At 62.2% G+C, this 218,917-nt stretch carries 196 protein-coding genes, 2 tRNA genes and 1 pseudogene (1 of these 199 cut by a window edge); 97 read left to right on the top strand and 102 right to left on the bottom strand.

The genetic code is table 11. The features are described 5' to 3' along the window. Nucleotides 1-138 precede the first annotated feature (138 nt). Complete coding sequence (locus tag ABIE20_RS13360; RefSeq protein ID WP_115084800.1) at nucleotides 139-1,515, bottom strand: glutamine synthetase family protein; 1,377 nt, start codon at nucleotides 1,513-1,515, stop codon at nucleotides 139-141. 605 nt (nucleotides 1,516-2,120) lie between these two features. On the opposite strand from ABIE20_RS13360, the gene ABIE20_RS13355 reads away from it, so the two are divergent. The 7 genes from ABIE20_RS13355 (at nucleotide 2,121) to ABIE20_RS13325 (ending at nucleotide 10,415) form a co-directional block, all read left to right on the top strand. Continuing rightward, nucleotides 2,121-3,479: a glutamine synthetase family protein gene (locus ABIE20_RS13355; protein WP_429505490.1), complete on the top strand. Its 1,359-nt coding sequence runs from the start codon at nucleotides 2,121-2,123 to the stop codon at nucleotides 3,477-3,479. Nucleotides 3,480-3,526: 47 nt separating this feature from the next. After that, complete coding sequence (locus ABIE20_RS13350; RefSeq protein WP_429505489.1) at nucleotides 3,527-4,885, top strand: aspartate aminotransferase family protein; 1,359 nt, start codon at nucleotides 3,527-3,529, stop codon at nucleotides 4,883-4,885. Nucleotides 4,886-5,053: 168 nt separating this feature from the next. Continuing rightward, nucleotides 5,054-6,151 (top strand): polyamine ABC transporter substrate-binding protein, encoded by a 1,098-nt coding sequence (locus ABIE20_RS13345; RefSeq protein ID WP_429505488.1) that lies wholly within the window; start codon nucleotides 5,054-5,056, stop codon nucleotides 6,149-6,151. 163 nt (nucleotides 6,152-6,314) lie between these two features. Beyond that, a complete protein-coding gene (locus tag ABIE20_RS13340; protein ID WP_429505487.1) occupies nucleotides 6,315-7,409 on the top strand; it encodes a polyamine ABC transporter substrate-binding protein in 1,095 nt (364 codons plus the stop codon). A 59-nt stretch (nucleotides 7,410-7,468) separates the two neighbouring features. Next, complete coding sequence (potA, locus tag ABIE20_RS13335; protein ID WP_429505486.1) at nucleotides 7,469-8,611, top strand: polyamine ABC transporter ATP-binding protein; 1,143 nt, start codon at nucleotides 7,469-7,471, stop codon at nucleotides 8,609-8,611. Then, entirely contained in the window at nucleotides 8,608-9,528 is a 921-nt protein-coding gene (locus tag ABIE20_RS13330; RefSeq protein ID WP_038998155.1) for an ABC transporter permease subunit, read from the top strand. Before potA ends, ABIE20_RS13330 begins: the two co-directional genes overlap by 4 nt. Continuing rightward, nucleotides 9,525-10,415 carry an ABC transporter permease subunit gene (locus ABIE20_RS13325; RefSeq protein ID WP_010221198.1) on the top strand — a complete coding sequence of 297 codons (891 nt, stop codon included), beginning with the start codon at nucleotides 9,525-9,527 and terminating at the stop codon, nucleotides 10,413-10,415. The genes ABIE20_RS13330 and ABIE20_RS13325 overlap by 4 nt, the downstream gene beginning before the upstream one ends. A gap of 70 nt (nucleotides 10,416-10,485) precedes the next feature. On the opposite strand, the gene ABIE20_RS13320 is transcribed toward ABIE20_RS13325, so the two are convergent. After that, nucleotides 10,486-11,646: an AAA family ATPase gene (locus ABIE20_RS13320; RefSeq protein ID WP_429505485.1), complete on the bottom strand. Its 1,161-nt coding sequence runs from the start codon at nucleotides 11,644-11,646 to the stop codon at nucleotides 10,486-10,488. 143 nt (nucleotides 11,647-11,789) lie between these two features. Here ABIE20_RS13320 and ABIE20_RS13315 point away from each other — a divergent pair, with 143 nt between their 5' ends. The 3 genes from ABIE20_RS13315 to ABIE20_RS13305 are packed head-to-tail and all read left to right on the top strand — an operon-like array spanning nucleotide 11,790 to nucleotide 16,992. Continuing rightward, a complete protein-coding gene (locus tag ABIE20_RS13315) occupies nucleotides 11,790-12,881 on the top strand; it encodes an efflux RND transporter periplasmic adaptor subunit (protein WP_429505484.1) in 1,092 nt (363 codons plus the stop codon). After that, complete coding sequence (locus tag ABIE20_RS13310) at nucleotides 12,878-13,948, top strand: efflux RND transporter periplasmic adaptor subunit (RefSeq protein WP_429505483.1); 1,071 nt, start codon at nucleotides 12,878-12,880, stop codon at nucleotides 13,946-13,948. The genes ABIE20_RS13315 and ABIE20_RS13310 overlap by 4 nt, the downstream gene beginning before the upstream one ends. Then, nucleotides 13,945-16,992, top strand: coding sequence for an efflux RND transporter permease subunit (locus ABIE20_RS13305; protein ID WP_429505482.1), 3,048 nt, complete (start codon nucleotides 13,945-13,947; stop codon nucleotides 16,990-16,992). Before ABIE20_RS13310 ends, ABIE20_RS13305 begins: the two co-directional genes overlap by 4 nt. Before the next feature lie 121 nt (nucleotides 16,993-17,113). On the opposite strand, the gene ABIE20_RS13300 is transcribed toward ABIE20_RS13305, so the two are convergent. The 10 genes from ABIE20_RS13300 to ABIE20_RS13255 form a co-directional block, all read right to left on the bottom strand. After that, on the bottom strand, nucleotides 17,114-17,758 hold the full coding sequence (locus tag ABIE20_RS13300) for a methionine ABC transporter permease (RefSeq protein WP_036994912.1): 645 nt from the start codon (nucleotides 17,756-17,758) through the stop codon (nucleotides 17,114-17,116). Continuing rightward, nucleotides 17,748-18,878 carry a methionine ABC transporter ATP-binding protein gene (locus tag ABIE20_RS13295; protein ID WP_429505481.1) on the bottom strand — a complete coding sequence of 377 codons (1,131 nt, stop codon included), beginning with the start codon at nucleotides 18,876-18,878 and terminating at the stop codon, nucleotides 17,748-17,750. The genes ABIE20_RS13300 and ABIE20_RS13295 overlap by 11 nt, the downstream gene beginning before the upstream one ends. 1 nt (nucleotide 18,879) lies before the next feature. Further along, complete coding sequence (locus ABIE20_RS13290; RefSeq protein WP_429505480.1) at nucleotides 18,880-19,683, bottom strand: MetQ/NlpA family ABC transporter substrate-binding protein; 804 nt, start codon at nucleotides 19,681-19,683, stop codon at nucleotides 18,880-18,882. Beyond that, on the bottom strand, nucleotides 19,676-21,067 hold the full coding sequence (locus tag ABIE20_RS13285) for an LLM class flavin-dependent oxidoreductase (RefSeq protein ID WP_429505479.1): 1,392 nt from the start codon (nucleotides 21,065-21,067) through the stop codon (nucleotides 19,676-19,678). The genes ABIE20_RS13290 and ABIE20_RS13285 overlap by 8 nt, the downstream gene beginning before the upstream one ends. Next, a complete protein-coding gene (locus tag ABIE20_RS13280) occupies nucleotides 21,067-22,272 on the bottom strand; it encodes an SfnB family sulfur acquisition oxidoreductase (protein WP_429505478.1) in 1,206 nt (401 codons plus the stop codon). The genes ABIE20_RS13285 and ABIE20_RS13280 overlap by 1 nt, the downstream gene beginning before the upstream one ends. A gap of 22 nt (nucleotides 22,273-22,294) precedes the next feature. After that, complete coding sequence (locus tag ABIE20_RS13275) at nucleotides 22,295-23,536, bottom strand: SfnB family sulfur acquisition oxidoreductase (protein WP_429505477.1); 1,242 nt, start codon at nucleotides 23,534-23,536, stop codon at nucleotides 22,295-22,297. Between the two features lie 277 nt (nucleotides 23,537-23,813). Then, nucleotides 23,814-24,575: an L-cystine ABC transporter ATP-binding protein TcyN gene (gene tcyN, locus ABIE20_RS13270; RefSeq protein WP_429505476.1), complete on the bottom strand. Its 762-nt coding sequence runs from the start codon at nucleotides 24,573-24,575 to the stop codon at nucleotides 23,814-23,816. 3 nt (nucleotides 24,576-24,578) lie between these two features. Then, entirely contained in the window at nucleotides 24,579-25,244 is a 666-nt protein-coding gene (gene tcyL, locus ABIE20_RS13265) for a cystine ABC transporter permease (protein ID WP_123565219.1), read from the bottom strand. Then, on the bottom strand, nucleotides 25,244-26,044 hold the full coding sequence (gene tcyJ / locus ABIE20_RS13260; RefSeq protein WP_429505475.1) for a cystine ABC transporter substrate-binding protein: 801 nt from the start codon (nucleotides 26,042-26,044) through the stop codon (nucleotides 25,244-25,246). The genes tcyL and tcyJ overlap by 1 nt, the downstream gene beginning before the upstream one ends. 106 nt (nucleotides 26,045-26,150) lie before the next feature. Further along, a complete protein-coding gene (locus tag ABIE20_RS13255; protein ID WP_429505474.1) occupies nucleotides 26,151-27,149 on the bottom strand; it encodes a D-cysteine desulfhydrase in 999 nt (332 codons plus the stop codon). 192 nt (nucleotides 27,150-27,341) lie between these two features. Between ABIE20_RS13255 and epsC the strand changes: the two genes are divergently transcribed. Beyond that, a complete protein-coding gene (epsC, locus tag ABIE20_RS13250) occupies nucleotides 27,342-28,274 on the top strand; it encodes a serine O-acetyltransferase EpsC (RefSeq protein ID WP_429505473.1) in 933 nt (310 codons plus the stop codon). Nucleotides 28,275-28,480: 206 nt separating this feature from the next. Beyond that, nucleotides 28,481-30,481: a choline transporter BetT gene (betT, locus tag ABIE20_RS13245; protein ID WP_045201147.1), complete on the top strand. Its 2,001-nt coding sequence runs from the start codon at nucleotides 28,481-28,483 to the stop codon at nucleotides 30,479-30,481. Nucleotides 30,482-30,548: 67 nt separating this feature from the next. Here betT and tauD read toward each other — a convergent pair whose 3' ends face one another. The 5 genes from tauD to tauA (ABIE20_RS13220) form a co-directional block, all read right to left on the bottom strand. Beyond that, nucleotides 30,549-31,382 (bottom strand): taurine dioxygenase, encoded by an 834-nt coding sequence (tauD, locus tag ABIE20_RS13240; RefSeq protein ID WP_429505472.1) that lies wholly within the window; start codon nucleotides 31,380-31,382, stop codon nucleotides 30,549-30,551. A 19-nt stretch (nucleotides 31,383-31,401) separates the two neighbouring features. Beyond that, nucleotides 31,402-32,241 (bottom strand): taurine ABC transporter permease TauC, encoded by an 840-nt coding sequence (gene tauC / locus ABIE20_RS13235; protein ID WP_429505471.1) that lies wholly within the window; start codon nucleotides 32,239-32,241, stop codon nucleotides 31,402-31,404. After that, on the bottom strand, nucleotides 32,238-33,032 hold the full coding sequence (tauB, locus tag ABIE20_RS13230; RefSeq protein WP_429505470.1) for a taurine ABC transporter ATP-binding subunit: 795 nt from the start codon (nucleotides 33,030-33,032) through the stop codon (nucleotides 32,238-32,240). Before tauB ends, tauC begins: the two co-directional genes overlap by 4 nt. 15 nt (nucleotides 33,033-33,047) lie before the next feature. Beyond that, complete coding sequence (gene tauA, locus ABIE20_RS13225) at nucleotides 33,048-34,025, bottom strand: taurine ABC transporter substrate-binding protein (protein ID WP_429505469.1); 978 nt, start codon at nucleotides 34,023-34,025, stop codon at nucleotides 33,048-33,050. 169 nt (nucleotides 34,026-34,194) lie between these two features. Beyond that, nucleotides 34,195-35,166, bottom strand: coding sequence for a taurine ABC transporter substrate-binding protein (gene tauA, locus ABIE20_RS13220; RefSeq protein WP_429505468.1), 972 nt, complete (start codon nucleotides 35,164-35,166; stop codon nucleotides 34,195-34,197). Nucleotides 35,167-35,513: 347 nt separating this feature from the next. Here tauA (ABIE20_RS13220) and ABIE20_RS13215 point away from each other — a divergent pair, with 347 nt between their 5' ends. The 8 genes from ABIE20_RS13215 to ABIE20_RS13180 all read left to right on the top strand — a co-directional run bounded on the left by ABIE20_RS13215 (nucleotide 35,514) and on the right by ABIE20_RS13180 (nucleotide 42,587). Beyond that, a complete protein-coding gene (locus tag ABIE20_RS13215; RefSeq protein WP_429505467.1) occupies nucleotides 35,514-36,860 on the top strand; it encodes an OprD family porin in 1,347 nt (448 codons plus the stop codon). A gap of 158 nt (nucleotides 36,861-37,018) precedes the next feature. Continuing rightward, complete coding sequence (locus ABIE20_RS13210; protein WP_429505466.1) at nucleotides 37,019-37,657, top strand: peroxiredoxin; 639 nt, start codon at nucleotides 37,019-37,021, stop codon at nucleotides 37,655-37,657. Nucleotides 37,658-37,879: 222 nt separating this feature from the next. After that, nucleotides 37,880-38,473 (top strand): NADPH-dependent FMN reductase, encoded by a 594-nt coding sequence (gene ssuE, locus ABIE20_RS13205; RefSeq protein WP_038998182.1) that lies wholly within the window; start codon nucleotides 37,880-37,882, stop codon nucleotides 38,471-38,473. Nucleotides 38,474-38,565: 92 nt separating this feature from the next. Next, nucleotides 38,566-39,531, top strand: a complete 966-nt coding sequence (locus ABIE20_RS13200) for a sulfonate ABC transporter substrate-binding protein (RefSeq protein WP_429505465.1) — start codon at nucleotides 38,566-38,568, stop codon at nucleotides 39,529-39,531. 58 nt (nucleotides 39,532-39,589) lie between these two features. Then, complete coding sequence (gene ssuD, locus ABIE20_RS13195) at nucleotides 39,590-40,738, top strand: FMNH2-dependent alkanesulfonate monooxygenase (RefSeq protein WP_115084834.1); 1,149 nt, start codon at nucleotides 39,590-39,592, stop codon at nucleotides 40,736-40,738. Nucleotides 40,739-40,748: 10 nt separating this feature from the next. Next, on the top strand, nucleotides 40,749-41,543 hold the full coding sequence (gene ssuC, locus ABIE20_RS13190; protein WP_429505464.1) for an aliphatic sulfonate ABC transporter permease SsuC: 795 nt from the start codon (nucleotides 40,749-40,751) through the stop codon (nucleotides 41,541-41,543). Beyond that, nucleotides 41,540-42,352 carry an aliphatic sulfonates ABC transporter ATP-binding protein gene (gene ssuB / locus ABIE20_RS13185; protein ID WP_429505463.1) on the top strand — a complete coding sequence of 271 codons (813 nt, stop codon included), beginning with the start codon at nucleotides 41,540-41,542 and terminating at the stop codon, nucleotides 42,350-42,352. The genes ssuC and ssuB overlap by 4 nt, the downstream gene beginning before the upstream one ends. A gap of 19 nt (nucleotides 42,353-42,371) precedes the next feature. Continuing rightward, nucleotides 42,372-42,587 (top strand): TOBE domain-containing protein, encoded by a 216-nt coding sequence (locus ABIE20_RS13180; protein ID WP_010221227.1) that lies wholly within the window; start codon nucleotides 42,372-42,374, stop codon nucleotides 42,585-42,587. An 86-nt stretch (nucleotides 42,588-42,673) separates the two neighbouring features. Here ABIE20_RS13180 and ABIE20_RS13175 read toward each other — a convergent pair whose 3' ends face one another. From ABIE20_RS13175 to ABIE20_RS13160, 4 genes are all read right to left on the bottom strand, one after another. Beyond that, nucleotides 42,674-43,300 carry a TetR/AcrR family transcriptional regulator gene (locus tag ABIE20_RS13175; protein ID WP_045201159.1) on the bottom strand — a complete coding sequence of 209 codons (627 nt, stop codon included), beginning with the start codon at nucleotides 43,298-43,300 and terminating at the stop codon, nucleotides 42,674-42,676. Between the two features lies 1 nt (nucleotide 43,301). Continuing rightward, entirely contained in the window at nucleotides 43,302-44,888 is a 1,587-nt protein-coding gene (gshA, locus tag ABIE20_RS13170) for a glutamate--cysteine ligase (protein ID WP_429505462.1), read from the bottom strand. 153 nt (nucleotides 44,889-45,041) lie between these two features. Beyond that, complete coding sequence (locus tag ABIE20_RS13165; protein WP_429505461.1) at nucleotides 45,042-45,425, bottom strand: PaaI family thioesterase; 384 nt, start codon at nucleotides 45,423-45,425, stop codon at nucleotides 45,042-45,044. Then, nucleotides 45,425-47,743 (bottom strand): Tex family protein, encoded by a 2,319-nt coding sequence (locus ABIE20_RS13160; RefSeq protein WP_258716024.1) that lies wholly within the window; start codon nucleotides 47,741-47,743, stop codon nucleotides 45,425-45,427. The genes ABIE20_RS13165 and ABIE20_RS13160 overlap by 1 nt, the downstream gene beginning before the upstream one ends. A gap of 241 nt (nucleotides 47,744-47,984) precedes the next feature. Between ABIE20_RS13160 and ompR the strand changes: the two genes are divergently transcribed. Then, a complete protein-coding gene (gene ompR, locus ABIE20_RS13155) occupies nucleotides 47,985-48,725 on the top strand; it encodes a two-component system response regulator OmpR (protein ID WP_045201163.1) in 741 nt (246 codons plus the stop codon). A 128-nt stretch (nucleotides 48,726-48,853) separates the two neighbouring features. After that, nucleotides 48,854-50,167 carry an ATP-binding protein gene (locus tag ABIE20_RS13150; RefSeq protein WP_429505460.1) on the top strand — a complete coding sequence of 438 codons (1,314 nt, stop codon included), beginning with the start codon at nucleotides 48,854-48,856 and terminating at the stop codon, nucleotides 50,165-50,167. Here ABIE20_RS13150 and rimK read toward each other — a convergent pair. Beyond that, nucleotides 50,164-51,069 (bottom strand): 30S ribosomal protein S6--L-glutamate ligase, encoded by a 906-nt coding sequence (gene rimK, locus ABIE20_RS13145; protein ID WP_010221234.1) that lies wholly within the window; start codon nucleotides 51,067-51,069, stop codon nucleotides 50,164-50,166. The two genes, ABIE20_RS13150 and rimK, sit on opposite strands and share 4 nt — an antisense overlap. Then, complete coding sequence (locus ABIE20_RS13140; RefSeq protein ID WP_371128664.1) at nucleotides 51,066-51,482, bottom strand: ATP-dependent zinc protease family protein; 417 nt, start codon at nucleotides 51,480-51,482, stop codon at nucleotides 51,066-51,068. Before ABIE20_RS13140 ends, rimK begins: the two co-directional genes overlap by 4 nt. A 209-nt stretch (nucleotides 51,483-51,691) precedes the next feature. On the opposite strand from ABIE20_RS13140, the gene ABIE20_RS13135 reads away from it, so the two are divergent. Further along, nucleotides 51,692-52,093 carry an RNA-binding S4 domain-containing protein gene (locus ABIE20_RS13135; RefSeq protein WP_010221236.1) on the top strand — a complete coding sequence of 134 codons (402 nt, stop codon included), beginning with the start codon at nucleotides 51,692-51,694 and terminating at the stop codon, nucleotides 52,091-52,093. On the opposite strand, the gene ABIE20_RS13130 is transcribed toward ABIE20_RS13135, so the two are convergent. After that, nucleotides 52,090-52,893, bottom strand: coding sequence for a phosphatase PAP2 family protein (locus ABIE20_RS13130; protein ID WP_429505459.1), 804 nt, complete (start codon nucleotides 52,891-52,893; stop codon nucleotides 52,090-52,092). The two genes, ABIE20_RS13135 and ABIE20_RS13130, sit on opposite strands and share 4 nt — an antisense overlap. 105 nt (nucleotides 52,894-52,998) lie before the next feature. On the opposite strand from ABIE20_RS13130, the gene hslO reads away from it, so the two are divergent. Continuing rightward, on the top strand, nucleotides 52,999-53,901 hold the full coding sequence (gene hslO, locus ABIE20_RS13125; RefSeq protein WP_429505458.1) for an Hsp33 family molecular chaperone HslO: 903 nt from the start codon (nucleotides 52,999-53,001) through the stop codon (nucleotides 53,899-53,901). A 179-nt stretch (nucleotides 53,902-54,080) separates the two neighbouring features. Next, nucleotides 54,081-55,622: a phosphoenolpyruvate carboxykinase gene (locus ABIE20_RS13120; RefSeq protein WP_429505457.1), complete on the top strand. Its 1,542-nt coding sequence runs from the start codon at nucleotides 54,081-54,083 to the stop codon at nucleotides 55,620-55,622. 63 nt (nucleotides 55,623-55,685) lie between these two features. Here ABIE20_RS13120 and ABIE20_RS13115 read toward each other — a convergent pair whose 3' ends face one another. Both ABIE20_RS13115 and ABIE20_RS13110 read right to left on the bottom strand, forming a co-directional pair. Further along, nucleotides 55,686-55,949 carry a type II toxin-antitoxin system RelE/ParE family toxin gene (locus ABIE20_RS13115; protein ID WP_429505456.1) on the bottom strand — a complete coding sequence of 88 codons (264 nt, stop codon included), beginning with the start codon at nucleotides 55,947-55,949 and terminating at the stop codon, nucleotides 55,686-55,688. A gap of 8 nt (nucleotides 55,950-55,957) precedes the next feature. Continuing rightward, nucleotides 55,958-56,401 (bottom strand): hypothetical protein, encoded by a 444-nt coding sequence (locus ABIE20_RS13110; RefSeq protein ID WP_429505455.1) that lies wholly within the window; start codon nucleotides 56,399-56,401, stop codon nucleotides 55,958-55,960. A 124-nt stretch (nucleotides 56,402-56,525) separates the two neighbouring features. On the opposite strand from ABIE20_RS13110, the gene ABIE20_RS13105 reads away from it, so the two are divergent. Continuing rightward, nucleotides 56,526-56,954 (top strand): acyl-CoA thioesterase, encoded by a 429-nt coding sequence (locus tag ABIE20_RS13105; protein WP_429505454.1) that lies wholly within the window; start codon nucleotides 56,526-56,528, stop codon nucleotides 56,952-56,954. A gap of 6 nt (nucleotides 56,955-56,960) precedes the next feature. On the opposite strand, the gene ABIE20_RS13100 is transcribed toward ABIE20_RS13105, so the two are convergent. The 6 genes from ABIE20_RS13100 to ABIE20_RS13075 all read right to left on the bottom strand — a co-directional run bounded on the left by ABIE20_RS13100 (nucleotide 56,961) and on the right by ABIE20_RS13075 (nucleotide 63,685). Further along, the gene (locus tag ABIE20_RS13100; protein ID WP_429505453.1) at nucleotides 56,961-57,617 is read right to left on the bottom strand and encodes a response regulator; all 657 of its coding nucleotides are present in this window, start codon (nucleotides 57,615-57,617) and stop codon (nucleotides 56,961-56,963) included. Between the two features lie 121 nt (nucleotides 57,618-57,738). Continuing rightward, complete coding sequence (locus ABIE20_RS13095; RefSeq protein WP_429505452.1) at nucleotides 57,739-58,551, bottom strand: CheR family methyltransferase; 813 nt, start codon at nucleotides 58,549-58,551, stop codon at nucleotides 57,739-57,741. A gap of 287 nt (nucleotides 58,552-58,838) precedes the next feature. Next, nucleotides 58,839-59,318: a glycine zipper domain-containing protein gene (locus ABIE20_RS13090; RefSeq protein ID WP_429505451.1), complete on the bottom strand. Its 480-nt coding sequence runs from the start codon at nucleotides 59,316-59,318 to the stop codon at nucleotides 58,839-58,841. Between the two features lie 211 nt (nucleotides 59,319-59,529). Then, nucleotides 59,530-61,866 (bottom strand): FdhF/YdeP family oxidoreductase, encoded by a 2,337-nt coding sequence (locus ABIE20_RS13085; RefSeq protein ID WP_429505450.1) that lies wholly within the window; start codon nucleotides 61,864-61,866, stop codon nucleotides 59,530-59,532. After that, nucleotides 61,863-62,702 (bottom strand): formate dehydrogenase accessory sulfurtransferase FdhD, encoded by an 840-nt coding sequence (fdhD, locus tag ABIE20_RS13080; RefSeq protein WP_045201171.1) that lies wholly within the window; start codon nucleotides 62,700-62,702, stop codon nucleotides 61,863-61,865. Before fdhD ends, ABIE20_RS13085 begins: the two co-directional genes overlap by 4 nt. A 95-nt stretch (nucleotides 62,703-62,797) precedes the next feature. Continuing rightward, nucleotides 62,798-63,685, bottom strand: a complete 888-nt coding sequence (locus ABIE20_RS13075; protein ID WP_429505449.1) for a LysR family transcriptional regulator — start codon at nucleotides 63,683-63,685, stop codon at nucleotides 62,798-62,800. Between the two features lie 84 nt (nucleotides 63,686-63,769). On the opposite strand from ABIE20_RS13075, the gene lysM reads away from it, so the two are divergent. Next, entirely contained in the window at nucleotides 63,770-64,210 is a 441-nt protein-coding gene (gene lysM / locus ABIE20_RS13070) for a peptidoglycan-binding protein LysM (protein ID WP_258608515.1), read from the top strand. Here lysM and yrfG read toward each other — a convergent pair whose 3' ends face one another. Continuing rightward, nucleotides 64,211-64,873: a GMP/IMP nucleotidase gene (yrfG, locus tag ABIE20_RS13065; RefSeq protein ID WP_429505448.1), complete on the bottom strand. Its 663-nt coding sequence runs from the start codon at nucleotides 64,871-64,873 to the stop codon at nucleotides 64,211-64,213. Between the two features lie 79 nt (nucleotides 64,874-64,952). Between yrfG and nudE the strand changes: the two genes are divergently transcribed. Together nudE and cysQ are read left to right on the top strand one after the other, a co-directional pair. Then, a complete protein-coding gene (gene nudE, locus ABIE20_RS13060) occupies nucleotides 64,953-65,519 on the top strand; it encodes an ADP compounds hydrolase NudE (RefSeq protein WP_429505447.1) in 567 nt (188 codons plus the stop codon). Beyond that, the gene (gene cysQ, locus ABIE20_RS13055) at nucleotides 65,516-66,343 is read left to right on the top strand and encodes a 3'(2'),5'-bisphosphate nucleotidase CysQ (RefSeq protein ID WP_429505446.1); all 828 of its coding nucleotides are present in this window, start codon (nucleotides 65,516-65,518) and stop codon (nucleotides 66,341-66,343) included. Before nudE ends, cysQ begins: the two co-directional genes overlap by 4 nt. Here cysQ and ABIE20_RS13050 read toward each other — a convergent pair. The 7 genes from ABIE20_RS13050 to rfbB are packed head-to-tail and all read right to left on the bottom strand — an operon-like array spanning nucleotide 66,332 to nucleotide 73,408. Beyond that, nucleotides 66,332-66,787 (bottom strand): YiiD C-terminal domain-containing protein, encoded by a 456-nt coding sequence (locus ABIE20_RS13050; protein ID WP_429505445.1) that lies wholly within the window; start codon nucleotides 66,785-66,787, stop codon nucleotides 66,332-66,334. The genes cysQ and ABIE20_RS13050 overlap by 12 nt on opposite strands. Further along, the gene (locus ABIE20_RS13045) at nucleotides 66,784-68,193 is read right to left on the bottom strand and encodes a sigma-54-dependent transcriptional regulator (RefSeq protein WP_429505444.1); all 1,410 of its coding nucleotides are present in this window, start codon (nucleotides 68,191-68,193) and stop codon (nucleotides 66,784-66,786) included. Before ABIE20_RS13045 ends, ABIE20_RS13050 begins: the two co-directional genes overlap by 4 nt. Beyond that, entirely contained in the window at nucleotides 68,190-70,004 is a 1,815-nt protein-coding gene (locus ABIE20_RS13040) for a sensor histidine kinase (RefSeq protein ID WP_429505443.1), read from the bottom strand. Before ABIE20_RS13040 ends, ABIE20_RS13045 begins: the two co-directional genes overlap by 4 nt. A gap of 35 nt (nucleotides 70,005-70,039) precedes the next feature. Further along, nucleotides 70,040-70,915 carry a dTDP-4-dehydrorhamnose reductase gene (gene rfbD, locus ABIE20_RS13035; RefSeq protein WP_429505442.1) on the bottom strand — a complete coding sequence of 292 codons (876 nt, stop codon included), beginning with the start codon at nucleotides 70,913-70,915 and terminating at the stop codon, nucleotides 70,040-70,042. Then, nucleotides 70,912-71,457: a dTDP-4-dehydrorhamnose 3,5-epimerase gene (gene rfbC, locus ABIE20_RS13030; RefSeq protein WP_429505441.1), complete on the bottom strand. Its 546-nt coding sequence runs from the start codon at nucleotides 71,455-71,457 to the stop codon at nucleotides 70,912-70,914. Before rfbC ends, rfbD begins: the two co-directional genes overlap by 4 nt. Further along, nucleotides 71,457-72,329, bottom strand: coding sequence for a glucose-1-phosphate thymidylyltransferase RfbA (rfbA, locus tag ABIE20_RS13025; protein ID WP_093378435.1), 873 nt, complete (start codon nucleotides 72,327-72,329; stop codon nucleotides 71,457-71,459). The genes rfbC and rfbA overlap by 1 nt, the downstream gene beginning before the upstream one ends. Continuing rightward, the gene (gene rfbB, locus ABIE20_RS13020; RefSeq protein WP_429505440.1) at nucleotides 72,326-73,408 is read right to left on the bottom strand and encodes a dTDP-glucose 4,6-dehydratase; all 1,083 of its coding nucleotides are present in this window, start codon (nucleotides 73,406-73,408) and stop codon (nucleotides 72,326-72,328) included. The genes rfbA and rfbB overlap by 4 nt, the downstream gene beginning before the upstream one ends. Before the next feature lie 213 nt (nucleotides 73,409-73,621). On the opposite strand from rfbB, the gene ABIE20_RS13015 reads away from it, so the two are divergent. The 4 genes from ABIE20_RS13015 to ABIE20_RS13000 all read left to right on the top strand — a co-directional run bounded on the left by ABIE20_RS13015 (nucleotide 73,622) and on the right by ABIE20_RS13000 (nucleotide 79,089). Further along, entirely contained in the window at nucleotides 73,622-76,528 is a 2,907-nt protein-coding gene (locus tag ABIE20_RS13015; protein WP_429505439.1) for an aminotransferase, read from the top strand. Between the two features lie 170 nt (nucleotides 76,529-76,698). Next, a complete protein-coding gene (aguB, locus tag ABIE20_RS13010; protein ID WP_429505438.1) occupies nucleotides 76,699-77,577 on the top strand; it encodes an N-carbamoylputrescine amidase in 879 nt (292 codons plus the stop codon). A gap of 20 nt (nucleotides 77,578-77,597) precedes the next feature. Then, the gene (gene aguA / locus ABIE20_RS13005; protein ID WP_429505437.1) at nucleotides 77,598-78,704 is read left to right on the top strand and encodes an agmatine deiminase; all 1,107 of its coding nucleotides are present in this window, start codon (nucleotides 77,598-77,600) and stop codon (nucleotides 78,702-78,704) included. Between the two features lie 184 nt (nucleotides 78,705-78,888). After that, a complete protein-coding gene (locus ABIE20_RS13000) occupies nucleotides 78,889-79,089 on the top strand; it encodes a hypothetical protein (protein ID WP_429505436.1) in 201 nt (66 codons plus the stop codon). Nucleotides 79,090-79,159: 70 nt separating this feature from the next. Here the strand turns inward: ABIE20_RS13000 and ABIE20_RS12995 are convergent, their stop codons facing one another. Next, nucleotides 79,160-81,262, bottom strand: a complete 2,103-nt coding sequence (locus ABIE20_RS12995) for a TonB-dependent receptor (protein WP_429505435.1) — start codon at nucleotides 81,260-81,262, stop codon at nucleotides 79,160-79,162. A gap of 246 nt (nucleotides 81,263-81,508) precedes the next feature. Between ABIE20_RS12995 and ABIE20_RS12990 the strand changes: the two genes are divergently transcribed. Together ABIE20_RS12990 and ABIE20_RS12985 are read left to right on the top strand one after the other, a co-directional pair. Next, entirely contained in the window at nucleotides 81,509-82,198 is a 690-nt protein-coding gene (locus ABIE20_RS12990) for a DsbA family protein (protein ID WP_429505434.1), read from the top strand. Between the two features lie 227 nt (nucleotides 82,199-82,425). Beyond that, nucleotides 82,426-83,727, top strand: coding sequence for an OprD family porin (locus tag ABIE20_RS12985; RefSeq protein WP_429505433.1), 1,302 nt, complete (start codon nucleotides 82,426-82,428; stop codon nucleotides 83,725-83,727). A gap of 30 nt (nucleotides 83,728-83,757) precedes the next feature. On the opposite strand, the gene ABIE20_RS12980 is transcribed toward ABIE20_RS12985, so the two are convergent. Then, the gene (locus ABIE20_RS12980; protein WP_429505432.1) at nucleotides 83,758-85,422 is read right to left on the bottom strand and encodes an FMN-binding glutamate synthase family protein; all 1,665 of its coding nucleotides are present in this window, start codon (nucleotides 85,420-85,422) and stop codon (nucleotides 83,758-83,760) included. Between the two features lie 114 nt (nucleotides 85,423-85,536). Further along, nucleotides 85,537-86,439 (bottom strand): LysR family transcriptional regulator, encoded by a 903-nt coding sequence (locus ABIE20_RS12975; RefSeq protein ID WP_429505431.1) that lies wholly within the window; start codon nucleotides 86,437-86,439, stop codon nucleotides 85,537-85,539. A 97-nt stretch (nucleotides 86,440-86,536) separates the two neighbouring features. Between ABIE20_RS12975 and ABIE20_RS12970 the strand changes: the two genes are divergently transcribed. From ABIE20_RS12970 to ABIE20_RS12960, 3 genes are all read left to right on the top strand, one after another. Continuing rightward, a complete protein-coding gene (locus tag ABIE20_RS12970) occupies nucleotides 86,537-87,739 on the top strand; it encodes an MFS transporter (protein ID WP_429505430.1) in 1,203 nt (400 codons plus the stop codon). A gap of 8 nt (nucleotides 87,740-87,747) precedes the next feature. Further along, complete coding sequence (locus tag ABIE20_RS12965) at nucleotides 87,748-88,572, top strand: hypothetical protein (RefSeq protein WP_429505429.1); 825 nt, start codon at nucleotides 87,748-87,750, stop codon at nucleotides 88,570-88,572. Nucleotides 88,573-88,697: 125 nt separating this feature from the next. After that, nucleotides 88,698-89,912, top strand: a complete 1,215-nt coding sequence (locus tag ABIE20_RS12960) for an MFS transporter (protein WP_429505428.1) — start codon at nucleotides 88,698-88,700, stop codon at nucleotides 89,910-89,912. On the opposite strand, the gene ABIE20_RS12955 is transcribed toward ABIE20_RS12960, so the two are convergent. The 13 genes from ABIE20_RS12955 to tssA form a co-directional block, all read right to left on the bottom strand. Next, a complete protein-coding gene (locus ABIE20_RS12955; RefSeq protein ID WP_429505427.1) occupies nucleotides 89,883-91,037 on the bottom strand; it encodes a lysozyme inhibitor LprI family protein in 1,155 nt (384 codons plus the stop codon). The two genes, ABIE20_RS12960 and ABIE20_RS12955, sit on opposite strands and share 30 nt — an antisense overlap. 98 nt (nucleotides 91,038-91,135) lie before the next feature. Further along, on the bottom strand, nucleotides 91,136-91,471 hold the full coding sequence (locus ABIE20_RS12950; RefSeq protein ID WP_429505426.1) for a hypothetical protein: 336 nt from the start codon (nucleotides 91,469-91,471) through the stop codon (nucleotides 91,136-91,138). Nucleotides 91,472-91,473: 2 nt separating this feature from the next. After that, entirely contained in the window at nucleotides 91,474-95,769 is a 4,296-nt protein-coding gene (locus ABIE20_RS12945; protein ID WP_429505425.1) for an RHS repeat-associated core domain-containing protein, read from the bottom strand. Nucleotides 95,770-95,781: 12 nt separating this feature from the next. After that, nucleotides 95,782-96,216, bottom strand: coding sequence for a DcrB-related protein (locus ABIE20_RS12940; protein ID WP_429505424.1), 435 nt, complete (start codon nucleotides 96,214-96,216; stop codon nucleotides 95,782-95,784). A 15-nt stretch (nucleotides 96,217-96,231) separates the two neighbouring features. Then, complete coding sequence (locus ABIE20_RS12935; protein WP_429505423.1) at nucleotides 96,232-98,175, bottom strand: type VI secretion system tip protein VgrG; 1,944 nt, start codon at nucleotides 98,173-98,175, stop codon at nucleotides 96,232-96,234. A gap of 23 nt (nucleotides 98,176-98,198) precedes the next feature. After that, on the bottom strand, nucleotides 98,199-100,877 hold the full coding sequence (gene tssH / locus ABIE20_RS12930; protein WP_429505422.1) for a type VI secretion system ATPase TssH: 2,679 nt from the start codon (nucleotides 100,875-100,877) through the stop codon (nucleotides 98,199-98,201). After that, nucleotides 100,870-101,922 carry a type VI secretion system baseplate subunit TssG gene (gene tssG / locus ABIE20_RS12925; RefSeq protein WP_429505421.1) on the bottom strand — a complete coding sequence of 351 codons (1,053 nt, stop codon included), beginning with the start codon at nucleotides 101,920-101,922 and terminating at the stop codon, nucleotides 100,870-100,872. The genes tssH and tssG overlap by 8 nt, the downstream gene beginning before the upstream one ends. Further along, nucleotides 101,886-103,745: a type VI secretion system baseplate subunit TssF gene (gene tssF / locus ABIE20_RS12920; protein WP_429505420.1), complete on the bottom strand. Its 1,860-nt coding sequence runs from the start codon at nucleotides 103,743-103,745 to the stop codon at nucleotides 101,886-101,888. The genes tssG and tssF overlap by 37 nt, the downstream gene beginning before the upstream one ends. Beyond that, complete coding sequence (gene tssE / locus ABIE20_RS12915) at nucleotides 103,742-104,257, bottom strand: type VI secretion system baseplate subunit TssE (protein WP_429505419.1); 516 nt, start codon at nucleotides 104,255-104,257, stop codon at nucleotides 103,742-103,744. The genes tssF and tssE overlap by 4 nt, the downstream gene beginning before the upstream one ends. Nucleotides 104,258-104,363: 106 nt before the next feature. Continuing rightward, complete coding sequence (locus tag ABIE20_RS12910) at nucleotides 104,364-104,852, bottom strand: Hcp family type VI secretion system effector (protein WP_115084879.1); 489 nt, start codon at nucleotides 104,850-104,852, stop codon at nucleotides 104,364-104,366. Nucleotides 104,853-104,933: 81 nt separating this feature from the next. Continuing rightward, a complete protein-coding gene (gene tssC, locus ABIE20_RS12905) occupies nucleotides 104,934-106,427 on the bottom strand; it encodes a type VI secretion system contractile sheath large subunit (protein WP_010221276.1) in 1,494 nt (497 codons plus the stop codon). A 15-nt stretch (nucleotides 106,428-106,442) separates the two neighbouring features. Beyond that, on the bottom strand, nucleotides 106,443-106,958 hold the full coding sequence (tssB, locus tag ABIE20_RS12900) for a type VI secretion system contractile sheath small subunit (RefSeq protein WP_429505418.1): 516 nt from the start codon (nucleotides 106,956-106,958) through the stop codon (nucleotides 106,443-106,445). A 95-nt stretch (nucleotides 106,959-107,053) separates the two neighbouring features. Further along, the gene (gene tssA, locus ABIE20_RS12895; protein ID WP_429505417.1) at nucleotides 107,054-108,085 is read right to left on the bottom strand and encodes a type VI secretion system protein TssA; all 1,032 of its coding nucleotides are present in this window, start codon (nucleotides 108,083-108,085) and stop codon (nucleotides 107,054-107,056) included. Between the two features lie 392 nt (nucleotides 108,086-108,477). Here tssA and tagH point away from each other — a divergent pair, with 392 nt between their 5' ends. The 16 genes from tagH to rfaD all read left to right on the top strand — a co-directional run bounded on the left by tagH (nucleotide 108,478) and on the right by rfaD (nucleotide 128,514). Further along, complete coding sequence (gene tagH / locus ABIE20_RS12890; RefSeq protein WP_429505416.1) at nucleotides 108,478-109,824, top strand: type VI secretion system-associated FHA domain protein TagH; 1,347 nt, start codon at nucleotides 108,478-108,480, stop codon at nucleotides 109,822-109,824. 36 nt (nucleotides 109,825-109,860) lie between these two features. Further along, nucleotides 109,861-110,358, top strand: a complete 498-nt coding sequence (tssJ, locus tag ABIE20_RS12885) for a type VI secretion system lipoprotein TssJ (RefSeq protein ID WP_429505415.1) — start codon at nucleotides 109,861-109,863, stop codon at nucleotides 110,356-110,358. Between the two features lie 15 nt (nucleotides 110,359-110,373). Next, nucleotides 110,374-111,708, top strand: a complete 1,335-nt coding sequence (gene tssK / locus ABIE20_RS12880; RefSeq protein WP_429505414.1) for a type VI secretion system baseplate subunit TssK — start codon at nucleotides 110,374-110,376, stop codon at nucleotides 111,706-111,708. Nucleotides 111,709-111,714: 6 nt separating this feature from the next. Then, nucleotides 111,715-113,025 carry a DotU family type VI secretion system protein gene (locus ABIE20_RS12875; protein WP_429505413.1) on the top strand — a complete coding sequence of 437 codons (1,311 nt, stop codon included), beginning with the start codon at nucleotides 111,715-111,717 and terminating at the stop codon, nucleotides 113,023-113,025. Beyond that, the gene (tssM, locus tag ABIE20_RS12870) at nucleotides 113,022-116,525 is read left to right on the top strand and encodes a type VI secretion system membrane subunit TssM (protein ID WP_429505412.1); all 3,504 of its coding nucleotides are present in this window, start codon (nucleotides 113,022-113,024) and stop codon (nucleotides 116,523-116,525) included. The genes ABIE20_RS12875 and tssM overlap by 4 nt, the downstream gene beginning before the upstream one ends. Then, complete coding sequence (gene tagF, locus ABIE20_RS12865; RefSeq protein ID WP_429505411.1) at nucleotides 116,525-117,175, top strand: type VI secretion system-associated protein TagF; 651 nt, start codon at nucleotides 116,525-116,527, stop codon at nucleotides 117,173-117,175. The genes tssM and tagF overlap by 1 nt, the downstream gene beginning before the upstream one ends. Then, complete coding sequence (locus tag ABIE20_RS12860; RefSeq protein ID WP_429505410.1) at nucleotides 117,176-117,895, top strand: PP2C family protein-serine/threonine phosphatase; 720 nt, start codon at nucleotides 117,176-117,178, stop codon at nucleotides 117,893-117,895. 11 nt (nucleotides 117,896-117,906) lie between these two features. After that, a complete protein-coding gene (locus tag ABIE20_RS12855; RefSeq protein ID WP_429505409.1) occupies nucleotides 117,907-120,858 on the top strand; it encodes a serine/threonine-protein kinase in 2,952 nt (983 codons plus the stop codon). Further along, the gene (locus ABIE20_RS12850; protein ID WP_429505494.1) at nucleotides 120,858-121,574 is read left to right on the top strand and encodes an ABC transporter ATP-binding protein; all 717 of its coding nucleotides are present in this window, start codon (nucleotides 120,858-120,860) and stop codon (nucleotides 121,572-121,574) included. The genes ABIE20_RS12855 and ABIE20_RS12850 overlap by 1 nt, the downstream gene beginning before the upstream one ends. After that, nucleotides 121,574-122,776: an FtsX-like permease family protein gene (locus ABIE20_RS12845; protein WP_429505408.1), complete on the top strand. Its 1,203-nt coding sequence runs from the start codon at nucleotides 121,574-121,576 to the stop codon at nucleotides 122,774-122,776. The genes ABIE20_RS12850 and ABIE20_RS12845 overlap by 1 nt, the downstream gene beginning before the upstream one ends. After that, nucleotides 122,769-124,508 carry a formylglycine-generating enzyme family protein gene (locus tag ABIE20_RS12840; RefSeq protein ID WP_429505407.1) on the top strand — a complete coding sequence of 580 codons (1,740 nt, stop codon included), beginning with the start codon at nucleotides 122,769-122,771 and terminating at the stop codon, nucleotides 124,506-124,508. Before ABIE20_RS12845 ends, ABIE20_RS12840 begins: the two co-directional genes overlap by 8 nt. An 81-nt stretch (nucleotides 124,509-124,589) precedes the next feature. After that, entirely contained in the window at nucleotides 124,590-125,543 is a 954-nt protein-coding gene (gene tagQ / locus ABIE20_RS12835) for a type VI secretion system-associated lipoprotein TagQ (protein ID WP_429505406.1), read from the top strand. A gap of 76 nt (nucleotides 125,544-125,619) precedes the next feature. Beyond that, nucleotides 125,620-126,525: an NAD synthetase gene (locus tag ABIE20_RS12830; protein ID WP_429505405.1), complete on the top strand. Its 906-nt coding sequence runs from the start codon at nucleotides 125,620-125,622 to the stop codon at nucleotides 126,523-126,525. Then, a complete protein-coding gene (locus tag ABIE20_RS12825) occupies nucleotides 126,522-126,977 on the top strand; it encodes a hypothetical protein (protein WP_093378552.1) in 456 nt (151 codons plus the stop codon). The genes ABIE20_RS12830 and ABIE20_RS12825 overlap by 4 nt, the downstream gene beginning before the upstream one ends. A 14-nt stretch (nucleotides 126,978-126,991) precedes the next feature. Then, complete coding sequence (locus ABIE20_RS12820) at nucleotides 126,992-127,450, top strand: hypothetical protein (protein WP_429505404.1); 459 nt, start codon at nucleotides 126,992-126,994, stop codon at nucleotides 127,448-127,450. A 71-nt stretch (nucleotides 127,451-127,521) separates the two neighbouring features. Further along, nucleotides 127,522-128,514, top strand: coding sequence for an ADP-glyceromanno-heptose 6-epimerase (rfaD, locus tag ABIE20_RS12815; RefSeq protein ID WP_429505403.1), 993 nt, complete (start codon nucleotides 127,522-127,524; stop codon nucleotides 128,512-128,514). On the opposite strand, the gene ABIE20_RS12810 is transcribed toward rfaD, so the two are convergent. The 9 genes from ABIE20_RS12810 to ABIE20_RS12770 all read right to left on the bottom strand — a co-directional run bounded on the left by ABIE20_RS12810 (nucleotide 128,515) and on the right by ABIE20_RS12770 (nucleotide 135,375). Next, the gene (locus ABIE20_RS12810) at nucleotides 128,515-129,894 is read right to left on the bottom strand and encodes an NAD(P)-binding domain-containing protein (protein WP_429505402.1); all 1,380 of its coding nucleotides are present in this window, start codon (nucleotides 129,892-129,894) and stop codon (nucleotides 128,515-128,517) included. Between the two features lie 441 nt (nucleotides 129,895-130,335). Continuing rightward, nucleotides 130,336-131,562 carry a trans-sulfuration enzyme family protein gene (locus tag ABIE20_RS12805; RefSeq protein ID WP_429505401.1) on the bottom strand — a complete coding sequence of 409 codons (1,227 nt, stop codon included), beginning with the start codon at nucleotides 131,560-131,562 and terminating at the stop codon, nucleotides 130,336-130,338. Nucleotides 131,563-131,690: 128 nt separating this feature from the next. Then, a complete protein-coding gene (locus ABIE20_RS12800; RefSeq protein WP_429505400.1) occupies nucleotides 131,691-132,908 on the bottom strand; it encodes a YcaO-like family protein in 1,218 nt (405 codons plus the stop codon). 581 nt (nucleotides 132,909-133,489) lie between these two features. After that, nucleotides 133,490-133,565: transfer RNA gene (locus ABIE20_RS12795), tRNA-Thr, on the bottom strand. Between the two features lie 97 nt (nucleotides 133,566-133,662). Then, on the bottom strand, nucleotides 133,663-133,929 hold the full coding sequence (locus tag ABIE20_RS12790) for a hypothetical protein (RefSeq protein WP_429505399.1): 267 nt from the start codon (nucleotides 133,927-133,929) through the stop codon (nucleotides 133,663-133,665). Nucleotides 133,930-133,953: 24 nt separating this feature from the next. Continuing rightward, nucleotides 133,954-134,160: a hypothetical protein gene (locus ABIE20_RS12785; RefSeq protein ID WP_429505398.1), complete on the bottom strand. Its 207-nt coding sequence runs from the start codon at nucleotides 134,158-134,160 to the stop codon at nucleotides 133,954-133,956. Nucleotides 134,161-134,184: 24 nt separating this feature from the next. Continuing rightward, entirely contained in the window at nucleotides 134,185-134,562 is a 378-nt protein-coding gene (locus ABIE20_RS12780) for a hypothetical protein (RefSeq protein ID WP_429505397.1), read from the bottom strand. 18 nt (nucleotides 134,563-134,580) lie between these two features. Next, nucleotides 134,581-134,787 (bottom strand): helix-turn-helix domain-containing protein, encoded by a 207-nt coding sequence (locus tag ABIE20_RS12775; RefSeq protein WP_010221299.1) that lies wholly within the window; start codon nucleotides 134,785-134,787, stop codon nucleotides 134,581-134,583. Between the two features lie 9 nt (nucleotides 134,788-134,796). Beyond that, a complete protein-coding gene (locus tag ABIE20_RS12770) occupies nucleotides 134,797-135,375 on the bottom strand; it encodes a hypothetical protein (protein WP_429505396.1) in 579 nt (192 codons plus the stop codon). Nucleotides 135,376-135,871: 496 nt separating this feature from the next. Between ABIE20_RS12770 and ABIE20_RS12765 the strand changes: the two genes are divergently transcribed. Together ABIE20_RS12765 and mdtI are read left to right on the top strand one after the other, a co-directional pair. Next, nucleotides 135,872-136,231: an SMR family transporter gene (locus ABIE20_RS12765; RefSeq protein ID WP_429505395.1), complete on the top strand. Its 360-nt coding sequence runs from the start codon at nucleotides 135,872-135,874 to the stop codon at nucleotides 136,229-136,231. After that, nucleotides 136,225-136,554, top strand: coding sequence for a multidrug/spermidine efflux SMR transporter subunit MdtI (mdtI, locus tag ABIE20_RS12760; RefSeq protein WP_038998274.1), 330 nt, complete (start codon nucleotides 136,225-136,227; stop codon nucleotides 136,552-136,554). The genes ABIE20_RS12765 and mdtI overlap by 7 nt, the downstream gene beginning before the upstream one ends. Before the next feature lie 230 nt (nucleotides 136,555-136,784). Here mdtI and ABIE20_RS12755 read toward each other — a convergent pair whose 3' ends face one another. The 5 genes from ABIE20_RS12755 to ABIE20_RS12735 are packed head-to-tail and all read right to left on the bottom strand — an operon-like array spanning nucleotide 136,785 to nucleotide 141,038. Next, on the bottom strand, nucleotides 136,785-138,005 hold the full coding sequence (locus ABIE20_RS12755) for a methyltransferase (RefSeq protein ID WP_429505394.1): 1,221 nt from the start codon (nucleotides 138,003-138,005) through the stop codon (nucleotides 136,785-136,787). Between the two features lie 45 nt (nucleotides 138,006-138,050). Next, nucleotides 138,051-138,740: an ABC transporter permease gene (locus ABIE20_RS12750; protein ID WP_093378590.1), complete on the bottom strand. Its 690-nt coding sequence runs from the start codon at nucleotides 138,738-138,740 to the stop codon at nucleotides 138,051-138,053. Next, complete coding sequence (locus ABIE20_RS12745; protein WP_045202307.1) at nucleotides 138,737-139,432, bottom strand: ABC transporter permease; 696 nt, start codon at nucleotides 139,430-139,432, stop codon at nucleotides 138,737-138,739. The genes ABIE20_RS12750 and ABIE20_RS12745 overlap by 4 nt, the downstream gene beginning before the upstream one ends. Nucleotides 139,433-139,489: 57 nt before the next feature. Further along, nucleotides 139,490-140,251, bottom strand: a complete 762-nt coding sequence (locus ABIE20_RS12740) for an ABC transporter substrate-binding protein (RefSeq protein WP_429505393.1) — start codon at nucleotides 140,249-140,251, stop codon at nucleotides 139,490-139,492. 13 nt (nucleotides 140,252-140,264) lie between these two features. Further along, complete coding sequence (locus ABIE20_RS12735; protein ID WP_038998282.1) at nucleotides 140,265-141,038, bottom strand: ABC transporter ATP-binding protein; 774 nt, start codon at nucleotides 141,036-141,038, stop codon at nucleotides 140,265-140,267. Between the two features lie 608 nt (nucleotides 141,039-141,646). Here ABIE20_RS12735 and gabP point away from each other — a divergent pair. Continuing rightward, nucleotides 141,647-143,041 carry a GABA permease gene (gene gabP, locus ABIE20_RS12730; RefSeq protein ID WP_258595238.1) on the top strand — a complete coding sequence of 465 codons (1,395 nt, stop codon included), beginning with the start codon at nucleotides 141,647-141,649 and terminating at the stop codon, nucleotides 143,039-143,041. A gap of 96 nt (nucleotides 143,042-143,137) precedes the next feature. Here the strand turns inward: gabP and ABIE20_RS12725 are convergent, their stop codons facing one another. The 5 genes from ABIE20_RS12725 to ABIE20_RS12705 all read right to left on the bottom strand — a co-directional run bounded on the left by ABIE20_RS12725 (nucleotide 143,138) and on the right by ABIE20_RS12705 (nucleotide 145,965). Further along, a complete protein-coding gene (locus ABIE20_RS12725) occupies nucleotides 143,138-143,422 on the bottom strand; it encodes a type II toxin-antitoxin system RelE/ParE family toxin (protein WP_429505392.1) in 285 nt (94 codons plus the stop codon). Then, nucleotides 143,397-143,654 carry a CopG family ribbon-helix-helix protein gene (locus tag ABIE20_RS12720; protein ID WP_429505391.1) on the bottom strand — a complete coding sequence of 86 codons (258 nt, stop codon included), beginning with the start codon at nucleotides 143,652-143,654 and terminating at the stop codon, nucleotides 143,397-143,399. The genes ABIE20_RS12725 and ABIE20_RS12720 overlap by 26 nt, the downstream gene beginning before the upstream one ends. Before the next feature lie 150 nt (nucleotides 143,655-143,804). Next, nucleotides 143,805-144,242 (bottom strand): hypothetical protein, encoded by a 438-nt coding sequence (locus tag ABIE20_RS12715; RefSeq protein WP_429505390.1) that lies wholly within the window; start codon nucleotides 144,240-144,242, stop codon nucleotides 143,805-143,807. Between the two features lie 91 nt (nucleotides 144,243-144,333). Beyond that, the gene (gene ppk2, locus ABIE20_RS12710) at nucleotides 144,334-145,377 is read right to left on the bottom strand and encodes a polyphosphate kinase 2 (RefSeq protein WP_429505389.1); all 1,044 of its coding nucleotides are present in this window, start codon (nucleotides 145,375-145,377) and stop codon (nucleotides 144,334-144,336) included. A gap of 99 nt (nucleotides 145,378-145,476) precedes the next feature. Next, nucleotides 145,477-145,965: an HPP family protein gene (locus tag ABIE20_RS12705; RefSeq protein WP_093378607.1), complete on the bottom strand. Its 489-nt coding sequence runs from the start codon at nucleotides 145,963-145,965 to the stop codon at nucleotides 145,477-145,479. Nucleotides 145,966-146,073: 108 nt separating this feature from the next. Here ABIE20_RS12705 and ABIE20_RS12700 point away from each other — a divergent pair, with 108 nt between their 5' ends. Then, nucleotides 146,074-146,607 (top strand): TetR/AcrR family transcriptional regulator, encoded by a 534-nt coding sequence (locus ABIE20_RS12700; RefSeq protein ID WP_429505388.1) that lies wholly within the window; start codon nucleotides 146,074-146,076, stop codon nucleotides 146,605-146,607. Here the strand turns inward: ABIE20_RS12700 and ABIE20_RS12695 are convergent. The 5 genes from ABIE20_RS12695 to ABIE20_RS12675 all read right to left on the bottom strand — a co-directional run bounded on the left by ABIE20_RS12695 (nucleotide 146,604) and on the right by ABIE20_RS12675 (nucleotide 150,873). After that, nucleotides 146,604-147,008, bottom strand: coding sequence for a hypothetical protein (locus ABIE20_RS12695; protein WP_429505387.1), 405 nt, complete (start codon nucleotides 147,006-147,008; stop codon nucleotides 146,604-146,606). The two genes, ABIE20_RS12700 and ABIE20_RS12695, sit on opposite strands and share 4 nt — an antisense overlap. A gap of 118 nt (nucleotides 147,009-147,126) precedes the next feature. Next, nucleotides 147,127-147,202: transfer RNA gene (locus tag ABIE20_RS12690), tRNA-Phe, on the bottom strand. Between the two features lie 91 nt (nucleotides 147,203-147,293). Further along, nucleotides 147,294-147,566 carry an oxidative damage protection protein gene (locus ABIE20_RS12685; RefSeq protein ID WP_115084908.1) on the bottom strand — a complete coding sequence of 91 codons (273 nt, stop codon included), beginning with the start codon at nucleotides 147,564-147,566 and terminating at the stop codon, nucleotides 147,294-147,296. Continuing rightward, nucleotides 147,563-148,630, bottom strand: coding sequence for an A/G-specific adenine glycosylase (gene mutY, locus ABIE20_RS12680; protein ID WP_429505386.1), 1,068 nt, complete (start codon nucleotides 148,628-148,630; stop codon nucleotides 147,563-147,565). Before mutY ends, ABIE20_RS12685 begins: the two co-directional genes overlap by 4 nt. Then, a complete protein-coding gene (locus ABIE20_RS12675) occupies nucleotides 148,627-150,873 on the bottom strand; it encodes an AsmA family protein (protein WP_429505385.1) in 2,247 nt (748 codons plus the stop codon). Before ABIE20_RS12675 ends, mutY begins: the two co-directional genes overlap by 4 nt. A 339-nt stretch (nucleotides 150,874-151,212) precedes the next feature. Between ABIE20_RS12675 and ABIE20_RS12670 the strand changes: the two genes are divergently transcribed. From ABIE20_RS12670 to hisF, 6 genes are all read left to right on the top strand, one after another. Further along, nucleotides 151,213-152,874 (top strand): OFA family MFS transporter, encoded by a 1,662-nt coding sequence (locus ABIE20_RS12670; RefSeq protein WP_429505384.1) that lies wholly within the window; start codon nucleotides 151,213-151,215, stop codon nucleotides 152,872-152,874. A 202-nt stretch (nucleotides 152,875-153,076) separates the two neighbouring features. Further along, complete coding sequence (gene hisB / locus ABIE20_RS12665; RefSeq protein ID WP_028942262.1) at nucleotides 153,077-153,670, top strand: imidazoleglycerol-phosphate dehydratase HisB; 594 nt, start codon at nucleotides 153,077-153,079, stop codon at nucleotides 153,668-153,670. Beyond that, nucleotides 153,670-154,308, top strand: a complete 639-nt coding sequence (gene hisH / locus ABIE20_RS12660) for an imidazole glycerol phosphate synthase subunit HisH (RefSeq protein WP_429505383.1) — start codon at nucleotides 153,670-153,672, stop codon at nucleotides 154,306-154,308. Before hisB ends, hisH begins: the two co-directional genes overlap by 1 nt. Continuing rightward, nucleotides 154,308-154,571 (top strand): DUF2164 domain-containing protein, encoded by a 264-nt coding sequence (locus tag ABIE20_RS12655; RefSeq protein ID WP_036995008.1) that lies wholly within the window; start codon nucleotides 154,308-154,310, stop codon nucleotides 154,569-154,571. Before hisH ends, ABIE20_RS12655 begins: the two co-directional genes overlap by 1 nt. 85 nt (nucleotides 154,572-154,656) lie before the next feature. Beyond that, nucleotides 154,657-155,406, top strand: coding sequence for a 1-(5-phosphoribosyl)-5-[(5-phosphoribosylamino)methylideneamino]imidazole-4-carboxamide isomerase (hisA, locus tag ABIE20_RS12650; RefSeq protein ID WP_010221323.1), 750 nt, complete (start codon nucleotides 154,657-154,659; stop codon nucleotides 155,404-155,406). Nucleotides 155,407-155,489: 83 nt separating this feature from the next. Then, nucleotides 155,490-156,260 (top strand): imidazole glycerol phosphate synthase subunit HisF, encoded by a 771-nt coding sequence (gene hisF / locus ABIE20_RS12645; RefSeq protein ID WP_429505382.1) that lies wholly within the window; start codon nucleotides 155,490-155,492, stop codon nucleotides 156,258-156,260. A 110-nt stretch (nucleotides 156,261-156,370) separates the two neighbouring features. On the opposite strand, the gene choV is transcribed toward hisF, so the two are convergent. The 3 genes from choV to ABIE20_RS12630 all read right to left on the bottom strand — a co-directional run bounded on the left by choV (nucleotide 156,371) and on the right by ABIE20_RS12630 (nucleotide 159,408). Then, entirely contained in the window at nucleotides 156,371-157,549 is a 1,179-nt protein-coding gene (gene choV / locus ABIE20_RS12640; RefSeq protein WP_429505381.1) for a choline ABC transporter ATP-binding protein, read from the bottom strand. Next, nucleotides 157,546-158,394, bottom strand: coding sequence for a choline ABC transporter permease subunit (gene choW / locus ABIE20_RS12635; RefSeq protein WP_176794313.1), 849 nt, complete (start codon nucleotides 158,392-158,394; stop codon nucleotides 157,546-157,548). The genes choV and choW overlap by 4 nt, the downstream gene beginning before the upstream one ends. Nucleotides 158,395-158,460: 66 nt before the next feature. After that, entirely contained in the window at nucleotides 158,461-159,408 is a 948-nt protein-coding gene (locus tag ABIE20_RS12630) for a choline ABC transporter substrate-binding protein (RefSeq protein ID WP_429505380.1), read from the bottom strand. A gap of 449 nt (nucleotides 159,409-159,857) precedes the next feature. Here ABIE20_RS12630 and ABIE20_RS12625 point away from each other — a divergent pair, with 449 nt between their 5' ends. Then, nucleotides 159,858-161,234, top strand: coding sequence for an L-serine ammonia-lyase (locus ABIE20_RS12625; RefSeq protein WP_429505379.1), 1,377 nt, complete (start codon nucleotides 159,858-159,860; stop codon nucleotides 161,232-161,234). A gap of 408 nt (nucleotides 161,235-161,642) precedes the next feature. Then, nucleotides 161,643-162,746, top strand: a complete 1,104-nt coding sequence (locus ABIE20_RS12620; RefSeq protein ID WP_093378649.1) for a GlxA family transcriptional regulator — start codon at nucleotides 161,643-161,645, stop codon at nucleotides 162,744-162,746. A 70-nt stretch (nucleotides 162,747-162,816) separates the two neighbouring features. On the opposite strand, the gene ABIE20_RS12615 is transcribed toward ABIE20_RS12620, so the two are convergent. From ABIE20_RS12615 to choX, 5 genes are all read right to left on the bottom strand, one after another. After that, the gene (locus tag ABIE20_RS12615; protein WP_429505378.1) at nucleotides 162,817-163,071 is read right to left on the bottom strand and encodes a hypothetical protein; all 255 of its coding nucleotides are present in this window, start codon (nucleotides 163,069-163,071) and stop codon (nucleotides 162,817-162,819) included. A 226-nt stretch (nucleotides 163,072-163,297) separates the two neighbouring features. Next, entirely contained in the window at nucleotides 163,298-163,774 is a 477-nt protein-coding gene (locus ABIE20_RS12610) for a thioesterase family protein (protein WP_429505377.1), read from the bottom strand. A 13-nt stretch (nucleotides 163,775-163,787) separates the two neighbouring features. Continuing rightward, entirely contained in the window at nucleotides 163,788-164,753 is a 966-nt protein-coding gene (locus ABIE20_RS12605; protein WP_429505376.1) for an L-carnitine dehydrogenase, read from the bottom strand. Nucleotides 164,754-164,768: 15 nt separating this feature from the next. After that, the gene (locus ABIE20_RS12600; protein WP_429505375.1) at nucleotides 164,769-165,653 is read right to left on the bottom strand and encodes a 3-keto-5-aminohexanoate cleavage protein; all 885 of its coding nucleotides are present in this window, start codon (nucleotides 165,651-165,653) and stop codon (nucleotides 164,769-164,771) included. 61 nt (nucleotides 165,654-165,714) lie between these two features. Then, on the bottom strand, nucleotides 165,715-166,659 hold the full coding sequence (gene choX / locus ABIE20_RS12595; RefSeq protein WP_429505374.1) for a choline ABC transporter substrate-binding protein: 945 nt from the start codon (nucleotides 166,657-166,659) through the stop codon (nucleotides 165,715-165,717). Nucleotides 166,660-166,828: 169 nt separating this feature from the next. On the opposite strand from choX, the gene ABIE20_RS12590 reads away from it, so the two are divergent. Continuing rightward, complete coding sequence (locus ABIE20_RS12590; protein WP_429505373.1) at nucleotides 166,829-167,788, top strand: GlxA family transcriptional regulator; 960 nt, start codon at nucleotides 166,829-166,831, stop codon at nucleotides 167,786-167,788. Here ABIE20_RS12590 and ABIE20_RS12585 read toward each other — a convergent pair. The 4 genes from ABIE20_RS12585 to ABIE20_RS12570 form a co-directional block, all read right to left on the bottom strand. Further along, nucleotides 167,775-168,194, bottom strand: coding sequence for a DUF3010 family protein (locus tag ABIE20_RS12585; RefSeq protein WP_429505372.1), 420 nt, complete (start codon nucleotides 168,192-168,194; stop codon nucleotides 167,775-167,777). The genes ABIE20_RS12590 and ABIE20_RS12585 overlap by 14 nt on opposite strands. Before the next feature lie 7 nt (nucleotides 168,195-168,201). Continuing rightward, on the bottom strand, nucleotides 168,202-168,609 hold the full coding sequence (locus ABIE20_RS12580) for a lysozyme inhibitor LprI family protein (RefSeq protein ID WP_429505371.1): 408 nt from the start codon (nucleotides 168,607-168,609) through the stop codon (nucleotides 168,202-168,204). Nucleotides 168,610-168,763: 154 nt separating this feature from the next. Then, complete coding sequence (locus tag ABIE20_RS12575) at nucleotides 168,764-169,237, bottom strand: hypothetical protein (RefSeq protein WP_429505370.1); 474 nt, start codon at nucleotides 169,235-169,237, stop codon at nucleotides 168,764-168,766. Nucleotides 169,238-169,523: 286 nt separating this feature from the next. Further along, nucleotides 169,524-170,291: a hypothetical protein gene (locus tag ABIE20_RS12570; RefSeq protein WP_429505369.1), complete on the bottom strand. Its 768-nt coding sequence runs from the start codon at nucleotides 170,289-170,291 to the stop codon at nucleotides 169,524-169,526. 257 nt (nucleotides 170,292-170,548) lie between these two features. Here ABIE20_RS12570 and ABIE20_RS12565 point away from each other — a divergent pair, with 257 nt between their 5' ends. The 6 genes from ABIE20_RS12565 to ABIE20_RS12540 all read left to right on the top strand — a co-directional run bounded on the left by ABIE20_RS12565 (nucleotide 170,549) and on the right by ABIE20_RS12540 (nucleotide 178,409). Further along, the gene (locus ABIE20_RS12565) at nucleotides 170,549-171,526 is read left to right on the top strand and encodes a dipeptidase (protein ID WP_429505368.1); all 978 of its coding nucleotides are present in this window, start codon (nucleotides 170,549-170,551) and stop codon (nucleotides 171,524-171,526) included. Between the two features lie 214 nt (nucleotides 171,527-171,740). After that, complete coding sequence (locus tag ABIE20_RS12560) at nucleotides 171,741-172,271, top strand: DUF5943 domain-containing protein (protein WP_429505367.1); 531 nt, start codon at nucleotides 171,741-171,743, stop codon at nucleotides 172,269-172,271. A gap of 15 nt (nucleotides 172,272-172,286) precedes the next feature. After that, on the top strand, nucleotides 172,287-174,347 hold the full coding sequence (gene dgcA / locus ABIE20_RS12555; RefSeq protein ID WP_429505366.1) for a dimethylglycine demethylation protein DgcA: 2,061 nt from the start codon (nucleotides 172,287-172,289) through the stop codon (nucleotides 174,345-174,347). Nucleotides 174,348-174,450: 103 nt separating this feature from the next. Beyond that, the gene (dgcB, locus tag ABIE20_RS12550; protein WP_429505365.1) at nucleotides 174,451-176,400 is read left to right on the top strand and encodes a dimethylglycine demethylation protein DgcB; all 1,950 of its coding nucleotides are present in this window, start codon (nucleotides 174,451-174,453) and stop codon (nucleotides 176,398-176,400) included. Continuing rightward, nucleotides 176,400-177,623, top strand: coding sequence for an electron transfer flavoprotein subunit alpha/FixB family protein (locus tag ABIE20_RS12545; RefSeq protein ID WP_429505364.1), 1,224 nt, complete (start codon nucleotides 176,400-176,402; stop codon nucleotides 177,621-177,623). Before dgcB ends, ABIE20_RS12545 begins: the two co-directional genes overlap by 1 nt. 15 nt (nucleotides 177,624-177,638) lie before the next feature. Next, nucleotides 177,639-178,409: an electron transfer flavoprotein subunit beta gene (locus ABIE20_RS12540; protein ID WP_429505363.1), complete on the top strand. Its 771-nt coding sequence runs from the start codon at nucleotides 177,639-177,641 to the stop codon at nucleotides 178,407-178,409. A 644-nt stretch (nucleotides 178,410-179,053) separates the two neighbouring features. Here ABIE20_RS12540 and gbcA read toward each other — a convergent pair. Continuing rightward, a complete protein-coding gene (gbcA, locus tag ABIE20_RS12535; RefSeq protein ID WP_115084934.1) occupies nucleotides 179,054-180,346 on the bottom strand; it encodes a glycine-betaine demethylase subunit GbcA in 1,293 nt (430 codons plus the stop codon). 286 nt (nucleotides 180,347-180,632) lie between these two features. Here gbcA and gbcB point away from each other — a divergent pair, with 286 nt between their 5' ends. After that, complete coding sequence (gene gbcB, locus ABIE20_RS12530; protein ID WP_123565306.1) at nucleotides 180,633-181,733, top strand: glycine-betaine demethylase subunit GbcB; 1,101 nt, start codon at nucleotides 180,633-180,635, stop codon at nucleotides 181,731-181,733. Here gbcB and ABIE20_RS12525 read toward each other — a convergent pair. Next, a complete protein-coding gene (locus ABIE20_RS12525) occupies nucleotides 181,654-182,574 on the bottom strand; it encodes a nitrilase-related carbon-nitrogen hydrolase (protein ID WP_429505362.1) in 921 nt (306 codons plus the stop codon). The two genes, gbcB and ABIE20_RS12525, sit on opposite strands and share 80 nt — an antisense overlap. A 166-nt stretch (nucleotides 182,575-182,740) precedes the next feature. On the opposite strand from ABIE20_RS12525, the gene ABIE20_RS12520 reads away from it, so the two are divergent. Then, nucleotides 182,741-184,567 carry a flavin monoamine oxidase family protein gene (locus tag ABIE20_RS12520; protein ID WP_429505361.1) on the top strand — a complete coding sequence of 609 codons (1,827 nt, stop codon included), beginning with the start codon at nucleotides 182,741-182,743 and terminating at the stop codon, nucleotides 184,565-184,567. Here the strand turns inward: ABIE20_RS12520 and ABIE20_RS12515 are convergent. Then, nucleotides 184,557-186,182 (bottom strand): methyl-accepting chemotaxis protein, encoded by a 1,626-nt coding sequence (locus ABIE20_RS12515; RefSeq protein WP_429505360.1) that lies wholly within the window; start codon nucleotides 186,180-186,182, stop codon nucleotides 184,557-184,559. The genes ABIE20_RS12520 and ABIE20_RS12515 overlap by 11 nt on opposite strands. A 274-nt stretch (nucleotides 186,183-186,456) precedes the next feature. Here ABIE20_RS12515 and ABIE20_RS12510 point away from each other — a divergent pair, with 274 nt between their 5' ends. The 4 genes and pseudogenes from ABIE20_RS12510 (at nucleotide 186,457) to ABIE20_RS12495 (ending at nucleotide 189,079) form a co-directional block, all read left to right on the top strand. Next, nucleotides 186,457-186,687: a hypothetical protein gene (locus tag ABIE20_RS12510; protein ID WP_429505359.1), complete on the top strand. Its 231-nt coding sequence runs from the start codon at nucleotides 186,457-186,459 to the stop codon at nucleotides 186,685-186,687. Beyond that, on the top strand, nucleotides 186,684-186,986 hold the full coding sequence (locus ABIE20_RS12505) for a cell division protein ZapA (RefSeq protein WP_038998322.1): 303 nt from the start codon (nucleotides 186,684-186,686) through the stop codon (nucleotides 186,984-186,986). Before ABIE20_RS12510 ends, ABIE20_RS12505 begins: the two co-directional genes overlap by 4 nt. 155 nt (nucleotides 186,987-187,141) lie before the next feature. Beyond that, a pseudogene (locus ABIE20_RS12500) lies at nucleotides 187,142-188,218 on the top strand (cache domain-containing protein); the annotation flags it as partial. 123 nt (nucleotides 188,219-188,341) lie between these two features. Continuing rightward, nucleotides 188,342-189,079, top strand: a complete 738-nt coding sequence (locus ABIE20_RS12495; RefSeq protein ID WP_429505493.1) for a methyl-accepting chemotaxis protein — start codon at nucleotides 188,342-188,344, stop codon at nucleotides 189,077-189,079. A gap of 78 nt (nucleotides 189,080-189,157) precedes the next feature. Here ABIE20_RS12495 and ABIE20_RS12490 read toward each other — a convergent pair whose 3' ends face one another. Further along, the gene (locus tag ABIE20_RS12490; protein ID WP_429505358.1) at nucleotides 189,158-190,198 is read right to left on the bottom strand and encodes a low specificity L-threonine aldolase; all 1,041 of its coding nucleotides are present in this window, start codon (nucleotides 190,196-190,198) and stop codon (nucleotides 189,158-189,160) included. Nucleotides 190,199-190,429: 231 nt separating this feature from the next. Between ABIE20_RS12490 and glyA the strand changes: the two genes are divergently transcribed. From glyA to ABIE20_RS12430, 12 genes are all read left to right on the top strand, one after another. Further along, the gene (gene glyA, locus ABIE20_RS12485) at nucleotides 190,430-191,683 is read left to right on the top strand and encodes a serine hydroxymethyltransferase (protein WP_429505357.1); all 1,254 of its coding nucleotides are present in this window, start codon (nucleotides 190,430-190,432) and stop codon (nucleotides 191,681-191,683) included. Nucleotides 191,684-191,703: 20 nt separating this feature from the next. Then, a complete protein-coding gene (locus tag ABIE20_RS12480; protein WP_038998326.1) occupies nucleotides 191,704-192,954 on the top strand; it encodes a sarcosine oxidase subunit beta family protein in 1,251 nt (416 codons plus the stop codon). A 14-nt stretch (nucleotides 192,955-192,968) separates the two neighbouring features. Continuing rightward, complete coding sequence (locus ABIE20_RS12475) at nucleotides 192,969-193,298, top strand: sarcosine oxidase subunit delta (protein WP_038998327.1); 330 nt, start codon at nucleotides 192,969-192,971, stop codon at nucleotides 193,296-193,298. Further along, nucleotides 193,295-196,312: a sarcosine oxidase subunit alpha gene (locus tag ABIE20_RS12470; protein ID WP_429505356.1), complete on the top strand. Its 3,018-nt coding sequence runs from the start codon at nucleotides 193,295-193,297 to the stop codon at nucleotides 196,310-196,312. The genes ABIE20_RS12475 and ABIE20_RS12470 overlap by 4 nt, the downstream gene beginning before the upstream one ends. A gap of 156 nt (nucleotides 196,313-196,468) precedes the next feature. Then, nucleotides 196,469-197,101, top strand: a complete 633-nt coding sequence (locus ABIE20_RS12465; protein ID WP_429505355.1) for a sarcosine oxidase subunit gamma — start codon at nucleotides 196,469-196,471, stop codon at nucleotides 197,099-197,101. Between the two features lie 11 nt (nucleotides 197,102-197,112). Next, the gene (purU, locus tag ABIE20_RS12460; protein ID WP_429505354.1) at nucleotides 197,113-197,970 is read left to right on the top strand and encodes a formyltetrahydrofolate deformylase; all 858 of its coding nucleotides are present in this window, start codon (nucleotides 197,113-197,115) and stop codon (nucleotides 197,968-197,970) included. A gap of 92 nt (nucleotides 197,971-198,062) precedes the next feature. Further along, a complete protein-coding gene (fdhA, locus tag ABIE20_RS12455) occupies nucleotides 198,063-199,262 on the top strand; it encodes a formaldehyde dehydrogenase, glutathione-independent (RefSeq protein ID WP_045199135.1) in 1,200 nt (399 codons plus the stop codon). 189 nt (nucleotides 199,263-199,451) lie between these two features. After that, on the top strand, nucleotides 199,452-200,018 hold the full coding sequence (locus ABIE20_RS12450) for a DUF2780 domain-containing protein (protein ID WP_429505353.1): 567 nt from the start codon (nucleotides 199,452-199,454) through the stop codon (nucleotides 200,016-200,018). Nucleotides 200,019-200,089: 71 nt separating this feature from the next. Then, the gene (locus ABIE20_RS12445) at nucleotides 200,090-200,518 is read left to right on the top strand and encodes a DUF350 domain-containing protein (protein ID WP_429505352.1); all 429 of its coding nucleotides are present in this window, start codon (nucleotides 200,090-200,092) and stop codon (nucleotides 200,516-200,518) included. 16 nt (nucleotides 200,519-200,534) lie between these two features. After that, nucleotides 200,535-201,302 (top strand): DUF1190 domain-containing protein, encoded by a 768-nt coding sequence (locus ABIE20_RS12440; RefSeq protein ID WP_429505351.1) that lies wholly within the window; start codon nucleotides 200,535-200,537, stop codon nucleotides 201,300-201,302. Between the two features lie 13 nt (nucleotides 201,303-201,315). Continuing rightward, nucleotides 201,316-201,912, top strand: coding sequence for a DUF1190 domain-containing protein (locus ABIE20_RS12435; protein WP_429505350.1), 597 nt, complete (start codon nucleotides 201,316-201,318; stop codon nucleotides 201,910-201,912). 9 nt (nucleotides 201,913-201,921) lie between these two features. Then, nucleotides 201,922-203,079, top strand: a complete 1,158-nt coding sequence (locus ABIE20_RS12430) for a glutathionylspermidine synthase family protein (RefSeq protein WP_429505349.1) — start codon at nucleotides 201,922-201,924, stop codon at nucleotides 203,077-203,079. Here the strand turns inward: ABIE20_RS12430 and ABIE20_RS12425 are convergent, their stop codons facing one another. After that, the gene (locus ABIE20_RS12425; protein WP_429505348.1) at nucleotides 203,080-203,967 is read right to left on the bottom strand and encodes an acyltransferase; all 888 of its coding nucleotides are present in this window, start codon (nucleotides 203,965-203,967) and stop codon (nucleotides 203,080-203,082) included. It abuts the gene before it with no gap. A gap of 180 nt (nucleotides 203,968-204,147) precedes the next feature. Here ABIE20_RS12425 and ABIE20_RS12420 point away from each other — a divergent pair, with 180 nt between their 5' ends. The 5 genes from ABIE20_RS12420 to ABIE20_RS12400 all read left to right on the top strand — a co-directional run bounded on the left by ABIE20_RS12420 (nucleotide 204,148) and on the right by ABIE20_RS12400 (nucleotide 208,554). Next, on the top strand, nucleotides 204,148-204,651 hold the full coding sequence (locus ABIE20_RS12420) for an ATP-dependent zinc protease family protein (RefSeq protein ID WP_123565318.1): 504 nt from the start codon (nucleotides 204,148-204,150) through the stop codon (nucleotides 204,649-204,651). 111 nt (nucleotides 204,652-204,762) lie between these two features. Beyond that, entirely contained in the window at nucleotides 204,763-205,446 is a 684-nt protein-coding gene (creB, locus tag ABIE20_RS12415) for a two-component system response regulator CreB (RefSeq protein ID WP_429505347.1), read from the top strand. Then, nucleotides 205,446-206,879, top strand: coding sequence for a two-component system sensor histidine kinase CreC (creC, locus tag ABIE20_RS12410; RefSeq protein ID WP_429505346.1), 1,434 nt, complete (start codon nucleotides 205,446-205,448; stop codon nucleotides 206,877-206,879). The genes creB and creC overlap by 1 nt, the downstream gene beginning before the upstream one ends. A 95-nt stretch (nucleotides 206,880-206,974) precedes the next feature. After that, nucleotides 206,975-208,309, top strand: coding sequence for a cell envelope integrity protein CreD (gene creD, locus ABIE20_RS12405; protein WP_429505345.1), 1,335 nt, complete (start codon nucleotides 206,975-206,977; stop codon nucleotides 208,307-208,309). Beyond that, nucleotides 208,306-208,554, top strand: a complete 249-nt coding sequence (locus ABIE20_RS12400; protein ID WP_401293380.1) for a hypothetical protein — start codon at nucleotides 208,306-208,308, stop codon at nucleotides 208,552-208,554. Before creD ends, ABIE20_RS12400 begins: the two co-directional genes overlap by 4 nt. On the opposite strand, the gene ABIE20_RS12395 is transcribed toward ABIE20_RS12400, so the two are convergent. The 5 genes from ABIE20_RS12395 to aceE all read right to left on the bottom strand — a co-directional run bounded on the left by ABIE20_RS12395 (nucleotide 208,547) and on the right by aceE (nucleotide 217,224). Further along, nucleotides 208,547-209,179 (bottom strand): glutathione S-transferase, encoded by a 633-nt coding sequence (locus ABIE20_RS12395; RefSeq protein WP_401293382.1) that lies wholly within the window; start codon nucleotides 209,177-209,179, stop codon nucleotides 208,547-208,549. The genes ABIE20_RS12400 and ABIE20_RS12395 overlap by 8 nt on opposite strands. A gap of 9 nt (nucleotides 209,180-209,188) precedes the next feature. After that, nucleotides 209,189-209,857 (bottom strand): peptide-methionine (S)-S-oxide reductase MsrA, encoded by a 669-nt coding sequence (msrA, locus tag ABIE20_RS12390; RefSeq protein ID WP_429505344.1) that lies wholly within the window; start codon nucleotides 209,855-209,857, stop codon nucleotides 209,189-209,191. Between the two features lie 87 nt (nucleotides 209,858-209,944). Further along, nucleotides 209,945-212,638 carry a putative bifunctional diguanylate cyclase/phosphodiesterase gene (locus tag ABIE20_RS12385; RefSeq protein WP_429505343.1) on the bottom strand — a complete coding sequence of 898 codons (2,694 nt, stop codon included), beginning with the start codon at nucleotides 212,636-212,638 and terminating at the stop codon, nucleotides 209,945-209,947. Between the two features lie 295 nt (nucleotides 212,639-212,933). Continuing rightward, nucleotides 212,934-214,565, bottom strand: a complete 1,632-nt coding sequence (gene aceF / locus ABIE20_RS12380; protein ID WP_429505342.1) for a dihydrolipoyllysine-residue acetyltransferase — start codon at nucleotides 214,563-214,565, stop codon at nucleotides 212,934-212,936. Nucleotides 214,566-214,578: 13 nt separating this feature from the next. Continuing rightward, entirely contained in the window at nucleotides 214,579-217,224 is a 2,646-nt protein-coding gene (gene aceE / locus ABIE20_RS12375; RefSeq protein ID WP_045199161.1) for a pyruvate dehydrogenase (acetyl-transferring), homodimeric type, read from the bottom strand. 383 nt (nucleotides 217,225-217,607) lie between these two features. Between aceE and glnE the strand changes: the two genes are divergently transcribed. Continuing rightward, on the top strand, nucleotides 217,608-218,917 hold the beginning of the coding sequence (glnE, locus tag ABIE20_RS12370; protein WP_429505341.1) for a bifunctional [glutamate--ammonia ligase]-adenylyl-L-tyrosine phosphorylase/[glutamate--ammonia-ligase] adenylyltransferase. The gene runs 1,627 nt beyond the window's last position; 1,310 of the gene's 2,937 nt are visible here — the first part of the coding sequence; its start codon is at nucleotides 217,608-217,610; its stop codon lies off the right edge, out of view.

Genomic DNA, 218,917 nt, shown 5'->3' with positions numbered 1-218,917 from the left:
CTCTTTTTGATCTTTTTCTGGTCTTCGTCCCCCCCGCCCCCGGCCCCGGCGCGCCGCCCCGCGTTGCTCTGCCGCTGTGGGGGGCGGGCCCCCCCCCCCCCCCCCCCCCCATTCCCCCCGCGATAAGGCCCTCAAGCATCACACGGTATGCAGATACCAGTTGTACTCAAGGTCGGAGATGGAGTGTTCGAACTCCTCCAGCTCGCTCTCTTTACAGGCCACGAAGATATCGATGTATTTCGGATCGATGTACTTGGCCAGGATCTCGCTGTCGTCCAGCTCGCGCAGGGCATCACGCAGGTTGTTCGGCAAGCTCTGCTCGTTCTGCTCGTAGGAGTTGCCTTCAACCGGTTCGCCCGGGTCGACCTTGTTGGTCAGGCCATGGTGAACACCGGCCAGTACGGCGGCCATCAGCAGGTACGGGTTGGCGTCGGCACCGGCTACGCGGTGTTCGATGCGCACGGCGTCCGGGGTGCCGGTTGGCACGCGCAGGGCCACGGTACGGTTGTCCAGGCCCCAGCTTGGCGAATTCGGTACGTAGAACTGGGCACCAAAACGGCGGTACGAGTTGACGTTCGGGCACAGGAACGCCATCGACGCCGGTAGGGTCTCGAGCACACCGCCGATCGCGTGACGCAGTGCGGCGTTCTGCTCGGGATCCTCGCTGGTGAAGATGTTCTTGCCATCTTTGTCCAGCACCGAGATATGGACATGCAGACCATTACCCGCCTGGCCCGGGTAGGGCTTGGCCATGAAGGTGGTATCCATCTCATGGTCGTAGGCGATGTTCTTGATCAGGCGCTTGAGCAGTACCGCGTAGTCGCAGGCCTTCATCGGGTCGGCAACATGGTGCAGGTTGACTTCGAACTGCGCCGGGGCGCTTTCCTTGACGATGGCGTCGGCAGGAATGCCTTGTTCCTTGGCGCCTTCGAGGATGTCCTGGAGGCAGTCGACGTACTCGTCGAGGTCGTCGATCAGGTAGACCTGGGTCGAGATCGGACGTTTGCCGGAGATCGGCGAGCGCGGCGGCTGCGGACGGCCGTTCACGTTCTCCTGGTCGATCAGGTAGAACTCAAGCTCGAACGCGGCGCAAATGGTCAGGCCCAGCTCGTCGAACTTGCTCACCACCTGGCGCAGGACTTCCCGCGGGTCGGCGAAAAACGGTTCGCCTTCGAGCTCGTGCATGGTCATCAGCAGTTGCGCGGTCGGGCGCTTTTGCCAAGGCTCGTTGGACAGGGTGTCCGGGATTGGATAGCAGATGCGGTCGGCATCGCCGATGTCCAGGCCAAGGCCGGTGCTTTCGACGGTCGAGCCGTTGATATCCAGGGCGAAGAGGGAGGCCGGCAGGTTGATGCCTTTCTCGTAAACCTTGTGGAGGCTGGTGCGCTCGATGCGCTTGCCGCGCACCACACCATTCATATCTGCAATCAGAAGGTCAACGTAGAGAACCTCAGGATGTTCCTTAAGGAACGCGTTCGCTTCGTTAAGCTGAACGGCACGCGGGGGTACCGACATGATGCAACACCTTTGTTGTTAAAAATATCAATCAATGGGGGCTTGCAGGTTCAGTCAATCGGAAAGCCATGCTGAAGTCAAGCCAGCCCCATGATGCCCTAAAATGGCCCTCAAGCGGCATTTTTGCTGCAATTGGGGGCGCCGACAAGGGCTGCTTTCGTACGGTAACGGCGATCTTGAGCGGACCGTGTTCTATTTTTTACGGGGGTGTTGTGTAAAAAAATGAACAAGGCTAAGCTCGGTGGCAACCCATAACACCAATAATACCGGGGGTTACATGTCACGCCTGCCGACAACCGGCATCATCGCCCGCCGTTCACAGAACGGTTTGCACGCGTTCCTCGCGGGTGGCTTGCGCCACGCGCCAGCACCTTGCGCCCCGGCTGAAATAATTGACGGCCCAGGCGCCCTGCCTGCTGCCGACGCTACTTCGAATGACCTCTGCCATCACTATAGCGGGCTCGTCAGCCTTGCGGGAACTGCCCGTTGCGGTCTCCCTGCGCCTGACTTTTGCTTTAGCCCCGTAGGGCATCCAGAATGTCTGGGACGGCCCACTCCGGGTCTCGTCCTGACGTCTGTCCAGACATTTACCTCCTGAGGTATTTATGAGTAGCAACCTCGACCAGCTCACCGATTGGTTGAAAGAACACAAGATCACCGAAGTCGAGTGTCTGATCAGCGACCTCACCGGTATCACCCGTGGCAAGATCTCGCCGACCAACAAGTTCATCGCCGAAAAAGGCATGCGCCTGCCCGAGAGCGTGTTGCTGCAGACCGTGACCGGCGACTATGTCGATGACGACATCTATTACGAACTGCTCGACCCGGCCGACATCGACATGATCTGCCGCCCCGACGAGAACGCGGTGTTTCTCGTGCCTTGGGCCATCGAGCCGACTGCCCAGGTGATCCACGACACCTATGACAAGCAGGGCAACCCGGTCGAGCTGTCGCCGCGCAACGTGCTCAAGAAGGTCTTGAAACTCTACGCCGACCGGGGCTGGCAGCCGATCGTGGCGCCCGAGATGGAGTTCTACCTGACCAAGCGCTGCGAAGACCCGGACTTCCCGCTGCAGCCGCCGATTGGCCGCTCCGGGCGCCCGGAAACCGGCCGCCAGTCGTTCTCGATCGAAGCGGCCAACGAATTCGACCCGCTGTTCGAGGACGTCTACGACTGGTGCGAGCTGCAGAACCTGGACCTCGACACGCTGATCCACGAAGACGGCACGGCGCAGATGGAAATCAACTTCCGTCACGGCAACGCGCTGTCGCTGGCCGACCAGATCCTGGTGTTCAAACGCACCATGCGCGAGGCCGCGCTCAAGCACAACGTTGCCGCCACCTTCATGGCCAAGCCGATGACCGGCGAGCCGGGCAGCGCCATGCACCTGCACCAGAGCATCATCGACGTGCACACCGGCAAGAACATCTTCTCGGATGAAGACGGGCGCATGAGCGAACTGTTCCTCAACCACGTCGGCGGCCTGCAGAAGTTCATCCCGGTGGTGCTGCCGCTGTTCGCACCCAACGTCAACTCGTTCCGCCGCTTCCTGCCCGATACCTCGGCACCGGTGAACGTCGAGTGGGGCGAAGAGAACCGTACCGTTGGCCTGCGTGTACCGGATGCCGGCCCGCAGAACCGCCGGGTCGAGAACCGTCTGCCAGGCGCCGACGCCAACCCGTACCTGGCGATCGCCGCCAGCCTGCTGTGTGGCTTCATCGGCATGGTCGAAGGCATCAAGCCGAGCGCGCCGGTACAGGGCCGTGGTTACGAGCGGCGCAACCTGCGCTTGCCGCTGACCATCGAGGACGCCCTCGAGCGCATGGAAAACTGCAAGGCGCTGGAACCGTACCTGGGCAAGAAATTCATTACCGGCTACGTCGCCACCAAACGCGCCGAGCATGAAAACTTCAAACGCGTAATCAGCTCCTGGGAACGTGAGTTCCTGCTGTTTGCGGTCTGATCAACCCGGAGCCGCAGGACCGCGGCCGTCAACAAACGGAGAAGCACATGAGCGTCAACAACCCGCAAACCCGTGAGTGGCAAACCCTTAGCAGTGAGCATCACCTGGCACCTTTCAGTGACTATCAACAGCTGAAAGAGAAGGGGCCGCGGATTATCACCAAAGCCGAGGGTGTGCACCTGTGGGACAGCGAGGGCAACAAGATCCTCGATGGCATGGCGGGCCTGTGGTGCGTGGCGGTCGGTTACGGCCGTGAAGAGCTGGTTGAAGTGGCCGCCAAGCAGATGCGCGAGCTGCCGTACTACAACCTGTTCTTCCAGACTGCCCACCCACCGGCACTGGAGCTGGCCAAGGCGGTTACCGCTGTGGCGCCCAAGGGCATGACCCATGTGTTCTTCACCGGTTCCGGTTCTGAAGGCAACGACACCAACCTGCGCATGGTCCGCCACTACTGGGCGCTCAAGGGCAAGCCGCAGAAGCAGGTAATCATCGGCCGCATCAACGGCTATCACGGTTCCACCGTGGCCGGTGCTGCCCTGGGCGGCATGAGCGGCATGCATGCCCAGGGCGGCACGCTGCCGGGCATCGAGCACATCCCGCAGCCGTACTGGTTCGGTGAAGGCGGCGACATGACCCCGGACGAGTTCGGGGTCTGGGCTGCCGAGCAGCTGGAAAAGAAAATCCTCGAAGTCGGCGAAGACAAGGTCGCCGCCTTTATTGCCGAGCCGATCCAGGGCGCAGGCGGAGTGATCATTCCGCCAGAAACCTACTGGCCGAAGATCAAGGAAATCCTCGCCAAGTACGACATCCTGTTTATTGCAGACGAAGTGATCTGTGGCTTCGGTCGCACTGGCGAGTGGTTCGGCTCCGATTACTACGACCTCAAGCCCGACCTGATGACCATCGCCAAGGGCCTCACCTCCGGTTACATCCCTATGGGCGGTGTGATCGTGCGTGACGAAGTGGCCAAGGTGCTCAGCGAAGGCGGCGATTTCAATCACGGCTTTACTTACTCCGGCCACCCGGTGGCGGCGGCGGTAGGCCTGGAAAGCCTGCGGATCCTGCGCGACGAGAAGATCATCGAGCGCGTTCAGGCAGAAACGGCACCGTATTTGCAGAAACGTCTGCGTGAGCTCAACGATCACCCGCTGGTGGGCGAAGTGCGTGGCCTGGGCATGCTCGGTGCCATCGAGCTGGTCAAGGACAAGGCCACCCGCGCCCGTTACGAAGGCCAGGGTGCCGGCATGATCTGCCGTCAGTTCTGCTTCGACAACGGCCTGATCATGCGCGCCGTGGGTGACACCATGATCATCGCGCCGCCGCTGGTAATCAGCCACGCCGAGATCGACGAGCTGGTGGAAAAGGCGCGCAAATGCCTGGACCTGACGCTCGAAGCGCTGAAATAGCCAGGTGCTAGGCTAGCGTAATGGCATCAATGGGTTTCAAGGTGCCTCTTTTGTTGAAAGAGCGCCTTGTAACTTGCCAGACTAGCGGCTGTTTCAGTCGCTCGGGGCTTGCGCCGAATAAGCCGGCCGCTGAACAGATGGCTAAATAAAAATTCTGGAGCATTACGCATGAAGAAATTGGGCAAGACGTTGTTGGCCGTGTCCCTGATGGGCGCCATGGCCAGTGCTGTTCAGGCGGATGACAAAGTACTGCACGTCTATAACTGGTCCGATTACATCGCACCAGACACCGTCGCCAAGTTCGAAAAACAGTCCGGTATCAAGGTCGTCTACGACGTGTTCGACAGCAACGAAACCCTTGAGGCCAAGTTGCTGGCAGGCAAGTCCGGCTACGACGTGGTCGTACCGTCGAACAACTTCCTGGCCAAACAGATCAAGGCCGGCGTCTACCAGGAGCTGGACCGCTCCAAGCTGCCAAACTGGAAGAACCTCGACGAAGACCTGCTCAAGGCCGTTGGCGATGCCAGCGACCTGGGCAACAAGCATGCGTTCCCGTACATGTGGGGCTCCATCGGCATCGGCTACAACCCGGAGAAGGTCAAGGCGGCGCTTGGCATCGACAAGATCGATTCCTGGGACGTGGTGTTCAAGCCGGAAAACATCGCCAAGCTCAAGAGCTGCGGCGTGAGCTTCCTCGATGCGCCGACCGAAATGATCCCGGCCGCGCTGCACTACCTGGGCAAGCCAACCAACAGCACCAGCAAGGAAGACCTCAAAGCCGCTGAAGACCTGTTCCTCAGCGTGCGTCCGTCGATCGGTTACTTCCACTCCTCCAAGTACATCTCGGACCTGGCCAACGGCAACATCTGCGTCGCCGTGGGTTACTCGGGTGACCTGGAGCAGTCCAAGGCCCGTGCCCACGAAGCCGGTGACAAGGTCAAGCTGGACTACGTCATTCCGAAAGAAGGCGCCGGTACTTTCTACGACATGGTTGCCATCCCTAAAGATGCCGTCAACGTCGAAGCCGCCTACAAGTTCATGGACTTCCTGATGCAGCCGGAAGTCATGGCCGAGATCACCAACGCCGTACGTTTCCCGAACGGCAACAAGGCGGCTACCGCGCTGGTAGACAAGGACATCTCGGGCGATCCGAGTATTTACCCACCAGCTGATGTGAAGAAGCAGCTGTATGCAATTGCTGACCCGGGTGCCAAGGCCCAGCGCGAAATCACTCGCAGCTGGACCAAGATCAAATCGGGCAAGTAAAGCTGGTTACCTCCCTGGACGCGGTGTAAATCCCGTCCAGGGAGCATGAAAGCACAAATTTTTTTTGCGGCACGAGTGCATCGAAGGTAAGTTGCGCGCCGGTTTGCTTATCCGGCAGGTATTTCTGTCGTTTGCCACTGGCACATTTGTGAGGACCTCCCACTTGTCTATTTCTGTATTTCGCAAGGCCTTGTTGGCTGGAGCGGGTCTGACGCTGGCGATCAGCGTCCAAGCGGCGCCCACGGTGCACATTTATAACTGGTCCGACTACATCGGTCAGACCACCCTCGCAGACTTCGAAAAAGCTACTGGCATCAAGCCGGTGCAGGATGTCTTCGATTCCAACGAAACCCTGGAAGGCAAGCTGCTGGCCGGTCGCACCGGCTATGACGTGGTGGTGCCGTCCAACCATTTCCTCGGCAAGCAGATCAAGGCGGGTGCGTTCCAGAAGCTCGACAAGGCGCTGCTGCCCAATTACGCGAACCTCGACCCGGCGCTGATGAAGCGTCTGGAAAAGAACGACCCGGGCAACCAGTACGCCGTCCCCTACCTGTGGGGCACCAATGGCATCGGCTATAACGTCGAGAAGGTCAAGGCGGCGCTGGGCACCGACAAGATCGATTCCTGGGCTGTGCTGCTCGAACCGGAGAACATCAAGAAGCTCTCCAAGTGCGGGGTCGCCTTCCTCGACTCGGCCGACGAGATGCTCCCGGCAGTGCTCAACTACATGGGGCGCGATCCCAACAGCACCAACCCCAAGGACTACGCCGACGCCGAGAAGAAGCTGTTGGCCGTGCGTCCTTACGTGACCTACTTCCATTCCTCCAAATACATCTCGGACCTGGCCAACGGCGACATCTGCGTGGCTGCCGGTTTTTCCGGCGATGTATTCCAGGCCAAGTCCCGCGCCGAAGAAGCCGGCAAGGGCGTCAAGGTGGCCTATGCGATTCCCAAGGAAGGCGGCAACCTCTGGTTCGACATGCTGGCGATCCCCAAGGACTCCAAGAATGTCAAAGAGGCCCATGCCTTCATCAACTATTTGCTGCAGCCTGAGGTCATTGCCCAGGTCAGTGATTACGTCGGTTACGCCAACCCGAACCCCAAGGCTGGCGATCTGATGGACCAGAGCGTGCGAACCGACGCAGCGGTTTACCCACCGCAAGAAGTGCTGGACAAGTTGTACGTCAACTCCGAGCTACCTCCCAAGGTGCAACGGTTGATGACCCGTAGCTGGACCAAGGTCAAGTCGGGCAAGTAAAAATCCAGGGTCCGTCACGGCAGGGGCGGACGCAAAAAATCTTGTTGGGAGTTTCACAAATGGCAGTTGCCTCCGGTGCCTATAAGAAAGCCCTCGAGGGCGACCAGCAACCTAAACAGGTGCTGGTCAAAATCGACCGGGTCACGAAAAAGTTCGACGAAACGGTCGCCGTGGACGATGTGTCCCTGGAAATCAAGAAGGGCGAGATTTTCGCCCTGCTCGGTGGCTCGGGTTCCGGCAAATCCACTTTGCTGCGCATGCTCGCCGGCTTCGAACGGCCAACCGAGGGGCGTATCTTCCTCGATGGTGTAGACATTACCGATATGCCGCCCTACGAGCGGCCGATCAACATGATGTTCCAGTCGTACGCATTGTTCCCGCACATGACCGTGGCCCAGAACATCGCCTTCGGCCTGCAGCAGGACCGCATGCCCAAGTCGGAGATCGACGCCCGCGTGGCCGAGATGCTCAAGCTGGTACACATGACCCAGTACGCCAAGCGCAAGCCGCACCAGCTCTCCGGTGGCCAGCGTCAGCGTGTGGCCCTGGCCCGTTCGCTGGCCAAGCGGCCGAAACTGCTGTTGCTCGATGAGCCGATGGGCGCGCTGGACAAGAAGCTGCGCTCGCAGATGCAACTGGAGCTGGTGGAAATCATCGAGCGGGTCGGCGTGACCTGCGTGATGGTGACCCACGACCAGGAAGAGGCCATGACCATGGCCCAGCGCATCGCCATCATGCACCTGGGCTGGATCGCCCAGATCGGCAGCCCGATCGACATCTATGAAACCCCGACCAGCCGCCTGGTCTGCGAATTCATCGGTAACGTCAACCTGTTCGAAGGCGAAGTGGTCGACGACGCCGAAGGCCACGCGGTGATCGCCAGCCCCGAGCTTGAGCGCAAGATCTACGTCGGCCACGGTGTCACCACTTCGGTGGAAGACAAGCGCATCACCTACGCCCTGCGTCCGGAAAAACTGCTGGTGACCACCGAGCAGCCAACCTGCGAGCACAACTGGTCGCGAGGCAAGGTTCACGACATCGCCTACCTGGGCGGCCACTCGGTGTTCTACGTCGAGCTGCCTGGCGGCAAGATCGTCCAGTCGTTCGTCGCCAACGCCGAGCGCCAGGGCACCCGGCCGACCTGGGACGACCAGGTCTACGTCTGGTGGGAGGATGACAGCGGCGTGGTACTGCGCTCATGAATGCCCGCAAGCTCAAGCGAGCCTTCAACCGAATAAAACCCGAGGGGCGCCATGTGGTGATCGGCGTGCCGTTCATCTGGCTGTTCCTGTTCTTCATGCTGCCGTTCTTCATCGTCCTGAAGATCAGCTTCGCTGAAGCCGACGTGGCGATCCCGCCGTACACCGAGATCTACAGCTACGTCGAAGACAAGGTGCAACTGGTGCTCAACCTGGCCAACTATGGCCTGTTGACCGAAGACGAACTGTACATCTCGGCGTACCTGGGTTCGTTGAAGATGGCCTTCGTCAGCACGCTGCTGTGCCTGCTGATCGGCTATCCGATGGCCTATGCCATTGCCAACGCGCGCAAGGAAACCCAGACGGTACTGTTGCTGCTGATCATGATGCCGACCTGGACCGCGATCCTGATTCGCGTCTATGCCTGGATGGGCATCCTCAGCAACAACGGCCTGCTCAACGCCTTCCTGATGTGGCTGGGGTTGATCGATCAGCCGTTGCAGATCCTCAACACCAACCTTGCGGTGTACATCGGTGTGGTCTATTCGTACCTGCCGTTCATGATCCTGCCGCTCTACGCCAACCTGGTGAAGCACGACCAGAGCCTGCTTGAGGCGGCCTCTGACCTCGGTTCGAGCACCTTCAACAGCTTCTGGAAGATCACCGTGCCGTTGTCGAAGAACGGCATCATCGCCGGCTGCATGCTGGTGTTCATTCCGGTGGTGGGTGAGTTCGTCATTCCTGAACTGCTCGGCGGCCCGGAAACCCTGATGATCGGTAAAGTGCTCTGGCAAGAGTTCTTCAACAACCGTGACTGGCCGGTGGCCTCTGCCCTGGCGGTAGTGATGCTGGCGATCCTGATCGTACCGATCCTGCTCTTCAACCGTAGTCAGGCCAAAGAGATGGAGGGCAGGGCATGAAACGTTTCAGTTTCTCCAAATTGATGTTGGTCCTGGGCCTGCTGTTCATCTATCTGCCCATGCTGATCCTGGTGATCTACTCGTTCAACGCCTCCAAGCTGGTGACGGTGTGGGGCGGCTGGTCGGTGAAGTGGTACGTCGGCCTGCTCGACAACACCCAGTTGATGGGCTCGGTGATGCGCTCGCTGGAGATCGCCTGCTATACCGCGATCGCCGCCGTGGCGCTGGGTACCCTGGCAGCCTTCGTGCTGACCCGGGTTACCCGCTTCAAGGGCCGTACCCTGTTCGGTGGCCTGGTCACCGCGCCACTGGTAATGCCCGAAGTGATCACCGGTCTGTCGCTGTTGCTGCTGTTCGTGGCCATGGCGCAGATGATCGGCTGGCCGCAGGAACGTGGCATCGTCACCATCTGGATCGCCCACACCACCTTCTGCGCAGCCTATGTGGCGGTAGTGGTGTCGGCGCGCCTGCGTGAGCTCGACCTGTCGATCGAAGAAGCGGCCATGGACCTTGGTGCACGGCCGTGGAAGGTGTTCTTCCTGATCACCATCCCGATGATCGCACCGTCGCTGGCTGCGGGCGGGATGATGTCCTTCGCCCTGTCGCTGGACGACCTGGTACTGGCCAGCTTTGTGTCCGGCCCGGGCTCGACCACCTTGCCGATGGAAGTCTTCTCTGCCGTGCGTCTGGGCGTGAAGCCGGAAATCAACGCCGTGGCCAGCCTGATCCTGCTCAGTGTGTCGCTGGTGACCTTCATGGTCTGGTACTTCAGCCGCCAGGCCGAAGAGCGTCGTCGTCGGGCGATCCAGCAGGCGATCGAAGAAAGCGCTGCCGACTCGTGGAAGCAACCGGACGTGCGCCGCGCGCCGGCGCCGGTTTCGGCGTGATCTGAAACCCTTCGCGGGGCAAGCCCGCTCCTACAAATGGGTAGGAGCGGGCTTGCCCCGCGATTGGTTTTTACTCCGGCCAGTGCCAGGCCGGCTCATCCAGCATCCCCTGACCGGCAACACGGGTCTGTCCCAGCACCTTCTCCAGCACGATCGAATTGCAGCTCACATCCTGTTCCAGCGCCGCCACCAGGCGCCGTGCATGTGACACTACCCATACCTGACACTGCTCCGATGCGCGGATGATCAAGCGCGCCAACGCCGGCAACAAGTCCGGGTGCAAGCTGGTTTCCGGCTCGTTCAGCACCATCATGGTTGGCGGCCTTGGGGTCAGCAGTGCAGCGACCAGCAGCAAGTAGCGCAAGGTGCCGTCCGACAGTTCGGCGGCGGTCAGCGGTCGCAACAAGCCTTCTTGATAGAACAACACCCCGAACGCCCCACCCGGCACGGCATCGATTTCCAGGCGTGCGCCGGGGAAGGCATCGGCGATGGTTGCCTGCAAGGCGTGCGGGTCGCCGATCTCGATGATGGTCTGCAGCGCAGCAGCCAGGTCGCGGCCGTCGTGGTGCAGCACCGGCGTGCGCGTCCCCAGTTGCTGGCGACGGGCCGGGGCGTCACGGTCGGTGCGAAAGTGATCGTAGAAGCGCCAGCCGCGAATGCGCTCGCGCAGCAGCAACACTTCCGGCGATGAGCGCAGGTTGCCGACCTGGTCGAACAGGCTGTCGAAACTCGGCGTGTGCTGCGCCTGCAGCTCCCATTGGCGGCCTTCACGGGCCTTGACCATCGGCCCCTGGCGTTCCACCAGCAGGCTGGCCGGACGGTACAGCGCTCCGGCCCAGATGCTTTCGCGCTTGATCTGCGGGTCGAGGGCGAAGCGTGAGTCGCTCGGCTCTGGCAGGCCCAGGCCGATGGCGTAACCGAACTCTTCGTCGGCAAAACCCAGGCGCAAGCGCCGGGCGTGCTGGCGCGGGCCGCCCTGGATGGCGACTTCACCGTTGCTCATGCGCCGGCTGATCTGCTCGGGGCCGGCCCAGAACGTCGACTCCAGCCCGCCTTCGACCGCCAGGGCATTGACCACGCCACCCTGGGCCGTCTCGGCGAGTAGGCGCAGGGCCTTGTACAGGTTGGACTTGCCGCTGCCGTTGGGCCCGGTAATGACGTTAAGGCGTGCCAGCGGCATCACCAGGTGATTGATCGAGCGGTAGTTGGCGACAGCCAGGGTGGTCAGCATGGCAGCGTCCATTCAGGCAAAGATGCAGTATCGCCGATTCCACAGGGTGAACGAATTGTGTATGCCGACAAGCGATCAAGGGAACCCTGATCTACGCTAACACTCGCATTCCTAAATAGATCTGGCACATGCAAGGAGCCTGCATGACGGTGTTGCGTCCTTTATCGCTCGTCTGCCTGGGGGTGTTGCTGGTGCTGACGGGATGCGGGGAGAAAAAAGCCGCTGAAGCCGAACTGCCCAGGGTCGGTGTTCAACGTGTTCAACCCAGTGATTTCGCGGCATCCGTGACCCTGACCGGTGATGTTCAGGCGCGGGTGCAGACTGACCTTTCGTTTCGCGTGGGCGGCAAGATCATTGCCCGCAGCGTCGATGTCGGTGATCACATCAAGGCTAACCAGGTACTGGCCAGGCTTGACCCCAAGGACCTGCAGACCAACGTCGACTCGGCCAAGGCCGAGGTCTTTGCCGAACAGGCCCGCGTGACCCAGACCGCCGCGGCTTTTGTCCGCCAGCAAAAGCTGTTGCCCAAGGGCTACACCAGCCAGAGCGAGTACGACTCTGCCGAAGCCGCCTTGCGCAGCAGCCAGAGCGCCCTCAAGGCTGCCCAGGCGCAACTGGCCAATGCCCGTGAACAACTGAGCTACACCGCGCTGGTCGCCGAGGCGGACGGGGTAATTACCGAGCGCCAGGCCGAAGTCGGCCAAGTGGTTCAGGCCACGGTGCCGATCTTCAGCCTGGCCCGCGATGGCGACCGCGATGCGGTGTTCAACGTCTATGAATCCTTGCTGGTAGCGCCGCCGAGTGAGCGTGCCATTACCGTGCGCCTGGTGGATGACCCGAAGATCCAGACCGAGGGCCACGTGCGCGAAATCACCCCGACGGTGTCGGCGCAAAGCGGCACGGTGCAGGTCAAGGTAGCCCTGAAGAACGTGCCGGCGGGCATGGAACTGGGCTCGCCGGTCACCGCCACCGCCAATGCCCAGGGCAGGCCGAGTATCGAACTGCCCTGGTCGGCACTGACCAAGGACCTGCACGACCCGGCCGTGTGGCTGGTGGGTGAGGGCGACAAGGTCAGCCTGCAAAAGGTCAAGGTCATCCGTTACCTCACCGGCAAGGTGGTGGTCGGTGAAGGCCTCAAGGGTGGCGAGACCGTCGTCGTCGCCGGAGGTCAGTTGCTCAACCCGGGCATGCAGGTACAAGTGGCACCGACCGCCGACAGCGGGGTGGCGCAATGAACAGGCTGACACTGATCTTGTGCAGTGCCCTGCTGCTGGCCGGCTGCGGCAAAGAAGCAGAAGCCCCGGAGCCGGTACGCCCGGTGTTGTCGGTGCTGGTTGAACCGCAGATCCAGGCCAACCTCGGTCGCTTTGCCGGGAGCATTCAGGCGCGTTTTGAAAGTACTCTGGGCTTTCGCGTAGGCGGGCGTATCGCCCGGCGCTGGGTGGATGTCGGCAGTTCGGTGCAGCCGGGCGACGTGCTCGCCAGCCTTGATCCCACCGACCAGCGCAACCAGTTGCGCGCTGCCGAAGGTGACCTGGCCAAGGTCCAGGCGCAATGGATCAACGCCCAGGCCAATGCCCGCCGTCAGCAGCAACTGTTCGACCGTGGCGTGGGCGCCCAGGCGCAACTGGACATCGCCCAGACCGACCTGAAAACCACTGGCGCTTCCCTGGAGCAGGCGCGCGCGGCAGTCGACCAGGCCCGCGACCAGCTCGGCTACAGCGAGCTGAAGGCCGATCACGCTGCCGTGGTCACCAACTGGCAGGCCGAAGCCGGGCAGACCGTCAGCGCCGGGCAGGCCGTGGTGACCCTGGCCCGCCCGGATATCAAAGAAGCGGTCATCGACCTGCCCACCAGCCTGGCCGAGCAGATGTCCGGCGAGCTGAAGTTCCTGGTCGCTTCACAACTGGACTCAAGCATCAGCACCACCGCCACCCTGCGTGAACTCGAACCCCAGGCCGACGCCACCACCCGTACCCGGCGTGCGCGCCTGACCCTGGCCGAAACACCGCTGGCATTCCACCTGGGTACGGCGATCAGCGTCACCCTGAGCTCGGCGGTGTCGCCGCGCAGCGAGCTGCCGGCATCGGCGCTGCTCGAGAGCGAGGGCAAGACCCGGGTGTGGGTCGTCGATCCGCAGCAAAAAACGGTGTCTACCCGTGAAGTGAAGTTGCTTGAACGCAGCGCCAGCACCGTGGTGCTGAGCGCCGGCGTACAGGCCGGCGAGCGGGTGGTGACGGCGGGTGTGAACAGTCTCAAACCGGGCCAGAAGGTCATAGTCGACGAGGAAGACCCGCAATGAAAGGAAGCTTCAACCTGTCGGAGTGGGCGCTGAAGCACCAATCCTTTGTCTGGTACCTGATGTTCGTCGGCTTGCTGATGGGCGTGTTTTCCTACATGAACCTGGGCCGTGAAGAAGACCCTTCGTTCACCATCAAGACCATGGTCATTCAGACCCGCTGGCCTGGAGCGACCCAGGATGAAACCCTGTACCAGGTCACCGACCGCATCGAAAAGAAGCTCGAAGAGCTGGACTCCCTCGACTATGTGAAAAGCTACACCCGCCCGGGCGAGTCGACCGTATATGTCAACTTGCGCGACACCACCAAAGCGGCGGACATTCCGCAGATCTGGTACCAGGTGCGCAAGAAGATCCAGGACATCCGCGGCGAGTTTCCCCAGGGCATCCAGGGCCCGGGCTTCAACGACGAGTTCGGTGATGTGTTCGGCTCGATCTACGCCTTTACCGCCGACGGCCTGACCATGCGCCAGTTGCGCGACTACGTCGAGCAGGTGCGGGCCGAGGTGCGCGAAGTACCCAACCTGGGCAAGGTCGAGATGATCGGCACCCAGGACGAAGTGCTCTACCTGAACTTCTCCACGCGCAAGCTGGCCTCCTTCGGCATCGACCAGCGTCAGGTCCTGCAAGCCCTGCAGAGCCAGAACGCGGTGACCCCGGCCGGGGTGATCGAAGCCGGCCCCGAGCGCATATCGGTGCGTACCACTGGCCAGTTCGCTTCGGAGAAAGACCTCGAGGCGGTCAACCTGCGTATCAACGACCGCTTCTTCCGCCTCGCTGACATCGCTGATATCCAGCGCGGTTATGTCGACCCGCCGACCTCGATGTTTCGCTACAACGGCCAGACCGCCATTGGCCTTGCCATCGGTATGAAGGCCGGCGGCAACATCCAGGCGTTCGGTGCCGACCTGCACAAGAAAATGACCAGTGTGGTCGCCGAACTGCCGGTGGGCGTTGGCGTACACACGGTGTCGGACCAGGCGGTGGTGGTCGAGGAAGCGGTGGGCGGCTTTACCAGTGCCCTGTTCGAGGCGGTGGTGATCGTCCTGGTGGTGAGTTTCATTAGCCTCGGGGTACGCGCCGGGCTGGTGGTGGCCTGCTCGATTCCGCTGGTGCTGGCCATGGTGTTCATCTTCATGGAATACAGCGGCATCACCATGCAGCGGATCTCCCTGGGCGCGCTGATCATTGCCCTGGGCCTGTTGGTGGACGATGCGATGATCACTGTCGAGGTGATGGTCACGCGCCTGGAAATGGGCGAGAGCAAAGAGCAGGCGGCGACCTTCGCCTATACCTCGACCGCCTTCCCGATGCTCACCGGTACCCTGGTGACCGTCGCCGGTTTCGTGCCGATCGGCCTCAACGCCAGCTCCGCGGGTGAGTACACCTATACGCTGTTTGCGGTAATTGCCGCGGCGCTGCTGGTGTCCTGGGTGGTGGCGGTACTGTTTGCCCCGGTGCTTGGCGTGCATATCCTCAGCACCAAGGTCAAACCGCACAGCGAAGAGCCGGGGCGTATCGGCAAGGCCTTTGGCAACAGCCTGCTGTGGTGCATGCGTCATCGCTGGCTGACCATCATCGGCACCGTGTTGCTGTTCGTGCTGGCGGTGTTCTGCATGCGTTTTGTACAGAACCAGTTCTTCCCGTCCTCGGACCGCCCGGAAATCCTCGTCGACCTCAACCTGCCGCAAAACGCCTCGATCGAGGAAACCCGCAAGGCGGTGGATCGCCTTGAAGCCACGCTCAAGGGCGATCCGGATATCGTCCGCTGGAGCACTTACATCGGCCAGGGCGCGATCCGTTTCTACCTGCCGCTGGACCAGCAACTGCAGAACCCGTACTACGCCCAGCTGGTAATCGTCAGCAAGGGCCTGGAGTCGCGCGAGGCATTGATGGCGCGCCTGCAAAAGCGCCTGCGTGAAGACTTCGTCGGCATCGGCAGCAACGTCCAGTCACTGGAAATGGGCCCGCCGGTCGGGCGGCCGATCCAGTATCGGGTCAGCGGCAAGGACATCGACGAAGTACGCAAGCACGCCATCGCCCTGGCTTCGTTGCTCGACCAGAACGAGCATATCGGCGAGATGATTTACGACTGGAACGAGCCAGGCAAGGTGCTGCGGGTCGAAATCGCCCAGGACAAAGCACGCCAGCTCGGGCTGTCGTCCGAAGACGTGGCCAACGTGATGAACAGCATCGTCAGCGGCGCGCCGGTCACCGAGGTCAACGACAACATCTACCTGATCGACGTCATCGCCCGCGCCGAAGACAGCGAGCGCGGCACACCGCAGACCCTGCAAAACCTGCAGATCGTCACCCCCAACGGCACCTCGATCCCGCTGCTGGCCTTCGCCACTGTGCGCTATGAGCTGGAACAGCCGCTGGTGTGGCGCCGCGACCGCAAACCGACCATCACCATCAAGGCCTCGGTGCGCGGCGAAATCCAGCCGACCGACCTGGTCGCCGAGCTCAAGCCGCAAATCGACGAGTTCGCCAGCAAGCTGCCGGTGGGTTACGGCGTCGCCACCGGCGGTACCGTGGAAGAAAGCGGCAAGGCCCAGGGCCCGATCGCCAAGGTGGTGCCGTTGATGCTGTTCATGATGGGCACCTTCCTGATGATCCAGCTGCACAGCGTGCAGAAGCTGTTCCTGGTCGCCAGTGTGGCGCCGCTGGGCTTGATCGGCGTGGTCCTGGCGCTGGTGCCGACCGGCACGCCGATGGGCTTTGTGGCGATCCTGGGGATTCTCGCGCTGATCGGTATCATCATCCGCAATTCGGTGATCCTGGTGACCCAGATCGACGAGTACGAAGCCCAGGGTTATTCACCCTGGGATGCGGTGCTAGAAGCCACTAACCACAGGCGCCGGCCGATTTTGCTGACTGCGGCAGCGGCGAGCCTGGGCATGATCCCGATCGCCCGGGAAGTGTTCTGGGGGCCGATGGCCTACGCCATGATCGGCGGGATCATCGTCGCCACCTTGCTGACCCTGCTGTTTTTGCCGGCGCTGTACGTGGCCTGGTACAAGATCCGCGAGCCGCAGCGTCAGTGATTACGCCATCGCGGGTCCAGCCCGCTCCCACAGAATGAGCTGCCCCCAAGAAGCTGGACACCTTGGGGTAAGTCCAGAACTACCTCTGGACCTGTGGGAGCGGGCTTGACCCGCGATAGATTCAGCGCTTGTTCAAGCCCTTTGCCAACCGATCCCCACCCAGCTGGATCAACGCCACCAGCACCACCAGCATGACGATCACCGTCAGCATGATCTGGCTGTCGAAGCGCTGGTAGCCATAGCGATAGGCGATGTCGCCCAAGCCTCCGGCACCGATGGCGCCGGCCATGGCCGAGGAGTTGATCATGGTCACCAGGGTGATGGTAAAGCCGCCAACGATGCCCGGCAGGGCTTCGGGCAGCAGCACATGCCAGACGATGTGCCAGCGCCGGCAGCCCATGGCCTGGGCCGCTTCGATCAGGCCGTGGTCGACCTCGCGCAGGCTGACTTCGGCGATGCGCGCAAAGAACGGTGTGGCGGCGATGGTCAGCGGCACTACCGCAGCCCAGACGCCATAGGTGGTGCCGACGATCAGGCGGGTAAAGGGAATCAAGGCCACCATCAGGATCAGGAACGGAATCGAGCGGAACAGGTTGACGAAGGCGCCGAGCACGCGGTTCAGGGTGGGCGCTTCGAAGATCCCGCCCTTGCCACTGGTGACCAGGATCACCGCCAGCGGTACGCCGGCGAGCAGGGCGATCAGCGACGAGACGCCAACCATCAGCAGGGTGTCGAGCACACCTTGGAGCAAGCGATCAAACCACATAACCCAATACCTCCACCTGCGCAGCCCACTGCCGGGCGCGCTCAATCACTTGCTCGTGGCTGTGCGGCGAGTTGGCCACCGATACCACGAGTTGCCCCAGCGCGCGGCCCTGGATCGGTTCGATGCCGCCTTGCAGCAGGCTGATCCGGCCGCCGAGCAAGGCGAATAGTGAAGACAACTCCGGCGCCTGTTTGTCTTTGCCACTCACTCGCAAGCTCAACACCAGCGCTGCGTCCGGGCTCGCCGGTTGCGGCTGCAAGCGTGCCTGCAACGCCGCTGGCAAAGCAGGCTGCAAGGGCGCGAGCAGGGTCTTGCTGACCTCATGCTGCGGATCGCCGAACACCTGCCAGACCGCGCCTTGTTCAACGATGCGCCCACGCTCGAGCACCACCACCCGATGACAGATATCGCGGATCACCGCCATCTCGTGGGTGATCAGCACGATGGTCAGGCCCAGGCGCTGGTTGATATCGCGCAGCAGGCCGAGGATCGACTCGGTGGTTTCCGGGTCGAGTGCCGACGTAGCCTCGTCACACAACAGGATCTCGGGGTCATGTACCAGCGCCCGGGCAATGCCGACCCGCTGCTTCTGCCCGCCGGACAACTGCGCCGGGTAGACGTGATGCTTCTCCTGCAGGCCGACCAGCTCAAGCAATTCGGCAACCTTGCGCTGGCGCTCGGCCTTGGGCACGCCGGCGACCTTGAGCGGCAACTCGACGTTCTGCCAGACGGTCTTGGCCGACATCAGGTTGAAGTGCTGGAAGATCATGCCGATACGCCGGCGCAGGCGTACCAGGCGGTCTTCGTCGTACTCGCCGATGTCCACCTGGTCGATCAGCACCCGGCCATGGCTCGGTTGCTCCAGGCGGTTGATGGTACGGATCAGCGACGACTTGCCGGCGCCGCTGCGGCCGATGATGCCGAAGATCTCACCGTGCTGGATGTTCAGGTCGATGCCGTCCAGCGCCGGAGCCTGTTGGCCAGGGTACGTCTTGCCGAGGCCAATGAAACGGACATGGGCGTTGCCCAGCTCCGGGTGCAAGGCCCGTTGCCGGGCCTGTTGCAGGGGCGCGAAGGGCGACTGCTGCTCTTGCGCCACGCGGGCGCTGACGGCGTTCATCTCAGCTCTCCCAGCCGGCTTGGTAGAGCTTGCCGTGGGCCTGGTCGAGGGCGGCACGCACCACCGGTGAGTGCTGGTAGATGTCGATGAACCTGGCCAGGCGCGGGTCATCCTTGCTCTGCGGGCGGATGACGAACTGAATCACGTATTCCTTGTGGTCCAGGCCGTCGAACAGCAGCGCCGAGGTGGCGTCGAAGGTTTTGGCCAGGCGGATATAGGCCGGGTAGCCCTGGACCAGGTCGGCGTCGTCGTAGGCACGCACCAGTTGTACTGCTTCAACCTGGAGGATCTTCAGCTTCTTCGGGTTGGCGACGATGTCTTCTTCGCTGGCCTTGTAGCCGACACCGGGCTTGAGGGTGATCAGGCCGGCTTTGGCCAGCAACTGCAAACCGCGGCCGCTGTTGATCGGGTCGTTGGCGATGGCCACGCTGGCGCCTTCGGGCAACTCGGCGAAGCTCTTGTACTTTTTCGAGTACAGGCCGACGTTGTTGATGATCCCCGGGGCGAAGGGCACCAGGTCGAAACCGGCGGCGGCCTTGGCGTTTTCCAGGAACGGGATGTGCTGGAAGTAGTTCACGTCGATGTCGCCGGCCGCCAGGCTGACATTGGGGGCGATCCAGTCGCTGAACTCGATCAGTTCGACGTCCAGGCCCTGTTTCTTGGCCTCGCTGACGGCGGCTTCAAGCGGGATCGAGAAGGCCGCGGTGGTGCCGACTTTCAAGGCATCGGCGGCCTGGGCGGCGCCGAACAGGCCGAGGGTCAAGGCCAGGGCTGCGACCGGGCGGGCAATAAAGGTCTTAAGCATGCTGTAGCGCTCCCGTCGGGGTCGTGGTGGTGTGGCGATAGCTGGCGCCAGGATGGTCTGCCGGCAGGTGAGGCTGATCGCTGGCGAAGAGTTTTTCGCGCAGGCTGCCCTGTTCGTAGGCGGTCTTGTACGAACCGCGGCGTTGCAGTTCGGGGATGACCAGGTCGATGAAGTCGACATAGCTTTCCGGGGTGACTGTGCGCGCCAGGTTGAAGCCGTCCAGACCGGTTTCAGCGATCCAGCTTTCCAGCTCATCGGCGACCTGGGTCGGCGAGCCGATCAGGGTGATATAGCGCCCGCCCAGGGCGTGCTGTTCGAGCAGCTTGCGCCGGGTCCAGTCGTTGTTCTGCAGGTTCTTGGTGGCAGACTGGATGGCGTTGCTTTTCACGTACTGGATCGGCTCGTCCAGTTCGTACTCGGAGAAATCGATAGCGGTGGAACTGGCAAAGTGCGCAACACCGGCTTCGGGGCTGGCATAGCGCAGGTACTCGGCGTGCTTGGCCTTGGCCTGTTCTTCAGTGCGGGCGACGATCACCGTCAGGCCCATGAACACCTTGATCGCCTGCGGGTCACGCCCGGCCGCCACGGCGGCAGCGCGGACCTTGTCGACCTGGGCACGGGTGGCGGCCTTGTTCTGGCCGCTGATGAACACGCACTCGGCATGGTTGCCGGCAAAGCCCAGGCCGCGCTCGGAGCTGCCGGCCTGAAACAGCACCGGCGTGCGCTGCGGCGACGGCTCGCAGAGGTGATAGCCTTCGACCCGGTAGAACTCGCCCTGGTGCTTGACCTTGTGCACCTTGTCGGGCTGGGCATAGACCCGCTGCTGGCGGTCGTTGAGCACCGCGCCGTCTTCCCAGCTGCCTTCCCAGAGCTTGTACAGCACTTGCAGGTATTCGTCGGCCTGGTCATAGCGGCGGTCGTGCTCGGGCTGCTGATCCAGGCCCATGGCCTTGGCCGCGCTGTCGAGGTAGCCGGTGACAATGTTCCAGCCGACCCGGCCACGGCTCAGGTGGTCGAGGGTGGAAAGGCGCCGGGCAAACAGGTACGGCGGCTCGTAGGTGAGGTTGGCGGTCAGGCCGAAACCCAGGTTGCGGGTGACTGCGGCCATGGCCGAGACCAGCAGCAGCGGGTCGTTGACCGGCAACTGGATCGACTCTTTCAGCGGTACATCGACCGACTGCTGGTAGACGTCATAGACGCCGACGATATCGGCGATGAACAGCCCGTCGAACAGCCCGCGCTCGAGCAACTGGGCAAGCTCGGTCCAGTATTCGAGGGTTTTGTACTGGCTCGAGTTGTCCCGCGGGTGGGTCCACAGGCCGTGGTTGATATGGCCGACGCAGTTCATGTTGAAGGCGTTGAGCAGGATCTTCTTCTTGGCCATCAGATGGTGCCCCGCAACGGTGGATTTTCATCGTTGAGGTAGTAGTTGCCGATGGCGTGGTATTTCCAGCGCACCGGGTCGTGCAGGGTGTGCACCCGGGCGTTGCGCCAGTGCCGATCGAGACCATGCTCGGCCAGGGTCGCCTGGCTGCCAGACAGCTCGAACAGGGTGGTGCCCGCGGCGAGGGAAATCTCGGTGCTGATCGCCCGTGCTTCGGCCACGGCGATGGAGGCGGCAGCGACAGTTGCGGCATTGGGCTCGGCCTGGGCGCGGTCGAGGTATTCGCCGGCGCGTTCGAGCAGGGCTTCAGTGGCGTGCAAACGGATCGCCAGGTGGCCGAAGGATTTCAGCGTCAGCGGATCTTCGCTGGCCTGCTCGACCCCGGAGTCGACCCATGGCCGGCTGCGGGTGCGCACGAAGTGCAGGGCATCTTCGTAGGCGGCGCGGGCGATGCCGGTGTCGATGGCGGCGTGGAGGATCTGCGCCAGCGGGCCGACCGTGGTCGGACGCTCGAAGGCGCTCTGGAACGGCAGCACGTCTTCGGCGGCGACCTGGACGTTGTCGAACAGCACCGAACCGCTACCGGTGGTGCGCTGGCCGAAGCCGCTCCAGTCGTCGATGACTTTCAGCCCGGCGCTGTCTGCCGGGACGAAGGCCAGGCGCTGCACGCCGTCCTCATCGACAACCGAGGTGGGAATGCGCTGGGCATAGATTGCGCCGGTGGCGTAGAACTTGCGGCCATTGATGCGATAAGCGTCGCCGTCTCGGGTCAGGGCCGTGGTGCGGTCGTGGGCAGTCTTGGTACCCAGCTCGGCCAGGGCATTGCCGAAGCGCTGGCCGGCCAGTACTTCGGCGTACAGGCGCTGCTGTTGCTGCGGGCTGCCGTTGACCCGCAGCACTTCCAGGGCATAGAAGTGGTTCTGCGGGATCTGTCCCAGCGAGGCGTCGGCCTGGGCGATGCGGGCGATGACCTGGGCCAGGGTGACGTTCGACACGCCAGCGCCACCAAAGGCCTTGGGTACGCTGATGCCCCACAGGCCGGAGCGCGAGAACAGTTCGAGTTCAGGGTGCGGCAGGCGTCGCTCGCGGTCGCGCAGGGCGCTGTCGCGGCGCAGCTGGACGGCGATTTCCTCGGCGACTTGCAAAGCCTGGGCGTCAGTGTGGATGACCGCGACGTTGGCGTGCGGTTGCGGCAAAAGGCTCATAAACAGGGCTCCAGTGGTCTGGTCAAATCCAGGAGTGCCGGGCAGGCAAAGTACCGTTGAGGTGATAGGCGCCGACGGCGTGGTATTTCCAGCGCACCGGGTCGTGCAAGGTGTGCACGCGGGCATTGCGCCAGTGCCGGTCGAGGTTGAACTCGGCCAGGGTGGCGCGGCTGCCGGAGAGCTCGAAGAGCTTCTCGCTGGCCAGCAGCGAAATCTCGGTGGTCAGCACCTTGGCTTCGGCCACGGCAATCGAAGCGCGGGCGGCCGCGGCGGCATCGACCGGCGCGGCGCTGACTTCGTCAAGCACGCGCGCAGCCTTGCTCAGCAGTGCCTGGGCAGCATGCAGCTCAAGCTGCAGGCGGCCGACGTCGGCGATCACATAGAGGTCGTCGCTGGCACGATCGACCTTGGCGTCGATCCATGGCCGGGCTTTGTCACGAACAAAGGCGATGGTGTCGGCAATCGCCGCTTCGGCGATACCGGCATCGATGGCCGCCTGGATCAACTGCGAAGCCGCGCCCTGGATGTTCGCTACTTCACCCTGTTTCCAGGTGTCGATCACCAGTTCGGCATCGACCTGCACCTTGTCCAGCAGCACGGTGCCGCTGGCGGTGGTGCGCTGGCCGAAACCGGACCAGTCATCAACGATGCGCAGGCCCGGTGTGCCGCGGCGAACAAACGCCATGACCTGACGGCCGTCATCGTTCAGCGCCTTGACCGCGACCCAATGGGCAAACAGGGCGCCGGTGGAATAGAACTTCTGGCCGCTGAGCACATAGTGATCGCCCTCGCGGGTGATCCGTGCCTTGAGATCCAGGGTGTGCTTGGTGCCGCGTTCCGGCCCGGCATTGCCGATGCGCCAGCCGTCGAGCACCGAGGTGAACAGCAGCTCTTTCTGCCGCTCTGTGGCGGTGCCTTTGAGCAGTTGCAGGATGCCGAACTGGTTTTGCGGGATCTGCCCCAGCGCCGGGTCGGCGGCGCTGATGATGCGAAAGACTTCGGCGATGGTGACAAACGACACCTGCGCGCCACCAAAGGCGCGGGGGATGCTGATGCTGCCAAGGCCGCTGCGGGTGAACTGTTCGATTTCTGCCCAGGGCAGCTTGCGCTGCTGGTCACGTTTGGCCGCCTGGGTGCGTGCTGCTTCGGCCAGCTCATGGGCTGCCTGCAGGGCTTGTTCGTCGTTGCTCAGCACTTTGGCCGGCAGCAACAGCGGGGCGCTGTCCAGATCGCTGTGGACTGTGGTTTCTGCCAGATTGGACATCAGTACCGCTCCTTGGCTGCACTCAATGCCCTGGCGTTACGCACTGGGGTGATTGTGTTCCTGACCATACCTACCTCACGAATTGAAAACGTCGACGCGGGTTGCGACGACAAAATTGCGTTGGTCCGGTGGTCCGGTGCATATACCCTAATAGCGTATAAAAATTAAATAAACTAACTTTTAGGAATAAATATAGAAGTACTTGGCGGTCGCTGGACAAACGCCTGCCGGGGCAGGGCAGGCGTTGTCAGAGGGGCGGGGAAAGGCCGGAAAAAACTCAGTAGCCGGTGTTCTGCGTACCGAGGAACTTGCTCAGGAACTGGCGTGTGCGTTCTTCCTTGGGGTGGGCGAACAGCGCCTTGGCTTCGCCCTGTTCGACGATCACACCCTTGTCGAAGAAGATCACCCGGTTGGCGACATCGCGGGCAAAACTCATCTCGTGGGTGACGATGATCATGGTGCGCTTTTCTTCGGCAAGGCCGCGGATGGTCGCCAGCACTTCGCCGACCAGCTCGGGGTCGAGCGCCGAGGTCGGCTCGTCGAAGAGGATCACCTCCGGCTCCATTGCCAGGGCCCGGGCAATCGCCACCCGCTGCTGCTGGCCGCCGGAGAGCTTGCGCGGGTAGGCGGCTTCCTTGCCGGCCAGGCCGACCTTGGCCAGCAGCTTCGTGCCCAGGGCCACGGCTTGCTCGCGCGGGGTCTTCTTGACCACCAGCGGGCCTTCGATGACATTCTCCAGCGCCGTGCGATGGGGGAACAGGTTGAAGTTCTGGAACACGAAGCCGACCTCCTGGCGCAACTGGCGGATCGGCCCGCTTTGCTGGCTGAGCGGGCGGTTGGCGTCGATCTCTACCTTGCCGACCTTGATTCGCCCACTGCTGGGGGTTTCCAGCAGGTTCAGGCAGCGCAGAAAGGTGGTCTTGCCGGAGCCACTGGGGCCGATGATGGCGATCACCTCGCCGGCCTCGACCTTGAGGCTGATGTCATCGAGCACGGTCTGGCCGTTGAACGCCTTGCTCAGTCGTTGTACCTCGATCATGCCTCAGGACTCCTGGTCGTGCCGGTTGACCCGCGCTTCCAGGCGGTTCTGCAGGTGTGCAAGAACGCTGGCCAGCACCCAGTAGATCAGTGCGGCGGCAAGGTACATGGTGAAGATCTCGAAGGTGCGCGCGGTAATCAGTTGCGCCTGGCGGAACAGCTCCGGCACCTGGATGGTGGCGGCCAGGGCGGTGTCCTTGACCAGCGAGATGAAGCTGTTGCCCAGTGGCGGCAAGGCGGTGCGCGCCGCTTGCGGCAGGATTGCCCGGCGCATGGCCTGGCCACGGGTCATGCCGATGCTGGCGGCAGCCTCCCACTGGCCGCGGTCGATGGAACTGATCGCGGCGCGGAGGATTTCACAGGCATAGGCAGCCATGTTCAGCGAGAAGCCGATCAGCGCTGCGGGCAGCGGGTCGAGTTCGATGCCCAGTTGCGGCAGGCCGTAGTAGATCATGAACAGCTGCACCAGCAGCGGCGTGCCGCGAAAGAACGACACGTAGACCCGCGCCGTCCAGCTCAGCAGCTTGATCGACGACAGGCGCATCAGCGCCAGGCCAAAGCCCAGCAGCAGGCCAAAGAACATCCCGCCGAGGCTGAGTATTACCGTGTAGTACGCGCCCTTGAGCAAAAAGGGCGCGGACTCCAGCGCCAGTTGCAAAGCTGCTTCCATTATTGAGTGACGTCAGCGTTGAAGTACTTTTCCGAAAGCTTTTTCAGCGTGCCGTCGGCGCGCAGCTTGTCGAGGGCCTGGTTCACTGCTGCCAGCAGTTCCGGCTCGTCTTTGCGCAAGGCGATACCGGCTTCCTGGCGGGAGAAGGCGTCACCGGCGGCGGTGGTGTCTTTGGCTTTCTTGGCGTATTCCAGGGCGGCCAGACGGTCGATCAGGATGGCGTCGATACGGCCTACGCGCAGGTCCTGGAACTTGGTCGGATCGTCTTCGTAGGTGCGCACGTCCGCGGTCGGCACGTTGGCCTTGACCCACTGTTCGTAGTTGGTGCCCAGGCCCACGCCGACTTTTTTGCCGCCCAGGTCGGCAGCGGACTTGATGTTCAGCTCGGCAGCCTTTTTCGTCAGCACCAGCGCCTGAATCCCGGAAACGGTGTAGGGCGCGGAGAAGTCATACTTCTTCTTGCGCTCATCGGAGATGGTCACCTGGTTCACCACCGCGTCCAGGCGCTTGGACTCAAGTGCCGCGAGGATGCCGTCCCACTTGGTTGGCTGCAGCTTGACCTTGACCCCCAGCTCCTTGGCCAGGGCTTCGGAAAGCTCCACTTCGAAGCCGGCCAGCTTGCCGTCGGCGTCGACGAAGCTGAATGGTGGATAAGTGCCTTCAAGGCCGATGTTGATCACGCCCTTGTCTTTGATCTGCTGCAGTTGCTCACCAGCGACAGCCTGGCCGAGCAGGCTGGCGCCGAGCAGCAGGCCCAGGCCTGCGGCGACTGCCTGTTTACCGAACGCGGAAATCTTCATGGTTAGCCCCAATGTTGTTGTGAATGTGGCGCTGACTATAGGGTGACGCTTTTAGTTTGAAAAATAATATAAATTCATTTTCTTATATTATTTCAAACTATGTTAATTAGCCGTTCCAGACCTCAGGGTAGGCGAATAATGCCGGGGCCCCACCGGTATGCAGAAAAATCAGCGGGCCGTCATCGAATCGCTGGCGGGCAATGCCATCGAGCAGCCCGGCCATGGCCTTGCCGGTGTACACCGGGTCGAGCAGCAAGCCTTCCTGGCTGGCCAGCAGGCGGATGGCGGCGAGGGTGCCGGCGTTCGGTTCGCCATAGCGCGGGGCGAAGTACTCATCCCACAGTTCGATCTTGAAGTTGTCCGGCAGGCGCAGGCCCAGCAGCTCGGCGGTGCGCTCGGCCAGGCCCTGGACTTTCGGGCGCTGGTCTTCGTCACTGCGCGACACGGTCACGCCGATCACCGGCAGGTTCGGCAGTTTTTCTGCCAGGGCGATGGCCAGGCCGCTGTGGGTACCGGCACTGCCGGAGGCCAGTACTACCCCGGCGAACTGCTCGCCGCAATGTTCGATCTGCTCGGCAAGCTCCAGGCCCGCGCGTACATAACCCAGGGCACCGAGGGCATTGGAGCCGCCAATCGGCACGATGTAGGGCTTGCGCCCACTGGCGTGCAGGCGCACGGCCAGGGCCTGCAGTTGTTCGTCGGCATGGTCGAGGTTGTCGACCAGCTCGACCTTGGCGTCGAACAGCTCCAGCAACAAGCGGTTGCCGTTGTGCTGATAGTTGAGCGAATCGGTGCCGATCGGGTTTTCCAGCAGGGCTACGCAGGCCAGGCCCAGTTGCGCGGCCAGTGCCGCTGTCTGGCGCACATGGTTGGACTGGATGGCGCCTGCGGTCACCAGGGTGTCGGCGCCCTTGGCCAGGGCATCGGCGGCCAGGTATTCGAGCTTGCGCACTTTGTTGCCGCCCAGCGCCAACGGCGTGCAGTCGTCGCGTTTGACGTAGATGTCGCGGCCGGCCCAGGCCGAGAGCCGATGCAGTTTTTCCAGCGCGGTGGGGGCGCCAAGCAGGTCCAGACGATTGAAGCGGGCAAGCTGTCGGTCGATCATGGGGTCACGTCGGCTAGGTAAAATTCGACTATAGGCAGCCCGGGGCGGGTGGGCAACTCCCGGGCTTATGCCGCCTTTATCGCGTTCAGGAATAAAGGGTTATTTTTTCTGTCGCAGGAAATTGCCGTAAAGTAATCGGCACTTCGGCGGCACCACCATCCACCGACCGCCGCTGCAGCAGGAGAGGTAACCGTGAGCGACAACGCGCAAACAGGGCATTGGCAGCTGCAAACCATCGTCGGCCAGCTGCGTGCCGCCCGCGACCAGTGGCGCAGCAGTAACGGGCGCAGCAGCGGCGAGCAGGGCGGCCGCGAGCTGCCATCGCGTGAGGCCATGCGCCATATTCTCGAGCAGTTGTGTGGTGCCCTGTTCCCCATGCGCCTGGGCCCGGTCGACTTGCGTGAAGAGAGCGAAGACTTCTATGTTGGCCATACCCTCGATGCCGCGCTGACCGCCTTGCTCGCCCAGGCGCAGCTGGAACTGCGCTATGTGGCGCGCCACGGCAAACAGGCCACGGCCGAGATCGACGCCACGGCGCTGCGCCTGATCCAGGACTTTGCCGCCGCCCTGCCAAGCCTGCGCAGCATCCTCGATACCGATGTGCTGGCCGCTTTTCATGGCGACCCGGCGGCGCGCAGCGTCGATGAAGTGCTGTTGTGCTACCCGGGCATCCTTGCGGTGATTCACCACCGCCTGGCCCACCACCTGTATCGGGCCGGCCTGCCATTGCTGGCGCGGATCAGCTCGGAGCTGGCGCATTCGGCCACCGGCATCGACATTCATCCGGGGGCGCAGATCGGCCCGAGCTTCTTCATCGACCATGGCACCGGCGTGGTGATTGGTGAAACGGCGATCATCGGCGAGCGGGTGCGCATCTATCAGGCCGTGACCCTGGGCGCCAAGCGCTTCCCGGCGGACGAAGACGGGCAGTTGCAAAAAGGCCATCCGCGCCACCCGATTGTCGAGGACGACGTGGTGATTTATGCCGGCGCGACTATTCTGGGACGAATCACCATTGGCAAGGGTTCGACCATCGGCGGTAACGTCTGGCTGACCCGCAGCGTGGCCCCGGGCAGCAACCTGACCCAGGCCAATCTGCAGCACGATGACGGTACCCAGAAGTAGATTCTAATGGCCATCGCGGGGCAAGCCCGCTCCCACTGTGGGAGCGGGCTTGCCCCGCGATGGGTCGCGCAATGGTCCCATCCATGTTTAACTTGAACGCTTGTTCAAGTTTAAACGGTGGTCCGCTGCCGGTGTTCAACAGGAGGAAACCCTTTGCTGAACCCGTTCAATCCAAGCTTCTCCCCCCTCGGCGAGGTGCACGACCTATGAGTGCACCCAGCTCCGAATCCAGCGGCAAAATCCGCATGAACCCGCCGGTTTTCTATTTCGCGGCGAGCTTTATCCTCATATTCGGCCTGGTGGTCATCAGCAATCCGCAAGCCGCTGGCGAGTGGCTGCTGGCGGCGCAGAACTGGGCGGCCAACACCGTTGGCTGGTACTACATGCTGGCGATGACCCTGTACCTGGTCTTCGTGGTGGTCACCGCCTTGTCTGGCTACGGCAAGATCAAGCTCGGTGCCGACCACGACGAGCCCGAGTTCAGTTACTTGTCCTGGGCCGGCATGCTGTTCGCTGCCGGCATCAGCATTACCCTGTTCTTCTTCTGCGTCTCCGAACCCCTGACCCACATGCTCCAGCCGCCGCAAGGCGAGGCCGGTACGGTCGAGGCCGGGCGCCAGGCCATGCAGCTGCTGTTCCTGCACTGGGGCCTGCATGGCTGGGGGGTGTTCGCTTTTGTCGGCATGGCCCTGGCGTATTTCGCCTACCGCCATAACCTGCCGCTGGCCCTGCGCTCGGCGCTGTATCCGCTGATCGGCAAGCGCATCAATGGCCCGATCGGCTATGCCGTCGACGGCTTCGGCATCATCGCCACGGTGTTCGGCCTGGGCGCCGACATGGGCTTTGGCGTGCTGCACCTGAACTCCGGCCTGGACTACCTGTTCGGCGTGCCCCACACCCAATGGGTGCAGGTGATCCTCATCACCCTGATGATGGGCGCGGCGGTCGCGGTGGCGGTCGCCGGGGTCGAGAAAGGCGTGCGAGTGATGTCCGACATCAACATGTTCCTGGCCTGCGCGCTGCTGCTGTTCGTGCTGTTCGCCGGGCCCACCCAGCACCTGTTCAACACCCTGATCCAGAACCTGGGTGACTATCTTGGCGCCTTGCCGCGCAAGAGTTTTGACGTTTACGCCTACAACCAGGCCAATGAGTGGCTGGGCGGCTGGACCGTGTTCTACTGGGCCTGGTGGATTGCCTGGGCACCGTTTGTCGGCCTGTTCATCGCGCGAATTTCCCGCGGCCGGACCATCCGCGAGTTCGTCTTCGGCGTGCTGCTGATTCCGCTGGGCTTCACCCTGGCGTGGATGTCGATTTTTGGTAACAGCGCGCTGTTCCAGGTGCTCGAACACGGCATGACCGCGCTGGGCCAGTCGGCCCTCGACAACCCGTCGATGACCCTCTACCTGTTGCTGGAAACCTACCCGTGGAGCAAGGCGGTGATCGCCGTTACGGTGTTCATCAGCTTCGTGTTCTTCGTGACCTCGGCAGACTCCGGCACCGTAGTACTCTCGACCCTCTCCGCCCGTGGCGGCAATGCTGATGAAGACGGGCCGAACTGGCTGCGGGTGTTCTGGGGCGCGATGACCGCACTGGTGACCAGCGGCTTGCTGTTCGCCGGCAGTATCGACTCGCTGAAATCGGCGGTGGTGCTTACCTCGCTGCCGTTCTCGGTGATCCTGTTGCTGATGATGTGGGGCCTGCACAAGGCGTTTTATCTGGAGTCGCAACGGCAGATCGCCCAGTTGCATTCGCTGGCGCCGTTCGCCAATTCGCGGCGCGGCCGCGGTGGCTGGCGTCAGCGCCTGAGCCAGGCCGTGCACTTTCCGTCACGCGACGAGGTATACCGCTTCATGGACGACGTGGTGCGCCCGGCGATTGCCGAGGTGACCGAGGTGTTTAGCGAAAAGGGCCTGCACGTCATCACCCAGGAAGACCCGAGCCACGACAACGTCAGTTTGAAGATCGGCCATGGCGAAGAGCAGCCGTTCATTTACCAGGTGCAGATGCGCGGCTACTTCACGCCGTCATTTGCCTTGGGCGGCCTGGGTACCCAGGAGTTGAAGAACCGCCGTTACTACCGTGCCGAGGTGCACCTGAGCGAGGGCAGCCAGGACTATGACCTGGTGGGCTACAGCAAGGAGCAGATCATCAACGACATTCTTGATCAGTACGAACGGCATATGCAGTTCTTGCATCTGGTGCGCTAAAAGCATCGTGGTCTTGCCCGCTCCCACAGTGTGGACTGCTGGGAGCGGGCAAGACCGCGATGGATCTTTAAAACGGCGCATCCCCGAGAATCGTCGCCCGGTGCATCACCCGCCGCGCCGGCCGGTAATCATCCACCGCGTAATGCTGGGTCACGCGGTTATCCCAGAACGCCACGTCGTTTTCCTGCCAGCGCCAGCGAATGGTGAACTCCGGGCGGGTCGCGTGGGCGAACAACAGCTTGAGAATCGCCTCGCTTTCAGCCTCGCTCAGTTCGTTGATGCGGGTGGTGAAGCCCTCATTGACGAACAGTGCCTTGCGCTTGCTCACCGGGTGGGTACGGATCACCGGGTGCGACAGCGGCGGGTTGTTACGCCGTGCCGCTTCCCAGCGCGCCAGGTCCTCAGGGGTGGTGCCGAAACGCTCCAGCGGGAACGACTTGGTGAAATCATGGGTGGCGGTGAGGCCAGCCAACAGCTGCTGCAGCGGTGCCGACAGCGCTTCATAGGCAGCAATGCCGCTGGCCCACAAGGTGTCGCCGCCGTAGGCCGGCAGCTGCTTGGCACTGAGCACCGCACCCAGTGCCGGAGTCGGCAGGAAGGTTACGTCGGTGTGCCAGATGGCATTGTCGCGCACGTCGGTGACGGCGGTGTCGAGCACCAGCACCTGCGGGGTTTCAGGCACATTCGGGTAGATCGGGTGGATATGTAGGTCACCAAAACGCGCGGCAAATTCGGCCTGCTGCTGCGGGTTGATCGGCTGATCGCGGAAGAACAGCACCTGGTGCTTGAGCAGCGCCTGTTCGATGGCGTCGCGTTGTTCTTTGTTGATTTCGCGGCTGAGGTCGATGCCGCTGATCTGGGCGCCGAGCGCCGGGCTCAGCGGGGTAATGGTCAGGCTCATGGTTGTTCTCTATCCGTTTTCAGTGGCTCTGGCCGTGCCAGGGCACCAGCTTGCGCTGCAGGGCGCGCAGGCCCATCTCCAGGGCGAAGGCAATCAGGGCGATCACCAGGATGCCCAGCACCACCACGTCGGTGACCAAAAACTGCGCCGCCGACTGCACCATGAACCCCAGGCCGCTGGTGGCGGCGATCAGTTCGGCTGCGACCAGTGTCGACCAGCCGACCCCCAGGCCAATGCGCACGCCAGTAAGAATGTCGGGCAGGGCGCTGGGCAGGATTACATGGCGAATCAGCTGCCAGCGCGTGGCGCCCAGCGACTGCGCCGCGCGCAGCTTGGTCGGGTCGACGGTGCGCACACCGGTGGCGGTGGCAATGGCGATCGGGGCGAAGATCGCCAGGTAAATCAGCAGCACTTTCGACAGCTCGCCGATACCGCACCAGATCACGATCAGCGGCAGGTAGGCCAAGGGCGGAATCGGCCGGTAGAACTCGATCAGCGGGTCGAGAATGCCGCGGGCGATACGGTTATGGCCGATGGCAATGCCGATCGGGATCGCCGAGACAATCGCTGCGCCGAGGGCCAGGCCGATGCGTTGCAAGCTGGCGCCCAGGTGCTGCCACAGGGTGGATTCCATGTAGCCCTGGGTCAGCAGCAACCAGGCCTTGCCCAGCACCGCTTCGGGGGAGGGCAAAAACAGCGGCTCGATCCATTCGGCGGCGGTAACCGCCCACCACAGCAGCAACAGCGTGGCCAGGGTCAGGCCGCTGATCCAGCGGGTGCTCAGGCTGCGCCGGGGTTTGCTCGGTGCGGTTTGACTGGCGGCGCGTTTGCTCGTTACCGGGACATCCAGGCTGCTCATGCGGACTCCTGCCGCGTTGCGGCACTGCGTTGGGAGAACACCCGGGCCAGCACGTGCTCGCGGGTTTCGATAAAGCTCGGGTCGGACTTGATCGAACGGGCCGACTCGCCGGCGCTGTAGCGCTGGCCGAAATCCAGTTGCAGGCGTTCGACGATCTGCCCCGGGTTCGGCGCCAGCAACACCAGTTCGGTGGCGAGGAACACCGCCTCCTCAATGTCGTGGGTAATCAGGAACACCGGCTTGGCGGTACGCTGCCAGACCTGCAACAGCAACTCCTGCATCTGTTCACGGGTAAAGGCATCCAGCGCGCCGAACGGCTCGTCCATTAGCAGCACCCGTGGGTCGGCAGCGAGCGCCCGGGCCAGGCCCACGCGCTGCTTCTGGCCACCGGACAATTGCCAGATGCGCCGGTTGCCGAAGTCCGCCAGGTCGACCAGGGCGAGCATTTCGCGGGCCTTTTTCTCGCGGCTGGCGCGTGGCACGCCGGCCAGTTCCAGGCCGAAGGCGACGTTGGCCAGCACGTCCTGCCAGGGCAGTAGGGCATCATCCTGGAACACCACGCCGCGCTCGGCGCCAGGGCCTTGTACCGGCTCGCCGTCGAGGGTGATACGGCCGCTGCTGGGCGCCACGAAACCGGCAATCAGGTTGAGCAGCGAGGTCTTGCCGCTGCCCGAAGGGCCGAGGGCCACCAGCAATTGCTGCGGGCCCAGGCTCAGGTTGATATCGGCCAGCACCGGCTCGGCCGCGCCGGGGTACTGTGCGCTGATGCGCTCCAGTTGTAACAGGGCCATGGTCTGCTCCGAGTCTCAGTTGGCGATGAATTTGGCGCTGACATAAGGCGCGTAGTCCGGCAGCACCGCTTCGACCTTGCCTTGCTCCTTGAGGAAGGTGGCGGTGTCGGTGATTGCCTGGGTGGTCGGTGCGCCCAGTGCTGCGACCTGGTCGGCGGCCAGCGGGAACACGTTGCCTTGCAACAGGCCAGGGATATCAGCCGCCTTGGCGCCGGAGAGCTTGACCAGCTTGTCGACGTTACTCTGGTTTGCCAGCCACGCTTGCGGGTCCTTGCGGTAGTCGGCGTAGGCATCGAGGGTGACCTTGGCGAAGGCCTTGACGATCTCCGGGTGCTTGGCGGCGAAGTCCTTGCGCACGATCCAGGCATCGAAAGTCGGCGCGCCTTTTTCGGCCAGCTCACCGGAGGTGATCAGCACCTTGCCGTTTTCCTTGGCTACGCCCAGGGCAGGGTCCCAGACGTAGGTGGCGTCGATGTCACCGCGCTTCCAGGCGGCGATGATTGCCGGTGGCGCGAGTTTGAGGATCTGGACCTTGGCCGGGTCGATGTTCCATTGCTTGAGTGCGGCCAGCAGGCTGTAGTGGCCGGTGGAGACGAACGGCACGGCAATCTTCTTGCCGATCAGGTCCTGTGGCGAGTTGATGCCGGCGCCATCGCGGGCAACCAGGGCTTCGGCAGCGCCGATCTGGGTGGCGATCAGGAAGGTTTCCACCGGCAGCTTGCGGGTCGCGGCCGCGGCCAGCGGGCTGGAGCCGAGGTAGCCGATCTGCACGTCGCCCGAGGCCACGGCGGTAATCACGTCGGCGCCGCTGTCGAACTTGCGCCAGTCGATGTCGGCCTTGCTGGTTTTTTCGTAGGTGCCATCGACCTGGGCGACTTTCGCCGGGTCGACGGTGGTCTGGTAGGCCACCGTCAGGTCAGCCGCCTGGGCAAACCAGCTGGTGCCGGCCAGGGTCAGGGCGGCGAACAGGCGCAGGGGAGCATGCAGGGTCATGGTTAACTCCTTGTCAGGCTGGCGATTGTGTTGGTGTGGGATAAGACTAGATGATCTAAGAAAGTTAAAATAAATAACTTTTTAGCATTAGCTTAGGAGCCAATTGATTTAAGGCGCCCACAGGCATAGCGCAGTGCCTGTGGGAGCGGGCTTGCCCCGCGATACGATCTCACTGAATAAACTTGGCGCTCACGTACGGCGCATAGTCCGCCAACACCGCTTCAACCTTGCCTTGCTCCTTGAGGAACTGCGCGGTCTGGGCAATCGCCTTGGGCGTCTGGCTCTGCAGTAACTGTGGCTGCGCCTGGGCATCGGGGAACGCCGCACCGGCGAGCAGCTCCGGTACATCCGCAGCATTGGCACCGGTCAGCTTGGCAATCTTCTGCACCGCCAGCGAGTCGGCCGTCCACTGCGCCTTGTTGGCAGCGTAGTCGGCGAAAGAGTCGAGGGTGACCTTGGCGAACTTGCTCACCACCTCAGGATGCTTCTCGGCAAAATCCTTGCGCGCTACCCATACCTCGAAGGTTGGTGCACCCCAACCGCCCACCTCTGCTGCATCGGTAAGCGTCTTGCCGGTCTTGCGGATCTCGCCCAGGGCTGGCGACCAGACGAAGGCGCCGTCGATGTCGCCACGCTTCCAGGCGGCGGCGATTTCCGCCGGTTGCAGGTTGACCACCTTGACCTGGCGGGTGTCGAGGTTCCAGTGCTTGAGAGCGCCGAGCAGGCTGTAGTGCGAGGTGGACACGAACGGTGTGGCGATGGTCTTGCCGACCAGGTCCCGGGGGCTGTTGATACCGCTGCCGTTGCGCACCACCAACGCTTCGGCGGCGTTGATCTGCGCCGAGACGATAAAGGCCACGATCGGCAGCTTGCGCGAAGCGGCCGCGGCCAGCGGGCTGGAACCCAGGTTGCCGATCTGCACGTCGCCGGAGGCAATTGCGGTGACCACTTCCGGGCCGCTGTTGAACCGGCGCCAGGCAATTTTTTCACCAATGGCCTGCTCATAGGCGCCATCGGCCTGAGGCACTTTGCTCGGGTCGATGCCGGTCTGGTAGCCGATGGTCAAGTCAGCCGCCTGGGCGACAAAAGTGATGCTGGTCAAGGCCAGGGCGGATAGGAAACGCAATGATGGTCTGGCCATGAGGGCTGCCTTGTCGAAGGGGGAAGGTTCGACAAAGCTAAGCGATCTAAAAAACCGCTTTCAAATACCCTTTAGGAATTAGCTTATGTGCCGATAACGGCAGCGAAGAAAAATCGCGGGAGATATTCCTTAATAATCTGAAAAATTAAGAAATAAGTCTTTTTGGATTTATAGGATTGTCATTATCCTTCACCCCCACCGCTGGTGCATTAGACCAAAGTAGTGAAATGAATAGTTACGATTGACTTGACGGTCACCCTTTGGTGCTAATCGCCAATCGACGTCGAGCGGGACACAAGATCCTGCCGTAAGCGACACACAAGAATTAGAACGTAGAGGAGCAAAACATGTACAAGTCCACCTTGGCACTTGCCGTGGCCGTTGGGGTTCTGGCCCAGCAAGCGGGTGCTGCCGGTTTCGTTGAAGACAGCAAGCTGTCGCTCAGTTCCCGCACCATGTATTTCAATAACGACAACCGCGAAGTTCACACACCGGCCAACAACCGTGGTGGTGACAACCGTGAAGTCGGTCAGGGCTTCAAGCTCGACTACTTGTCGGGTTTCACCGAAGGTACCGTAGGTTTCGGCGTTGACGTCCAGGCGCTGTGGGGCATCCACCTGGATGGCGGCCGTGGTCGTCACCCTGATAACAGCAGCTTCTTCCCAAGCGATACCGATGGTTCGGCTTCCAGCCAGTGGGCGCGCATTGGTGGTAACGCCAAGGCCCGTTTCTCCAAGACTGAAGCTCACTTTGGTAGCGCCCTGGCGCCTAACCTGCCAATCCTGGTGTCCAACGACGGCCGACTGCTGCCACAGACCTTTGAAGGCGGCACCATTCAGTCGAAAGAAATCGACAACCTGACGCTGAACGCCGGTCAGCTGACTCATGCTATGGGTCGTGCATCGAGCAACCGTACTGGTCTGTCTGTTGCAGGTGCCACCGAGGACAGTAACAAGTTCCAGTTCGCTGGTGGCGACTGGAAAGTCACCAAAGACCTGACCCTGCAGTACTACTACTCGAACCTGGAAGACTTCTACAAGCAGCACTTCCTGGGCCTGGTTCACGTTTACCCGATCGGCAACGATCAGTCGTTCAAGACCGACCTGCGCTATTTCGATAGCAGCAGCGATGGCAAGAACGGTGACGTTGGCTACCGTTTCAACAACAACGGTGGCTATGCCAAAAATACCGGTGAGGTCGACAACAAAACTTGGAGTGCCATGTTCACCTACACCCTGGGTGGCCATGCGCTGATGCTGGGTCATCAACAAGTCGGTGATGACGGTGGCTTTGTCTGGCTGAACCAAGGTAGTGTCACTGACGGCAATGGCCGCAATGAAGGCGCCGCTGGCGCCAGCTTCTACCTGTTCACCGATAGCATGATCAACCAGTTTGCTCGTGCAGGTGAAAACACCACCTTCGGTCAGTACTCGTATGACTTCGCGCGCCTGGGCGTTCCAGGCCTGAAAGCATCGGTTGCCTACCTGCGTGGCGACGACGTAAAGAACCCTGTGGGCGGCGGTACTTACCACGAGTGGGAGCGCGATGCGCGTGTCGACTACGTGATCCAGGAAGGTACCCTCAAAGGTCTGGGCGCTAGCCTGCGCCATGGTAGCTACCGTGGTGAAGGTCAGAGCATCGACGACCAGGATCAGACCCGCCTGATCTTCAACTACACTTACAGCTTCATGTAAGTCCGGTTGAAACGAGAAGCCTCGCCCTGTGCGAGGCTTTTTTTTACCTGCCTCTTTATATAAGTAAAGATTATAAATAAATTGATATTTATTCTTTTTAATTTCATCAGGAAGCAGGCAAAGTGAAGCCATAACGAACCCAGCCAAGGAGCCGCACCATGAGCCTCAGACTCGGCGATATCGCCCCCGACTTCGAACAGGATTCCAGCGCCGGCAAGATCCGCTTTCACGAATGGCTGGGCGACAGCTGGGGCGTGCTGTTCTCCCACCCGGCCGACTTCACTCCGGTGTGCACCACCGAACTGGGTTTCACCGCCAAGCTCAAGGAGCAGTTCGCCGAGCGCGGGGTCAAGGCCATCGCCCTGTCGGTGGACCCGGTCGATTCGCACCACCGCTGGATCGAAGACATCAACGAAACCCAGAACACCACTGTCAACTTTCCGATCCTGGCTGATGCCGATCGCAAGGTTTCCGACCTCTACGACCTCATTCATCCCAATGCCAACGACACCCTGACGGTGCGCTCCTTGTTCGTCATCGATCCGAACAAGAAGATCCGCCTGACCATCACCTATCCGGCCAGCACCGGGCGCAACTTCCACGAGATCTTGCGGGTAATCGATTCGCTGCAACTGACTGACAACCACAAGGTTGCCACTCCGGCCAACTGGCAGGACGGTGACGAGGTGGTGATCGTGCCGTCGCTCAAGGATGAAGATGAAATCAAACGCCGCTTTCCCAAGGGTTACCGGGCGGTCAAGCCGTACCTGCGCCTGACCCCGCAACCCAATCGTTGATCTTTAGCCATAGCAGGGAACTCGGGCCGTTTACGGCCCTTTTTTTATTCCCCTGGGGCCGGTAGGCGCGGGCTTGCCCCGCGATGCTCATATAGTTCTGCAAGGAATAAACAAATGAAAAAATATGATTTATAGATATATGTATCGAGCTGTTAAGGTCACCCCACTCCAGCGAGAACTCTAACTCGCGGCCCTCTAGAACACGATCAAGGATGCGCTCCAATGCTGGTTGTTTCTCTCGGTGGTAGTCCCAGTCTGCGTTCGCGCTCCGGCGTTCTGCTTGAGCGCAGCCGCCAGTGGCTGCAAGGCCAGGGCGTGGAAGTGGTGACTTTCCAGGTGCGGGATTTTCCGGCCGAAGACTTGCTCCATGCCCGCTTTGACAGCCCCAAGGTGCAGCACTTCCTGCAACTGGTGGAGCAGGCCGACGGCCTGGTGGTTGCCACCCCGGTGTACAAGGCCTCGTTTGCCGGTGCGCTGAAAACCCTGCTCGACCTGCTGCCCGAGCGCGCCCTGAGCCACAAGGTGGTACTGCCAATCGCAACCGGCGGCAGCATCGCCCACATGCTCGCCGTGGACTACGCGCTCAAGCCGGTGCTGTCGGCGCTCAAGGCCGAGGAAACCCTGCAAGGGATCTTTGCCGACGACAGCCAGATCGCCTACGGCGAAGGCAGTGCCGCCGCGCAACTGGCGCCGGCCCTGGAGCAGCGTCTGCACGAATCGCTGGAACTGTTCCACCGTGCCCTGGCCCGTCGCCCCAAGCCGGTCGCGCCCGGTGTGTTGAATGAACGTCTGCTCAGTGCTCGCTGGAGCATTTGAGGCGTACCACCCGCTACCTGTAATTCCCACCTTACTCGCCCGCCAACGGGCAAGCAGGTGCAGCCTGAACCCCAACAGCAAAGGAGAGCGCTATGCGCACTGTCATTTTGCGTCGTGGTCTGGTCGCTCTGTTTGCTGCGGCTGTGTCCTTCGGCGCCATTACTCAAGCCCAGGCTGAAAGCCTGCGTATCGGTTACCAGAAGTACGGCACTCTGGTGCTGCTCAAAGCCAAGGGCACGCTGGAAAAACGCCTTGCCGCCCAGGGCGTGCAGGTGCAATGGACTGAATTCCCCGGTGGCCCGCAACTGCTCGAAGGCCTGAACGTCGGCTCGATCGACTTCGGCGTCACCGGCGAAACCCCGCCGGTGTTCGCCCAGGCCGCTGGCGCCGACCTGCTGTATGTCGCCTACGAGCCGCCGGCACCGCACAGTGAAGCGATCCTGGTGCCCAAGGGCTCGCCGATCCAGTCGGTGCAAGAGCTAAAGGGCAAGAAAGTCGCGCTGAACAAAGGCTCCAACGTTCACTACCTGCTGGTCCGCGCCCTGGAAGACGCTGGCCTCAAGTACAGCGACATCCAGCCGGTGTTCCTGCCGCCCGCCGATGCCCGCGCCGCCTTCGAGCGTGGCAGCGTCGATGCCTGGGTGATCTGGGACCCGTACCAGGCGGCTGCCGAGCAACAGCTGCAGGCGCGCACCCTGCGCGATGGCCAGGGCATCGTCGACAACCACCAGTTCTACCTGGCGACCAAGCCTTATGCGCAAAAGCACCCTGAAGTGATCAGCGCGCTGGTCGATGAGGTGCGTGCGGTGGGCGAGTGGTCCAAGGCCAACCCGCAGGAGGTCACCGACCAGGTCGCGCCGCTGCTCGGCTTGCCGGCTGACATCACCCTGACCTCGGTCAAGCGCCAGGGCTACGGCGCGGCCTTCCTGACCCCGGAAGTCATCGCCGCCCAGCAGAAGATCGCCGACACCTTCAAGACGCTCAAGCTGATTCCCAAGCCCTTGAGCATCAAGGACGTGATCTGGACCCCGCCGGCCAAGGTCGCCAGCGCCCCTTGACGATTTGCCCGCGCCGGGGCGCCGCCCCGGTCTGCGCCACCCCTAGGAGACAACTCCAATGAGCCTCAACGTATTCTGGTTTCTTCCGACCCATGGCGACGGCCATTACCTTGGCACCGCCGAGGGCGCGCGCGCCGTCGATCATGGTTACCTGCAGCAGATTGCCCAGGCGGCCGACCGCCTCGGCTTTGGCGGTGTGCTGATTCCTACCGGGCGTTCCTGCGAGGACTCCTGGCTGGTTGCCGCGTCGCTGATCCCGGTGACCCAGCGCCTGAAGTTCCTGGTCGCGCTGCGCCCGGGGATCATCTCGCCGACCGTGGCGGCGCGTCAGGCGGCAACCCTGGATCGTCTTTCCGGTGGCCGTGCCTTGTTCAACCTGGTCACCGGTGGTGATCCGGAGGAGCTGTCCGGCGACGGTCTGTTCCTCAGTCACGAAGAGCGCTACCAGGCCTCGGTGGAGTTCACCCGCATCTGGCGCCGGGTGCTGGAAGGCGAAACCGTCGACTACGACGGCCAGCACATCCAGGTCAAAGGCGCCAAGCTGCTCTATCCGCCGATCCAACAGCCGCGTCCGCCGCTGTACTTTGGTGGCTCTTCGGAGGCCGCGCAGGACCTGGCGGCCGAACAGGTCGAGCTATACCTGACCTGGGGCGAGCCACCCGCCGCGGTTGCCGAGAAGATCGAGCAGGTGCGTGCCAAGGCCGCCAAGCAAGGCCGTAGCGTACGTTTCGGTATCCGCCTGCACGTGATCGTGCGTGAGACCAACGCCGAAGCCTGGCAGGCCGCCGAGCGCCTGATCTCGCACCTGGACGACGACACCATCGCCCGCGCCCAGGCCTCGCTGGCACGCTTCGATTCGGTCGGCCAGCAACGCATGGCCGCGCTGCATGGCGGCAACCGCGACAACCTCGAAGTCAGCCCCAACCTCTGGGCCGGTGTCGGCCTGGTGCGTGGCGGTGCCGGTACGGCGCTGGTCGGCGACGGCCCGACCGTGGCCGAGCGGGTCAAGGAGTACGCAGCATTGGGCATCGATACCTTCATTTTCTCCGGTTACCCACACCTGGAAGAGTCGTACCGGGTTGCAGAGCTGTTGTTCCCGCACCTGGATGTGGAGCGTCCGCAACTGCCGCAAAGCGGTGGCTACGTAAGCCCGTTCGGCGAGATGGTCGCCAACGACATCCTGCCCAAATCCTCGGCGCAGCGCTGAGGGTCGGGCCATGAGTCGTAAATCTACTCCCTGGCAGCAACGCCTGGCACCCTGGGCGCTGCCGTTGCTGTTGTTGGCGGTCTGGCAATTGGCAGTCAGCGTCGGCTGGCTGTCGACGCGGATTTTGCCGGCGCCGAGCGCGGTGTTGAGCGCTGGCGTCGAGCTGGTGCGCAGCGGCGAGATCTGGACCCACCTGGCAATCAGTGGCTGGCGCGCCGCCGTCGGCTTTGTGATTGGCGGAGCCATCGGCCTGGCGCTGGGCTTTATCACCGGCCTGTCGAAATGGGGCGAACGCCTGCTCGACAGTTCGGTGCAGATGATCCGCAACGTGCCGCACCTGGCGCTGATTCCGCTGGTGATCCTGTGGTTCGGTATCGATGAGTCGGCGAAGATTTTCCTGGTGGCCCTGGGCACTCTGTTCCCGATCTACCTGAACACCTACCACGGCATCCGCAACGTTGACCCGGCCCTGGTGGAAATGGCCCGCAGCTATGGGTTGTCCGGCTTCGAGCTGTTTCGCCAGGTGATCCTGCCGGGCGCCTTGCCATCGGTCCTGGTCGGCGTGCGCTTTGCCCTGGGCTTCATGTGGCTGACTCTGATCGTAGCTGAAACCATTTCGGCCAACGCCGGCATCGGCTACCTGGCAATGAACGCCCGCGAGTTCCTGCAGACCGATGTGGTGGTCCTGGCCATCGTTCTCTATGCCGTGCTCGGCAAGCTTGCCGATCTGGCCGCACGCGGCCTTGAGCGGGTCTGGCTGCGCTGGCATCCGGCCTATCAAGCGAGCAGGGGAGAGGGCGCATGACCATCCTCAAGGATCCACCACCACGGCTGCTGCGCGGGATTCCGCTGGCGGCGCAGAACCTGCAGAAGACCTTCGGCCAGCGCCAGGTGCTGCGCGATATCGACCTGCACATTCCGGCCGGGCAGTTCGTTGCCATTGTCGGGCGCAGTGGTTGCGGCAAGAGCACTTTGCTGCGCTTGCTCGCCGGCCTCGACCAATCCAGCGGCGGCGAGCTGCTGGCGGGTTCCGCGCCGCTGCGTGAAGCCCAGGAAGACACCCGCCTGATGTTCCAGGAAGCACGCTTGCTGCCGTGGAAGAAGGTTATCGACAACGTTGGCCTGGGCCTCTCGGGCAACTGGCGGCCACGGGCGCTGGAAGCGCTGGAAGCAGTCGGGCTGGCCGAGCGTGCCAATGAATGGCCGGCGGCCTTGTCGGGCGGACAGAAGCAGCGCGTGGCCCTGGCCCGGGCACTGATTCACCAGCCACGGCTGTTGCTGCTCGACGAGCCGCTAGGGGCATTGGATGCCCTGACCCGGATCGAGATGCAGCAGTTGATCGAACGGCTGTGGCTCCAGCACGGCTTCACCGTGTTGCTGGTTACCCACGACGTCAGCGAGGCGGTGGCGGTGGCCGACCGGGTGATTCTCATCGAAGACGGCGAGGTGGGCCTGGACCTTATCGTCGACCTGCCACGCCCGCGGGTACGCGGCTCACACCGTCTGGCCGCACTGGAAACCGAAGTTCTCAACCGGGTTCTGTCAATTCCGGGCACACCGCCCGAGCCGGAACCTGTCGCACCTTTGCCGACGCAATTGCGTTGGGCTCTCTGACCTGTAAGGAACCAAGCAGATGACTATCAAAGCGATCAACGTACGCAACCAGTTCAAAGGCACCGTCAAGGAAATCCTTGAAGGCCCGGTATTGTCGGAAATCGACGTGCAGACCGCCTCGGGTATCGTCACCTCGGTGATCACCACCCGTTCAGTGCGTGAGCTGGAACTGACTATTGGCAGCGAGGTGATTGCCTTTGTGAAGTCGACTGAAGTGTCGATCGCCAAACTCTGAGTGAATTGGCAAGGCTGCGCCTTGCATCGCCGGCAACGCCGGCTCCCACAACACTGTGGGAGCCGGCGTTGCCGGCGATAGGGCCATCAGCGTTTCGGCAAGAAGGGCGGTAGGTACAAGCCCAGATACGCATCAAACACCCGCATCCCTTCCTCGGCCATGCGCGGCGTAATCTGCCCATGCAGCTGCACCGAACGGGCATACACCCGGTCGCCCAGCTCCATGGCCAGGGCAAACACATCGACATCTTCCGGCAACACCGGCAACTGGAAATGCGCGGCGAACAGCCTGTGCATCAGGTCGCCCAGCTCGATGTCGTGCTGGCGGTCAGCCTGGGTCACTTCGCTCAGACCATGCTGGGCCAGGATCAACTGCCGCGCTGCGGCGTCTTCGTTGTAGATCACCAGCATGCGCTGCTCGACCAGGCGCGACAGGTCGTGCCAGGTGTTCAACGCCGCTGAATCAATCGGTGCTTCAAGGCAGGCGCGAAAGGCGCCGTGCACGTCGGCGGTGAGTGCTTCAAGCAGCGCCGGGACACTGGCGAAGAAGTGATACACCGACGACGGCGGAATCTGCGCGCGCTCGGCGACGCTGTAAATCGACAGGCTGGCCACCCCTTCGCTGGCCAGCAGCGTGCGCGCCGCCTCGAGGATCGAATCGATCCTCGCCTGGCTGCGGGCCCGGGGTTTGCGCGGGGTAACGGTGCGGGTCATGTCAGTTGCTGATCGCCAGGATGCTCGCCTGGTAAGCGCTGACGAACAGGTCGAAATCAGCCTTGTCTTCTTCACGCTCAAGTTTGGCCTGGGCTTCCAGGGACTCACGCGCTGCGCTTTCGAAACCTTGCTGCTGCTCGGCCGGCAGGGCCTGGGCGCGGAAGAATTCGGCATGGGCCTGGCTTTGGCGCAAGGCGAAGCGGCTGAAGCTTTCCTTGTGCTCGGTCATGCTCGCCAGCACCTGCGCCGATGGCGTCAGGGAAGGGTCGCTGACCTTGGCTTTCTGCGCCTGCAGGGCCTTGGCGTGTTCGTCGCTGCCCTGGCTGCGGTCAAGCAGTTCGGCCAGTGGCGCGATGCGCTCGAGCAATTCATTGGCCCACTGCTTGAGTTCAACCGGCTGGCCGTCACGCTGCAGTTGCAGGCCCGGGCGGCGACCTTCCTTGACCACGCTGAGGAAGTTGCTTGTGCAGTTGCCGCATTCCTGGTTGCCCAGCAGCGGGCTGTCCTCCAGGGCGCAGAACAGCAGGAAGGCGTCGAGGAAACGCGCTTCCGGCAGGTCGATACCGGTGGGCAGGAACGGGTTGATGTCCAGGCAGCGCACTTCGACGTACTGAATGCCACGGGCCATCAGCGCCTGGATCGGCCGCTCACCGCTGTAGGTGACGCGCTTGGGGCGAATGTTGGAGTAGTACTCGTTTTCGATCTGCAGGATGTTGGTGTTCAGCTGAACCCACTCGCCATCCTTGTGCGTACCGATCTCGACATAGGGTGCGTAGGGCGTGGCTACCGCCTTGCGCAGGCTGTCGGTGTAGCTGGCGAGGTTGTTGTAGCACGGCGTCAGGCCGGCCTGGGCGTTGCTCTGGTATCCCAGGTCGCTCATGCGCAGGCTGGTGGCGTAGGGCAGGTACAGGGTGTCGGCGTCGAACTGTTCGAGCTGGTGCGGGCGACCACGCAAGAAGCCGGCATCCAGGGCCGGCGAGGCGCCGAACAGGTACATCAGCAGCCAGCTGTAGCGACGGAAGTTGCGGATCAGGGCGATGTAGGCCGACGACTGATAGTCGCGATCTTCCACCGTACTGTTTTCCGCGGCGCGCAGCAGCGGCCAGAGTTTTTCTGGCAGCGAGAAATTGTAGTGAATCCCGGCGATGCACTGCATGGTGCGGCCGTAGCGCAGGGCCAGGCCCTTGCGGTAGACGTACTTGAGCTGACCGATGTTGGAGGTGCCGTACCAGGCGATCGGAATGTCTTCCTCGGCCGGCAGCGGGCAGGGCATCGACGGGCTCCAGAGGAACTCGTTGCCAAGCTTGGTATAAGCGAAGCGGTGGATGTTCTCCAGGCTTTCGAGGGTCTGCGCCGGGTCCGCCAGGGCTGGGGTGATGAACTCCAGCAGCGACTCCGAGTAGTCCGTGGTGATCTGCTCATGGGTCAACGCCGCACCCAGGGCTTCGGGGTGCGGAGTCTGGGCCAGACGACCTTCCTCGGTCACACGCAGGCATTCACGCTCGATGCCGTGCAGGCACTGCTTGAGCAGGGAGAGGTTGTCGCCTTGGCCGAGCAGGCTCAGGCGGCGGTTGAGAAGTTCGCTCAAGATGGATTCCTTCACGCGTCAGTCGCCCCAATATGGGGGTAGAGATGACGGTCTACAAGGGTGGACAGAGGAACTGGCGTTGTCGCCTGGTTTTGGCCGGCTTTCGGCAGCGCCTGCGCTCTGCCGAAAGTACCGCAGTTTGGCCATTTGCGGCTAGAGGACGACGAAAGTCCCCTGCGCTTTTGCCACCAGTTTGTCGCCCTGGAGTACATCGGCGTCGACCACCAGCGTGCGCCGCCCGGCATGCAGCACCCGTGAGACGCACAGCACTTCACCTTCGCTGACCGCACGCAGGTAGTTGATCTTGCATTCGAGGGTCACGCTCTGCTGGTCGAAACCATGGGAGCTGGAACAGGCCAGGCCCATGGTGGTGTCGACCAGGCTGAAGATCGCCCCGCCATGCAGCTTGCCGCCCCGGTTACGCAGGTGCGGCTCCAGGGCCATTGCTACTTCTGCAACGCCGTTTTCCAGGCGTTGCAGCCGGCAGCCGAGCAACTGGCTGAAGGCGCTGAAGACGACGTCGTCGGGAGCTGTCATCACTTCTTCTTCAGCTGCTTGGCGTTGGCGAACAGCGAGGCCATGGCGTTGTTGGCCGGTGCCGGGGTTTCCTTGGCGCGGGCCGGGGCACTCTGCTGGCGCGGGGCCGAGCCCGGGCGGCTGCCACGGGCGCCGTCGATCTTCTCGCCCGGGGTGTCGCTCATGCGCATCGACAGGCCGACGCGTTTGCGCGGGATGTCGACTTCCATGACCTTGACCTTGACCACGTCACCGGCCTTGACCGCTTCACGCGGGTCCTTGATGAACTTCTCCGACAGTGCCGAGATGTGCACCAGGCCATCCTGGTGCACGCCGATGTCGACGAAGGCACCGAAGTTGGTGACGTTGGTCACCACGCCTTCGAGGATCATCCCCAGTTGCAGGTCCTTGAGGTCTTCGACGCCTTCCTGGAACTCGGCGGTCTTGAACTCCGGGCGTGGGTCGCGGCCGGGTTTGTCCAGTTCCTGGAGGATGTCGGTGACCGTCGGCAGGCCGAAGGTTTCGTCGGTGAATTTCTTTGGGTCCAGGCGCTTGAGGAAGCCGCTGTCGCCGATCAGCGAACGGATGTCGCGGTCGGTCTCGGCGGCGATGCGCTGCACCAGCGGGTAGGCTTCCGGGTGCACGGCCGAGGCGTCCAGCGGGTTGTCGCCGTTCATGACGCGCAGGAAGCCTGCGGCCTGTTCGAAGGTTTTTTCGCCCAGGCGGCTGACTTTTTTCAGTGCGGCGCGGGTCTTGAAGGCGCCGTTGGCGTCGCGGTGGGCGACGATGTTCTGTGCCAGGGTGCTGTTGAGGCCGGAGATGCGCGCCAGCAGCGCCACCGACGCGGTGTTGACGTCGACGCCGACGGCGTTCACGCAGTCCTCGACCACCGCATCCAGGCCACGGGCCAGTTTCAACTGCGAGACGTCGTGCTGGTATTGGCCGACACCGATGGATTTCGGCTCGATCTTCACCAGTTCCGCCAGCGGGTCTTGCAGGCGGCGGGCGATCGACACGGCGCCACGGATCGACACGTCGAGGTCCGGGAACTCCTTGGCCGCCAGCTCCGAGGCCGAGTACACCGAAGCGCCGGCTTCGGAGACCATGACCTTGGTCATTTTCAGGGCTGGATATTTTTTGATCAGCTCGGCGGCGAGCTTGTCGGTTTCGCGGCTGGCGGTGCCGTTACCGATGGCGATCAGCTCGACCGAGTGCTTGGCGCACAGCGCGGCGAGCACGGCGATGGTCTGGTCCCACTGGTTTTTTGGTACGTGCGGGTAGACGGTGGCGGTGTCCAGCAGCTTGCCGGTGGCATCGACCACGGCGACCTTGCAACCGGTGCGCAGGCCCGGGTCGAGGCCCAGGGTGGCGCGCGGACCGGCCGGGGCAGCCAGCAGCAGATCGTGCAGGTTGTGGGCGAAGACGTTGATCGCCTCGCCTTCGGCGTTGTCGCGCAGTTCGCCGAACAGGTCGGTTTCCAGGTGGCTGTAGAGCTTGACCTTCCAGGTCCAGCGCACCACTTCGGCCAGCCATTTGTCGGCAGGACGGTTCTGATTTTGCAGGCCGAAACGCTCGGCGATCATCATTTCGCACGGGTGCAGGGTACCCGGCAGTTCTTCACCGACTTTCAGCGAAGCGGACAGCACGCCTTCGTTGCGGCCGCGGAAAATCGCCAGGGCGCGGTGCGACGGTACGCTCTTGAGCACTTCGTCGTGCTCGAAGTAGTCACGGAACTTCGCCCCTTCCTCTTCTTTGCCGGCCACCAGGCGGGCGCTGAGCACTGCTTCCTGCTTGAGAAAGCTGCGCAGCTTGTCGAGCAGGCTGGCGTCTTCGGCAAAGCGCTCCATGAGGATGTACTTGGCGCCTTCGAGGGCAGCTTTGACATCGGCCACGCCCTTTTCGGCGTCGACGAAACGTGCGGCTTCGGTTTCAGGGCTCAGTTGCGGGTCGTTCAGCAGGCCGTCGGCCAGCTCGCCGAGGCCGGCTTCCAGGGCGATCTGGCCCTTGGTGCGGCGCTTTTGCTTGTACGGCAGGTACAGGTCTTCGAGGCGGGTTTTAGTGTCGGCCAGTTTGATTTCGCGGGCCAGTTCCGGGGTCAGCTTGCCTTGCTCTTCGATGCTGGCAAGGATGCTGACACGCCGTTCGTCCAGCTCGCGCAGGTAACGCAGGCGCTCTTCCAGGTGGCGCAGCTGGGTGTCATCCAGGCTACCGGTGACTTCTTTCCGGTAACGGGCGATAAAAGGCACCGTCGAACCTTCATCAAGTAGAGCCACGGCCGCTTCGACCTGTTGTGGGCGGACACCGAGTTCCTCGGCGATGCGGCTGTTGATGCTGTCCATAAAACCACCTGACAAATTGTGAATACAAAGGCCGCGGGCGGGCGCTGTAGAGCGCTTGTGGTCAATGCGGCGCTGGCTGAAAGCGGCGCATTATACCCAGCGCGTCCGGCTTGCGGTGATAGCAGCAGGCCAGTTGTCGGCCCGGCAATACTGGCACCCGGGGAAAAATCTGCTAACAATGCACACGGCACGGCCATAGATGGCTAAGCCATAATGCGTGCCGAGATTAGAGGAGCTACCCATGAGCAGCACTGCACAAACCGCCGAAGGCGACAAAATTCTCATCGTCGATGATGACCCGGGCCTGAGCAGCCTGCTGGAACGGTTCTTCACCAGCAAGGGTTATCGCGCCCGTGCAGTACCCAATACCGAACAGATGGACCGCCTGCTGGCCCGCGAGGTTTTCAACCTGGTGGTGCTCGACCTGATGCTGCCCGGCGAAGACGGCCTGACCGCCTGCCGCCGCCTGCGCGCCGCCAACAACCAGATCCCGATCATCATGCTTACCGCCAAAGGCGACGAGCTGAGCCGCATCAAGGGCCTGGAACTGGGTGCCGACGACTACCTGGCCAAGCCTTTCAACCCCGACGAGCTGATGGCCCGGGTCAAGGCTGTTTTGCGCCGCCAGGCCCCGGCAGTACCGGGCGCACCGGGCAGCGAAGACGAAACCGTCACCTTCGGCGACTACGAGCTGTCGCTGGCTACCCGCGAACTCAAGCGTGGCGAAGAAGTGCACATGCTCACCACCGGTGAGTTCGCCGTGCTCAAGGCACTGGTCATGCACGCCCGCGAGCCGTTGACCCGCGACAAGCTGATGAACCTGGCCCGTGGCCGCGAGTGGGACGCCCTCGAGCGCTCAATCGACGTGCAGATCTCGCGCCTGCGCCGGATGATCGAACCCGACCCGTCCAAGCCGCGTTACATCCAGACCGTCTGGGGCGTTGGTTATGTGTTTGTGCCGGATGGTAATGCCAGCAAGTGATGTTTCGTTTGCAGGAGTAGCTCACCGCCAGCAGGGCAGGCCTTCGGGGTTGCCCTGTTTTTGCCTGTGCAGCGCTTTGCAAAGCCTGCGAGCCCCGCTCGTTCCCGCATAGTGTGTAGCCGTTGTCGATGAAAACGCCCCTGTGGTTCCCGCAAAGCTTCTTCGCCCGCACCCTCTGGCTGGTGCTGATCGTCGTGCTGTTCTCCAAGGCTCTGACCCTGGTGTACCTGCTGATGAACGAGGACGTGCTGGTAGACCGCCAATACAGCCATGGCGTAGCCCTGACCCTGCGCGCCTACTGGGCTGCCGATGAGTCTGACCGCGACAAGATCGCCGAGGCGGCGGGGCTGATCCGTGTGGTTGGCTCCGGGGTGCCGGAGGGCGAGCAGCACTGGCCGTACAGCGAAATCTACCAGCGCCAGATGCAGGCCGAACTTGGCGCCGATACCGAAGTTCGCCTGCGTGTGCATGCACCACCGGCCCTGTGGGTACGGGCTCCGAGCCTGGGCGATGGCTGGCTGAAGGTGCCACTGTATCCGCACCCCCTGCGTGGGCAAAAGATCTGGAGTGTGCTCGGCTGGTTTCTGGCCATCGGCCTGTTGTCCACCGCGTCGGCATGGATCTTCGTGCGCCAGCTCAACCAGCCGCTCAAGCGCCTGGTGTTCGCCGCCCGCCAGCTGGGCCAGGGGCGCAGCGTGCGTTTGCCGATCAGCGACACGCCTAGCGAGATGACCGAGGTGTACCGCGCTTTCAACCAGATGGCCGAGGATGTCGAGCAGGCCGGACGCGAACGTGAACTGATGCTCGCCGGGGTCTCCCATGACTTGCGTACACCGCTGACGCGCCTGCGCCTGTCGTTGTCGTTGCTGGCCAACGAAAGCGACCTGACCGACGACATGGTTCGCGATATCGAAGACATGGACGCGATTCTCGACCAGTTTTTGGCGTTCATCCGCGATGGTCGCGATGAGCCGGTCGAAGAGGTCGATTTCATTGAACTGGTGCGCGAGGTGGTGGCGCCGTTCAACCAGCCGGAGGAACAGGTACGCCTGTGCCTGGAGCCGATCCCGCCGTTCCCGCTGCGCCGGGTGTCGCTCAAGCGCTTGCTCAACAACCTGATTGGCAATGCCCTGTATCACGCCGGCAAGGGCGTCGAAGTGGCGGCCTATGTGTCTGGCGAGAATGGCGCGCCCTACGTGGTACTGAGCGTGCTCGACCGCGGCGCCGGGATCGACCCGGGCGAGCTGGAGGGCATCTTCAATCCGTTCATTCGCGGCGACCGCGCCCGCAGCGGCAAGGGCACCGGGCTGGGGCTGGCGATCGTCAAGCGGATCGCTGCCCAGCACGGTGGCAACGTGCAGTTGCGCAACCGTTCAGGCGGCGGCCTGGAGGCGCGGGTGCGGCTGCCGCTAGGGCTGATGCTGCCGCGCGACGCGGTCTAGCCTTTGCCCTTGGTGCGGGTCAGGTTTGGCCCGCCGTTTTTTTCCAGGTGTTCGATGATCATCCCGGCAACGTTTTTGCCGGTGGTGACTTCGATGCCTTCCAGGCCAGGCGAGGAGTTCACCTCCATCACCAATGGGCCGTGATTGGAGCGCAGGATATCCACCCCGGCCACGCTCAGGCCCATGACCTTGGCTGCGCGGATGGCGGTCATGCGTTCTTCCGGGGTGATCTTGATCAGGCTGGCGCTGCCGCCGCGATGCAGATTGGAGCGGAACTCACCGGGCTTGGCCTGACGCTTCATCGAGGCGATGACCTTGTCACCGACCACGAAACAGCGAATGTCGGCGCCGCCGGCTTCCTTGATGTACTCCTGGACCATGATGTTCTGCTTCAGGCCCATGAAGGCTTCGATCACCGACTCGGCCGCCTTGGTGGTTTCGCACAACACCACGCCGATGCCCTGGGTGCCCTCGAGCACTTTGATCACCAGCGGCGCGCCGTTGACCATCTGGATCAGGTCGGGGATGTCGTCCGGTGAGTGGGCAAAACCGGTAACCGGTAGGCCGATACCCCGGCGCGACAGCAACTGCAGCGAGCGCAGCTTGTCCCGCGAGCGGGCAATGGCCACCGATTCGTTGAGCGGGAACACCCCCATCATTTCGAACTGGCGCAGCACCGCGCAGCCGTAGAAGGTCACCGAGGCGCCGATCCTGGGGATCACCGCGTCGAAGTTTTCCAGCGGCTTGCCGCGGTAGTGGATCTGCGGCTTGTGGCTGGCAATGTTCATATAGGCGCGCAGGGTGTCGATCACAACCACCTCATGGCCTCGTTCGGTACCGGCTTCGACCAGGCGACGAGTGGAATACAGACGCGGGTTTCGCGACAGCACGGCGATCTTCATGCAACACCTGTGGAGGGAGTGATAGTGGCCGGGAATGCCGGCTTGTCCTGAACGTACTTGAGCCCCGGGTTGACCACCAGCTGGCCATGGATCAGGGCTTTGGAACCGAGCAACAGGCGATAGCGCATGGCCTTGCGGCAGGCCAGGGTGAATTCCACCTCCCACACCCGGTCACCCAGCGCCAAAGGCGTGCGGATCACGTAGCGGGTCTGGGCCTGGCCGTTGGAGCTCTTGATGGTTTTCATGGTCACCAGCGGCGCTTCGCAACGCCGGTGACGCAGTTGTACCACCGAACCCAGGTGGGCGTTGAACCGCACCCACTGCTCGCCGTCGCGCTCGAAGGGTTCGACTTCGGTGGCGTGCAGGCTCGAGGTGCTGGCGCCGGTGTCGATCTTGGCCCGCAGGCCAGCCAGGCCGAGGTCCGGCAGGGCAACCCACTCGCGCAGGCCGATCACGGTCAAATGGTCAAATGTCTTCAAAATGCTCAACCAGCGTAGTAAGTCGTCAGGCACCAGGGCGGGCGTGAGCGACAGGTCGGTGAACTGTAAGCACGCCGCGTGTTTTTTGCATCCGCCAGATACGGTAGTACAGTTCCCTTTACGAAAATAAGTGGGGAAATGTCATGGCACAAAAGCCGGAAGAGGACGACAAGGTTCGCCTGGACAAATGGCTATGGGCGGCGCGCTTCTACAAGACCCGGGCACTGGCCAAGGCGGCCATCGAAAGTGGCAAGGTGCATTGCCGTGGCGAGCGTTGCAAGCCGGGCAAGGAGCCGCGGGTCGGCGATGAGTTTGTCCTGCGCACCGGCTTTGACGAGCGTACGGTAGTGGTCAAGGCGTTGTCGGTGGTGCGTCGCGGCGCGCCTGAAGCCCAGGCGCTATACGAGGAAACCGCTCAGAGCATCGCCCGCCGTGAACAGGCTGCGGCAATGCGCAAGGCGGGCGCCCTGGGGGTCAGCACTGATGGCCGGCCCACCAAGAAACAGCGGCGCCAACTGCATCAGTTGCATGACAGCGCCGGTTAAGCGCGCGGGTTGATCACGTTCAGGCGCCCGAGCAGCGGCAGCCTCGCCATCAGCTCGAACAGTGGTGCGGTGAGGCGCAGCAGGGCAGCGCTGGCCTTGGCGGCAAACGGGGTATAGCAGCTCCAGCCCAAGGCCAGTACCGCCATCAGCACACCGCCGATATAGTCGTCCTGGCCCCAGTGCGCGCCCGCCACCAGGCGCGGCAACATGAACAACAGCGCCAGGGCCCAGACCAGCAGTTGCTGCAGCAGCTTGCGGCTGAACAGGCTCATGAACATCGCCCAGATCAACAGCACCGAGGCGTGATCGCCAGGGAAACTCTGGCTGGAGCGGTCCTTGAGTTCCCAGCGCGCTTCAAGGTGCGGATAGAAATCGCTGAGGTGAATGGCGTCGCTGAACACCATCGACGGGCTGTTGTGCTGCCAGCCCATGGCGTTCATCCATTTCGAGAACAGCGCGCGGATCACCAGCAGCAGGACCAGGGTGGCGAAGAAGCCGAAGAAGGCCTGGCGCACCTGGCTGGCCTTGAACACCCAGTCACCGCGAATCAGCAGGCTGAGGAGGATCAGGCCGACGACAATATCGAACGGGCGCAGGCTGCCGACGGTCCAGATGTAACGCCAGGCGTTATTATCAGCCAGTGGCCGGTTGAGCAGGTGAAACAGCCATTCGTCGAAAGTCAGGCAGATGATCTGGCCAACAGGCCACAACCAGAAACACAGTAGAGCAACGGGCAAAACCGTGCAGAGAATCAAGGGACCCCAAGCCCACCTTGCTTGGAACAGTGAAGAATTGTCCATAAACTACCTCTTTGCTGCGAACCACGAGTGCACCATTCTGGTGCTCTAGACTGGGCTTTATAGGCCCTTGAAATTATTTTGTCATCATTCAGAAAGCCGAAGCCCATGTCCGATTTGCCAGATACCGACTACACACAACGCTTCCTTTTCGACGATCGCGACGTTCGCGGTGAAATGGTCGGGCTGGAGCGCAGCTACGCCGAAGTGCTGGCCAAGCACCCTTACCCGCAGCCGGTTGCACAGCTGCTCGGCGAGCTGATGGCGGCAGCCGCGCTGCTGGTCGGTACGCTGAAGTTCGATGGCCTGCTGATCCTCCAGGCGCAGTCGAGCGGGCCGGTGCCCCTGCTGGCCATCGAGTGCACCAGCGAGCACGAAATTCGCGGCCTGGCCCGTTATGTGGCCGAGCAGATCAAGGATGATGCAACCCTCGCCGACCTGATGCCTGGCGGGCATCTGGTGCTGACCATCATTCCGGTCAACGGTCAGCGCTACCAGGGTACGGTGGAGCTGGACGGGAAGGACCTGTCGGAATGTTTCACCAACTATTTCGTCATGTCCCAGCAGGTCAACACCTGCATCTCGCTGGCCGCCGACGGCATTCGCGCCCGTGGCCTGCTGGTGCAGCAACTGCCTGCCGACCGCCAGAAGGACCTCGAGGAGCGTGAGGACAGCTGGAATCACGTCAAAGCCTTGGCCAACACGGTGAAGGCCGAGGAACTGCTGGGCCTGGACAACGAAACCATGCTGCACCGCCTGTATCACGAGGATGCCGTGCGCCTGTTCGATATCCAGCCACTGCATTTTCGCTGCAGCTGTTCCCGTGAGCGCTCCGGCAATGCCTTGGTAAGCCTGGGCAAGCATGACGCGCTGGAGCTGATCAACGAGCATGGCGGCCAGATCGAAGTCGACTGCCAGTTCTGCAATCAGCGCTACCAATTCGATGCCGCCGATATCGAGCAATTGTTCGCCGGTGGCGGTGTAGACACACCGTCAGATACTCGTCACTAAAACGTTTCACTACAGGTAAATCTCCTGTCTAACGCCGGAAACACGCCGTTCTGACAGGAGGGCCCTACTTTTTTTGGGCGTTTCTGGCATAATCCGGCCACTTTTTTCGCTGTAGTAGTTTTCAAAGCTCTACTACAAAACGTTTGGAGCACTCGGCCGCAGGCCGGATGGGGAATCTCATGACGCAAGCCAACAACACCGTCTACACCGACCTGAGCGTCGATGAGCTGGTAAAAGAAGCGCTGAACCGCGGTGAAGGCGAGCTGGCCGATACTGGCGCGCTGGTCGTGAAAACCGGTCACCGTACCGGTCGTTCGCCGGTGGATCGTTTCATCGTCGAAGAGCCGTCCACTCAGGACGCCATCGCCTGGGGCCCGATCAACCGCAAGTTCCCGGCCGACAAGTTCGATGCCCTGTGGGACCGCGTCGAGGCGTTCAACAACGCCCAGGATCACTTCGTTTCCTACGTTCACGTAGGCGCGGCTGCCGATCACTACCTGCCCGTGAAGATGACCACCCAGACTGCCTGGCAGAACCTGTTCGGTCGTTGCCTGTTCATCAATCCTGAACAGTACAACCCTGCTGGCCGTGATCAGTGGCAAGTGCTCAACGTTGCCAACTTCGAGTGCGTGCCTGAGCGTGACGGCACCAACTCCGATGGTTGCGTGATCCTCAACTTCGCCCAGAAGAAAGTCCTGATCGCCGGCATGCGTTACGCCGGTGAGATGAAAAAGGCCATGTTCTCGGTGCAGAACTTCCTGCTGCCGGCTGCCGACGTGCTGCCGATGCACTGCGCTGCCAACATCGGCGAAGCAGGCGATGTGACCCTGTTCTTCGGTCTGTCGGGCACCGGCAAGACCACCCTGTCGGCTGACGAAAGCCGCTACCTGATCGGCGACGACGAGCACGGTTGGGGCGAAGGCGTTGTCTTCAACATCGAAGGCGGCTGCTATGCCAAGTGCATTGACCTGTCCGAGAAGAACGAGCCGGTCATCTGGAAGGCCATCAAGCACGGCGCAGTGCTGGAAAACGTCGTCATCGACGATGCCAAGCACGCCGACTACACCGATGTCAGCCTGACCCAGAACAGCCGCGCCGCCTACCCGCTGGAGCACGTTGCCAAGCGTTCCGAGAAGAACCTCGGTGGCGAGCCTAACGCGGTCATCTTCCTGACCTGCGACCTGACCGGCGTGCTGCCGCCAGTGTCGATCCTCAACGAAGAACAAGCGGCCTACCACTTCCTGTCCGGCTACACCGCACTGGTGGGCTCGACCGAAATGGGTTCGGGCAGCGGCATCAAATCGACCTTCTCCACCTGCTTCGGCGCGCCGTTCTTCCCGCGTCCTGCTGGCGAGTACGCAGAACTGCTGATCAAACGTATCCGCGGTTTCGGCTCCAAGGTCTACCTGGTCAATACCGGCTGGACCGGCGGTGGCTACGGTGTTGGCAAGCGCTTCAACATCCCGACCACCCGCGCGGTGATTGCAGCGATCCAGAGCGGCGCCCTGATCGGCAGCGAAACCGAGCACCTGGACACCATCAACCTCGACGTGCCACTGGCCGTACCGGGCGTTGAAACCAACCTGCTCAACCCACGCAACACCTGGGCGGACCAGGCTGCTTACGATGAAGCTGCAAAAGCCCTGGCTGGCCTGTTCATCGAAAACTTCAAGAAGTTCGAAGTTTCCGACGCCATCAAGGCCGCTGGCCCAAAGCTGTAAGCTGAAGCCTGCGTAAACAAGAAGCCGCCCTCAGGGGCGGCTTTTTGTTTTCTGGCTGTTCAATCAGGGCCATTGTTGCCTGGCATGCAGCACCCGGATGATCTCGACGCAGTCTTCTATCACGCGATAGACCATTACGTAGTTGGGACGAAACACGATTTCGTGCGTACCGGCAAACCTTCCCGCTTTGTACATCGTCGGTGAGTATTGCGCTTTCCGGGCTTTGGATTCAAAAACCTCGTCCAACGCGATTGCCGCTTCCGGGTTATCGGCTGCAATGTGGTCCATGATCAGTTCGCGGTCGCTCAGGGCCATGGCTCGCCACACCAGTCTCTTCAATGCGAACGAGCTTTCAGTGCTGCGCGGCGCTCGGCGAACAGGCGACGAGCTTCATCATCCTCTATTGACGGGGTAGTGTCCTGCAGGCCGGCTTCGACTTGTGCGCTGAACCAGGTTTCGTAGGCCGCCGCTTCATGTGCAGTTTTAAGGGCCTGGGCACGATCAGGCCTTTGATAGGTCTGGAGTGTCTCGGGGTCGTAGCCGGAAGTGTCGACCTTGAAGTAGTCAATGCCCAGCGCCTGAAGATAGCTCACCAGCGTCTCGAGTTTTTTAAACAACCGGACATTGCCACTGCGTTGTGCAGTGAGTATGTGCTCCTGGTCACTGGCGGAGACCTGAACAGCCCAACCCCCCGCTTGCCCGATAACATGCGTGGCGTTGATGCAGCCAATCTCGACCATCTTGCTGAGTTCGGCATGATCCACGTTATGAGTTGGCATGGGTGAATGTCTCTGCTTCACAAGGTTGTTCCATGCTATGCAATCTATAGTTGATTGCAACTATAGGGCTTCTGAAGTGTTTGTGGGAAGCTTCGCACTCTTCCACAAGTGTCTCAGGCCCCTCATGTCCGAACTCCCTCAGCGCCAAGCCTATCCCCACTTGCATCCGATCCTCAGCCGCTGGCAAGACAGCGACCTCAATGGCCATATCGCCGGTGCCACGGTGTACGCCTACTTCGACACTGCGATCCAGGCGTACCTGCTGCAACAGGCCGGGCTGGATTTGCAGGAAGGCGAGGTGGCTGGATTCGTGGTCAGTTCGGCGGCGGATTTCTTTGCCTTGCCGGCCTTCCCCGACACCCTTGAAGTCGGCCTGCGGGTGGCACGCCTGGCCGGCAGTTCGGTGGAGTACCAGTTGGCGTTGTTCCGGGTCGAGGACGGTCAGCCTTGCGCGGCCGGCAAGCTGGTACAGGTGTTCGTCGAGCGCGAGTCAGGGCGGCCGGCACAGTTGCCGGCCACGCTGCAGGCGGCGCTGGAGCGGTTGCAAGGCTGAGGCCGCTCAATCGTTGAGGCGGATGATCCCTTCGCGCACGGCGAACAGCACCAGGCCCGGTACATCGTGAATCTGCAGGCGGTGCATGATCTGCGAGCGGTGCGCTTCGACGGTCTTCACGCTCAGGCCGAGGCCGTCGGCAATCGAGCGGGTCGACTCGCCGCGGGCAATCAAGCGTAGGATTTCCAGCTGGCGCGCAGTCAACTGCATCGTGGTGCTGCCGCTGGGACGCTTGCGGCTGTGCTTCACTGCCTGGCCAATGACCATCGGCAACACCGCTGACGACAGGTACTGGCCGCCGTTCTTCAGGGCCTGCAAGGCCTGCTCCAGCTCCAGCACGGTGGCGCTCTTAAGCAGAAAGCCATGGGCACCGAGTTGCAGGCAACGCATGACGAAGTCCAGCTCCGAGCGTGACGAGAGCATCAATACATGGCTTGAGGGCACGCGTAAAAACAGCTCGCGCAGGATCTGCTCGCTGTCGAGGGTATCGGCGGTCATGTCCAGCAGGATGATGTCGGGCTTGAGCTTTTCGGCCAAGGCGACAGCGGTCATGCCGTCGCCTGCGTCACCGACTACGGCGTATTGTTTTTTTTGTTCGAGCAGTGCTCGCAGGCCCGCTCGAAAGAGCGGCGAGTCATCGGCAAGTAGTATTCGGCAAAGCATGGGTTCGAGCCTGTTTCGCAAAAGAAGAGGGGCGGCAGGTTTGCTCGGTCCGGATGAGCGCTGCCGCGCGGTGGCGCGATCAGTATCGGGGGCCTGCCGCAGGTCCCGGCAGCGCCGGCCATCATAGGCGTTCGAACACCGAGGGCAGGATCGGCCGCAAAGGCAGGTCGAGCCCGTGGATGCTCTCGCTATGCCCGATCAACAGCAGGCCGCCAGGTCGCAGGCAGGCCAGCAGGCGATCAACCACGCGCTGTTTCTCATCCTGACTGAAATAGGTCAGCAGATTGCGCAGAAAAATCACATCGAACAGCCCCAGGTCGCCAGGCAGTGACTGGATCAGATTGATCGGGCGAAAGGTCAGACGCTCGCGCAAAAAAGCTGCGATGCGCATGCGCCCGGCCGTCTCGCCGACGCCACACAGGCAGTAACGTTGCAGCCAGCCTTGCGGAAAGTAACGGGCCTGGGCGACGTCGTAGATACCTTCGCTTGCCTGTTGCAGCAAGTTGGGGCTGACGTCGCTGGCCAGCACGCTCCAGTCGTCGTTTACGGCGTTTTCGCTGGCTACCATGGCCAGGCTGTAGGCTTCCTCGCCAGAGGCGCAGGCAGCGCTCCAAAGCCTCAGCGGACGGGGCATGTCGCGCAGCCACTGGGCGAGGCATTCGAAATGGCGATGTTCGCGGAAGAAGTAGCTGTCGTGGGCAATCAGCAGGTCGAGTACCCGCTGCTGTTCCTGCTGCTGCTCAGGTTGCTCAACCAGCTGCAGGTACTGTTCGAAGGTGCTCAGCTGCAGTTGCCGCAGGCGCTTTCCCAGGCGCGCCGCCACGGCGGCCCGGCGGTCGGCGGCGAGGAACACGCCGGTGCGCTGGCTGACCAAGGTGCGAACGCGCAGGAACTGGGCTTCGCTCAGTATCGGAGGGCGGCTGCCGGCAGGCATTTCACACCCCTCGTGCAATGGGCAATCGGGCCGTCTTTGCGTGATAGCTGCGCATTCCCTGCGTCCATTGGCTGATTGGGAACGGCCGATGATAGCTACTGGCTATATTCGCCAGAATCGGGGTTGCCCCTAGGTCAGGGGTGATTGGCAGGGAGAAGGGAATCCAGAGCCTGCCGGGACTGGCCGGGGGATTGGCCTGCAGGGCTTGATCGGTAACGCGCGGGGTGTTGCAGCGATCCCTGCCCGTGAGGGCAGGGACTAGGAGTTTGGCTTAAGCCCGAAGGGCCTTAGCGATGACGCCAGTGCTTTTTGTGCTTGCGGTGGCCGTAGTGGTGGCCACGGTCGTAATGACGACGGTCGTCGTAGCCGCGGCGATAGCGACGGTCATCGCGGTCGTCTTCATCGGCCTTGTTGCCCATGTAGTTACCCAGCGCACCGCCCGCACCACCGCCTGCGGCTGCACCGATGTAGCTGCCGGTGGTGCCGCCCATGCTGCGGCCGACCACGTTGCCGCCGGCGGCGCCCAGGGCACCACCGATCGCGGCTTCACCACGCTGGCGCTTGTCGGCACCAACCGCACTACCGGCCGCGCCGCCCAGGCCTGCACCGATTGCACCACCGGTGCTGCCGCCGATCGACTGACCGACCACCGAGCCGAGTACCCCACCCAATGCGCCGCCAATACCGGCTTCGGTGGTGCCACCTGCGGAGGCAACGCCGCTGAGCAGGCCAAGAGACAACAACAGAATCGAGGAGTACTTCATCAAGAAAGCCTCATAGGGATGACGAGGCGATCCTGAGGCTGGGGAGGGGGACTGGCAAACGAAATCCGACGAGTAGCACGAGTTGTACACAATTTTCTAAGTTGCTGTTTTCACTGTGAAACTTTATCGATTTTTACGTGTCTGAGCTTACTTGGAACGAGGCCCCGACAGTGATGTCAGGGCCTTTTTTTGTGCCTGTCTGCCGCCGATTCTGTCAGAGGATCCGGGCGTTGTCGCTGGCAGGTTGCAACTGGATCGCGACGAACTTGGAGGTCGGCGTGTGGCTGCCATCGCCAACGCTTTCCAGCGGCACCAGCGGGTTGACCTCCGGATAGTAGGCCGCCGCCTGGCCGGCCGGGATATCGAAGGCCAGCAGCGTGAAGCCCTTGACCCGCCGCTCGCGGCCATCGCTCCACAACGAGACGATATCGGCCTTGTCACCGGGGTGGAAGCCCAGGCGGATAATGTCGGCTTCATTGGCGAACAGCACATTGCGTTGGCCCTTGACCCCACGGTAGCGGTCATCCAGGCCGTAGATGGTGGTGTTGTACTGATCGTGCGAGCGCATCGACTGCATGATCAGGTCCGGCACCTGGCCGCTGGCGCGCACGCGTTCGTGCAGCAGGTCATCCGGCAGGGCATTGGCCTTGAAGTTGGCTCGGCCGCTGGCGGTTTTCCATTGCCGTTGGCCGGCGCTGTTGCCCAGGTAGAAGCCGCCTGGGTTTTGCAGGCGCTGGTTGAAGTTGTCAAAGCCGGGGATGGTCTGGTCGATCAGGTCGCGGATGCGCCCGTAATCGGCGATCAGCCAGTTCCAGTCTACTGGCTTGGCGCCGAGGGTGGCATTGGCTATCCCGGCGATCACCGCAGGCTCCGAGCGCATCTGTCGGGACAGCGGCTGCAACTGGCCATTGGAGGCGTGGACCATGCTGAAGGAGTCTTCCACCGTCACTGCCTGCGGGCCTTCACCCTGCAGGTCGATATCGGTACGCCCCAGGCACGGCAGAATCAGCGCCTGCTTGCCATGCAGCAGGTGGCTGCGGTTGAGCTTGGTGCTGATCTGCACGGTCAGTTCGCAATTGCTCAGGGCCTGGGCGGTGCGTTCGGTGTCAGGGGTGGCCTGGGCGAAGTTGCCGCCCAGGGCGATGAACACCTTGGCCTGGCCGTCGGCCATGGCGCGGATCGCCTCGACGGTGTTGTGGCCATTGTGGCGCGGTACCTTGAAGCCGAAGCGGCGTTCCAGGGCGTCGAGCAGGGCCACCGGTGGCCGCTCGTTGATGCCCATGGTGCGGTCGCCCTGCACGTTGCTGTGACCACGCACCGGGCACAGGCCGGCACCCGGCACGCCGAGGTTGCCGCGCAGCAGCATCAGGTTGGCGATTTCCTGGATGGTCGCCACCGAATGGCGATGCTGGGTGATGCCCATGGCCCAGCACATGATGACTTTTTTGGCCTTGCAATACATGCGCGCAGCTTGCTCGATCTCGGCCAGGGTCAGGCCCGATTGCGCGGTGATCTGCTCCCATGAGGTGGCATCGGCCGCGGCCAGGTAGCCCAGTACGTCCTGGGTATGTTGGTTGAGAAAGTCGTGATCGAAGATCGCCGGGGCTTTGGTGGCCTGAGCTTCCCGTTCCCACTGCAAGAGGAACTTGGCCATGCCGCGCAGCATCGCCATGTCGCCGCCCAGGGCCGGGCGGAAGTAGGCGGTGTTGGTCGGGCGGTCGCCGTTGGTGAGCATCTCCAGCGGGTGCTGCGGGTGCTGGAAACGCTCCAGGCCGCGCTCCTTGAGCGGGTTGACGCAGACCACCTGGGCGCCGCGCTTGACCGCTTCGCGCAGCGGTTCGAGCATGCGCGGGTGGTTAGTGCCGGGGTTCTGGCCCCAGACGAATATCGCGTCGGCATGCTCGAAATCGTCGAAAGTCACCGTGCCTTTACCGACCCCGACACTCTGCCCAAGCGCTACGCCGCTGGCCTCGTGGCACATGTTCGAGCAATCGGGGAAGTTGTTGGTGCCATAGGCGCGCACGAACAGTTGGTACAGGTAGGCCGCCTCGTTGCTGGCCCGGCCGGAGGTATAGAATTCGGCCTGGTCGGGGCTGTCGAGCTGTTGCAGGTGCTCGGCGATCAGGGCGAAGGCGCCGTCCCAGTCGATCGGTTTGTAGCGGTCGGTGCTGGCGTCGTAGACCACCGGTTCGGTCAGCCGACCCTGATATTCGAGCCAGTAATCGCTCTGGGCCAGCAACGAGGTGACACTGTGGCGGGCGAAGAACGCGGCATCTACGCGGCGCTTGGTCGCTTCCCAGTTCACCGCCTTGGCGCCGTTTTCGCAGAACTTGACCATGCCGCTTTCCGGCGAGTCACCCCAGGCGCAGCCCGGGCAGTCGAAACCACCGTTCTGGTTGGTCTTGAGCAGCGCACGGATGTTCTTCAGGGCGTTGTCGCTGCCGATCCAGGCCTGGGCCACGCTGCGCAGCGCGCCCCAGCCGCCAGCGGCGCCGTTGTAGGGTTTGTAGCGAGGCACAGGTTTCTGGTCGGCTTGGTGATGCAGGCTCACGTTCGGTTCTCCCGCACGGGGCTGAACACCCGTGGCGCGCTGTGTTTGGGCAGGTGAATAAGGTTGAGGTTGTGCCGCCGCGCCCACTGCAGGGCCAGGCCGGTAGGCGAGGACAGGCTGACCAGGGTCTGGATACCGGCGCGCAACACCTTCTGGATCAATTCCAGGCTGCAGCGGCTGGTGACGATCGCCAGGCCGCCGTCGAGGCTGATGTGCTGGCGCACCAAGGCACCAATCAGCTTGTCGAGGGCGTTGTGCCGGCCGATGTCTTCGCGGCCCAGCAGGATTTCGCCCTGGTTGTTCATGAACAGCGCCGCATGCACCGCACCACAGTGCTGGCCCAGGGGCTGGAAAGCATCCATGCGCTGGCGCAGGCCGGCCAGCCATTGCGCGGGCGGCAGCGGCGCACCCGGCAGCACGGCCAGGTCGGGCAGCGCCTGTTCCACCGCCTCTACACCGCACAGGCCACAGCCGCTGGTGCCGGCCAGTTGCCGGCGCTGGGTCTTGAGGTTCCAGAAGGCGCGGTTGGCAATCTCGACTTCGGCATGCACGGCCGAACCGTTGCCGGTGAACTTGACGTCGTAGATCTCGTTGGCCGAAGCGATGATGCCGCTGCCAATGCTGAAGCCGACGATAAAGTCTTCAAGGTCCGTGGGGCTGACCAGCATGACTGCCTGGCTGATGCCGTTATAGGCGATCGCCAGCGCGACTTCCTCGGCCAGTGCGGTATGGGCCTGGCTGTCGTCGTCAAGGTGGCAGTAATCGTAGGTATTGCTGGCCGCGGGCGCAGTCACTAGCGGGGTGGACGCCGCACAGGCCGGGGGTTTAGTGCTCATCAGCAGAGGTACCGGCGGCTGTTCAGCTTTAAGCCTAGGCTTGCGCTCGGGTATCGTCTAATCGCTAATGCTGATGCTTTGATAGACGGCGTCGATCAAGCCTCGCCGTGCAGCGCTTGATATTCGCCCAGGCACACCTCGGCCAGGGCCGAGCGCGGCGCCGTGCGGCGCATGATCAGGCCCAGTGGCGCCAGGGTGCAGGCCTGTTCGATCGGTTGCAGGCGCAGCCGTTCGGTGAGTACTTCCAGCCCTGCCGCCAACGGCATGATCGCGCAGCACAGGCCGCCGCTGACGGCCTGGGCCAACTGATGGACGGCATCGGTCTGCAGCAACAGCTGCGGGGTCAGGCCGCGGCTGTGGAAGTTATGGTCGATCGACTGGCGAAAATGCATGCCGGCGGTGAGCAAGCCCAGCGGCAGTTCGGTCAGCTGTTGCCAGCTTAGGGGCTGGGCGTCAAAGCGGAAATGATCTGGATCATATAAAAGCCCCATGCGCGTCTCGCCCAGCGGCAGCGCCTGGAAGCGTTCGTGGTCGAGCCGGTCGAGGTATGACACGCCCAGGTCCAGCTGGTTGCTGGTCAGCTGTTCGAGGATCTGCTCGGAGCTCAGGGCGCTGAGTTCGAAGCGCAGTTCCGGGTGCTGCTGGTGCATGCGCCGTAACAATGGCAAGGGGTCGAAGCTCGACAACGGCACCACGCCCAGGCGCAGGGTACCGACCAGGTGGCCACGGCAGGCGGCCGCTTCGGCGTTCAGGCCATCGTAGGCGGCGATCACCGAGCGCGCCCAGGCCAGCACCCGTTCGCCCTGGGCCGTAAAGCCCTCGAAGCGCTGCCCTCGGTTAACCAGGGCCAGGTCCAGCTCTTGCTCCAGGTTGCGCAAGCGCATCGACAGGGTTGGCTGGGTCACGTGGCAGCGGGCGGCGGCCTGGCCGAAGTGGCGGGTTTCATCCAGGGCGATGAGGAATTTGAGTTGTTTGATGTCCATCGTCGCTCCACGGCGCAAAGCAGGCGAAGCATTCTAACCTGTCCTAGACTCCAGGCTCCGAGATTCATCACCAAGGAGAGCGGTATGAGCATTTTCAGTTTCATCAAAGAAGCCGGCGAGAAAATCGTCGACCTGCTGACGCCGGGTAATGCCAATGCCGGCGAGCAGTTGCAGAAGCACGTGGAGGCGGTTGGACTCGGTAACCCCAACGTCAAGGCTACCGTCGATGGCGACAAGGTCACGGTGACCGGCGAAGTGTCCAGTCAGGAAGAGAAAGAGAAAATCCTCCTGGCGCTGGGCAACATTGCCGGTGTGGCGTCGGTAGATGATCAAATTACTGTCACCGGCCCGGTTGTTGCGGCTGCTCGCTTCGTCGTCGTGAAGAAGGGCGACACCCTCAGCGCCATTTCCCTGGCCGTGTACGGCAACGCCAACCAGTACAACAAGATCTTCGAAGCCAACAAACCGATGCTCAAGCACCCGGACAAGATCTACCCGGGCCAGACCCTGCGCATCCCCGAGTAATCACAACCCTTCGAGCAACGCCCGGTAGTCTTCCACCGCGGCGAACTCTTCGGTATCCCGCGGCCCTTTGCGGCTGTCCGGCTGGCGCACTGCAAGCAGGTGCGCCACGCCGAAGTCGCGGGCGCTGCGCAGGATCGACAAGGTGTCGTCGATAAACAGGCTGCGTTGCGGGCTGAAGCCGATGTCCGCCTGCAGGGCGCTCCAGAACTGCGGATTCTCCTTGGGGTAGCCGTAGTCATGGGAGCTGATCAGGCGCTCGAAGTAAGGCGCCAGTTCCACCCGCTCCAGTTTCAGTGACAGCGAATCGCGATGGGCGTTGGTGATCAGGATCACCCGCTTGCCGGCCTGTTTGATCGCCTGCAAAAAGGTGTCGGCATCCGGGCGCAGGGCGATCAGGTGAGCGGTCTCAAGCTTCAGCTCGCGTACCGAGAAGTTCAGCTCGCGGCTCCAGAAGTCCAGGCAGTACCAGTTCAGCGAGCCGGCGTGCTGTTCAAACAGTGGCTGCAGTTCGAGCTCGGCCATGGCCCGGCTGATGCCGTGCAGTTCGGCGTAGCGCTGGGGTAGCTGCTCGAGCCAGAAATGGTTGTCGAAGTGCAGGTCGAGCAGGGTACCGTCCATGTCCAGCAGAACGGTATCGATGGTGGACCAGGCTAAAACGGGCATATGAAATTCTCGAACAGTCATTAGGCAGCGGCCGGGCAAGCCACGGTATAGTAACCCGTTCACGCCAAGGAGCCGCCCCATGCGCCAGAAACCCACCGTTCTCTCTCGCGAGATCGTCGCCAGCAGTCGCCTGTTTCGCGTCGAAGCCGTGCAATTGCGCTTTGCCAACGGCGCCGAGCGCACCTACGAGCGCCTGGTAGGGCGCGGCAACGGTTATGGTGCGGTGATGATCGTGGCAATGCTCGACGCCGAGCATGCGGTGCTGGTGGAGGAATACTGCGGCGGTACCGACGAGTACGAGCTGTCGTTGCCCAAGGGCCTGATCGAGCCGGGTGAAGACGTGCTGGCAGCGGCCGACCGAGAGCTCAAGGAAGAAGCAGGCTTTGGCGCCCGTCAGTTGGAGCACCTGACCGAGTTGTCGCTATCCCCCGGCTACATGAGCCAGAAAATCCAGGTAGTGCTGGCCACCGACCTCTACGAGGAACACCTGGAAGGAGACGAACCGGAGCCGATGCGTGTCGACAAGATCAACCTGCGCGAGCTCTCGGCCCTGGCCCAGCATCCGCAGTTCTCCGAAGGCCGGGCCCTGGCGGCGCTGTATCTGGTGCGCGACTTGCTGAGCCAGCGTGGGGTATTCCCGCTATGAACGATATTGAACTGATGCAGCACGTGGTGGAGCTGGCTCGCCAGGCGGGCAAGGCCATTTTGCCGTTCTGGCGCGCCGATGTGGCGGTGACGGCCAAAGCCGACGAATCGCCGGTCACTGCCGCCGACCTGGCTGCCCATGAGGTCATTGCCGAGGGTTTGCGCGCACTGGCGCCGCAGATTCCGGTGCTGTCGGAAGAAGACTGCGAAATTCCCCTCAGTGAACGGCAAGGCTGGCAGCGCTGGTGGCTGGTCGATCCGCTGGATGGCACCAAGGAATTCATTGCCGGCACTGAAGAGTTCACCGTCAACATTGCGCTCATCGAGCAGGGCCAGGTGGTGTTTGGCGTGGTGGCGATTCCCACTGACGGGCGTTGCTATTACGGCGGTAAAGGCTTCGGCGCCTGGCTGGCAGCGGCGGGCGGCGTGCCCAAGGCCATCAGCGTACGCAATGCGCCGACTGCGGGCGAGCGATTTACCGTGGTCGCCAGCCGCCGGCATTCCAGCCCGCAACAGGAGGCCTTGCTGGCCGGCCTGAGCCAGGCGGTAGGGGAGCTGGAGCTGGCCAATATCGGCAGCTCGCTGAAGTTCTGCCTGCTGGCCGAAGGCGTGGCCGATTGCTACCCACGCCTGGCGCCGACCTCGCAGTGGGATACCGCTGCAGCCCAGGGCGTGCTCGAAGGCGCTGGCGGTGAAGTGCTCGGCCTTGATGGCAAGGCCTTCGTCTACCCGCCGCGCGAATCCTTGCTCAACCCGTTCTTCCTGGCCTTGCCGGCTGCCGCGCCATGGCGCGACAAGCTGCTGCAGCACGCCCTAGCGGTGTAGCACGTACTGGCCGCTGAACTGCACGGCAGCCTCGCCGCTGCCGGCATTACTGACCTGCGTATGCAGGTTCAGGCGCGCGCGGCCACGGCGTTGATAGGTGGCGATGAAACGCTCCCAGACTTTATCCTCCGGTGCTGCGCAGGTGGCGATGGCCGCGCCGGTGACCGGTAGCGGGTAGCTGATCTGGCCTTCCTGGATGACGATATGCCCGTCATCGACCCCTGCTTCGCGCAACCTCAGGTGCAACCAGCCCCAACCGACCAGCACCGCCGCGCAATACAGGCTGCCGCCGAACATGGTGCTCTTGTGGTTGACGTTGGCCTCCAGTGGTAGCTGCAGACGCAAGCAATGCTGCTGCCAGTCGAGCACCTGCAGGCCCATCTGCCGGGTCAACGGGATATCACTGTGCAGCACCGATTCGAGGTAGTGGCTGTCCGTGGTCATGGACGGTTGTCCTCCAGGTCATCGCTGTGATGGTTGTCGCCGAAGCTCAGGCCGTGTTTACGCAGCTTGTCGTGCAGGGTCTTGCGCGGGATGCCGAGGGCCTCGGCGAGGCTGCGTAGTGAACTGTGCGAGCGCGCCAGCTCCGCGGCGATCAGCGAGCGTTCGAACTGCTCGACCTGTTCGCTGAGGTTGCCGCCGCCGATGCTTGCCGCCGTATCGTCGGCGGTAGGCGGCAGATCACCGTCCAGGGCCAGTTCCAGGCCCAGGGCGAAGCGCTCGGCAGCGTTTTGCAGCTCACGCACGTTGCCCGGCCATTCATGGCGCAGCAGCAACGCCCGTTGCGCCGGCTGCAGCGGATGCGCGGGCAGGCCATGGCGCTCACTGGCGGCATCGGCGAAATGCTGGAATAGCACGAGGATGTCTTCACCGCGCTCGCGCAGCGGCGGAATGCGCAGTGGCGCGACGTTCAGGCGGTAATACAGGTCGGCGCGAAAGCGCCCCTGGTCAGCGGCCTGGCGCAGGTCTTCCTTGGTCGCGGCAATGATGCGGATATCCAGCGGGATCAACTGGTTGCCGCCCAGGCGCTCGACTACACGCTCCTGCAGCAGGCGCAGCAGCTTGACCTGGACATCCAGGCTCATGCTTTCGATTTCATCGAGGAACAACGTGCCGCCGTTGGCGAATTCGAACTTGCCAATGCGGCGCTTCTGCGCGCCGGTAAAAGCCCCTGGCTCGTGGCCGAACAGCTCGCTCTCGACCACCGATTCGGCCAGGGCGCCGGCGTTGATGGCCACGAACGGGCCGTCGCGGCGGCTCGACAGGTCGTGCAGGGCGCGCGCCACAACCTCTTTGCCGGCGCCGGTTTCGCCAAGGATCAGCACATCGGCGCGGGTGCCGGCCAATGCGCCAATTTGCTCGCGCAGGCGCAGCATCGGTGCCGAGTGGCCGACCAGGCGGGTGCTCAGCTCTTGGCGATCGCTCAGTGCCAGGCGCAGGCTGCGGTTGTCCAGCACCAGGCGACGCAGGGCCAGGGCACGGCGCACGCTGTCTAGCAGGGCATCGCTGGCGAAAGGTTTTTCCAGAAAGTCATAGGCGCCGGCGCGCATGGCCTGCACCGCCAGCGGCACGTCGCCGTGGCCGGTGATCAGCAGCACCGGTAGCTCCGGGTCCTGGGCGTGCAGCTGCTGCAGCAACTCCAGGCCGTCGATGCCGGGCATGCGGATATCGCTGACCACCACGCCCGGCCAGTCGCGCTCGATGCGCCCGGCCAGGCCCTGGGCGTCGCTCAGGGGCAGGATCTTCAACCCGGCGAGGTCGAGGGTCTGGCTCAAGGCCTGGCGCAGGTGCGGGTCGTCGTCGACCAGGATCACCTGCGTGCGGCTGTCGATGAGCGGCTCGGTCGTCATGCCGATGGGTCCTCCGAAGTGGGTAGGGTGGCGCCGGGCTTGGCGATGCGCAGTTGCAGGGTGAGCAGGGCGCCGCCCTCAGGGTGGTTGCCCAGCAGCAATTCGCCGCCCAGGGCCCGCATCAAGGTATCGCAGATCGCCAGGCCCAGGCCAAGGCCCTGGGTGCGCGTCTTGGTGGTAAAAAACGGCTCACGGGCGCGGGCCAGGGCCTGGCTGGTAAAGCCCGGCCCGTTATCGCGAATGTACAGGTAGACGTTGCCATCACGCTGCTCGGCACTGAGCCAGAGTTTGCGCGGGTTGGCCTTTTCGGTCAGCGCGTCGAGGGCGTTGGCCAGCAGGTTGCCGAGCACCTGGCGCAGACGGGTTTCACCGGCCTGGACCCACAACGTGGCTTCCGGCAGGTCGCGCACCAGCTCCACGGCCATTGCCCGTCGGCGCTTGGCCAGCAGCGCCAGGGCGTCGTCCAGGGCCGGCTGCAGGGCGACGCTTTCCGGGGCATGGCGGTCGCGGCGGGCGAAGGCGCGCAGGTGGGCGATGATCGAGGCCATGCGCCCGGTCAGTTCGCTGATCAGCTTGAGGTTGCTGCGGGCATCGTCGGTGCGCTGGTGATCGAGGAGGATCTCGGCGTTCTCGGCGTAGCTGCGAATCGCCGCCAGCGGCTGGTTGAGTTCGTGGCTGATGCTTGCCGACATGGTGCCCAGTACCGAGAGCTTGCCAGCCTGCACCAGTTCGTCCTGGGCGCGTACCAGTTCCTGCTGGGCCTGTTCGCGCTCCAGTACTTCTTCCTTTAGGCGGCTGTTGAGGCCTTCGAGGTCGGCGGTGCGCTCGATCACGCGCTTTTCCAGCTCCTGGCGGCCGTGGGCTTCAAAGTCGATGCGATCCATGTAATGGCGGCGTCGCTGCATGATCAGGCCGAGCAGCAGCATCACCACCAGCAAGGTGGCGCCGCCGATGGCCACCACGGTGCGCACCGAGCGGTCGATCAGGGTGCGCGGGGCGAGAATGCTGACCTGCCAGCCGGTCTCGTCGATGGCCTGTGTCTGGGTCAGCCAGGCCTTGGGGTCGAGGGTCAGCGGCTTGGGCGATTGGGTCGGGTAGGGCTGGATGGCAACGATGGCTTCGCGCTCGGCGTCGCTCAATGGCCGGGTGGCGCGGAAGCGCCAGTCAGGCCTGGAGGTCAGGATCACCACGCCGTTGTGGTCGGTCAGCAGCAGTTGCTCCGGGGTTTTGCCCCAGAGGGTCTCGGTATGGTCGAGGTCGACCTTGACCACCAGCGCACCGATTACCCGATCGCGGTCGCGCACTGCGGCGGCAAAGAAGTAGCCGCGCTTGGCCGAGGTGGTGCCCTGGCCGAAGAAGCGCCCCAGGCGCCCGGCAATGGCTTCGCTGAAATACGGGCGGAAGGCGAAGTTGCGGCCGATGAAGCTGTCGTGCTTGTCCCAGTTGGAAGCGGCCAGGGTATTTCCGTTGGCGTCCATCAGGTACATGACTTCGGCGCCGGTCTGGGTGGCGATGTCCTTGAGCAGGCGGTTGGCGTTGGTCAGGGTTTCCAGGCGCAGCGGGTCGGCCAGCACCGCACGCAAGGCCGGCAAGTCACCGAGGATCTGCGGCAGGGTTTCGTAACGGTGCAGGGTGCCGAGCAGGTTGGCCACGTAGAGGTCGAGGGTCTGGCGATTCTGTCCGGCCAGTTCGTCCTGGTAGTAGCGCTCGGCGAGGTGCTGCAACGGCCACAGCAAGGGTGCCAGGCACACGGCAAGGATGGCCAGGCTGCGCCAGCGAGGGCGGCGGGGTACGGGTGGGGTTATGTTCATCGCAACTGCGCCAGAATGATCTGGCGCATTATGCGCTACTTCAGGCAGTCGATCAGCGCCTGCTGCCAGTGCGGCTGGCTAACTTGCCACTCGCGTTGCAGGCGACCGCAATCGAGGCGCGAGTTCAGCGGGCGGCGAGCCGGGGTCGGATAGTCGCAGGAGGAGATTGGCAACAGCTCGGCGCAGGGCAGGCCCTGGGCCTTGAGCTGCTCGCCAATGGCCTGGGCAAAGCCGAACCAGGAGGTTTCACCTTGGGCGGTCAGGTGATAGGTGCCCCAGGCACCGGCCTGGCCAGCCTGCCAGCGTTCGATCAGGGCGCAGGTGCTCTGGGCGATGGTGCCCGCCCAGGTCGGTGCGCCTATCTGGTCGGCGACGATGCGCAGCTCGGGCTTTTCCTGCAGCAGGCGCTGCATGGTCAGCAGGAAGTTGCGCCCATGGCGTGAATACACCCAGCTGGTACGCAGGATCAGGTGCTGGCCACCCACCGCGGCGATGGCCTGTTCGCCGGCCAGCTTGCTGCGGCCGTAGACGCCGAGCGGGTTGGGCTCGTCGTCCTCGGTGTAAGGGCTGGCCTTGCTGCCATCGAACACGTAGTCGGTGGAGTAGTGGATCAGCGGGATGCCAAGCTTCGCCGCTTCCTCGGCAAAAATGCCGGGAGCCTGGGCGTTGATCGCAAAGGCCAGCTCCGGCTCGCTTTCGGCCTGATCCACCGCTGTGTGGGCGGCGGCGTTGATGATCAGGTCGGGCTTGAGCTGCTGCACCTGGCCACGGATGGCTTCGGGGTACGCCAGGTCGAGCTGGTCACTGCCCAGCACCTGCAACTGCGCCAGGTCGCCCAGCTGCTGTTGCAGCGCCTGGGAAACCTGGCCGTTGCGGCCGGCGATAAGGATGCGCGGTTGGCTGTGCTTCACGGGAACAGGTCTGCCTCATGCAGGAACTTGCCGACCTGGTCCTTGGCTGAAAGCACCGGTGCGCTTTCAAGTTCCCAGTCGATTGCCAGGTCCGGGTCGTCCCAGCGGATGCAGCGCTCGGCAGACGGTACATAGTAGTCAGTGGTCTTGTAGAGAAACTCGGCGAAGTCGCTCAGCACCAGAAAACCATGGGCAAAGCCCTTGGGAATCCACAACTGGCGATTGTTCTGGGCCGAAAGCCTGACACTGACCCAACGGCCAAAGGTCGGTGAATGGCGGCGGATATCGACGGCCACATCCAGCACTTCGCCTGCAGTTACCCGCACAAGCTTGTCCTGGGTATGTTCAACCTGGTAATGCAAACCGCGCAGCACATTTCTCTGTGAGCCGGAATGATTGTCCTGAACAAAGTGGGCATCGATGCCTGTTGCTTCCTGGAACGAGCGCTCATTGAAGCTCTCGAAAAAAAAGCCTCGTTCATCACCGAAGACCTTCGGCTCGATCACAAGAACATCAGGCAGCGCGCTGGCTGTTACTTTCATTAACGTTTCCCTACGAGACCGAACAGGTACTGACCGTAGCCGGTCTTGCCGAACATCTTGCCTCGCTCCAGCAGATGCGCTTCATCGATCCAGCCCTGTTGGTAAGCGATCTCTTCAAGGCAGGCGACCTTGAGGCCCTGACGGTGTTCGATGGTCTGCACGTATTGCGATGCTTCCAGGAGACTGTCGTGGGTGCCGGTGTCCAGCCAGGCGAAACCGCGCCCGAGCAACTGGACATTGAGGTCGCCGCGCTTGAGATAGGCGTTGTTGATGTCGGTGATTTCCAGCTCGCCGCGTGGCGAAGGTTTGACCGCCTTGGCGATCTCGACCACGTCGTTATCGTAGAAATACAGGCCTGTCACTGCATAACTGGACTTGGGTTGTGCCGGTTTCTCTTCGATGGAAAGGGCGCGGCCTTCATCGTCGAATTCGACGACGCCGAAACGCTCCGGGTCCTTGACCCAGTAGCCGAACACGGTGGCACCGGCACCCTGCTGGGCTGCCTTGCGCAACTGCGGAGTGAAGCCCTGACCGTGGAAAATGTTGTCGCCCAGGATCAGGCACACTGAATCATCACCGATGAATTCTTCGCCGATCAGGAAGGCCTGCGCCAGGCCGTCCGGAGAAGGCTGTTCGGCATAGCTCATTTCGATACCGAACTGGCTGCCATCACCCAGCAGTTGCTTGTAGTGCGGAAGATCCTGCGGGGTGGAGATCAGCAGGATTTCGCGAATACCGGCCAGCATCAGTACCGAGATCGGGTAGTAGATCATCGGTTTGTCGTAGATCGGCAACAGCTGTTTGGAAACCCCCAGGGTAATGGGGTGCAGGCGGGTGCCGGAGCCGCCCGCCAGGACGATACCTTTGGTCATGCAATCAGATCCTTGAATTCGCTGGCGCCCAGGCGCTGGCCTTGATAACTGCCGTCTTGTACCCGTTGGCACCATTGCAGGTTGTCCAGGTACCACTGTACGGTCTTGCGCAGCCCGGTTTCGAAGGTTTCTTCGGGAACCCAACCCAGTTCGCGTTCGATCTTGCCGGCGTCAATGGCGTAACGCAGGTCATGGCCAGGGCGATCCTGAACGAACGTGATCAGGTCGGCATAGTTGGCAACACCCGCCGGTCGCTGTGGTGCCAGCTCTTCGAGCAGGGCGCAGATACTGCGCACTACATCAATGTTCTTCTGCTCGTTATGGCCGCCAATGTTGTAGGTCTCGCCAACTTCGCCTTCGGTGACCACCTTGAACAGGGCGCGGGCGTGGTCCTCGACGAATAGCCAGTCACGCACTTGCAGGCCATTGCCATAGACCGGCAGCGGTTTGCCCGCTAGGGCATTGAGGATCACCAGCGGAATGAGTTTTTCCGGGAAGTGGAACGGGCCGTAGTTGTTCGAGCAGTTGGTGATCAGCACCGGCAGGCCGTAGGTACGCTGCCAGGCGCGAACCAGGTGATCGGATGCGGCCTTGCTTGCCGAATAGGGCGAGCTTGGAGCGTACGGCGTGGTTTCGGTAAACAGGTCATCGACGCCATGCAGGTCGCCATACACTTCGTCGGTGGAAATGTGATGGAAGCGGAACGCGCCACGCTCGTCGGCCGGCAGGCCCAGCCAGTAGGCGCGGGTGGCCTCCAGCAGGCTGTAGGTACCGACGATGTTGGTGTGGATGAAGTCCGACGGGCCGTCGATCGAGCGATCAACATGCGACTCTGCTGCCAGGTGCATGATTGCATGGGGCTTGAAGCGCTCCAGCACAGCGCTAACGGTGGCCTGGTCAGCAATATCAGCCTGGACGAACTCGTAGCGGCTGTTGGTCGCAATACTGGTCAGCGATTCCAGGTTGCCGGCGTAGGTCAGTTTGTCGAGGTTGAGCACTTCGTGCTCGGTGCTGTTGATCAGGTGACGCACCAGCGCCGAGCCGATAAAGCCGGCCCCGCCGGTGATAAGAATTCGCATGTCGGACTGCCTTTCTTCCGTAACTGACATTGAACTTAGGGTGCACAGCTTGTGGCCGGGTGCAGGCAGGCGCAAGCAAAAAGCGCCGAACTGTCCTTCTTACCCGGGGTGTTCGATGAAACTGGGCAAATGTTGTGCAATTTTAGCCGTTATTCTTGCCAACCGGCACAAGCAGTGGCGATATAGGCAACAAAAAAATGAGGTCCCCTGCCCATGTCGCTCAATACCATGATCTATCGCTCCAGCCAGCCATGCCCTGAAGTCAGTGAACAACAGGCCGCCGGCCTGTTGCAGGAACACTTCGGCCTGAGCGGCTCATTGCAGGCATTGGGCAGCCAGCAGGACCTGAATTTTCTTGTCGATTCGGACCATGGGCGCTACGTGCTGAAGATTTGCCATGGCGCCTATGCCGAGCAGGAACTGCAAGCCCAGCATGCCGCCCTCGGCTTCCTGCGCGATCAGGGGTTGCCAGTGCCTGCGGTGCAGGTTGCGCGGTCCGGTGAGCAGCTATTGACGGTGACGGTCGACGGCCAACCGCTGCGCGTGCGCCTGCTCGACTATATAGAAGGCCAGGCACTGACCCGCATCAAACACATGGAGCCACGCCTGGTCGCTGAACTCGGCCGTCTGTGCGCACGGGTTGACCAGGCTCTGGCCAGTTTCACCCACCCGGGCCTTGAGCGCACATTGCAGTGGGACCCGCGCCATGCACAGGCCTTGATCAATCACCTGTTGCCGATACTGGATAACAACCCGCAGCAAGCAAGGGTAAAAGCCGCCGCGAATCATGCCTGGGAACATCTGCAGCCGTTGATCGATTCGCTGCCATCGCAAGCCGTGCACCTGGACATCACCGATGACAATGCTGTCTGGCTGCGTGACGAGAAGCGCCAGTGGCAACTGCAAGGTGTCATCGATTTTGGCGACCTGATGCACACCTGGCGCATTGCCGACCTCTCGGTCACCTGCGCGGCCTTGCTGCACCACGCCGAAGGCGATCCCCTGCGCATATTGCCGGCGGTCGAGGCTTATCATGCGCTCAATCCGCTGAATGTCGCCGAGCTCAAGGCCTTGTGGCCGTTGGTGGTGGCCCGTGCTGCGGTGCTGGTATTGAGCAGCGAGCAGCAATTGAGCATCGACCCCGGCAATAGCTACAGTCGGGACAATCTGGCCCACGAGTGGGAAATTTTCGACGTCGCCACCAGCGTGCCTTTCGAATTGATGCAGGCGGCGATTCTGCAAGTGACCGGGCATGAGCCCTCGGGGCTGGCACTGGAAGGTTCGGCGCCGCTGATGCCCGCCTCGGTAGCCACACAGGTGGTGGGTGTGGATCTTGGCGTGCTCAGCGAGCACTACCAGGCCGGTAACTGGGGGCAACCCGGAATTGATCAGCACCTGCTGGCCAGACAGGCAAGTGCTTCAGGCGCGGCCTGTTCGCTGTATGGGCAGTATCGCCTGTCGCAGACCCATATCGACAATCCTGCAGAACCTGCCACTTTCGCCCTGCATGTCGAACTGCACCTTCCTGTCGCTACGGTACTCCAGGCGCCCTGGCCCGGAACCTGGCGCCAATACGGCGAAGACAGTGGCTGCCTTGAGGGCAGTGAATGCAGCCTGTGGCTGCACGGGCTGGGCCAGGCGCCAGGCGACGGGCAGGTGCTAGCCAGCGGGCAGTCGCTGGGCACCAGTGGCGCATTGAAGGTTCAGTTATGCCGGGTGCCCGGGCTCTATCCGCCGGCTTTCGTCGCGCCTTCGCGGGCACAGGCCTGGCAGGCATTGTGCCCCTCGCCGCAAGCCATCCTCGGCGTTGCCTGCGACGCCGAACCGCTGGTCGATGCCCAGGCCTTGCTGGCTCGGCGCGATGCCAGTTTCGCCCGCTCGCAAAAACACTATTACCAGCAGCCGCCGCATATCGAGCGCGGCTGGCGCAACTACTTGTTCGACATGCAGGGGCGGGCTTACCTGGATATGCTCAACAATGTAGCGGTACTTGGCCACGGCCATCTACGCATGGTTGCCGAGTCGGCGCGGCAATGGTCGTTGCTCAATACCAACTCGCGCTTTCACTATGCAGCTGTTGCCGAATTCTCCGAACGCCTACTGGCGCTGGCACCGAGTGGCATGGACCGGGTATTTCTGGTCAACAGTGGTACCGAGGCCAACGACCTGGCAATTCGCCTGGCCTGGGCCTACAGCGGTGGGCGCGACCTGCTCAGTGTGCTTGAGGCCTATCACGGCTGGTCGGTTGCCACCGATGCGATTTCTACGTCGATCGCCGACAACCCCCAGGCCTTGAGCACCCGGCCGGACTGGGTTCACCCGGTGATTGCGCCCAACACCTATCGCGGCACCTACCGGGGCGCCGAAAGCACTGCCGATTATCTGCGCGACGTCGATGCCAAGCTCGACGCGCTGGCTGCCGGGCAGCGGCAACTGGCCGGTTTCATCTGCGAGCCGGTGTACGGCAATGCCGGTGGCATCTCGCTGCCACCGGGTTACCTGCAGCAAGCCTATGCCAAGGTGCGGGCAGCGGGTGGCGTGTGCATCGCTGACGAAGTGCAGGTCGGTTATGGTCGGCTGGGCACCTGGTTCTGGGGTTTTGAAGAGCAGGGCGTAGTGCCGGACATCATTACCATGGCCAAGGGCATGGGCAACGGCCAGCCACTGGGCGCGGTCATTACCCGTCGGGAGATTGCCGAGGCGCTGGAAGCCGAGGGCTATTTCTTCTCCTCCGCCGGTGGCAGCCCGGTCAGCTGCCGTATCGGCATGGCCGTGCTTGATGTCATGGAAGAAGAAGGGCTGTGGGACAACGCCCGGGAGGTTGGCGGTTACTTCAAGTCACGGCTGCAGCAATTGGTCGATAAACATCCGCTGGCGGGTGCCGTGCACGGTTCCGGCTTCTATCTGGGGTTGGAGCTGGTGCGTGACCGCCAGACCCTGGAGCCGGCCAGTGCCGAGACCACTCTGCTGTGCAACCGCCTGCGTGACCTGGGTATCTTCATGCAGCCCACTGGCGATTACCTCAACATCCTCAAGATCAAGCCGCCGATGTGTACCACCCGTGAGAGCGTGGACTTCTTCGTCGACAGCATCGACCGGGTACTGTCGGAAGACCTGTAACCCTTGAGCTAAAGCCGGTTAATCCGATTGTTATCGAATTAACCGGCTTTTTTATGCCGTAAATTTTCTATTCGTCACTTTTAAAGCCGATATTTATCGGATATAAATGCCTCCAACATCACCATGGTGGCCTGGCCTTGTCGGCCCGAGCACCTGCCGAGGAGGAATACATGAGCCGCACTGTCACTGTTGCCGCCACCCAGATGGCCTGCTCCTGGGACCGCCAGGGCAACCTGGAAACCGCTGAACGGCTGGTCCGCGAGGCGGCCGCAAAGGGCGCGCAGATCATCCTGATCCAGGAACTGTTCGAAACCCCGTACTTCTGCCAGAAGCCCAACCCGGACTACCTGCAACTGGCCACCCCGGTCGAAACCAATGCTGCCATCGGCCATTTCCAGAAGCTCGCCAAAGAGCTGCAGGTGGTGCTGCCGATCAGTTTCTATGAGCTGGCCGGGCGCGCGCGTTTCAACAGCATCGCGATCATCGATGCCGACGGCAGCAACCTCGGGGTGTACCGCAAGACCCACATCCCGGATGGCCCCGGCTACCACGAAAAGTACTACTTCAACCCGGGCGACACCGGCTTCAAGGTCTGGCAGACCCGCTACGCGAAAATCGGCGTCGGCATCTGCTGGGACCAATGGTTCCCCGAGTGCGCACGCAGCATGGCCCTGCTCGGCGCCGAAGTGCTGTTCTACCCAACCGCCATCGGCAGCGAGCCGCACGACAAGACCATCTCTTCGCGCGACCACTGGCAGCGTGTGCAGCAAGGTCATGCCGGCGCCAACCTGATGCCGCTGGTGGCCAGCAACCGCATCGGCCATGAAGAGCAGGACGGTTACGACATCACCTTCTACGGCTCCTCCTTCATCGCCGACCCGTTCGGCGAGAAGGTCCAGGCGCTGAACGAGACCGAGGAGGGTGTGCTGGTGCATACTTTCGACCTCGACAAACTTGAGCACACCCGCAGTGCCTGGGGCACTTTCCGAGACCGTCGTCCGAATCTGTACGGCCCGGTAAAGACCCTCGACGGCGCGCTGCAATCCTGACAGTTCAGCAAGGATCCTCTATGAAAACGCTTACCAGTACCCCGCGCGCCGACGGCTTCCACATGCCTGCCGAATGGGCGCCACAAACCCAGGTCTGGATGGTCTGGCCCGAGCGCCCGGACAACTGGCGCCTGGGGGGCAAGCCGGTGCAGGCGGCCCACGTGACCCTGGCCAAGGCCATCGCCCGTTTCGAGCCGGTGACGGTTGCCGTGTCCGCTGCGCAGTACGACAACGCCCGGGCCCGCCTGGACCTGCCGAACATCCGCGTGGTGGAAATCAGCAACGACGACGCCTGGGTGCGTGATACCGGCCCAACCTTTGTCATCAACGACAGCGGTGAAGTGCGTGGCGTTGATTGGGGCTTCAACGCCTGGGGCGGCTTCGAGGGCGGCCTGTACGCGCCGTGGAACCGCGACGAGCAACTGGCCAGCAAGGTGCTGGAGATGGAGCGCTGTCAGCGCTACCACACTGAAGGCTTCGTGCTCGAAGGCGGCTCGATACATGTCGACGGTGAAGGCACGCTGATCACCACCGAGGAGTGCCTGCTCAACCACAACCGCAACCCGCACCTGAACCGCGAGCAGATCGAGGCCATTCTGCGTGACCACCTGGCCGTGGACAGCATCATCTGGCTGCCTGAAGGTCTTTATAACGACGAGACGGACGGCCACGTCGACAACTTCTGTTGTTACGTTCGCCCGGGTGAAGTGTTACTGGCCTGGACCGATGATCCGCAAGACCCCAACTACGCACGCAGCCACGCTGCACTCGAGGTGCTGGAAAACAGCCGTGACGCCAAGGGCCGCGCCTTTACCGTGCACAAGATGCCGATTCCGGGGCCGCTGTTCGCCACTGAAGAAGAGTGCGCCGGGGTCGACCCGGTGGCCGGCAGCCAGGAGCGCAACCCGTCGGTGCGCCTGGCCGGTTCCTACGTCAACTTCCTGATCGTCAACGGCGGCATCATCGCCCCAAGCTTCGACGACCCGGCAGATGCCGAGGCTAGAGCGATTCTGGCGCGGGTGTTCCCTGATCACGAAGTGGTCATGATCCCCGGGCGCGAAATGCTCCTGGGCGGCGGCAACATTCATTGCCTGACCCAGCAACAACCGGCGCCAGCCAAACGCTGAGCAGCGCTAAGAAAAAAGCCCGTCGCTTGACGGGTTTTTTTATGCGCGGACGACGACCGGCATAGCCTTCTGGCACACCTCTTGTATTTGTTTTGCATTGTATTTCAAACAGATAGACCAGCATGGTTCTGTCACAAAGTTTGAGTAGGTTAGCCGCTCACGGCCCCAGGGAGTACGTGTCGAAATGAATGCAGCAAGTGAGCCGGCTTCGCCCCCATCAGCGGTGAATCACGAGTCCCTCCAGCGCGTGGCGCAGTGGTTGAAACACAATGGATCAAACCGGGTCAGGAAGGCCGATCAGCGTCGCTCGTTGCTGGCGCGTTATCCGGCAGGCCTGCTGAGCGAAGCAGAGCTGGAAGCGCTGCTGGGTGATGGCAGCCGCTAGAGGGTTCGGCAGCAACAATGAAAAGGGCAGCATTGCCTGAACAATGCCGCCCTTTTTTGTTGCCTGGTGTTTAGAAGCTATAGGTGCCGGTAACGATCAGGCTGCGCGGGTCGCCGAACTGGATCTGCGCGGCGCTGGTGGCCGAACTGTAGTAGGTTTTGTCGGTGATGTTGTTGAGCGCTGCACGCAGGTCCCAGTCCTTGGTACGAAAGCCCGCCAAGGCATCCCAACGGCCATAGCCGGGCAGCACGGCGGTGTTCTGGTTGTCGGCATAACGCTCGCCGACCAGGGTCAGGCCGGTTTCGCCGTACCAGCCCATTTCCGGCTTCCAGGTCAGGAACAGGCTGCCATTGCGCTTGGCAACGTTACTCACGCGGTTGCCTTCCTGGCCGTTGTTGTCCTCGACGATGGTTGCATCCTGGATACCAATGCCGCCGCGTACGTACCAGTTGCCCACGATGTTGCCGGTGGCGGTCAGCTCGACGCCGCGCGAACGCTGCAGGCCCGAGAGCAGGGTGATGCCCGGGTTGTTCGGGTCGCTGGTGCGGCGGTTGTAGAGTTCCAGCTCATAAACCGCCAGGGTGGTGCTCAGGCGCTCGTCGAGCCAGTCGCTCTTGACCCCGATTTCTTTCTGTCGGGTCTGTTCCGGGCTGGTCTCATTGGTGTTGCCGGCCGCGCCCGGGGTGATGCCGATCAGGCCGCCACCGACTGGCGAGAAGGTCTTGCTCCAGGAGGCATAGAACGAATGCTCTTTCCACGGCGAATAGACCACGCCCAGACGCGGGCTGGTGCTGTTGCTGTCCTGCTTCTCGGAGATACCGCGGACCTTGTTGGTGGTTTCCACCTCGAACTGGTCGAAACGCACCCCAGCCAGCACTTGCCACTGATCGTTCAGGTGCAGTTGGTCCTGGAGGTACAGGCCGCGGCTGTCGACCACGGTGTGGTTGTTGCTGGAAACCACCATGGTGCCGTTGTGCTGCAAATTATGGTTGGGGTTGTTCAGGTCCAGGCCCGGCACCGGACGAGCGCCTGCGCCGGAAGTCGCTGCGGTGTAGAGGATCGGATCGCGGCGCTGGTTACCGAACTCAAGGCCGGTGAGCAGGGTGTGCTGCAGGCCGAAGGTGTCGAAGTTGCCTTCCAGTTCCAGATTGTTGAACAGGTTGCGGGTGTTCAGGTCCTGCTGCCAGCGCTGGCGGGTGACCTGGTTGGTGGTGGCGTTGTAGCCGGTCAGGTAGGTGTTGTCGAAATCGCTGTTGAGCTTGAACAGGCCCAGGGTGTGGCGCACCTGCCAGTTGTCGCTGAGCTGGTAGTTCAAGAGCGAGCGCAGCGATTGCGCCTTGTCATCGATGAAGTCGCGCTGGGTATCGCCGTAGGTAGTGTCGCGGCCAACGTCGGCCGGGCGGCCGTTGACGCTGGGAATACCGCGATCCGGGGTACGGTTGTAGCGGCTGTACTCGTATTGCACCAGCCAGTTCAGGTCCGGGGTCAGCTGCCAGCTCATCGAGGGCGCGAACAGTTGGCGGCTGCCGTCGATGCCGTCGCGGAAACTGTTATTGTCCTGGTTGCCCATGTTCAGGCGCAGACTGATGTTGTCGGTGGGGTCGGCGCTGAGGTCGGCATACAGGCTGCGCAGGTCTTCGCTGCCGCCCTGGGCCTCGATGCTGGAACGGCGGCCGGCTTCCGGCATCTTGCTCACCCGGTTGACGATCCCGCCCTGGCTGCCGCGGCCATAGAGCACCGCAGCCGGGCCCTTGAGCACTTCGACCCGCTCGATGTTGTGCAGGTCGCGCACGTATTGGCTGTCGTCGCGGATGCCGTCCAGGTAGAAGTCGTTGCTGGCGTCGAAACCACGGATGCGCACGCTGTCAAAGCGCGTGTCGGCGCCGCTGCTGACGTTGGGGATACCACTCAGGGCCTTGCCAAGGTCGTTGCTGCCGTAGTCCAGCACGTTGCTGGTCTTCACCGAATCGATGGCTTGCGGCACATAGCGGGCAGGCGTGGCGGTACGAGTCGCGGTGCTGACTTCGCGCACCCGCGGGTCGTCGCGCTCGCGGTCAGACTCTGCGGTAACCGACACTTCGGGCAGTGTGGTGGTGGCAGCAGCGACCAGCCCGGAGCTGAAAAACAGCGACAGGCCCAGGGTCAGGGGAGAAAGGCGGCAAGGGGCAAGCATGGCGGACATCCGGGCATTTATTGGAGTGGAGAAATTTTGCGCGAATGATAATGCTTGCCATTTACTAACGTTAATTGTTTCTGAACTTGCCAGAGGGCTGTTTGTTTCTAAATGTTTCTGTATGCAGGCACTTAGTCTCGGGGGTTTATTTGTGCTGTTTTTCACAACAAAGCTGTAACCAATGCGGCGTTTTTCGCAACCTTCGTCCGGCCTAGTCTGACGCCATCATTTTTTCTGGAGGCGCTCATGCCGGTGCAAACCACCCTTCACTACGTATTCGACCCCTTGTGTGGCTGGTGCTATGGCGCCGAGCCGCTGATCAATGCGGCCAGCGGCCTGATGCCGGTTGTGTTGCACGGGGGCGGGATGATGGCCGGCGCTAACCGTCAAACGGTCTCGGCACAGTTGCGCGATTTCGTCATACCACACGACCGGCGCATCGCTGAATACACCGGGCAGCCTTTTGGCCGCGACTACTTCGAGGGCTTGTTGCGTGACAACGACGCCATCTTTGATTCGCAGCCGCCCATTGCTGCCATTCTTGCCGCTGAGCAACTGGCCGGGCGTGGTCTTGAGTCGCTGGCGCGCTTGCAACGTGCGCACTACGTCGAAGGCCGACGGATTGCCGACGACGGGGTGCTTCAGGCCATCGCCGCCGAGATGGGCTTGCCTGCACAAGCCTTTGCCAGCGCCTTGCGCGACGTGGATACCCAGAGCCATATGCGCACCAGTCACGCGTTCATGGCCAGCGTTGGCGGGCAGGGGTATCCAACCCTGGTGCTGGAGCGCGAAGGACGGCTGCAGGTCATCGACATCGCTCCCTTCCTCGGCAAACCTGACGCCTTCGTGCAATGGCTGGACCGGGAGTTCTACCTGAGCGTGGCCAAAGCGCCCTCTAACCCAGGGTTTTGCGCCCCGGATGGCTGTGATCTATAGGCAGAAACACTTACTTTTCACGAATTTTTGACATGCTGATCCGCACACGGATAGGATTCGGTCAACGCCTGTAGGCCCATCGGCCAAGAGTCCAGAAAAAAGGCCCGCTGCGAACACTCGCAGGCGGGCTTTTTATTTTCAGACCCGTGAGCGTCAACCCACGCAGGGGGCGTGGTTTTTGGCGTTTGGTCGCAGAGCGTCTTTGACTAAGTAATAAGGAAAATAAAATGTTGAAAACCAGGATCAGTCTGGTCGCGCTGGGGCTAATGGCCGCGACTCAGGCTATGGCCAATGACCAGGCCGAGGCCAAGGGCTTCGTAGAAGACAGCAAAGCCAGCGTTCTGCTGCGCAACGCGTTCATCAACCGTGACAAGAAGCACGGTACCAACGACCAGAGCGAGTGGGGCCAGGCCTTCATCGGCAAGTTCTCCTCCGGCTACACCCAGGGCACTGTTGGTGTCGGTGTTGACGCATTCGGCCTGTACGCAGTGCGTCTGGATGGTGGTAAAGGTCGCAACGGCGGTGGCGGTATCGACTTCTTCAAGCCGGCGGACGGCGACTCGCCGACCAACCAGCAGAACTCCCCGCACAACCTGGCCCGTGGTGGCGCAGCAATCAAGTTCCGCATCTCCAACACTGTACTGAAGTACGGTGACCAGATGCCTGAGCTGCCAGTGCTGCAGTACGACGACGGTCGCCTGCTGCCAGAAAGCTACACCGGTACCCTGATCACTTCCAAGGAGATCAAGGGCCTGGAACTGAACGCCGGTCGTTTCACCCAGGAAGCCCGTAAAAGTGCTGAAGGCCGTGACAGCGGTGGCCTGAAGTCGATCAACGTATTCGGCGGCAGCTACAAGTTCACCGAAAACCTGTCGGCTTCCCTGTACACCTCCGACGTCGAAGACGTGCTGAAGAAGCACTACCTGGGCGTTAACTACGTTCATCCGATCGCCGACGACCAGTCGCTGACCCTGGACTTCAACGGCTACAAGTCGGACATCGACAAGAAGTACGTCGCTGCCGCCGACCTGACCGGTGACTCCAACACCATCTGGAGCCTGGCGGCTACCTACGCCTTCGGCCCGCACTCGATCACCATCGCCCACCAGCGCAGCACTGGCGACACCGGTTATCAGTACGGTTTCTACCAGAACGCCGGTGGCGTGGGTGACGGTGGTTCGACTATCTACCTGGCCAACTCCTACTGGTCCGACTTCAACGCTGAAGACGAGCGTTCCTGGCAGCTGGGCTACGGCCTGGACTTCGGCGCCTTCGGCGTACCGGGCCTGACCTACAAAGTGGCCTACGTGCGTGGTGACAACATCAACACCCACGGCTTCGGCGAAGGTAAAGAGCGCGAGATCTTCAACCAGTTCAAGTACGTGGTTCAGGAAGGCCCTGCCAAGGACCTGTCCGTCAAACTGCGTAGCTCGTTCCTGCGTACTTCTGACAGCGTTCGTCAGAACGGCTACAACGACGACGGCAACGAAGTCCGCGTATTCGTCGAGTACCCGATCAGCATCCTCTGATAGCTGTCTGGTCTCTCCAGCAACCCCGGCCTAGGCCGGGGTTGTTTGTTTTCGGTGCACGGCAGGTTTGATTGCCTGCACTTCGCCGCTCTCCGGCTCGAAGCTGTCGCTGCGGGCCATGCGCCACATCCGTGCATAGAATTCACTGTCGATCGAGCCGCTGAGCAATTCACCGGGCTTGAGGAACACGTGCAACTGCGAAAACAGGCGAATCTCACTGGCGCTAATGCGCCGCACCAGGTGCTTGGGCTTGAGCTCGGCCGGATGGTCCAGGCCGGCAGCGGCGAGCATTTCGGCCAGGGCATGCAGGGTGTTGCGATGGAAGCTGTAGACTCTTTCGGCCTTTTCCGGCACCACCAGGGCGCGTTGGCGTAGCGGATCCTGGGTGGCAACGCCGGTCGGGCATTTGTTGGTGTGGCAGCTTTGCGACTGAATACAGCCGATGGCGAACATGAAGCCGCGGGCCGAGTTGACCCAGTCGGCGCCAATGGCCAGCACGCTGGCAATGTCGAACGCGCTGACAATCTTGCCGCCAGCGCCGATGCGAATCTTGTCGCGCAGGTTCAGGCCCACCAGGGTGTTGTGCACAAACATCAGGCCTTCGCGCATCGGCACGCCGATGTTGTCGCTGAACTCCCGGGGTGCGGCGCCGGTGCCGCCTTCCTTGCCATCAACCACGATGAAGTCGGGGACTATGCCGGTGGCCAGCATGGCCTTGGCGATACCCATGAATTCCCACGGGTGGCCAAGGCAGAACTTGAAGCCCACCGGTTTACCGCCAGACAGCTCGCGCAACTGGCCAATGAACTGCAACAGCTGCACGGGGCTGCGAAAGGCGCTGTGCGCTGCCGGCGAAATACAGTCTTCACCCATCAGCACGCCACGGGTGGCAGCGATTTCGGCACTGACCTTGTGCCCGGGCAGAATCCCGCCGTGACCGGGCTTGGCACCCTGGCTGAGTTTGACCTCGATCATCTTCACCTGCGGGTCGCGGGCCTGTTCGGCGAAACGCTGCGGATCGAAGCGGCCCTCCGGGGTGCGGCAGCCAAAATAGCCGCTGCCGATTTCCCAGATCAGGTCGCCGCCATGCTCACGATGGTAGGGGCTGATGCTGCCTTCGCCGGTGTCATGGGCGAAGCGGCCACGTTTTGCGCCCTTGTTCAGCGCGGCAATGGCATTTGCACTGAGTGCCCCAAAGCTCATCGCCGAGATATTGAAGATCGACGCCGAGTAAGGTTGGCGGCACTGCGGGCCGCCAATGTTGACGCGAAACGAGGCCGGGTCGGGGGTTTCGACCGGCAGCATGGAATGGCTGATGAACTCGAAGCCCGGCCGGTACACATCATTGAGCGTACCGAAGGCCTTCTCGGCACTTTCATTCTTCGCCCGTGCATACACCAGCGAGCGCTGGGCACGGGAGAATGGCAGCTTGTCGTCGTCGCCTTCGAGCAGGTACTGGCGAATCTCAGGGCGGATGGTTTCGATCAGGTAGCGAATATTGCCCAGGATAGGGTAATTGCGCCTCACCGCGTGGTGGCTCTGGCGCAGGTCATTGAGGCCGACCAGGCTGAGCAGGGCACAGAGCAGGGTGAGCGGCCATAGCCAGGGGTGGGCAGAAAGAAACGGCAGGCTGGCAACACTGAAAACGAGACAGCCGACAAGGCAGGCGTAGCGGCTGGGAAGCGAAGCTTTCATGGATCTTCCGCTGATATGAGAGATCCTTCCTAGGATAGGCAAAGCGTCCCAGCAGAAAACCAGTGGTTTCGGTAAAACACTTTTATCCCCGCCGTGCTTGTCAGGCAGCCGCGCTCATGCGCTGGCTGCGGTTGCCCGGGCAAGGATTTGCAGAAACGCCTCGGCTGCCCGCGAGCGCCGCTGGCGATGGCTGATCGCGAGCAGGTCGATGTTGGCGTCTGCTTCGTTCAGGGGCCGGTAGCACACGCCGCGCTGGTTCAAAGCCCGGGCGCAGGCAGGCACCAGGGCAACGCCCTGGCCGGCTGCGACCAGGGCGATAATCGAGGTGATCTGCCGTCCGCGCGGGCCGCGCAGCAAGGGCAGCTGGCAATGCTGGAACAAGCGCTCGATGGCATCGTTGAGGCCGGTGCCTTGCTCGTCGGTGTACAGCACCACGGGGTGTGCTTGCAGTTGGGTGAGGCTGATGGTGTCGAGTGCCGCCAGCGGATCGTTCTCGGCCAGTGCAACCAGCAGCGGCTCCTGGTCGAGCGGCTGGACTTGCAGCTCAGTGAACTCCTGGGGCGGCAACAGCCTACTGAGGCCGATTTCCAGGGTGCCTTCGACGATGTTGCGCCATTGCGCGCTGGAGGCTTCTTCAACCAGGGTCAGGCGAACCTGCGGGTAGGCGTGGGAAAACTGCTGGATCGCCTGGGTGAAGTGGTCACTCAAGGCCACCGAGCTGGCATAACCGATGCTCAATTGCCCGGCTGTGCCGGCGGCCAGCTTGGCAGCGAAGCTTTCGCTGCGGGTCAGTTGCTCCAGTACCCCGCGGGCGTAAGGCAGGAACTGCTGGCCTTCGCCGGTCAAACTGACTGCGCGGCTGCTGCGCTCGAACAGGCGGAAACCCAGCTGGCTTTCCAGGGCCGAGATCTGCCGGGTCAGTGCCGGTTGCGCCAGGTGCAGGCGCTGCGCGGCGCGGCCGAAATGCAGGTCGTCGGCGACGGCAATGAAATAGCGCAGCTTTCGCACATCGAGCATGTTGCACCTTGAGGTATCAATCGGTCCGAATTCGGTATTGGCCAGGGCCAATGACCGCACCTTATAAACAATACTCGTCACTGTAACGAGTTTTCCCATGCAATCGCGCCTGTCCGCCGCACGCATCGCGATGTTCCTCTGCGGGTGCGCCGCGTTTCTGCCGCTCTATGCCACCCAGGGCATCCTTGCCGAGCTGGCGCAGAGCTTCGCCGTGGATGCCCGGCACGTCAGTTGGAGCATCACCGCCACGACCCTGGCCGTGGCCTTGGTCGCGCCCTTTGTCGGCGTACTGACCCGGCGCTGGAGCCAAAAGACCGTGCTGGTGGCGGCAACGCTGTTGCTCAGCGTGCCGGGCTTGATGCTGGCAGGGGCCAGTGACTTGAACAGCCTGCTGTTCTGGCGCTTTGTCCAGGGCATGTTGATCCCGGTGATCTTCGCCACCAGCGTGGCTTACATCGGCGAGCGCTGGCAGGGTGCCAAAGTCACCGAAGTCACCAGCCTGTACGTCGCCGGGACCATTCTCGGCGGTTTTGCCGGGCGTTTTCTGACCGGGGTCATGACCCAATACCTGGGCTGGCGCGAAGCGTTCATCCTGCTGGCGCTGCTGACCGTACTGATCGGCCTGAGCATTCACCGGCTGCTGCCCAATGGCACGCGCCTGATCGAAATCACCATCGCCAACAGTCGAATCAGCATGCTGCGCAACCGGCCGTTGCTGGCGGCCTACCTGGTTGGCTTTTGCGTGCTGTTTTCACAAATTGCCACCTTCACCTATGTCGGCCTGCACCTGCTGGCAGCGCCGTTCAATCTTGGCGTTGCCGCGCTGGGCTCGGTCTATGCGGTGTTTCTGCTGGCGCTGGTGGTCACGCCGATTGCCGGCAAGCTGGCCAGCGCCAGGCCACCGGCGCATCTAGTGGTGTTCGCCGGGGTGCTGGGGCTGCTGGGTTCATTGCTGACCTTGCTCAGTAGCCTGTGGTGGATCGTGCTGGGGCTCGCGCTCAGTTCTACCGGGGTGTTCCTGGCCCAGGCGGCGGCCAATGCCTTTGTCACGTCAACCGCCCGGCACAACAAGGCCGGCGCGGTGGGCTGCTACCTGACGTTCTATTACCTGGGCGGCAGCGTTGGCGCGCTGTTGCCGGCGCTGCTGTGGCAGCGCTGGGGCTGGACAGGCTGTGTACCGCTGATCATGGCCGCGCAGTTGCTGGTGATGCTGATCGCCTGGTTCGGCTGGCAGCCCACCGATTCCACCGACAAGAACGCCTTCAAAGAAACCGCTGATCCCTCTATTACAAGGACGTAAAAACGCCAATGAACACCGTGATTGCCCTGCACAGCAAACTACTATCGATCGTCGAGCCGGTCCTCAATGACATGCCGGCCAGCACCCTCAAGCACGGGTTGTTCGAAGCCTTCTGGGCGGTAGAAGAAGAGCTGATGGAGATTGAAAAGGCCTTTGCCCTGCTGACCGAGCGCAAGCATTCACCAGCGGTGCTGCGCAAGTTTTTCGCCAGTTGGTCGAAAACCAACAACTCCGCAGCCAGTGTCTCCGGTCTTGCCAACCGCCTGACGCTGCTGGCCCGTTCCGACGCCGGCTCCATGGCTGCCGACCAGCTGTACCGGGCTTGTGGCAGCCTGCAGCGAATCACCGATGAAGACCTCGGGGCGCTGGGCAATACTCTGCACGCCGACCTGTTCTACAACATGGCGACGCCTCTTTGCGGTGATGACCAGTGGATGCTCAAGGCCAACTGCCTGCCTTCGGCCCAGGCCTTCAAGGACTGGACCGACCGCCAGCGCTTGCGCGAACGCGACCTGCTGCAAGGTTTGCTGACCACCCTGGTGCATGAGGTCTACACCCATGGCGAGGTTGAGTTCATCCACCCGTTGTTCAAGCAGTGGTTTGTCCGTGACATGGGCATACCGGCTGAGCGCGCGCGGGCGACAGTAGCCTGGGTTACCGTGCACACCGGTGGCACCGAGAGCAATCACTTCGCCCACGCCGTGGCGGCGGTCGAGCAGTTTGTCGAAGCCATGCAGATCAACATCGATCAGGCGGCGGCACGGGAGATATTCGAGCATTACCTGCGGATGAAGGCAGGCGTGATGAAGGAGTGCGCCGAGCTGTTGCACTGACCGCTGGATAGGCTGCGCGCAGGCAAAGTTCGCTGCCGGCTGAACCCAACTCCGGCAGTTGTATAACGGTCGCGGAGCAGGGCCATGCTACAAGGCAGCTCAACTTCGCCGAGTGACGTCTGAGCATGCCCGCCATCCGTACCGAACAAGCTGCCCCAGGCTTTGGCCTGCTGTGCCTGGCCAGCTACCTGCTGTCGTTGTCCTATGGCTCGACCTTCCTGTTGTCGCTGTTGGTCAGCAGCCGTGGCGGCAACGAGCAGGATGCCGGGCAGATCATTTCAGTTGCCATGCTTAGCACCGTCGTCGCCGTACTTGGCAGTGGCCATCTGGCTGACCGCTTGGGTTCGGCACGAGCCATCGCCCTGTCGGCGCTGAGCCTGGTGGCGGCTTGCCTGGGCTTCGCCCTGGTGCCTGGCACCGGCGCGGGGTTGATGCTCTGCGGCCTGATGCTGGGCTTGGGTTGGGGGGCTTTTTACACCTTGGGCCCGATCCTGGTGGCCGAGCGGGTCGAAGCCCAGCGGCGTACCCACTGCTTCGCATTACTCTCGGGCAGCATGATGAGCGGCATCGGTTCCGGGCCGCTGGCGGGCAAGCTGGCAACGCTGTTGCAACTGCCGGTGCAGACGGCGTTCTACACCGCCGCTGCCGCCGCAGTGGTGGGCCTGCTGATCTTCAACCATCTGGCCCGCCAGCCACGGCACGCCACTCAGCCGGTTGGTATCAGCCGCCGCGCTGGCGCAACCGTACTGGCTTCGCCCGCACGCTGGCCGATTCTCATGGTTGGCCTGGGCGGCGCGATCTTCGGTGGACTGGGCAGCTTCCAGACCTCTTATGCCGCCGGGCGCGGCCTGGACTATTCGCTGTTCTTCATCGGCTTCATGAGTGCAGCCATCAGTTGCCGTTTGCTGATCGCCGGTTGGGTGGTCAAGCGTGATGCCTACCGTGCCTCGTGCCTGCTCTCGGGCTTTATCGTGCTCGCCGTGCTGGCGCTGGGCTGGTGGGTACAGGGCAACCTTGGCTATCTGCTGGCCGCAGCGCTGCTGGGGGTTGGATACGGCCTGAACTATTCGGTGATCAACGGCCTGGCCGCCAACCAGGCACCGCCCGGGCATACCCCGCAGGCCTTGCTGCTGTTCAGCCTGGCGTATTTTCTCGGGGTGTTCGGCCTTCCCTGGCTGGCCGGGCAACTGATCGTCAGCGGCGGCACCGAGGCGATGATGCTGTGCCTGCTGCTGGTAGCTTTGCTCAACTGGGCGGTCAGCCTTGGCCGCCTGCTCGGGCGCAGGCGCGCCCGTAGTGTTGCGCAGGCGTTACTGGTCCGGGGCGATGGCAAACATTAACTGGTCGGCTTCCAGGTAAACGATCGCCTCGCGGCCGATGACATCCACCGGGCGGGCGGCAACTGCTTCGTGCTCGGGGACAATCTTCTCCAGGCGCTTGGTCACCAGGTCAACCCGCCAGATGCAGGCGAAGCCGCCGTTGTTGTCGAAGTACAAGACCGGCCGGGTCGGGCTCCAGGTCGGGTTGACCAGGCTCCAGCCGCCAGCATCCTTGTCCATCACCCGGTCGTAGGGGTTGCTGTCGCCGGTAAGGTGCGGGTAGTAGATCAGCAGGCCGGAGTTGTCGTGGTTGAGGTCGCCGCTGATCTGCGCCTTGGCAAAGCGCTTGCTGTTGGACTCGGCCGCATACAGTTGCGTTGAAGGCTGCGGCGTGGCCTTGGAACCCAGTGTGTAGGCCATGCTTTGCTGGGCTTCACCGGTCATCTTCTGCCGGTAGTAGAACACCCCGTCAATGATCCCGGCATAGCGCCGACCCTGATCGTTGGCGGTGATACTGTTCCAGCCATCAAAGCGTACATTGCGCGCGAACGCGTGCAGGCCAGGGCGAGCGTCGGAGTATTCGTAGAGCGTGCCTACCGGGCGGCTGTCATAGATATTGCCGGGGTTGCTGCCTTCGTCATCCTGCTTTTGGGCAACGAACAGCACCACGTTGAGCACGCCATCGAGGGTGGCAACGTCCACCAGATAGACAAAACTGTCCTCGCTCATGTCGGCAACGGTGGCCAGGGGAAAGCGCTGCCACGGCTCATCCTCGACCTGGGTATAACGCTGATCGCGGGGCAGGGGCTGCAGGCTCTTGGGATCTACCTGGGAAAGTGCCGGCACCGGGGTCAGCAGCTTGATCTGCTGGTCGTAGGCGACTTCCAGGCAGGCGGCGGTCTCACAGCGGTTACGCACCTCGCGCAGCCAGAAGTTCTCCAGCTCGCGGAAGATCTTGCGGTCCTTGAGCGGCTTGTAGCGTTCGTTGAGCGTGTCGTCCTTGGCCGACAGCGACGGTGTGGTGCAGATCGCGGTTTCCAGCAGGGTGCTGGCCTTGCTGCAGTCAAAGCCTGCGGCAAGGGTTGCGGGGCTGTGCAGGCAGGCAGCGAACAGGGCAGCAGGAAGCAAGCGCGCGGCGGCTTTCATCGGACATCCATGTGAGTTTGAGCAGGGTGGCGATGATACGTCAGCAAGGGCCATTGCGGAATCTGCCGCAGTAATGTGCTCCGTCTGGCTGCCGGGGTTCATTGGCCGTTGAGTTGTGCGCTCAGGTAGCAATGCAGTTGCTCTGCAATGATCTCTGCGTGTGCAGATTTGACGATCAGGTTAAAAAAATAATATTGCTCGAACAGATGCTCGATATCGATCTGAGGCACAAGGTAGAACGCAACATAACTTGTGTAGATCGCTTTCACTGCTTCGGAAATTTCTTCGAGATCCCCGGCCAGATTGGTGATGTCGTAGAAAACATTCTTGTACGTTTCATTGATGTCACTGATCTCTATGTAGGGCGCCTGCTGCCGCTCGCACTGTTCCCAGTGGCGCTTCTGATTTTTGCTGTTTCGATGGGTGTAGTTCATCTTCAGTCCTTTATCTTGAAGTCAGTGACGTGGGTCATTTTCCCTTTAGGATCGAGCTTGGCCATGTAGTGGACGTTGACCCCGTTTACTTTACGCTCCATTTTTGACCAGCCCTTGCCTTTGAAGTGAGGGTCTCCGATCTGGTCGGGCTTGATGATTTCTATGCCGTTTTCCGGATGTTTCTTCACATGATCCAGAGCGAACTCTTCGTTGCGGTTCCTGGGTCTGGTGCGCCCCGTTGATTTGCTTTTTACCCGTCGGGGTTTTCGGAAGCTGCATTTCTTCTTCCAACCCAGCGGGTCGACCCAGCCGATCGGATTCGGTGCGTATTGATAAAGGTTGATGCCCCCCAGCAGGCCGATGGGATCGGGTGTGGTGAAGCGTCCGATATCAGGATCATAGAAGCGAAACGTGTTGTAGTGCAGCCCGCTTTCCCGATCCAGATACTGCCCTTGGAACCTGAGATTCTGCTCTTCGAGGTAGTAACCTTCGCGGGTTTCCTGCAGGGTGTTGCCCCATACCAGATAGCGCGCCTGCCAGAGAACGTCACCCTTGAATTCGGTCAATTGTTCTGGCAAGCCGTTAAGGTCGTTGTGGTAGTAGCGCACGTGTTGTTGTGCGCCAGCGCCGTCGACCCGGGCCAGAGGCTCATGGCTGTCCTGATCATAGAGATAGAGACTGGTTCGGCCATGCTGCTGTTCCAGCAAAAGACGCAGTCCATCCCAGGTAAAGCGGGTCTTTTCCAGCAGATTGCCAGCGTCGTCGTACTGGCTTTTTTCGATGCGTCGGCCCAACGGGTCATAGCGCATGTTCAGCACCCGTTCTCGGCCGCCGATATGGCTACGGACCTGGATCAAGCGGTGTTCTGCGTCGTAGCTGAACTGTTGCACGCCGTGGCGGCTGCTACGTTTTTCAACCATCCGACCAAAGGCGTCGTAGCGATACCGTTTGTCTTGGTAAGAAAGCAAACGATTATGGCGGACAGGGCCCTTTCCGAGCTCTGAAGCATCAAGCAGATTAGCCGCGGCATCGTAGGCAAAGACTTCGCTCTGGCCCTGACCTGCGTCCTGGCTGGCCATGATGCGAGCGCTGGCATCGTAATGCAGCAGTTGCTGGTGCTGACCCGCAAGATCCTGATTGAAACGACCGATCAAATTGTCGGCAGGGTCGAAGTCAAAGCGTTGTTGAACGGGCGCTGGTAGCTGTGGCGGCTGCTGCAGTGAACGACGCAGCCGGGAGCGCAGGCGGCCGCTACGGTCGTACTCGCTGCGGGTGCAGAGCTGTCCCTGGGAGCGAAGCACTTCTCGATGCATGCGGTCGCGCTCAAAGTCACAGATTACCTGGCCATCGAGATTGAGCTGGTGCAGATGGCCACTGCCATAGTAAAGACGATTTAGCCAGCGGCCGTCGCCCAGTCGGGTCTGGGTCAAGTTGCCGAGTTCATCGTAGTGGTGCTGCAGTAAGCCGGCCTGACTGTAGTCCTCAACAAGCTGTCCGAGTTCGTCATAGCCGAACTCCAATTGTTCGCTGTTGCCGCTGGTATCGGTGAAACAGATGGCGATCAGGTGATCAAGAGGGTCGTAGCTGTACTCGGTTACTCCATCATCAGTGCGTTTTTGGGTCACCCGGCCGGCTGCATCCAGTTGGTATTGGTGACAGATCGGTTTGAGTTTCGGCTCGTTGTCATCGGGCGCCGAGACATACGTCAAAGCAGTAACGTTGTTCAGCGCATCATAGTGATAACAGCGGGTGCTTGAATCCAGATACTGCTGCTGGATCAAGCGATCTCCTTGATCCCAGGCGAAGCGATAACTTTCACCATTTTCGTTGGTCAGCGTGTGCAAACGGCCGTAGGCGTCGTAGCCGTACTGAACTTTACGCCCGTGTGGATCGATGCGCAGGTGCACCTGACCGCGACGGGTATAGAGGAACTGGGTGGTGTGCCCGGCCGGGTCGGTATGGGTACTGAGCTGACCGTTGTAGTGATACTGGTAAAGGTCGCTGCGCCCATCCGGCAACCGTCGCAGTTGCAAGCGGCCTCGTGCGTCGTATTCATACTCGGTGCGTTCGCCGAGGGCGTCGGTGACAGATTGTAGATGGCCCCGACGGTCATAGTTCATACGGGTGGGATAGCCCGAACAGTCGACCTGCTCACTGAGCAGGCCGTAATCATTCCAGCGTAACTGTTGGCGCTTGCCTGTAGCGTCGATCACCTCTACCACTTGGCCTCGTTCGTCGTACCGATAGCGAGTTATGTTGCCTTGTGGGTCGGTTTCACTGCTGCAGTTGCCGCGCTGATCGTAGCGATAGCTTCGCCGGTTGCCTGCGTAGTCGGTCTCTACTCGGGGTAAAGACCAATGCTCCAGCCATAGGGTTGACTCGCTGCGCCCGAGCGGGTCGATGCTTTCGCACAGGTTGCCGGACTCATCGTAGAGGTATTTCCATTGCCCACCTTGCGGGTCGGTGGCAGCGAGCAACTGGCGCTCGTCGTTCCACTCGAAGCACCAGGTGTGGCCGAGGGCGTCGGTGTATTGGGTGATTTGGTACTGCGGGTTCCAGTGGCGGCTGCTGACCCGATGCAGGCTGTCGGTGATCCGGGTGATGCCGGCCTCTATGTCGTAGTCGAAACGATACTCGTCGCCATCATCGGTCCAGTGTCGAGCGACGCGCCAGTCGTCGGCAGCGCGAGTCCATTCGTAGAAGCAGCGCAGGCCGCTGGGCAACTGGTGCTCGACCATGCGTCGACCCTGGTCGTAGCTGAAGCTGCGTTGCAACTGGCCATTGGCGTCGCGCACCTGGGCCAGGTCGCCGTTGTCGTCATAACCATAACTGACCAACAGTTCGGTTGCGCCGTCGCTATACAGCCGCTCGAGATGACTGATCCGCCCAGGCCATTGAGTGCTGTAATGCAGTTGTACCTGGATCAAGTCGAAGGTATCGCGCAGCCCGGTCAAACGACCACTGGCGTCGTAATCAAGATAGATGCGGTTATCGTTGCGGTCACCCAATTGCGCCAGGCGCAGGTGCAGCGGGTCGTTCGGAGTCGGCTGGAACAGGCGATACAACCCGTCGGTACGTTCGATCAGCAGTTCACCGTTGTGCTCGCGGCGTACACTCAGGCCTTCACCCGCGCTGAAGACGGCATCGCCCCGGGGTATGTGGCCCATGTCGATAATACGCGCCTGATCGTCGGTAAACAGCACTCGCTCGCCGCCTTGCGGGTGTAGTTCGATCCTGACAGATACCTCGTAATCGACGCTCCAGCCCGCACCGAAAAGGCCATCGTGTCGGGTGTCCCGGCTGCTGTAGAAGCGCTGCCACTCCAGCGGGATCAAGCCGGGCAAGCTGAAGTCCAGATCATCGTCGTCAGCAAGAACCTTTGCCCCTGTGGGGCTATGGACCGGATGCGCAGAGCCGGCTACAGCGGATGTCAACGCACCTGCTACCTGCTCGGTCAGGTAGGTAGCGACGCCGCCGATTACCATACAGCCCAATTCGCTGTAGAACTTGCCGCCACGCCCGCGCAGCAGCATCAAGGCGGTAATCGCCAGGCCGATGCCCGGGGTCTTGCCGCTGCGAATCTCGCGGACCACGATCGAGCCGCCGCCGATGCGCACGTTACTGGAGATCAGCCCGGCATCGACGATCACCGCCTCGCAGGTACTGCGATCGCCGCTGCGACAGGCCGGATGGCCGTTGATGGTGACCTTGCTCGAGCCTTCGGCCAGGTACTGCGGCGGCATCGGCGGGTGCTTGCTGCAGAGGATCTTGTCGTCGTCGGCAGGCTCGGTGTTCGGCGCGGGGCTGGCGACCGTGGGCCGCCACATCTGCGAGAAAAAGCCTTTGGCCATGTCGAGGAAGCTTTCTTCTTCCTCTTCGGCGGGTGGCTGGGCGGCATCACTGCCGGCGGGCGCCATGGCGGCAACGATCACACCTGCGGCGCGAGCGGCCGGCTTGCCATTGGTGTGGGTGTTCTTTGAGCCGGTGAGGATGTTGGCCTGCACCGAGGGCGGGAACAAAAAATTGCCGATGCCCTCGCATAAACTGCTTAAACCCTTGTCGGCCCCGGTCTTGCTCATGGCCACGCCGACCACGATACCGACCACCGCGCCGAGCACGAAGCAGCCCAGACCGCCGGTAGCCACGGTAAGCCCCAGCGCCGCGGTCACCGCCGCAGTGGCCAGCACGCCGATGGCGACGTTGGCGGCGACTTCCAGCACACCGCTGACGATGTCAGCCATCATCGAGGTGTGCATCAGCGCATCGCCCTGGCGGGCGGCCCACAGGGCGTCAGACATGCAAGGTGCTCATCAGGCCAGGGTGTCGAAGTTCAGTGATTGCTTGATCGCCGCCCAGTGCGCAGCCTCGGCATCACCCAGCGGCTGGGCCTTGACGTAACTCAGGGCGAACATCTTGCGCGTGCCTGGCAGTACCAGGGCAAGCTGGTACTGGTAGACCTTTTCGTTGCCCTTGCTGAACTGGCTGCGCAGTTCGATACCGTCCACCGACTGCTCGGCACCCAGGCGCACGGCCTGGCCAGGCTGGAAGCGCAGGTCCTTGACCTGTTGTTGCAGGCGCTCAAGCTGGCCGTCGAAGTTGCTTTGCAGGGTTTCGCCGTCGGCCAGCAAGCTGCGGCTGACGATCAAGGAGGTGCCGAGCTTGGCAAAGCGCAGGATGTTGATGCTGGTGTCCTGCACTTCGGCATCGGGCAGGGCGAACTGGAATTCGTTGAGGCGATAAGTCATGACGCGCAAATCTCTTTATTGGCTGGCTTTGGGCTTGGGGAAGATCGCTTCCACGGCACCATCGATGGTGCCTTTGACGCCTTGCCCGTCCGCAGTGGCGCCGGGAGCGCCGCCGATGTTCAGGTCAAGGGTGCCGCCGGTGTTGAACTGGGCATTGCCTTCGGCGTTGAAGTTGAACTGCACGCCAGTGAGGTTGATCTGGCCGCTGGCATTGAGCTCGAGCACGCTCTTGCCGCACACCAGGCGCAGGTTTTCGCCGACCTCGATCAGGTAGCTGCGGCTGATGCTGTCGGTCTTGGTCGAGCCCACCAGCAAAATGTCATCGCGCTTGACCGCGCGAATGCGGTCTTCGCCGATGGTCGCCACTTCGCTGAAGTCCACCACCTTGTTGCGGTTGTGGCCTACCCAGTGGCTCTCATCGTTCTCGACTTCGATGTCCTGGTTGCGCTCGGCGTGGATGTACAGCTGCTCGGCGCCCTTCTTGTCCTCCATGCGGATTTCGTTGAAGTTCGCCGGCGTGCCGCCTTTGCTCGAACGGCTTTTCATCCCGCTCTGGGTCGCATTGGCCGGCAGGTCGTAGGGCACCGTCTGCTCGGCGTTGTACACCCGGCCGGTGATGATCGGCCGGTCGGGATCGCCTTCAAGAAAGCTGACGATCACTTCCTGACCGATCCGCGGGATCTGCATCGAGCCCCAGTTCTTGCCGGCCCAGGCTTGAGACACGCGGATCCAGCACGAGCTGTTCTCGTTTGACTGGTCATGGCGGTCCCAGTAGAAGTGCACCTTGACCCGGCCATACTGGTCGGTCCAGATCTCTTCACCGGCCGGGCCAACCACGATGGCAGTCTGCGGCCCCTTGACCTGCGGGCGCAGGGTGCTGGCCAGGGGCCGGAAGCTCTGCTGCGCATCGATGCAGCTGAGGTTGCTTTCGAACTGTGCATTGCCGCCACCGGCACCGGTTTCCAGGCGCTCCTGGACGATGTAGTAGCGGGCACCGACGATCAGGTATTCGCGGTTCTGGTCCTGGCGGCTGAAGCCGCTCATGCTGAACAGGTTGCCCGCTGCCAGGCCGCGGGCATTGCCGCGCAGTTCGATGCGCTCGTGCAGGCTTTGCAGCGCTTCGATACGGGTACGGGCGTAATGCTCGCCGTCCTCACTCTGCACATAGGTGCCGGGGTAGTCGTACAGTGGGTAATCGCCGGCGGTGTGCGGGCGTGGCATTTGCGAGCGTACGTCGATGCGCGCGCTGGGGCGCTGGAAGTCGTAATCGTTGAGCTCCAGCGAGCCGGACTGCACCTCCTGGGCCAGGTGCCAATCGTTGAGGTGGTCACGCTCACGGTGCTGGCCATCAGGCGGAAAGTACGGCACCGACTCGTAGCCCGGCACCACCTGGTGGGCGCCATAGGCATCGGCCAGCACCAGCACGTGGCGATCCTTCTCATGGCGGAAGTAGTAGTAGATACCTTCCTGTTCCATCAGGCGGCTGACGAAGTCGAAGCTGGTCTCGCGGTACTGCACGCAATACTCCCACTCACGGTAGGGGCGGCTGAGGCTGTCTTCGAAGTCGGAAAAACCCAGGTCGCGAAACACCTGCTTGATGATCTGCGGGATGGTCTGGTTCTGGAAGATACGGCAATCGGAGGTCTTGCTCAGCAGCCACAGCCACGGCCGCAGCGTCACCCGGTAACTGGCGAACTGGCCGCGGTCGATGGTCTGGCTGCAGCGCGAAACGATGCCGTGAAAATACCGCGAGCGGCCCAGGTCCAGTTGCAGGCTGAGGCTCATGGGTTTGCCCAGCAACTGGTTGAGGTCGATGGACGAGTTGTCCGAGGTCAGCTGCAACTCGTAGTCGAACAGCCGCCCCAGCTCTTCGCCGCCGCCCATTTCCGCCAGGATCAGTGCATCCGGGCCCAGCGGGCTGTTGATCTGCGCCAGTCGGGTGAATTGCTTGAATAGCATCGCTTATCTCGTCAAACGCGCCATCACGGCGCGTCGCTGAAGTGGTAGTGCAGGTCGTTGTCGCGGCGGCTGATGCGCACCCCGGCCAGGGCTTTGCCCTCGAGCATGCGGGTGAGGAACTCGCGGCTCATGTCCGGCAACAGGCTGTTGGTCAGGATCGCGTCGATCATCCGCCCACCGCTCTCAGTCTCGCTGCAGCGCGAAACGATCAAGTCGACCACTTCGTCGTCGTAGTCGAAGGCCACCTTGTGGGTGCCCTGCACGCGCTTGCGGATGCGTTCGAGCTGCAGGCGGGTGATGGCCTTGAGCATCTCGTCGCTTAGCGGGTAGTAGGGGATGGTCACCAAACGGCCGAGCAGCGCCGGCGGGAAGATTTCCAGCAACGGCTGGCGCAGGGCGGTGGCGATGGCCTCGGGTTCGGGGATGTTCTGCGGATCCTTGCACACCCGGGAAATCAGCTCGGTACCGGCGTTGGTGGTGAGCAGGATCAGGGTGTTCTTGAAGTCGATCACCCGGCCTTCGCCGTCTTCCATCACGCCCTTGTCGAACACCTGGAAGAAGATTTCGTGCACGTCCGGGTGGGCTTTTTCCACCTCGTCGAGCAGCACCACGCTGTAGGGCTTGCGCCGCACCGCTTCGGTCAGCACGCCACCTTCGCCATAGCCGACATAGCCGGGCGGAGCGCCCTTGAGGGTCGAGACGGTATGGGCTTCCTGGAACTCGCTCATGTTGATGGTGATGACGTTCTGCTCACCGCCGTACATGGCTTCGGCCAGGGCCAGGGCGGTTTCGGTCTTGCCCACCCCGGAGGTGCCGGCGAGCATGAACACGCCGATCGGTTTGTTGGGGTTGTCGAGGCCGGCGCGGGAGGTCTGGATGCGCTTGGCGATCATCTGCAGGGCATGGTCCTGGCCAATGATGCGCTTGGCCAGGTGCTGGTCGAGCTTGAGCACGGTTTCGAGTTCGTTGCGGGCCATGCGTCCGACCGGGATGCCGGTCCAGTCGGCAACCACCGAGGCCACCGCCTGATAGTCGACGGTTGGCAGGATCAGCGGGGTTTCACCTTGCAGGGCACTCAGGCGCTGCTGCAGGTCGATGAGTTTTTCGCGCAGCTCATGGCTTTGTTCGCTGCCGGTGTCGCGGTCGACTACTCCGACGTTCTCGCGCAGCTGCGCGCGGGTGGCCAGCAGCTCGTAGACCAGGGCCTTCTCTTCGGCCCAGCGGCTTTCCAGTTCGGCCAGGCGCTCGCGCTCGGTGGCCAGTAAGGTTTCGGACTGTTGCTGGCGGTTGCCGATGGCGATACCGATGGCGTGCTCGCGAGCGATGATCTGCAACTCGGTTTCCAGAGCCTCGATGCGACGACGGCTGTCGTCGACCTCGGCCGGCACCGCGTGCAGGCTGATGGCGACGCGGGCGCAGGCGGTGTCGAGCAGACTGACGGATTTGTCTGGCAGTTGCCGCGCCGGAATATAGCGATGGGAGAGTTTGACCGAGGCTTCCAGGGCTTCATCGAGGATCTGCACCTGATGGTGCTGCTCCATGGTCGAAGCCACACCGCGCATCATCAGCAGCGCCTTGTCTTCGCTTGGCTCGGCGACTTGTACTACCTGAAAACGCCGGGTCAGGGCAGGGTCTTTCTCGATGTGCTTCTTGTACTCGGCCCAGGTAGTGGCAGCCACGGTACGCAGGCTGCCACGGGCCAGGGCGGGCTTGAGCAGGTTTGCGGCGTCGCCGGTTCCGGCAGCGCCACCGGCACCGACCAGGGTGTGGGCTTCGTCGATGAACAGGATGATCGGTTTGGGCGAGGCCTGAACGTCCTCGATGACCTGGCGCAGGCGCTGTTCGAACTCGCCTTTCATGCTCGCCCCGGCTTGCAGCAAGCCGACATCCAGGCTGCGCAGTTCGACGTCCTTGAGCGATGGCGGAACATCGCCAGCAACGATGCGCAGGGCAAAGCCTTCAACCACCGCCGTTTTGCCCACCCCGGCTTCACCGGTGAGGATCGGGTTGTTCTGCCGGCGGCGCATGAGGATGTCCACCAGTTGGCGAATCTCTTCGTCGCGGCCAACGATCGGGTCGAGCTTGCCGCTGCGCGCCTGTTCGGTGAGGTCGACGGTAAAGCGCTTGAGCGCTTCCTGCTTGCCCAGGGCGCTGGGGGCCATGGCGCCGCTGGCTTCGCCCGGCACGGCGCCGGCGTTGAAACCGTCGCTGGCGCTCAGGGCGTTTTCCGGCGAGTCGCCGACGTACTCGTCGAAGCGCTCGCTGAGGGCCTCGACCTTGATCTTGGCAAACTCCGACGACAGGCCGAGCAAGGCGTTGCGCAGGCTTGGGGTCTTGAGGATGCCGAGCACCAGGTAGCCGGTGCGCACCTGGCTTTCGCCGAACATCAGGCTGCCATATACCCAGCCACGTTCGACGGCTTCTTCGACGTGGGATGACAGGTCGGTGATCGAGGTCGAGCCGCGCGGCAGGCGGTCCAGGGCATCGGTCAGCTCACGTGCAAGACGCGCCGGCTCAAGGTTGAACTGGCGGATGATGCGATGCAGGTCCGAGTCCTGCAGTTGCAGCAACTGATGAAACCAGTGGGCCAGTTCCACATAGGGGTTGCCCCGCAATTTGCAGAACACCGTGGCGGCCTCGATGGCCTTGTAAGCGACGCTGTTGAGTTTGCCGAACAGCGCGGCGCGGCTGATTTCACCCATGTTCCGGACTCCTTGTGGATTGCGATGCGCTCGCTTGCTCGGCGTAGTACCGAGCCAGTGTCAGGTCGCTGGCATCGTGTTGCGGGCGGCCCAGCCAGGTATCGAAACCCAGGCGTCGGCCAGTGTTGAGTTGCAGGGCGGGTATTTCGTCCTGCTGCAGAATCAGTTGCAGGTCCCAGTCCAGCTCGTGCCCCTGGTGCTCGGCGACCCAGGCCACCAGCTCGGCGAAGGCACTGCCATCGGGCAACAGCGACAGGTATTGCTCCAGGCTCAGCGGCCCCAGGCAGATGCGGAACTTGTGCTGTCGGTCCCAGACATGGCTGCCCAGGCACACATCCATGCCCAGCTGATTGGCGCTCGCACCCAGGCGGCTGCGCTCGGGAAGTTGCAGCCACTGGCCGACGTATTCCTCAATGCTTACCGGTACGCCGAAGTAGGCCCCGAGGATGCCGCGCAGGCCATCCGGGTAGCGGGTCTGGGCGGCGAGGTGGCCGCTGTAGTGCAGCTTGGCGGTGTCAGGCAACGGGCCCTGATCACGCAGCGCCGGGGTGCCGCGCCCGCTCAGGGCGGCCAGGCGTGCGGCCCAGTAGTCGTCATCGGGCCGGTCATGGCTGACGGTCGGCCGGGCTTCGGCCCAGGCCCGGTAGAACAGGCTCAGCAGACGGTGATGAAAGACATCGAGAAAGCGCTTGCTGGTGCTGTCGGCGTTGTTGCGCTGGCGCTCGCGCATGTACTCGGTCAGGTGTAGCGGCAAGGGACCATTGGGGCCGCCCAGGCCAAAGAAGAACTGCTCCAGGCGCGCCGGGCCCTGATCACTGGCAGGCGTCAGCGCCGCCAGGGTCGCCGGCGCAAACGCACAGTCGAGCTGCTGGCCAAGGCGCACCGGATCATCGGCCAGGCGTAGCGAATGGCCGAAGCGTGGCAGCTGCGGCGACTCGCATTGCAACCGGCGCAGGGCCTGGAAGAAATCGTAGTTCCAGGGTTCGGCCTGCATCTCGCTGAGGATGTTCACAGGGTCGGACGGCGTCCGGGCTTGGCTTTCCATCGCATGATCTCGCCGCGTTCGGTGGTACGGAGCACCGTTTCGGTAAAGCTGTTGATCGACACGTAACGTGCCAGGAAGCGCTCGAACACCGCACCGAGCAGGAACACACCGGTGCCGCGGAAGGCGTTTTCGTCGAACTCCAGGGTGATCTCCAGGCCACGGCCAAAGACGATCGGACCCGGCATTGGCAGGCGTCGCGTGCAGGCCTTGCTGCTGACCTCGCGCAGGCCGTCGATCTGCAACTGTAGGGCGGCGTCATGGCTGTCGCCGTACAGGCGCAGCAACTCGCGCAGGGCGGCGGCGCCCTGGCCCTGTTCGGTCAGCGACAGGTAGTTCAGCGACAGCTGGCTGATCAGGCGCCAGGCCTTGTTGTCATGGGCGTGGCTGGCCCGTGGCCGGCTTGGCCCGGCCAGGCAACGAATGGCGGCCACCGGCGCGCTGTCGGCGAGGGTGAAATCACTGCGGCCATCGCCGACATTCATGAACAGCGCCAGGTCGCGGTTGGTGCACAGGGCACTGACACCCAGTTGGCGCAGGTCGTGGCGGTAAGGCGCCTGCTGGCCATCGACCAGGCTGATGAAGGTTTCGCTGCCCATGTAGGTCGAGCGGGTGCCGTTGCGGCGCTGCTCGCTGGAGAGCATGCGCGGCTCGCGGCGAACGACGTAATAGGCCTGGTCCCGGCCGTAGCGTGAAGGGTCTCGAACCGCATAGAAGGGCAGGAAAGCCTGGTCGGGGCCGGTGCCGTGCCCGGTCACGCTGCTCAACGAGTGGATCTCGAAGTCCGTTGGCCGGGTGCGGTCGGCGATCACGTGGTGTTCGTTGACCCGGTCGCTCAAGTGGATGCGGTCGACCCGGCGCGGGAACAGGTTGATTGCCGGGGTGCAGAAGGGCACGAACTGTTCGCCGCCAACGCTGCCTTCCAGGGTCTGGTCGTAGCGCTCGAACAGCACGATCAGCTCCAGCTCCTGGCCATCGCAACGCTTTACCGCGCGATCCAGTTCGGCGAATTCGACGAACAGAAAACGCTGCGGCAGGGCGAAGTACTCCTGCAGCAGGCGGTAACCCTGGAACGCCTGCGGCACCACCGGCAGCGCCGCCTCGCGGTCATCGAAGCCGCAAGGACGCAGGGCCGAGGTGGGAATGCGCTCGATCCAGTCGCTGCCCGGCTGGCGCGCGAATACTGCGCAGGTGTTGCCCAGCAGTTGCTCGTAAAGCCTGAACGGCAACTCGTCGGCGCCGTTCAGGTACAGCGGCAGGCTGCTGAGGTCGAGGGCGTTGAACGGTAGCTCGGCGCCGGTACGCAAGGTAATGCGCAACCCGGCGCGGGCCTTCGGTTCGCTGGTGGCGAGGCGCCCGAGGCTGGCGGCGGGATTGCCGAAGTATTCGGCCTGGGTTACCTGCAGCGGCCACAGGGTGACCGGATGGGCACTGCGAAACTCGCAGGGCGTCTGCGAATCACGGCCGAGTGTGGCGCGCAGCACGCTGCCACGGGGCAGGGTGAAGCCGGCACTGAGCGAACCTTCGTCGGGATCGGCCTGCATCTGCACCACGGTCATCGAGGGTGTCGGCGCCAAATAGTGCGGGTAGGCGATTTCCAACAGATTGTGGGTGAAGGTCGGGTACTCGGCATCGAGCTTGAGTTGCACCCGGGCCGTCAGGTAGGCAAAACCCTCGAGCAGGCGTTCGACATAGGGGTCGGCACAGTCGATGCCGGACAGGGTCAGGCGCCCGGCGATCTTCGGGTATTCCCTGGAAAATTCTGCCGCGCTTTCGCGGATATGTTGCAGTTCCTGGTTGTACAGCTCGAGCAGGCGCGGGTTCATGGACGTCTCCGGCGCTCGGCGGGGGCCACCCGGACATGCCCGGATTCCAGGTCAAGGTCGGTGCGCAGCAGCAACGGCAATGCCGCCGGCTGGGCCCACAAGTCGCCTTCGATCTCGAAACTCAGGGCGTTGTTATTCATCTCCCCCGGTGCGACCTGGGCGCGCACCCGCAGGCTGCTGCGCAAGATGCGTGGTTCGAAGGTGGCGATGGCCTGGTAAATGATGCTCTCCAGTGCGCTGATATCAATGTTCGAGGCGCTGTTACCGGCCAGTGCCGGCAGGCCATAGTTGATCACCGAGGTGCCGGCCGGGGTGTTGAGGGTGGCGGCCGCATCGAGCAGTGAAGTGGTATTGAGCAGCCAGGTAAGATCGCGCAGTACTGAGGCCTTGAGCTGGTTCAGCGACAGCACGCGTTTATCGTTGGCTTCTTGCAGGTTGCCGGGCTCGTCGTCGGTCAGACGATCGAGCAGCGAAGGCTGCAGACGGTCACGTGCAGCGATTTCGGCTACCAAGGGGCGGCTCCGGTGGTGATATGCGTGAGTGCGTTATCCCTATCGCGGGGCAAGCCCGCTCCTACAGGGTGGGAGCGGGTTTGCCCCGCGAACAGGGCAAAACGCATCAGATCTTGACGTTCTGGCGCACGTTCCAGCCGTACTTGACTGGGCCGCCGTCTTTGGTGCCGTCAGCTTTCTGTGGCTGGTAATCGACCGTGACCTTACCGAAGTTCAGGGTGACGTTTTCGGTCAGGCGGTCATCGCCGCCCGAGCCGCCGGTGCTCAGCGAACTGATCAGCACTTCTTCGAGGTTGATGACCAGGTACTCGACCTGGCTCTCGCCACCGGCCTTGCGCACGGTCAGCTTTACCTTGTCAATGTGCTTGCCGCTGGAGCAATGCATCATCAGGTTAGGGCTGGATTTGTCGACGTACTTGGTCAGCGACAGGTCCTGGATGTTGACCTTGCCAGCGCCGCCGCCACCACCCATGTGCATGTTGCCGGACTGGGCCATGCCCCAGCTCCAGTTCAGCACATCGATTTCGTCCTTGTGGGCTTTGTCCATGGACTCGCCCTTGATGTCGCCGATCTTGATGAAAATATCAACTGCCATGTTGTCTCCAGAGTGTGGCGTCTACCACATTGTTTTTTCAGTGCACGCCCCGCAGTGCGGGGCGCTTTAGCGGGCCTGGGCTCAGGCGCCCTTGGCCGATGGCAACTTCGATACCAGGCGCAGCGACACGGTCAGCCCTTCGAGCTGGTAGTGCGGGCGCAGGTAGAAGCGCGAGTTGTAGTAGCCCGGGTTGCCTTCGACTTCTTCGACCACCACTTCGGCCGCCGCCAGCGGGTGCTGGGCCTTGGTGGTTTCGGTGGAATGGGCCGGATCACCATCGACGTAGTTGAGGATCCAGTCCTGCAGCCAGCGCTGCATTTCGTCCTTCTCTTTGAACGAGCCGATCTTGTCGCGCACGATGCACTTCAGGTAGTGGGCGAAGCGGCAGGTGGCGAACAGGTACGGCAGGCGCGCCGCCAGGTTGGCGTTGGCGGTGGCGTCCGGATCGTCGTATTCGGCAGGCTTTTGCAGCGACTGGGCGCCAATGAAGGCGGCAAAGTCGGTGTTTTTCTTGTGCAGCAGCGGCATGAAACCGTTTTTCGCCAGTTCCGCTTCACGGCGGTCGGAAATAGCGATTTCAGTCGGGCACTTCATGTCCACGCCACCGTCATCGGTGGGGAAGGTGTGCGCCGGCAGGTTCTGTACTTCGCCACCGGACTCGACGCCGCGAATCCGCGAGCACCAGCCGTAGTACTTGAACGAGCGGTTGATGTTCACTGCCATCGCGTAGGCGGCGTTGGCCCAGGTGTACTTGGCGCTGTCGGCGCCGTCGGTGTCTTCTTCGAAGGCGAAGGCTTCCACCGGGTCGGTCTTGGCGCCATACGGCAGGCGTGCCAGGAAGCGCGGCATGGTCAGGCCGATGTAGCGCGAGTCTTCCGATTCACGCAGCGAGCGCCAGCCAGCGTACTCGGGGGTGGTGAAGATCTTGGTCAGGTCGCGAGGGTTCGACAGCTCCTGCCACGAGCCCATGCCCATCACGGTCGGCGAGGCCGCAGCGATGAACGGCGAGTGCATGGCAGCACACACCTTGGACAGCTCGCCGAGCAGCTCGACGTCCGGTGGCGACTGGTCGAAGTAGTAGTCGCCGACCAGGCAGCCATACGGTTCGCCGCCGAACTGGCCGTATTCCTCTTCGTACATCTTCTTGAACAGCGGGCTCTGGTCCCAGGCCGTGCCCTTGAATTTCTTCAGGGTCTTGTGCAGGTCGGGCTTGGAGATGTTGAGCACGCGGATTTTCAGCTGCTCGTCGCTCTCGGTGTTGTTGACCAGGTAGTGCAGGCCCCGCCAGGCGCTTTCCAGCTTCTGGAACTCGGGGTGGTGGATCACCTGGTTGACCTGGGCGGTGAGCTTGGCGTCGATGGCGGCAATGATCGATTCGATCGACTTGATCGCGTCATTGGACACCAGGTCGGTTTGCGCCAGGGCCTGTTCGGCCAGGGTACGTACCGCGGTTTCGACGGCTTCGCGGGCGCGCTCGGTCTTGGGTTTGAATTCTTGCAGCAACAGCGAGGCGAACTCGCTGGCTTGCTCGGTGGCCGCTGGCTGGGCCTGGGTATCACGCATCGGATCGGTCATGAGGCTTTGTCCTGATTAAGCGTTCGGCTCGGAGTCCTGGGGCTTTGGCGCGCTGGCCAAGGCCTGGAGCAGGGCCGGATCCTTGATGGCTTTCATGATGATTTCTTCGGCGCCGGTCTTGCCGTCCATGTAGGTCAGCAGGTTGGCCAGCTGGGTCCGCGCTTCGAGCAACTGGTTCAGCGAATCGACCTTGCGCGCTACGGCGGCAGGGCTGAAGTCGTCCATGCTCTCGAAGGTGATATCCAGGCTCAGGTTGCCTTCGCCGGTCAGCTCGTTGGGTACATGGAACGCCACCCGTGGCTGCATGGCCTTGAGGCGCGAGTCGAAGTTGTCGACGTCGATTTCCAGGAACTTGCGGTCGGCGACCGGGGCCAGCGGCTCGGCAGGCTTGCCCGCGAGGTCGGCCATGACGCCCATGACGAATGGCAGCTGGACCTTCTTTTCGGCGCCGTAGAGTTCGACGTCATACTCGATCTGCACCCGCGGCGCGCGATTGCGCGCAATGAATTTCTGAGAACTGGGGTTCGCCACGTTGTTCCTCCTGGTCGCAGGTGCGACGGTATTGGCGTCATCGATCGTTGCCGGTAACGGTGTTGCGTAAGTGCGTTGGGTCTGGCCCGCAGGCCTCAGTCAGCCTCAGGTCCGCGCAGGGTTTCGAACTGCGACAGCCCGTCGGGGATCAAGTCGCGGACGATCGCGGCAAAATCGGCGTTGACCAGATTTTTCGCGCGGTTGAGCAGCACCGGCAACGGGCTCGAAGGCTCGTGGCGGGCGTAATAATTGAGAATTCGGTCAAGGTTGCGCAGCACTTCGTCGCGGCTGGCGATATCGGCCGAAGCGCGAGCGACGGCGGGCGCAGGGGCGGCCTCGGCAATCGGCGTCGAACTGTTGGCGGCGCTGCTGGTTTCGCCAGTGTCGTTGGCGGCTTGCTCGGCTACCGGTGCATGTTCGGCAAGAATCTGTGCAGCCTGGCGCAGCGGCTGCTTGAGCGCGCTCAGATCAACTCCGCTGGCCGATCCGACCTGCTCGTTGACGTACTGCTCGATTGCCTCGGCGGCCTCACGGGCTTGCTGTAGCGCCTCGCGGATGGCCTGCAGCTGCTCGCTATCGCTGTCGCGCAGGGCACCGCCGAGCTCGTCGGCGTTGAGCGTCTCGCTGGCAAAGTGCTGCAAACCGCTGGCGTGCAGGGCCGCGCGCAGGCTGACCGGGCCGAAGGCGCGGGAGCGGGTCAGCAGGCTTTCGCGCAGCAGGGCGATGTTGGTCTCGCAGACCAGACCGGCGAGGGCGTTGATGCGCACCGTCGGGTCGTTGTCGTCATCGGCGTCGAGCTGCGGATGTATCTGTGGCCAGTATTGGCGCAACAGCTCGTTGATCAGTTGCAGAGTGCTGGCCAGGCCGGGAATGCCGTGCAGGGCGAGGGCACTTTGCAACAGGAAATGAGTGACGCGAAGGTCTTTGCTGCGATGCAGCAGAGTGGTACATGACTGCTCGATCTGCCGCCATTGCGGAGGCTCGGCAGGCTGGATGGCATCCCCCATGACACGCTCGGGCTTGCCTTGGGCATCACGCTCCAATTGCAGGAAGTCCGGGTCGTATTCAAGGTCGTCGCCGCAAGGGAAGTTCTCCGAAACGGCAACGAGCAAATGCGCTGAGTTCACCAGATATCGATCTCCGTATCGTCCCGTGGTGGGGTGGCTAATGTGTGCTAGTTGGTTTTGTGACGTAGCGCACATAATTTGCTGAGTTGTCCTTAGTTGATATCAAAGTGATATCACGCCTGTTCAGCAAGTTGCGCATTTTTGGTTTATTTCCAATTGGCTGTCAAGGTAAGCTAGCGGCCCACCGTGACCTGCATACTGGGCCCTACAGGTTTATTGACTTGTTGGTCAGGGTAGCGGTGGATGCCATTTGAAACTGGCCAAGGTCAGCGAAAAGTGGCCTAAGTTCGGACATTCAGTAGACTTTTTCAGGGATTGGAAGCGAATCGTACTAGGTGCAGCAGGCCTCCAGCGGCCCACCAGGCGATTCGGGATGTTGCTAAGGAGGCGTGATGTCGCTGAGTCTTACTATTACCAGTTATCACAAGATTACCCCTGGCCAATGTCCTGAAAAGTTCATCGAGTCAGGCGCCATCAGTATTGGTCGCGGCCCCGGTAATGACTGGGTATTGCCCGATCCGGAACGTCTGGTTTCTTCGCAACATTGTGTTATTCAATATAAAGACGGCCGCTATTACCTGACCGATAACAGCACTAATGGTGTCGAATTAATTCACGCCGGTATTCGCTTGCGTCGCGGTAACAGCGAACCCTTGATGGACGGCGAAGTCATCCGTATCGGCGAGTACGAGATTCAGGCGCGGATCGATTCAAGCTTTAAAATGGCCGATGGCAACCCGTACGCTGCTGACGCCTCCAACAGCTTCGAAGCCTTGATGGCCAATCAGGCCGACAGCACTCCGGTAGCCCCAAGCCCTGCCGCGCCTGCGTTGATTCAGGGCGCATCAAGCAATGCCACCTTGCCGGACCTGTTCGACTTTCTCGCCCCGGCCAGCATTGCGCCGGTGACCCTGCCCGATCATGTACCTGCCCAGCAGCATGATTTCCGTCCACCCACGCCCGTTCCCTCTGCGCCTATGCCTGCCCCGGCTTCGGCAAGCCCCGGGGTCATTCCCGAAGACTGGGACCTGTTTGCCGAACCTGTGCCCCCGGCGCCCGCGCCAGTCGCTGCACCTGCGCAAACAGCCATGCCGGCGCCTGCATCCTCGCCTGCTCCTGCCGTCGAGGCCCCGGTACAGGCTGGCGACGCCAGTGCGCTGGCCCAGGCATTCCTGCGCGGTGCGGGCCTTGAACATCTGCGTATCGACAGCGCCCAGGTCGAGGCGCAGATGGAGGCCCTTGGCCGCAGCTATCGCTTGATGGTCGAGGGCCTTATCGATGTATTGCGTGCGCGCAGCAGCCTCAAGGGCGAGTTTCGCATGCAACAGACGATGATCCGCCCGGCGGAAAACAACCCGCTCAAGTTCGCGCCCAATGCCGATGAAGCGCTGCTGTTGCTGCTGCGCCATGGCAACCACGCGTTCATGGCGCCGGATCAGGCGGTACGCGACAGTTTCGACGACTTGCGCGCGCATCAGCTGGCAGTGATGGCGGGCGTTGAAGCGGCGATCAAGCACCTGCTCGGGCGCTTTGAGCCAGCGCAGCTGGAGGCGCGGCTCGGCGAGCCTGCAGGCCTGTCCAAGCTGTTCGCAGGTTCGCGCCAGGCGCAGTACTGGCAGCAGTTCACCGAGCTGTACAGCAAGATTTCCCGGGAAGCCGAAGACGACTTCCAGGACCTGTTCGGGCGCGAATTCAGTCGCGCCTACGAGGAGCACAGCGCGCGTCTGCAGCGCTCCTGAAACAAACGGAAAGTGCCACGTCATTGAGGACGCAGGATGATTCGAACAATGCTGATGGCAGCGGTAACCACACTGCTGCTCAGTGGTTGTAGCAAGGATGAAGTCGCAGCACCGGCTCAGCCCGAAGTGGCAGGGCCTACCAGCGTCACCTTGTATTTCAGTGCCGCCGCCGGGCTCAACCCGGGCGCCAACGGCCAGGCCGCGCCTGTTCGCGTGCGCATACTTGAACTGAAGAACAGCGCAAGCTTCAGCCGCGCCGATTATTTTGCCCTGGCCGAGCGCGGCCCGGCGACCCTGGGCGCCGACCTGGTCGATCAGGATGAAGTGCTGGTGCAGCCCGGTGAGCAAGTGCGCATTGACCGGCCGTTGAATCCGTTGACGCGGCAGATCGGCCTGGTGGTTGGCTACCGTGAAATCGACCAGGCGCAATGGCGCAGCCTGCTTCCAGTGCCGCCGCTGGATTACCAGATCAGCCTCGATGTTCGCGCTGTGCGCAGCGCTGCCCATACCTCCCCAACCAGCACCGCCCAATAGGCGATCGGAGAAGCCATGTCCTGGAACAATCGTGTGGTCTGGTCGGAAGGCATGTTCCTCGGAACCCAGCACTTTCAGCAGCATGACCGTTATCTCGAGAACCTCATCGATGCCCGTAGCCGGCCGCTGTCGGCGGGTGCCTGGGGCTTCTCGGAGCTGTTGGTCGACCAGGGCCTGCTGGCCCAGGGCAAGCTGGCTATCGTTTCTGCCCGAGGGCTGCTGCCCGATGGCACGCCGTTCAACATCCCCCACGATGACCTGGCCCCCAGCCCGCTGAACATCGACGACAACCTGCGTGATGGCCTGGTGTACCTGGCCTTGCCGCTCAAGCGCGCCGGTGCCCGCGACACCGTGGACGAAGGCGAAGCACCGGGTGGCGCGCGCTACGTCAGCCGGGTGGCGGAAGTGCGCGACGACAACGCGCCATTCGAGAACCGCGCGCCGGTCGCCCTTGGCTCCCGTGCGCTGCGCCTGATCACTGCCGAAGAAGGCCTGAGCGACTATGCCGCGCTGGGCCTGGTACGCATCAAGGAGAAGCGTGCCGACCGCGCCCTGGTGCTGGACGACAGCTATATCGCACCGGTGCTGGATGTATCGGCGAGCAAGAGCCTGTCGGCATTTCGCAGCGAACTGCTGGGCTTGCTGCACCAACGCGGCGAAGCACTGGCCGGGCGGGTGGTGGCCTCCGGTGCGGGTGGCGCTTCGGAGATTGCTGATTTCATGCTCCTGCAACTGGTCAATCGCGCCCAACCGCTGGTCGAGCACCTGAGCCAGTTGAGCCCGCTGCACCCGGAGCGGCTGTACAGCGAACTGGTCAGCCTGGCCGGCGAGTTTGCCACCTTCTGTGCCAGCAACCGCCGCCCGGCCGAGTTCCCGGTGTACCAGCATGACGACCTGGCGGCGAGCTTCACCCCGGTCATGCAGGCACTGCGCGAAGCCCTGTCGATGCTGATCGACAGCAAGGCCACGCCGATCCCGATTGTCGAGAAAGCCTATGGCATCCACGTCGCCATGCTTGCTGATCGCAGCCTGCTCGACAACGCCAGCTTCATCCTCGTGGTGCGTGCCGATGTGCCGAGCGAAACCCTGCGCGGGCGCTTCGCCCAGCAGAGCAAGATCGGCGCGGTCGAGCACATCCGTGACCTGGTCAACCTGCAACTGCCGGGCATCGGCCTGTTGCCGCTGCCGGTGGCACCACGGCAGATCCCGTTCCATGCCGGCTCCACCTACTACGAGCTCGACCGCGGCAGCGAGCACTGGCAGCAACTGCAGAACGCCGGCGGCTTTGCCTTCTACGTCGCCGGCGAGTTCCCGGGGCTGAACCTGGCCTTCTGGGCCATTCGAGGATAAGCCGCGATGCAGCCTAACGACCCGTCGGCGCCACCGGCCAACGACCGCACCCAGTTCATGCCACGCCCCGGTGGCCGTGGCCCCCAGGCCGGTACGCCGGAGCCTGCGGCGGCGCCGTCGATGCCGGCGCAGCCGCTGCCCGCTGGCCAGGCGCTGGGCCTCAATCCGCTGGAAAGCGCCGCCGGGCCCTTGTTGGCCTTGCTGACCCGCTTGCGCAGCACCATCGCCCATCCGGCCCCGGCCAGCCTGCGTGCGCAGTTGCTGGCCTATCTGCGTCAGTTCGAAGAGCGCGCCGAAGCCGCCGGGGTAGCCCGCAACGAAGTCATGCTGGCCCGCTACGCGCTGTGCACTGCACTCGATGAAGCGGTACTCAGTACGCCCTGGGGCAGCAGCAGTGACTGGGGCAAGCAGAGCCTGCTGATCACTGTGCACAACGAAGCCTGGGGTGGCGAGAAGGTCTTCCAGCTGCTGGAGCACTGTTTGCAGAGCCCGCGCGAACGTCTGTACCTGCTGGAGTTGCTGTACCTGTGCATGTGCCTGGGCTTCGAAGGCCGCTACCGGGTCATCAACGGTGGCCGCGCCCAGCTCGAAGCCTTGCGCGAACGCACTGCCGCCGCCATCCGCAGCGCCCGAGGCGAGTTCGAGCGCGAACTGTCGCCGCACTGGCGCGGGCTCAGCGTCAGCCGGGATCGGCTGTCGCAGTTCATGCCGCCCTGGGTGGGCCTGGCCATTGCCCTGGCGTTGCTGCTGGCCTTGCTGTTTGCCCTGCGCATGATGCTCGCCGCCGACGCGGAGCCGGTGTTCAAGAACATTCATGCCCTGGGCGAAATCCCGGTGCAGGCCATCGACCGTCCGGTGACCCAGCCCAAGCCGGTGGAACGCCCACGTTTGGCGGGTTTTCTGGCCAGCGATATCAAGGCCGGGCGGGTCAGCGTCGAAGACGCCGTCGACCGCTCGGTGGTGACCATTCGTGGCGACGAGCTGTTCGCCTCGGCCAGCACAAGTATTAACGACAGCCTGCAGCCACTGATGCTGCGCATTGCCGACGCCATCGGCCAGGTCAAAGGCCAGGTGCGCATCACCGGCCACAGTGACAATCGGCCGATCGCGACCTTGCGCTTCCCATCCAACTGGGCGCTGTCCCAGGCCCGCGCCGAGCAGGTCCAGCAGATTCTCGCGGCCAAGACCGGGCAGCCTGCGCGCTTTACCGCGCAAGGCCTGAGCGACACCGAACCACTGGCACCGAACAACACGGCCGAGGGCCGGGCAAAGAACCGCCGGGTTGAAATTACTGTATTGGCGGAGGGGGTCGAGTGAAGGCGTTTTTCGGATTTGTCATTCGCTGGGTCATTCCGCTGCTGGGGCTGATCGCCCTGAGCCTGATCATCTGGTTCGTCGGGCCGCTATGGAACATGCTGATCCCGGCAGGGCGGCGCTGGGCGCTGATTGCCCTGCTGTTTGCGCTGTGGATCGGCTATCGCCTGTGGCGCATCATCGAGGCTCGGCGCCAGGCGGCAGAAGTCATGCGCAGCCTGGCTGCTGAAACAGCGCCTGACCCTGCCAGCGTGGCCACCGCCGAAGAGCTGGCAACCCTGCGCCAGCGCATGGATGAGGCCCTGGCGTTGCTGAAAAAGGCCCGCCTCGGTGGTGATGAGCGGCGCAACCTGTATGAGCTGCCGTGGTACGTGATCATCGGCCCGCCGGGCTCGGGCAAGACCACGGCGCTGGTCAATTCCGGCCTGCACTTTCCGCTGGCGGCGCAGCTTGGCGCCGGGGCGATTCGCGGCGTGGGCGGCACGCGCAACTGCGACTGGTGGTTTACTGACCAGGCGGTGTTGCTCGACACCGCCGGACGCTACACCACCCAGGACAGCCACGCCCAGGTCGACAAGGCGGCCTGGCTGGGCTTTCTCGACCTGCTGAAAAAGCAGCGCGCGCGCCGACCGATCGATGGCGCCTTCATTGCCATCAGCCTGTCCGACTTGCTGTTGGGCAGCGACGCGGAACGTGCTGCCCATGCGGCGGCCATCCGCTCGCGCATCCAGGAGCTGTACAGCCAGCTGGGCGTGCGTTTTCCGATCTACCTGATGCTGACCAAGCTCGACCTGGTGCCGGGCTTCATGGAGTTCTTCGACACCCTGAGCAAGGAAGAGCGCGCGCAGGTGTGGGGCATGACCTTTGCCCTGGATGACGACAAGTCGGCTGAAGGGCCGCTGGCGCAGTTCCAGAGTGAGTTCGCCGGCCTTGAGCAACGCCTCAACGAGCGGCTGGTCGAGCGCCTGCAGCAAGAGCGCGACCCGGCGCGGCGCGACCTGGTCTATGGCTTCGTCCAGCAGTTCGCCGCCTTGCGTTCGAACCTGCAGAGTTTTCTCGACGGTGTGTTCAAGCCCAATGCCTATGAAGAGCGCGCCCTGTTGCGCGGCGTGTACTTCACCAGTGGCACCCAGGAAGGCAGCCCGATCGACCGCCTGATCGGTGCCATGGCCCAGAGCATGGGCCTGGACCGTCAGCACCTGGCGCGCCAGAGCGGCACTGGCCGCAGCTACTTCATCGAAAAACTGTTCAGCGCCGTGGCCTTTGCCGAGCGCGGCCTGGTCGGGGTCAACCCCAAGGTCGAGCGCCGGCGCAAATGGCTGGCCCGCGCTGCGCTGGCCGCGAGCGTCGCCCTGGTGCTGCTGGTCGGTAGCTTGTGGGCGCTGAGCTATCGCGCCAACCAGGCCTACATTGCCCAGGTCGAGGACAAGCTCCAGCCGTTGGGGCAAACCCTGCAAACCCTGAGCCCGGCCCAGCGCGACGTGCTGGCGGTGCTGCCACTGCTCAATGCCGTGCGCCATCTGGCCGATGATCCGCCCAGCTGGGCCGAAGGCCTGGGTCTGTACCAGGGCGACATGCTCGAAGCGGAGTCGGCCAGCGTCTACCGCAAGTTGCTGATTGCCGTGTTCGCCCCGCGCCTGGTCACGCGTATCGAAGAACAGCTGCACAGCGGCGGTGGTTCGGACTTCCTCTACGAAGGCCTCAAGGCCTACCTGATGCTGGCGGATGGCGAGCATTACGACCCTGACTTCATCAAGGCCTGGGTCAGCCTCGACTGGGAGCAGAGCCTGCCTCGCGACCTGGCCCCGGAGCAGCGTGCTGCGCTGGGCGAGCACCTGCAGGCGCTGTTCGAAAAGCGTCCGCCAAATGCGCGCCTGGATGCCAACCTGATCGAAGACCTGCGCCGCCAGTTGCAGCAATTGCCGGTAGCCCAGCGCGTCTATGACCGGGTCAAGCGCCAGCAATTGCCCGAGGGCGTCAGCGATTTTCGCCTGAGCGAAGCCGCCGGCCGCGATGCCGCACTGGTGTTCAGCCGCAAGAGCGGCAAGCCCTTGGGTGAACCCTTGAGCGGGCTGTTTACCGTCGAGGGCTATCGCAAGGCATTTCTCGCCACCAGCCTGCAGCACAGCAATACCCTGGCCGAAGAGCGCTGGGTGCTGGGCCGCGAGCAAGCCGATGAGGGCGATGTCAGCAGCCTCGCCGCCGATGTGCGGCGCCTGTATTTCGCCGACTATATCCGCCATTGGGACGCGCTGCTGGCCGATATCGACTTCGTGCCGATCACCAGCGTGGCCCAGGCCGCTGATGTTCTGCGGGTGATTTCCGGGCCGACTTCGCCGCTGAAAAAACTGCTGGCCGCGGTGGCCAAGGAAACCAACCTGCAACAGCAGGATCCGCTTGCCGCGGCCCAGGCCAAAGCCAGCGAGGCCGGAGTCGACCAGCTCAAGCAGCGCCTGGGTAATCTGTTGGGCCAGGATGCACCGGCCGATACCCGCCAGGCGCAGCAAAGCCAAGACCCGGTCACCGCGCACTTTGCCGACCTGGCCAGCCTGGTCAGCAAGGGCGAGGGCGAGCCGGCGGCCATCGACGGCCTGCTCACCGACATGAACGCCTTGTACGTGCAGGTCAGTGCCATGGTCGGTGCCAGTGGCGACGCCTTGCTCGGCGAGGCCAAGAACCAGGCCACTGCCGCCGCCAACCGCGTCAGCCTTACCGCGCAGCGTCAGCCGCCGATGGTCCAGGGCCTGGTCAAATCGGTGGTCAACTCGACCACCAACACCATGATGGGCGGGGTGCGCAATCAACTGAACGCCGCCTGGACCAGCGAAGTGGTCAACGTTTATCGCCAGTCGCTGAGCGGCCGTTATCCGCTGGCAGCGGGCAGCTCGCGGGATGCCACGCTGGACGATTTCGGCCAGTTCTTCGGCGTCGGCGGGGTGATGGACAGTTACTTTCGCAAGTACCTGCAGCCTTATGTCGATACCTCGGCCAACCCTTGGCGCTGGCAGCCGGGTGCGGCGCAAAAGCTCGGCATCGGCCCTGGCGTGCTGCACACCTTTCAGCGTTCGGCGGCGATTCGCGATGCGTTCTTCCGCTCCGGCGGCATGCAGCCGACCGTACGTTTTGAACTCAAGCCGGTGGCCATGGACGCCTCGATCACCCAGTTTTTGCTCGACCTCGACGGCCAGCAGATCAGCTACGACCACGGCCCGAGCCGCCCGGTAGCGATGCAGTGGCCGAACCCCAACAGTATCGGCGTGGTACGCCTGTCGATCATGCCACCGTCGGCCAGCGGCCGTTCCGGCCTGACCGTGGAAGGGCCGTGGGCCTGGTTCCGCTTGCTCGATCAATCTGACCTGGTGGCCGGCAACGGCCCGGATCGCTTCAGCCTGCGCCTGCGTGTCGATGGCGCCAGCGTGTCGTACGAGCTGCGCGCCAACAGTGCGTTCAACCCCTTCAAGAGCCGTGTGCTCAGCGGCTTCAGCCTGCCGGAGCGGTTGTGATGGCGGGCGTTGGTTTTTACGGCAAGTTGGCCAGCCGCGGCGACTTCGTCAGCCGCGGCCTGCCGCGGAGCTTTATCCAGCCTTGGGACCAGTGGCTGGCGGCGGGGCTTGTGGCCAGCCAGCAGCAGCTGGCCGAGCGCTGGTTGCCGGCCTATCTGGTCAGCCCCTTGTGGCGCTTCGCCCTGGCGGCGGGGGTGTGCGGGCCAGAGGCTGTCGTGGGCGTGCTGATGCCCAGTATCGACCGGGTAGGGCGCTATTTCCCTCTTACCCTGGCCCAGGTTCTGGCGTCGGATGAGTCGCTGGCGGCAGTGGTCGGTGGCCCGGATGACTGGTTCGAGCATTGCGAGGCGCAGCTGTTGGCAACCCTGGAACCGCAGGCTGGTTTCGAGGCGTTCGATGCAGCACTAAAGGGCTTCGAGGCCGCTCGTGTCGATGCTGTTTCGAGCCCGGCCATGGGTGGGCTGCAACGCTTTGCGGTGATTACCCCGCAGGCTCGCAACGCAGTCCTGGCCGAAAGCGCCTGCGCCGGCATGAGCCTGTGGTGGGGGCGCGGCTCGGAGCATATCGAGGCGGGATTGTTGCGCTGTGCCGGCTTGCCGCGCAGCGAGGATTTCGCCAGTTTTCTTTTGGGTAGTGAGGCGGCGCGCTAGATGACGGCTTTGCATTACACCGCAGCCAGCTACAGCCATGTCGGCATGGTGCGCAGCATCAATGAAGACGCTTGCCTGGACCTTGGCAGCGAAGGCCTTTGGGCGGTTGCCGATGGCATGGGCGGGCATGCGGCGGGCGACTACGTCAGCTGCCTGATCGTCGATACCTTGCGCCAGTTGCCGGCCACGCCTTCGCTCAATGACTACGCCCAGGTGCTGCGCGAGCGGCTGTCGGCGGTCAATGCGGCAGTGCGCGAAGAAAGCGCCCGGCGTGGCGTGGCGATGATGGGCAGCACCCTGGTGCTGCTGGCGGTGCGCGCTGACCAGGGTATCTGCCTGTGGGCCGGTGACAGCCGCCTGTATCGCCTGCGCGACGGGCGCCTGGAGGGCATTTCCCGCGATCACAGCTACGTGCAGGAACTGCAGGACAGCGGCCTGCTTAGCGAGGCCGAGGCACGGGTGCACCCGCGGGCCAACATCGTCACCCGGGCGATTGGCGTCGAGCCGGAGCTCGAGCTTGAGGCCGTGCACTTGCAAATCCTCCCTGGCGATACCTACCTGCTGTGCAGCGATGGTCTGAACAAGACCGCCGAAGACCATGAAATTCGCGAAGTGCTGGGCCACAGCGACCCCTACCAGGTGGTCCGCAGCCTGGTGCACCTGGGCCTGACCCGGGGCGCCCCCGACAACATTACCGCCGTCGTCATCAAGGCCGGTTGAAGACCAAGCACATGGACAAAGTGATCCCCGGATACGACATCGACGGTGAAATTGGCGAAGGCGCCATGGCTACCGTCTACCTCGCCACCCAGCGCTCGCTCGAGCGCAAGGTGGCCTTGAAGGTTATGGCCGCGGCGCTGGCTGCCGACCCGACCTTCTGCGAGCGCTTCTTGCGTGAAGGCCGCACCCTGGCGCGGCTGTCGCACCCGCACACGGTGACCATCCACGACATCGGCAATGTCGGCGAGTTGTACTACATGGCCATGGAGTACTTGCCCAACGGCACGCTCAAGGAGCGGATCGCCGCCGGGGTCACGCCGGAGCAGGGCCTGCTGTACATCCGCCAGATCGCATCGGCGCTGGGTTATGCCCATGCCCAGGGGCTGGTGCACCGGGATGTGAAACCGGCCAACATTCTCTTTCGCGCCGATGGCACGGCGGTGCTGTCGGATTTCGGCATCGCCAAGTCACTGGATGACCGCACCCAGTTCACCCAGGCCGGCTTTGCAGTCGGCACCCCCAGCTACATGAGCCCGGAGCAGGCGCGCGGCCAGGAAATCGACGGGCGCGCCGACCTCTATGCCCTGGGCGTGGTGTTCTTCGAGATGCTGGTGGGCAAGCTGCCTTACAGCGGCAACGACGCGCTGTCGACGGCCCTGGCGCATTTGACCGAGCCGTTGCCGGAGCTGCCGATCGAGCATGGTCGCTATCAGGAAATCCTTCGTGGCCTGCTGGCCAAGGACCCGGCCGAGCGCTTTGCCGATGCCGAGACCTTGCTGGCGGCGCTTGATCGGCTACCAGCACAAGATACTGAAAACACCCTTATCCAGCCGCTGCCGATTACCACCCCGCCGGTGACGCCCGTAGTGGTGGAGCCGCCACAGCCGCCTCCAGCGCCGAAACCAGAAGCCGTCACCAAGGCGTCGGCACCTGCAGCCGCGCGCAAGCGTCCGGCACTGGCGCTGCTCGCTGTTGCTGTTGCAGCCGCACTGGGCCTGGGCGGGATTGGCTACTGGGCCATGAGTGGCGATGAACAGGTAGTGGAGGCGCAGCCGGTACAAGCCCGTGAGCCAGTAGCGCCCACCGTCGCAACCGCTAGCAACGACACTGACCGGCCCCTATTGATGGCCGGCAAGAAAACCCTGTTCCAGCGTGTGCTGAGCAGGCCGGGCGCGCAGGTCGTCAAGCAGCCGGGTGCCACGCCCAGCGATACCTTGCCGGCCTTTACCGTGCTTTATGTCTACCAACGCCAGGACGTTAATGGCAGCCCCTGGCTTGAGGTCGGCACCGCCAGCGATGGCCGCCGCGACGGTTGGTTGCCGGCCGCCCAGGTCAGCGACTGGAAGCAGAGCCTGGTGCTCAAGTTCACTGAACGCTCGGGGCGTGCGCCGGTGATGTTCCTGCGCCAGGCCGATGAGCTGGAACGCCTGCTTGGCGACACCTCGGCCGCCCGTGCCGAGCTGCTCAAGGCGCAGAACAACCCGGACGAAGTGCCGCAAGTGATGGCCCTGGAGCCTGGCGCCAGCGCCGTGCCGCAGGACCAGTTCTACCTGATGCCGATCTTCGAGGCGCGCGAGAGCTTCGACGAAAACGGCCAGCCGCTGCAGCTGCTCAACGTCGCCTCCATCGACCCGGGCAACAGCGCGCCCGCCGGCGAAGCGAAAGCCGCAGGCATGGCCACTTCAAGCGACGCCTTCCGTACCGCCGTGGTGCTGGTGGTGGATACCTCGGTATCGATGCAGCCCTATATCGATCAGGTACGCCAGGTAGTGCACGAGCTGCACGGGCAGATTTCGCGCCGTGGCGAGCTGGACAACGTCAGCTTCGGCCTGGTCGGTTTTCGCAACAACACCACGCGCACGCCGGCCCTGGAGTACCTGACCAAGACCCTGGTAACACTCGATGAAGGCCGCGATCCCGAGCGCTTTCTGAAGCTGGCCGAGCAGGTAAAAGCCACCAACGTTTCCAGCCATTCGTTCAACGAAGACGCCTTTGCCGGGATCATGCAGGCGGTCGACGGCATGGACTGGTCCGGCTACGGCGGACGCCTGATCCTGCTGGTCAGCGATGCCGGCTCCCTGCGCAAGAACGACCGCTACAGCAGCACCCAGATGAACGAAGCCGAAGTGCGCCAGGCGGCCCTGAGCAAGCAGATCAAGATTTACGCTCTGCACCTGCGTACCGATGCCGGCAAGAAGAACCACGCCTACGCCGAGCAGCAGTACCGGGTACTGACGGCCGATGCCAACCCGCAGATCGGCGACCTGTATGTGTCGGTGCCCGGTGGCGATGTGCACAAGTTCGGCGAGCGCGTACGCGAGATCGGCTCGAGCTTTGCCGATCTGGTTCATCAGGTGCGCAGCAACCCGACACAACCGGCGCCGCTGCTGGCCGCCTCGCCAAGCGTCGCGGATAAATCAGCCGCCATCGGCTATGCCATGCACATGGACTTTCTCGGCCGCAAGAGCGCCAGCCAGGCCCCGCAACTGGTCAGCGCCTGGACCTCCGACCGCGACCTGACCAACCCGGCGCTGCCAACCCTGCAAGTGTGCGTGATGCTCACCAAGCTGCAGCTCAACGACTTGCAGCAGTCGCTGAAGCTGATCGTCGATGCCGCGCGCAAGACCCGCACTTCGCCCAAGGATTTCTTCCAGGAAATCGCCAGCGCCAGTGCCTACATGAGCCGCGACCCGGCCGCCCTGCGCAAGGGCGCCAACCTCGCCGAAGGCGGCGTGCTGGGCGAATACCTGGAGGGCCTGCCGTACCGCAGCAAATCCCTGAGCATGACCCAGGACCTGTGGTTGTCGCTCAGCGTTGGCGAACAGGAAGACTTCATCGACGAACTCGATTCGAAGATCCGCCTGTACGAAACCTTCCACAACGACATGGCCAATTGGGTGCGCTTCGGCAACGCCGAGCCGGGTGATGCCTTGTACCGTGTGCCATTGTCGACGCTGCCATGATGATCAGCCTGCACGCGCTGCGCAAAAGCCGCGGCCTCGGCGCCCAGCGCTACAGCCTGGAGATCGAGCGCCTGGAGCTGCGCGCCGGTCAGCAGCTGGCGCTGGTCGGCCCCAGTGGCTGCGGCAAGAGCACCTTGCTCGACCTGCTGGCCTTGGTGCTGCAGCCCGATCAGGCCGAGCGCTTTGTGTTCAGCACCGACTCGCACACCTACGACGTTCAGCAGCTGTGGCGTGAACAACGCCAGGACCACCTGGCGCACCTGCGTCGCCGGCACCTGGGCTATGTACTGCAGGCGGGCGGCTTGCTGGGCTTTCTCGATGTGCGCAGCAACATCGCCCTGCCGCGCCAGGTGCTGGGGCTGGGCAACGACGGCAGCGTGCAGCGCCTGGCCGAGCAACTGGAGATTGACGATCAGCTCGACAAGCAACCGAGCGCCCTGTCGGTCGGCCAGCGCCAGCGCGTCAGCTGCGCCCGAGCCCTGGCGCACAATCCAGACCTGCTGCTGGCCGATGAGCCGACCGCGGCCCTTGATCCGCTCAATGCCCAGCGGGTGATGCAACTGCTGCTGCGCCAGGCGCACGCGCGGCAGGTGACCTGCCTGATCGCCACCCACGACGAGGCGCTGGCCCGTGATGCCGGCTTGCAGGTGTTGCGCATGACCTGTCGCCGGGATGCCGACGGCGGTGTTACCGCCACGCTGGAGGGCCAGCCGTAATGCGCCCGATGCTGATCGCAAGCCTGGCCTGGCGCGACTACCGCAGCGACGCGCGTCTGTCCGTTTGCAGCGTGCTGGCGCTGGTGGCGGTGATTGCGCCGTTGCTGGTGCTGTTCGGTCTGAAATTCGGCCTGGTCAGCAGCCTCACCGAGCGTTTGCAGCGCGACCCGGCCGTGCGGGAAATCATTCCCTTGGGTGGCGGTCGCTTCAGTGCCGACTTTGTCGCTGAGCTGGCGGCGCGTAACGACGTCGCCTTCGCCTTGCCGCGTACCCGGCAGATTGCCGCAACCGCCGACCTGGTGCTGGCTGCGCGCAAGGTCGTGGTCAATGTCGAGATGATCCCCACTGCGCTCAACGACCCGTTGCTGCAAGGGTTGCAAGTCCCTGAGGCAATCGACCAGGTCGTCCTCAGCCGCACGGCCGCGGAAAAGCTCGGCGCTCAGGCGGGTGATCAGCTCGATGCTTCGTTCAGCCGCCAGCTTGCCGGGCAGATCCAGGCCCAGCGCACCCCCTTGACGGTCGTGGCCGTGCTGCCACTGGAAGCCTTCGAACGTGACGCATTGTTCGCACCTTTGGCGCTGCTGGAAGCCGCCGAAGACTACCGCGATGGCCGTGCCGTGGCTGCTTTTGACTGGGAAGGTGAGGCCCATGCTGGCGAGGCGCAACGGGTCTATCCGGCCTTCCGCCTGTACGCGCGCAACCTCACCGATGTCGAGCCGCTGCGGCGCTTTTTTGCCGATCGCCAGTTGCTGGTCTCGACCCAGGCTCCGGCGATTGCCCAGGTGCAGTCACTGAGCCGCAACCTGACCCTGGTGTTCTGGATCATTGCCGCCCTGGCAGTAGCAGGCGCGTTCGCGGCGATCTGCGCCGGCGCCCTGGCGGCGGTCGAGCGCAAGCGCCGCGAGCTGTCGGTGTTGCGCCTGCTCGGTTTCAGCACCGTCGCCTTGCTGGCATTTGTCGTGCTGCAGGCGTTGTACAGCGGGGTGTTTGCCGCTGTCATCGGTGCGGCGCTATACACCCTGGCCGAAAGCGGCCTCAACCAGTTGTTCATGCAGATGCCCGGCGAGTACGCCAGCCATCTGCTCCCGTCGCATTACCTCGTTGCCTTGCTCGCTGTGCTGTTGGCCAGCGCGGCCGCTGCCGCCCTGGGGGGCTGGCGCGTGGCACGAATAGACGCTTGTGAAGGAATTCGAGATGTTTGACCGCCGCTTACCCGCCCTGGCGCTGATCGTCGCCGCCCTGAGCCTGGTTTCCTGCGCCCAGGCCGAGGACGACAGCAAGCCTGCCAGCAACAAACTGGACAACCCCAAGCCGTTGGCCGACGACATCAGCCTGCCGCTGCCGTGCGACGGCGAGATGGTTTTCCGCCATGTCTACGTGCTGGCCCAGGGCAGCCTGGACGACCGCGAGGTGAACCTCGGCTACCCCTTCAGCGAAGGCGAGGCGGGCTACAAGCAGTCGTTCATTTCCGGTTATCGTCGCGACTTCATCAACGGCCAGTTCAGCCTCCAGGACTTGTCTGCCGACTGGAGAAAGCGCATCAGCCCGAGCCTGCCGAAAACCGATGCCGGCAGCCCGCTGAAGCCGATGATGTACTTCATCGGCAAATACGAAGTCACCGCCCGCCAGTACGCCCAGGTGATGGCCCAGGCCCAGTCGCTGGCCAGCGGCGAACCGGCGCCGGCCTGTGAAGCACCGAGCGGCATGGCCGGGCGCTTGCCCAAGGTCAAACTGTCGCGCTTTGAAGCCGAGCGTTTTTCCGCGGTGTACAGCGCCTGGTTGATGAAGAACCATCGTGACTTGCTGCCGGTCAGTGGCCGTGGCAAGAAGGCCGAAGACGGCGGTGTCGGTTTTGTGCGCCTGCCCACCGAAGTCGAGTGGGAGTTCGCTGCCCGGGGCGGCTCCGCCGTCAGCCGCCAGGAGCTGGAAGGCCGGCTGTTCCCGCGCCGCCTCGAGGGCAGCGAAAGCGACGGCCCGCTGGCCGATTGGGCGGTTTTCAACCAGGTGGCCGGCGGCACCGGCCAGGCTGCGCGCCTGACCCCGATCGGCACCAAGCTGCCCAACCCGCTGGGCATGTTCGACGTGCTCGGCAACGCTGCAGAGATGGTCCAGGAATCGTTCCAGTTGGTGCATGCCGGGCGTCGCCAGGGCGCCTATGGCGGCTTCGTGGTCAAGGGCGGCAACTACCTCGAAGGCGAGGGCACGCTGTTTACCGGCATGCGCCGCGAGTACCCGCTGTTCGGCGCCGATGGTACTGAGCAAAGTAACGAAACCACAGGTTTTCGCGTCGCCATCGGCGCCCTGTCGGCGCCGCGTTCGCGCTATGAAGAACTGTTCGAACAATGGCAGAAAGAGGGCCGCCTGGCGGCGCTGACCGACGCCATCGACGACGCCCAGGACCCCACCAAGCGCCTGGACAGCATCATCGCCGCCAGCGTCGACCCGCGCCTGCAAGCGGAGCTTGGCCTGGTCAACGAAGAGCTCAAGCGCAACGTCTCGCTGATCGCCCAGCAGCGCGAAGAGGCGGCCGGCAACCTGATCCAGTCGGCGGCGCTGGTGGCCGAAACAATCAACAACTACAACATTCGCCTGACCAACCTGCAAAAGACCCAGCAGCAGGCCAAGGCCTCCGGTGACGAGACCAGCGCCAAGCTGTTTGCCGCTGCCATCAACAACGGCCGTAGCGCCCTCGACGGCGCCGTGGCGATCTACATCGACAACCTTGCCACCGGCACGCGCTACACCGACGCGGTGATCCAGGCGCAGTTCCAGCGGGTCAAGGAAGAGCTCAATCGCAAGCCGGTGCTGGGCAAGAGCCTGCTCAGCCGCGCGACCCTGTTCGTCCGTCATGTCGGGGACTATCGCCAGCAACGGCGTGCCGATCCGGCGACGATTTTGAAAGAACTGCTCGCATCAGCCGCCCCGCAACCTTGAGCGGCTGTCGAGCGAGCATCGTAGTGACCGGGGCGACATGAGGTTGTCCCGGGCGTGTTTAAACAGAGAGAGAACCTGACCATGCTTTCAACTCGCAAGCCCTTCTTCACTGCTTCCAACGGCCGGGCCGCGCTGCTGCTGGCGGCCGGTTTCAGCACCGTCCTGCTGACTGGCTGCGCCAGCTCGCCGGCGTCCAAGGTCGGTGCGACGACCAAGGTCGAGTACTACCCGAGCTGCTACGAGCCGGTCCAGCACCTGCGCGCCACCGATTCGGACATGACCAAGTCGGTCGCCACCGGTGCCCTGATCGGTGCCGTCGGCGGCGCGCTGACCGGCGCTCTGACCGGCAACTCCGACAACCGTGGCCGTAACGCTGCCATCGGTGCTGCCGGTGGTGCCCTGGTCGGCGGTGCGGCTGGTTACTACACCGAGCGCCAGAAGCAGATCAGCGACGACAACCAGCGCATCGGCTCCTACGCCACCGACATCAACAAGAGCGCGGCCGACATGGACCGCAGCACCGCTTACGCCAAAGCCTCCCAGGCGTGCTACCAGCGTGAGTTCGCCAACCTGATGGACGGCCGCAAGAGCAACAAGATCAGCGACGGCGAAGGCCGCAAGCGCCTGGCGGAAATCATCGCCGGCCTGCAGGAGTCGAACAACCTGATCACCGCGGTCAACGGCCGTCTGGGTGAGAACCTCAACAACTACACCCAGGCTTACGAGCAAGACCTCAAGCAGGTCGGCGTACCGCGTAACGACGTGGTGATTGTTGCCGAAGCCCAGGCGCCGGTACTGGCCACCGGTAACGCCAAGAAAACCAACACCGGCAAGACCAAGACCCCGCCACCGGCGAAGAAAAAGCTGCCAGACGTACCGAAAGAAGCCGTCGCCACCGAGAAGACCCTGCAGGACGCCAATGCCAAGAAGGCCGAAAGCCAGAAGGTTGCCAGCGCCGGCCAGAGCCAGGTCAACAGCATGTGCAAGAACCCGGACATGGGTGACTGGGCACCGGTGCCTTGCCCTAACGTGTAAGGCTTGAGCCACAGCGTCGCCCGGCTCGGCGCCACAAGGCCGGGCGACCTGTGCGCCGTTTCAAGGAAGACCGTTCATGAGTGAGTTACTCAACCGACTGGATAACAATCCGTCGCAGTTTTTCGCCAGGCAGCGCATCGAAAGCAGCATCAACCTGCCAAAACTCTTTGCCGCCATCGATGCCGATCCGGGCATTGTCGGTGCTGGGGTGGTGTATATCGATGCGGATTACAACGTGGTGACGCTGCGTGAGTTTCAGCCGATATGCAGTGTGCTACCCAAGCGGGTGATTTTGCGTGAGGCGAAGAAGTATCTGGCGCCTGCGCAGTTCATCGAAGAGCTCAAGACCAGTCCGCGTGAGTCGCGGGTGGTTAAGGAAGCACTGAACGCAACGCTTTCCTGTACCGGGGCAGTTCTGGGATGGATCGTAGTGTTTAGCGGCACGGTCGCGGTGCCGTTCACTGCCGGCACCAGCCTGGTGCTCACTACAATGGGCGCCGCAGCTGCAGCGGCCAGTACCACCCAGTGCATTTTCGGCGGGTACAGAACTTTCAACGAAGTGGTGAACCCTACGGATAACGACGAGCTGGACTCTTACGAGTGGTACCAGAACATGTCATCAGCTCTGGATGCTGTGTCGTTGATGGGGGTAGGGGCCTCTGGGCTTACGACCTTCAAGTATCTGCAAGTGCGCAAAGCGGCTACCGGAAGCAGTTGGTCTGAGCTTTCCAGAAAACTGAGCCGTCAGCAGCGCAAAGCGCTGACCGATGAATTGCTTTCGCTCAAGCATCCTTCGCTGACAGCCAAGCAACTACGGCTCAAACAGAGTACTGGTCAACTTCCCAAACGCCACACACCGACCGAGCTCAAGCATGCGACCCGAACCCTGATCAAAGACTCCCTGGGTGCTGGTGCCGGGTTTGTGGGCAGCAGCAGGGTGCAGACGATCGCAGTAGGGCTGTATGAGGAGTTCAAGCCATGAAGCAGCCACCGAGCTTGAAAGTGTTTCTGGCAAAGTACTTTCCAGCCTTCATCGTTGCCTTCTTCATGGTGTGCTTCTCAGCTTCCTGTACCGTGGCGCTTGCCTCCAATACCTATTTCAAAGGTATTGAAGATCGAGTGTTCAAAACCTCGATGGTTCTGCTGGCGCTTTCTGTGGTGGTCTTTGTGAGCCATTTTCTGATGGTACGGGGTCGTGCTTGGGCGGTCTGGGTCGTTGTCGGTTTGTTCGTGGCTTGCCTGGTGACCGTGCTGCCCAGTTATGGATACCGGCCACATATGTTTGTCTATAGCACCGGCCTGCTATTCCCGCTCATCGGCTTATTAATTCTGAACAGCAAACTGCACAGGGAAATGCGTGCCTATCTGGCGGAGATGCGAAAGGAGCGTGTCAAGCAACGGGACGAAGCTCGGGCAATCAAGGAACGTCGTTGAAGGGGAAATCCCGAATGCTCCACCTCCATGACGTACCAGGGTTTCTTCGCCGTTACTTTCCGACTTTCATCTGCGCATTCTTATTGGCCTGTTTTTCCTGCGCGTTGACAGCGATAGTCGTGGTCGAAGGCCGTTTTGCCACTGTGAGAGAGCAGGCTAACTACACCGTAATACTGGTTATGACCGTGTCCTTGGTGCTTAGTATCGGCAATATGCTTGTTGTCCGTGGGCGCCCCTGGGGTGTCTGGGTGGTTGTTGCATTGTTGCTGGTTAATCTGTTGGCATTGCTCGTTAGCTATGGGCCGCGCTCAAGTAATCTGCTGTTTCTGGTTATCACGGTTTTGTCCCTTTCTGGGCTCTATCTGCTTAACAGCCAACGCCAGCGAGAAATGCGCAGTCGTCTGGTGGCGATCCGCAAATCGCGTATCAAATTGCTCAAAGCCATGCATGCCGGCAATCGGCAAAACCATTGACCCCGGTTAATATTTGCACAATAGCCACCCCCTAGACTGAGGCCTCTGCACCCTCAAAGGGGGGACATGGCATGACCATTATCGTCACCGGCGCCGCCGGTTTTATCGGTAGCAACCTGGTTCAGGCCCTCAACCAACGCGGCGAAACCGAGATCATCGCGGTCGATGACTTGAGCGATGGCGACAAGTTTCGCAACCTGGCTGATGGCGAAATCGCCGATTATCTGGACAAGGACGACTTTCTTCAGCGCTTCGCTCGCGGCCAGTTCGGCAAGGTACGCGCCGTGCTGCACCAGGGCGCTTGCTCGAGCACCGTCGAAGGCGACGGGCGCTTGATGATGGACAACAATTACCGCTACAGCCGCGACTTGCTCGACGCCGCCCAGGCCCTGCAAGTGCCGCTGCTGTATGCCTCGTCGGCGGCGGTGTATGGCGCCGGCCGTGACTTTCGCGAACAGCGTGAGTGCGAGCGGCCATTGAACGTATACGGCTACTCGAAATTTCTCTTCGACCAGCGCGTGCGCCGGCAACTGCCCCAGGCGCGCAGCCAGATCGTCGGCCTGCGTTACTTCAACGTCTACGGCCCCCACGAACAGCACAAGGGGGCCATGGCCTCGGTGGCCCTGCACTGCTTCAACCAGTACCAGACCGACGGCAAGGTCAGCCTGTTCGGCAGCTATGGCGACTACCCGAGCGGCGGCCACCTGCGCGATTTCGTGGCGGTCGAGGATGTGGTCAAGGTCAACCTGTTCTTCCTCGACCGGCCACAGGTGAGTGGCATCTTCAACGTCGGCAGCGGCCGCGCCCAGCCATTCAATGACGTGGCGTTGGCAGTGATCAACCGCCTGCGCGAGCAGCAGGACCAGCCGCCGCTGTCGCTGGAGATGGCCTTGCTCGAAGGCATTCTTGAATACAGCGAATTCCCCGAGCACCTGCGCGGCAAGTACCAGTGCTACACCTGCGCCGACCTTGAGCGCTTGCGCAGCGTTGGCTATGAGCAGCCAACGCTGACGGTGGAGCAGGGTGTGGCGCGGTATTGCGACTGGTTGCAGCGCGCGCCGTAGTCAGTGCTGGCGTAAGGTCTTCAGGTCGCCCTTGCCCGAGGTCTCGCGCAGGTACTCCTGCAGTGAGTCATCCAGCGCGTTGAGCCAGCGGGTATGGTGCGGCACGGCAGCGGTACCGGTAATCACCGAGCGGTAGGACTTGTCGCGGTAACCCATGATGTCCTGCTTCTTGTCCGACTTCCATTTGAGGAAAAACCGGTTCACCGCGTCGATATCGAAGCTTGGGTAATCAGTCTGCTCGATCAGGTGCTTGATATAGCGGCCCTGGAACTCGTACATCGAAGCGGTCGACTCCAGCACCAGTTCCTCGGCGCGCCACTGTGCGCTGTCGGCAGCCATTGCCGCCGGCTGCGGCAGCTTGATGCGCCCGAGCATGTAGTCGCGGGCGAACCAGGCCTGGGCATCGAACAGGTTGAAGCTGTACCAGAGGTCTTGCATGCCGAGGTAGATCAGCTGCGGGTTCTGCTCCCAGACAACCCCTTGGTACAGCCCTGCCGGCCAAAGGCGGTTGCTGGTCTTGAGCGTCAGCTCATCGGGCAGGAACGGGAAGTGATGCTGGTAGCCGGTGCAGAGGATGATCGCATCCACGCGCTTGCTCGAACCGTCGGCAAAGAACGCCATCTCGCCCTCGACCCGCAGTAACTGCGGGCGCTCCTCCCAGCCTTTGGGCCATTTATAACCCATGGGCTGGGTGCGGTAGGCACTGGTTATCGAGCGCGCGCCGTACTTGAAGCACTGCGAGCCGATGTCTTCGGCCGAATAGCTGCTGCCGACAATCAGCACATCCTTGCCCTTGAACTCCACCGCCTCACGGAAATCATGAGCGTGCAGGATTCGCCCGGAGAAGCGCTCGAAACCGTCGAATGCCGGCACATGTGGGGTAGAGAAATGCCCGCTGGCGACCACGACGAAATCGAACACCTGCTCGATGCCCTGGCCGATGCTGTAGTCATAGGCACTGACAGTGAAGGTACGGCTGGCTTGATCAAAACGCACTGCTTTGACCGCGGTATTGAAGCGAATGTAATCGCGCACACCGGCCTTTTTCACCCGGCCCTGGATGTAGTCCCAGAGCACCTCGCGCGGTGGATAAGACGAAATCGGCCGACCGAAATGCTCATCGAAACTGTAATCGGCGAACTCCAGGCATTCCTTCGGCCCGTTCGACCACAGGTAGCGATACATACTGCCGTGCACCGGCTCGCCGTGCTCATCCAGGCCGGTGCGCCAGGTGTAGTTCCACATCCCGCCCCAGTCGGCCTGCTTCTCGAAACACACCACCTCGGGCATCTCGGCACCCTGGGCATGAGCGGATTGAAAGGCACGCAGCTGCGCCAGGCCGGACGGGCCCGCGCCGATAATGGCAACACGAATAGTCATAAGATTTCCTGACAGAAAACACTGAAAAAATGCAAAGCGACTCCAGCCCTGAACGGCAGAACCGAGGGCGAGGGGAAGCGGAAACTTCAGATGTCAGCTGGCAGGCGGAGGGACAGGGCGCTTGCGCTTGTGCGCGAGCAGGGCGTCGCGAGGTGGAATCGACAAGGTGTGGAACAGCGTCGAGAGAGGGGAGCTGGTCAGCGAAGGGCTAGCGACAGCGTTGGGCCCGTAAGGCTTGCCGAACAACGCGGCAAACGGGCCTGAAGGGCGAAAGATACGTGTGGTCTCGTACATGACGGGGCTGATTCTGCCTCTTTTGGTTATGGATGCCTTTTTAGCTATAACGGATGGGGGAGAGGATTACAAGGTGGGGGGGCTTGGCAGAATCTAATACGCGACTGCTGACGGACTTGCGCTTCACCTTCGTGCAGTGGTTTTGCTTTACTTTGCAAGGCGCAGTGCACGCCTGATGTCTGCATTAATATCATCGCTATCTTCCAGGCCAACAGAGATTCGCACCAAGCCGTCCGGCACGCCAATTTTCTCCAGATCGGTGCTGCCTTCCCTGCTAAAACTACCGTAGTGATAGCATAAGGACTCAATGTTGCCGAAGGTTGTACCTATCCGGATAAGCTGCAGATGACGAACAAAGGTTGTAGCCGATTCTCGCGATGGAAGAACAATGGCGATAAGGCCTGTATGCAATGACGGAGAAATTCCGTTGGTTTGCGCACTTTTAGTCGACCAGACCGTACGCCACTCCAGTTCCGGAAACTCTTCACGCAGCATGGCGATCACCGCATGTGCATTATCGGTATGTTTTTTTAATCGCAGTGGCAGCGTCCTTAACCCTCGTATCGTGAGCCAGGCCGAGAACGGATCTAATATGAGCCCTGCACTGTCCCTGTGATATTTCAATGCCCTGAATAGGTCCGGTTTATTGGTACTTACCATGCCGCCCATGACATCGCCGTGACCGTTGATATGCTTGGTGCTGGAATATAATGTTACTGCAGCCCCCAGGGAAAGTGGTTTTTGGCAGACAGGTGTAAGAAAGGTGTTATCGACAACAAGAAGAATGTTGTGCTTTTTACAAAGCGCTACAAGGTCAGGGATGTTGATATCTAAAAAAGCCGGGTTGGTGGGGGCTTCGATAAATATTATTTTCGTGTTCGGTTGGATCGCGCGCTCAAAGGCCGCTGCCTGGTATTCGTCGATAAGCGACATTTCAATACCGCGATGGTTTACTTCATAATTAAGCTGCTCAATGATTTCGTAAAATACACTGTGGGGTACGATGACATGATCGCCTGCGCTCAACAGGGCGCGAAAAACAAGCAGGCAGGCGGTCATCCCGCTGTTGACCGCGAGGCTATAAGAGCAGTGTTCAATGGCACGAAATTTCGCTTCTAAAATTGAAACGGTAGGGTTTGCATAACGTTGGTAGGCAAAATTCTCCTGCTCTGCATTGCCTAGCATCTCTCTGCCTTCTTCAATTGAATTCAGGAGGGTTGCAGAGTTACAAATGAGCGCTGGAACTGGAAACTGGTCCAGTCCATTCTCATGTTGCCCTAAATGGATCGCCTGGGTGGCGATACCTAAAGAAGGAGAAAGAAAATAGTCACGGCATGGTAATTCGCGCGGGCTCTTTTTTTCTGCTGGGCTCATGAAAGGCCTGGTTCCGAAAGGTAATGGGAGACGTTTTGACAGCAACGCTTGCGTCAGAGCGGCGCATGGCGAGATTTAAAGCGCGTTTTATAATGACCAGGCCGTCATGGCTACGACGGCTTTACTGTTTACTCGTATAGATAACAGGGGACAACTTTTCCGCCCAGTGAGACAATCGAAAATCTTTCCATTTTTGGCATGACCGCACAGGCCAGGCTAACCTGGTTGGGGCTGGAATGTAATTCTTTTATCCAAAGGGGATGATTGGCTTTAAAACACTCACTTTTTAAATGGGACAAGTGCAGCGCTAGTGGCATTTTTTTCGGGTCTTGAGGCATCGGGGAAAGTACTGTTTTGGCACGCTGGGTGGCCCCAAACGCCATGCGCAAACAGCGCAGCAGCCTTGGGTTTTTGGCCAAGTTGTTTTTTGAACTGGTCCACTCTTGTGTGACGTGCTGCACGCCTTCAGCTACTTTGTATTGCTGCACTAGCTCCTTGATCGCACGTGCTGCGGCATGGCTTGGGTAAAGTGAACAGCCGCCACCAATGACATGAATATCAGCGATCGTCTTCTCCGGGCAGTACGCAATAAACACGGGATAGGCTATTTGACTAGAGGCGTCAAATACCTCGATTGAAGCGCCTATGGCAGTTTCTGCATCACGCAAGGTGTTTAACAGATGCTCTGGCATTGAGTTGTCAACAATCTTTCTTATCGGTTCTTTTGAATCATAGAAGAAATGTTGTGCAATAAAGCGCCCAATGCCATGGCGCTCTATGACCTCGCTCGCGGCATGAATTGCCGCTTCGTTAAATCCCACACCCGCTGCCACACCGGTGCCGCAGGAATATCGGCGCGCAGCGCTATAATCAGTATCATCACCGGCAAGCGACTCGTTCGCATACTGATGGTTAATCAGAAATGACGGATAGAGTAATTCAACGCCTGCGGATGCTTCATGCGCCTCGAAGGAAAGTACAGCCATCTGTGATGCGCCACAGTGGCGAAGCATTTGCATCGGCAGTATGTTTTGCAAGGCCGGTTGAGAAATAACCGAATCAAAACAATGCAGTGCGCTATGCTTTCGTAGCTGAAGGGGGCCCATGTAATGCTCATAAGCCTCGAACTTCGCACCCACACGAGCCTCTGCTTCATAACCTTTGCCACAACCGACACATTCTATGCCGCTACTGTCGTAGGGGAGGTGAAGGGTGGCAACAGTGCTGGACAGCGGGCTACCGTAACGACGTAGGGTTAAATGAATTCCTTCGCTGGAAAAGTGCTGATCGATTGCGCTTTCTGCATCGTCCAGTGACAACGTACGCTCAGGGGCAATTGTTTTCATAGACAGGAAGTTTCCATATAAGCCAAAAAATGAGGCGAAAAAATCGCCTCATTTATTTTCGTTACTCAACCAGTATGGCGAGCTCTTCTGGCGTGAACGCTTCTTCTGGTTTGACAGACTCTACTTCGTCTTCAGTGGGTTGGTCGACTTTAAATTCGTTGATATACATGCAGCACCACATACCCATAGGAATATCCTTTTTTATTTGATTTAAGTGTGCACTTTTTAATGGGTGCAATGAGAGATTAGTTCGTATGGCTTTGGCTGCACATAGGAAAAATCCCGATTCTATGAGTGATTATGTTTTTTGGAGGGTGCTATTTATTTCTGCACTGCTCAGAAATAAGACACTGGCTTTGGGCATCGGCGTTGACACCGGATCGGGCCAAGTTCTTAGGGAGGAGGCGCAGTGGCGAATGTGACGAACTGGGTCGATCAGCGGAGGTGATCAAGCGCACAGCGGTTGCGATTCAGACGCCGCCTTCAGCAGCTCATTGCCGGCGAGCCCGCTCCCGACCGGCGGATGGGCCAACGCAAACAAAAAAGGCCCACCTTGCGGTGAGCCTCTTTTTTACTGCGTATGGTGCCGGCACCAGGAATCGAACCCGGGACCTACTGATTACAAGTCAGTTGCTCTACCATCTGAGCTATACCGGCACAGGGGCGTCATTATAGCGATCAGTTTGCGTCTGTAAACTACTTCTGCAACATTCCTCGCGATGCCCGGTTTCAGCGGGTATCGCGGGGTGCTTTATTACCAGCCGCGGTGCATTGTCGTGGCGCTGGGTTCGGCTTTGGTGGGGTCGAATATCAGCGGTTTGTAACGGCAATCGTGCTTTTTACAGTGCTCTCGGCAACCGTGCTTTTTCTTGCAGCTGTAGGCCGGGCCGGTGTAGCCCTTATCGCCATAGATCTGCATCTGCGGGATTTCCCAGCCAGACATGGGGGTGTAGTCGCCGGTCGTGCAGCCGCTCAGGTAAAACGCGCACGCCAGCAGGATGAAGGATCTGATGATAGCCACAGGCAATTCCGTTTGGTCGAAGTGTCAGTGTTTGTGTGTGTCGAGGTAGTGCTGGATGGCGCGGTGGTCTCTGCTGAAGTCCGGGCCGGGGAAGCTCTGGTTGCCGTACATCTGCATGGGGGGCACTTGCCAGTCAGACCGGGGTGGCGGGACTTGCCAGTCGGACATGAAGGCGCAGCCGCTGAGGTAAAACGCACACGCAAGCAGGGCGATGGATCTAATGATATCCACAGTCAATTCCGTTTATTCGAGGCGTCAGTCTTTGTTGAGGATACGGTGGATGGTGCCGCCGCAGGCCTGGTAGCAGCTGTCGTAGTCGCTGCCGCACGAGTAGCTAGAGCCGCTGTTGAACGGGTAGCTGGGGTAGTAGCAGCTTTTGCGCGCTTCCTTTTTGCTCTTGCCGGCCTGGCAAAGCTGGTAGCTTCTGTAGTTGGCCTGGTACAGGGCGTGGTCGCTGTTTTCCTGCAGGCGCGCCATCTGTTTGCAGTGGTTGCGTTCCATCGAGCAGGCGTTGATGCAGTTCATGCCCGCCATGCTTGGCGGTGGGGAGTATCTATAGGTATAGCTGGGGCCGCAGCCGCCGAGCAGGCCGACGGCCAGCAGCGCAGCGCGCCACTTGAGTGAATTGCTCACGAGTTGCCAGTTCCTTGTTCATTCCTCGCTGAACTCCAGCAGGTCACCTGGCTGGCAGTTCAACGCGCGACAGAGCTTCTCGAGGGTTTCCATCTTGAAACCCTTGATCTTGCCGTTTTTCAGCAACGACAGGTTCGCCTCCGTAATACCGATAATCTCGGCCAGATCCTTGGAGCGGATCTTGTTCTTGGCCATGACTACATCGAGTCGAATAATTATCGGCATAGGGGCAAGCTAGACATAACAGTTGTGTTCATCGCTGATGGTTTTGGCGTCACGCATGAGGAGTGAGAAGGCGCACAGGAAAATGCCTTTCATGATCTCGTAAACCGCCTGGGATGATACACCGATCGATACGCTGAAGCTTCTTTCGCCTTTGGGCAGGTCGATGGAGAACGCCAGGCCCTGCAAGGTGCCGATCATCGGCCAGACCATCGGCAAGCCGATGCACAGCAAGCCCACCCACCAGAGCATCTTGATGTTTTGCGTCGTCCAGGTTTCGCCCCGGGACAGGCGCAGGAAGAACAAGCCGGTCAGGTACAAGGCAAAGGCCGAGACGCTGGCGGGGATCAGTTCCAGGGCGATCACCAGGCCCAGGGCCAGGTGCGAAGGCTGGTAGTCCGGGGCCAGCAGCAGCGGCATGTTTTCACCGAAGCTTTGCAGGTAGGCGCTTTGCACCTGGGCTTTTTCGAACACCCACAACAATACGTTGCCGCCGAATTCGACGATCCCTGTACCCCAGGCGAGTACCGCGGCGAATGCACCGATCACTCGCAGACGCGATCTCGCGTAAGCCACTGTCTTACTGTTCATGGTTTCCCTCCGTGCTAGTTGAGCGGGGTGCATTATTTGTGAAAAATTATCGTATTACAATAATTAATTGTCATTTTGCTGGGGGTGCGGCGTTTTGACACGAGGGTGAGGTGGAATCTTAGGGGGGATCGCGGGGCAAGCCCGCTCCTACAGGGTGGGAGCGGGCTTGCCCCGCGATGCCTTTATCAGGCCGGGTAATATAATTTACGAACCTTTCTGCAACCTTTAAGGGCTTTCACCTAAATACGGACTGAAAGACGCGAAAATTAATTAGTCATTTTCTATCGATTTGACTTTAACGATGTCTTGAGCTAATTTGTTGTTCATTATGTTGAACACTAAAGCGTTTCCGCTCCTCACCTCCCGCCTGGTTTCCCGTGAACGTCACTGGACCGGCGACCTCTAGCGCCTCCCCCGACAAACAGCCTTTCTCTTCTCTTTGTCTGTAGCCGTCAGCGGGATTTCGCTCGGCTTGTGTCGCCCGTGGGAGGGCATCATGCGTTCCTGGATCTATCTGTTTATCGCCATCACCGCTGAGGTGATCGGCACCGCGTCGATGAAATTCGCCGCCAGTCATTTCCCCATTCTTGGCCACGGGTTGATGTACCTGATGATCGGCCTGTCGTACTTTTTCCTGGCACTGGCGGTAAAACGCGTGCCGGTGGGCGTGGCCTACGCCCTGTGGGAAGGCATCGGCATCGTTCTGATCACCCTGATCAGCGTCACCTGGCTGGGCGAGAGCCTGGGCCTGCTCAAGGCCGCCGGCCTGGGTGTGATGATCGCCGGTATCCTGCTGATCAAGTCGGGTACCCACGCCGCACCTGCCCCGCGCAATATGGAGGCCCTGCCATGCTGAGCATGAACTGGATTCCCTTCGCCTGGCTGGGCCTGGCGATCGTGCTGGAAGTGATCGCCAACCTGCTGCTCAAGTACTCCGACGGTTTCAAAAAGCGCGGCCTGGGGATTGCTTCGATTCTCTGTGTGCTGGCCGCCTTTACCGCGCTCGCCCAGGCTGTGCGAGATATCGAACTGTCGCTGGCTTACGCCATCTGGGGTGGCTTCGGCATCCTCGCCACCGTGGCCATGGGTTGGGCACTGTTTGGTCAGCGCCTGGTGGGTCGCGGCTGGTTGGGCCTGGCGCTGTTGCTGGTGGGCATGAGCCTGCTGAAACTGGCCTGATTCAGCCTGCTTAGCGCTATTCGCGCGAAGGCTTATGCACAAGCCGCATGCCAAACAGGTGCGCATTGCATCGGACCAACGCCCGCCGTTGGTCTTTGCGCAAATGGCTGTTTTTGCTGACGATTAATCAGTGAACAAAAAATGACCAGCCTGTGAAAGTGCTTGGATCCACGAATTTGCTGGGGTTCGGCGCAAAGTTGCGCACAGACTTATCCACAGGCTTAGCGTCTTTACTGACGTTCGGCCAGCAGCAGCAGGTTGCGTGGAGTGAGAGGCTGTTCACAAAACACCCCGAGCTGTACCTGATAGCACTGTTCTTCCAGGAACAGTGCGCGATCCAGCACCAGCCATAATTCCAGCGGGCGGCGAAACAGATTGCGCAGCAATTCCAGGTTGCGCACCTGGGTCAGGCGCTGCCAGCCGGCGGCTTCCAGCGCGGGCCAATCGGGCTCGGCACCTGCCTGCAACTCCTTGAGTTCGGCAAGGCCCCGACAGTAGTCGGCGAACGGCTTGTGCAGCCAACTGACCGGCAGCGAAGGCGTTGGCAGGTACTCATCCACCCCACGCAACTGCCGTTGCCACAGATCGAAGCCCAGGCGTCTGGCCATGGACTCGTCACGCTGGCGGCGTACCCGCGCACCTGCGGTAACGGTTTCGCTGAGCGGCAAGCCAAGATCATCAATCGACAACTGCAGGCCAGACGCCTTGGCGGCTGTGGATAACGGCTGGTATTGCGGCGCCTGGATGCGGTTGTAGCAGCACGGCGCGATGGCCAGTTGGCGACAACCCTTGAGACTTGCCAGTTGCATCAGGCGTACATGCAGGTCGCCACAGGCGTGCAGGGCGACAGCGGTGTGCTCGGCGCTCAATTGCAGGGCGGCGCTATCGGCCAGTACATCCTGAATGCGGTGATCGGCGGGCAGTTGGTGATGCTGGCTGAGGGCGCTGCCGCCTTCGACCAGCGCCGGGTCGTATTCCAGGCAGGTCAGTTGCTGGCTGTGCGGCTGCAGCAGGCGCCGGCCCAGATGACCTTTGCCGGCGCACCAGTCCAGCCAGTGGCGTGGCTTGTGGATAAACCCCAGGTGGCTGGCGAAGGCTTCGATCTGCTGCCATTTGCGCCCCGGCACCTCGACATTCAGGCGAGGACCAGCAGCGGGCAGGGCAACAGTGGATAACTCACCGACGGCAGACAGCTCTGCCGCCCGGCGTGCCAGTTGTGGAAAAGGTGCGGGGGCGTCTAGCTGCTCGGGGTGATTGTGCGCCGCCTCCGCCTCACTCAACGAGCGCTGGCGTAACCAGTGGGCAAGGGCCGAGTGCTCGGCTTCCCACGCCAGCGCCAGCTGGGTGAAAGGCCGTGGCCGCCATAGCGCCTGATGCTCGCGCAAAAAAGCGTCCAGCGCCTGGAAGCGGCTGAGCAGTTGGTCGGCGCAGAGGGGAAGGGCAGTGGTCATGAGCGGATACGAAAACGGGGCTGAGATCAGCCCCGTTATACAGGTTTATCGACCCTGGCAGGCGTCGACGCGCAGCCAGCGTTCCAGCTGCTTGAAGGCTTGCACCAGCAGGAAGGAAATCAGCAGGTAGAACAGCCCCGCCGCGAAGAAGATCTCCACCGGCAGGTAGGTCCGGGCGATGATCGTCCGCGCCATGCCGGTCAGTTCCAGCAGGGTAACGGTACTCGCCAGGGCACTGGCCTTGAGCATCAGGATCACTTCGTTGCTGTACGCCGGCAGGCCAATGCGGGCGGCGCGGGGCAGCATGATGTAGAGCATTGCCTTGGCCCGGGACATGCCCAGGGCCCGCGCCGCTTCGATCTCGCCACGGGGGATGGCCTGCAGCGCGCCACGCAGGATTTCTGCGATGTAGGCGGCAGTGTGCAGGGTCATGGTCAGCACCGTGCACCAGAACGGATCGCGCAGGTAAGGCCACAAGGCGCTGTTGCGCACGGCATCGAACTGGGCCAGCCCGTAGTACACCAAAAACAGCTGCACCAGCAGCGGCGTGCCGCGGAAGAAGAAAATGTAGCCGTAAGGCAGTGCCCGCACGTACCAGAGTCGCGAAGAGCGCGCGATACCCAGAGGAATGGCGAGGATCAAGCCGGCAATGACTGCAATGGCGACCAGCTCGAGCGTCAGCGTGGCGCCCTGGGCCAGGCGTGGCAGCCACTTGATGATGACTTCCCAGTTCATTGATTGGCCCTCGCGAAGCCGCGACCGGCGCGTTTTTCCATGAAGTGCATGCCGGTCATGGCCAGCACGGTAAGGCCCAGGTAAATGATGGCGGCGACCATGTAGAAGGTGAAGGGTTGCTTGCTCACGGTCACGGCGATTTGCGAGTGACGCATGATTTCTTCCAGGCCGATCACCGAGACCAGCGCGGTGTCTTTCATCAGGATCATGAACAGGTTGCCCAGCCCCGGCAGGGCGATGCGCCACATTTGTGGCAGCACCAGCCTGGAGAAGATCCGCCCCTTGGACAGGCCGAGCGCCAGGCCGGCTTCACGGTGGCCCTTGGGGATCGCCAGCAGCGCACCACGGAATACTTCCGTGGCATAGGCGCCGAAGCACAGGCCCAGGGCGATCACGCCTGCGGCAAAGGCGTTGAGCTCCAGGCCAGGAATATTCAGAAGCTCGCCCAGCCGGTTCATCAGGCTGACGGTGCCGAAGTAGATCAACAGTACCCAGAGCAGCTCGGGCACGCCGCGAACCAGTGTGGAGTAGAAACCACCCAGCCATTGCAGGGGTTTATAGGGTGAGGTCTTGGCCAGGGCGCCAAGCAGTCCCAGTACCAGCCCCAGGAGCAGGGCCGACAATGCGAGTTTGACGGTCATCAGCGTCCCGGCCATCAGGGCCGGACCGAATCCGTAAAGATCAATATTCATGGGCAGGTTTGTTCAAGGGACCGGCATCGCCTCCAGGGCAATGCCGGTCGGGGCGAATCAATAGATGCTGAACGGGAAGTACTTGTTGTTGATCTTCTCGTAGGTGCCGTCGGCAACGATTTCTTTCAGGGCGGCGTTGAGCTTGTTGCGCAGTTCGTTGTCACCTTTGCGCACAGCGATACCGACCTTGTCGCTTTCGTTCACCGGATCGCCTTTGAACTCGTAGTTTTTACCGGCGTCGGACTTGAGCCAGTCGTAGTTGGCGTATTTATCGGCAAGGATGGCATCGACGCGGCCGGAGGTCAGGTCCAGGTAGGCGTTTTCCTGACCATCATAGAGGTTGACCTTGAATTCGCCGTCCATGCCGCCGTTGTCGTCTAGCCAGGTCGCGGCCTGGGTGGCGCGCTGGGTGCCAATGGTCTTGCCCTTGAGCGATGCGCGGTCAGTTTTGAAGTCGACGTTTTTCGGGGCGATGAACTGCTGCTTGTTCGAGTAGTACGGGTCGGTGAAGTCCACCGCCTGTTTACGCTCGTCGGTGATCGACAGCGAGGAGATGATGAAGTCGGACTTCTTCGCGTTCAGGGCGGGAATGATGCCGTCCCAGTCAGAGACCTCGACTTCACACTCGACCTTCATCTTGGCGCACAGGGCGTCGCCGATGTCTTTGTCGAAACCGACGACCTGGCCGCTGGCATCCTTGTTGTTGAAAGGCGGGTAGGCCGCCTCGATGCCCATCTTCAGTTTCTCGGCAGCCATGGCATTGGCCGAGAACACCAGCGTGGCGGCAGCGGCCAGGAGGAATTTCTTATAGGTCTGCATGCGTGTTGCTCCGTTAGCGGTTGCTGGACATGAATTGTTTACAACGCGCCGAGGTCGGGTTTTCGAAAACCTGCTGCGGCGTTCCTTGCTCTTCGACCAACCCTTGGTGCAGGAAGACGACTTCGCTGGACACCTGGCGGGCAAAGCCCATTTCGTGGGTAACCAGTAGCATGGTACGGCCTTCTTCGGCGAGGGCACGGATAACGTTGAGCACTTCCTGAACCATTTCCGGGTCCAGGGCCGAGGTCGGCTCGTCGAACAGAATGACCTTGGGCTTCATTGCCAGGGTGCGGGCGATGGCCGCACGCTGTTGCTGGCCACCGGACAGCTCGGCCGGGTAGCTGTGACGCTTGTTGTGGATGCCGACCTTGTTCAGCAGCGCTTCGGCATGCTCGATGGCCTCGGCCTTGCTCTGGCCCAGCACCCGGCGCGGCGCCTCGATGATGTTGTCGAGGATGCTCATGTGCGGCCACAGGTTGAAATTCTGGAAGACAAAGCCGATCTCGCTGCGCAGGCGATTGATCTGCTTGTTGTCAGCGGCCACCAGTTCACCGTTTTTTGCCGCCTTGAGCCTGAGCTCTTCGCCAGCCACCAGGATCTGGCCCTGGTGCGGGTTTTCCAACAGGTTGATGCAGCGCAGCAGAGTGGACTTGCCGGAGCCGGAGGATCCCAGGATCGAGATCACGTCGCCATCACGCGCGGTCAGCGAAATTCCCTTGAGGATTTCCTGGTCGCCGTAGCGTTTGTGCAGGTTGCGGATTTCCAGCGCGGGCGTGGCCTCAGCCATGTGCGGTCCTCATGTGTTCTGGTGCGCTCCTGCTGTTAGCGGCCTTCCTGGCGAGGCGCCAAGCTAGCATAGCGGTCCGAAGACAGCCAATAACGTCGGGAGAGGCAATCGGTTGGTGGGAGGGCGGGTGTCGCATCGCTGCAGTGGACTGTCGCGCAGATGTCCGCCTACCCTCGTTTCCAGGGCCGGAGCCTTGATGAAAAAAGGCGCGATGGTGCCAGTTTTGGCCGTTTCTGGGAAGTCGTTTCTGACCTTGTGCCCAGGTTCGGGCCTTTATTTACGGCTTTGGTTGTACCTTAGGGTTGTACCTATGTGGTCGTAGGAAGTGCATGAGGTGTTACCGGTGACGGATTGTGGTGCACCCGTGGCATTTGTAAGTGGGTATTTCAGTAATTGGCCAATTCCGCCGGTTTTTCAGGGGCTTTCGGTCAAGTCTTGGCCGAAAGGCCTGTAAGCCTTGTTAAACGGGGCTGTGAGAATTTTCGAACGAACGGTCATCGCCATGGCGCGGTAATTGCGTTATCGATCGGCAACAGGATGTAGCACTCTTTTTTAAGAGCGCGACTCGGTAGCAGGATCAAAACGCCATTTCTCGCAAAGGTAGTTTTATGAGCGGTACGCACAATTCCAACGACCTCGCTCAGGGGCTCAAACAACGGCATGTGACCATGCTGTCGATTGCCGGTGTCATCGGTGCCGGGCTGTTCGTCGGCTCCGGCCACGCCATCGCCGAAGCCGGCCCTGCGGTCTTGCTGGCCTATGCCGCCGCCGGGACCCTGGTGGTGCTGGTGATGCGCATGCTGGCCGAGATGGCCGTTGCCTCGCCGGATACCGGGTCGTTTTCGACGTACGCCGACAAGGCCATCGGCCACTGGGCCGGCTTTACTATCGGCTGGCTGTACTGGTGGTTCTGGGTGCTGGTGATTCCGCTGGAGGCCAACGCCGCCGCGACCATCCTTCATGCCTGGTTCCCCGACATCGGCATATGGGTGTTTACCCTGGTGATCACCTTGCTGCTGACCGCCACCAACCTGTTCAGTGTGAAGAACTACGGTGAATTCGAGTTCTGGTTCGCGTTGCTCAAGGTAGTGGCGATCATTGGCTTCATCATTCTAGGTGTGGCCGCGATCTTCGGCCTGCTGCCCAACAGCCAGGTCAGCGGCGTCAGCCACCTGTTCGATACCCAGGGTTTTATGCCCAACGGTATGGGCGCGGTGCTGGCAGCGATGCTGACCACCATGTTCTCGTTCATGGGTACCGAAATCGTCACCATCGCTGCCGCCGAGTCGAAAGACCCGGGCAAGCAGATCACCAAGGCCACCAACTCGGTGATCTGGCGGATCTTCCTGTTCTACCTCGTATCGATCTTCGTGGTCGTGGCCCTGGTGCCGTGGACCAACAGTGACCTGGCCGAAGTCGGCTCGTACCAGACCGTGCTCAACCTGATGGGCATCCCCAACGCCAAGCTGATCGTCGACATCGTCGTGCTGATCGCTGTGACCAGCTGCCTGAACTCGGCGCTGTACACCTCTTCGCGCATGCTCTTCTCCCTGAGCAAACGTGGCGATGCGCCAGCCATGGCCCAGCGCACCACTTCCAGCGGTACCCCGTACGTGGCAGTGGTGCTGTCGACTGCGGCGGCGTTCCTCACCGTGATCGCCAACTACCTGGCGCCTGCCCAGGTGTTCGAGTTCTTGCTGGCGAGCTCCGGCGCCATTGCCTTGCTGGTGTACCTGGTGATCGCCGTGTCGCAACTGCGCATGCGCCGTCAGCGCATGCAGCGCGGCGAGAAGATCGCCTTCAAGATGTGGCTGTTCCCGGGCCTGACCTGGGCGACCATCGCCTTCATCGTCGGCATCCTGACGGTGATGCTGATCCGTCCGGATCATCGCATCGAAATCGTCGCGACCGGCTTGTTGTCGATTGCTGTGGTCGCCGCCGGGCTGCTGGTAGCGCGCAAGCGCAAGGCCGAGGCCGCCGGGCGGGCGGTGCTGAACAATTGATGTGATGCAGGTGCAATGACAAAGGCCGCGATCTGTGAGGATCGCGGCCTTTTTGTTTTGGCCGTTGCGGGCTCATCGCGGCTCACGCGGTGGGCTTTACCAGTGCTCAGGTCGCTCACTGCGCTGATGCAGAAATCGCAATACCTGGACCCGTCCGTCGAGCAAGCGGTACGGGGCAATAAAGGGGATGTGGGCGAGCACCAGCTCACGCACATCCGGCACTGGCGAGGGTCGGCCTGCACCTGGGAAGCGCTCGAGCATTTCCAGGCTGCTCAATATGCCCTGAACCATTGCAAAGGCCGTTTTGCTGCCTGCCTTGAGATGATAGTGCTCGAAAATCGAATCCAGGTCGCTTTCAGCCTTCGCCGTCAGTGCAATCATATTCGCGTTTCACCCACTTTGCCTTGACCTGAGAGAGGTCGGTCAGGTTGCCAGTGTCGGCATCGCTGATGCCGGCAGCAATCGCCTGCACGTGCCATGACTCGGCTTCGACATAGCGCAGCAAAGCGCGCTTGAGGTGATATTGGCGATCTCGATCGGTGGCGGCTGCCAGTTGATCGAGCTTTTCGGCGAGGGATGCTTCGACGCGAAACGACAGAACCGGGGAAGCCATGTCTACGCTCCTGACTTTGTATACGTTGTAAACGGTCAACAAAGGTTAGGTGGCGTCGAGGTGATGGTCAATCGGCTAGGGACCTGTGGTCGATGTAGGATTTTTCTTTGAGGGGTCTGGCCCCCGAGGAATCAGGAGCCAGGCAAGCTGTCAGCCAAACTTCTTCTGTTGCTTGGCCACCGCCTCGGAAGCGCTGATGTAGGCTTCCTGGAACTCGTCGCTCTCGAGCCAGGCCATGGTCGTGGCTTCGTCGGCGCCGTCCAGCCATTTGCGGTAGGCAGTGAAGACCATGACGATGTAGTCGGTGGCGTGTTCTTCCTTGTGGCCCTTGAGCACCAGGGCCAGCAACGGGTCGACCAGGAATACCGAAATCAGCGCGACCAGGCCGTTGTCCTGGGTTTGCTTCATTTTATCGAACAAGGCGCTGTAGCTGCCCGATTCCATGGCTTTGTTGAAGACCTGCTCGACGCTGGCGCTGGAGCTTTCGCCCGAGCTTTTGACCGCCTGGCCGCTACGCACCATGCGGTTCTCGCGGGCCTTGTTGGCGGCGCGTTTGGCGCGTTTCTGTTGTTTGCTGCTGGAGGCCATCGGTGAACCCTTGTGCTGAGCCGGATAAATTCTGCGTATTGAATCGCAGTTGGCCGGGAAACCCAAGTGCCGCCGACGGCACGGAGCAGGCTCAGGCCGGCTGGGCCAGTTCCCCGCGGTCTTCTTCTTCGAGCACGCGCGCGGCGCGGTCTACCAGCAGCGGGTCAGGCTGGTGGGCGACGCTCAGGTCCTTGCCGGGGTAGTCCAGCGAGTGCAGAAAGTGGCGGATGCAGTTGATCCGCGCGCGCTTCTTGTCGTCGGACTTGATTACCGTCCACGGGGCGTCGGCGGTGTCGGTGTGGAAGAACATCGCTTCCTTGGCGGCGGTGTATTCGTCCCACTTGTCCAGCGACTTGATGTCGATCGGCGACAGCTTCCAGTGCTTGAGCGGGTCGTCACGGCGGGAGATGAAGCGTCGCAACTGCTCTTCGCGGTTTACCGAGAACCAGTACTTGAACAGCAGGATGCCGCTGTTGCACAGCATGCGTTCGAGCTCAGGCGCCTGGCGCATGAACTCCAGGTATTGCAGCGGCGAGCAGAAGTCCATGACCCGCTCGACCCCGGCGCGGTTGTACCAGGAGCGGTCGAAGAAGACCATTTCACCGGCCGTGGGCAGGTGCTGGACGTAGCGCTGGAAGTACCACTGGCCCTTTTCCTGCTCGGAAGGCTTCTCCAGGGCGACGATCCGCGCGCCACGCGGGTTCAGGTGTTCCATGAAGCGCTTGATGGTGCCGCCCTTGCCGGCGGCGTCACGGCCTTCGAACAGCACGACGATGCGCTGGCCGGTTTCCTTGACCCAGCTTTGCACCTTGAGCAGCTCGATCTGCAGTTCGTGCTTGGCCTTTTCGTACTCGGCGCGGCGCATGCGGTTGCGGTACGGGTAGCTGGCCGGTAGCTTGGCCGAAGCGCTGTCCTCGTTGGAGCCGCGCGGCGCCGAGGCGACTTTTAAAGCTGCTGGTTGCTGGCTGATGGTACTGATTTCAGCTTCGGCAGCGGCGCTGGCTGCAGGCTTGCGTGGGGTGCGCGGGCGACGTGGGCGGGTGCTGGCAGCTTTGCGTGCCGGGTTTGGGCTGGGGCTCGCAGGTGTTTCAGTGGCAGGCGAGGGCAGGGGCAGGGCAGTGGATTCTTCGCTCATGGGGAGGCCTGTTGGTTCCTTCTAATATCCTCAGAGCATTTTATCGGGGTGGGCCGAGGGCATATTGACGGTGGTCAACAGCCCTCGGCATAGCGCCATTCAGTACCAGTATTTCGGGTAGCTGTTGGCCTGGCGCGCATTGTTCAGGCACCAGGCCACGGCGACGATCACCAGCGAGCCGGCCAGCACCGGGGTAATCACGAAGCTCAGCGGTGCATGGCTGGCGATCACCACCAGCGGGTTGGCCCCGGCCGGCGCGTGCAGGGTGCGGGTCTGCTGCATGGCGGCCAGGGCCAGGCCGACGGCCAGGGCTGCGCTCCACCAACTGTCGCCGAGGGTATGCAGCACTGCCAGGCCCACCAGTGTGGCAATCACGTGGCCGCCGATGATGTTGCGCGGTTGTGCCAGTGGCGAGTCGGGCATGCCGAAGGCCAGCACGCAGCTGGCGCCAAACGGGGCCATCAGCCACAGCGCGCCGGATACCTGGCTGAGCCAGCCGGTTGCGCCGATCGCCAGGGCCGCGCCGATCAGTGATAGCAAGCTGAAATGCAGGGAAGGGGCGGCGGGCGCCTTGGATTTGAATGGCATGGGTGCAGTCTCCGGCTGGGCAATGTGCGCCGAGGATACCGATCGGTTTACCTGCAAGTCAACCGATCGGTATACACTGTTGGCAACTGTCCAGATCGAAGGTGTGGCATGAGTACGTCCGAGAAAATCGCCCAGTCGGCGCTGCAGCTGTTCTACCGCCAGGGTTACCACGGTACCGGCGTCGAGCAGTTGAGCCAGGAGGCCGGGGTAACCAAGAAGACCCTGTACCGGCATTTCCCCAGCAAGGAGTTGTTGATCGAGGCGGCGCTGCAGCGGCGCGATCACGATTTTCTGGCGCGCCTGCAAAGCGCTCTGGCGGCCGTTGAGGCAAAAGCGCGGCCGCTGGCCTATATCGACTTCATCGAGGCCTGGGCGCGCTCTGAAGACTTTTACGGCTGCGCCTTCATCAACGCCTCGGCCGAGTATGCCGGGCCGGCCGAGCCACCCCATGTGCTGGCCAGGTTGCACAAGGACAAGGTCATGGCGGCGCTTGAGCAGGTCTGCCAGCAGGCGGGGTGCAAGCAAGGCGCTGCGCAGCAGCTGTTTCTGATCGGCGAGGGGTTGATCGTGGCGTCGCAGGTCGGCGGGGTGCAGGCGCCGCTGTTCGAGGCGGCGCGGTCGATGGTGGCTGTGCTGGCCTAACGCATCATCCCGCAGATCTGGTTGCCTTCGTAACCATGGAGGATCGGCGCGAGGATCATCATTGGGCCGCAGGCGTACATGGGCGAGCTGATGGTTTGCCTGGCGTTGAACAGTACGACCTGGTCGCCATCGATGTCCGGGCCGTAGGCCACTTCGCTGTAGGTCTTGCACACCGGCAGTAGCAAAGGCACCGGCACGACCACGGCCCAAAGAGTGACACCGCACCATTCGCGGGTGACGTCGGACTTCTCCGATTTGCTGACCTTGGGGGTGATGTTCTTCAGGCGCAGGATGCGATGGGCCGAGGTGGGATAGGTCTGTTTTTCCGGCAGCACGACGGTGGCGCCGATACAGCCAGTCAGGCTCAGCAGCATGGCGACGGCAACGGCAATCGATTTCATCCCTGGCTCCCATAAGCTCGCGGCATTTCCGTGCGCGAGTAGGCCTGCGTTCGCTGATGAATCGCAGGCATGAAAAAAGCCCCAAGGAATCACTTCGCTTGGGGCTTTTCGGTATTAGTGGTGCCCAGAGACGGAATCGAACCGCCGACACGGGGATTTTCAATCCCCTGCTCTACCGACTGAGCTATCTGGGCAACGGGGCGCATTAAAAGGGTTTTTCGGATTTACGTCAACGACTTTTTGAAAATTTTTTAAATTAATTCCGTCGCTTACGATTTTCCGGGGTTATTCGCTAGGTGGAACGTAGCCTTCGGCCTTCTCGTAATCCTGGCCGGAGAAGAACTTGTCCATCTCGCCCTGGAGGAATTTGCGGTCCTCGGCGTTCATCATGTTCAGGCGCTTCTCGTTGATCAGCATGGTCTGCTCTTTCTGCCAGTCGGCCCAGGCTTGCTGCGAGATGTTCTCGAAGATGTCCTGGCCCTTGGCGCCCGGGTAGGGGGCACGATCCAGGCCTGGCATTTCTTTGTGGTACTTGCGGCACATTACGGTGCGGGTCATCGCGACTCTCCTGTAAGCAATACGTCGGCCGCGCGTTTAAGCAGTTTTTTCACCGGGGCGGCAAGGCCCAGGCGCGGCGGGGTGGCGAGGTTATACCAGAGCCAGTCGGCCTCGGCCACGTGGTCGCTGGTGGCGTCGACGCGCACCAGCCAGGGTTCGATGGCCAGCTGGAAGTGGCTGAAGGTGTGGGTCAGGCCGTCCAGCGCCTGGCTGCCGGCCAGGCTCAGGCCGTGCTGGTCGGCCAGCTCGTCGATCTGCTCGAGGTTGTCCAGCTCCGGCAGGCTCCACAACCCGCCCCACAGGCCCGTGGAAGGCCGCCGATAAAGCAGGATGGCGCCTTGGTGGTTGGCCAGTAGCGGCATCAGCGTGCGCTTTTGTGGCAGCTCTTTGCGCGGCTTGGGCACCGGGTAGCGGATTTCCTGGCCGAGCATGTGCGCCTCGCAACCGACCTTGAGCGGGCACAGCAGGCAACTGGGCTTGCTGCGGGTGCACAGGGTGGCGCCCAGATCCATCATCGCCTGGGTGTAGTGGTTCACCCGGCTGTGCGGGGTATAGCGCTCGGCGTTGGCCCATAGCGCCTTTGCCACCTTCGGCTCGCCGGGGTAGCCCTCTTGCGCGGTGTAGCGGGCCAGCACGCGCTTGACGTTGCCGTCGAGGATCGGTGCACGCAGGCCCATACTGATGCTGGCGATGGCGCCGGCAGTGGACAGGCCAATGCCGGGCAGGTCGGTGAGCTTCTCGACATCGCGGGGGAATTCGCCGCCATATTGCTCGACGACGATCTTTGCGGTCTTTTGCAGGTTGCGCGCCCGGGTGTAGTAGCCCAGGCCCGTCCACAGGTGCAGCACTTCGTCCTCTGGCGCTTCGGCCAGGGCCTGGACCGTCGGCAGCGCCTGCATGAAACGGTCGAAGTAGTTGAGCACGGTGCTCACCTGGGTCTGCTGCAGCATGATCTCCGAGACCCACACCCGGTACGGGGTGATGCCCTGTTGCCAGGGCAGATCGTGGCGGCCGTTACGGTCGTACCACTCCAGCACGGCGCTGGAAAACTGCTCGGGGCTCATCGCTTGAATAACCCCTTGAGCGCGTCTTTAAGCTCGGGGCTGACCTTGTCACCGAGCTTCTCGTCGATCTTCTCGCTGAGTTTTTCGCTGACCTTGTCGCCAGCCAGCTTGGCCGCGACCTTGCCCAGGCCGTCTTTATCCAGGCGGCAGGCCTTGGCGCCCAGCTCCAGCGGGCCACGGCAGCGCAGCGGCAGTTCGAGGCCGACATAGCGCTCGCCGACCTGGCAGGCCGGGTCGGGCATGTCGCGCTTGTCGCCTTCGACGATCACGCCAATGCGGTAGTCCATGCCCAGCACGCGCAGGTCGAGGTCGCCATGGCCGTTGACGGTCAGGCCGGGAATGCGCGCCTTGAGGTCGGGGTTGCTGGCCACGCCGTTACGCATCACCAGGCTGCCCTTGAGCTCCTGGAACGGCGTGTCCTTGCCGCGTGGTTCGCCGCTCAGGGCCTTGCGGTTGAGGGTGGCGATGGCCTGGCACAGTTGCTGTTCGAGGTTGGCGTTGACCAGGATGCCGTCGTTGATGACGAAGCTGGCGTTGCCGTTGAGGGTGTCGACCAGGGCCTTCTGGCTGTTGCCGGTGGCGGTCAGGTCGCTGCTCAGGGTCAACAGGCCCTTGACCGGTGGTGTGCCGGTTTCGCTCTTGATGAAGTGCTCGACCGGTACCCGGTTGATGCGAGTGTTAATGCCGATTTGCGGCACAGCCGGGCGCACGTCGAGGGTGCCTTTGCTTTCGAAGTCGCCGTTGTACAGGCCGCCACGCAGGGTTTCCAGGGTGATCAGGCCGCCCTGGCCCTGGGCCTTGAGGTGGGCGTTTTCGATCGGCAGCTTGTCCAGGGTCAGCTGGCCAAACGTCAGGTCGGCCTGCAGGTCGACTTTGCGCAGGCGGTCAACCGGCAGCAGCTTGTCGTTGCTCCAGGCCACCTGGGTTGGCGCGTCGGGCAGTGGCGTGGTGCCAGCGCCGGCGAGGGCGCCAGCCTCTTTGCTCTGCACTTCAGCCTGGCGCGCGGCCTTGGCGCCTTTGGCCGCGTCGCTCTTGGCCAGCAGGTAGCGGTCGGCGTCGAACTTGTCGGCCTTGAGCTGCACGCGCAGGGCTTGCTTGGCGAAGTCTTCGATGGCCAGGCGGCCGCTGAAGGTACTGTCGTCGAGCTTGATCGCCAGGTCTTCCAGGGCCAGGCTATTCGGCGTGCCTTGCAGGCGGGTGACCAGCTCGACTTTGCCCAGGGTGCTGGCGTCGGCCGAGGCCGGCAGCGGGTGGCCGATGCTGTCGAGGAAGTTGCGCAGGTCGAACTGGGCAATCGACAGGCCGCCGCTCAGTTGCGGGGTTTTGTCGAGGTCGCGCAGGTTCAGCTCGCCGAGGGCGCGCAGCTGGTTGGCCGAAAGCTTGAGGCCGTTCCATTCGGCGACGTTGGCGGCCAGATCGACCAGCAACTGGCCCTGGGCGGCGAAGGTCATGGTCTTGCCTTGCAGCGGTTCGCCCGAGGCTTCGCCGCTGAGCTTCATGTCTTCGAACTGGTAGCGCTTGAGCCGGCGATCGAAACGCAGCTCGCCGTTAAGCTCGGTGCGCGCCTTGACCACCGGTTGGCCGGAGCTGAGGAAGGCAGTCATCTTCAGCGGGATATTCACCCCTTCGTGCACCGCACCTGTGCTCAGCTGGATGCTTTCGGCGCCGAAGCTCTGGCCGCTGCGGGCATCGTTGTACTGCACGCGGGCGTTGTTGACGGTCAGGCTGTCGATGTCGAGCTTGACCGGGCGCTCGCTGGCGCTGTCGCTGCTGGCTTGGGCAGGAGTATCGGCCGGGGCAGTGCCGGCGCCTTCGGCCGGGGCCGGGGTCGCGGCGGGCAGTGGCTTGCCGATGTCTTCCCAGTTGCCGTGGCCGTTTTCGTCACGGCTCAGGGTCAGGTTCAGGCCCTCGACGCGCACATCGCTCATCTGCACTTCACGGCGAAGCAAAGGCAGCACGCGTACCGACAGGCCAAGCATCTGCAGGTCGGCAAACGGTACTTTCGGGTTGTTCAGGGTGGCAATGCTGGCTTCATGCAACTCAAGGCCCAGCCACGGGAACAGGCTCCAGCCAATGTCGCCATTGAGCGTCAGCTCGACGTGGGCCTTGTCGCGTGCCAGCTGGCGAATCTCGTCTTTGTAGTCGTTGGGATCGAAGAGGTGGGTCAGGGCGAAGCCCAGAGCCACAATGATCAGCAACAACCCGAGAAGCACCAGCCCCAGGATTTTGCCGAACGCTTTCATGGGCGAGTCCTTGTAGTCCGATTTCTAAATTCAGCCGCAGAGTATAGCGCCGCGGTTATCACCACTGTGTGATATGGGGCGAAGGTTTAGTCCTGTAAAGGTGTCGGATTCGACAACATTGGGGATGACAGTTCCTTGCCAGGGAGATCAGTTGTTGAACAAACGACGGTATCAGTTTGCGCTAAGTGCGCACGGCAAATGCTACTCTCTCGCCGCTCTCAGGCCCTGCTGCGGCTATTTGTCGCGCAAACGGGGCCGTTCGCCAATAACAACGACCAGTTGCCAAAGCGCCAAGGTCGCGGGCGGTGAGCGCTTCATACCTACGAGGGGAACACAACAATGAGCAGCAGCATTACGGCCGCAGGCGTCGCCAGCGCGCCCGGCTTCCTGTCCAAGGAGCGGATCATCGCCCGTCCGGGCTTCAACCGCTGGCTGGTACCGCCAGCGGCCCTGGCCATCCACCTGTGCATCGGCATGGCCTACGGTTTTTCGGTGTTCTGGTTGCCGCTGTCGCAGGCCATCGGCATCAGTGCGCCGGTTGTCTGCTCGGAGCAGACCAACTTCCTGATGCGCATGTTCACCACCGAGTGTGACTGGCCGATCTCGATGCTCAGCTGGATCTACACGCTGTTCTTTGTCTTTCTCGGTTGCTCGGCAGCTATCTGGGGCGGCTGGCTGGAGCATGCCGGGCCGCGCAAGGCCGGGGTGGTCTCGACCCTGTGCTGGTGCGGCGGCCTGCTGATTTCCGCCTTCGGCGTCTATACCCACCAGCTGTGGCTGATGTGGCTGGGCTCTGGTGTTATCGGCGGTATTGGCCTGGGGCTTGGCTATATTTCGCCGGTCTCGACCCTGATCAAGTGGTTCCCGGACAAACGCGGCATGGCCACCGGGATGGCGATCATGGGCTTTGGCGGCGGCGCCATGGTCGGCGCGCCGCTGGCGGCAGCGCTGATGAATCACTTTGCCACGCCCGGTGACGTCGGGGTCTGGCAGAGCTTCGTGGTCATGGCAGTGATTTACTTCGTGTTCATGCTCGGCGGCGCCCTGGCCTATCGGGTGCCGCCTACCGGCTGGAAGCCCGAAGGCTGGAGCGCGCCGCTGAAAAAAGCCAACAACGCGATGATCACCCATCGCCACGTGCACGTCAGCGTGGCGTGGAAAACCCCGCAGTTTGTGCTGATCTGGCTGGTTTTGTGCCTGAACGTGTCGGCAGGTATCGGCATTCTCGGCATGGCTTCGCCGTTGTTGCAGGAGGTTTTTGCCGGCAAGCTGCTGGGCAATGACCTGAGCTTCAGTCAGCTCAACGCCGCGCAACTGGGCCAGATCGCCGCGATTGCCGCCGGTTTTACCGGTTTGCTCAGCCTGTTCAACATCGGCGGGCGCTTCTTCTGGGCGTCGTTCTCCGACTATATCGGGCGCAAGAACACCTATTTCGCCTTCTTCGCCCTGGGCGTGGCGCTGTATGCGCTGGTGCCGAATATGGGCCATCTGGGCAACATCGCCCTGTTCGTGGCGGCGTTCTGCATCATTCTGTCGATGTACGGCGGTGGCTTTGCTACGGTGCCTGCGTATCTGGCCGACCTGTTCGGCACGCAGATGGTCGGCGCCATCCACGGTCGCCTACTGACCGCCTGGGCCGCAGCCGGGGTGCTGGGGCCGGTACTGATCACCTACCTGCGCGAGTATCAGCTGGCGCTGGGCGTGCCGCGGGCGGCGGCCTATGACATCACCCTGTACATCCTTGCCGGGCTGCTGGTGCTGGGCTTTGTCTGCAATGCGCTGGTGCGGCCGGTGGCCGACAAGTACTTCATGACCGACGCCGAGCTTGCCGCCGAGCGCGCCCTGAGCCACGACCAGGGCAGTGCCAGCGAGCGCGTGCTGGAGTGGAAGGCCGATCCGGCCAGCAAGCCGCTGGTGCTGGCGGCCTGGCTGGTGGTCGGAGTGCCGCTGGCCTGGGGGATCTGGGTGACGCTGCAGAAGACGGCGGTGTTGTTCAATTAGGCCTGCCGGGCAGGCCATCGCCGGCAAGGCTGGCTCCCACAGGATCTTCATGCACTGACCCTTGTAGGAGCTGGCTTTGCCAGCGATGGGCCGCACAGCGGCCCGACTAAATTCCCTGCCACGCGTCATCTGCGTTTCAAGCCGCGCGCTTCTGGGCCTATAATGATCACCTTTTTCGCCCAATGATTTTGCGGAGCTGGTGATGGTCGAACGTAAGGCTTCCGTCGAGCGCAATACTCTGGAGACCCAGATCAAGGCCTCGATCAACCTGGATGGCAGCGGCAAGGCCCGATTCGATATCGGTGTGCCTTTCCTTGAACATATGCTCGACCAGATCGCCCGACATGGGCTGATCGACCTCGATATCGAATGCAAGGGCGACCTGCATATCGACGATCACCATACCGTCGAAGACGTCGGTATCACCCTGGGCCAGGCCTTCAACCAGGCCATCGGCGACAAGAAGGGCATCCGCCGCTACGGCCATGCCTACGTGCCGCTGGACGAAGCACTGTCGCGGGTAGTCATCGACTTCTCCGGCCGCCCGGGCCTGCAGATGCACGTGCCTTATACCCGCGCGTCGGTAGGCGGCTTCGATGTCGACCTGTTCCAGGAGTTCTTCCAGGGCTTCGTCAACCACGCCAACGTCACCCTGCACATCGACAACCTGCGTGGGCACAACACCCACCACCAGATCGAGACCGTGTTCAAGGCCTTCGGCCGCGCGCTGCGCATGGCCATCGAGCTGGATGAGCGCATGGCCGGGCAGATGCCATCGACCAAGGGTTGCCTGTAATGCAGACGGTTGCCGTTATCGACTATGGCATGGGTAACCTGCACTCGGTGGCCAAGGCCCTCGAGCACGTGGGCGCCGGCAAAGTTTTGATCACCAGCGACGCCGATGTGATTCGCGAGGCTGACCGCGTGGTGTTCCCCGGTGTTGGCGCTATCCGCGACTGCATGGCCGAAATCCGCCGCCTGGGCTTCGACAGCCTGGTGCGTGAAGTCAGCCAGGACCGGCCGTTCCTCGGTATCTGTGTGGGCATGCAAGCGCTGCTCGATCACAGTGAAGAGAACGACGGCGTCGATTGCATTGGGCTGTTCCCGGGCAATGTGCGCTTCTTCGGCAAAGACCTGCACGAAGACGGCGAGCACCTGAAAGTGCCGCACATGGGCTGGAACGAAGTCGCCCAGAGCATCGAGCACCCGCTGTGGCACAACATCCCCGAGCGTGCGCGCTTCTACTTCGTGCACAGCTACTACATCACCGCCGGCAAGCCGGGGCAGGTGGTCGGTAGCGGTCATTACGGCGTCGACTTCGCCGCAGCGCTGGCCGAAGGCTCGCGCTTTGCCGTGCAGTTCCACCCGGAGAAGAGCCATACCCATGGCCTGCAGTTGCTGCAGAACTTCGCCGCCTGGGACGGGCGCTGGTAATGGGCAAGTCCAGGGCCAAGCCGCCGATCCTCACGCTGGCGCCGGAACAGGAACGCGAAGCGCTCGATACCCTCAAGCGCTTTCTCGAAGACCGTTTCGAGCTGCAACTGGGTTCGTTCGAGGTGGCCGAGGTCCTGGAACTGTTCACCAAAGAGATTGCCCCGCACTACTACAACAGGGCGATTTTCGATGTGCAGAACCACCTCAAGGAACGGTTCGAGAGTATCGAGAGCGACCTCTGGTCGCTAGAGAAAGGCAGCTGAAAGCGACAAGCTGCAAGAGAACAGACGCGCATGCTTGCAGCTTGTAGCTAGCAGCTTGCAGCTCTTTTTTACGAAGGAAAAAAGCATGCTGATTATCCCCGCTATCGATCTCAAGGACGGTGCTTGCGTACGCCTGCGCCAGGGCCGTATGGAAGACTCCACGGTATTCTCCGACGACCCGGTGAGCATGGCCGCCAAATGGGTTGAAGGGGGCTGCCGCCGCCTGCATCTGGTTGACCTCAATGGCGCCTTCGAAGGCCAGCCGGTCAACGGTGAAGTAGTCACCGCGATTGCCAAGCGCTATCCGACCCTGCCGATCCAGATCGGTGGCGGTATCCGTTCGCTGGAAACCATCGAGCACTACGTCAAGGCCGGCGTCAGCTACGTAATCATCGGCACCAAGGCAGTGAAAGAGCCGGAGTTCGTTGCCGAGGCCTGCCGCGCCTTCCCGGGCAAAGTGATCGTTGGCCTGGATGCCAAGGACGGTTTCGTCGCCACTGACGGCTGGGCAGAAGTCAGCTCGGTACAGGTCATTGACCTGGCCAAGCGTTTCGAAGCCGACGGCGTCTCGGCCATCGTCTACACCGACATCGCCAAAGACGGCATGATGCAGGGCTGCAACGTACCCTTCACCGCCGCCCTGGCCGCTGCCACCAAGATCCCGGTAATCGCCTCCGGCGGTATCCACAACCTTGGTGACATCAAGGCCCTGCTCGACGCCAAGGCGCCAGGCATCATCGGTGCGATCACCGGCCGCGCCATCTACGAAGGCACCCTGGATGTCGCCGAGGCGCAAGCCTTCTGTGACGCCTATTCGGCTAGCTCCAAGTCGTAAGCTGCAAGCTGCAAGTTAAAAGCGCGACCGAGGCGCTCTTTCTTGCAGCTTGAAGCTTGAAGCTTGCAACTCGAGGTCTACCTATGGCTTTAGCCAAACGCATAATTCCCTGCCTCGACGTCGACAACGGCCGGGTGGTCAAGGGCGTCAAGTTCGAGAACATCCGCGATGCCGGCGACCCGGTGGAAATCGCCCGGCGCTACGATGAACAGGGCGCTGACGAGATCACCTTCCTCGACATCACCGCCAGCGTCGATGGCCGTGACACCACCCTGCATACCGTCGAGCGCATGGCCAGCCAGGTTTTCATCCCGCTGACCGTGGGCGGCGGTGTGCGCACCGTGCAGGACATCCGCAACCTGCTCAACGCCGGTGCCGACAAGGTTTCGATCAACACCGCCGCGGTGTTCAACCCGGAGTTCGTTGGCGAAGCCGCCGCGCACTTCGGTTCGCAGTGCATCGTGGTGGCCATCGATGCCAAGAAGGTCTCGGGCCCGGGCGAAACCCCGCGCTGGGAGATCTTCACCCATGGCGGGCGCAAGCCGACCGGCCTGGATGCGGTGCAGTGGGCGAAGAAGATGGAAGGCCTGGGAGCGGGCGAGATCCTCCTGACCAGCATGGACCAGGACGGCATGAAGAACGGTTTTGACCTGGGCGTAACCCGCGCCATCAGCGATGCCCTGGGTATTCCGGTTATCGCCTCCGGTGGTGTGGGCAACCTGCAGCACCTGGCCGACGGGATTATCGAAGGTCATGCCAGCGCGGTGCTGGCGGCGAGCATCTTCCACTTCGGTGAGTACACCGTGCCCGAGGCCAAAGCGTTCATGGCCAAGCAGGGTATCGTCGTTCGCTGACGCTTTGTGGGAGCCGGCGTTGCCGGCGATGCTATCAGCGCGGTCTCCTGTGCACCGCGTCGTCTGCATCGCTGGCAACGCCAGCTCCCACAAGTGCCCCGCGATAGCTTTCAGCCCAGGTTCTTGCCCAGCAGCGCGTGGTACAGCTCGCTGTCACCGAGAATCCCCACCACGGTATTGCCTTCCTGAAGCACCAGCTTGTTGCCGGTCTGGTAACGGATCTGCAGGGCTTCGCGCATGCCGATTTTGGCATCGACCAGGGTCGGTTTGCGGCCCAGGCCTTCGACGGCTTCGCCCGGTGCCCAGTTCTGCAGGTCCATGCCGTTGGCGCCCTGGCGCGCACCCTTGATGGTGTTGCCTTCGGCCAGGTCCAGCCAGGAATCACCGCCCGGGTCCAGGCACACCGAGCCGTTGATGCGCTTGCATTTGTCCAGGGTGCGCATCAGGCTGCGGCCGCACAGCACGTTGAGCGGGTTGGTGTGGGCAACGAAGGTGCGCACGTAGTCGTCGGCGGGGTTGAGGACGATTTCTTCTGGCTTGCTGTACTGGATGATCCGCCCGTCTTTCATGATCGCAATACGGCTGCCGAGCTTCAGGGCTTCGTCCAGGTCGTGGCTGACGAAGACGATGGTCTTGTTCAGCTTGTGTTGCAGTTCCAGCAGCTCGTCCTGCAGGCCCTGGCGGATCAGCGGGTCGAGGGCCGAGAAGGGTTCGTCCATCAGCAGGATATCGGCGTCCATGGCCAGCGCACGGGCCAGGCCGACGCGCTGCTGCATGCCGCCCGAGAGCTCGTCGGGCTTCTTGTTGCGCCATTGGGTAAGGCCCACCAGCTCAAGCTTCTCATCGACCAGCTTGCGCCGTTCCTTCTCCGGGCGGCCCTGCATTTCCAGGCCGAAGCTGATGTTCTCGCGCACCGTCAGCCAGGGCATCAGGGCGAACTTCTGGAACACCATGGCGATGCGCTTGGTGCGCATCATCTTCAGTTCCGCCGGGGTGCAGTGGGCAATGTCGATATGCGAGCCTTCGTGTTCGACGAACAGTTTGCCGCGGCTGACGGTATTAAGGCCGTTGATGCAGCGCAGCAGGCTGGACTTGCCCGAACCGGACAGGCCCATCAACACGCAGATCTCGCCCTTGTTGATGTCCAGGTTGGCTTTTTCGACACCGACCACCAGGCCGGTCTTCTTCAGGATCTGTTCGCGGGTCATGCCCTGATCGAGCAGGCTCAGGGCCTCGCGCGGTCGGCTGGAGAAGATAACGTCTACGTCTTCGAAGCGAATAATGCTCATGCTTCACTCCTTACCGGCGCGTCGGGTTGTTTGCAGATACGGTCGAGCATGATCGCCAGCAACACGATCGCCAGGCCCGCTTCGAAACCCAGGGCGATATCGGCGGTGTTCAATGCGTTGACCACAGGTTTGCCCAGGCCGTCGGCACCCACCAGCGCGGCAATCACCACCATCGACAGCGACAGCATGATGCATTGGGTAACACCGGCGGCGATGCTTGGCATGGCGTGGGGCAGTTCGATGCGCGACAGCAGCTGGCGGCGTGAGCAGCCAAAGGCCTTGCCGGCGTCGAGCAGTTCCTGGGGCACGTCACAGATACCCAGGTAGGTCAGGCGGATCGGTGCGGCGATGGCGAACACCACCGTCGAGATCAATCCGGGGACCACCCCCAGACCGAACAGGGTCAGGGTCGGGATCAGGTAAACAAAGGTAGGCACCGTCTGCATCAGGTCGAGGACCGGGCGCATGGCGGTGTAGAACATCGGCTTGTGTGCGGCGAGGATGCCCAGCGGCACGCCGATGGCCACGCAGACCAGGGTGGCGAACAGCACCTGGGCCAGGGTCTCCATGGTCTCCTGCCAGTAACCGAGGTTGAGGATCAGCAAAAATGACAGTACGCAGAATGCGGTCAGCGCCCATTTGCGCTGGATCAGGTGCGCGATTACTGCAATCAGGCCGATCAGGACGAAAGGATTGAACCAGGTCAGTGCCCCGGTCACGCCATGAATCATGTATTCCAGTGCTGCCGCGAAGGCATCGAAGTAGTTGGCGCCGTGTTGCGTCAACCATTCAACGAAGCCTGCGATGTACTGGCCCAAAGGGAGTTTTTCATCGATCAGCATGATAGCGAGCGTCCACCTGCAAAAGTTTGAAGACAGCCTGCTGCGGGGCCAGCCCGCCGCAGGCAGTGCTTACTGCGTGAGTTTGGCTTTGGCTGCCTCCAGGCCAGGCTTGCCGTCAACGGTGGTGACCCCGGCCAGCCAGGTGTCGAGCACCTGCGGGTTCTTCTTCAGCCAGGCCTTGGCTGCAACATCGGGCTTCATCTTGTCGTCCAGGACGTTGCCCATTAGGGTGCTTTCCATGTCGAGGGTGAAAGACAGGTTTTTCAGCAACTGGCCGACGTTGCTGCATTCCTGCACATAGCCCTTGCGGGTGTTGGTGAGGACGGTGGCCTTGCCGTAGTCGGGGCCGAAGAAGTCATCGCCGCCGTCCAGGTATTTCATCTTGAAGCGGGTGTTCATCGGGTGCGGTTCCCAGCCCAGAAACACCACGTCGGTGTTGCGCCGAGCGGCGCGATCAACTTGCGAGAGCATGCCGGCCTCGCTGGATTCGACCACCTTGAAACCGGCGTCCTTGAGGCCGAAGGCGTTCTTGTCGATCATGCTCTGGATGGTGCGGTTACCGTCGTTGCCCGGCTCGATGCCGTAGATCTTGCCGTCCAGCTCCTTCTTGAACTTGGCAATGTCGGCGAAGTTTCTAAGGCCTTTGTCGTACAGCGCCTGGGGCACCGCCAGGGTGTACTTGGCGTTCTCAAGGTTGGCCCGAACCGTTTCCACGGTGCCGGCATCACGGTACTGCTTGATGTCGTTTTCCATGGTCGGCATCCAGTTGCCGAGGAACACGTCCATGTTCTTGCCATCGGCCAGCGACTTGTAGGTCACTGGTACCGAAATCATCGTGGTCTTGGTCTTGTAGCCCAGCGACTGGAGCACGACGCTGGTGACCGCGGTGGTCACGGTGATGTCGGTCCAGCCGACATCGGAGAAGTTGACGGTGCGACACTGGTCGGGCTCGGCGGCCTGGGCCAGCACCGGCAGACTCAGCACTGCGGCCAGCAATAGCGAGGGTGAACCTTTCATTCGATGGACTCCTGGGTGTTTTTCTCGGATGTCCCACGGGACCGCCGTGCTTTATGGTTTGCATTCGGTCGGGCCTGACTATCGGGCGATAGCGGGACGGCTGCCGTGCAATCGAGTCGATACCGATCATCTAACAGCGAAAATCAAACGCCTACAGGGTGCGTCGTATCCAGTACAGACAGGGTCGCATCCAGTGTCGATGAGGTCGTTTACAGATTTATCCGGCCCTGTAAACGCAGTTTCGGCACTTGTGCACCGCAAAAAAACGGCGCACAAGCACGGCTGACAGCTGGCGGCGTTGCTGGGCAAGAACGCGTCGGTTGCAGACGTCAGAGGTCCTGGCAAAAGCCTGATGATGCGCGGAATCGGCGGATTGCCGCCTATTCAGCGTAGCAGTTGCGGCGCCCTTGGCTTGGGCTGCGGGGCTGTACATTCAGGAGGTAAATGGCATGGCCATCAGTGTGTTCGACCTGTTCAAGATCGGCGTTGGCCCATCCAGTTCCCATACCGTCGGGCCCATGCGCGCCGCGGCATTGTTCGTCCAGGGCCTGCGTGAGCGCGGCGAGCTTGCACAGGTGCGGCGGGTCGAAGTGCGCCTGTACGGTTCGCTGTCGGCCACCGGTATCGGCCACGGCAGCGACAACGCGGTGATCATGGGCCTGATGGGCGAATGGCCGGACGCCATCGACCCCGCGCAAATCGGTCCGCGCATCGCTGCACTGCGCGAAACAGACACCTTGCTGCTCGATGGCCGGCTGCACGTCGGCTTCGTCTGGGCGCGTGACATGTTGCTGCTGGACGAGAACCTGCCCTACCACCCGAACGCCATGACCCTGATCGCCGAAGGCGCTTCTGGCGAGCTGCACCGCGACACCTATTACTCGGTGGGCGGCGGCTTCGTGGTCGATGCGGCACAGGCTGCCAGCGGCGTGCTGGATGCCGACAACACGGTGCTGCCCTACGATTTCGACAGTGCCGTGGAGTTGCTCGCACTGTGCAAGCAAAACGACCTGCGCGTGTCGCAATTGATGATGGAAAACGAAAAGGTCTGGCGCAGCGAAGCGGAAATTCGTGCCGGGCTGCTGAAGTTGTGGCACGCCATGCAGGCCTGTGTCGAAAACGGCCTCAAATACGAAGGCATCCTGCCCGGCGGGCTCAATGTCAAACGCCGCGCGGCCAAGCTGCACCGCAGCCTGCAGGAGCTGAATAAGCCCAATGTGATCGGCTCGACCCTGAGCGCCATGGAGTGGGTCAACCTCTACGCCCTGGCGGTCAACGAAGAGAACGCTGCCGGCGGGCGCATGGTCACCGCGCCGACCAATGGCGCGGCGGGGATCATTCCGGCGGTGCTGCACTATTACATGCGTTTTAGCGACGAAGTCAGCGAAGCCAACGTTGTCGACTTCTTCCTCGGCGCCGCTGCGGTGGGCATTTTGTGCAAGAAGAACGCGTCGATCTCCGGCGCCGAAGTCGGTTGCCAGGGTGAAGTCGGTTCTGCTTGTGCCATGGCCGCCGCCGGCCTTGCCGAGGTGCTCGGGGCTACCCCCGGGCAGCTGGAAAACGCCGCCGAGATCGGCCTTGAGCACAACCTGGGGCTGACCTGCGACCCGGTTGGCGGCCTGGTGCAGGTGCCGTGCATCGAGCGCAACGCGATTGCCGCGGTCAAGGCCATCAATGCCGCGCAGATGGCCCTGCGCGGCGACGGCGAGCACTTCATCTCCCTCGACCGGGTGATCCGCACCATGCGTGATACCGGCGCCGACATGCACGACAAGTACAAGGAAACCTCGCGCGGTGGCCTGGCGGTCAGCGCCATCGAATGTTGAAACGTTAACGCGCCCTGCGCCGTTTTCGCCCACCTTCTGCCTGCGCGCTACTTTTTGGCGCGCGGGCCTTTCCCTCCTCGAGTCATCACCTGTTACCCCGGCGCCTGGCGCCTTGGGTGACAGTTGCCCATGTCGTTTCTGGGATCCTTCACACAAGTGCTACCGAATTGCTCACGCGTCCTACAGACCGGCGCTAGGCCGGTCGTTTGCGTTTATAACTGCGCCCGGGAACAAGGGCTATATAGACGCTGCGCGACGTCGTTTTTGGGTTTTATTGAATGGCCATTCAATTTCAGGCATGGCATTTGCGTTGTGATTGGCAAAGCCCCTGCATCCGAATCGGGGCCGTGACAAAAAAAGCCCGTGCCTGCCTGAGGCACAACCTGCATTGTGTGAGGAGATACCGCGATGACGTCGTACAACTCCGGGACCCCAACCCAGAACCGCACGCCCCAATCCATCGGCTTCCTGCTGCTGGACAATTTCACGCTGATTTCCCTGGCCTCCGCTGTTGAGCCGCTGCGCATGGCTAACCAGCTGTCCGGCCGCGAGCTGTACCGCTGGAGCACCCTGAGCGTGGATGGCGGCCAGGTGTGGGCCAGCGACGGCTTGCAGATCACCCCCGATGCGGCAATGCACAAGGCACCGGCCATGGACACCGTGATTGTCTGTGGTGGTATCGGTATCCAGCGCACGGTCACCCGCGAGCATGTCACCTGGCTGCAAAGCCAGGCGCGCCAATCGCGACGCCTGGGTGCGGTGTGCACCGGCAGTTGGGCCCTGGCCTGCGCCGGCCTGCTCGATGGCTTTGATTGCAGCGTGCACTGGGAATGCCTGGCGGCGATGCAGGAAGCCTTCCCGCGGGTGAGCATGAGTACCCGGCTGTTCACCCTCGACCGCAACCGCTTCACCAGCTCCGGCGGCACTGCGCCGCTGGACATGATGCTGCACCTGATCAGCCGTGATCATGGTCGCGAGCTGTCGGCGGCGATCTCCGAGATGTTCGTCTATGAGCGTATCCGCAACGAACAGGATCACCAGCGCGTGCCGCTCAAGCACATGCTTGGCACCAACCAGCCGAAACTGCAGGAAATCGTCGCGCTGATGGAGGCCAACCTCGAAGAGCCGATCGACCTGGATGAACTGGCCGTTTATGTTTCAGTGTCACGGCGCCAGCTTGAGCGCCTGTTCCAGAAGTACCTGCACTGCTCGCCGTCGCGCTACTACCTGAAACTGCGCCTGATCCGCGCCCGGCAGCTGCTCAAGCAAACGCCGATGTCGATCATCGAAGTGGCTTCGGTGTGCGGCTTTGTCTCGACCCCGCATTTCTCCAAGTGCTACCGCGAGTACTTCGGTATTCCGCCGCGCGACGAGCGCGTGGGCTCCAACACTGCCCAGCAGGTGGCGATGATGCCGATCCCGCAGGCGCTGGTGCTGTCGCCGCTGGCCGGGCCGATGTCGGCGTTGAGCCAGGCGCGTAACGAGTCGACGTTTGCCAGTGTGAGGCTCTAGACCGGGTTGCACTCATCGCGCGGCAAGCCCGCTCCTACACCTGTGGGAGCGGGCTTGACCCGCGATGCTTTCAGCGATTCTGAAACTGCGCCAGCGCCGGCAACAGCTGCTTTTCGATGGCCTGGCGCACGGCTGGCAGAATGGTCGCATTACCTCTGTACATCTGCTCGACCATGCCCTTTAAAGCTTTGGCCCGGGGCTCATTCAAACCGCGCACTGCACAGTCGCAGGCCTGCTCGGCACTGGCATCTGTCGGCATCTCGAAACCCAGCGCGCGCAGCTGGCCCAGCAGGTCGTCCTGATCAATCAAATCCGCATGCATCATGGTTGTTGTCCTTGTTTGCAGGTGTGATCGTCAGTCGATTCTGTGGGGCTGGGCGCAGTGCGGCAAGGGCAGATTGTCGCAATGGCCGCTTTACCTAAGCACAGGTCGTTTTCGGGTAAATCGGCGGGGGAGGGAGACTGCACACTGGGACCATGCACAGCAACGGAAGGTTTGGTCACCGTCCGCTTCAGCCCCGGTTGCGTCACCGCTGCGGGGCTTTTTTTTGTCAGTGAGTGCGGGGCAAGCTGATCATCCGGCCAACAAACTCCGCCGCCGGCAGATCCACCTGCTCATCGACAATCCCTTGCAAGCGCTCAACCACTGCGGGCGCAAACGGTGCCGACCTCGGCCCGGCCAGATCCACATGCAACAGCATCTGCTCACTGGCCGCCAACGCTTCATCGAAGCCATCGCGATGCAGGCTGTGGTACAGGTGCAGGCGCTTGCGGTCAAAACCGATGACCTGGCTCTGCACCCACACCTGGGTGCCGAGCTTTACCTCATGCAGGTAGTTCAAGTGGCACTCCAGGGTGAACAGCGAGTGACCGCTGGCGCTGCGGTTGTCGCTGTCCAGGCCGATGCGGTCCATGAAGGCATCGGTGGCATAACTGAATATCAGCAGGTAGAAGGCATCGCGCAGATGCCCGTTGTAGTCGACCCAGTCCGCATGGACCGGGGTCTGGTAGGTGATCAATGCGGGCATCGTTGCACTCCGGTCAGTCGCTGAAGGCCATGCCGTGCTTGGCCTTGGTGATTTTTACCGCATCCAGCACGGCCAGCAGGCAATCATCACGATAGCGTTCCAGCGCGCTGATGCTGCGCTCGCCCAGTTGTTCGCCGGTGCCTTCGACCACGGCGTCGATCAGGTCGTCGGTCAGCTCCGGGGCGGGCAGGTAGGTCCAGGGCAGTTGCAGCGCCGGGCCAAACTGGGCCATGAAGTGGCGCATACCGGCATCGCCTCCCGCCAGGGTATAGGTGAGGAAGGTGCCCATGAACGACCAGCGCAGACCGGCGCCAAAACGTATCGCGTCGTCGATCTCGCCAGTGGTCGCCACGCCATCGTTGACCAGGTGCAACGCCTCGCGCCACAGCGCTTCGAGCAGACGGTCGGCGATAAAGCCGGGCACTTCCTTGCGCACATGCAGCGGGCGCATGCCGAGGTTGGTGTAGACGGTTATTGCCGCTTCGATGGCCTCGGGCGCTGTTTTGTTGCTGCCGACGATTTCCACCAGCGGTAGCAGGTACACCGGGTTGAACGGATGGCCGACCACGCAGCGTTCGGGGTGGGTCGAAGACTCGTAGAACTCGCTGGGGAGCAGCCCTGAAGTACTGGAGCCAATCAACGCGTTGGGCTTGGCTGCGGCGCTGATCTTGCTGTGCAGGTCGAGCTTGAGGTCCAGGCGCTCGGGGGCGCTTTCCTGGATGAAATCGGCATCGCGCACGCATTCCTCGATAGTCGCCACAAAGCGCAGGCGCTGCTGCGAGGCGCCGGGTACCAGGCCCTGCTGCTCCAGGGCCGGCCAGGCATTGGCGATGCGCTTGCGCAAGGCCGCCTCTGCTCCAGGCGCCGGGTCCCAGGCGACTACATCGAGGCCATGGGCGAGCGCGCGGGCTACCCAGCCGCTGCCGATTACGCCACTGCCCAGGGCTGCAAAAGTCTTGATCTCGGTGATAAAGCTCATCGGTTTCTCCAGCAATCAGCGACGGGTCAGGTTCATTTTTGTGCGGCCTTCGGCAGGGGTGAGTACCCGTGCGCCAAGGCGGCTGAGAATCTCGCTGGCGCGTTCCACCAGTTGGCCGTTGCTGGCCAGCACGCCTTTGTCCAGGTACAGGTTGTCCTCCAGGCCTACCCGCACGTTGCCGCCCAGCAGCACCGCCTGCGCGGCCATCGGCATCTGCATGCGGCCGATGCCGAAGCCGGCCCAGGTCACGCCCGCTGGCAGGTTGTCGACCATGGCTTTCATGGTGGTGGTATCGGCCGGGGCGCCCCAGGGAATCCCCAGGCACAGCTGGAACAACGGGTCGTCGAGCAGGCCTTCCTTGATCATCTGCTTGGCGAACCACAGGTGGCCGGTGTCGAAGATTTCAAGCTCCGCTTTTACGCCGAGTTCGGTGATGCGCCTGGCCCCAGCGCGCAGTTGCGCCGGGGTCGAGACGTAGATGCTGTTGCCGTCGCCAAAATTGAGGGTGCCGCAGTCCAGGGTGCAGATTTCCGGCAGCAGCGCCTCGACGTGGGCCAGGCGCTCCAGGGGGCCAATCAGGTCGGTACCGGCGCCGAACTCCAGCGGGGTTTCGCCCGGGCCGATCTCCAGGTCGCCGCCCATGCCGGCGGTGAGATTGACGATGATGTCGACGTCGGATTCGCGGATGCGCTCCATCACTTCCCGGTACAAGTTGACATCGCGGCTGAAGCGGCCGGTTTGCGGATCGCGAACGTGGCAGTGGACCACCGTGGCACCGGCTTTTGCTGCTTCTACGGCTGCTTCGGCAATCTGTTTCGGGGTTACCGGGACCAGGTGGCTCTTGCTGGCAGTGTCGCCGGCCCCGGTCAGGGCGCAGGTGATGATGACGTCGTGGTTCATGTGTGGTTTCCTTCGGGCGAGTTGGGGCCATCGCGGGTCAAGCCCGCTCCCACAGGGTTTGTCAGTTGGCAGTGAGCTGAAGGTTGTCGGCGGCGGGTTTGCCGTCAAAGGTGGTCACCCCTTCAAGCCAGCGCTTCTGGTCTTGCGGGTGATCCTTGAGCCACTGGCGGGCGGATTCCAGTGCGTCCTTGTGCTCGAGCAGCGGCTGCATCATGCGGCTCTCGTCTTCAGCGCTGAATTTCAGGTTGGTCAGCAGGCGATGGGCATTCGGGCAGCGCTGGGCGTAGTCCGGGGCAGTGACGGTCCACACCGTCGCGCGGCCTTCGTCCGGGCCCAGGGCGTCTTCGCTGCCGCTGAGGTAGGCCATGTCGATGTTGACGTTCATCGGGTGCGGCGCCCAGCCGAAGAACACCACCGCCTCCTTGCGCCTCACCGCGCGGTCGACGGCGGCGAGCATGCCGGCCTCGCTGGACTCGACCAGCTGGAACTTGCCCAGGCCGAACTGGTTTTTGCTAATCATTGCCTTGATCTGGGTGTTGGCCCCGGACCCCGGCTCGATGCCATAAATCTTGCCGCCCAGCTCTTTTTCGAACGTGGCAATGTCGGCAAAGGTTTTCAGGCCCTTGTCGGCCAGGTACTTGGGCACCGCGAGGGTGGCGCGGGCGTCGTCGAGGCTCGGCTGGTCGAGGACCTTGACCTGCTTGGCGCTGATGAACGGGGTGATGGTCTGGGTCATGATCGGGTTCCAGTAGCCGAGGAACATGTCCAGGCGCTGGTCGCGGATGCCGGCGAAAATGATCTGTTGCGAGGCGCTGGTCTGCTTGGTCTTGTAACCCAGGCCGTCGAGCAGGACCTGGGTCATGGCGCTGGTGGCCATCACGTCGGTCCAGTTCACCACGCCAAGGCGCACGTTCTTGCAGGCGGCCGGTTCTGCGGCCATCACGTTGGTGCTGAGGATTGCGGTACCGACGAGCATCAGCAGGCTGCGGCTGATCATTCTGTTCATGGTGGCTCCTCCAACGGCAGTTCTAATTTTTATAGGGGGCGGCCTCTGCGTGCCGTGTGATCAAACTACGCGGGTGCTGTGGGTAAAAATCGCACTGTGGCGACCGACACTTGCACAGTGGCGACCAGCGCGCTATTAACCGGGCATCGGTGGCCGTCGAGTAGTCGCTATGCCCCAGGATTTCCATTTCTTGTTGTTGCCCGGGTTCTCCGCCATCGGCTTCATTTCCGCGGTGGAGCCGCTGCGGGTGGCCAACCGCTTTCGCGGCGAGCTGTACCGCTGGCAGGTGCTGAGCATAGATGGCGGCGCGGTGCAGGCCAGCAACGGCATGTCGGTGAACGCCGACGCCGCGCTGCAGCCGCTGGGCAAGGGTGCAACCCTGCTGGTAGTGGCAGGTTTCGAGCCGCTGCGCAGCTTCGGCCCGGCTCTGCAGCACTGGTTGCGCAAGCTCGATCACGAGGGGTGGGTATTAGGCGGTATCGACACCGGCAGCGTGGTGCTGGCCGAGGCCGGGTTGCTCGAGGGTTACCGGGTGACCCTGCACTGGGAAGCGCTGGAGGCCTTCAAGGAAAGTTACCCGCAGTTGCAGGCAACCCAGGAGCTGTTCGAAGTCGATCGCCGGCGTATCACCTGTGCAGGGGGCACCGCCTCGATCGACCTGATGCTCGACCTGATCGCCCAGGCCCATGGCCCGGAGCTGGCGATCCAGGTGTCGGAGCAGTTCGTGCTTGGCCGGATTCGCCCGCGCCAGGACCACCAGCGCATGCAGATCGCCTCACGCTACGGCATCAGCAACAAGAAACTGGTGCAGGTGATCGGTGAGATGGAGCGCAACACCGAGCAACCGCTCAACACCCTGGTGCTGGCCGAGTCGGTGCAGGTCACCCGGCGCCAGCTGGAGCGCCTGTTCAAGCTTTACCTGCACGACACCCCCAGCGGCTTTTACCTGCGCCTGCGCCTGGACAAGGCCCGGCAATTGCTGCGCCAGACCGACCTCAGCGTGCTGGAGGTGGGTATCGCTTGCGGGTTCGAGTCGGCGTCGTATTTCACCCGTTGTTACCGCGGGCGCTTCCAGCGTTGCCCGCGTGAAGACCGCAAGGCCGCGGCCGTCAGCCTCAGCGGCGCTTGAGCAGCAGCGCGCAGGCGCTCTTGTAGGCTTCGTGCTGGTATTTGTTCAGCGAAGCTGGCAGTTCAAGGTTGTGTTTCTTCGCCTGGGCGCTGACGGTCTGCGGCGACACCAGCTCCACCTCGCAGTTGTCCAGCAATTGCAACACGCCTTCGATCTTGAAGGTGGTCGGGCCGCCGGCGAAGTCGCCTTTCTTGCTGCGCTTTTTGATCGCCAGGTGGCTGATGCCATGCTCAGCGATAAATTGCCGGGCCTGGCTGGCAAAGGCTTTGACGTTGTCGGCCTGCTCGTCATCGTCCAGGCCAATTTTTTTCGTCGCCAGGGCAAGATGCACAGGGCTGGCACCGTCAAGCGTGGCAACGGCGAGCAGCGCTTCGCTGCCTTTTACTTCAATTCCGCAGATTTTCATGCTGGTCTCAATCGGAGTTCTGCAGCCCCAGGGACTGCAAGTATTCGGAGCGATCATCGCTACGTTGGGCAAGGCAGGTGTTCAGGGCTGCGTCGAAGGCTTTGCCGGGGGGCTGGTCATAGGTTTCGACCTTGCAGTCGGCGTCGCGCAGTTGTTTCCAGATGGCTTCGGCGTCACGCAGGCGCTTGCTCAGTTCGCCGACCTTGGCCGGCTGGCCGGCATACTGCTCGCCGATGCGCTGCAGCAGGTCATCGAAAGCGGCATTGAGTTCGCGTTCGGCGGTGGTGCGGCTGTATTGAGCGCACTCATAGCTTTGCTGGTCGGTGTCGACGTTGTCGCACGGGGTGCCTTCGTCGTCCTCGGCATGGGCGCCGAATGCCAGCAATACCAGGGCCAGCCCTACCATCGTTCTCATTTGCGACATCCTCCGAAAGCTTGCGCGAACATGGGCGCCGATTCTCGCTCAGCGCCGCAGCAAAGAACAGGGTAGCCGTTGCGCCTGTCCACTCACCAGGCCCGGGCCAAAACCGCCTGAGGCGCGAAGTGTCGAGTCCTCTACCCAGGGCGGTTCAGATCATCAGGTCGACGATGAATGTTTCGGCCATCTGGCCAAGACGCTCCTGGATCATTTGCTGTATGGCGTGGTTTCCCAGGGGATGAAACTGCACCTGGTGAATTTCCAGTTTTACCATGGCTCTGGAGTCAAGCCGCTGACGGTCGAGGAGGCTGGTCACCGGCACAGCAGACGAAAGCTCCAGCCTGTGCAACAGGACGTCCAATAGACCGTTGGCCCGCTCGTTGACAGGGATGAACTGAAAGCTGTTGAACGCGTGATTATCATTGCCGATTCTGAACACTTCCCGGGCCGCTGTGGATTGCAGGAGCGCCTTGAACGTTCTGTCGACCTGTTGAACTTGCGCGAGGTCCAGCACGGGCGAGTTCTCTGCAACGGTAGAGAACGCCAATTCGAGCAATGTCAAATGCAGGTTTTGCGGCTCGACCTGTTTTTCAATCCAGATCCGCCACAGTGATGCCAGTCTCACAGCAAGCTACAGCAGCCTGAGGAGCACCGTGACCACCAAACTTGATAGTCACATTCAGCAACTCACCTTCGAACTTCCCCACCTATGAAGAATGATACGGCTGTTTGTCGGCAGACATTTGCGCGAGCAGGCTCGATCTCAATATGTCTTCCTTGGTGCCCACAGGTAGGTGCGTGGCTAAACAGGCAATCTGCGCAGCGTTGATGTAACTCTCGAAAGCAATGGGCATGTTGGCACTCCTTGCGATGGGCAGCAGTGCCGATGCCGGGCATCGGCACGCGAAGTATCAAATCTCGAATGGCTCAAGAAAGTTTTCTGCACCACCGGCCAGTTTGTCTTCTACCGAATTACGTATGCGGGCATACAGATTGGTGTTCAACTGAACCTGGCTAGCAGCCCGATAGATGGTCACATTGGTTTTCTTGAATTTGAAAAACAGTACTCGCTTGGTCCTGACCTGTTTCTTGAATTCCAGGCAATTGAGCACCATCGCTACCTGACCCTTGCCGGACTCGAGGCACGGAAGAATCTGGAAGGTGCCGAAGGTTTCCGAGGCGCTGTTGTTTTCCAGCAGGTTCAGTGCGCCCTGGTCTTTTTGCAGGCCATTCAGGGTTTTTTCCGCAATGCTCCGGAACCCCCCGCCACCGGACACCGCACCGATGATTTCCAGGGCAATCTGGTCCATGGAAAACTCACTGGTGCGCGGGGTGTAAAGCTGAGCGGCGTTGTTGGTGGTGTTCCATCCCAATGTCGCCAGGCCTTTGGTGTAGAACTCATACCACTGCTTGCGCTGGGTTTCCTTGTCGAACTTCTTGTCTGCCCCTTGTTGCATGAGGGAGATGCAGTTCATTACATCAATACTGTTTTGTTCCGACAGCGAGTCAGTGAGGCCGATGGCACTTTCACCGACGACGACGCCATTGTCGGTGTTTTCGTCGAAGGCGACTCCCGGGAGGGTGGGAGCTGCCGCAAACGCCGCGCGAGTGGCGATGACGGGTTTGCGTGCAGGCAGCTCGAGGGAACTGATGAAGTCAAGTTGATCCGATTGCAGCATGTTGTTACTCCTGTAAAGATCGCCAGCCTCCTGGCTGGTCGAGCAATGATTGAGCGACCACCGCTGCAACCCAGAGGGACGCGCTTCTATTCCAAGTGTTCGCCGCGGCACAAACTGCCCCCCTTCAGCAGGCGTTGACGCTTTCGGCAATTCCCCTGTCGTTTTTGCATCTGGGCGACATTGGCCCTAGGCATATGCTGGCCCCAAAGCGCCGGCAGACGATTCGGCGCAGGTTTACCAATAAAGGGGACAGCCTGATGAGCCCAGCCGAATTACACGCAGACAGCATCGTTATCGACGGGCTGATCATTGCCAAATGGAACCGCGAGCTGTTCGAGGACATGCGCAAGGGCGGCCTGACCGCGGCCAACTGCACGGTGTCGGTCTGGGAAGGCTTCCAGGCCACGGTCAACAACATCGCCGCGAGCCAGAAGCTGATCCGCGACAACAGCGACCTGGTGATGCCGGTGCGCACCACCGCCGACATCCGCAAGGCCAAGGAACTGGGCAAGACCGGCATCCTCTTCGGCTTCCAGAACGCCCATGCCTTCGAAGACCAGATCGGCTATGTCGAGGTGTTCAAGCAGTTGGGCGTTGGCATCGTGCAGATGTGCTACAACACCCAGAACCTGGTCGGTACTGGCTGTTACGAGCGTGACGGCGGGCTGTCGGGCTTTGGCCGCGAGATCGTCGCCGAGATGAACCGCGTCGGGGTCATGTGCGACCTGTCCCATGTCGGTTCCAAGACCTCCGAAGAAGTCATCCTCGAATCGAAAAAACCGGTGTGTTACTCCCACTGCCTGCCTTCCGGGCTCAAGGAGCATCCGCGCAACAAGTCCGACGAAGAGCTCAAATTCATTGCTGACCACGGCGGTTTCGTCGGCGTGACCATGTTCGCGCCGTTCCTGGCCAAGGGCATCGATTCGACCATCGATGACTACGCCGAAGCCATCGAATACACCATGAACATCGTCGGTGAAGATTCCATCGGTATCGGTACCGACTTCACCCAGGGCCACGGCCAGGACTTTTTCGAATACTTGACCCACGACAAGGGCTACGCCCGGCGCCTGACCAACTTCGGCAAGATCATCAACCCGCTGGGCATCCGCACCGTGGGCGAGTTCCCCAACCTCACCGAGACCCTGCGGGGGCGCGGCCATTCCGAGCGCGTGGTGCGCAAGATCATGGGCGAGAACTGGGTCAACGTCCTGAAGGACGTCTGGGGCGAGTGAATACCTCTGGAGCCTACTCCGCTCGCCGATAGCTGCGTCAGGTCCTCGCGAAAAGCTCGCCGTACCTCGGTACTGTCTCGCCTTTCGCTCCGGTCCTTTCTTGCTCTCGACGTGCTCGCTACGGCTCCAAAGGCATTCACAGCGGCTGTTTATTGAAGAGCAAAGCCAAAGCGGCTTTGCATCGTGAATACCACATTTCTGGAGTTGAGTTTCCATGGCCAAGATCGCCCCGCAATTGCCTATCGAAGTCGACAGCGAAACCGGTGTCTGGACCAGCGACGCCCTGCCGATGCTGTACGTGCCGCGGCATTTCTTCGTCAACAACCACATGGGCATTGAGGAAGTGCTGGGCGCCGAGGCCTACGCCGAGATCCTCTACAAGGCCGGCTACAAGTCGGCCTGGCACTGGTGCGAGAAAGAGGCCGAGTGCCACGGCCTGCAAGGCGTGGCGGTGTTCGAGCACTACATGAAGCGCCTGTCCCAGCGCGGCTGGGGCCTGTTCAAGATCCAGGACATCGACCTCGACAAAGGCACCGCCAGCGTCAAGCTCGAGCATTCGGCGTTCGTCTATGTGTACGGCAAGGTCGGGCGCAAGGTTGATTACATGTTCACCGGCTGGTTCGCCGGGGCCATGGACCAGATCCTGGCGGCCCGCGGCAGCACCATTCGTACGGTCGCCGAGCAGGTCTACGGCGGTTCGCAAGAAGGCCACGACGACGGCCTGTTCATCGTCAAGCCGTTGTAAGTCGAGGATCCCGCCATGGCTTTCGAAGCAATGTTCCAGCCGATCCAGATCGGCAAACTGACCATCCGCAACCGGGTACTGAGCACCGCGCACGCCGAGGTCTACGCCACCGACGGCGGCATGACCACCGAGCGCTACGTGAAGTACTACGAAGAGAAAGCCAAGGGCGGCATCGGCCTGGCGATTTGCGGCGGCTCCTCGGTGGTAGCCATCGACAGCCCGCAGGAATGGTGGGCCTCGGTGAACCTCTCGACCGACCGCATCATCCCGCATTTCCAGAACCTGGCCGACGCCATGCACAAGCACGGCGCCAAGATCATGATCCAGATTACCCACATGGGCCGTCGCTCGCGCTGGGACGGCTTCAACTGGCCAACCCTGATGTCGCCATCGGGCGTGCGCGAGCCGGTGCACCGTGCCACCTGCAAGACCATCGAGCCGGAAGAGATCTGGCGGGTGATCGGTAATTACGCGCAAGCCGCGCGCCGGGCCAAAGAAGGCGGCCTGGATGGCGTCGAGCTGTCGGCGGTGCACCAGCACATGATCGACCAGTTCTGGAGCCCGCGGGTCAACAAGCGCACCGACGAATGGGGCGGCAGCTTTGAAGGGCGGATGAAGTTCGGCCTGGAAGTGCTCAAGGCCGTACGCGCTGAAGTCGGCGCGGATTTTTGCGTGGGCATGCGCATCTGCGGTGACGAATTCCACCCCGATGGCCTCAGCCACGAGGACATGAAGGAAATAGCCAAGTACTACGACGCCACCGGCATGCTGGATTTCTTCGGCGTGATCGGTTCGGGCTGCGACACCCACAACACCCTGGCCAACGTTATCCCCAACATGAGCTTCCCGCCCGAGCCGTTCCTGCACCTGGCGGCCGGCATCAAGGAAGTGGTCAAGGTTCCGGTGCTGCACGCGCAGAACATAAAGGACCCCAACCAGGCCACGCGCATCCTCGAAGGCGGCTATGTCGACATGGTCGGCATGACCCGCGCGCACATCGCCGACCCGCACCTGATCGCCAAGATCAAGATGGGCCAGATAGACCAGATCAAGCAGTGCGTTGGTGCCAACTACTGCATCGACCGCCAGTACCAGGGCCTGGATGTGCTGTGCATCCAGAACGCGGCAACCTCCCGTGAATACATGGGCGTGCCGCACATCATCGAGAAAAGCACCGGGCCCAAGCGCAAGGTGGTGGTGGTTGGCGCCGGGCCTGCGGGGATGGAAGCCGCGCGCGTGGCGGCCGAACGCGGTCATGACGTTACCCTGTTCGAGAAGAAGGACGCCATCGGCGGGCAGATCAGCATTGCCGCCAAGGCGCCGCAACGCGACCAGATTGCCGGTATCACCCGCTGGTACCAGCTGGAGCTGGCGCGTCTTAAAGTCGATCTGCGCCTGGGTACGGCAGCCGATATCGACACCATCCAGGACCTGCGCGCGGACATCATCGTGCTGGCGGTGGGCGGCCATCCGTTCATCGAGCAGAACGAACACTGGGGCGCCGCCGAAGGGTTGGTGGTCAGCAGCTGGGACGTGCTCGACGGCAAGGTGGCGCCGGGCAAGAACGTGCTGGTGTACGACACCATCTGCGAATTCACCGGCATGTCGGTGGCCGATTACATCGCCGACAAAGGCAGCCAGGTCGAGATTGTCACCGATGACATCAAGCCGGGCGTGGCCATTGGCGGCACATCGTTCCCGACTTACTACCGCAGCATGTACCCCAAGGAAGTGATCATGACCGGCGACCTGATGCTGGAAAAGGTCTATCGCGAGGGTGACAAGCTGGTGGCGGTGCTGGAGAACGAATACACCGGCGCCAAAGAGGAGCGGGTGGTCGACCAGGTGGTGATCGAGAACGGCGTGCGGCCGGACGAGGCGCTGTACTACGGCCTCAAGGAAGGTTCGCGCAACAAGGGCCAGATCGACATCGAAGCGCTGTTCGCGATCAAGCCGCAACCGATCCTCAGCCAGCCGGGCGAAGGCTACCTGCTGTATCGCATCGGCGACTGCGTGGCGCAGCGCAATACGCATGCCGCTATCTACGATGCGCTCCGGCTTTGTAAGGATTTCTAAGGCAGCTGCAAGCGGCAAGCTTCAAGCGGTAAGCAAGAGCAGCGCGGTGTTGCCTTTGCTTGCAGCTTGAAGCTTGAAGCTTGCACCTGAAAGGTGCCTCTAAATGTTGAACACCCTTATCCCCATCCTCCTGTTCGCCGCCCTGGGCCTTGCCGTCCTTGGCGCGCTGCGGCGCGTGCGGATGTGGCGCCAGGGTCGGCCGTCGAAGGTCGATCTGCTCGGCGGCCTGCTGGCCATGCCACGGCGCTATATGGTCGACCTGCACCACGTGGTCGCCCGCGACAAATACATGGCCAACACCCACGTCGCCACGGCTGGCGGCTTTGTCCTGGCAGCGGTGCTGGCGATCCTGGTGCATGGCTTTGGCCTGCATAACAAGATTCTCGGCTATGCATTGCTGTTCGCGACCGTGCTGATGTTTGCCGGTGCGCTGTTCGTTTACAAACGCCGGCTCAACCCACCGTCACGCTTGTCGAAAGGCCCGTGGATGCGCCTGCCGAAAAGCCTGTTGGTGTTTGCCGCAAGCTTCTTCATCGCCACCCTGCCGGTGGCCGGGATTCTCCCTGAGGGCTTCGGCGGCTGGCTGTTGGTGGCTTTGCTGGGGATTGGCATGCTATGGGGCGTGTCCGAGCTGTTCTTCGGCATGACCTGGGGTGGGCCGATGAAGCATGCCTTCGCCGGTGCCCTGCACCTGGCCTGGCACCGGCGTGCCGAACGCTTTGGCGGTGGCCGTTCGACCGGGCTCAAGCCCATCGACCTGGAAGACCCGCAAGCGTTGCTGGGCGTGGAGAAGCCCAGGGATTTCACCTGGAACCAGCTGCTCGGCTTTGACGCCTGCGTGCAGTGTGGCAAGTGCGAAGCCGTGTGCCCGGCGTTTGCCGCTGGCCAGCCGCTGAACCCGAAAAAACTCATTCAGGACATGGTTATCGGCCTGGCCGGCGGTACCGATGCCAAATTTGCCGGCAGCCCGTACCCAGGCAAAGCCATTGGCGAGCATGGCGGCAACCCGCACCAGCCGATCGTCAACGGCCTGGTCGATGCCGAAACCCTGTGGTCGTGCACCACCTGCCGCGCCTGCGTCGAGGAGTGCCCGATGATGATCGAGCACGTCGATGCCATCGTCGATATGCGCCGCCACCTGACCCTGGAAAAAGGCGCGACGCCGAACAAGGGCGCCGAGGTGCTGGACAACCTGATCGCCACCGACAACCCCGGCGGTTTTGCTCCGGGCGGGCGGATGAACTGGGCGGCGGACCTCAACCTCAACCTGCTCGGCGACATCAAGACCGCCGAGGTGCTGTTCTGGGTCGGCGACGGTGCGTTTGACATGCGTAACCAGCGCACCCTGCGGGCGTTTGTCAAAGTGCTGAAAGCCGCACAAGTGGACTTCGCCGTGCTCGGCCTGGAAGAACGCGACAGCGGTGACGTGGCCCGGCGCCTGGGCGATGAAGCGACCTTCCAGCAATTGGCCAGGCGCAATATCCAGACTATGGCCAAGTACAGCTTCAAGCGCATCGTCACCTGCGATCCGCACAGCTTCCACGTGCTCAAGAATGAGTACGGCGCCTTCGGCGGCAACTACCTGGTGCAGCACCACAGCACCTACATCGCCGAGCTGATCGCCGCAGGCGCCCTCAACCTTGGCCAGCACAAGGGCGGCAGCGTGACCTACCACGACCCGTGCTACCTGGGCCGCTACAACGGTGAGTACGAGGCGCCGCGCGAGGTGCTGCGCGCGCTTGGCATCGAGGTCAGGGAGATGCAGCGGTCGGGCTTTCGTTCGCGCTGCTGCGGTGGCGGCGGCGGTGCGCCGATTACCGACATTCCAGGCAAACAGCGTATCCCCGACATGCGCATGGACGACATCCGCGAAACCGCCGCCGAGTTGGTGGCCGTGGGTTGTCCACAGTGCACGGCGATGCTCGAGGGCGTGGTCGAGCCGCGTCCGCTGATCAAGGACCTGGCGGAGCTGGTTGCCGACGCGATTCTCGAAGAACCGGCGCCGACGAGCAAACCCGCCCCGGCAACGCGTGAACCTGCGGAGGTGCACTGATGAGCGACATTATTCGCCGTGATCCGCGCGCCGAGTGGATCGCCCGCAACCGCCTGCACCCGCTGCACGCGGCCATGCAGCAGGGCCAACAGCACAGCTGGATGGGCCCCAACGGCATCATCCGCAAAAACCCGCACGGGGTCGGCTTCATCGGCCCCAACGGGATCAAGCGCATCGACCGCAGCGGCGCCCAGCAGGGCGGCAGCAGCAAGCGCTCGGCAGCAGCCGTGGTGCAATTGCCGCTGCACCAGGTGGCGCAGCCGGCGTTCTACATCGCCGTGGTCCCGGACATGGTCGGCGGCCGTCTGGGCAGCCACGACCGCGACCTGCTGGGCCTGGCCCACAGCCTGGCCGGCAGCGACGGTGCGGTGCTGGCGGTGGTGTTTGGCGAACACAAGGAAAGCAACTTTTCCGCAGCTGGTGTTGATCGCCTGCTGGTGATAGAAGGTGACGAGTTCGCAGGTTATGCACCGGAGCAGTTGGTGCAGGGCTTGCGCGCTGTGGATAACCAGTACAGCCCACGCCACTGGTTGCTTCCAGACAGCCGCACGGGTGGCGGCGAGCTGGGTCGGCGCTTTGCTGCAGCCATTGCTGAACGCCCGGCGACACGGGTTTGGCAGGTCAAGGACGGGCAGTGCAGCGGCCGCGCGGGCGCTGGCCAGCAAGACCTGGTCCGCGGCTTGCCGCGCTTGATCCTGGCAGCCGCCGAATGTGCGGAACCGGTCAGTGAAACCCGTCATGAAGCCTTGCCGGTGCAGTTATCCACAAGCTCGGCGCGCAGCTTGTCGCGTATAGAAGACCTCGGCCCGGTGGCCGTTGACCCGGCTGCCATCGCCATGGCCGAGGCCGAGTTCATTGTCTCGGGCGGTAACGGCGTCAAGGATTGGGAACTGTTCCACCGCGCCACTCTGGCCCTCGGCGCGACCGAAGGCGCCTCGCGGGTGGCAGTGGACGACGGCTTCATGCCACGCAATCGCCAGGTTGGAGCTACCGGCACCTGGGTGACCGCGCGGGTATACCTGGCTGTGGGTATCTCCGGGGCGATCCAGCATTTGCAGGGCATCGGTGCCTGCGACAAGGTGGTGGCGATCAACCTGGACCCGGGCTGCGACATGATCAAGCGTGCCGACCTGTCGGTGATCGGCGACAGCGCGGCGATTCTCCAGGCGCTGATCGAGGCTGTGGAAAACTACCGCAACTACGCCAAGCGCGATGCGGCCTGAGGGCAGGGGATAACTATGCACACCAAGGTCATCAGTCTGGTTTCAATCGGTGCCCACCCAAGCTCCGGCCGCACTCGACGTGCCGAGCAGGATGCCCGGGCGGTAGAGCTGGGCCTGCAGCTGGCTGGGGATAACTTGCAGGTGCTGCACGCCGGCGACCCGCAGGAGCCGGCCTTGCGCGCTTACCTGGGTATGGGCCTGGAGCACATCGACGTGCTCGAACAGCCACATGGCGCCGATGCCCTGGGCGTACTCGGCGATTACCTGCGCGACGCTGGCGCACAACTGGTACTCACCGGTAGTCAGGCAGAAACCGGCGAAGGCTCAGGGATGCTGCCGTTCCTGCTGGCCGAGCGTCTGGGCTGGCCGCTGGTGGTGGGCCTGGCCGAAGTTGAATCTATCCACAATGGTGTCGCCCAGGTGCTGCAGGCCCTGCCACGGGGCCAGCGGCGGCGTCTGAAGGTACGCCTGCCGCTGCTGGCGACTGTGGATAACGCCGCGCCCAGGCCGCGCCAGAGCGCCTTTGGCCCGGCCCGGCGTGGGGTGTTGGCAGCGCGCCAGGTGGATGTTGTCGAAGACGAGTTATTCACAAGCGCCGAGCTGCAACCGGCCAAGCCACGGCCCAAGCGCCTGAAAGTGATCAAGGCCAAGAGCGGCGCCGACCGCATGAAGGCCGCCACTGCCAAGGCCAGTGGCGGTGGTGGGCAAGTTCTCAAGGACCTCAGTGCCGCGGATGGTGCGCAAGCCATTCTCAAGCTGCTGGTGGAAGAGGGCGTATTGCGCTGACAGTTGCTCACAAAGTCTGTTGGCCGATCTGTGGATAAAGTGTTCGTGTATGGCTGCAGGGCACGCATGGCGTGCCCTTCGGCGTTATGGTCAAAAAATGATCAAGCTAAGTTGTGGATTTTTCGAGGTTTTCTCCCTCAGGCTCGGCTGAGTTTGCCCACAATCGCTGTTGGCGGGTCTGTGGATAATATGTTCGGCAATGGCTGAGAGGCCCGTGTGGCAAGGGCTGCGCAGGGTTGGTCAAAAACTAGCCAATTGCCGTGTTTATGCCTGCCCACGCCCGTTGTTTCGGTTGTTCAGGGCGTTATCCACAGCGCTTTTTCACTGCTGCGACTTTTGCACACAAAGTCTGTTGGCGTCTCTGTGGATAAGGTGTTCGCCTTCCGCTGTGAGCCTTGTATTTAAAGGCGCTCAGAGATTTGATCAAATATTGATCAATAAAATTTCTGGGGAAAAACAACGACTTGCCCACATTAGCTGTGGGCTGTCCTGTGGATAAAGTGTTTGCTGTGTGGAAGGGCCCAGTGGGGCCGGGGGATTGCGGCGGGTGGTCAAAATTTGTACAGCTCCCACAGGATTCACAGGTAATACAAATTCTGTGGGAGCCGGCCTTGCCGGCGATTGGGCCGCAAAGCGGCCCCGCTTTACTGCGCAGCCACACCCTTCAGGTAAGGCGCTGGCGCCGCCCCCAGATTGCTCAGCATCCGCTCGCTGTACCAGTCGACAAAGTTCACCACCCCAAACTCGTAGGTCTTCGAATAAGGCCCCGGCTGGTACGCCGTGGAGTTGATGCCGCGCTGGTTCTCTTCCGCCAGGCGCCGGTCCTGGTCGTTGGTGGCGTCCCACACCTGGCGCATGCGCGCCGGGTCGTAGTCCACACCTTCAACGGCATCCTTGTGCACCAGCCACTTGGTGGTGACCATGGTCTCCTGGGCGCTGATCGGCCACACGGTGAAGACGATGATGTGATCGCCCATGCAGTGGTTCCAGGAGTGCGGCAGGTGCAGGATGCGCATTGAGCCGAGATCCGGGTTCTTGATCCGGCCCATGAGCTTCTGGCAGCCCTGCTTGCCGTCCAGGGTCATCGACACCGTGCCCTTGAGCAGCGGCATGCGCACGATGCGGTTGCGCAGGCCGAAGCTGGCGTGGGCGTAGGGGATCTTCTCGGCATCCCAGGCGGCAGCCGAGGCGGCGACGTGGTCCTTGAAGGCCTGGTCGGCGCGTGGGTCGGTGACGTCGTCCCATTCCAGCAGGGTTTTCAGCAGTTCCGGGTGCGATCCGCTGCAGTGGTAGCACTCGCGGTTGTTTTCCAGCACCAGCTTCCAGTTGGCCTTCTCCATCAAGGTGGTTTGCACCGCCACCTTGGTGTTCTCCATGTCGTAGGGTTCCATGTAGTGGGTCAGGGTGGCGAGGAAGTCGTCGATCGCCGGCGGGTTCTCGGCCAGGCTGATAAAGATGTAGCCACCGGCGGTCTTGACGTTCACAGGCTTGAGGCCGTACTGCTTCATGTCGAAATCGGCGCCCATTTCGGTGCCGGCAAACAGCAGGCGGCCGTCCAGCTCGTAGGTCCACTGGTGGTAATGGCAGACCAGCTTGGCGACCTTGCCCTTGTCGCTGGTGCACAGGCGCGAACCGCGATGGCGGCAGACGTTGTGGAAGGCGTGCACCTGGCCTTCGGCGCCGCGCACCACCAGGATCGGGTTCTTGCCGATCTGCAGGGTGATGAAGTTGCCCTTGGTCGGGATTTCGCAGGTCATCCCGGCGATCAGCCATTCCTTCTGGAAGATTTCTTCCATGTCGATCTGGAACAGGCGCTCGTCGCAGTAGAACGGCTGTGGCAGCGAGAAGGTCCGCTCGCGGCTCTGCAGCATCTCGGCGGTGGCCTTGCGTGCAGGTTCCAGTGGATCGCCCAGACTCAAAGTTGCGGTGACGTCCATCGTGTAGGTCCTCATGGCCAGTGCTTGTGGCCGGTGAAAGTGGCTAATCGTTGTTATGGCGACGCAAGGCTCAAGTACAGCAGGATCATGTGCGATGGAGTGTGCGTTCGAAGGGCGCAGGAACCATATCCATGGACGACATGATCAGATCCGTTTCCGACGCGTCAGCCCCCGTGGCCGGGGGCTGGTCGCGATAAGCACGCCAATGTCGCGGATAGGTAAGTGTCGCCTGCGCGGCTTAAGCAGAATCGCAGCCATCAGGCCGCAGTCGGCCGTGGAGACGAGCATGTCCAACAGCTTCCTCAATCCGGTCAGCACCCAGACCTGGGCCAACGGCCGCCACATCGTCCGTTGCGTCAAGGTGATCCAGGAAACCTGGGACGTGCGCACCTTCTGTTTCATGGCCGACCAGCCGATCATGTTCTTCTTCAAGCCCGGGCAGTTCGTCACCCTGGAGCTTGAAATCGACGGCGAGCCGATCATGCGCTCGTACACCATCTCCAGCTCGCCGTCGGTGCCCTACAGCTTCTCGGTGACCATCAAGCGTGTACCTGGCGGCAAGGTCTCCAACTGGCTGCACGACACCCTGCACGAAGGCCAGGAACTGGCGGTGCACGGCCCGGTCGGGCTGTTCAACGCCATGGATTTCCCCAGCCCCAAGGTGCTGTACCTGAGCGGCGGCGTCGGCATCACTCCGGTGATGTCCATGGCCCGCTGGTTCTACGACACCAACGGCAATGTCGACATGGTCTTCGTCCACAGCGCGCGCTCACCGAAAGACATCATCTATCACCGCGAGCTGGAGCACATGGCCTCGCGGATCGACAACTTCAGCCTCCATATCATTTGCGAGAAGCATGGCCTGGGCGAGCCCTGGGCGGGCTATCGCGGCTACCTGAACCAGAAGCTGATGGAGCTGATCGCCCCGGACTACCTGGAACGGGAGATCTTCTGCTGCGGCCCGACGCCTTACATGAATGCGGTCAAGCGCCTGCTGGAAAGCAGCGGCTATGACATGAGCCGCTACCACGAGGAGTCGTTCGGCGCGACCCCGGCCGAGGTCAAGGCCGATGCCGTGGAACACGCCGAACAGGCCGCCGAAGCTGCCGAGGTGGACGCCGGCGACCTGCACCAGGTGGAATTCACCGCCACCGGCAAGAGCATCCGCGTGGCCCCGGGCGAGACCGTGCACGCGGCGGCGGCCAAGCTCGGGCTGATGATCCCCAAGGCCTGCGGCATGGGCATCTGCGGTACCTGCAAGGTGCTCAAGCTGGGCGGTGAAGTGGAAATGGAGCACAACGGCGGGATCACCGAAGAGGATGAGGCCGAGGGCTATATTCTGTCTTGCTGTAGCGTGCCGAAGGGCGACGTGCGGATTGAGTACTAGTGTTGCAGACGCCGCCGTAAAGCTGCGGCTGGCGATCTTCATGGACATGGTTGTGGTCGCTGATCCATTTGTAGTCGGCGTCGCTCAGGTCAAGCTCGGCCAGCAGCAGTTGCGCTTCGGGCAGGCTGCTGGCGCCGGCCAGGGGAAAGCCGTCGGCATCGACAATGGTTGAACCGCCAACCCAGTCGACCCCGCGTTCGCTGCCATAACGATCACAAACAGCGATGAACATGCGATTCACTGCTGCCCCCGCCTGAACCCGGACGATTTCTGCCGGGCGCTCCTCGGGAGGGCGTGGGAATTCTGGCCAGTTGGCGGGGGCGCACAACAACTGTGCACCACCCAGCGCAGCCAGGCGTACCCACTCCGGGAGCTCCAGGTCATAACAGATCATCAGTGCAATTCGCCCTTTGGCCGTTCGCACAACCGGTGGCGGTTGCTCGCCCGGGGTGAAGATGAGTTTTTCCCGGTCCCACAGGTGCACCTTGCGATAACAGGTGATCCAGCCTTGAGGTTCGATCAGCACAACGCTGTTGGCGACTTTGGTTGCCGACACGCGTTCGCACAAGCCGGCCACCACCATGATCTGGTGCTGCCGGGCGAGGGCGAACCAGCCCTTGACCGTGGCGTCGTACAAGCCCTCGGCAACGCTCAAGGCTTCGTCGCGGTCCTCAAACACGTAGCCGCTCTGCATAAGCTCCGGCAGCACGACCAGTTCCGCACCTTCCCGGGCAGCCTCGATGATCGCTGCATTGGAGACTTCGCGGTTATGGATTACATCGGCAACTTTCGGTGCAACTTGGGCGCAAGCAATGCACAACGGTAGTGATGACGTGTTCATGTTTGCTCTCCTGAAAATAATGATCAGGCGATATAAAGTAGTTAGCGTCAACTGGCATTTTTGCTAGTTCAAGTGCCGTGTTTTTGATTGCCAATCAATATAACTATTGAACACCCCCGGCTCTATGCTGTGAGTTCTTCATCACTGCCTTCGGACGGAGCCTGATATGTCCTCGATTCCTTCACGAATTATTTCCGCCAAGCGTGTTCTGGATAATCAGGTACGGGCGCTGATTCCAGACTTTCCTTTCGACTATGGTCAGTACCTGGCGGACAAGGGGCCGGCGCCGCTTGGCCAAATCCAGCCACAGCATCATGGCCAGCAAGTGCTGGTGGTGGGGGCCGGCGTGGCCGGGCTGGTTGCCGCCTATGAAGCAATGCGCATGGGCCTGCATCCGGTTTTGGTGGAGGCCAGCGGGCGCATAGGCGGGCGCCTGTATTCGAGCGCGGTCAACGGTAGCGTGCCGTTTGAGCGCGGTGCCATGCGCTTTCCGTTGTCGGGCCAGGCGCTGATGCATTACTTCAGCAAAGTGCGCATGCGTGAAAACAGTGAAGACTTTCCCAACCCCGGAAGTGCTGCTGCCGTGAGTACGGTCGTTGATTATGCCGACGAAAAGTATTACTACGAAGTCGGGAATGACAACTTTCCCCGGCCGCCGGCGTTCGAGAACATTGAAATCAAGTTCTTCGATGAGTTTCTCGAACAGGCGCCGATCCATTTCAAGGAAATGGAACAAGCCATGTCTGCCGGGACAATAGACCAGGCGAAAATCAAACTGTTGTGGAATGCGATTTTGCGCGAGGGCTGGGACAATCTCAGCTTTCATGCGGCGATGGTCGAACAGGCGCGTTGGCCTGCCGACGAGATTAATTTGTTCGGCCAGATCGGTTTTGGCACCGGCGGCTGGAACACCGACTTTCCCAATTGCTTCCTGGAAGTACTGCGGGTGCTGTACACGGGGCTGGATATCAACCATCTGTTGATGCGCGACGGTGCCGACCAGTTGCCCCAACGGCTTTGGCAGCAACCTGCGGCGGCCTTTGGCGATGACAGCGTGTTCTGGCCGCAGAACATGACCCTGGAAGAACTGGCGAACACGTTTCCGGGCAACCCGCTGCGCCAGGAAGTTCGGCAGATCAAGCGCTTGACCGCAGGCGAGGGCGGCGGTTTCGAGGTGCTCTGTCATGATCTTGAGAGCGGACACGACCAGCACTTGCGCTACAGCAGTGTGATCTACACCCCGCATGTGCGGATACTCGACAAGTTCCGCTATATGAACGGCGTCGAAGGCATTGAATCCAGCCGTTCGCTGCTAACGCAGCAGCAATGGGAAGCGGTGATGTATACCCACTACATGCAGTCGGCCAAGATTTTTGCCGCTACCCGCGAGCCGTTCTGGAACCAACGCGGGCCGGACGGCAAGCAACTGATGAGTATTACCCTGTCTGACCGTCTGACCCGCGGCACCTACCTGGTGGACTACAGCCGAAACCCGGGAACCTACAAAGGCAGCGGGATTTTCCTGATGTATACCTGGAATAACGACAGCCTGAAGTTTCTTGGCGATCGCCAGGGCAGCCTGCCGCAACATGGCGAGTTGTGCACAGCCTTGCTCGATCAGGTTTATCCCGGCCTTGACCTGGCTTCGCATTTCCCTGCGGCAGACCCCTTTGTCGAAATCAACTGGGAGAACGAGCCTTTCTACCTTGGGGCTTTCAAGATGAACCTGCCGGGCCAGTACGAGTACCAGCGGCTGTTGTTCAGCCAGTTCAAGGAGGGCAGTGACGGTAGCGCGGTGGATGGTTTCATTCTGGCCGGCGACGATGTGTCCTGGACCGGCGGTTGGGCCGAAGGGGCGGTGACCACGGCACTCAATGCCGTGGACAAACTGGCCACGCGCTACAACAACGGCTTCAGCCCCGAGGGTGGCCCCATTGCGCAGTGGGACCCCCTCAAGCCGGCTGCGCTAGCCGATCTGCAGGTCAAACGCTAAAGCGCGCCACCAGCCCGCTCAGGTCCACTGCCAGGCGCGACAGCTCGGCACTGGCGGCGCTGGTCTGGTGGGCGCCGGTGGCCGATTGCACCGACAGGTCGTTGATGTTGACCAGGTTGCGGTCTACTTCGCGGGCAACCTGGGCCTGCTCTTCGGCGGCGCTGGCGATCACCAGGTTGCGCTCGTTGATCTCGGCCACTGCGCCGGTAATGGTTTCCAGCGCCAGGCCGGCGCCACGGGCGATGTTCAGGGTCGACTCGGCGCGTTCGGTGCTGTTGCGCATGGAGTTGACCGCCTGCTCGGTGCCGCCCTGGATACTGCCGATCATCCGCTCGATTTCGCTGGTCGACTGCTGGGTGCGGTGGGCCAGGGCGCGTACTTCATCGGCCACCACGGCAAAGCCGCGGCCGGCTTCCCCAGCACGGGCCGCTTCGATGGCGGCGTTGAGTGCCAGCAGGTTGGTCTGGTCGGCCAGGCCGCGAATCACGTCGAGCACCTTGCCGATATCGCGCGACTCTTCCGCCAGGTTACCGATCAGTTCGGCAGTGCCTTGCACGTCGGTGCTCATGCGCTCGATGGCGCTGACGGTTTCCATGACCAGGTCACGGCCGTCACCGGCCGAGCGGGTGGCTTCCTTGGAGGCTTCCGAGGTGCTCACGGCATTGCGCGCGACTTCTTCCACGGCGCTGGTCATCTCGGTGACGGCGGTGGCGGCCTGTTCGATTTCGTTGTTCTGCTGTTGCAGGCCACGGGCGCTTTCGTCGGTGACGCTGTTGAGCTCTTCAGCCGCCGACGCCAGTTGGGTGGCCGAGCCGGAAATCTGCTGCAGGGTATCGCGCAGCTTGTTCTGCATCTTGGCCATGGCCTTGAGCAGGCGCGCCGCTTCGTCCTGGCCTTCGGCGTGGATGCTGCGGGTCAGGTCGCCTTCGGCAATGCGCTCGGCGGCCTGCAGGGCTTCGTCGATCGGCTTGACGATGCTGCGGGTCAGCAGCAGGGCGCAGATCAGGGTCAGGGCGGTGGCGGCCAGCAGCAGGCCGATCACCAGAGTCACGGCATTGGAATATTGGTCGGCGGCGGTGCGGTTGATCTCGCTGGTTTGTTCGGTGTTGATGCTGACCAGTTGATCCATGACGCTGTTGATCTGCTCGGAGCTGTCGAGCATGTCGCGGTTGATCAGGTTGCGCAGGGTGTCCAGGTCGTTGCTCTGCGAGGCCAGGCGCATGCGGTTTTCCAGCTGGCGGTACTGGCCCAGCAACTGCACGTACTGGTTGTAGGCCGAGCGCTCCTGGTTGCCGAAGATCAGCGGCTCGTAGTTGCGGCGCGCGTCGTCGATCTGCTGGTTGCGCTGGTCGATCAGCTTGAGGGTGGCCTGCAGGGTGTCGGCTTCGCGGTTGAGCAGCAGGCGGTACGACAGGGTGCGCAGGCGCAGGGTCAGCTGGGTCAGTTGGTCGAGGTTGGTCAGGCTTGGTACCGTCGAGGTTTCGATGGTTTCGCCGGCCTGGCGAATCTTGCTCATCTGGTTCAGGGCGAACAGACCGAGGGCCAGCATCAGCGCACCGATCAGAGCAAAGCCCAGAAGCGCGCGCGGGGCGATATTCATGTTGCGTAGGGACATGGTGGTATCCAGGAGGGAAAAGGGCACGCGAACCGTGCGCAGGAGTCAGGACTGCCATGCCTATCGGTCGGCCGGGTAAAGACTTGAGCGGGCGAAGATGAAATTGTGAGGCAGCTATCTTTTTTCCTGACCGGTGGTAGGCAAAACGGGGAACCGGACCCGGATCGGTGGGTCAATCTGCACCAGGCCGAAGCGTCTAAACCCGATATCCCTGGCTAGCACGCGGACTTTTCTTTATCGTGTGCGCCCCCTGAAACACCCCGAGAAGGCAATCATGTTGGAAACTTCCCTTAGTCAACTGGAACAACTGGTCAGCGACCTGGTACAGAAGAATCAGGAACTGACCGAGCGCAACGCGCAGATCAGCGCCGAACTGGCCCAGGCCAAAGATGAAAACGACAGCCTGCAACTGAGCCTGCTGGAGCAGGAAGAAAAGCAGGGCGCTACCGCCGCGCGCATCCAGGCCCTGGTTGAGCGTGCCAGCGCTGGTGCCGTGAACGCATGAAAACCTCAGCGCAGCCGATCAATGTCGTGTCGATCCTCGGCAGCGATTATTCGATCAAGGCCCCCGAAGGCCAGGAGCAGGCGCTGGCGCAAGCGGTGCAGATGCTCAATGCCTCATTGGCCGATACCAAGCGTAAATACCCGACCCTGATCGGCGACAAGCTGCTGGTACTGGCAGCCCTCAACCTGTGCTCGCAGCAGATCGAACTGCAACAGCAGCACCAGCAGGCCCTCGACCGTTACCAAGAGCAAGTCAACGCCACGGTCGATGTGATTGCCCGGACCATCAGCAACAGCTGATCGTATCCAAACCCCTCGCTTCAACCTTTTGCCAGCTCACCGCCTTCGGGAGGGTGGGCCGGCATTGCTGTGGATTAGTGTCATTATTGTATTTCCTGTTGTATACAATTGGCCTGTGTCTTGCACTACAGGGCTTATTTACCCAGGGGAAATACATGCAGTTCTGGAGGCGCAGTATCCAGTGGCAATTGATCGCAAGCATGGGCGCAGCGCTGTTGCTGAGCATTCTGGTGGTGGTCGGCATCTACAGCGTGGCGGTCAATCGCCTGACCGAACGTTACCTGGTCGACACTGCCTTGCCGGCAAGCATTGAGGCGATTCGTAACGACATCGAGCGCATGCTTGGCCGGCCATTGACGGCGGCGGCCGATATCGCCAACAACACAATGCTGCGCGACTGGCTGGCGGCGGGTGAAGACAGCGCCCAGGCGCCGCAATTCATCGAGTACCTCGAAGCCCTGCGCAAGCAGAATCATGCGTTCACCGCGCTGTTTGCCGCGACCGCGAGCAACCACTACTACAACGAGAAAGGCCTGGACCGTACCCTCAGCCGCAGCAACCCGGTGGACAAGTGGTTCTTTGGTTTCATCGACAGCGGCAACCCGCGCCTGCTGAACATCGACACCGATGGCAGCACCGGTGAACTGGCGCTGTTCATCGACTATCGGGTGGAAAAAGCCGGGCAACTGGTGGGCATCGCCGGGCTGGGCCTGCGCATGACCGAGCTGTCTGAACTGATCCACAACTTCAGTTTTGGCGAGCACGGGCGAGTCATGCTGGTGCGCGGCGACGGTTTGATCCAGGTGCATCCGCAGGCGCAGTTCAGCGGCAAGCGGCAATTGGCCGAACAGATTGGTGGCGAGGCTGCCAAAGTTGTCTTGAGCCGTGAGCAGGGCTTGCACAGCAGCCGCTTCGAGCGCGATGGCGAGGGCTATCTGGCCCTCAGCCTACCGCTGCGTGACCTCAACTGGACGTTGGTCGCCGAAGTGCCAGAAGCCCAGATCTACGCCCAGGTGCGCGAGACCGTCTGGCTGACCAGCCTGATCGGCGGCGCCGTGGCATTGGTGTCGCTGTTGCTGGTGGTGCTGCTGGCGCGCTGTATCGTGCGGCCGATCCGTCGTGTGACCGGAGCCTTGATGGCCATCGGCAATGGTGGTGGTGACCTGACCCAGCGCCTGGACGAAAACCGCGCTGACGAGCTGGGCGACCTGGCCCGTGGTTTCAACCGTTTTCTCGACAGCCAGCGTGACCTGATCGGCGAAGTGTTGAACACCAGCGAACGCTTGCGCGCGTCGGTGGCGCAAGTGACGCAAGTGGTGGACAACACCGCCGAACGTTCCGGCCGCCAGCAGGAAATGACCGAAATGGTCGCCACCGCCGTGCATGAGATGGGCCTGACCGTGCAGGACATTGCCCAGAATGCCGGCAATGCCGCGCACGCCTCGCAAACCGCGCGCAGCGAAGCGCTACAGGCCCGCGACGTAGTGCGCCGCTCGATTGCCCATATCGAGGGCATGTCCGAGGAGATTGGCCAGGCGGCCAGTGCAGTGGGGGAGCTGGCTACGGAGGTCGCGTCGATCGACGAAGTGCTGGCGGTGATCCGCAGCATCTCCGAGCAGACCAACCTGCTGGCGCTCAATGCTGCCATCGAAGCGGCGCGGGCCGGCGAGATGGGCCGCGGCTTTGCCGTGGTCGCCGATGAAGTACGAACCCTGGCGCGGCGCACCCAGGTGTCTACCGATGAAGTGCAGCAAATGATTCTGCGCCTCAAGCAGGGTGCGGGCAGTGCGGTGGCGTCGATGCAGGCCGGGCAAGCGGCAACCGGCACGGGCGTGGAGTCGAGCCAGCAGACCGGTGCTTCGCTGGGGACCATCACCGAGCAGGTCGAGCACATCAGTGACATGAACCATCAGGTGGCGACAGCGACCGAGCAGCAATCGGCGGTGACCGAGGAGATCAACCGCACTGTGCAGGGGATTTCCGACCTGGCGCGGGAAACGGCGGTGGATGTGCAGGGGTGCCGGGAGGAGTGCCAGGCGCTGCGCGGGCTGGCGGATGATCTGGCGCGGCAGATGGGTGGGTTTCGCCTTTGAAATTATCGCGGGGCAAGCCCGCTCCCACCGGATTTCATTGATCTTCGGTGGGAGCGGGCTTGCCCCGCGATAAGGCCTTCAGGCCGCCATCACAGCCCGGATATCTGCCGCCAGCTCACGCACCCGCGCCTCTTCGGTGTCCCACGAGCACATGAAGCGTGCGCCGCCGCTGCCGATGAAGGTGTAAAAGCGCCAGCCCTTGTTGCGCAAGGCTTCCAGCGCCGGCTCCGACATTTGCAGGAACACCCCGTTGGCTTCCACCGGGAACATCAGCTCAACGCCCGGCACATCGCGAACCAGTTCGCTGAGCAACTGCGCGCAGTGGTTGGCATGCACAGCGTGACGCTGCCAGGCGCCGTCTTCCAGCAAACCGACCCAGGGTGCCGACAAAAAGCGCATCTTCGACGCCAGTTGCCCGGCCTGTTTGCAGCGGTAGTCGAAGTCTTCGGCCAGCTCGCGGTTGAAGAACAGGATCGCTTCTCCCACCGCCATGCCGTTCTTGGTGCCGCCAAAGCACAGCACATCGACGCCGGCTTTCCAGGTCAGCTCCGCCGGGGTGCAGCCGAGGAACGCGCAGGCGTTGCTGAAGCGGGCGCCGTCCATGTGCAGGTTCAGGCCCAGTTCCTTGCAGGTGGCGCTGATGGCCTTGAGCTCGTCCGGGCGGTAGACGCTACCGACCTCGGTAGCCTGGGTGATGGTCACCACCCGTGGCTTGGGGTAGTGGATGTCCTGACGCTTGAGTGCCACTTCGCGGATCGACTCGGGGGTCAGCTTGCCGGCTTCGCTGCGCGCGGTGAGCAGTTTGGAGCCGTTGGAGAAGAACTCCGGGGCGCCGCATTCGTCGGTCTCGACGTGGGCGGTCTCCGAGCAGATCACGCTGTGGTAGCTCTGGCACAGCGACGACAGCGCCAGCGAGTTGGCGGCGGTGCCGTTGAAGGCGAAGAACACTTCGCAGTCGGTTTCGAACAGTTTTCGAAAATACTCCGAGGCACGAGCCGTCCATTGGTCGTCGCCGTAGGCGCGCTCGTGGCCCTGGTTGGCCTTTTCCATGGCGGCCCAGGCTTCGGGGCAGATACCTGAGTAGTTGTCGCTGGCGAATTGCTGGCTTTTATCTGGCATGACACTGTCCTGTGAACGACGCAGGTGAGCACTCTAAACCAAGAATTGCGGCGTCGCCTATACAAAGCATTGCCCCCGTGGGAGCGGGCTTGCCCCGCGATGAGGCTACATGTCGTAAACGCACCTTTGCGTGGCGTCCGTAGGCATCTGGGCTGTCTGCGTCGGTCATACCATCGCTGCAAAAGGGCAATTGCCCGACAAGAACCGATGCCGCTGCCGGGAGAGACTGCGATGTTCAGCAAGCAAGACCAGATCCAGGGTTATGACGATGCACTGCTGGCGGCGATCAATGCCGAAGAGCAACGCCAGGAAGATCACATCGAGTTGATCGCCTCGGAAAACTACACCAGCAAGCGCGTCATGCAGGCCCAGGGCAGCGGCCTGACCAACAAATACGCCGAAGGCTATCCGGGTAAGCGCTACTACGGCGGTTGCGAACATGTGGATAAAGTCGAGCAATTGGCCATCGACCGCGCCAAGCAGCTGTTCGGCGCCGAATACGCCAACGTCCAGCCGCACTCCGGCTCCTCGGCCAACAGTGCCGTGTACCTGGCCTTGCTGCAGGCTGGCGATACCATCCTGGGTATGAGCCTGGCCCACGGCGGTCACCTGACCCACGGCGCCAAGGTGTCGTCCTCGGGCAAGCTGTACAACGCCGTGCAGTACGGCATCGACACCAAAACAGGCCTGATCGACTACGACGAAGTCGAGCGCCTGGCGCTGGAGAACAAGCCGAAGATGATCGTCGCCGGGTTCTCGGCCTACTCGAAAACCCTCGATTTCCCACGCTTTCGTCAGATTGCCGACAAGGTTGGCGCTTACCTGTTTGTCGACATGGCCCACGTTGCCGGCCTGGTCGCCGCTGGCCTGTACCCGAACCCGCTGCCCTACGCTGACGTGGTCACCACCACCACCCACAAGACCTTGCGCGGCCCGCGTGGCGGACTGATTTTGGCGCGCAGCAATGAAGAGATCGAGAAGAAGCTCAACGCCGCGGTGTTCCCCGGCGCCCAGGGCGGCCCGCTGATGCACGTGATCGCCGCCAAGGCGGTGTGCTTCAAGGAGGCGCTTGAGCCTGGCTTCAAGACCTATCAGCAGCAGGTGATCGACAACGCCCAGGCCATGGCCGAGGTGTTCATCAAGCGCGGCTATGACGTGGTCTCTGGCGGCACCGACAACCACCTGTTCCTGGTCAGCCTGATCCGCCAGGGCCTGACCGGCAAAGAGGCCGACGCCGCCCTGGGCCGCGCGCACATTACCGTCAACAAGAACGCCGTGCCCAACGACCCGCAGTCGCCGTTCGTCACCTCCGGCCTGCGCATCGGCACCCCGGCGGTCACCAGCCGTGGCTTCAAGGTCAGCCAGTGCGTGGAGCTGGCCGGCTGGATCTGCGACATCCTCGATAACCTCGGCGATGCCGATGTCGAGGCCGATGTTGCGAAGAACGTGTCGGCACTCTGTGCAGATTTTCCGGTATATCGCTGAGTGGTCCAGGAGTAAAGACTATGCAACGTTACTCAGGCTTCGGCCTCTTCAAGCACTCGCTCAGCCACCACGAAAACTGGCAGCGCATGTGGCGCACGCCCACCCCGAAAAAAGTCTACGACGTGGTCATCGTCGGTGGTGGCGGGCATGGCCTGGCCACCGCCTACTACCTGGCCAAGGAACACGGCATCACCAACGTGGCAGTGGTCGAGAAAGGCTGGCTGGGTGGCGGCAACACCGCGCGCAACACCACCATCGTCCGTTCCAACTACCTGTGGGACGAGTCGGCGCACCTGTATGAACACGCGATGAAGCTCTGGGAAGGGCTGTCGCAAGACATCAACTACAACGTGATGTTCTCCCAGCGCGGGGTCTACAACCTCTGCCATACCTTGCAGGACATGCGTGACTCCGAGCGCCGGGTCAGTGCCAACCGTCTCAATGGCGTCGACGGCGAGCTGCTCAACGCTCAACAAGTAGCTGAAGAAATCCCGTACCTGGATTGCTCGAAGAACACCCGCTACCCGATCATTGGCGCCACCGTCCAACGCCGTGGTGGCGTGGCTCGTCACGACGCCGTGGCCTGGGGCTTCGCCCGTGCCGCCGACGCCCTGGGCGTCGACCTGATCCAGCAGACCGAAGTGATCGGCTTTCGCAAGGAAAACGGCGTGGTTATCGGCGTCGAGACCAACAAGGGCTTCATCGGCGCCAAGCGCGTCGGCGTGGTCACCGCCGGTAACTCCGGGCACATGGCCAAGCTCGCAGGTTTTCGCCTGCCGATCGAATCGCATCCGCTGCAAGCCCTGGTATCCGAGCCGCTCAAGCCGATCATCGACAGTGTGATCATGTCCAACGCCGTGCACGGTTACATCAGCCAGTCGGACAAAGGCGACCTGGTCATCGGCGCCGGCATCGACGGCTGGGTCGGCTACGGTCAGCGCGGTTCGTACCCGGTCATCGAGCACACCCTGCAGGCAATCGTCGAAATGTTCCCGATCCTCTCGCGGGTACGCATGAACCGCCAGTGGGGCGGCATCGTCGATACCACCCCGGACGCCTGCCCGATCATCTCCAAAACCCCGGTGAAGAACATGTTCTTCAACTGCGGCTGGGGCACCGGCGGCTTCAAGGCCACACCGGGCTCGGGCAACGTCTTTGCCGCAAGCCTGGCCAAGGGCGAAATGCACCCGCTGGCCAAACCCTTTTCCATCGACCGTTTCCACAACGGTGCACTGATCGACGAACACGGCGCCGCCGCTGTCGCCCACTAACAGGAGAAATCCCCATGTTGCATATCTTCTGTCCCCACTGCGGCGAGCTGCGCTCCGAAGAGGAGTTCCATGCCGCAGGCCAGGCGCACATTCCCCGGCCGCTGGACCCCAACGCCTGCTCCGACGAGGAGTGGGGCGACTACATGTTCTTTCGCGACAACCCCCGTGGCCTGCACCACGAGCTGTGGATTCATGCCGCCGGTTGCCGTCAGTACTTCAACGCCACGCGTGACACGCTGACCTACGAAATTCTCGAAACCTATCCGATCGGCGCCAAGCCGCAGGTCACCGGCAAGAGCACCAGCCCGCAGTTGGCAGTCAGTGGTCAGGGAGAAAAGGTATGAGCCAGGTCTATCGCCTGTCCAACGGTGGTCGCATCGACCGCAGCAAAGTCTTGAACTTCACCTTCAACGGCCAGACCTACCAGGGCTTTGCCGGTGACACCCTGGCCGCTGCATTGCTGGCCAACGGCGTCGACATCGTCGGGCGCAGCTTCAAGTACTCGCGCCCCCGCGGGATCATTGCCGCAGGTACCGAGGAACCCAACGCCATTCTGCAGATCGGCGCCACCGAAGCCACCCAGGTACCCAACGTGCGCGCCACTCAGCAGGCGCTGTACGCTGGCCTTGTGGCCACCAGCACCAATGGCTGGCCGAACGTGAACAACGACGTCATGGGCATTCTCGGCAAGGTCGGCGGCAAGCTGATGCCGCCGGGCTTCTACTACAAGACGTTCATGTACCCGCAGTCGTTCTGGATGACTTACGAGAAGTACATCCGCAAAGCCGCCGGCCTTGGCCGTGCGCCATTGCAGAACGACCCGGACAGCTACGACTACATGAACCACCACTGCGACGTGCTGGTGGTCGGCGCAGGCCCTGCCGGCCTGGCCGCAGCCCTGGCCGCGGGCCGCAGCGGCGCGCGGGTGATCCTTGCCGATGAACAGGAAGAGTTTGGCGGCAGCCTGCTCGACAGCCGTGAAACCCTCGACGGCAAACCGGCCGCCGACTGGGTTGCGGCGGTGGTCGCTGAACTCAAGCAACTGCCGGAAGTTACCCTGTTGCCACGGGCGACGGTCAACGGCTACCACGATCACAACTTCCTCACCATTCACGAGCGCCTGACCGACCATCTCGGCGATCGCGCGCCGATCGGCCAGGTGCGCCAGCGCATGCACCGGGTACGCGCCAAGCGTGTGGTGCTGGCGACCGGCGCCCATGAGCGGCCTTTGGTGTACGGCAACAACGACGTGCCGGGCAACATGCTCGCCGGCGCGGTCTCGACTTACGTGCGCCGCTACGGCGTGGCGCCGGGGCGCAAGCTGGTGCTGTCGACCAACAACGACCATGCCTACCGCGTGGCCCTGGACTGGCACGACGCCGGCCTGAACGTGGTCGCCGTCGCCGATGCCCGCCACAACCCGCGCGGTTCGCTGGTGGAAGAGGCGCGCGCCAAGGGCATCCGCATCCTTACCTCCAGCGCGGTCATCGAAACGCGCGGCAGCAAGCACGTGACTGCAGCCCGCGTCGCCGCCATCGACGTCAAGGCGCATAAGGTCAGCAGCCCCGGTGAGTGGCTGGATTGCGACCTGGTGGCCACTTCCGGCGGCTACAGCCCGGTGGTGCACCTGGCTTCGCACCTGGGCGGCAAGCCGGTCTGGCGTGAAGACATTCTCGGTTTCGTACCCGGTGAAGCGCCGCAGAAACGCGTGTGCGTGGGTGGCATCAACGGCGTATTCGCCCTCGGCGATACCCTCGCCGACGGCTTTGAAGGCGGCGTGCGCGCTGCCACCGAAGCTGGCTTCAAGGCGGTGCTGGGGGTGATTCCGAAGGTTCTGGCGCGTCAGGAAGAGCCCACCTTGGCGCTGTTCCAGGTGCCCCACGACAAGAACACCGCACGGGCGCCGAAGCAGTTCGTCGACCAGCAGAACGATGTCACCGCCGCTGCCATCGAACTGGCCACCCGCGAAGGCTTCGAGTCGGTCGAGCACGTCAAGCGCTACACCGCCCTGGGCTTTGGTACCGACCAGGGCAAGCTCGGCAACATCAACGGCCTGGCGATTGCCGCCCGCTCGATGGGCATCACCATCCCGGAAATGGGCACCACCATGTTCCGCCCCAACTACACGCCGATCACCTTCGGTGCGGTGGCGGGCCGGCACTGCGGGCACCTGTTCGAGCCGGTACGCTTTACCGCCCTGCACGCCTGGCATGTGAAGAATGGCGCCGAATTCGAGGATGTTGGCCAGTGGAAACGCCCTTGGTACTTCCCGCGCAACGGCGAGGACATCCATGCCGCCGTGGCTCGCGAGTGCAAGGCGGTGCGTGACAGCGTCGGCCTGCTCGACGCCTCGACCCTGGGCAAGATCGATATCCAGGGCCCGGACGCGCGCGAATTCCTCAACCGCATCTACACCAACGCCTGGACCAAGCTCGACGTCGGCAAGGCCCGCTATGGCCTGATGTGCAAGGAAGACGGCATGGTCTTCGACGATGGCGTGACCGCCTGCGTTGGCGACAACCACTTCATCATGACCACCACCACCGGTGGCGCGGCAAGGGTGTTGCAGTGGCTGGAGATCTACCAGCAGACCGAATGGCCGGAGCTCAAGGTGTACTTCACCTCGGTCACCGACCACTGGGCGACCCTGACCCTGTCGGGCCCCAACAGCCGCAAGCTGCTCAGCGAAGTCAGCGATATCGACCTGGACAAGGACGCCTTCCCGTTCATGACCTGGAAGGAAGGCCTGGTCGGCGGTGTGCCGGCGCGGGTGTTCCGCATCTCGTTCACCGGCGAGTTGTCGTACGAAGTCAACGTCCAGGCCAACTACGCCATGGGCGTGCTGGAGAAGATCGTCGCTGCCGGCAAGCAATACAACCTGACCCCGTACGGCACTGAAACCATGCACGTACTGCGGGCCGAGAAGGGCTTCATCATCGTCGGCCAGGACACTGACGGCTCGATGACCCCGGACGACCTCAACATGGGCTGGTGTGTTGGCCGCACCAAACCCTTCTCGTGGATCGGCTGGCGCGGCATGAACCGTGAAGACTGCGTGCGTGAGAACCGCAAGCAACTGGTCGGGCTCAAGCCGGTCGACCCCAACAAGTGGCTGCCGGAAGGCGCGCAACTGGTGTTCGACCCGAAACAACCGATCCCGATGGACATGGTCGGCCACGTCACCTCCAGCTACGCCAGCAACTCCCTGGGTTATTCGTTTGCCATGGGTGTGGTCAAGGGCGGGCTCAAACGCATCGGCGAGCGGGTCTACTCGCCACAGGCCGATGGCAGCGTGATCGAGGCCGAGATCTGTTCTTCGGTGTTCTTCGATCCGAAGGGTGAGCGGCAGAACATCTAATCGACTTGTTGGCCAGATGACCTGTGGGAGCCGGCCTTGCCGGCGATGGGGCGCGTAGCCGCCCCGATTTTGGCAAGGCTGCGCCTTGCATCGCCGGCAAGGCCGGCTCCCACAGGTTACTTGCCCTACCGAACGCGAATTCAAGGCAGGTGTGTAATGAGCACGATCAACCTCTACCAGCAACGCCCCGGCAACGACGCCAAGGCCGAAACGCCGCTGCACCACGCCGACCTGCCGAGCCTGATCGGCAAGGGTCGCAAGAACGCCGGGGTAACCCTGCGCGAGAAAAAGCTCCTCGGTCACCTGACCCTGCGTGGCGATGGCAAGGACCCAGCCTTTGCCGGCGGAGTGTTCAAGGCCCTGGGCCTGGAGCTGCCGGTGGCCCTGACCGTGGTCGCCAACGGCGAGATGTCGCTGCAGTGGCTGGGCCCGGACGAGTGGCTGCTGATCGTTCCCGGCGGTGAGGAATTTGTCGTCGAGCAAAAGCTGCGCGACGCCCTCGATGGCCTGCACATTCAGATCGTCAACGTCAGCGGCGGGCAAACCGTGCTGGAACTGAGCGGCCCCAACGTGCGCGACGTGCTGATGAAGTCCACCAGCTACGATGTACATCCAAACAACTTCCCGGTAGGCAAGGCCGTCGGCACGGTGTTCGCCAAGTCGCAACTGGTGATTCGCCGCACCGGTGAAGAAACCTGGGAACTGCTGATCCGCCGCAGTTTCTCCGACTACTGGTGGCTGTGGTTGCAGGATGCCTCCGCCGAATACGGCCTGAGCATTCAGGCCTAAGGAGCAATGCCATGAGTCGTGCACCGGACACCTGGATTCTCACCGCCGACTGCCCGAGCCTGCTCGGCACGGTCGATGCGGTGACGCGTTACCTGTTCGAGCAGCACTGCTATGTCACCGAGCACCACTCGTTCGATGACCGGCTGTCCGGGCGCTTTTTCATTCGCGTGGAATTCCGCCAGCCGGATGACTTCGACGAGGCCAGTTTTCGCGCAGGCCTGGCCGAGCGCGGCGAGGCGTTTGGCATGCTGTTCGAGCTGACCGCGCCCAAGCACCGACCGAAAGTGGTGATCATGGTCTCCAAGGCCGATCACTGCCTCAACGACTTGCTCTATCGCCAGCGTATCGGCCAGTTGAGCATGGACGTGGTGGCAGTGATTTCCAACCACCCGGACCTCGAGCCCCTGGCCCACTGGCACCGCATTCCCTATTACCACTTTGCCCTCGACCCCCATGACAAACCGGCGCAGGAGCGCAAGGTGCTGCAGGTGATCGAGGAGTCCGGCGCCGAGTTGGTGATCCTTGCCCGCTACATGCAGGTGCTGTCGCCCGAACTGTGCCGCAAGCTCGACGGCTGGGCGATCAACATCCATCACTCGCTGCTGCCCGGTTTCAAGGGCGCCAAGCCCTACCATCAGGCCTACAACAAGGGGGTGAAACTGGTCGGCGCCACCGCCCACTACATCAACAACGACCTCGACGAAGGGCCGATCATCGCCCAGGGTGTCGAGGCGGTGGACCACAGCCATTACCCCGAAGACCTGATTGCCAAGGGCCGTGATATTGAGTGCCTGACCCTGGCGCGGGCGGTGGGGTATCACATCGAGCGGCGGGTGTTTCTCAATGCCAACCGGACGGTAGTGCTCTGACAGCTCAAAAAAAGATTCCAGTAACACAGCGCCGCCCAAGGGCAGCGCACTTTGCACCGCTACATAACAACAAACTTTAGCGAGGTGAAAGCATGTCTGGTAATCGTGGTGTGGTGTATCTCGGCGCTGGCAAGGTCGAGGTGCAGAAGATTGACTACCCGAAAATGCAGGACCCGCGCGGTCGCAAGATCGAGCACGGGGTGATCCTGCGGGTGGTCTCCACCAACATCTGTGGCTCCGACCAGCACATGGTCCGTGGCCGTACCACGGCTCAGGTCGGCCTGGTGCTGGGCCATGAAATCACCGGCGAAGTCATCGAGAAAGGCAGGGACGTCGAAAACCTGCAGATCGGCGACCTGGTCTCGGTGCCCTTCAACGTTGCCTGCGGCCGCTGCCGCTCGTGCAAAGAACAGCACACCGGCGTCTGCCTTACCGTCAACCCGGCCCGCGCCGGTGGCGCCTACGGTTATGTCGACATGGGCGACTGGACCGGCGGCCAGGCCGAATATGTGCTGGTGCCCTACGCCGACTTCAACCTGCTGAAACTACCGAATCGCGACAAGGCCATGGAGAAGATCCGCGACCTGACCTGCCTGTCGGACATCCTCCCTACCGGCTATCACGGTGCGGTGACGGCCGGGGTTGGCCCGGGCAGTTCGGTGTACATCGCCGGTGCCGGCCCGGTTGGCCTGGCTGCTGCCGCGTCGGCGCGCCTGCTGGGCGCTGCGGTGGTGATCGTCGGCGACGTCAACCCGGTGCGCCTGGCCCACGCCAAGGCCCAGGGTTTTGAAATTGCCGACCTGTCCCAGGACACCCCGCTGCACGAACAGATCGCCAACCTGCTGGGCGAGCCGGAAGTCGACTGCGCAGTCGATGCCGTGGGTTTCGAAGCCCGTGGCCACGGCCATGCCGGCGCCAAGCACGAAGCCCCGGCCACCGTGCTCAATTCGTTGATGGGCGTGGTGCGGGTTGCCGGCAAGATCGGTATCCCTGGCCTGTATGTCACCGAAGACCCGGGCGCGGTGGATGCCGCGGCAAAAATCGGCAGCCTGAGCATCCGCTTTGGTCTTGGCTGGGCCAAGTCGCACAGCTTCCACACCGGGCAAACCCCGGTAATGAAGTACAACCGCCAGCTGATGCAGGCGATCATGTGGGACCGCATCAACATTGCCGAAGTGGTCGGTGTGCAGGTGATCAGCCTTGACCAGGCACCTGAAGGCTATGGCGAGTTCGACGCCGGCGTGCCGAAGAAATTCGTCATCGACCCGCACAAGCTGTTCAGCGCCGCCTGATGTTCCAAAAGACCGCTTAAGGGCCGCTGTGCGGCCCATCGCCGGCAACGCCCACAGGCAAGCTGACACATCGACACTGTGGGAGCCGGCGTTGCCGGCGATAAGGTCACCACCACTTGCGGAACAATCCCCCGCCCACAAGGTCAAAACCCTCGTTTTCCCTGCCTTAACGGCTGACGAGGTATTTCGATGAAACGTTTCGCACTGGTCACCCTGATGACCCTGGCTGCCACCCCGGTGTTCGCAGGCTTCAGCCTCAATGACGCGGCCAATGTCTACAACGCCGCCAAAGGCAACAGTGGCGATGCCGCGGTGCAGGCTCCAGCCGCTTCGGCGAACCTGCTCAATACCCTCGGCAGCGAACTCAAGGTCACCCCCGAACAAGCCATCGGCGGTACCGGCGCTTTGTTGGGCCTGGCCAAGAATCAGCTCAGCAGCGGCGACTACGAGCAACTGAGCAAAGCCGTACCCGGCCTTGACCTGCTTTCCGGCGAGAAGGCCTTGGGCGGTTTGAACGGTCTGGGCACGCTGCTGGGCAAGAGCGACAAGTCCTCGGCCCTGAGTAATGCCCTGGGGAATGTCAAAGACACCAACGACCTCAACAACGCCTTCAGCGCGCTGGGCATGGACACCGGCATGATCGGCCAGTTTGCCCCGCTGATCCTGCAGTACCTGGGCCAGCAGGGCGTCGGCGGCTCGCTGCTGCAGAGCCTGGGTAGCCTGTGGGGTACCGGTGCTGGCGTACCTTCCGTGTAAGGCAGGTATTTGCGCGGGCGGGGCGGTGTGCTATATGTCCCGCCCCGTTTTACAAGGAAGTGTGATTCGCCATGTTCATGGATGCCCTGAAGATGTCTTTGCCTGCCGACGCCGTGCTCGGCTTTATGGTCTATATGCTCGGCGCCGCCGTGCTGTTCGCCCTCTACGCATTCATCTACACCCGCCTGACGCCGTACAACGAGTTGCGCCTGATCCGCGAAGGCAACAATGCCGCAGCCATTGCTCTGGCTGGCGCCTTGATCGGCTTTGCGATTCCGGTGGCCAGTGCCATTTCCCATTCGATTTCCCTGCTCGACTTCCTGCTTTGGGCGCTGATTGCCGCCGTGGTGCAGTTGCTGGCGTTCGTGGTGGTCAACCGCTGTGTCAAAGGCATGGCCGAACGGGTTGCCCGCCAGGAGACCGCCTCGGCGATTTTGCTGGCCGCCGTGTCCATCGGCATTGGCCTGCTCAACGCCGCCTGCATGACCCCCGCCGCCTGATCAGGGACGATCGACAATGAAACGCAGCAAAACCATTCGCCTGGTCGCCCTCGGCAGCCTGCCGCTGGTGCTGTCCGCCTGTGGCGACCGGCCGACCAAGATCATCAGCGAAACCAAGCGCTACCAGGACGTCGACTATTGCGTCATGGACGGCAAGCCGCGCCAGGTGTGCCAGCAGGCCTGGGTCGCGGCACAAAACCACCATGCCGCCAACGTCCCGCGCTTTTTGACCGCCGAGGCCTGTGAGGCGGTCTATTTCAAGTGCGATTTTCGCCGTTACGCCAACAACTATGTGCCGCCGATGGAAGGCTTTGCCCTGACCACCGAACGCCAGGTGTACGCCGATGATGAGAACGACAGCAGCAGCTCGTCGACCAATAGCTCATCGTCGAGCGGCGGTTCCGGCGGCGGTCGTCGCTATTACGAGTACACCGACACCGACCCGCGTTATTCGACCGAGGCGATCTATCACGAGCGCGACGGGCGCAATGCGTTCAAGGTCAGCACCCTGACCGAGCAAGTGGCAAACCACAATTACTACGCCGGCCTGGACACCTCGCATCCGGCTTCGCAGCCGTTCAGTGAGGCCGCGCAGCATGCAGCGATGAGCGGTAGCGGGGGCAGCGTTGCCAGCAGCGACCCGGCGCACGTGGGCAGCGCCCATCCGGCGATTATCCCCATGGCCCAGTCAAACAAGCTGATCAGCTCGGCACGGCCATTTGCGGTGGGCACCCACAACGGTTTTGTCTCGCGTGCTTCGGGGCGTGGCGGCTTCGCTTCCTGAACGAGGTCAGCCGATGAAACGCAGCAAATCCCTGCGCCTGCTGGCCTTGGGTAGCCTGCCGTTGGTACTCAGCGCCTGCGACAACCAGATGGCGGCAATCAAGCCGTATAGCGAGGTGCGTCACCATCAAGGCGTGCAGCAGTGCATTGGCAGTGGCACCCGCGCCGAAGCATGCAATGAGGCACGGGATGTCGCGCAGCAGTTGCATTATGCCCACGCGCCGCGCTTTGACGACCTCAACGCCTGCCAGCTGCGCTTTGAGCACTGCCAGCAGGCCGAGGGCAACGGTTTTTTTCTGCCGGCCATGGACGGTTTCAAGCTGACCACCGAGCGCCAGGTCTACGACGACGGGGTGCCTATCGATCAGGCGCACTGGACCAGCCTGCGTTATGTCGATGCCGCGCCGCGCTATCTGGCGGAGCCTGTGTACCGGGCGCGCAAGGGCCGCGAGGCGTTTGCCAGCAGTGCATTGAGTGAACAGGGCAGGGCCGATGTGGCACCTGCGCTATTGCGTGTTTTTGGCGGTAACAGCTACGGCTCGACGCGCTGGTTGACCCTGGATAGCAACGGGTTCAACAGCCGCTCGTCGCTGCGCAGCTACAGCACCTGAGGATTGCAGATGAAGCGAATTTCCATCGCCCCGCGCCCGGACTGGCGCGCCACCGCCGAGCACTTCGGTTTCAATTTCCACACCTTCGGCGACGAGCCCTACTGGGACGAGTCGGCCTATTACCAGTTCAGCCTGCGGCAGATCGAAGACGATCTCGAGGAACCCACCCGCGAGCTGCATGAGCTGTGCATGGCGCTGGTGGCCGAGGTGGTCGACAGTGAAGAGCTGCTCGAGCGCCTGGCGATTCCGGCGCCGTACTTCGATCTGATCCGCCGCTCGTGGCGCGACGGCCACCCGCATTTCTACGGGCGCATGGACCTGTGTTACGACGGCAAGGGCCCGGCCAAGCTGCTGGAGGCCAACTACGACACGCCGACGTCACTCTACGAAGCCAGTTTCTTCCAGTACCTGTGGCTTGAGCAGCAGATGCAGCGCGGCATGCTGCCGGCCGACGCCGATCAGTTCAACAGCCTGGAAGACAAACTCACTCAGGTGATGGGTGCCAGTACCTTCGCCACGCCGTTCTATTTTTCCTCGGTCAAAGACTCGATCGAAGACCGCGGCACCGTCGAATACCTGCGCGATATCGCCCTGGGCGCCGGGCTGGATGCGCGCCTGGTGGACATGGAAGACATCGGCCTGAGCCGCGGCGGGCGTTTTGTCGATGACGTTGGCGCACCGATCCCGAGCCTGTTCAAGCTCTACCCCTGGGAAGACATCTTCCACGACCCCTACGGACCGGCGATTGCCAGCAGCGGCACACTTTTCGTCGAGCCGCCGTGGAAGGCGATTCTTTCCAACAAGGGCATGCTCGCGCTGCTGTGGGAGCGCCACCAGGGCCATCCGAACCTGCTGCCGGCGTTTATCGAGCAAGTGCCGGGCGCGCCCCTCGACAAGGGCTGGGTGCGCAAGCCGTTCTTCTCGCGCGAAGGCGCCAATATCGAGATCCACACCGGCAGCGGCAAGCGGGTGGTCGAAGACGGCCCGTACGGCGGCGGGCCGAGCATCATCCAGCAGTTCCAGGCCCTGCCGCGCTTTGGCGACAGCTACACGGTGATCGGCAGCTGGGTGGTCGGCGATCTGCCGGCGGGCATCGGCATTCGCGAAGACAATTCGCTGATCACCAAGGACAGCAGCCGCTTTTTGCCCCACGCGATCATCGACTGATCAGCGCAGTTCGGCGCGCAAGGCCTCGATGCGGGCGTCCTTGGCGTGCCAGAGCTGATTGACCCAGTCTTGCACGACCTGACGAAACGCCGGGTCGTTCTCGTAGTCGCCGCTCCACAGCGCCGGGTCCAGCTCATGCACCTGGATGTCGATAATCACCTTGGGCAAATTGCCGCTGAGCAGGTCCCAGAACCCTGGGGCCTTGTCGCCGGGGTAGACGATGGTGACATCCAGCAGGGCGTCGAGCTGTTCGCCCAGCGCCGCCAGCACGAAAGCCACGCCGCCGGCCTTGGGCTTGAGCAGATGCTTGAAGGGTGACTGTTGGACGGCGCGTTTGGCTTCGGTGAAGCGCGTGCCTTCGAGGTAGTTGACCACGGTCACCGGCTGGCGCTTGAACAGCTCGCAGGCGGCCTTGGTGATTTCCAGGTCCTGGCCCTTGAGCTCGGGGTGCTTGTCGAGGAAGGCCTTGCTGTAGCGCTTCATGAACGGGTAGTCCAGTGCCCACCAGGCCAGGCCCAGCAGCGGTACCCAGATCAGCTCCTTTTTCAGGAAGAACTTGAAGAACGGAATGCGCCGGTTGAGCACCTGGATCAGCGCCGGGATATCCACCCAGCTCTGGTGGTTGCTGACGGCCAGGTACGAGGTGTCGAGGCGCAGGTCGGCGGCACCGCGCACGTCCCAGCGGGTCGGGATGCACAGGCGGAAGATCAGTTTGTCGATCTCGGCCCAGGTTTCGGCGATCCACATCACCGCCCACGAGGCATAGTCACGGTAACGGCCGGGCAGGACCAGTTTGAGCAGGGCGAAGACCATCAGCGGGCCGATCAGGACCAGGGTGTTGAGCAGCAACAGCAAGGTCACAAGAATGCCCGTCAGCAAGCGGCGCATAAGAAAGCTCTTATATTCAAGTAAGCGGTCGGCAATGATAAGCACCCAGTCGGCGTACGCCAAATGCTCCGGTCTGCTCCTGCCGGACAAATGTTTCACATTGTGTTGAATAAGCTATTGGCGCGAACCTATCCTGCCTTCGCAGTCTAAACACTGTCTTATCTCAAGGAAGCGGATCCTGTGAAATCGGTACTTGCACTGCTGTCCCTGTTGGCCCTGCCGGTCATGGCCGCCGAGCCGACCCTGTATGGCCGCTACGAATACATCAAACTGCCGGAAGTCGGCGGCCAGACCTTCAAGGCCAAGATGGACACCGGCGCGCTGACCGCCTCGCTGTCGGCCAAGGACATCGAAACCTTCACCCGTGACGGCGAAGAGTGGGTGCGCTTTCGGGTCGCCACCAAGGACGCCGACGGCAAGGTCTATGAACACAAGCTGGCGCGTATCAGCAAGATCAAGAACCGCGCCGATGAAGACGAAGACGGCGAAGGCGCCGAGATCAGCAAGCGCCCGGTGGTCGACCTGGAACTGTGCCTGGGCGACGTCAAGCGCACCGTCGAGGTCAACCTGACCGACCGCAGCAGTTTCAACTACCCGTTGCTGATCGGCGCCAAGGCGCTGCGCGAGTTCAAGGCGGCGGTAAATCCGGCGCGGCGGTTCACGGCTGACAAGCCGGACTGCTAAGCAACTCCAGCTGCAAGCTTTAAGCTACAAGCTGCAAGAAAAAGCGGTTCAGTGTAACTTCACGCGATCCGCTTCTTCTTGAAGCTTGTAGCTTGAGGCTTGCAGCTCCAGATGCCCCACATTTTGATTGTCGAAGACGAAGCGGCCATCGCCGATACGCTGATTTTCGCCCTGCAAGGCGACGGTCACAGCACCGAGTGGGTGACCCTGGGCAGCGCCGCGCTGGAGCAGCAACGCCAGCGCCCGGCCGACCTGATCATCCTCGACATTGGCTTGCCGGACATCAGCGGTTTTGAAACCTGCCGGCAACTGCGCCGTTTCAGCGAGGTGCCGGTGATGTTCCTCAGCGCCCGCGACGGTGAGATTGACCGGGTGGTAGGCCTGGAAATCGGCGCCGACGATTATGTGGTCAAACCCTTCAGCCCCCGTGAAGTGGCGGCCCGCGTGCGGGCGATCCTCAAGCGCATGGCGCCGCGCGCGGAGCCTGCGGCCAGCGCCGCGGAACTGTTCCAGGTCGATACCCTGCGCATGCAGATCCACTACCGTGGCCAGGCCCTGAGCCTGACCCGCCACGAGTTTCGCCTGCTGCAAAGCTTGCTGGAACAACCGGAGCGGGTATTCAGCCGCGAGCAACTGCTCGATGCCGTCGGGGTTGCTGCCGATGCCGGCTACGAGCGCAGCATCGACAGCCATATCAAGAGCCTGCGCGCCAAGCTGCGCGCGGTGGCCGCCGACGCCGAGCCGATCCAGACCCACCGCGGCCTTGGCTACAGCTACAGCCCGAGCCATAGCTGATGCGCCTGGGGATCCGGATTTTCCTGGTGTACTTCCTGTTCGTCGGGCTGACCGGCTATTTCATCCTCAGTACCGTGCGCGAGCAGATTCGCCCAGGTGTACGCCAGTCCACCGAGGAAACCCTGGTCGACACCGCCAACCTGCTAGCGGAAATCCTCCACGACGACGTCAAGGCCGGCACCCTTGGCCAGAGCCGTTTGCCGGTGCTGCTGCGCGCTTACGGCCAGCGCCAGCCCAAGGCCGATATCTGGGGCTTGTCGAAGAACCAGGTCAACCACCGCATCTACGTCACCGATGCCCAAGGCAAGGTGCTGCTCGACTCGGCCGGCGTGGCGGTGGGTGAGGATTATTCGCGCTGGAACGACGTCTACCTGACCCTGCGCGGCCAATACGGTGCGCGCTCGACCCGCAGCAACCCGGATGATCCGGATTCGTCGGTGATGCACGTGGCTGCGCCGATCCTCGATGACAGTAAGATCATCGGCGTGATCACCGTGGCCAAGCCGAACAAATCGCTGCAACCCTATATCGACCGTTCCGAGCGGCGCCTGATGTACCTCGGCCTGGGCCTGATCGGCCTTGGCCTGCTGGTGGGTGCGGCGCTGTCGTGGTGGCTGGCGCGCTCGTTGCGCAGGCTGACACGCTACGCCCAGGCGGTCAGTGAAGGCGAGCGCACGGCGCTGCCGCATTACCGTGGCGGTGAGCTGTGGCAACTGGCGGCGGCGGTGGAGCGCATGCGCACCCAGCTTGAAGGCAAGGATTACGTCGAGCGCTATGTGCACACCCTGACCCACGAGCTGAAAAGTCCGCTGGCGGCGATTCGCGGCGCCTCCGAGCTGCTCCAGGGGCCGATGAGCGATGAGCAGCGCCAGCGTTTTGCCGGCAATATCGAAAGCGAAAGCGCGCGCATGCAGCAGTTGATCGAACGTCTGCTCAACCTGGCCCAGGTCGAACAGATGCAAGCGCTGGAAGAACAGCAACAGGTGCCGCTGGCGGCATTGGTCGACGAACTGCTGCTGGCCCAGGGCGCACGAATCGAAAGCGCCGAGCTGCAGGTGCGTCAACGTGTGCCCGCGGCGGCGCGCCTGCTCTGTGATCCATTCCTGATGCGCCAGGCTATCGCCAACCTGCTCGACAACGCCCTGGATTTCACTCCGCCCGGCGGTTTGTTGGTGTTCGAGCTTGAACATGGCGACGGCCGCGTGGCCTTGAGCCTGTTCAACCAGGGCGAGTCGATTCCGGACTATGCTCTGGGCCGGCTCAGCGAGCGTTTCTACTCGCTGCCGCGACCGTTGAGTGGGCGCAAGAGCACCGGCCTGGGGCTGAACTTCGTCGAGGAAGTGATGCAGCTGCATGGTGGCGCGCTGGAGGTTGCCAACGTCGAGGACGGCGTGCGCGTGCGTTTGTGGCTGCCGGCCAAGCGCCTGGGCTGAAAACTTCACAGAGTCTGCACACAGGCTCCACATAAGTCCGCAAGGGCTCCATTTCGTTTGCGCAGACTCTGCCCATCGAAACCGGAGTCCTGTCCATGCACCGCAAACTGAGTTACAAACTGGCCGTGATCGGCTTTCTGATCGTGTTGCTGCTGATCCCGTTGTTCATGATCGGCGGCTTGATCCAGGACCGTCAGTACCAGCGTGATCGCGTGGTCCGCGACATTGCCGAAAGCTCAAGCTTCGCCCAGCAGATTACCGGGCCGATGCTGGTGGTGCCGTACCGCAAGATTGAACGGCGCTGGAAGACCGAAGAGGGCAAGAGCTTCCAGGAAATCAGCCAGGTCAATGGCCACCTGTATTTCCTCCCGGAAACCTTCGATCTCAATGCCAGCATCGACACCGAGCTGCGTTCGCGCGGTATCTACGAAGCGCGCCTGTTCCACGCCAATAGCCACATCAATGGCCATTTCGAGATCCCGGCCAACTGGGGTATTACCGAGGACTTCGAAGATTACCGCTTCGAACCGGCTTTCCTGGTCGTCGGTATCAGCGACATCCGCGGCATCGAAAAAGGCCTGCAGCTGCAGCTCAACGACCAGCGCCTGGACTTTGCCGCCGGCACCAAGCTGGGCTGGATGAGTGGTGGTGTGCACGCGCTGTTGCCCGGTGTCGATGGCAAGGTCGCGAGCGTGCTCAACTATGCCTTCGACCTCAGCCTGCAAGGCACCGAACAGCTGCAGGTGTTGCCGGTAGGGCGTAGCACCAGCGTGGCCATGGCCGCCAACTGGCCGCATCCGAGCTTTGACGGCAACTACCTGCCGGTCAGCCGCAAGATCGATGCCGGTGGTTTCTCGGCGCGCTGGCAAACCTCGTTCTTCTCCACCAACCTCGAAGATGCCCTGACCCAGTGCGTAGTCAATGACAAGTGCAATGCCTTCAACGGTCGCGCTTTCGGGGTCAGCTTCATCGACCCGGTGGACCAGTACCTCAAGAGCGAGCGGGCAATCAAATATGCGCTGCTGTTCATCGCCCTGACCTTTGCCGGCTTCTTCCTCTTCGAAGTGCTCAAGGGCCTGAGCGTGCACCCGATCCAGTACGGCCTGGTGGGCGTGGCCCTGGCGTTCTTCTACCTGCTGTTGTTGTCGATGTCCGAACACCTGGGCTTTGCCATGGCCTATGCCTTGTCGGCGAGCGGCTGTGTGTTGCTGATCGGCTTCTACCTGTGCCACGTGCTGCACAGCGTGTTTCGCGGAATGAGCTTTGCCCTGGGGCTGGCGATGCTCTACGGCATGCTCTACGGCCTGCTGACGGCTGAGGATTACGCCTTGCTGATGGGTTCGCTGCTGCTGTTCGCGCTGCTGGGTGTGTTCATGGTCCTGACCCGTCGCCTGGACTGGTATGGGGTTGGCCAGGTGAAGCTGTCGTGAGCGGCTTGCGCGAGGAGAGGGTATTGGGGGCAGTGCTGGCGACCCACATCGCCGGCCTGTGGACCGCAGAGGTGATTGTCGGCGCCGGCCTGGCCGGGGATGAGATCGCGGTTGTGTCGGACAATGCGCGGCGCCTGCATCGCTGGCAAAGCCAGCTCCCACACAGTCAGCGGTACACCGATGCACTGTGGGAGCCGGCCTTGCCGGCGATGGGCGGCAAGGCCGCCCCGGGCAATCTCAGCTAACGGAAGGGTCAGTCGCGCGCATCGACTCACGCAGGCATACCTGCGCATACCACCCCGCCAGCTGCGGCTGTTGCTCACGCCAGCCGAAGTCGGGGAAGCGCAGGTCGAGGTAACCCAGGGCACAGGCCACGCCGATGGCGGCGATGTCGAAGCCCGAGGCAAGGTCGGCGAAATGCTGCTGCTCAAGGTTGCTCAGGCCACGACGGATCTTGTCCTGTTGCGCCTCGATCCAGCTGTCCCATTGTTTGTCCTTGGGCCGCAGGAAGGTCTCGTAACGGGTCAGCACCGCGGCATCCATGATCGCATCGGCCAGCGATGCCAGGGTCAGGCGATGCCAGCGCGGCCAGCCGTCACGGGGGATCAGCGGGTTGCCGACATGCTGCAGGTCGAGGTATTCGCAGATCACCCGGCTGTCGTGCAGCACGCTGCCGTCAGCCAGGCGCAGGGCCGGGATCTTGCCGGCCGGGTTGCCCTGGTTGAGCTCAGCCACCGGGTCGACCGGGGTGAGGTTGACGGTCTGCAGCGCCACGCGGTCGGTTTGCCCGGTTTCGTGCAGCACTACCAGGACCTTGCGCACGAACGGCGAGGCCGGCGAATGGAACAGGGTCATGCTCGGTGCGGACATGTCGATCCCTCAGTTGCCTTGCAGGCTCGGTGGCAGGCAGACACCGGTACCGCCGATGCCGCAGTAGCCGTCGGGGTTCTTGGCCAGGTACTGCTGGTGGTAGGCCTCGGCAAAATAAACGGTCGGCGCCTGGTCGATCTCGGTGGTGATCTCGCCGAAACCGGCCTTGGTCAGCTCGGCCTGGTAGGCCTGCTTGCTGGCCAGTGCCTCGTCCAGTTGCTGGGGGCTGGTGCAGTAGATCACCGAGCGGTACTGGGTGCCGATGTCGTTGCCCTGGCGCATGCCCTGGGTCGGGTTGTGCAGTTCCCAGAACATCGCCAGCAGCTCTTTGTAGCTGACCTTGTCTTTGTCGAACACCACCAGCACCACTTCGGTGTGGCCGGTCAGGCCCGAGCAGACTTCTTCGTAGGTCGGGTTGGGGGTAAAGCCGCCGGCATAGCCGACCACGGTGCTGACCACGCCTTCACGCTGCCAGAAGCGCCGTTCGGCACCCCAGAAGCAGCCCAGGCCGAAGATTGCGAAGTCGATGGCGCCTTCGAAGAACGGGCCGAGCAGCGGGGTGTCCTTGAAGACAAAATGCTTCTCGGGCAGGGTCATCGGCGTTTCGCGGCCAGGCAGGGCCTGTTCGGCAGTGGGCAGGACGTTTTTGTTCACCAGAATCTCCGAGCGCAGGACCATGATCGTTCCTCTGCTGATTGGGGTAGGCAAGGCTGGCCCCGCGAAGGGGCCCGAATGAACCTATATTGCCCGAGACAAACGCCGCTGTCAGGCGATAGGGCCACGCGGATAGCGTTTGAGCTTGGTGATCAGCTCGCTGCCCGGAATCGGCCGGTCGAACAGGTAGCCCTGGCCGACATCGCAGCGGTGGCGACGCAGGAAGGCCAGCTGTTCGGCGGTCTCGATGCCTTCGGCCACCACCTTGAGCTTGAGGTTGTGAGCCATGGCCACCACCGCCGAGGTGATTTCCATATCGTCCTGGTTGTCGGGGATTTCGTGGATGAAGCTGCGATCGATCTTGATGATGTCGATCGGGAATTTCTTCAGGTAACTCAGCGACGAATAGCCGGTGCCGAAGTCGTCCATGGCCAGGGTCAGCCCCAGTTGCTTGAGCTGGTCGAGCTGGCGGTGGGTGTCTTCGGTGGCTTCCAGCAGCAGGCCTTCGGTCAGCTCAAGCTCCAGCAGGTGCGGGGGCAGGGCTTCTTCCTTGAGGATATTGGCGATCGAGGCGACCAGGTCCGGGTCGGAAAACTGCTTGGGCGAGAGGTTGATCGCCACCTGCAGGTTGCCCAGGCCCTCCATGCGCAGCGTCTGGCTCATGCGGCAGGCCTGGCGGGCGATCCACTTGCCGATAGGGATGATCAGCCCGGTTTCTTCGGCGACGCTGATGAACTGGTCGGGGCGGATCATGCCTTTTTCTGGATGGTTCCAGCGCAGCAGCGCTTCCAGGCCCAGCAGGCGGCCGCTGCGCAGGCACAGCTTGGGCTGGTAGAACACGTCCAGCTCGTTCTGGGTCAGGGCGCGGCGCAGGTTGTTCTCGACGAACAGCTTGTAGCTGGCCTCGGCATTGAGCGCTTCGGTGAACACCTGGACCTGGTGCTTGCCGTTGGCCTTGGCCTTGTGCAGGGCAAGGCCTGCGTTCTTCATCAGCGTCTGCGGGTCGCGCCCGTGCAGCGGCGCGCAGGCCAGGCCCACGGAGCCGGTGACGTTGATCAGCTGGTTGTCGACGAACATCGGCTTGTCGAGGGTGCGCAGCAGTTGCTGGGCCACCTGCTGGCCGCTTTCAAGGTCGGTGTCTTCGAGCAGTACGGCGAATTCGTTACTGGCAAAGCGCGCCAGGCTGCCGCCGGGGCTCAGGCTGTTGCGCAGGCGCCGGGCGAGGCTGATCAGCAACTTGTCGCCGGTCTGGTGGCCGAGGCTGTCGTTGATCCGTTTGAAGTTGTCGATGTCCACCAGCAGCAGGCTGATCGGGCTGTCGCTGTCGCGGGCGAAGCGCTCGTCGAGGTTGCGGATGAACGCCGGGCGGTTGCCCAGGCTGGTCAGGTTGTCGGTGTAGGCCAGGCGCTCGATGCGCTGTTGGGCCAGCTTGCTCTGGGTGATGTCTTCGTAGATGCCGATGTAGTGGGTCAGTTCGCGGTTGTCGCCGAACACCTTGGAAATCGACAGCTGGCCCCAGTAGGGCTCAAGGTTCTTGCGCCGGCTCTTGAACTCGCCCTGCCAGCTGTTGCCCATGGCCAGGCTCGACGGTGCGTCGAACAGCAGCTCGCTCAGGTTTTCCAGCGCCGGCAGCTCCGAAAGGCGGTGGCCGTGGACTTCTTCGGTGCTGTACTGGGTGATGGCGGTAAAGCTTGGGTTGACGTACTCGACCACGCCGTCGCGGTTGACCAGCAAAAAGGCGTTGGCGCTTTGCTCGACGGCGCGCTGGAACAGGTGCAGGGCGTTGGTTGCGGTGCGCCGGTTGTGGTTGTTGATGACCTGGGCGAACTGATCGGCCAGCTCGCCGGCAAAGGCGATCTCATCGGTTTGCCAGGCCCGCGCCGAGCCGGTCTGTTCCAGGCACAGCACCCCGACCACCTGGCCATCGATGCGGATACTGGCATCGAGCATGGCATTGATGTCGCGCGGGCGCAGGCTCTCGGCCATGTCGCGGGTGCGCGGGTCGTGGGTGGCGTTGTGGGCGTCGATGGCGCGGCTGGTGTGCAGGGCTTCGAGGTAGTCGGGAAAGCGGCTGGCATCGATCGGCTCGGGCAGGCGGTATTCCTGGGTCGAACGGTAGAACGCCGAAATCGGCTGCAGTTGCTGGTCTTCCAGGTACCAGATGCTCGCGCAGTCGATCTTGTAGATTTCGCAGGCACTGCGGGTGATCAGCTCGGCGGCTTCGAGCAGCGAGTTGCTGGCGCTGTAGCGATGGCGGGCCAGGTGCAGGATCAGATCCTGCTGGGCGCGCACCCGCTCCAGGTGCTCGAGCTGTTCCTGCTGGGCGCGCTGGTTGAGCTGCAGGGCGATCTGCAGCCGGCTGTTGCGGGTCTCGAGGTCGGCGGCCGACAGGTCCGGGGTATCCCCCGGCTGGCTGTCGAGGACCATCAGGTACCCGCGCAACAGCTGGCGGTTGTGCTGCTTGTAGGCTTCGCCCAGCTCCAGCAGGTGCAGCGGGCCTTGGCCGGTGTGCAGGGTGTAGCGCACCAGGTAATGCGGGCGCTGGGCCAGTTGCAGCTGGATGGCATCGTGCAGTTTGTAGCGCGCTTCGGGTTCCATCAGGCTCGCGTAGGGCGAACCGACCAGGGCGCAGAGTTCGACGGCGGCCAGGCCAAATTGCCGTTCACACCCAGGATCCAGATAGAGCAGCGCCCAGCTCGCCTCGTTCAGCCGCTCGAAACGCAGCATCCCGAGCCGCGAGGGCACGGGCAACTGCGTCACGACCTCGGCCACCATACGGCTGGCGGCATCAGGTTGGCTTTTCATCGAGAGCTCGCTTCAAGAAGGCTGTTCGCGCAAATAGAGCAATCTGCTACTACGCGTGTCGGCAAGGTTGCATCATGCGCTTGAGGCTGACAAGCGATACAGAGACCTCCGTACTAACTGTGTCGGCATTGGCGTAGGAATCTTAAGTCGGACACTGCGCATCGCGGAGCAGGCCCGCTCTTGCTGGGTGATCTTCAGATAAAAAAAGCCCCGCCAAAATGACGGGGTTGAGGTACGAGCGTGGCAGCTCGAAAAGGGAGCCTGTCTCCCCGGCAGGGGAGACAGGAAACAGCAATTACAACAGCATGGTGCGGATGTCGGTCAGCAGATCGCCCAGGCGCTTGGTGAAGCGCGCGGCAGCGGCGCCGTTGATCACACGGTGATCGTAGGACAGCGACAGCGGCAGCATCAGCTTCGGCTGGAAGGCTTTGCCGTCCCAGACTGGCTGGATGGTTGCCTTGGAGACACCGAGGATCGCCACTTCCGGCGCGTTGACGATCGGCGTGAAGCCGGTACCGCCAATATGGCCGAGGCTGGAAATGGTGAAGCAGGCGCCTTGCATGTCGTCGGCCGAAAGCTTCTTGGTCCGGGCTTTTTCTGCCAGGGCCGCCGCTTCGCCAGCCAGTTGCAGCAGGCTCTTCTGGTCGACGTTTTTGATCACAGGGACCAGCAGGCCGTCCGGGGTATCAACCGCGAAGCCGACGTTGACGTACTTCTTGCGGATGATCGCCTTGCCGCTAGGTGCCAGCGAGCTATTGAAGTCCGGCAGTTCCTTGAGCAGGTGAGCACAGGCCTTGAGCAGCAGCGGCAGTACGGTCAGCTTGACGCCGGCCTTTTCTGCAACGGCTTTCTGCGCAACGCGGAAGGCTTCCAGCTCGGTGATGTCGGCGCTGTCGAACTGGGTAACGTGCGGCACGTTCAGCCAGCTGCGATGCAGGTTGGTAGCACCCATCTGCATCAGGCGGGTCATCGGCACTTCTTCGGTTTCGCCGAAACGGCTGAAATCGACTTCCGGGATCGGCGGGATGCCTGCACCACCGGTTGCACCGGCGGCTGGAGCTTCCTTGGCCTTCTGCATCATGGCCTTGACGTAAACCTGTACGTCTTCCTTGAGCACACGACCGTGCGGGCCGCTGGCGGCAACCGCGCTCAGCTCGACGCCGAACTCACGGGCCAGCTGACGCACGGCAGGGCCGGCGTGAACCTTGGCACCGCTTGGCGCAGGGGCTGCGGCAGGCGCCGGTGCGGCCTCGGCTTTGGCAGCCGGAGCAGGTGCAGCAGCAGGTGCGGCTTCAGCCTTGGCGGCCGGGGCAGCAGCGGCAGGCGCTGGCGCCGGGGCGGCAGCGCCCTGGACTTTGAGCTTGAGGATGAAGTCGCCAGTGCCGACTTCGTCTTCAAGCTTGACGCCGATGCTTTCCACCACGCCGGCAGCCGGCGACGGGATTTCCATCGAGGCTTTGTCGGATTCCAGGGTGATCAGCGACTGGTCGGCTTCGACAGTGTCGCCAACCTTGACCAGCAGCTCGATGATCTTGGCCTTGCCCGAGGAGCCGATGTCCGGAACATGAATGTCCTGGACAGTTGCGGCAGCCGGTGCCGCGGCCGGGGCCGCAGGGGCCTGGGCAGCAGCAGGTTTTTCTTCGGCAGCAGGCGCTGCGGCAGGGGCGGCAGCCGCAGGGGCCGCAGCAGCGGCGCCCTCGACTTCCAGCTCCAGCAGTTCGTCGCCTTCTTTCAGGCGGTCGCCCAGCTTGACCTTCAGGCTCTTGACCACGCCGGCCTTGGGAGCAGGGATTTCCATGCTCGCCTTGTCCGATTCCAGGGTCAGGATGCTCTGGTCGGCTTCGATACGGTCGCCAACTTTGACGAACAGCTCGATGACTTCACCTTCACCGCTGCCGATGTCAGGTACGCGAATGAGTTCGCTCACTTAAAAATACTCCTCAGCAGTCCAGTGGGTTGCGTTTGTCCGGGTCGATGCCGAACTTGGTGATGGCTTCAGCCACGACCTTCGGTTCGATATCGCCACGGTCAGCCAAGGCTTCCAGGGCAGCCAGCACCACGAAGTGACGGTCGACTTCGAAGAAGTGACGCAGCTTCTTGCGGCTGTCGCTGCGACCGAAGCCATCGGTACCCAGGACTTTGAACTCTTTGCTCGGAACCCACTGGCGAATCTGTTCGGCGAACAGCTTCATGTAGTCGGTGGAGGCAATGACCGGGCCCTTACGGCCAGCCAGGCACTCTTCGACGTAGGTAACCTGAGGTTTCTGACCAGGCTTGAGGCGGTTGCTGCGCTCTACGGCCAGGCCGTCGCGACGCAGTTCGTTGAAGCTGGTAACGCTCCAGACGTCGGCGCCAACGTTGAACTCTTCACGCAGGATCTTCGCCGCTTCGCGAACTTCACGCAGGATGGTGCCGGAGCCCAGCAACTGAACGTGATGCGCCGCTTCGCGGGTGTCTTCCTCGAGCAGGTACATGCCCTTGATGATGCCTTCCTCGACACCGGCCGGGATGGCTGGCTGCTGGTAGGACTCGTTCATCACGGTGATGTAGTAGAAGACGTCCTGTTGCTCTTCGGTCATCTTCTTCATGCCGTCCTGGATGATCACCGCCAGCTCGTAGCCGTAGGTCGGATCATAGGTGCGGCAGTTCGGGATGGTCGCGGCCAGCATGTGGCTGTGACCGTCTTCGTGCTGCAGGCCTTCACCGTTGAGGGTGGTACGGCCGGCGGTACCGCCGATCAGGAAGCCACGGGTACGGCTGTCGCCAGCGGCCCAGGCCAGGTCGCCGATACGCTGGAAGCCGAACATCGAGTAGAAGATGTAGAACGGCAGCATCGGCTGGTTGTGGTTCGAGTACGAAGTACCGGCAGCGATGAAGGAGGACATGGCGCCCGCTTCGTTGATGCCTTCTTCGAGGATCTGGCCCTTCTTGTCTTCGCGGTAGAACATCACCTGGTCTTTATCGACTGGCTCGTAGAGCTGGCCGACGGACGAGTAGATGCCCAGCTGGCGGAACATGCCTTCCATACCGAAGGTACGGGCTTCGTCCGGGATGATCGGGACGATGCGCTGGCCGATTTCCTTGTCCTTGACCAGTTGCGCGAGGATCCGCACGAAGGCCATGGTGGTGGAGATTTCACGGTCGCCCGAGCCGTCGAGGATCGCCTTCAGGGTTTCCAGTGGTGGCGTCGGGATGCTGAAGCTCTTGGCGCGGCGCTGCGGCACGAAGCCACCCAGGGCGCTGCGGCGCTCGGCCAGGTAACGGGCCTCGGCGCTGCCTTCTTCAGGCTTGAAGAACGGCAGGTTTTCCAGCTCTTCGTCCTTGACCGGGATGTCGAAACGATCGCGGAAGTGACGCAGGCTGTCGACGTCGACCTTCTTGGTGTTGTGCGCGGTGTTCTTGGCTTCGCCAGCACCGGTGCCGTAACCCTTGATGGTCTTGGCCAGGATGACGGTCGGCTGCTCTTTGTGGTTGACCGCCTGGTGGTAGGCCGCATAGACCTTGTACGGGTCGTGGCCGCCACGGTTGAGCTTCCAGATCTCGTCGTCGGACAGGTCGGCGACCATGGCCTTGAGTTCTGGGGTGTTGAAGAAGTGCTCACGGACGAATGCGCCGTCCTTGGCCTTGTAGTTCTGGTACTCGCCGTCGATGACTTCGTCCATGCGACGCTGCAGGATACCGTCGACGTCCTTGGCCAGCAGTGGGTCCCAGAAACGGCCCCAGACCACTTTGTTGACGTTCCAGCCACCGCCACGGAACACGCCTTCGAGTTCCTGGATGATCTTGCCGTTGCCGCGAACCGGGCCGTCGAGGCGCTGCAGGTTGCAGTTGATGACGAAGATCAGGTTGTCGAGCTTCTCGCGGCCAGCCAGCGAGATTGCGCCCAGGGATTCCGGCTCGTCGCACTCGCCGTCGCCCATGAAGCACCAGACTTTCTGCTTGCCTGCTGGGATGTAGCCGCGGCTTTCCAGGTACTTCATGAAGCGTGCCTGGTAGATCGCCTGGATCGGGCCCAGACCCATGGAAACGGTCGGGAACTGCCAGAAGTCAGGCATCAGCCATGGGTGCGGGTACGAAGACAGGCCCTTGCCATCGACTTCCTGGCGGAAGTTGTTCATCTGGTCTTCGCTGATGCGGCCTTCCATGAAGGCGCGGGCGTAGACGCCAGGCGAGGCGTGGCCCTGGAAGAAGATCAGGTCGCCGCCGTGTTCTTCGGTCGGAGCCTGGAAGAAGTAGTTGAAGCCGATGTCGTACAGGGTGGCACTGGAGGCGAAGCTCGAAATGTGGCCGCCCAGGTCCGAGTCTTTCAGGTTGGTGCGCATCACCATGGCCAGTGCGTTCCAACGGACCAACGAGCGAATGCGGCGTTCCATGAACAGGTCGCCAGGCATGCGTGCTTCGTGGGTAACGGGGATGGTGTTGCGGTATGGCGTGGTGATGGCATATGGCAGCTGAGAGCCACTACGGGTGGCCAGCTCGCCCATACGGGTCATCAGGTAGTGAGCGCGGTCTTCGCCTTCTTTGTCGAGAACCGACTCCAGGGCGTCCAGCCATTCCTGGGTTTCGACGGGATCGAGGTCTTGCATGGCTTGCTCCAGGGCGGAAAGGCTTCCAGAATCGGTTGCCTGAGTTTGCGACTGGCCTTTTGGGCAGACGACATAAAATTCTTGGATTACCGGAGAGTGTACCGGCGTTGTGTAGTTTTACTACAAATGAATCACCATTTCATGCTTTTGAAGTGATCGGGCAGTAGTAAAACTACACAAAAATGGCTCGTGGCCGCTGTTCGGGTTGTGGGAAAAATCGATACCGGTGGTTAAAAACAAGTTAAGAAAAGGTTTGCTGCGATGGTTTCTGCCAGAAAATCAGTTTTTACAGCTATTTCTAACTTTTGTACGACAGTCCAACCGTGGTCAGGGTTCCCCAGTCCGCTCGCTGCCAACCCAATCTCGCCGATCAAGGATAGACCATGAGCCTGCCTTTGCTGGCCGAACTGCCGGCCACCCTCACTGCCTTGGTCAGCCGTAACGAGCAATCGTTTCGTGCGGCTGTTGCCCTGCACCCTGAACTGTCTGTTGACGACTGGAACGCTGAACGCTGGGCGCAGTTCGCCCGGGTGAGCGCGGCCAGTGATTTCGTTCTTGAACAAGTGCTGCGCGACCCGGCGATGCTGGTCGATCTGGCCGCCAGTGGTGAGCTCGACCGGGCTTTTACGGCGGGCCAGTTGTGCGCGCAGATCGCTGCCGCCAGCCAGGCGGCCGAGAGCGAGGACGAGCTGGCGCGCAACCTGCGCCGCCAGCGCAGCCGCCAGCAAGTGCGGATCATCTGGCGCGACCTGACCCGCCAGGCCGACCTGGTGCAGACCTGCCGTGACCTGTCCGACCTTGCCGACGCCTGTATAGACCAGGCCTACAACTGGCTGTACCCGCGCCACTGCCAGCAATTCGGCACGCCGATCGGCCATCGCAGCGGCCAGCCGCAGCACATGGTGGTGCTGGGCATGGGCAAGCTCGGCGCGGTGGAGCTGAACCTGTCGTCGGACATCGACCTGATCTTCGCCTTCCCCGAAGGTGGCGAGACCGAAGGGGTCAAGCGCTCGCTGGATAACCAGGAGTTCTTCACTCGCCTGGGCCAGCGTTTGATCAAGGCACTCGACCCGATCACCGTCGACGGTTTTGTTTTCCGCGTCGACATGCGCCTGCGCCCTTACGGTTCGGCCGGCGCCCTGGTGCTCAGCTTCAATGCCCTGGAACAGTACTACCAGGACCAGGGCCGCGACTGGGAACGCTACGCGATGATCAAGGCGCGAGTGGTGGCCGGCGACCAGGTCGCCGGTGCGCAGTTGCTGGATATGCTGCGGCCCTTCGTTTACCGGCGTTACCTGGACTTCTCGGCGATCGAAGCGCTGCGCACCATGAAGCAGCTGATCCAGCAGGAAGTGCGGCGCAAAGGCATGGCCGAGAACATCAAGCTGGGGGCCGGCGGCATCCGCGAAGTCGAGTTTATCGCCCAGGCTTTCCAGCTGATTCATGGCGGGCGTGACCTGAGCCTGCAGCAGCGGCCCTTGCTCAAGGTGCTGTCGACCCTTGAAGGCCAGGGTTACCTGCCGCCGGCGGTGATCGCCGAGCTGCGCGAAGGTTATGAATTTCTGCGTTACACCGAGCACGCGATCCAGGCGATTGCCGACCGCCAGACCCAGATGCTCCCGGACGATGAGCTGGACCGCGCGCGCATCGCCTTCATGCTCGGCTTTGCCGACTGGCAGAGCTTTCACGCCCA

Origin of the sequence: Pseudomonas sp. 2835 (assembly GCF_050435905.1) — a bacterium.
Classification (GTDB): Bacteria; Pseudomonadota; Gammaproteobacteria; order Pseudomonadales; family Pseudomonadaceae; genus Aquipseudomonas.
This window is presented reverse-complemented; position numbering and strand designations above follow the sequence as displayed.

What these genes read in the sequence shown, in the direction of transcription:
- ABIE20_RS12965 (WP_429505429.1), top strand. Translation starts at nt 87,748, where the DNA reads ATGAACACCGTGATTGCCCTGCACAGCAAACTACTATCGATCGTCGAG.
- ABIE20_RS13255 (WP_429505474.1), bottom strand. Translation starts at nt 27,149, where the DNA reads ATGATCGACCGACAGCTTGCCCGCTTCAATCGTCTGGACCTGCTTGGC.
- potA (WP_429505486.1), top strand. Translation starts at nt 7,469, where the DNA reads ATGGCAGTTGCCTCCGGTGCCTATAAGAAAGCCCTCGAGGGCGACCAG.
- ABIE20_RS13130 (WP_429505459.1), bottom strand. Translation starts at nt 52,893, where the DNA reads ATGGACAATTCTTCACTGTTCCAAGCAAGGTGGGCTTGGGGTCCCTTG.
- ABIE20_RS12570 (WP_429505369.1), bottom strand. Translation starts at nt 170,291, where the DNA reads ATGCTGCAATCGGATCAACTTGACTTCATCAGTTCCCTCGAGCTGCCT.
- ABIE20_RS13330 (WP_038998155.1), top strand. Translation starts at nt 8,608, where the DNA reads ATGAATGCCCGCAAGCTCAAGCGAGCCTTCAACCGAATAAAACCCGAG.
- ABIE20_RS12625 (WP_429505379.1), top strand. Translation starts at nt 159,858, where the DNA reads ATGGCCATCAGTGTGTTCGACCTGTTCAAGATCGGCGTTGGCCCATCC.
- ssuD (WP_115084834.1), top strand. Translation starts at nt 39,590, where the DNA reads ATGAGCCTCAACGTATTCTGGTTTCTTCCGACCCATGGCGACGGCCAT.
- ABIE20_RS12695 (WP_429505387.1), bottom strand. Translation starts at nt 147,008, where the DNA reads ATGAAATCGATTGCCGTTGCCGTCGCCATGCTGCTGAGCCTGACTGGC.
- ABIE20_RS12600 (WP_429505375.1), bottom strand. Translation starts at nt 165,653, where the DNA reads ATGAACCACGACGTCATCATCACCTGCGCCCTGACCGGGGCCGGCGAC.
- ABIE20_RS12495 (WP_429505493.1), top strand. Translation starts at nt 188,342, where the DNA reads ATGACCGAAATGGTCGCCACCGCCGTGCATGAGATGGGCCTGACCGTG.
- ABIE20_RS13325 (WP_010221198.1), top strand. Translation starts at nt 9,525, where the DNA reads ATGAAACGTTTCAGTTTCTCCAAATTGATGTTGGTCCTGGGCCTGCTG.
- lysM (WP_258608515.1), top strand. Translation starts at nt 63,770, where the DNA reads ATGAGCATTTTCAGTTTCATCAAAGAAGCCGGCGAGAAAATCGTCGAC.
- tssK (WP_429505414.1), top strand. Translation starts at nt 110,374, where the DNA reads ATGTCCTGGAACAATCGTGTGGTCTGGTCGGAAGGCATGTTCCTCGGA.
- ABIE20_RS12540 (WP_429505363.1), top strand. Translation starts at nt 177,639, where the DNA reads ATGCACACCAAGGTCATCAGTCTGGTTTCAATCGGTGCCCACCCAAGC.
- tauA (WP_429505469.1), bottom strand. Translation starts at nt 34,025, where the DNA reads ATGACCCTGCATGCTCCCCTGCGCCTGTTCGCCGCCCTGACCCTGGCC.
- creC (WP_429505346.1), top strand. Translation starts at nt 205,446, where the DNA reads ATGCGCCTGGGGATCCGGATTTTCCTGGTGTACTTCCTGTTCGTCGGG.
- ABIE20_RS12975 (WP_429505431.1), bottom strand. Translation starts at nt 86,439, where the DNA reads ATGCTCGATGTGCGAAAGCTGCGCTATTTCATTGCCGTCGCCGACGAC.
- rfaD (WP_429505403.1), top strand. Translation starts at nt 127,522, where the DNA reads ATGACCATTATCGTCACCGGCGCCGCCGGTTTTATCGGTAGCAACCTG.
- ABIE20_RS12755 (WP_429505394.1), bottom strand. Translation starts at nt 138,005, where the DNA reads ATGACCACTGCCCTTCCCCTCTGCGCCGACCAACTGCTCAGCCGCTTC.
- tagQ (WP_429505406.1), top strand. Translation starts at nt 124,590, where the DNA reads ATGCTTTCAACTCGCAAGCCCTTCTTCACTGCTTCCAACGGCCGGGCC.
- ABIE20_RS12675 (WP_429505385.1), bottom strand. Translation starts at nt 150,873, where the DNA reads ATGAAAGCGTTCGGCAAAATCCTGGGGCTGGTGCTTCTCGGGTTGTTG.
- ABIE20_RS13105 (WP_429505454.1), top strand. Translation starts at nt 56,526, where the DNA reads ATGTCCGAACTCCCTCAGCGCCAAGCCTATCCCCACTTGCATCCGATC.
- ABIE20_RS12685 (WP_115084908.1), bottom strand. Translation starts at nt 147,566, where the DNA reads ATGACCCGCACCGTAATGTGCCGCAAGTACCACAAAGAAATGCCAGGC.
- rfbA (WP_093378435.1), bottom strand. Translation starts at nt 72,329, where the DNA reads ATGACCAAAGGTATCGTCCTGGCGGGCGGCTCCGGCACCCGCCTGCAC.
- ABIE20_RS12525 (WP_429505362.1), bottom strand. Translation starts at nt 182,574, where the DNA reads ATGAACACGTCATCACTACCGTTGTGCATTGCTTGCGCCCAAGTTGCA.
- ABIE20_RS12465 (WP_429505355.1), top strand. Translation starts at nt 196,469, where the DNA reads ATGAGCACGATCAACCTCTACCAGCAACGCCCCGGCAACGACGCCAAG.
- cysQ (WP_429505446.1), top strand. Translation starts at nt 65,516, where the DNA reads ATGAACGATATTGAACTGATGCAGCACGTGGTGGAGCTGGCTCGCCAG.
- fdhD (WP_045201171.1), bottom strand. Translation starts at nt 62,702, where the DNA reads ATGAGCACTAAACCCCCGGCCTGTGCGGCGTCCACCCCGCTAGTGACT.
- ABIE20_RS13160 (WP_258716024.1), bottom strand. Translation starts at nt 47,743, where the DNA reads ATGGACAGCATCAACAGCCGCATCGCCGAGGAACTCGGTGTCCGCCCA.
- ABIE20_RS12430 (WP_429505349.1), top strand. Translation starts at nt 201,922, where the DNA reads ATGAAGCGAATTTCCATCGCCCCGCGCCCGGACTGGCGCGCCACCGCC.
- ABIE20_RS12560 (WP_429505367.1), top strand. Translation starts at nt 171,741, where the DNA reads ATGGCCAAGATCGCCCCGCAATTGCCTATCGAAGTCGACAGCGAAACC.
- ABIE20_RS12825 (WP_093378552.1), top strand. Translation starts at nt 126,522, where the DNA reads ATGAAGCAGCCACCGAGCTTGAAAGTGTTTCTGGCAAAGTACTTTCCA.
- ABIE20_RS12590 (WP_429505373.1), top strand. Translation starts at nt 166,829, where the DNA reads ATGCCCCAGGATTTCCATTTCTTGTTGTTGCCCGGGTTCTCCGCCATC.
- dgcA (WP_429505366.1), top strand. Translation starts at nt 172,287, where the DNA reads ATGGCTTTCGAAGCAATGTTCCAGCCGATCCAGATCGGCAAACTGACC.
- nudE (WP_429505447.1), top strand. Translation starts at nt 64,953, where the DNA reads ATGCGCCAGAAACCCACCGTTCTCTCTCGCGAGATCGTCGCCAGCAGT.
- ABIE20_RS12480 (WP_038998326.1), top strand. Translation starts at nt 191,704, where the DNA reads ATGCAACGTTACTCAGGCTTCGGCCTCTTCAAGCACTCGCTCAGCCAC.
- mutY (WP_429505386.1), bottom strand. Translation starts at nt 148,630, where the DNA reads ATGAGCCCCGAGCAGTTTTCCAGCGCCGTGCTGGAGTGGTACGACCGT.
- ABIE20_RS12470 (WP_429505356.1), top strand. Translation starts at nt 193,295, where the DNA reads ATGAGCCAGGTCTATCGCCTGTCCAACGGTGGTCGCATCGACCGCAGC.
- ABIE20_RS12450 (WP_429505353.1), top strand. Translation starts at nt 199,452, where the DNA reads ATGAAACGTTTCGCACTGGTCACCCTGATGACCCTGGCTGCCACCCCG.
- hisF (WP_429505382.1), top strand. Translation starts at nt 155,490, where the DNA reads ATGGCTTTAGCCAAACGCATAATTCCCTGCCTCGACGTCGACAACGGC.
- ABIE20_RS12800 (WP_429505400.1), bottom strand. Translation starts at nt 132,908, where the DNA reads ATGAAAACAATTGCCCCTGAGCGTACGTTGTCACTGGACGATGCAGAA.
- ABIE20_RS13305 (WP_429505482.1), top strand. Translation starts at nt 13,945, where the DNA reads ATGAAAGGAAGCTTCAACCTGTCGGAGTGGGCGCTGAAGCACCAATCC.
- dgcB (WP_429505365.1), top strand. Translation starts at nt 174,451, where the DNA reads ATGTTGAACACCCTTATCCCCATCCTCCTGTTCGCCGCCCTGGGCCTT.
- ABIE20_RS13075 (WP_429505449.1), bottom strand. Translation starts at nt 63,685, where the DNA reads ATGGACATCAAACAACTCAAATTCCTCATCGCCCTGGATGAAACCCGC.
- hisH (WP_429505383.1), top strand. Translation starts at nt 153,670, where the DNA reads ATGCAGACGGTTGCCGTTATCGACTATGGCATGGGTAACCTGCACTCG.
- ABIE20_RS13300 (WP_036994912.1), bottom strand. Translation starts at nt 17,758, where the DNA reads ATGTGGTTTGATCGCTTGCTCCAAGGTGTGCTCGACACCCTGCTGATG.
- ABIE20_RS12545 (WP_429505364.1), top strand. Translation starts at nt 176,400, where the DNA reads ATGAGCGACATTATTCGCCGTGATCCGCGCGCCGAGTGGATCGCCCGC.
- ABIE20_RS12850 (WP_429505494.1), top strand. Translation starts at nt 120,858, where the DNA reads ATGATCAGCCTGCACGCGCTGCGCAAAAGCCGCGGCCTCGGCGCCCAG.
- ABIE20_RS13290 (WP_429505480.1), bottom strand. Translation starts at nt 19,683, where the DNA reads ATGCTTAAGACCTTTATTGCCCGCCCGGTCGCAGCCCTGGCCTTGACC.
- ABIE20_RS13045 (WP_429505444.1), bottom strand. Translation starts at nt 68,193, where the DNA reads ATGACGACCGAGCCGCTCATCGACAGCCGCACGCAGGTGATCCTGGTC.
- ABIE20_RS12765 (WP_429505395.1), top strand. Translation starts at nt 135,872, where the DNA reads ATGCGTTCCTGGATCTATCTGTTTATCGCCATCACCGCTGAGGTGATC.
- rimK (WP_010221234.1), bottom strand. Translation starts at nt 51,069, where the DNA reads ATGAAGATCGCCGTGCTGTCGCGAAACCCGCGTCTGTATTCCACTCGT.
- ABIE20_RS12425 (WP_429505348.1), bottom strand. Translation starts at nt 203,967, where the DNA reads ATGCGCCGCTTGCTGACGGGCATTCTTGTGACCTTGCTGTTGCTGCTC.
- ABIE20_RS12980 (WP_429505432.1), bottom strand. Translation starts at nt 85,422, where the DNA reads ATGAAAGCTTCGCTTCCCAGCCGCTACGCCTGCCTTGTCGGCTGTCTC.
- ABIE20_RS12630 (WP_429505380.1), bottom strand. Translation starts at nt 159,408, where the DNA reads ATGAAAGGTTCACCCTCGCTATTGCTGGCCGCAGTGCTGAGTCTGCCG.
- ABIE20_RS12715 (WP_429505390.1), bottom strand. Translation starts at nt 144,242, where the DNA reads ATGGCCTCCAGCAGCAAACAACAGAAACGCGCCAAACGCGCCGCCAAC.
- tcyL (WP_123565219.1), bottom strand. Translation starts at nt 25,244, where the DNA reads ATGGAAGCAGCTTTGCAACTGGCGCTGGAGTCCGCGCCCTTTTTGCTC.
- ABIE20_RS12960 (WP_429505428.1), top strand. Translation starts at nt 88,698, where the DNA reads ATGCCCGCCATCCGTACCGAACAAGCTGCCCCAGGCTTTGGCCTGCTG.
- ABIE20_RS12970 (WP_429505430.1), top strand. Translation starts at nt 86,537, where the DNA reads ATGCAATCGCGCCTGTCCGCCGCACGCATCGCGATGTTCCTCTGCGGG.
- ABIE20_RS13320 (WP_429505485.1), bottom strand. Translation starts at nt 11,646, where the DNA reads ATGCTGACCACCCTGGCTGTCGCCAACTACCGCTCGATCAATCACCTG.
- ABIE20_RS12585 (WP_429505372.1), bottom strand. Translation starts at nt 168,194, where the DNA reads ATGAAAATCTGCGGAATTGAAGTAAAAGGCAGCGAAGCGCTGCTCGCC.
- ABIE20_RS13120 (WP_429505457.1), top strand. Translation starts at nt 54,081, where the DNA reads ATGACGCAAGCCAACAACACCGTCTACACCGACCTGAGCGTCGATGAG.
- ABIE20_RS13135 (WP_010221236.1), top strand. Translation starts at nt 51,692, where the DNA reads ATGGCACAAAAGCCGGAAGAGGACGACAAGGTTCGCCTGGACAAATGG.
- ompR (WP_045201163.1), top strand. Translation starts at nt 47,985, where the DNA reads ATGAGCAGCACTGCACAAACCGCCGAAGGCGACAAAATTCTCATCGTC.
- ABIE20_RS12990 (WP_429505434.1), top strand. Translation starts at nt 81,509, where the DNA reads ATGCCGGTGCAAACCACCCTTCACTACGTATTCGACCCCTTGTGTGGC.
- ABIE20_RS13040 (WP_429505443.1), bottom strand. Translation starts at nt 70,004, where the DNA reads ATGAACATAACCCCACCCGTACCCCGCCGCCCTCGCTGGCGCAGCCTG.
- hslO (WP_429505458.1), top strand. Translation starts at nt 52,999, where the DNA reads ATGTCCGATTTGCCAGATACCGACTACACACAACGCTTCCTTTTCGAC.
- ABIE20_RS12775 (WP_010221299.1), bottom strand. Translation starts at nt 134,787, where the DNA reads ATGCCGATAATTATTCGACTCGATGTAGTCATGGCCAAGAACAAGATC.
- tssJ (WP_429505415.1), top strand. Translation starts at nt 109,861, where the DNA reads ATGATTCGAACAATGCTGATGGCAGCGGTAACCACACTGCTGCTCAGT.
- choV (WP_429505381.1), bottom strand. Translation starts at nt 157,549, where the DNA reads ATGAGCATTATTCGCTTCGAAGACGTAGACGTTATCTTCTCCAGCCGA.
- ABIE20_RS13095 (WP_429505452.1), bottom strand. Translation starts at nt 58,551, where the DNA reads ATGCCTGCCGGCAGCCGCCCTCCGATACTGAGCGAAGCCCAGTTCCTG.
- ABIE20_RS12720 (WP_429505391.1), bottom strand. Translation starts at nt 143,654, where the DNA reads ATGGCTTCCCCGGTTCTGTCGTTTCGCGTCGAAGCATCCCTCGCCGAA.
- ABIE20_RS12860 (WP_429505410.1), top strand. Translation starts at nt 117,176, where the DNA reads ATGACGGCTTTGCATTACACCGCAGCCAGCTACAGCCATGTCGGCATG.
- ssuC (WP_429505464.1), top strand. Translation starts at nt 40,749, where the DNA reads ATGAGTCGTAAATCTACTCCCTGGCAGCAACGCCTGGCACCCTGGGCG.
- aguB (WP_429505438.1), top strand. Translation starts at nt 76,699, where the DNA reads ATGAGCCGCACTGTCACTGTTGCCGCCACCCAGATGGCCTGCTCCTGG.
- ABIE20_RS13355 (WP_429505490.1), top strand. Translation starts at nt 2,121, where the DNA reads ATGAGTAGCAACCTCGACCAGCTCACCGATTGGTTGAAAGAACACAAG.
- tssH (WP_429505422.1), bottom strand. Translation starts at nt 100,877, where the DNA reads ATGGGTGAAATCAGCCGCGCCGCGCTGTTCGGCAAACTCAACAGCGTC.
- ABIE20_RS12515 (WP_429505360.1), bottom strand. Translation starts at nt 186,182, where the DNA reads ATGTCCCTACGCAACATGAATATCGCCCCGCGCGCGCTTCTGGGCTTT.
- ABIE20_RS12985 (WP_429505433.1), top strand. Translation starts at nt 82,426, where the DNA reads ATGTTGAAAACCAGGATCAGTCTGGTCGCGCTGGGGCTAATGGCCGCG.
- tcyN (WP_429505476.1), bottom strand. Translation starts at nt 24,575, where the DNA reads ATGATCGAGGTACAACGACTGAGCAAGGCGTTCAACGGCCAGACCGTG.
- ssuB (WP_429505463.1), top strand. Translation starts at nt 41,540, where the DNA reads ATGACCATCCTCAAGGATCCACCACCACGGCTGCTGCGCGGGATTCCG.
- ABIE20_RS12520 (WP_429505361.1), top strand. Translation starts at nt 182,741, where the DNA reads ATGTCCTCGATTCCTTCACGAATTATTTCCGCCAAGCGTGTTCTGGAT.
- ABIE20_RS13200 (WP_429505465.1), top strand. Translation starts at nt 38,566, where the DNA reads ATGCGCACTGTCATTTTGCGTCGTGGTCTGGTCGCTCTGTTTGCTGCG.
- ABIE20_RS12745 (WP_045202307.1), bottom strand. Translation starts at nt 139,432, where the DNA reads ATGAATATTGATCTTTACGGATTCGGTCCGGCCCTGATGGCCGGGACG.
- mdtI (WP_038998274.1), top strand. Translation starts at nt 136,225, where the DNA reads ATGCTGAGCATGAACTGGATTCCCTTCGCCTGGCTGGGCCTGGCGATC.
- ABIE20_RS13285 (WP_429505479.1), bottom strand. Translation starts at nt 21,067, where the DNA reads ATGGCCAAGAAGAAGATCCTGCTCAACGCCTTCAACATGAACTGCGTC.
- hisB (WP_028942262.1), top strand. Translation starts at nt 153,077, where the DNA reads ATGGTCGAACGTAAGGCTTCCGTCGAGCGCAATACTCTGGAGACCCAG.
- ABIE20_RS13000 (WP_429505436.1), top strand. Translation starts at nt 78,889, where the DNA reads ATGAATGCAGCAAGTGAGCCGGCTTCGCCCCCATCAGCGGTGAATCAC.
- ABIE20_RS13275 (WP_429505477.1), bottom strand. Translation starts at nt 23,536, where the DNA reads ATGTCCAATCTGGCAGAAACCACAGTCCACAGCGATCTGGACAGCGCC.
- ABIE20_RS12955 (WP_429505427.1), bottom strand. Translation starts at nt 91,037, where the DNA reads ATGAAAGCCGCCGCGCGCTTGCTTCCTGCTGCCCTGTTCGCTGCCTGC.
- ABIE20_RS13350 (WP_429505489.1), top strand. Translation starts at nt 3,527, where the DNA reads ATGAGCGTCAACAACCCGCAAACCCGTGAGTGGCAAACCCTTAGCAGT.
- ABIE20_RS12510 (WP_429505359.1), top strand. Translation starts at nt 186,457, where the DNA reads ATGTTGGAAACTTCCCTTAGTCAACTGGAACAACTGGTCAGCGACCTG.
- ABIE20_RS13175 (WP_045201159.1), bottom strand. Translation starts at nt 43,300, where the DNA reads ATGACCCGCACCGTTACCCCGCGCAAACCCCGGGCCCGCAGCCAGGCG.
- rfbC (WP_429505441.1), bottom strand. Translation starts at nt 71,457, where the DNA reads ATGAAAGTAACAGCCAGCGCGCTGCCTGATGTTCTTGTGATCGAGCCG.
- ABIE20_RS13210 (WP_429505466.1), top strand. Translation starts at nt 37,019, where the DNA reads ATGAGCCTCAGACTCGGCGATATCGCCCCCGACTTCGAACAGGATTCC.
- tagF (WP_429505411.1), top strand. Translation starts at nt 116,525, where the DNA reads ATGGCGGGCGTTGGTTTTTACGGCAAGTTGGCCAGCCGCGGCGACTTC.
- tauB (WP_429505470.1), bottom strand. Translation starts at nt 33,032, where the DNA reads ATGGCCCTGTTACAACTGGAGCGCATCAGCGCACAGTACCCCGGCGCG.
- ABIE20_RS12440 (WP_429505351.1), top strand. Translation starts at nt 200,535, where the DNA reads ATGAAACGCAGCAAAACCATTCGCCTGGTCGCCCTCGGCAGCCTGCCG.
- ABIE20_RS12670 (WP_429505384.1), top strand. Translation starts at nt 151,213, where the DNA reads ATGAGCAGCAGCATTACGGCCGCAGGCGTCGCCAGCGCGCCCGGCTTC.
- ABIE20_RS12735 (WP_038998282.1), bottom strand. Translation starts at nt 141,038, where the DNA reads ATGGCTGAGGCCACGCCCGCGCTGGAAATCCGCAACCTGCACAAACGC.
- ABIE20_RS12740 (WP_429505393.1), bottom strand. Translation starts at nt 140,251, where the DNA reads ATGCAGACCTATAAGAAATTCCTCCTGGCCGCTGCCGCCACGCTGGTG.
- ABIE20_RS12700 (WP_429505388.1), top strand. Translation starts at nt 146,074, where the DNA reads ATGAGTACGTCCGAGAAAATCGCCCAGTCGGCGCTGCAGCTGTTCTAC.
- glyA (WP_429505357.1), top strand. Translation starts at nt 190,430, where the DNA reads ATGTTCAGCAAGCAAGACCAGATCCAGGGTTATGACGATGCACTGCTG.
- ABIE20_RS13215 (WP_429505467.1), top strand. Translation starts at nt 35,514, where the DNA reads ATGTACAAGTCCACCTTGGCACTTGCCGTGGCCGTTGGGGTTCTGGCC.
- betT (WP_045201147.1), top strand. Translation starts at nt 28,481, where the DNA reads ATGAGTGCACCCAGCTCCGAATCCAGCGGCAAAATCCGCATGAACCCG.
- tauD (WP_429505472.1), bottom strand. Translation starts at nt 31,382, where the DNA reads ATGAGCCTGACCATTACCCCGCTGAGCCCGGCGCTCGGCGCCCAGATC.
- ABIE20_RS12725 (WP_429505392.1), bottom strand. Translation starts at nt 143,422, where the DNA reads ATGATTGCACTGACGGCGAAGGCTGAAAGCGACCTGGATTCGATTTTC.
- ABIE20_RS13360 (WP_115084800.1), bottom strand. Translation starts at nt 1,515, where the DNA reads ATGTCGGTACCCCCGCGTGCCGTTCAGCTTAACGAAGCGAACGCGTTC.
- ABIE20_RS12910 (WP_115084879.1), bottom strand. Translation starts at nt 104,852, where the DNA reads ATGGCAGTTGATATTTTCATCAAGATCGGCGACATCAAGGGCGAGTCC.
- ABIE20_RS12770 (WP_429505396.1), bottom strand. Translation starts at nt 135,375, where the DNA reads ATGAACAGTAAGACAGTGGCTTACGCGAGATCGCGTCTGCGAGTGATC.
- ABIE20_RS12385 (WP_429505343.1), bottom strand. Translation starts at nt 212,638, where the DNA reads ATGAAAAGCCAACCTGATGCCGCCAGCCGTATGGTGGCCGAGGTCGTG.
- ABIE20_RS13050 (WP_429505445.1), bottom strand. Translation starts at nt 66,787, where the DNA reads ATGACCACGGACAGCCACTACCTCGAATCGGTGCTGCACAGTGATATC.
- yrfG (WP_429505448.1), bottom strand. Translation starts at nt 64,873, where the DNA reads ATGCCCGTTTTAGCCTGGTCCACCATCGATACCGTTCTGCTGGACATG.
- ABIE20_RS12935 (WP_429505423.1), bottom strand. Translation starts at nt 98,175, where the DNA reads ATGCTATTCAAGCAATTCACCCGACTGGCGCAGATCAACAGCCCGCTG.
- tssF (WP_429505420.1), bottom strand. Translation starts at nt 103,745, where the DNA reads ATGAACCCGCGCCTGCTCGAGCTGTACAACCAGGAACTGCAACATATC.
- msrA (WP_429505344.1), bottom strand. Translation starts at nt 209,857, where the DNA reads ATGGTCCTGCGCTCGGAGATTCTGGTGAACAAAAACGTCCTGCCCACT.
- ABIE20_RS13280 (WP_429505478.1), bottom strand. Translation starts at nt 22,272, where the DNA reads ATGAGCCTTTTGCCGCAACCGCACGCCAACGTCGCGGTCATCCACACT.
- hisA (WP_010221323.1), top strand. Translation starts at nt 154,657, where the DNA reads ATGCTGATTATCCCCGCTATCGATCTCAAGGACGGTGCTTGCGTACGC.
- gabP (WP_258595238.1), top strand. Translation starts at nt 141,647, where the DNA reads ATGAGCGGTACGCACAATTCCAACGACCTCGCTCAGGGGCTCAAACAA.
- purU (WP_429505354.1), top strand. Translation starts at nt 197,113, where the DNA reads ATGAGTCGTGCACCGGACACCTGGATTCTCACCGCCGACTGCCCGAGC.
- tssG (WP_429505421.1), bottom strand. Translation starts at nt 101,922, where the DNA reads ATGGAAAGCCAAGCCCGGACGCCGTCCGACCCTGTGAACATCCTCAGC.
- ABIE20_RS13295 (WP_429505481.1), bottom strand. Translation starts at nt 18,878, where the DNA reads ATGAACGCCGTCAGCGCCCGCGTGGCGCAAGAGCAGCAGTCGCCCTTC.
- ABIE20_RS12995 (WP_429505435.1), bottom strand. Translation starts at nt 81,262, where the DNA reads ATGCTTGCCCCTTGCCGCCTTTCTCCCCTGACCCTGGGCCTGTCGCTG.
- ABIE20_RS12505 (WP_038998322.1), top strand. Translation starts at nt 186,684, where the DNA reads ATGAAAACCTCAGCGCAGCCGATCAATGTCGTGTCGATCCTCGGCAGC.
- ABIE20_RS12445 (WP_429505352.1), top strand. Translation starts at nt 200,090, where the DNA reads ATGTTCATGGATGCCCTGAAGATGTCTTTGCCTGCCGACGCCGTGCTC.
- ssuE (WP_038998182.1), top strand. Translation starts at nt 37,880, where the DNA reads ATGCTGGTTGTTTCTCTCGGTGGTAGTCCCAGTCTGCGTTCGCGCTCC.
- ABIE20_RS13150 (WP_429505460.1), top strand. Translation starts at nt 48,854, where the DNA reads ATGAAAACGCCCCTGTGGTTCCCGCAAAGCTTCTTCGCCCGCACCCTC.
- ABIE20_RS12945 (WP_429505425.1), bottom strand. Translation starts at nt 95,769, where the DNA reads ATGTCTGACGCCCTGTGGGCCGCCCGCCAGGGCGATGCGCTGATGCAC.
- ABIE20_RS12820 (WP_429505404.1), top strand. Translation starts at nt 126,992, where the DNA reads ATGCTCCACCTCCATGACGTACCAGGGTTTCTTCGCCGTTACTTTCCG.
- creD (WP_429505345.1), top strand. Translation starts at nt 206,975, where the DNA reads ATGCACCGCAAACTGAGTTACAAACTGGCCGTGATCGGCTTTCTGATC.
- ABIE20_RS13180 (WP_010221227.1), top strand. Translation starts at nt 42,372, where the DNA reads ATGACTATCAAAGCGATCAACGTACGCAACCAGTTCAAAGGCACCGTC.
- tauC (WP_429505471.1), bottom strand. Translation starts at nt 32,241, where the DNA reads ATGAGCAGCCTGGATGTCCCGGTAACGAGCAAACGCGCCGCCAGTCAA.
- rfbB (WP_429505440.1), bottom strand. Translation starts at nt 73,408, where the DNA reads ATGCGAATTCTTATCACCGGCGGGGCCGGCTTTATCGGCTCGGCGCTG.
- ABIE20_RS12705 (WP_093378607.1), bottom strand. Translation starts at nt 145,965, where the DNA reads ATGCCATTCAAATCCAAGGCGCCCGCCGCCCCTTCCCTGCATTTCAGC.
- ABIE20_RS12620 (WP_093378649.1), top strand. Translation starts at nt 161,643, where the DNA reads ATGACGTCGTACAACTCCGGGACCCCAACCCAGAACCGCACGCCCCAA.
- ABIE20_RS13345 (WP_429505488.1), top strand. Translation starts at nt 5,054, where the DNA reads ATGAAGAAATTGGGCAAGACGTTGTTGGCCGTGTCCCTGATGGGCGCC.
- aceE (WP_045199161.1), bottom strand. Translation starts at nt 217,224, where the DNA reads ATGCAAGACCTCGATCCCGTCGAAACCCAGGAATGGCTGGACGCCCTG.
- creB (WP_429505347.1), top strand. Translation starts at nt 204,763, where the DNA reads ATGCCCCACATTTTGATTGTCGAAGACGAAGCGGCCATCGCCGATACG.
- fdhA (WP_045199135.1), top strand. Translation starts at nt 198,063, where the DNA reads ATGTCTGGTAATCGTGGTGTGGTGTATCTCGGCGCTGGCAAGGTCGAG.
- ABIE20_RS12855 (WP_429505409.1), top strand. Translation starts at nt 117,907, where the DNA reads ATGGACAAAGTGATCCCCGGATACGACATCGACGGTGAAATTGGCGAA.
- tcyJ (WP_429505475.1), bottom strand. Translation starts at nt 26,044, where the DNA reads ATGAAGATTTCCGCGTTCGGTAAACAGGCAGTCGCCGCAGGCCTGGGC.
- gbcA (WP_115084934.1), bottom strand. Translation starts at nt 180,346, where the DNA reads ATGGACGTCACCGCAACTTTGAGTCTGGGCGATCCACTGGAACCTGCA.
- ABIE20_RS12810 (WP_429505402.1), bottom strand. Translation starts at nt 129,894, where the DNA reads ATGACTATTCGTGTTGCCATTATCGGCGCGGGCCCGTCCGGCCTGGCG.
- ABIE20_RS12750 (WP_093378590.1), bottom strand. Translation starts at nt 138,740, where the DNA reads ATGAACTGGGAAGTCATCATCAAGTGGCTGCCACGCCTGGCCCAGGGC.
- ABIE20_RS12435 (WP_429505350.1), top strand. Translation starts at nt 201,316, where the DNA reads ATGAAACGCAGCAAATCCCTGCGCCTGCTGGCCTTGGGTAGCCTGCCG.
- ABIE20_RS12940 (WP_429505424.1), bottom strand. Translation starts at nt 96,216, where the DNA reads ATGACTTATCGCCTCAACGAATTCCAGTTCGCCCTGCCCGATGCCGAA.
- ABIE20_RS12950 (WP_429505426.1), bottom strand. Translation starts at nt 91,471, where the DNA reads ATGAACTACACCCATCGAAACAGCAAAAATCAGAAGCGCCACTGGGAA.
- choX (WP_429505374.1), bottom strand. Translation starts at nt 166,659, where the DNA reads ATGAACAGAATGATCAGCCGCAGCCTGCTGATGCTCGTCGGTACCGCA.
- tssC (WP_010221276.1), bottom strand. Translation starts at nt 106,427, where the DNA reads ATGACCGATCCGATGCGTGATACCCAGGCCCAGCCAGCGGCCACCGAG.
- ABIE20_RS12605 (WP_429505376.1), bottom strand. Translation starts at nt 164,753, where the DNA reads ATGAGCTTTATCACCGAGATCAAGACTTTTGCAGCCCTGGGCAGTGGC.
- gbcB (WP_123565306.1), top strand. Translation starts at nt 180,633, where the DNA reads ATGTCCAACAGCTTCCTCAATCCGGTCAGCACCCAGACCTGGGCCAAC.
- ABIE20_RS12840 (WP_429505407.1), top strand. Translation starts at nt 122,769, where the DNA reads ATGTTTGACCGCCGCTTACCCGCCCTGGCGCTGATCGTCGCCGCCCTG.
- tagH (WP_429505416.1), top strand. Translation starts at nt 108,478, where the DNA reads ATGTCGCTGAGTCTTACTATTACCAGTTATCACAAGATTACCCCTGGC.
- ABIE20_RS13110 (WP_429505455.1), bottom strand. Translation starts at nt 56,401, where the DNA reads ATGCCAACTCATAACGTGGATCATGCCGAACTCAGCAAGATGGTCGAG.
- ABIE20_RS13015 (WP_429505439.1), top strand. Translation starts at nt 73,622, where the DNA reads ATGTCGCTCAATACCATGATCTATCGCTCCAGCCAGCCATGCCCTGAA.
- ABIE20_RS12875 (WP_429505413.1), top strand. Translation starts at nt 111,715, where the DNA reads ATGCAGCCTAACGACCCGTCGGCGCCACCGGCCAACGACCGCACCCAG.
- ABIE20_RS12615 (WP_429505378.1), bottom strand. Translation starts at nt 163,071, where the DNA reads ATGATGCATGCGGATTTGATTGATCAGGACGACCTGCTGGGCCAGCTG.
- ppk2 (WP_429505389.1), bottom strand. Translation starts at nt 145,377, where the DNA reads ATGAGCGAAGAATCCACTGCCCTGCCCCTGCCCTCGCCTGCCACTGAA.
- ABIE20_RS12805 (WP_429505401.1), bottom strand. Translation starts at nt 131,562, where the DNA reads ATGAGCCCAGCAGAAAAAAAGAGCCCGCGCGAATTACCATGCCGTGAC.
- tauA (WP_429505468.1), bottom strand. Translation starts at nt 35,166, where the DNA reads ATGGCCAGACCATCATTGCGTTTCCTATCCGCCCTGGCCTTGACCAGC.
- ABIE20_RS12655 (WP_036995008.1), top strand. Translation starts at nt 154,308, where the DNA reads ATGGGCAAGTCCAGGGCCAAGCCGCCGATCCTCACGCTGGCGCCGGAA.
- ABIE20_RS13165 (WP_429505461.1), bottom strand. Translation starts at nt 45,425, where the DNA reads ATGACAGCTCCCGACGACGTCGTCTTCAGCGCCTTCAGCCAGTTGCTC.
- ABIE20_RS13315 (WP_429505484.1), top strand. Translation starts at nt 11,790, where the DNA reads ATGACGGTGTTGCGTCCTTTATCGCTCGTCTGCCTGGGGGTGTTGCTG.
- ABIE20_RS12845 (WP_429505408.1), top strand. Translation starts at nt 121,574, where the DNA reads ATGCGCCCGATGCTGATCGCAAGCCTGGCCTGGCGCGACTACCGCAGC.
- ABIE20_RS12830 (WP_429505405.1), top strand. Translation starts at nt 125,620, where the DNA reads ATGAGTGAGTTACTCAACCGACTGGATAACAATCCGTCGCAGTTTTTC.
- ABIE20_RS12580 (WP_429505371.1), bottom strand. Translation starts at nt 168,609, where the DNA reads ATGAGAACGATGGTAGGGCTGGCCCTGGTATTGCTGGCATTCGGCGCC.
- ABIE20_RS13100 (WP_429505453.1), bottom strand. Translation starts at nt 57,617, where the DNA reads ATGCTTTGCCGAATACTACTTGCCGATGACTCGCCGCTCTTTCGAGCG.
- ABIE20_RS13310 (WP_429505483.1), top strand. Translation starts at nt 12,878, where the DNA reads ATGAACAGGCTGACACTGATCTTGTGCAGTGCCCTGCTGCTGGCCGGC.
- ABIE20_RS12475 (WP_038998327.1), top strand. Translation starts at nt 192,969, where the DNA reads ATGTTGCATATCTTCTGTCCCCACTGCGGCGAGCTGCGCTCCGAAGAG.
- ABIE20_RS12490 (WP_429505358.1), bottom strand. Translation starts at nt 190,198, where the DNA reads ATGCCAGATAAAAGCCAGCAATTCGCCAGCGACAACTACTCAGGTATC.
- ABIE20_RS12395 (WP_401293382.1), bottom strand. Translation starts at nt 209,179, where the DNA reads ATGTCCGCACCGAGCATGACCCTGTTCCATTCGCCGGCCTCGCCGTTC.
- ABIE20_RS12610 (WP_429505377.1), bottom strand. Translation starts at nt 163,774, where the DNA reads ATGCCCGCATTGATCACCTACCAGACCCCGGTCCATGCGGACTGGGTC.
- aguA (WP_429505437.1), top strand. Translation starts at nt 77,598, where the DNA reads ATGAAAACGCTTACCAGTACCCCGCGCGCCGACGGCTTCCACATGCCT.
- ABIE20_RS12565 (WP_429505368.1), top strand. Translation starts at nt 170,549, where the DNA reads ATGAGCCCAGCCGAATTACACGCAGACAGCATCGTTATCGACGGGCTG.